Source organism: Pseudomonas sp. YQ_5 (assembly GCF_043103305.1).
Taxonomy (GTDB): Bacteria; Pseudomonadota; Gammaproteobacteria; order Pseudomonadales; family Pseudomonadaceae; genus Aquipseudomonas; species Aquipseudomonas putida_Y.
Genome location: NZ_JBICJS010000044.1, coordinates 161,528 through 388,050, shown reverse-complemented (window position 1 = coordinate 388,050; position 226,523 = coordinate 161,528). Strand labels below are relative to the sequence as shown.

210 protein-coding genes, 8 pseudogenes and 2 riboswitches (1 of these 220 cut by a window edge) are annotated in these 226,523 nt (G+C 61.4%); of the genes and pseudogenes, 122 read left to right on the top strand and 96 right to left on the bottom strand.

Annotation, left to right across the window (positions count from 1 at the left end; genetic code table 11):
• Positions 1-230: 230 nt before the first annotated feature.
• A riboswitch (TPP riboswitch) is annotated at positions 231-345 on the top strand.
• A 78-nt stretch (positions 346-423) separates the two neighbouring features.
• The 5 genes from ACF8EA_RS10040 (at position 424) to codA (ending at position 5,688) form a co-directional block, all read left to right on the top strand.
• Positions 424-1,071: a TenA family protein gene (locus tag ACF8EA_RS10040; protein WP_021785115.1), complete on the top strand. Its 648-nt coding sequence runs from the start codon at positions 424-426 to the stop codon at positions 1,069-1,071.
• Positions 1,068-1,733, top strand: a complete 666-nt coding sequence (tenA, locus tag ACF8EA_RS10035) for a thiaminase II (protein WP_021785116.1) — start codon at positions 1,068-1,070, stop codon at positions 1,731-1,733. Before ACF8EA_RS10040 ends, tenA begins: the two co-directional genes overlap by 4 nt.
• A 229-nt stretch (positions 1,734-1,962) precedes the next feature.
• Positions 1,963-3,228 (top strand): cytosine permease, encoded by a 1,266-nt coding sequence (gene codB, locus ACF8EA_RS10030; RefSeq protein WP_392521865.1) that lies wholly within the window; start codon positions 1,963-1,965, stop codon positions 3,226-3,228.
• Positions 3,225-4,442, top strand: a complete 1,218-nt coding sequence (locus ACF8EA_RS10025) for a PucR family transcriptional regulator (RefSeq protein WP_392521863.1) — start codon at positions 3,225-3,227, stop codon at positions 4,440-4,442. The genes codB and ACF8EA_RS10025 overlap by 4 nt, the downstream gene beginning before the upstream one ends.
• Positions 4,443-4,446: 4 nt before the next feature.
• Positions 4,447-5,688: a cytosine deaminase gene (gene codA, locus ACF8EA_RS10020; RefSeq protein ID WP_103470330.1), complete on the top strand. Its 1,242-nt coding sequence runs from the start codon at positions 4,447-4,449 to the stop codon at positions 5,686-5,688.
• A 13-nt stretch (positions 5,689-5,701) separates the two neighbouring features.
• Here codA and ACF8EA_RS10015 read toward each other — a convergent pair whose 3' ends face one another.
• The 4 genes from ACF8EA_RS10015 to ACF8EA_RS10000 form a co-directional block, all read right to left on the bottom strand.
• A complete protein-coding gene (locus tag ACF8EA_RS10015) occupies positions 5,702-6,649 on the bottom strand; it encodes an ornithine cyclodeaminase family protein (RefSeq protein WP_392521861.1) in 948 nt (315 codons plus the stop codon).
• Positions 6,646-7,647 carry a threonine/serine dehydratase gene (locus ACF8EA_RS10010; protein WP_392521860.1) on the bottom strand — a complete coding sequence of 334 codons (1,002 nt, stop codon included), beginning with the start codon at positions 7,645-7,647 and terminating at the stop codon, positions 6,646-6,648. Before ACF8EA_RS10010 ends, ACF8EA_RS10015 begins: the two co-directional genes overlap by 4 nt.
• A 119-nt stretch (positions 7,648-7,766) precedes the next feature.
• Complete coding sequence (locus tag ACF8EA_RS10005) at positions 7,767-8,372, bottom strand: transcriptional regulator (RefSeq protein ID WP_392521859.1); 606 nt, start codon at positions 8,370-8,372, stop codon at positions 7,767-7,769.
• Between the two features lie 159 nt (positions 8,373-8,531).
• Positions 8,532-10,004 (bottom strand): hypothetical protein, encoded by a 1,473-nt coding sequence (locus ACF8EA_RS10000; RefSeq protein WP_392521857.1) that lies wholly within the window; start codon positions 10,002-10,004, stop codon positions 8,532-8,534.
• Positions 10,005-10,239: 235 nt separating this feature from the next.
• Here ACF8EA_RS10000 and ACF8EA_RS09995 point away from each other — a divergent pair, with 235 nt between their 5' ends.
• Both ACF8EA_RS09995 and ACF8EA_RS09990 read left to right on the top strand, forming a co-directional pair.
• The gene (locus tag ACF8EA_RS09995; protein WP_392521856.1) at positions 10,240-11,226 is read left to right on the top strand and encodes a DNA-binding protein; all 987 of its coding nucleotides are present in this window, start codon (positions 10,240-10,242) and stop codon (positions 11,224-11,226) included.
• 55 nt (positions 11,227-11,281) lie between these two features.
• Entirely contained in the window at positions 11,282-11,446 is a 165-nt protein-coding gene (locus ACF8EA_RS09990) for a DUF6021 family protein (RefSeq protein WP_172402784.1), read from the top strand.
• 91 nt (positions 11,447-11,537) lie between these two features.
• On the opposite strand, the gene ACF8EA_RS09985 is transcribed toward ACF8EA_RS09990, so the two are convergent.
• The 4 genes from ACF8EA_RS09985 to ACF8EA_RS09970 all read right to left on the bottom strand — a co-directional run bounded on the left by ACF8EA_RS09985 (position 11,538) and on the right by ACF8EA_RS09970 (position 13,661).
• A complete protein-coding gene (locus ACF8EA_RS09985; protein ID WP_004374436.1) occupies positions 11,538-11,789 on the bottom strand; it encodes a hypothetical protein in 252 nt (83 codons plus the stop codon).
• 8 nt (positions 11,790-11,797) lie between these two features.
• Positions 11,798-12,298, bottom strand: coding sequence for a DUF4142 domain-containing protein (locus ACF8EA_RS09980; protein WP_392521854.1), 501 nt, complete (start codon positions 12,296-12,298; stop codon positions 11,798-11,800).
• Positions 12,299-12,408: 110 nt separating this feature from the next.
• Complete coding sequence (locus ACF8EA_RS09975) at positions 12,409-12,930, bottom strand: GNAT family N-acetyltransferase (protein WP_392521852.1); 522 nt, start codon at positions 12,928-12,930, stop codon at positions 12,409-12,411.
• A gap of 17 nt (positions 12,931-12,947) precedes the next feature.
• Positions 12,948-13,661: an MgtC/SapB family protein gene (locus ACF8EA_RS09970; RefSeq protein WP_392521850.1), complete on the bottom strand. Its 714-nt coding sequence runs from the start codon at positions 13,659-13,661 to the stop codon at positions 12,948-12,950.
• A 394-nt stretch (positions 13,662-14,055) separates the two neighbouring features.
• Between ACF8EA_RS09970 and ACF8EA_RS09965 the strand changes: the two genes are divergently transcribed.
• The gene (locus ACF8EA_RS09965) at positions 14,056-14,523 is read left to right on the top strand and encodes a sterol desaturase family protein (protein WP_021784734.1); all 468 of its coding nucleotides are present in this window, start codon (positions 14,056-14,058) and stop codon (positions 14,521-14,523) included.
• 42 nt (positions 14,524-14,565) lie between these two features.
• Here ACF8EA_RS09965 and ACF8EA_RS09960 read toward each other — a convergent pair whose 3' ends face one another.
• Positions 14,566-15,459, bottom strand: coding sequence for a bile acid:sodium symporter family protein (locus ACF8EA_RS09960; RefSeq protein WP_021784733.1), 894 nt, complete (start codon positions 15,457-15,459; stop codon positions 14,566-14,568).
• A 184-nt stretch (positions 15,460-15,643) separates the two neighbouring features.
• Between ACF8EA_RS09960 and ACF8EA_RS09955 the strand changes: the two genes are divergently transcribed.
• The 5 genes from ACF8EA_RS09955 to ACF8EA_RS09935 all read left to right on the top strand — a co-directional run bounded on the left by ACF8EA_RS09955 (position 15,644) and on the right by ACF8EA_RS09935 (position 20,442).
• Positions 15,644-16,507 (top strand): Dyp-type peroxidase, encoded by an 864-nt coding sequence (locus ACF8EA_RS09955; RefSeq protein WP_392521849.1) that lies wholly within the window; start codon positions 15,644-15,646, stop codon positions 16,505-16,507.
• Positions 16,508-16,596: 89 nt separating this feature from the next.
• Complete coding sequence (locus ACF8EA_RS09950; RefSeq protein ID WP_392521847.1) at positions 16,597-17,508, top strand: aldo/keto reductase; 912 nt, start codon at positions 16,597-16,599, stop codon at positions 17,506-17,508.
• A 4-nt stretch (positions 17,509-17,512) separates the two neighbouring features.
• Positions 17,513-18,796, top strand: coding sequence for an NTP/NDP exchange transporter (locus tag ACF8EA_RS09945; RefSeq protein ID WP_392521963.1), 1,284 nt, complete (start codon positions 17,513-17,515; stop codon positions 18,794-18,796).
• A gap of 151 nt (positions 18,797-18,947) precedes the next feature.
• Positions 18,948-19,535 (top strand): nucleosidase, encoded by a 588-nt coding sequence (locus tag ACF8EA_RS09940; protein WP_392521845.1) that lies wholly within the window; start codon positions 18,948-18,950, stop codon positions 19,533-19,535.
• A gap of 85 nt (positions 19,536-19,620) precedes the next feature.
• A complete protein-coding gene (locus tag ACF8EA_RS09935; RefSeq protein WP_392521843.1) occupies positions 19,621-20,442 on the top strand; it encodes a Ku protein in 822 nt (273 codons plus the stop codon).
• Positions 20,443-20,465: 23 nt separating this feature from the next.
• Here ACF8EA_RS09935 and ACF8EA_RS09930 read toward each other — a convergent pair whose 3' ends face one another.
• Genes ACF8EA_RS09930 through ligD form a run of 5 tightly spaced genes read right to left on the bottom strand, consistent with a single transcriptional unit; the run spans position 20,466 to position 26,070 of the window.
• On the bottom strand, positions 20,466-21,125 hold the full coding sequence (locus ACF8EA_RS09930; protein ID WP_392521841.1) for a glycosyltransferase: 660 nt from the start codon (positions 21,123-21,125) through the stop codon (positions 20,466-20,468).
• The gene (locus ACF8EA_RS09925) at positions 21,122-21,721 is read right to left on the bottom strand and encodes a bifunctional 2-polyprenyl-6-hydroxyphenol methylase/3-demethylubiquinol 3-O-methyltransferase UbiG (protein ID WP_021784723.1); all 600 of its coding nucleotides are present in this window, start codon (positions 21,719-21,721) and stop codon (positions 21,122-21,124) included. The genes ACF8EA_RS09930 and ACF8EA_RS09925 overlap by 4 nt, the downstream gene beginning before the upstream one ends.
• Before the next feature lie 11 nt (positions 21,722-21,732).
• Complete coding sequence (locus ACF8EA_RS09920; RefSeq protein ID WP_392521961.1) at positions 21,733-22,488, bottom strand: PIG-L deacetylase family protein; 756 nt, start codon at positions 22,486-22,488, stop codon at positions 21,733-21,735.
• Entirely contained in the window at positions 22,485-23,528 is a 1,044-nt protein-coding gene (locus ACF8EA_RS09915) for an acyl-CoA dehydrogenase family protein (RefSeq protein WP_103444394.1), read from the bottom strand. Before ACF8EA_RS09915 ends, ACF8EA_RS09920 begins: the two co-directional genes overlap by 4 nt.
• Positions 23,529-23,568: 40 nt before the next feature.
• A complete protein-coding gene (gene ligD / locus ACF8EA_RS09910) occupies positions 23,569-26,070 on the bottom strand; it encodes a DNA ligase D (protein WP_392521840.1) in 2,502 nt (833 codons plus the stop codon).
• A 127-nt stretch (positions 26,071-26,197) separates the two neighbouring features.
• Between ligD and ACF8EA_RS09905 the strand changes: the two genes are divergently transcribed.
• Both ACF8EA_RS09905 and ACF8EA_RS09900 read left to right on the top strand, forming a co-directional pair.
• Positions 26,198-26,662 (top strand): phosphotransferase system, HPr-related protein, encoded by a 465-nt coding sequence (locus ACF8EA_RS09905; RefSeq protein WP_392521838.1) that lies wholly within the window; start codon positions 26,198-26,200, stop codon positions 26,660-26,662.
• A complete protein-coding gene (locus ACF8EA_RS09900; protein ID WP_021784718.1) occupies positions 26,659-26,883 on the top strand; it encodes a metallothionein in 225 nt (74 codons plus the stop codon). Before ACF8EA_RS09905 ends, ACF8EA_RS09900 begins: the two co-directional genes overlap by 4 nt.
• A 108-nt stretch (positions 26,884-26,991) precedes the next feature.
• Here the strand turns inward: ACF8EA_RS09900 and ACF8EA_RS09895 are convergent, their stop codons facing one another.
• The 4 genes from ACF8EA_RS09895 to ACF8EA_RS09880 are packed head-to-tail and all read right to left on the bottom strand — an operon-like array spanning position 26,992 to position 30,966.
• Positions 26,992-27,945: a lysylphosphatidylglycerol synthase domain-containing protein gene (locus tag ACF8EA_RS09895; protein WP_392521837.1), complete on the bottom strand. Its 954-nt coding sequence runs from the start codon at positions 27,943-27,945 to the stop codon at positions 26,992-26,994.
• On the bottom strand, positions 27,945-29,147 hold the full coding sequence (gene clsB / locus ACF8EA_RS09890; protein WP_392521836.1) for a cardiolipin synthase ClsB: 1,203 nt from the start codon (positions 29,145-29,147) through the stop codon (positions 27,945-27,947). The genes ACF8EA_RS09895 and clsB overlap by 1 nt, the downstream gene beginning before the upstream one ends.
• Complete coding sequence (locus tag ACF8EA_RS09885; protein ID WP_252461365.1) at positions 29,144-29,917, bottom strand: endonuclease/exonuclease/phosphatase family protein; 774 nt, start codon at positions 29,915-29,917, stop codon at positions 29,144-29,146. The genes clsB and ACF8EA_RS09885 overlap by 4 nt, the downstream gene beginning before the upstream one ends.
• On the bottom strand, positions 29,914-30,966 hold the full coding sequence (locus ACF8EA_RS09880; RefSeq protein WP_392521835.1) for a DUF72 domain-containing protein: 1,053 nt from the start codon (positions 30,964-30,966) through the stop codon (positions 29,914-29,916). The genes ACF8EA_RS09885 and ACF8EA_RS09880 overlap by 4 nt, the downstream gene beginning before the upstream one ends.
• Before the next feature lie 29 nt (positions 30,967-30,995).
• Here ACF8EA_RS09880 and ACF8EA_RS09875 point away from each other — a divergent pair.
• Positions 30,996-31,127 (top strand): annotated as a pseudogene (locus tag ACF8EA_RS09875) (Clp protease); the annotation flags it as partial.
• Between the two features lies 1 nt (position 31,128).
• Here ACF8EA_RS09875 and ACF8EA_RS09870 read toward each other — a convergent pair.
• The gene (locus ACF8EA_RS09870) at positions 31,129-31,527 is read right to left on the bottom strand and encodes an NUDIX hydrolase (RefSeq protein WP_252461368.1); all 399 of its coding nucleotides are present in this window, start codon (positions 31,525-31,527) and stop codon (positions 31,129-31,131) included.
• A gap of 295 nt (positions 31,528-31,822) precedes the next feature.
• On the opposite strand from ACF8EA_RS09870, the gene ACF8EA_RS09865 reads away from it, so the two are divergent.
• Complete coding sequence (locus tag ACF8EA_RS09865) at positions 31,823-32,092, top strand: DUF6555 family protein (protein ID WP_252461369.1); 270 nt, start codon at positions 31,823-31,825, stop codon at positions 32,090-32,092.
• Between the two features lie 78 nt (positions 32,093-32,170).
• Here ACF8EA_RS09865 and ACF8EA_RS09860 read toward each other — a convergent pair whose 3' ends face one another.
• The 16 genes and pseudogenes from ACF8EA_RS09860 to paaF all read right to left on the bottom strand — a co-directional run bounded on the left by ACF8EA_RS09860 (position 32,171) and on the right by paaF (position 48,054).
• On the bottom strand, positions 32,171-32,341 hold the full coding sequence (locus tag ACF8EA_RS09860; protein WP_392521833.1) for a hypothetical protein: 171 nt from the start codon (positions 32,339-32,341) through the stop codon (positions 32,171-32,173).
• Between the two features lie 249 nt (positions 32,342-32,590).
• Positions 32,591-34,645: a phenylacetic acid degradation bifunctional protein PaaZ gene (gene paaZ, locus ACF8EA_RS09855; protein ID WP_392521831.1), complete on the bottom strand. Its 2,055-nt coding sequence runs from the start codon at positions 34,643-34,645 to the stop codon at positions 32,591-32,593.
• 37 nt (positions 34,646-34,682) lie between these two features.
• A complete protein-coding gene (locus ACF8EA_RS09850; protein WP_392521830.1) occupies positions 34,683-35,915 on the bottom strand; it encodes an OprD family porin in 1,233 nt (410 codons plus the stop codon).
• Positions 35,916-35,954: 39 nt separating this feature from the next.
• A pseudogene (locus ACF8EA_RS09845) lies at positions 35,955-37,523 on the bottom strand (cation acetate symporter); the annotation flags it as partial.
• Positions 37,514-37,822 carry a DUF485 domain-containing protein gene (locus ACF8EA_RS09840; RefSeq protein ID WP_135198517.1) on the bottom strand — a complete coding sequence of 103 codons (309 nt, stop codon included), beginning with the start codon at positions 37,820-37,822 and terminating at the stop codon, positions 37,514-37,516. The pseudogene ACF8EA_RS09845 and the gene ACF8EA_RS09840, both read right to left, overlap by 10 nt.
• A gap of 151 nt (positions 37,823-37,973) precedes the next feature.
• Positions 37,974-39,050: a 1,2-phenylacetyl-CoA epoxidase subunit PaaE gene (paaE, locus tag ACF8EA_RS09835; RefSeq protein WP_392521829.1), complete on the bottom strand. Its 1,077-nt coding sequence runs from the start codon at positions 39,048-39,050 to the stop codon at positions 37,974-37,976.
• A 15-nt stretch (positions 39,051-39,065) separates the two neighbouring features.
• Positions 39,066-39,599 carry a 1,2-phenylacetyl-CoA epoxidase subunit PaaD gene (paaD, locus tag ACF8EA_RS09830; RefSeq protein ID WP_021784705.1) on the bottom strand — a complete coding sequence of 178 codons (534 nt, stop codon included), beginning with the start codon at positions 39,597-39,599 and terminating at the stop codon, positions 39,066-39,068.
• On the bottom strand, positions 39,586-40,344 hold the full coding sequence (gene paaC, locus ACF8EA_RS09825) for a 1,2-phenylacetyl-CoA epoxidase subunit PaaC (protein ID WP_392521828.1): 759 nt from the start codon (positions 40,342-40,344) through the stop codon (positions 39,586-39,588). The genes paaD and paaC overlap by 14 nt, the downstream gene beginning before the upstream one ends.
• Before the next feature lie 8 nt (positions 40,345-40,352).
• A complete protein-coding gene (gene paaB / locus ACF8EA_RS09820) occupies positions 40,353-40,634 on the bottom strand; it encodes a 1,2-phenylacetyl-CoA epoxidase subunit PaaB (protein ID WP_004374528.1) in 282 nt (93 codons plus the stop codon).
• 25 nt (positions 40,635-40,659) lie between these two features.
• Positions 40,660-41,649 (bottom strand): 1,2-phenylacetyl-CoA epoxidase subunit PaaA, encoded by a 990-nt coding sequence (gene paaA / locus ACF8EA_RS09815; protein WP_010954157.1) that lies wholly within the window; start codon positions 41,647-41,649, stop codon positions 40,660-40,662.
• Positions 41,650-41,847: 198 nt separating this feature from the next.
• A complete protein-coding gene (paaK, locus tag ACF8EA_RS09810) occupies positions 41,848-43,167 on the bottom strand; it encodes a phenylacetate--CoA ligase PaaK (protein WP_028697434.1) in 1,320 nt (439 codons plus the stop codon).
• A gap of 121 nt (positions 43,168-43,288) precedes the next feature.
• The gene (gene pcaF, locus ACF8EA_RS09805; protein WP_392521826.1) at positions 43,289-44,509 is read right to left on the bottom strand and encodes a 3-oxoadipyl-CoA thiolase; all 1,221 of its coding nucleotides are present in this window, start codon (positions 44,507-44,509) and stop codon (positions 43,289-43,291) included.
• Positions 44,502-44,942 (bottom strand): hydroxyphenylacetyl-CoA thioesterase PaaI, encoded by a 441-nt coding sequence (gene paaI, locus ACF8EA_RS09800; RefSeq protein WP_392521824.1) that lies wholly within the window; start codon positions 44,940-44,942, stop codon positions 44,502-44,504. The genes pcaF and paaI overlap by 8 nt, the downstream gene beginning before the upstream one ends.
• Complete coding sequence (paaH, locus tag ACF8EA_RS09795) at positions 44,935-46,452, bottom strand: 3-hydroxyacyl-CoA dehydrogenase PaaH (RefSeq protein WP_392521822.1); 1,518 nt, start codon at positions 46,450-46,452, stop codon at positions 44,935-44,937. The genes paaI and paaH overlap by 8 nt, the downstream gene beginning before the upstream one ends.
• A gap of 2 nt (positions 46,453-46,454) precedes the next feature.
• A complete protein-coding gene (paaG, locus tag ACF8EA_RS09790) occupies positions 46,455-47,246 on the bottom strand; it encodes a 2-(1,2-epoxy-1,2-dihydrophenyl)acetyl-CoA isomerase PaaG (RefSeq protein WP_252461381.1) in 792 nt (263 codons plus the stop codon).
• A gap of 34 nt (positions 47,247-47,280) precedes the next feature.
• On the bottom strand, positions 47,281-48,054 hold the full coding sequence (gene paaF, locus ACF8EA_RS09785) for a 2,3-dehydroadipyl-CoA hydratase PaaF (RefSeq protein WP_392521820.1): 774 nt from the start codon (positions 48,052-48,054) through the stop codon (positions 47,281-47,283).
• Positions 48,055-48,401: 347 nt separating this feature from the next.
• Here paaF and paaY point away from each other — a divergent pair, with 347 nt between their 5' ends.
• Together paaY and paaX are read left to right on the top strand one after the other, a co-directional pair.
• Positions 48,402-49,001, top strand: coding sequence for a phenylacetic acid degradation protein PaaY (gene paaY, locus ACF8EA_RS09780; protein ID WP_021784696.1), 600 nt, complete (start codon positions 48,402-48,404; stop codon positions 48,999-49,001).
• A 77-nt stretch (positions 49,002-49,078) separates the two neighbouring features.
• Positions 49,079-50,002, top strand: coding sequence for a phenylacetic acid degradation operon negative regulatory protein PaaX (gene paaX / locus ACF8EA_RS09775; protein ID WP_392521818.1), 924 nt, complete (start codon positions 49,079-49,081; stop codon positions 50,000-50,002).
• A 58-nt stretch (positions 50,003-50,060) separates the two neighbouring features.
• Here the strand turns inward: paaX and ACF8EA_RS09770 are convergent, their stop codons facing one another.
• On the bottom strand, positions 50,061-50,858 hold the full coding sequence (locus ACF8EA_RS09770) for a helix-turn-helix domain-containing protein (RefSeq protein ID WP_392521816.1): 798 nt from the start codon (positions 50,856-50,858) through the stop codon (positions 50,061-50,063).
• A gap of 2 nt (positions 50,859-50,860) precedes the next feature.
• A complete protein-coding gene (locus ACF8EA_RS09765) occupies positions 50,861-51,109 on the bottom strand; it encodes a hypothetical protein (protein WP_392521815.1) in 249 nt (82 codons plus the stop codon).
• A 288-nt stretch (positions 51,110-51,397) separates the two neighbouring features.
• On the opposite strand from ACF8EA_RS09765, the gene ACF8EA_RS09760 reads away from it, so the two are divergent.
• Positions 51,398-52,324 (top strand): universal stress protein, encoded by a 927-nt coding sequence (locus tag ACF8EA_RS09760; RefSeq protein WP_101196792.1) that lies wholly within the window; start codon positions 51,398-51,400, stop codon positions 52,322-52,324.
• Between the two features lie 29 nt (positions 52,325-52,353).
• Here the strand turns inward: ACF8EA_RS09760 and ACF8EA_RS09755 are convergent, their stop codons facing one another.
• Entirely contained in the window at positions 52,354-52,902 is a 549-nt protein-coding gene (locus tag ACF8EA_RS09755; RefSeq protein ID WP_392521814.1) for a GNAT family N-acetyltransferase, read from the bottom strand.
• 182 nt (positions 52,903-53,084) lie between these two features.
• Between ACF8EA_RS09755 and ACF8EA_RS09750 the strand changes: the two genes are divergently transcribed.
• The 3 genes from ACF8EA_RS09750 (at position 53,085) to ACF8EA_RS09740 (ending at position 56,088) form a co-directional block, all read left to right on the top strand.
• Positions 53,085-54,011, top strand: coding sequence for a universal stress protein (locus ACF8EA_RS09750; RefSeq protein ID WP_392521813.1), 927 nt, complete (start codon positions 53,085-53,087; stop codon positions 54,009-54,011).
• Positions 54,002-55,369, top strand: coding sequence for an MBL fold metallo-hydrolase RNA specificity domain-containing protein (locus tag ACF8EA_RS09745; RefSeq protein ID WP_392521811.1), 1,368 nt, complete (start codon positions 54,002-54,004; stop codon positions 55,367-55,369). The genes ACF8EA_RS09750 and ACF8EA_RS09745 overlap by 10 nt, the downstream gene beginning before the upstream one ends.
• A 74-nt stretch (positions 55,370-55,443) precedes the next feature.
• Positions 55,444-56,088 carry a hypothetical protein gene (locus ACF8EA_RS09740; protein WP_392521809.1) on the top strand — a complete coding sequence of 215 codons (645 nt, stop codon included), beginning with the start codon at positions 55,444-55,446 and terminating at the stop codon, positions 56,086-56,088.
• Between the two features lie 51 nt (positions 56,089-56,139).
• On the opposite strand, the gene ACF8EA_RS09735 is transcribed toward ACF8EA_RS09740, so the two are convergent.
• Both ACF8EA_RS09735 and ACF8EA_RS09730 read right to left on the bottom strand, forming a co-directional pair.
• Positions 56,140-56,709 carry a GNAT family N-acetyltransferase gene (locus ACF8EA_RS09735; protein WP_392521807.1) on the bottom strand — a complete coding sequence of 190 codons (570 nt, stop codon included), beginning with the start codon at positions 56,707-56,709 and terminating at the stop codon, positions 56,140-56,142.
• A 209-nt stretch (positions 56,710-56,918) separates the two neighbouring features.
• Positions 56,919-57,344, bottom strand: a complete 426-nt coding sequence (locus ACF8EA_RS09730) for a potassium channel family protein (RefSeq protein WP_392521805.1) — start codon at positions 57,342-57,344, stop codon at positions 56,919-56,921.
• Between the two features lie 178 nt (positions 57,345-57,522).
• Between ACF8EA_RS09730 and ACF8EA_RS09725 the strand changes: the two genes are divergently transcribed.
• The 6 genes and pseudogenes from ACF8EA_RS09725 to ACF8EA_RS09700 all read left to right on the top strand — a co-directional run bounded on the left by ACF8EA_RS09725 (position 57,523) and on the right by ACF8EA_RS09700 (position 63,344).
• Positions 57,523-57,777, top strand: a complete 255-nt coding sequence (locus ACF8EA_RS09725; RefSeq protein WP_028697431.1) for a hypothetical protein — start codon at positions 57,523-57,525, stop codon at positions 57,775-57,777.
• A 5-nt stretch (positions 57,778-57,782) separates the two neighbouring features.
• Positions 57,783-60,065, top strand: a complete 2,283-nt coding sequence (locus tag ACF8EA_RS09720) for a heavy metal translocating P-type ATPase (protein ID WP_392521803.1) — start codon at positions 57,783-57,785, stop codon at positions 60,063-60,065.
• 180 nt (positions 60,066-60,245) lie between these two features.
• Positions 60,246-61,136: a universal stress protein gene (locus ACF8EA_RS09715; RefSeq protein WP_392521802.1), complete on the top strand. Its 891-nt coding sequence runs from the start codon at positions 60,246-60,248 to the stop codon at positions 61,134-61,136.
• Positions 61,137-61,271: 135 nt separating this feature from the next.
• Positions 61,272-61,600: pseudogene (locus ACF8EA_RS09710) on the top strand (YeeE/YedE family protein); the annotation flags it as partial.
• A 1,126-nt stretch (positions 61,601-62,726) separates the two neighbouring features.
• Positions 62,727-62,957: a hypothetical protein gene (locus tag ACF8EA_RS09705; protein WP_392521801.1), complete on the top strand. Its 231-nt coding sequence runs from the start codon at positions 62,727-62,729 to the stop codon at positions 62,955-62,957.
• A gap of 132 nt (positions 62,958-63,089) precedes the next feature.
• A complete protein-coding gene (locus tag ACF8EA_RS09700; protein WP_392521799.1) occupies positions 63,090-63,344 on the top strand; it encodes a hypothetical protein in 255 nt (84 codons plus the stop codon).
• Positions 63,345-63,731: 387 nt separating this feature from the next.
• On the opposite strand, the gene ACF8EA_RS09695 is transcribed toward ACF8EA_RS09700, so the two are convergent.
• Positions 63,732-64,136 carry a helix-turn-helix domain-containing protein gene (locus ACF8EA_RS09695; RefSeq protein ID WP_392521797.1) on the bottom strand — a complete coding sequence of 135 codons (405 nt, stop codon included), beginning with the start codon at positions 64,134-64,136 and terminating at the stop codon, positions 63,732-63,734.
• A gap of 130 nt (positions 64,137-64,266) precedes the next feature.
• Here ACF8EA_RS09695 and ACF8EA_RS09690 point away from each other — a divergent pair, with 130 nt between their 5' ends.
• The 12 genes and pseudogenes from ACF8EA_RS09690 to ACF8EA_RS09635 form a co-directional block, all read left to right on the top strand.
• Positions 64,267-65,397: a phage/plasmid replication protein gene (locus ACF8EA_RS09690; protein ID WP_392521795.1), complete on the top strand. Its 1,131-nt coding sequence runs from the start codon at positions 64,267-64,269 to the stop codon at positions 65,395-65,397.
• On the top strand, positions 65,394-65,624 hold the full coding sequence (locus tag ACF8EA_RS09685) for a hypothetical protein (protein WP_392521793.1): 231 nt from the start codon (positions 65,394-65,396) through the stop codon (positions 65,622-65,624). Before ACF8EA_RS09690 ends, ACF8EA_RS09685 begins: the two co-directional genes overlap by 4 nt.
• Before the next feature lie 173 nt (positions 65,625-65,797).
• Positions 65,798-66,079, top strand: coding sequence for a propanediol utilization protein (locus ACF8EA_RS09680; RefSeq protein WP_392521791.1), 282 nt, complete (start codon positions 65,798-65,800; stop codon positions 66,077-66,079).
• Between the two features lie 2 nt (positions 66,080-66,081).
• Positions 66,082-66,318 (top strand): hypothetical protein, encoded by a 237-nt coding sequence (locus ACF8EA_RS09675; protein ID WP_392521789.1) that lies wholly within the window; start codon positions 66,082-66,084, stop codon positions 66,316-66,318.
• Between the two features lie 50 nt (positions 66,319-66,368).
• Entirely contained in the window at positions 66,369-66,596 is a 228-nt protein-coding gene (locus ACF8EA_RS09670; RefSeq protein WP_392521787.1) for a hypothetical protein, read from the top strand.
• A gap of 154 nt (positions 66,597-66,750) precedes the next feature.
• On the top strand, positions 66,751-68,016 hold the full coding sequence (locus ACF8EA_RS09665; protein WP_392521785.1) for a hypothetical protein: 1,266 nt from the start codon (positions 66,751-66,753) through the stop codon (positions 68,014-68,016).
• Between the two features lie 8 nt (positions 68,017-68,024).
• Positions 68,025-68,312, top strand: a complete 288-nt coding sequence (locus ACF8EA_RS09660; protein ID WP_392521784.1) for a DUF2523 family protein — start codon at positions 68,025-68,027, stop codon at positions 68,310-68,312.
• Entirely contained in the window at positions 68,312-69,382 is a 1,071-nt protein-coding gene (locus ACF8EA_RS09655) for a zonular occludens toxin family protein (protein WP_392521782.1), read from the top strand. The genes ACF8EA_RS09660 and ACF8EA_RS09655 overlap by 1 nt, the downstream gene beginning before the upstream one ends.
• Positions 69,379-70,599, top strand: a complete 1,221-nt coding sequence (locus ACF8EA_RS09650; RefSeq protein ID WP_392521780.1) for a type II secretion system protein GspD — start codon at positions 69,379-69,381, stop codon at positions 70,597-70,599. The genes ACF8EA_RS09655 and ACF8EA_RS09650 overlap by 4 nt, the downstream gene beginning before the upstream one ends.
• 352 nt (positions 70,600-70,951) lie before the next feature.
• Complete coding sequence (locus tag ACF8EA_RS09645) at positions 70,952-71,128, top strand: hypothetical protein (RefSeq protein WP_392521778.1); 177 nt, start codon at positions 70,952-70,954, stop codon at positions 71,126-71,128.
• A gap of 163 nt (positions 71,129-71,291) precedes the next feature.
• Positions 71,292-71,873 (top strand): hypothetical protein, encoded by a 582-nt coding sequence (locus ACF8EA_RS09640; RefSeq protein WP_392521776.1) that lies wholly within the window; start codon positions 71,292-71,294, stop codon positions 71,871-71,873.
• Positions 71,874-72,170: 297 nt separating this feature from the next.
• Positions 72,171-72,428, top strand: a pseudogene (locus ACF8EA_RS09635) (transposase); the annotation flags it as partial.
• 7 nt (positions 72,429-72,435) lie between these two features.
• On the opposite strand, the gene ACF8EA_RS09630 reads toward ACF8EA_RS09635, so the two are convergent.
• Positions 72,436-73,422, bottom strand: a complete 987-nt coding sequence (locus ACF8EA_RS09630) for a DNA-binding protein (RefSeq protein ID WP_392521774.1) — start codon at positions 73,420-73,422, stop codon at positions 72,436-72,438.
• A 179-nt stretch (positions 73,423-73,601) separates the two neighbouring features.
• Here ACF8EA_RS09630 and ACF8EA_RS09625 point away from each other — a divergent pair, with 179 nt between their 5' ends.
• Complete coding sequence (locus ACF8EA_RS09625) at positions 73,602-74,549, top strand: site-specific integrase (protein ID WP_103444413.1); 948 nt, start codon at positions 73,602-73,604, stop codon at positions 74,547-74,549.
• A 298-nt stretch (positions 74,550-74,847) separates the two neighbouring features.
• Here ACF8EA_RS09625 and ACF8EA_RS09620 read toward each other — a convergent pair whose 3' ends face one another.
• Positions 74,848-75,297: a hypothetical protein gene (locus ACF8EA_RS09620; protein ID WP_392521772.1), complete on the bottom strand. Its 450-nt coding sequence runs from the start codon at positions 75,295-75,297 to the stop codon at positions 74,848-74,850.
• 391 nt (positions 75,298-75,688) lie between these two features.
• On the opposite strand from ACF8EA_RS09620, the gene ACF8EA_RS09615 reads away from it, so the two are divergent.
• The 4 genes from ACF8EA_RS09615 to ACF8EA_RS09600 all read left to right on the top strand — a co-directional run bounded on the left by ACF8EA_RS09615 (position 75,689) and on the right by ACF8EA_RS09600 (position 79,836).
• The gene (locus ACF8EA_RS09615; protein ID WP_392521770.1) at positions 75,689-76,261 is read left to right on the top strand and encodes a bifunctional pyr operon transcriptional regulator/uracil phosphoribosyltransferase; all 573 of its coding nucleotides are present in this window, start codon (positions 75,689-75,691) and stop codon (positions 76,259-76,261) included.
• Positions 76,262-76,457: 196 nt separating this feature from the next.
• Positions 76,458-77,447, top strand: a complete 990-nt coding sequence (locus ACF8EA_RS09610; protein WP_392521768.1) for a ribose-phosphate diphosphokinase — start codon at positions 76,458-76,460, stop codon at positions 77,445-77,447.
• A gap of 91 nt (positions 77,448-77,538) precedes the next feature.
• A complete protein-coding gene (gene potE, locus ACF8EA_RS09605) occupies positions 77,539-78,879 on the top strand; it encodes a putrescine-ornithine antiporter (RefSeq protein WP_392521766.1) in 1,341 nt (446 codons plus the stop codon).
• A gap of 48 nt (positions 78,880-78,927) precedes the next feature.
• Entirely contained in the window at positions 78,928-79,836 is a 909-nt protein-coding gene (locus tag ACF8EA_RS09600) for an amino acid ABC transporter substrate-binding protein (RefSeq protein WP_392521764.1), read from the top strand.
• Between the two features lie 118 nt (positions 79,837-79,954).
• Here the strand turns inward: ACF8EA_RS09600 and ACF8EA_RS09595 are convergent.
• Positions 79,955-80,106: pseudogene (locus ACF8EA_RS09595) on the bottom strand (hypothetical protein); the annotation flags it as partial.
• Between the two features lie 46 nt (positions 80,107-80,152).
• Positions 80,153-81,136: a TerC family protein gene (locus tag ACF8EA_RS09590; RefSeq protein ID WP_392521763.1), complete on the bottom strand. Its 984-nt coding sequence runs from the start codon at positions 81,134-81,136 to the stop codon at positions 80,153-80,155.
• 768 nt (positions 81,137-81,904) lie between these two features.
• On the opposite strand from ACF8EA_RS09590, the gene ACF8EA_RS09585 reads away from it, so the two are divergent.
• The 4 genes from ACF8EA_RS09585 (at position 81,905) to ACF8EA_RS09570 (ending at position 86,135) form a co-directional block, all read left to right on the top strand.
• Entirely contained in the window at positions 81,905-82,285 is a 381-nt protein-coding gene (locus tag ACF8EA_RS09585; RefSeq protein WP_392521960.1) for a termination factor Rho, read from the top strand.
• A 111-nt stretch (positions 82,286-82,396) separates the two neighbouring features.
• The gene (locus tag ACF8EA_RS09580) at positions 82,397-82,924 is read left to right on the top strand and encodes a (2Fe-2S)-binding protein (RefSeq protein ID WP_010954187.1); all 528 of its coding nucleotides are present in this window, start codon (positions 82,397-82,399) and stop codon (positions 82,922-82,924) included.
• Positions 82,921-83,916: an FAD binding domain-containing protein gene (locus ACF8EA_RS09575; protein WP_392521762.1), complete on the top strand. Its 996-nt coding sequence runs from the start codon at positions 82,921-82,923 to the stop codon at positions 83,914-83,916. The genes ACF8EA_RS09580 and ACF8EA_RS09575 overlap by 4 nt, the downstream gene beginning before the upstream one ends.
• Before the next feature lie 2 nt (positions 83,917-83,918).
• Positions 83,919-86,135, top strand: a complete 2,217-nt coding sequence (locus ACF8EA_RS09570) for a xanthine dehydrogenase family protein molybdopterin-binding subunit (RefSeq protein WP_392521959.1) — start codon at positions 83,919-83,921, stop codon at positions 86,133-86,135.
• 49 nt (positions 86,136-86,184) lie between these two features.
• Here ACF8EA_RS09570 and ACF8EA_RS09565 read toward each other — a convergent pair whose 3' ends face one another.
• The 6 genes from ACF8EA_RS09565 to clpK form a co-directional block, all read right to left on the bottom strand.
• Entirely contained in the window at positions 86,185-87,966 is a 1,782-nt protein-coding gene (locus ACF8EA_RS09565) for a monovalent cation:proton antiporter-2 (CPA2) family protein (protein ID WP_392521760.1), read from the bottom strand.
• Between the two features lie 194 nt (positions 87,967-88,160).
• On the bottom strand, positions 88,161-88,664 hold the full coding sequence (locus tag ACF8EA_RS09560) for an Hsp20/alpha crystallin family protein (protein ID WP_274146344.1): 504 nt from the start codon (positions 88,662-88,664) through the stop codon (positions 88,161-88,163).
• 26 nt (positions 88,665-88,690) lie between these two features.
• Positions 88,691-89,062: an Hsp20/alpha crystallin family protein gene (locus ACF8EA_RS09555; protein WP_020190681.1), complete on the bottom strand. Its 372-nt coding sequence runs from the start codon at positions 89,060-89,062 to the stop codon at positions 88,691-88,693.
• 27 nt (positions 89,063-89,089) lie between these two features.
• Positions 89,090-89,545, bottom strand: a complete 456-nt coding sequence (locus ACF8EA_RS09550) for an Hsp20/alpha crystallin family protein (protein WP_010954193.1) — start codon at positions 89,543-89,545, stop codon at positions 89,090-89,092.
• 189 nt (positions 89,546-89,734) lie between these two features.
• Complete coding sequence (locus ACF8EA_RS09545) at positions 89,735-90,205, bottom strand: phosphate-starvation-inducible PsiE family protein (protein WP_010954194.1); 471 nt, start codon at positions 90,203-90,205, stop codon at positions 89,735-89,737.
• A gap of 60 nt (positions 90,206-90,265) precedes the next feature.
• Positions 90,266-93,037 (bottom strand): heat shock survival AAA family ATPase ClpK, encoded by a 2,772-nt coding sequence (gene clpK / locus ACF8EA_RS09540; RefSeq protein WP_392521758.1) that lies wholly within the window; start codon positions 93,035-93,037, stop codon positions 90,266-90,268.
• Positions 93,038-93,764: 727 nt separating this feature from the next.
• On the opposite strand from clpK, the gene ACF8EA_RS09535 reads away from it, so the two are divergent.
• The gene (locus ACF8EA_RS09535) at positions 93,765-95,966 is read left to right on the top strand and encodes a putative bifunctional diguanylate cyclase/phosphodiesterase (protein ID WP_392521756.1); all 2,202 of its coding nucleotides are present in this window, start codon (positions 93,765-93,767) and stop codon (positions 95,964-95,966) included.
• A gap of 129 nt (positions 95,967-96,095) precedes the next feature.
• Here the strand turns inward: ACF8EA_RS09535 and ACF8EA_RS09530 are convergent, their stop codons facing one another.
• From ACF8EA_RS09530 to hisI, 7 genes are all read right to left on the bottom strand, one after another.
• Positions 96,096-98,066 (bottom strand): heavy metal translocating P-type ATPase, encoded by a 1,971-nt coding sequence (locus tag ACF8EA_RS09530; protein ID WP_392521755.1) that lies wholly within the window; start codon positions 98,064-98,066, stop codon positions 96,096-96,098.
• A gap of 67 nt (positions 98,067-98,133) precedes the next feature.
• The gene (gene hflK / locus ACF8EA_RS09525; RefSeq protein ID WP_392521753.1) at positions 98,134-99,174 is read right to left on the bottom strand and encodes a protease modulator HflK; all 1,041 of its coding nucleotides are present in this window, start codon (positions 99,172-99,174) and stop codon (positions 98,134-98,136) included.
• Positions 99,161-100,177: a protease modulator HflC gene (hflC, locus tag ACF8EA_RS09520; protein ID WP_129932976.1), complete on the bottom strand. Its 1,017-nt coding sequence runs from the start codon at positions 100,175-100,177 to the stop codon at positions 99,161-99,163. The genes hflK (ACF8EA_RS09525) and hflC overlap by 14 nt, the downstream gene beginning before the upstream one ends.
• Positions 100,174-102,156 (bottom strand): protease modulator HflK, encoded by a 1,983-nt coding sequence (hflK, locus tag ACF8EA_RS09515; protein WP_392521750.1) that lies wholly within the window; start codon positions 102,154-102,156, stop codon positions 100,174-100,176. Before hflK (ACF8EA_RS09515) ends, hflC begins: the two co-directional genes overlap by 4 nt.
• A gap of 327 nt (positions 102,157-102,483) precedes the next feature.
• Positions 102,484-102,888 carry an RNA polymerase-binding protein DksA gene (gene dksA, locus ACF8EA_RS09510; protein ID WP_064493495.1) on the bottom strand — a complete coding sequence of 135 codons (405 nt, stop codon included), beginning with the start codon at positions 102,886-102,888 and terminating at the stop codon, positions 102,484-102,486.
• A 36-nt stretch (positions 102,889-102,924) separates the two neighbouring features.
• Positions 102,925-104,271 carry a dihydroorotase gene (locus ACF8EA_RS09505; RefSeq protein WP_392521748.1) on the bottom strand — a complete coding sequence of 449 codons (1,347 nt, stop codon included), beginning with the start codon at positions 104,269-104,271 and terminating at the stop codon, positions 102,925-102,927.
• Positions 104,268-104,681 carry a phosphoribosyl-AMP cyclohydrolase gene (gene hisI / locus ACF8EA_RS09500; RefSeq protein WP_392521746.1) on the bottom strand — a complete coding sequence of 138 codons (414 nt, stop codon included), beginning with the start codon at positions 104,679-104,681 and terminating at the stop codon, positions 104,268-104,270. The genes ACF8EA_RS09505 and hisI overlap by 4 nt, the downstream gene beginning before the upstream one ends.
• Before the next feature lie 97 nt (positions 104,682-104,778).
• Here hisI and ACF8EA_RS09495 point away from each other — a divergent pair, with 97 nt between their 5' ends.
• Together ACF8EA_RS09495 and hemB are read left to right on the top strand one after the other, a co-directional pair.
• Positions 104,779-105,213 (top strand): DUF4440 domain-containing protein, encoded by a 435-nt coding sequence (locus ACF8EA_RS09495; RefSeq protein WP_392521744.1) that lies wholly within the window; start codon positions 104,779-104,781, stop codon positions 105,211-105,213.
• Between the two features lie 5 nt (positions 105,214-105,218).
• Entirely contained in the window at positions 105,219-106,229 is a 1,011-nt protein-coding gene (hemB, locus tag ACF8EA_RS09490) for a porphobilinogen synthase (RefSeq protein WP_392521742.1), read from the top strand.
• A gap of 58 nt (positions 106,230-106,287) precedes the next feature.
• Here hemB and ACF8EA_RS09485 read toward each other — a convergent pair whose 3' ends face one another.
• A complete protein-coding gene (locus ACF8EA_RS09485) occupies positions 106,288-107,505 on the bottom strand; it encodes an S-(hydroxymethyl)glutathione dehydrogenase/class III alcohol dehydrogenase (protein WP_392521740.1) in 1,218 nt (405 codons plus the stop codon).
• A 131-nt stretch (positions 107,506-107,636) separates the two neighbouring features.
• Here ACF8EA_RS09485 and ACF8EA_RS09480 point away from each other — a divergent pair, with 131 nt between their 5' ends.
• On the top strand, positions 107,637-108,623 hold the full coding sequence (locus tag ACF8EA_RS09480; RefSeq protein ID WP_392521738.1) for a GlxA family transcriptional regulator: 987 nt from the start codon (positions 107,637-107,639) through the stop codon (positions 108,621-108,623).
• Positions 108,624-108,655: 32 nt separating this feature from the next.
• Here the strand turns inward: ACF8EA_RS09480 and ACF8EA_RS09475 are convergent, their stop codons facing one another.
• Entirely contained in the window at positions 108,656-109,822 is a 1,167-nt protein-coding gene (locus tag ACF8EA_RS09475) for an N-acetylmuramoyl-L-alanine amidase (protein WP_392521736.1), read from the bottom strand.
• 152 nt (positions 109,823-109,974) lie between these two features.
• Here ACF8EA_RS09475 and ACF8EA_RS09470 point away from each other — a divergent pair, with 152 nt between their 5' ends.
• The 8 genes from ACF8EA_RS09470 (at position 109,975) to ACF8EA_RS09435 (ending at position 119,647) form a co-directional block, all read left to right on the top strand.
• The gene (locus ACF8EA_RS09470) at positions 109,975-110,376 is read left to right on the top strand and encodes a Fur family transcriptional regulator (RefSeq protein ID WP_020190656.1); all 402 of its coding nucleotides are present in this window, start codon (positions 109,975-109,977) and stop codon (positions 110,374-110,376) included.
• A gap of 46 nt (positions 110,377-110,422) precedes the next feature.
• Positions 110,423-111,640: a zinc metallochaperone GTPase ZigA gene (zigA, locus tag ACF8EA_RS09465; protein ID WP_209965734.1), complete on the top strand. Its 1,218-nt coding sequence runs from the start codon at positions 110,423-110,425 to the stop codon at positions 111,638-111,640.
• A gap of 50 nt (positions 111,641-111,690) precedes the next feature.
• A complete protein-coding gene (gene folE2, locus ACF8EA_RS09460) occupies positions 111,691-112,602 on the top strand; it encodes a GTP cyclohydrolase FolE2 (RefSeq protein ID WP_392521734.1) in 912 nt (303 codons plus the stop codon).
• Complete coding sequence (cysS, locus tag ACF8EA_RS09455; RefSeq protein WP_392521732.1) at positions 112,595-114,025, top strand: cysteine--tRNA ligase; 1,431 nt, start codon at positions 112,595-112,597, stop codon at positions 114,023-114,025. The genes folE2 and cysS overlap by 8 nt, the downstream gene beginning before the upstream one ends.
• Complete coding sequence (locus ACF8EA_RS09450; protein ID WP_392521730.1) at positions 114,019-114,609, top strand: 6-pyruvoyl tetrahydropterin synthase family protein; 591 nt, start codon at positions 114,019-114,021, stop codon at positions 114,607-114,609. Before cysS ends, ACF8EA_RS09450 begins: the two co-directional genes overlap by 7 nt.
• A 40-nt stretch (positions 114,610-114,649) precedes the next feature.
• Positions 114,650-116,641: a threonine--tRNA ligase gene (thrS, locus tag ACF8EA_RS09445; RefSeq protein ID WP_392521728.1), complete on the top strand. Its 1,992-nt coding sequence runs from the start codon at positions 114,650-114,652 to the stop codon at positions 116,639-116,641.
• A 178-nt stretch (positions 116,642-116,819) separates the two neighbouring features.
• Complete coding sequence (locus ACF8EA_RS09440; protein WP_392521726.1) at positions 116,820-118,910, top strand: TonB-dependent siderophore receptor; 2,091 nt, start codon at positions 116,820-116,822, stop codon at positions 118,908-118,910.
• Between the two features lie 14 nt (positions 118,911-118,924).
• Entirely contained in the window at positions 118,925-119,647 is a 723-nt protein-coding gene (locus ACF8EA_RS09435) for a DUF4198 domain-containing protein (protein WP_392521724.1), read from the top strand.
• Positions 119,648-119,783: 136 nt separating this feature from the next.
• Here the strand turns inward: ACF8EA_RS09435 and ACF8EA_RS09430 are convergent, their stop codons facing one another.
• From ACF8EA_RS09430 to ACF8EA_RS09405, 6 genes are all read right to left on the bottom strand, one after another.
• Complete coding sequence (locus ACF8EA_RS09430; RefSeq protein WP_392521722.1) at positions 119,784-120,032, bottom strand: hypothetical protein; 249 nt, start codon at positions 120,030-120,032, stop codon at positions 119,784-119,786.
• A 150-nt stretch (positions 120,033-120,182) separates the two neighbouring features.
• The gene (locus tag ACF8EA_RS09425) at positions 120,183-121,058 is read right to left on the bottom strand and encodes a metal ABC transporter substrate-binding protein (RefSeq protein ID WP_339444246.1); all 876 of its coding nucleotides are present in this window, start codon (positions 121,056-121,058) and stop codon (positions 120,183-120,185) included.
• Positions 121,059-121,067: 9 nt separating this feature from the next.
• On the bottom strand, positions 121,068-121,928 hold the full coding sequence (locus ACF8EA_RS09420) for a metal ABC transporter permease (protein ID WP_392521720.1): 861 nt from the start codon (positions 121,926-121,928) through the stop codon (positions 121,068-121,070).
• Positions 121,928-122,593, bottom strand: a complete 666-nt coding sequence (locus tag ACF8EA_RS09415) for a metal ABC transporter ATP-binding protein (protein WP_392521718.1) — start codon at positions 122,591-122,593, stop codon at positions 121,928-121,930. The genes ACF8EA_RS09420 and ACF8EA_RS09415 overlap by 1 nt, the downstream gene beginning before the upstream one ends.
• Positions 122,594-122,782: 189 nt before the next feature.
• Positions 122,783-124,105 (bottom strand): cation:dicarboxylate symporter family transporter, encoded by a 1,323-nt coding sequence (locus ACF8EA_RS09410; protein ID WP_392521716.1) that lies wholly within the window; start codon positions 124,103-124,105, stop codon positions 122,783-122,785.
• Positions 124,106-124,262: 157 nt separating this feature from the next.
• Complete coding sequence (locus tag ACF8EA_RS09405; RefSeq protein ID WP_021784645.1) at positions 124,263-124,676, bottom strand: VOC family protein; 414 nt, start codon at positions 124,674-124,676, stop codon at positions 124,263-124,265.
• Positions 124,677-124,777: 101 nt separating this feature from the next.
• Here ACF8EA_RS09405 and ACF8EA_RS09400 point away from each other — a divergent pair, with 101 nt between their 5' ends.
• The 9 genes from ACF8EA_RS09400 to ACF8EA_RS09360 all read left to right on the top strand — a co-directional run bounded on the left by ACF8EA_RS09400 (position 124,778) and on the right by ACF8EA_RS09360 (position 134,810).
• Positions 124,778-125,650 (top strand): LysR family transcriptional regulator, encoded by an 873-nt coding sequence (locus tag ACF8EA_RS09400; RefSeq protein ID WP_338444879.1) that lies wholly within the window; start codon positions 124,778-124,780, stop codon positions 125,648-125,650.
• Positions 125,651-125,682: 32 nt separating this feature from the next.
• Positions 125,683-126,966, top strand: coding sequence for a DUF2254 domain-containing protein (locus ACF8EA_RS09395; RefSeq protein ID WP_392521711.1), 1,284 nt, complete (start codon positions 125,683-125,685; stop codon positions 126,964-126,966).
• Between the two features lie 127 nt (positions 126,967-127,093).
• Entirely contained in the window at positions 127,094-127,483 is a 390-nt protein-coding gene (locus ACF8EA_RS09390) for a DUF2946 family protein (RefSeq protein ID WP_176684179.1), read from the top strand.
• 71 nt (positions 127,484-127,554) lie between these two features.
• The gene (locus tag ACF8EA_RS09385; protein WP_392521709.1) at positions 127,555-129,708 is read left to right on the top strand and encodes a TonB-dependent receptor; all 2,154 of its coding nucleotides are present in this window, start codon (positions 127,555-127,557) and stop codon (positions 129,706-129,708) included.
• Positions 129,709-129,713: 5 nt separating this feature from the next.
• Entirely contained in the window at positions 129,714-131,192 is a 1,479-nt protein-coding gene (locus ACF8EA_RS09380) for a PepSY domain-containing protein (RefSeq protein WP_392521957.1), read from the top strand.
• Positions 131,193-131,498: 306 nt separating this feature from the next.
• Complete coding sequence (locus tag ACF8EA_RS09375; RefSeq protein ID WP_010954210.1) at positions 131,499-131,789, top strand: cytochrome c5 family protein; 291 nt, start codon at positions 131,499-131,501, stop codon at positions 131,787-131,789.
• Positions 131,790-131,916: 127 nt separating this feature from the next.
• Entirely contained in the window at positions 131,917-132,297 is a 381-nt protein-coding gene (locus tag ACF8EA_RS09370) for a DUF2946 family protein (RefSeq protein WP_275967110.1), read from the top strand.
• A 110-nt stretch (positions 132,298-132,407) separates the two neighbouring features.
• Positions 132,408-134,324, top strand: a complete 1,917-nt coding sequence (locus ACF8EA_RS09365; protein ID WP_392521707.1) for a TonB-dependent receptor domain-containing protein — start codon at positions 132,408-132,410, stop codon at positions 134,322-134,324.
• A 54-nt stretch (positions 134,325-134,378) separates the two neighbouring features.
• Positions 134,379-134,810 (top strand): copper uptake system-associated protein, encoded by a 432-nt coding sequence (locus ACF8EA_RS09360; protein ID WP_392521706.1) that lies wholly within the window; start codon positions 134,379-134,381, stop codon positions 134,808-134,810.
• Positions 134,811-135,037: 227 nt separating this feature from the next.
• Here the strand turns inward: ACF8EA_RS09360 and cydB (ACF8EA_RS09355) are convergent, their stop codons facing one another.
• The 5 genes and pseudogenes from cydB (ACF8EA_RS09355) to ACF8EA_RS09335 all read right to left on the bottom strand — a co-directional run bounded on the left by cydB (ACF8EA_RS09355) (position 135,038) and on the right by ACF8EA_RS09335 (position 138,356).
• Positions 135,038-136,147 (bottom strand): cytochrome d ubiquinol oxidase subunit II, encoded by a 1,110-nt coding sequence (gene cydB / locus ACF8EA_RS09355; protein WP_392521704.1) that lies wholly within the window; start codon positions 136,145-136,147, stop codon positions 135,038-135,040.
• A 303-nt stretch (positions 136,148-136,450) separates the two neighbouring features.
• A pseudogene (locus ACF8EA_RS09350) lies at positions 136,451-136,696 on the bottom strand (LysR family transcriptional regulator); the annotation flags it as partial.
• A gap of 73 nt (positions 136,697-136,769) precedes the next feature.
• Complete coding sequence (locus ACF8EA_RS09345) at positions 136,770-137,345, bottom strand: putative natural product biosynthesis protein (protein ID WP_275967114.1); 576 nt, start codon at positions 137,343-137,345, stop codon at positions 136,770-136,772.
• Positions 137,346-137,422: 77 nt separating this feature from the next.
• Entirely contained in the window at positions 137,423-137,812 is a 390-nt protein-coding gene (locus tag ACF8EA_RS09340) for a DUF2946 family protein (protein ID WP_020193612.1), read from the bottom strand.
• Between the two features lie 166 nt (positions 137,813-137,978).
• A complete protein-coding gene (locus ACF8EA_RS09335; protein WP_020193613.1) occupies positions 137,979-138,356 on the bottom strand; it encodes a DUF2946 family protein in 378 nt (125 codons plus the stop codon).
• A gap of 288 nt (positions 138,357-138,644) precedes the next feature.
• Between ACF8EA_RS09335 and ACF8EA_RS09330 the strand changes: the two genes are divergently transcribed.
• From ACF8EA_RS09330 to ACF8EA_RS09310, 5 genes are all read left to right on the top strand, one after another.
• Positions 138,645-140,060: a cytochrome ubiquinol oxidase subunit I gene (locus ACF8EA_RS09330; protein WP_392521702.1), complete on the top strand. Its 1,416-nt coding sequence runs from the start codon at positions 138,645-138,647 to the stop codon at positions 140,058-140,060.
• A gap of 1 nt (position 140,061) precedes the next feature.
• Entirely contained in the window at positions 140,062-141,069 is a 1,008-nt protein-coding gene (gene cydB / locus ACF8EA_RS09325) for a cytochrome d ubiquinol oxidase subunit II (RefSeq protein WP_392521701.1), read from the top strand.
• Positions 141,070-141,081: 12 nt separating this feature from the next.
• On the top strand, positions 141,082-141,222 hold the full coding sequence (locus ACF8EA_RS09320; RefSeq protein WP_392521956.1) for a DUF2474 domain-containing protein: 141 nt from the start codon (positions 141,082-141,084) through the stop codon (positions 141,220-141,222).
• A gap of 101 nt (positions 141,223-141,323) precedes the next feature.
• A complete protein-coding gene (locus ACF8EA_RS09315; protein WP_392521700.1) occupies positions 141,324-141,731 on the top strand; it encodes a DUF2946 family protein in 408 nt (135 codons plus the stop codon).
• 78 nt (positions 141,732-141,809) lie between these two features.
• Positions 141,810-143,861: a TonB-dependent receptor gene (locus ACF8EA_RS09310; RefSeq protein ID WP_392521699.1), complete on the top strand. Its 2,052-nt coding sequence runs from the start codon at positions 141,810-141,812 to the stop codon at positions 143,859-143,861.
• A 47-nt stretch (positions 143,862-143,908) separates the two neighbouring features.
• Here ACF8EA_RS09310 and nikR read toward each other — a convergent pair whose 3' ends face one another.
• On the bottom strand, positions 143,909-144,325 hold the full coding sequence (nikR, locus tag ACF8EA_RS09305) for a nickel-responsive transcriptional regulator NikR (RefSeq protein WP_010954217.1): 417 nt from the start codon (positions 144,323-144,325) through the stop codon (positions 143,909-143,911).
• A gap of 86 nt (positions 144,326-144,411) precedes the next feature.
• On the opposite strand from nikR, the gene nikA reads away from it, so the two are divergent.
• The 7 genes from nikA (at position 144,412) to ACF8EA_RS09270 (ending at position 151,220) form a co-directional block, all read left to right on the top strand.
• Positions 144,412-145,986 (top strand): nickel ABC transporter substrate-binding protein, encoded by a 1,575-nt coding sequence (gene nikA / locus ACF8EA_RS09300; protein WP_392521697.1) that lies wholly within the window; start codon positions 144,412-144,414, stop codon positions 145,984-145,986.
• 1 nt (position 145,987) lies between these two features.
• On the top strand, positions 145,988-146,929 hold the full coding sequence (nikB, locus tag ACF8EA_RS09295) for a nickel ABC transporter permease subunit NikB (RefSeq protein ID WP_267273942.1): 942 nt from the start codon (positions 145,988-145,990) through the stop codon (positions 146,927-146,929).
• A complete protein-coding gene (gene nikC / locus ACF8EA_RS09290) occupies positions 146,926-147,771 on the top strand; it encodes a nickel ABC transporter permease subunit NikC (protein WP_392521695.1) in 846 nt (281 codons plus the stop codon). Before nikB ends, nikC begins: the two co-directional genes overlap by 4 nt.
• Positions 147,772-148,542: a nickel import ATP-binding protein NikD gene (nikD, locus tag ACF8EA_RS09285; RefSeq protein ID WP_392521693.1), complete on the top strand. Its 771-nt coding sequence runs from the start codon at positions 147,772-147,774 to the stop codon at positions 148,540-148,542.
• Entirely contained in the window at positions 148,539-149,360 is an 822-nt protein-coding gene (gene nikE / locus ACF8EA_RS09280) for a nickel import ATP-binding protein NikE (protein WP_392521691.1), read from the top strand. The genes nikD and nikE overlap by 4 nt, the downstream gene beginning before the upstream one ends.
• 105 nt (positions 149,361-149,465) lie before the next feature.
• On the top strand, positions 149,466-149,918 hold the full coding sequence (locus tag ACF8EA_RS09275; protein WP_108190752.1) for a four-helix bundle copper-binding protein: 453 nt from the start codon (positions 149,466-149,468) through the stop codon (positions 149,916-149,918).
• Between the two features lie 243 nt (positions 149,919-150,161).
• Positions 150,162-151,220 carry a diguanylate cyclase gene (locus ACF8EA_RS09270; protein WP_367251004.1) on the top strand — a complete coding sequence of 353 codons (1,059 nt, stop codon included), beginning with the start codon at positions 150,162-150,164 and terminating at the stop codon, positions 151,218-151,220.
• A gap of 16 nt (positions 151,221-151,236) precedes the next feature.
• Here ACF8EA_RS09270 and ACF8EA_RS09265 read toward each other — a convergent pair whose 3' ends face one another.
• Positions 151,237-151,368, bottom strand: a complete 132-nt coding sequence (locus tag ACF8EA_RS09265; protein ID WP_021784637.1) for a hypothetical protein — start codon at positions 151,366-151,368, stop codon at positions 151,237-151,239.
• A 154-nt stretch (positions 151,369-151,522) separates the two neighbouring features.
• Here ACF8EA_RS09265 and ACF8EA_RS09260 point away from each other — a divergent pair, with 154 nt between their 5' ends.
• Positions 151,523-152,647, top strand: coding sequence for a mechanosensitive ion channel family protein (locus ACF8EA_RS09260; RefSeq protein WP_021784636.1), 1,125 nt, complete (start codon positions 151,523-151,525; stop codon positions 152,645-152,647).
• Positions 152,648-152,725: 78 nt separating this feature from the next.
• Here ACF8EA_RS09260 and ACF8EA_RS09255 read toward each other — a convergent pair whose 3' ends face one another.
• Positions 152,726-155,773 (bottom strand): aminotransferase class III-fold pyridoxal phosphate-dependent enzyme, encoded by a 3,048-nt coding sequence (locus ACF8EA_RS09255; RefSeq protein ID WP_392521690.1) that lies wholly within the window; start codon positions 155,771-155,773, stop codon positions 152,726-152,728.
• Between the two features lie 144 nt (positions 155,774-155,917).
• On the opposite strand from ACF8EA_RS09255, the gene ACF8EA_RS09250 reads away from it, so the two are divergent.
• Complete coding sequence (locus tag ACF8EA_RS09250; RefSeq protein ID WP_021784634.1) at positions 155,918-156,358, top strand: Lrp/AsnC family transcriptional regulator; 441 nt, start codon at positions 155,918-155,920, stop codon at positions 156,356-156,358.
• Between the two features lie 29 nt (positions 156,359-156,387).
• Here the strand turns inward: ACF8EA_RS09250 and ACF8EA_RS09245 are convergent, their stop codons facing one another.
• Positions 156,388-157,005 (bottom strand): dTMP kinase, encoded by a 618-nt coding sequence (locus ACF8EA_RS09245; RefSeq protein ID WP_012052227.1) that lies wholly within the window; start codon positions 157,003-157,005, stop codon positions 156,388-156,390.
• A 225-nt stretch (positions 157,006-157,230) separates the two neighbouring features.
• Between ACF8EA_RS09245 and ACF8EA_RS09240 the strand changes: the two genes are divergently transcribed.
• Entirely contained in the window at positions 157,231-159,774 is a 2,544-nt protein-coding gene (locus ACF8EA_RS09240; RefSeq protein ID WP_392521688.1) for an HWE histidine kinase domain-containing protein, read from the top strand.
• Positions 159,775-159,899: 125 nt separating this feature from the next.
• On the opposite strand, the gene ACF8EA_RS09235 is transcribed toward ACF8EA_RS09240, so the two are convergent.
• A complete protein-coding gene (locus tag ACF8EA_RS09235) occupies positions 159,900-161,543 on the bottom strand; it encodes an acetolactate synthase large subunit (RefSeq protein ID WP_084850271.1) in 1,644 nt (547 codons plus the stop codon).
• Positions 161,544-161,728: 185 nt separating this feature from the next.
• Here ACF8EA_RS09235 and ACF8EA_RS09230 point away from each other — a divergent pair, with 185 nt between their 5' ends.
• From ACF8EA_RS09230 to ACF8EA_RS09210, 5 genes are all read left to right on the top strand, one after another.
• Positions 161,729-162,610 carry a LysR family transcriptional regulator gene (locus ACF8EA_RS09230; RefSeq protein WP_021783794.1) on the top strand — a complete coding sequence of 294 codons (882 nt, stop codon included), beginning with the start codon at positions 161,729-161,731 and terminating at the stop codon, positions 162,608-162,610.
• 92 nt (positions 162,611-162,702) lie between these two features.
• Entirely contained in the window at positions 162,703-163,887 is a 1,185-nt protein-coding gene (locus tag ACF8EA_RS09225) for an MFS transporter (RefSeq protein ID WP_392521687.1), read from the top strand.
• Positions 163,888-163,949: 62 nt separating this feature from the next.
• Entirely contained in the window at positions 163,950-164,801 is an 852-nt protein-coding gene (locus tag ACF8EA_RS09220; protein WP_392521685.1) for a LysR family transcriptional regulator, read from the top strand.
• Positions 164,802-164,897: 96 nt separating this feature from the next.
• Positions 164,898-165,893, top strand: coding sequence for an aldo/keto reductase (locus ACF8EA_RS09215; RefSeq protein ID WP_021783797.1), 996 nt, complete (start codon positions 164,898-164,900; stop codon positions 165,891-165,893).
• Between the two features lie 93 nt (positions 165,894-165,986).
• Positions 165,987-166,952, top strand: a complete 966-nt coding sequence (locus ACF8EA_RS09210) for an endonuclease (RefSeq protein WP_392521684.1) — start codon at positions 165,987-165,989, stop codon at positions 166,950-166,952.
• 41 nt (positions 166,953-166,993) lie between these two features.
• On the opposite strand, the gene ACF8EA_RS09205 is transcribed toward ACF8EA_RS09210, so the two are convergent.
• From ACF8EA_RS09205 to ACF8EA_RS09170, 8 genes are all read right to left on the bottom strand, one after another.
• On the bottom strand, positions 166,994-167,956 hold the full coding sequence (locus ACF8EA_RS09205; RefSeq protein WP_103444442.1) for a D-glycerate dehydrogenase: 963 nt from the start codon (positions 167,954-167,956) through the stop codon (positions 166,994-166,996).
• Positions 167,957-167,966: 10 nt separating this feature from the next.
• Positions 167,967-169,259: an MFS transporter gene (locus ACF8EA_RS09200; protein WP_021783800.1), complete on the bottom strand. Its 1,293-nt coding sequence runs from the start codon at positions 169,257-169,259 to the stop codon at positions 167,967-167,969.
• A 55-nt stretch (positions 169,260-169,314) separates the two neighbouring features.
• The gene (locus ACF8EA_RS09195; protein WP_392521683.1) at positions 169,315-170,265 is read right to left on the bottom strand and encodes a sugar kinase; all 951 of its coding nucleotides are present in this window, start codon (positions 170,263-170,265) and stop codon (positions 169,315-169,317) included.
• On the bottom strand, positions 170,258-171,037 hold the full coding sequence (locus ACF8EA_RS09190) for a sugar phosphate isomerase/epimerase family protein (RefSeq protein WP_392521682.1): 780 nt from the start codon (positions 171,035-171,037) through the stop codon (positions 170,258-170,260). Before ACF8EA_RS09190 ends, ACF8EA_RS09195 begins: the two co-directional genes overlap by 8 nt.
• Before the next feature lie 67 nt (positions 171,038-171,104).
• Positions 171,105-172,124, bottom strand: a complete 1,020-nt coding sequence (ptxS, locus tag ACF8EA_RS09185) for a transcriptional regulator PtxS (RefSeq protein WP_392521680.1) — start codon at positions 172,122-172,124, stop codon at positions 171,105-171,107.
• 267 nt (positions 172,125-172,391) lie between these two features.
• Positions 172,392-173,639: a c-type cytochrome gene (locus tag ACF8EA_RS09180; protein ID WP_392521678.1), complete on the bottom strand. Its 1,248-nt coding sequence runs from the start codon at positions 173,637-173,639 to the stop codon at positions 172,392-172,394.
• 12 nt (positions 173,640-173,651) lie between these two features.
• Positions 173,652-175,436, bottom strand: coding sequence for a GMC family oxidoreductase (locus tag ACF8EA_RS09175; RefSeq protein ID WP_392521677.1), 1,785 nt, complete (start codon positions 175,434-175,436; stop codon positions 173,652-173,654).
• A 3-nt stretch (positions 175,437-175,439) separates the two neighbouring features.
• Complete coding sequence (locus ACF8EA_RS09170) at positions 175,440-176,186, bottom strand: gluconate 2-dehydrogenase subunit 3 family protein (protein WP_325950972.1); 747 nt, start codon at positions 176,184-176,186, stop codon at positions 175,440-175,442.
• 277 nt (positions 176,187-176,463) lie between these two features.
• On the opposite strand from ACF8EA_RS09170, the gene ACF8EA_RS09165 reads away from it, so the two are divergent.
• The 13 genes from ACF8EA_RS09165 to ACF8EA_RS09105 all read left to right on the top strand — a co-directional run bounded on the left by ACF8EA_RS09165 (position 176,464) and on the right by ACF8EA_RS09105 (position 192,968).
• On the top strand, positions 176,464-177,153 hold the full coding sequence (locus ACF8EA_RS09165) for a histidine phosphatase family protein (protein WP_392521676.1): 690 nt from the start codon (positions 176,464-176,466) through the stop codon (positions 177,151-177,153).
• A 2-nt stretch (positions 177,154-177,155) separates the two neighbouring features.
• On the top strand, positions 177,156-177,992 hold the full coding sequence (locus ACF8EA_RS09160) for a phosphatase PAP2 family protein (RefSeq protein ID WP_392521675.1): 837 nt from the start codon (positions 177,156-177,158) through the stop codon (positions 177,990-177,992).
• A gap of 216 nt (positions 177,993-178,208) precedes the next feature.
• Positions 178,209-179,057: a type IVB secretion system protein IcmH/DotU gene (icmH, locus tag ACF8EA_RS09155; RefSeq protein ID WP_392521673.1), complete on the top strand. Its 849-nt coding sequence runs from the start codon at positions 178,209-178,211 to the stop codon at positions 179,055-179,057.
• A 13-nt stretch (positions 179,058-179,070) separates the two neighbouring features.
• Positions 179,071-181,248: a type VI secretion system Vgr family protein gene (locus ACF8EA_RS09150; protein WP_392521671.1), complete on the top strand. Its 2,178-nt coding sequence runs from the start codon at positions 179,071-179,073 to the stop codon at positions 181,246-181,248.
• Positions 181,248-182,126 (top strand): DUF4123 domain-containing protein, encoded by an 879-nt coding sequence (locus tag ACF8EA_RS09145; protein ID WP_367250998.1) that lies wholly within the window; start codon positions 181,248-181,250, stop codon positions 182,124-182,126. Before ACF8EA_RS09150 ends, ACF8EA_RS09145 begins: the two co-directional genes overlap by 1 nt.
• 14 nt (positions 182,127-182,140) lie before the next feature.
• A complete protein-coding gene (locus tag ACF8EA_RS09140; protein ID WP_028698265.1) occupies positions 182,141-184,795 on the top strand; it encodes a T6SS effector BTH_I2691 family protein in 2,655 nt (884 codons plus the stop codon).
• Complete coding sequence (locus ACF8EA_RS09135; RefSeq protein WP_028698266.1) at positions 184,796-185,902, top strand: DUF6708 domain-containing protein; 1,107 nt, start codon at positions 184,796-184,798, stop codon at positions 185,900-185,902.
• 260 nt (positions 185,903-186,162) lie between these two features.
• Positions 186,163-187,491, top strand: coding sequence for a hypothetical protein (locus ACF8EA_RS09130; protein ID WP_392521669.1), 1,329 nt, complete (start codon positions 186,163-186,165; stop codon positions 187,489-187,491).
• A 32-nt stretch (positions 187,492-187,523) separates the two neighbouring features.
• The gene (locus ACF8EA_RS09125; protein ID WP_392521668.1) at positions 187,524-189,755 is read left to right on the top strand and encodes an Ig-like domain-containing protein; all 2,232 of its coding nucleotides are present in this window, start codon (positions 187,524-187,526) and stop codon (positions 189,753-189,755) included.
• 15 nt (positions 189,756-189,770) lie between these two features.
• A complete protein-coding gene (locus ACF8EA_RS09120) occupies positions 189,771-190,244 on the top strand; it encodes a curlin (protein WP_021783814.1) in 474 nt (157 codons plus the stop codon).
• A gap of 15 nt (positions 190,245-190,259) precedes the next feature.
• A complete protein-coding gene (locus tag ACF8EA_RS09115; protein WP_392521666.1) occupies positions 190,260-191,705 on the top strand; it encodes a curlin in 1,446 nt (481 codons plus the stop codon).
• 159 nt (positions 191,706-191,864) lie between these two features.
• A complete protein-coding gene (gene alkB / locus ACF8EA_RS09110; protein WP_392521664.1) occupies positions 191,865-192,512 on the top strand; it encodes a DNA oxidative demethylase AlkB in 648 nt (215 codons plus the stop codon).
• Between the two features lie 168 nt (positions 192,513-192,680).
• On the top strand, positions 192,681-192,968 hold the full coding sequence (locus tag ACF8EA_RS09105) for a hypothetical protein (protein WP_392521955.1): 288 nt from the start codon (positions 192,681-192,683) through the stop codon (positions 192,966-192,968).
• A 124-nt stretch (positions 192,969-193,092) separates the two neighbouring features.
• On the opposite strand, the gene ACF8EA_RS09100 is transcribed toward ACF8EA_RS09105, so the two are convergent.
• From ACF8EA_RS09100 to ACF8EA_RS09085, 4 genes are all read right to left on the bottom strand, one after another.
• Complete coding sequence (locus tag ACF8EA_RS09100) at positions 193,093-193,353, bottom strand: DUF1652 domain-containing protein (RefSeq protein ID WP_021783818.1); 261 nt, start codon at positions 193,351-193,353, stop codon at positions 193,093-193,095.
• Between the two features lie 295 nt (positions 193,354-193,648).
• Positions 193,649-194,536: a pirin family protein gene (locus ACF8EA_RS09095; protein ID WP_392521662.1), complete on the bottom strand. Its 888-nt coding sequence runs from the start codon at positions 194,534-194,536 to the stop codon at positions 193,649-193,651.
• Positions 194,537-194,632: 96 nt separating this feature from the next.
• On the bottom strand, positions 194,633-195,505 hold the full coding sequence (locus ACF8EA_RS09090) for an alpha/beta fold hydrolase (protein WP_392521660.1): 873 nt from the start codon (positions 195,503-195,505) through the stop codon (positions 194,633-194,635).
• 21 nt (positions 195,506-195,526) lie between these two features.
• Entirely contained in the window at positions 195,527-196,156 is a 630-nt protein-coding gene (locus ACF8EA_RS09085; protein WP_176683445.1) for a LysE family translocator, read from the bottom strand.
• 124 nt (positions 196,157-196,280) lie between these two features.
• Here ACF8EA_RS09085 and ACF8EA_RS09080 point away from each other — a divergent pair, with 124 nt between their 5' ends.
• From ACF8EA_RS09080 to ACF8EA_RS09045, 8 genes are all read left to right on the top strand, one after another.
• Positions 196,281-196,760, top strand: coding sequence for a GNAT family N-acetyltransferase (locus ACF8EA_RS09080; protein WP_103444461.1), 480 nt, complete (start codon positions 196,281-196,283; stop codon positions 196,758-196,760).
• A 105-nt stretch (positions 196,761-196,865) separates the two neighbouring features.
• Positions 196,866-197,089, top strand: a riboswitch (cobalamin riboswitch).
• 93 nt (positions 197,090-197,182) lie between these two features.
• Positions 197,183-197,371: a CbtB domain-containing protein gene (locus ACF8EA_RS09075; protein ID WP_021783823.1), complete on the top strand. Its 189-nt coding sequence runs from the start codon at positions 197,183-197,185 to the stop codon at positions 197,369-197,371.
• 9 nt (positions 197,372-197,380) lie between these two features.
• Positions 197,381-198,067 carry a CbtA family protein gene (locus ACF8EA_RS09070; RefSeq protein WP_392521658.1) on the top strand — a complete coding sequence of 229 codons (687 nt, stop codon included), beginning with the start codon at positions 197,381-197,383 and terminating at the stop codon, positions 198,065-198,067.
• Positions 198,067-198,453, top strand: a complete 387-nt coding sequence (locus ACF8EA_RS09065) for a cobalamin biosynthesis protein (RefSeq protein ID WP_392521656.1) — start codon at positions 198,067-198,069, stop codon at positions 198,451-198,453. The genes ACF8EA_RS09070 and ACF8EA_RS09065 overlap by 1 nt, the downstream gene beginning before the upstream one ends.
• A 34-nt stretch (positions 198,454-198,487) precedes the next feature.
• Entirely contained in the window at positions 198,488-199,240 is a 753-nt protein-coding gene (cobM, locus tag ACF8EA_RS09060; protein WP_392521655.1) for a precorrin-4 C(11)-methyltransferase, read from the top strand.
• Between the two features lie 66 nt (positions 199,241-199,306).
• A complete protein-coding gene (locus ACF8EA_RS09055) occupies positions 199,307-199,549 on the top strand; it encodes a DUF1272 domain-containing protein (RefSeq protein WP_021783827.1) in 243 nt (80 codons plus the stop codon).
• A gap of 221 nt (positions 199,550-199,770) precedes the next feature.
• Complete coding sequence (locus tag ACF8EA_RS09050; RefSeq protein ID WP_252460069.1) at positions 199,771-200,385, top strand: response regulator transcription factor; 615 nt, start codon at positions 199,771-199,773, stop codon at positions 200,383-200,385.
• A gap of 13 nt (positions 200,386-200,398) precedes the next feature.
• Entirely contained in the window at positions 200,399-203,671 is a 3,273-nt protein-coding gene (locus tag ACF8EA_RS09045; RefSeq protein WP_392521654.1) for a transporter substrate-binding domain-containing protein, read from the top strand.
• On the opposite strand, the pseudogene ACF8EA_RS09040 reads toward ACF8EA_RS09045, so the two are convergent.
• The 3 genes and pseudogenes from ACF8EA_RS09040 to ACF8EA_RS09030 all read right to left on the bottom strand — a co-directional run.
• Positions 203,646-204,065: pseudogene (locus ACF8EA_RS09040) on the bottom strand (methyl-accepting chemotaxis protein); the annotation flags it as partial. The gene ACF8EA_RS09045 and the pseudogene ACF8EA_RS09040 sit on opposite strands and share 26 nt — an antisense overlap.
• A 117-nt stretch (positions 204,066-204,182) precedes the next feature.
• Positions 204,183-204,965 (bottom strand): annotated as a pseudogene (locus ACF8EA_RS09035) (PAS domain-containing protein); the annotation flags it as partial.
• A gap of 649 nt (positions 204,966-205,614) precedes the next feature.
• Positions 205,615-206,634, bottom strand: coding sequence for a LacI family DNA-binding transcriptional regulator (locus ACF8EA_RS09030; protein WP_021782988.1), 1,020 nt, complete (start codon positions 206,632-206,634; stop codon positions 205,615-205,617).
• A 206-nt stretch (positions 206,635-206,840) separates the two neighbouring features.
• On the opposite strand from ACF8EA_RS09030, the gene ACF8EA_RS09025 reads away from it, so the two are divergent.
• The 3 genes from ACF8EA_RS09025 to ACF8EA_RS09015 all read left to right on the top strand — a co-directional run bounded on the left by ACF8EA_RS09025 (position 206,841) and on the right by ACF8EA_RS09015 (position 209,233).
• A complete protein-coding gene (locus ACF8EA_RS09025; protein ID WP_021782987.1) occupies positions 206,841-207,380 on the top strand; it encodes a gluconokinase in 540 nt (179 codons plus the stop codon).
• 111 nt (positions 207,381-207,491) lie between these two features.
• A complete protein-coding gene (locus tag ACF8EA_RS09020; protein ID WP_103462453.1) occupies positions 207,492-208,844 on the top strand; it encodes a GntP family permease in 1,353 nt (450 codons plus the stop codon).
• 86 nt (positions 208,845-208,930) lie between these two features.
• Positions 208,931-209,233, top strand: coding sequence for a hypothetical protein (locus ACF8EA_RS09015; protein WP_021782985.1), 303 nt, complete (start codon positions 208,931-208,933; stop codon positions 209,231-209,233).
• 14 nt (positions 209,234-209,247) lie between these two features.
• Here the strand turns inward: ACF8EA_RS09015 and ACF8EA_RS09010 are convergent, their stop codons facing one another.
• The 4 genes from ACF8EA_RS09010 to ACF8EA_RS08995 form a co-directional block, all read right to left on the bottom strand.
• Complete coding sequence (locus ACF8EA_RS09010; RefSeq protein WP_338444874.1) at positions 209,248-210,675, bottom strand: sigma-54 dependent transcriptional regulator; 1,428 nt, start codon at positions 210,673-210,675, stop codon at positions 209,248-209,250.
• Positions 210,644-212,137 carry a sensor histidine kinase gene (locus ACF8EA_RS09005; RefSeq protein WP_392521653.1) on the bottom strand — a complete coding sequence of 498 codons (1,494 nt, stop codon included), beginning with the start codon at positions 212,135-212,137 and terminating at the stop codon, positions 210,644-210,646. The genes ACF8EA_RS09010 and ACF8EA_RS09005 overlap by 32 nt, the downstream gene beginning before the upstream one ends.
• Positions 212,138-212,441: 304 nt before the next feature.
• Complete coding sequence (locus ACF8EA_RS09000; protein WP_103444467.1) at positions 212,442-213,893, bottom strand: sensor histidine kinase; 1,452 nt, start codon at positions 213,891-213,893, stop codon at positions 212,442-212,444.
• A gap of 173 nt (positions 213,894-214,066) precedes the next feature.
• Entirely contained in the window at positions 214,067-214,660 is a 594-nt protein-coding gene (locus ACF8EA_RS08995; protein WP_367251276.1) for a lytic transglycosylase domain-containing protein, read from the bottom strand.
• A 185-nt stretch (positions 214,661-214,845) separates the two neighbouring features.
• Between ACF8EA_RS08995 and gspG the strand changes: the two genes are divergently transcribed.
• From gspG to ACF8EA_RS08960, 7 genes are all read left to right on the top strand, one after another.
• Positions 214,846-215,271 (top strand): type II secretion system major pseudopilin GspG, encoded by a 426-nt coding sequence (gspG, locus tag ACF8EA_RS08990; RefSeq protein WP_003253843.1) that lies wholly within the window; start codon positions 214,846-214,848, stop codon positions 215,269-215,271.
• Between the two features lie 11 nt (positions 215,272-215,282).
• Entirely contained in the window at positions 215,283-216,473 is a 1,191-nt protein-coding gene (locus ACF8EA_RS08985; RefSeq protein WP_021782980.1) for a type II secretion system F family protein, read from the top strand.
• 191 nt (positions 216,474-216,664) lie between these two features.
• Positions 216,665-217,906, top strand: coding sequence for a multidrug efflux RND transporter periplasmic adaptor subunit MexE (mexE, locus tag ACF8EA_RS08980; RefSeq protein WP_021782979.1), 1,242 nt, complete (start codon positions 216,665-216,667; stop codon positions 217,904-217,906).
• Positions 217,907-217,918: 12 nt separating this feature from the next.
• On the top strand, positions 217,919-221,098 hold the full coding sequence (locus ACF8EA_RS08975) for an efflux RND transporter permease subunit (RefSeq protein WP_392521651.1): 3,180 nt from the start codon (positions 217,919-217,921) through the stop codon (positions 221,096-221,098).
• Entirely contained in the window at positions 221,095-222,510 is a 1,416-nt protein-coding gene (locus ACF8EA_RS08970) for an efflux transporter outer membrane subunit (RefSeq protein ID WP_103469715.1), read from the top strand. The genes ACF8EA_RS08975 and ACF8EA_RS08970 overlap by 4 nt, the downstream gene beginning before the upstream one ends.
• Before the next feature lie 224 nt (positions 222,511-222,734).
• Positions 222,735-223,790 carry a HEAT repeat domain-containing protein gene (locus tag ACF8EA_RS08965; protein WP_021782976.1) on the top strand — a complete coding sequence of 352 codons (1,056 nt, stop codon included), beginning with the start codon at positions 222,735-222,737 and terminating at the stop codon, positions 223,788-223,790.
• 78 nt (positions 223,791-223,868) lie between these two features.
• On the top strand, positions 223,869-225,485 hold the full coding sequence (locus ACF8EA_RS08960) for a response regulator (protein ID WP_392521649.1): 1,617 nt from the start codon (positions 223,869-223,871) through the stop codon (positions 225,483-225,485).
• A gap of 4 nt (positions 225,486-225,489) precedes the next feature.
• Here the strand turns inward: ACF8EA_RS08960 and ACF8EA_RS08955 are convergent, their stop codons facing one another.
• Positions 225,490-226,523: the 3' portion of a PAS domain-containing sensor histidine kinase gene (locus tag ACF8EA_RS08955; protein WP_103444473.1), read on the bottom strand. Its footprint extends 1,030 nt past the window's final position; 1,034 of the gene's 2,064 nt are visible here — the last part of the coding sequence; its start codon lies off the right edge, out of view; it ends in the stop codon at positions 225,490-225,492.

Genomic DNA, 226,523 nt, shown 5'->3' with positions numbered 1-226,523 from the left:
GCCTTACGGCCTTAAGCCATCAATGGCGTTTTGCCCGTTAAATGGCCATCAGCAACAGCTATGCCAACAGATATTTCAGTAATGCTTTGACATACAAAACCTTGCAGCGCCTGGCGTGCACTAAATGATGGCGCGTCAAGAATGGGGACAGATGCCCATTAGCGGGTCACCATTGCCCACAGTTTGGGGAGTTGGACTAGTGACAGGCGCGGCGCCCTCGGGTATACCTGAGCGCCACCAAGGGGAGCCCGGCAATGGGCTGAGAAACCGCTGAACGCTACAGCGCGGTGACCCTTCGAACCTGATCCGGATCATGCCGGCGAAGGGATGGGGCTTGTAACCTGCCTTTTTGCCGGCCTCACTGCGAGGCCAGTCCATGTCAATTGCCACGGTCTCGCTGTCACCCTCCTCAAGGACAGCAACATGACCGAACGTTTCAGCCAGTCCCTGCGCCGCCAGTGCGAGCCGACCTGGTCGGCGGCCGTTGGCCACCGTTTCGTGACCCGATTGTGCGACGGCAGCCTGCCTGACCCGATCATGGTCGACTACCTGGTCCAGGACCACCGTTTCCTCGACAGCTTCCTGACCCTGCTGGGTGCGGCCATTGCCACCGCTGATACGTTTGAAGCCCGCCTGCGCTTCGGCCGCTTTGCCGGGATGATCTCCAGTGACGAGAACACCTATTTCCTGCGTGCCTTCGAGGCCCTGGGTGTCAGCCCGGCGCAACGCAGTGAACCGGCCGATACCGCGCCTACCGCAGGTTTCAAGGCGATCATGCGCGAAGCGGCAGCCACCCGTTCCTACGCAGCGGCACTGGCGGTGCTGAACGTCGCCGAAGGGCTGTATCTGGACTGGGCGCTCAAGGCGCCGAAACCGATGCCGGACAACTTCGTCCATGCCGAGTGGATTACCCTGCACGACAACCCGGCGTTCCAGGCATTCGTCGCTTTCCTGCAGGCCGAACTGGACCGCGTCGGCCCGCAGGAGGCCGCATTGGCCAGTGACTTCTACCAGCGCACCGTGGCGCTGGAGTTGGCTTTCTTCGATGCAGTTTATCCGGAGGGCAAATGAGCATGGATATCTTCGAGCGCCTCAAGGCCGCCGCCACGCCACAATGGAACAGCTACGTAGACCATGACTTCGTACGTCAGATGGGCGAGGGTACGCTGAGTGAGGAAGCGTTCCGGACCTACCTTGTGCAGGATTACCTGTTCCTGATCCAGTTCGCCCGCGCCTGGGCGCTGGCCGCCTACAAAAGCCGCCGCCCGGCCGACATTCGCGCGGCGCAGGCCGGGCTGGCGGCGATCCTGGATGAAACCGAGCTGCACTTGCGGCTGTGCGCACGCTGGGGCTTGACCCAGGCAGACATCGAAGCCGCGCCAGAGCACCAGGCCACGGTGGCATACACCCGTTACGTGCTGGACTGCGGCGCTGCCGGCGACCTGCTGGAGCTGCATGTGGCACTGGCACCTTGCGTGATCGGCTATGCCGAAATCGGCCGGACCCTGGCCGAGCGCATTGGCGACTTGAGCAATCACCCCTACCGCGAGTGGATTGGCGAGTATGCCGGGGAGGGCTACCAAGGGGTGGCAGCGGCAGCGCGCAAGCACTTGGATGAACTGGCGGCGCGCAGCATGACCGAGCAGCGGTTCGCCGAACTGGCAGGGATTTTTGGCCAGGCATCCAGCCTGGAGGCTGATTTCTGGCAGATGGGGCTGGACGGAGCTGTGTAAACCGCCATGGGCTGGGTGATTACTACCCAGCCCAGGCCCGCTTTGGTGCATGAGCGCCTCAAAATAAGTCGTCCCGCACACTCCAGATCGTCAAATCGCAGCTTTAATGTGCACAGTGCATATGGAATTCTGGGCGACCAGCCCGATTTTTCCGGGTGGCGGCGCAGTAAAAAAGCGGCCCGCATATTGCTCTTTCTGCTCCCAACTACAAACCCGGAGCCCCCGTGCAATGAGCTCACCCAGCGAATTCCCCCTCAGCGAAGCCCCGCAGTCCGCCCGTAGGGGCCTGTTGCCGATCGCGATGGTCTTGTTCAGCTTCACCTTCTTTACCGGCACGATGTTCGCCGGCGGCAAGCTGGGCATGGCATTCAGTTTTGTCGACATGCTGTGGGTGGCCACCCTCGGCAACAGCCTGCTTGCCTTGTATGCCGCAGTGCTGGCCTTCATCGCCTCGCGCAGCGGGCTGAACACCGTGCTGATGGGGCGCTTCTGTTTTGGTGAAGCGGGGAGCCGGCTCTCGGATTTTCTGCTGGGTTTTGCCGAACTGGGCTGGTATGCCTGGGGCACGGCCACGGTGGCCATCGTGCTGGTCAAGCTGCTGGGGCTGGCGGATGGCTTCGGCATGCCTTTGATGGTGCTGTTCGGGCTGGGTTTCAGCATTACGGCCATCATCGGTTTCAAGGGGCTGGATGTGTTGTCGCGGGTGTCGGTGCCATTGATGTTCGTGCTGCTGTTGGTGTCCATGTACATCGCCACCCGCGATGCCGGTGGCTTTGCCGGCCTGGCTGCCGTTGTACCGCATGAAACCATGACTTTTTCGGCGGCAGTCACCATGGTTTTCGGCACCTTCGCCAGTGGCGCCACCCAGGCCACCAACTGGACACGGCTGGCACGCAGTGGCCGGGTAGCGGTGACCGCCAGCGTGGTGGCATTCCTCCTGGGCAACGGCCTGATGGTGGTGGCCGGCGCGTGGTGCGCGATGGTTTACCAGCAGGCCGATATCGTTGACGTGATGATGCTGCAGGGGCTGTCGTTCGCGGCGGTGGTGATGCTGTGCCTGAACCTGTGGACCATTCAGGGGCCGACCATCTACAACGTGTCGGCCGCCGCCTGCCATTTGTTGCGCAGTGAGCGCCGGCGCACGGCAACGCTGGTGGCGGCCGGGGTTGGCATTGTGCTGGCGATGGGTGGCATGTACGAAATGCTGATCCCGTTCCTGGTGCTGCTGGGGTCGATCATTCCGCCGGTGGGTGGGGTGATCATGGCTGACTTCTGGTATCGCCACCGCGGCAAATACCCGCCGCTGGGTGCGGCAAACCTGCCACGCTACAACCTCACCGGGCTGCTTGCCTATGCCGTGGGCGCTGTACTGGCCTACGCCTCACCGTGGGTCGCGCCGCTGGTGGGCATCGCCGCCTCGGCAGTGTGCTACATCGTCATTCTGGAGCTGGGCGCACGCCGCCGGGCGCCAGGCCAGGCGGGTGTCGAGCCGTGAGCCTGGCGCTGGACGAGATCCTGCATTTGCCCGGCCTGCACGAAATGCATGTGCGGGCCGGGGCGCGCAACCTGCAACGGCGGGTACGCTGGCCTTACGTGGCGGAGAACGAGGGGATCGCCGAATGGGTGATGGGCGGTGAACTGGTATTCGTCACCGGCATCAACCACCCGCGAGGCGAAGCCAACCTGCTGAGCCTGGTGGAGGATGGCGACGCCGTGGGCATTGCCGGCATGGTGATTCTCACCGGCGGCAGTTTCATCCAGAGCATCCCGGCGTCCGTAATCGCGCGCGCCGAGCAACTGGGCTTACCACTGATCGAACAACCCTACGCGCTGAAGATGGTGGTGGTCACCCACCTGATCGGCACTGCACTGGTGCAGATGAGCCAGGTGCGCCGCTCGCGCAACGACATCCTTGGCCAACTGCTCACGGGCGACTACCCGAGCCTGGCGATTGCCCGGCAGCGTGCAGCGCACCTGCAACTGGCGCTGGACAAGCCGCAGCGCCTGCTGGCATTGCGCCTGACAGGCGTGGACGGCTTGTTCGAGCGCCACGGGCTTGCACACGGCGAGCGTACCTGGCAAGCCACCCGGCAGGCCCTGGAAGACCAGCTGGAAGCCTGGTGCCGCCAGCGGCCTGACAGTGTGACGGCGCAGCTGCCGGGCGACCTGTTCGTGGTGCTGCTGGCCGATACGCACGACTTACCCGAGACGTTGGGTGCGCTGTACCGGCAGTTGCAAGCCGCGACAGGTGAACTGGGCCTTTACATGGGCCTGTCGAGCCTCGCTGACGATTGCGCGCACTACCGCCAGGCGCTCAACCAGGCACGCCAGGCGCTGGATGTGGCGCAGCATCTGCGCCCGGCCAACGGCTATTGCAACTTCAGCGAGCTCGGCGTGTTGCGCCTGCTGCAAGGTATTGTCGACCGCTCGCTGGTTGACGATTTCGTCAGTCGCACCCTCGGCCCGCTGATCGCCCCTGGGCGCAAACACGCCCACGCTTTGGTGCATACCCTCGACGCCTTGCTCATGGAAAATGGCAACGGGCTCAAGGCCGCACAGCGTCTGGGGATGCACCGCAATACGATCAATCAGCGCATCCAGCGCATCGAACAACTGAGCGGGCAGTCGCTGGACGACCCGCTTTTTCGCATGAATGCTTCGGTCGCCATGCTGGTATGGCGCATGAGCGAAGCCCACGGCAAGGAGTAACAGCATGAACATCATCAACGCACGCCTGCGCGGCAAGCCTGGCCTGTTCCGCGTCGAACTGAACGGCGAGCGCATTGCCGCGATCGTGCCCCAGCCCGACGTCGTGACGCCCGCTACGGTCAATGATCTGGACGCCGGGCAAAACCTGGTGGTCGCGCCTTTTGTCGAGCCGCACATTCATCTTGATGCCACGCTGACCGCGGGTGAGCCGAAGTGGAACATGAGCGGCACGTTGTTCGAAGGCATTGAGCGCTGGTCCGAGCGCAAGGAAATCACCACCCACGACGACATCAAGACCCGTGCGAAAAAAACCATCGGCATGCTGGTGGACCACGGTATCCAGCATGTGCGCACCCACGTCGATGTGACCGACCCGAAACTCACTGCGCTCAAGGCCATGGTCGAGGTACGTGACGAGGTGCGTGAGCTGATCGACCTGCAGATTGTCGCCTTCCCGCAGGAGGGTATCGAGTCGTACGCCAACGGCCGGGCGCTGATGACTGAAGCCGTGGCAATTGGCGCCGACGTCGTCGGCGGCATTCCGCATTTCGAAAATACCCGCGACCAGGGTGTATCGTCGGTGAAGTTCCTGATGGACCTGGCCGAGCGTACCGGCTGCCTGGTGGACGTGCACTGCGACGAGACCGACGACCCGCAATCGCGCTTCCTCGAAGTGTTGGCCGAAGAAGCCCGGGTACGCGGCATGGGGCCCCGGGTCACGGCCAGCCACACCGTGGCCATGGGCTCGTATGACAATGCGTATTGCTACAAGCTGTTCCGCCTGCTCAAGCTGTCGGGAATCAACTTTGTGTCGTGCCCGACCGAGAGCATTCACCTGCAAGGGCGCTTCGACAACTACCCGAAACGTCGTGGCGTGACCCGCGTGGCCGAGATCGACCGCGCCGGCATGAACGTGTGCTTCGGCCAGGACTCCATCGTCGACCCGTGGTACCCACTGGGCAATGGCAATATCCTGCGCATTCTCGAAGCCGGCCTGCACATCTGTCACATGCTCGGCTATGAAGACCTGCAGCGCTGCCTGGACCTGATTACCGACAACAGCGCCCGCACCCTGAACCTGGGTGAGCGCTATGGCATCGAGGTGGGTCGGCCGGCGAACCTGTTGCTGCTGTCGGCGCCGGATGATTACGAGATGGTGCGCAGCCAGGGGCACGCGTTGGTGTCGGTACGCAATGGCAAGGTGCTGATGCAGCGCACGCCAGCGCAGGTGCAACGTTTGCGCTGACGCTGTTGTCGCCTCAGGTGCACAGGGCTGCCAGGGCGTAGCTTGCGACTTGTGCATCCTGCACTGCCACACCGGTCAGGTCCGCCAAGGTAATCTGGCTGTCGTGCTCACGCCCCTTGGCACGGCCAGCCAGCAGCGTACCCAGCTCGATCAGCTGGTTAGCGTCGATCTGGCCACTGCCGAGGGCATGGGCCACTTCGCCGTACTGGCTGCACTGGGTGATGGAGTCGACAATGATACGGTCTGCCCTTGCCACCAGTGCCGGGTCCAGTTCCTGCTTACCGGGCGCATCAGCACCGACGGCGGTGATATGCGTACCCGGCTGGACCCACGCGCTGTGTAGCAGCGCCTGGCGGGAAGGCGTGGTGCAGACGATCAGGTTTGCGGCACCTGCAACCTCGGCTGCATCCTGCGTGCTGTGCACCCCGAAGCCCAGTTCACGGGCAAATGCCGTATAGGCCGCAAGCCCGCTATCATGCCGGCCCCAGACAATCACCTGGCGACAATCGGTCACCGCGCGAAGCTGCTCAAGCTGCATCTGCGCCTGCATGCCGGAGCCGAGGATGCCAATGGCCTTGACCTGGGCCGGCGCCAGCAGCCGGGCGGCGATACGCCCGGCCAACGCGGTGCGCATGGCAGTCAGCCAGCCTTGGTCCTGCAGCAGTGCCAGCGGCTGACCGGTGTGTGCAGACAGCACAAGCATCAGGCCATCATTGCTCGGCAGGCCCTTGGACGGGTTGTCGTAGAAGCCTGTCGAAAGCTTGACGGTGAAGGTCGGGCTGCCTTCGATGTAGGCCGACTTCACGCAACAGTCACCGTTCGCGCCCTTGAATGCGAAGCCCTGCACGGGCGGCACCTGCACCTTGCCTTCGGAGTAGGCGATGAAGCCTTCCTCCAGCTGGCTTACCGCCAGCTCTGGGTTGAAGCGGGCGATGATCTGCGACTTGCTGAAGACCTTCATTGAACGGCCTCGAGGAACTTTTCCACCAGGATGTTACGGCCACACAGGATCACCGCGACACGCTTGCCCTGATAGCGCTCAGCGAGCTTTTGCATGCCGGCGACCGCAACGGCTGCAGCGCCTTCGATGATCCAGCGCTCACTGCTGGCGATAAAGCGCATGGCGCTGCGGATTTCGTCCTCGCTGACCAGCACGGTATCGGTGAGCAGCGCCTGGCAAAGCGGGAAGGTGATCGAGCCTGGCTCGACGCCGCCAGCCGTGCCATCGGACAGCGTTTCGCAGGCATCCACTTCGATGATTTCACCGGCCTTGAGTGATTGCTGCAGCGTTGGGTCGTTCGCCGGCCAGCAGCCGATGATCTCAGTGCCCGGCATGAGTACGCGCAGGGCGGCGCCGATGCCGGAAATCATCCCACCACCGCCCACAGCGACGAACACCGCGTCCAGGTCTGGCGCCTGCTCAAACAACTCCATGCCTATGGTGCCCTGGCCGGCAATGACCTGCAGGTCGTTGTAGGGGGACACGAAGGGTACGCCGTGGGCCTTGGCTTGCCTGGCTGCTTCCAGCTCTGCACTCAGCGGGTCGGTAGGCAGGCAGACTACTTCGGCGCCCAGCGCGCGCATTGCCTCTATTTTGTATGCCGATGCGCCCGTGGTGGTGTAGACCTTCACTGGCACGCCAGCCATCTTGCCGGCCAAGGCCAGTGCCTGCCCATGGTTGCCGGAAGAGGCGGCTATCACCCCCTGCTTGCGCACCTCAGCCGGCAGCAGGCGCACCTTGTTGCTGGCACCGCGAAACTTGAATGAACCGGTGTGCTGCAGGTGTTCGCATTTGAGCAGCACTTCACAGCCGGTCAGTGCCGACAGACGGGCGCTGCGAGCCAGCGGCGTGATGCTGACGGCGGGGCGCAGCGCGCCGTGGGCTTCCTTTATGGACGTGTACAATGCATCGAGGTATCGGGCATCGACAATGGTCGGTGAAACAGTGGCGACTGGCATGCTGCGCTCCTTGTGGAATAATTATCCACAGTAGAATATCAGTCCATTCAAGGCAAGTGGGCGAGCGCAATCGCTGGCAATACCCTGACAGGCTGCCAGTTCGGCCAAGCGGCGGGCAGTTAGCCCTTGAGTTCTTTCAGGTACTTGTAAACGGTGGCCCGACCCATGCTCAGAACGTTGGCGACATAGTCAGCACCACTTCGCCCTTCGAACGCGCCTTCAGCGTACAGCGCCTGCACCAGGCTGCGTTTGTCCTTCATCTGTAAGGTCTGCAGCGACAAGCTGCGCGCTTGCAGCCAGGCATGCAGGAAGGTGTTGATACGTTCCTGCCAGTCATTGCGGAACAGCGAGTCAGGTTGCGGTACCAGCCGGCTCATCTGGAAGAACGCATCGAGCGCCACGCGGGCTTGCTCCAGTACCGACACGTTCAGATTGATGCACATCAGGTACTCGGGTTCGCCCTGCGAGTCGCGCAGTACGGTACTGATGGAGCGGATCTTCTGGCCGTTCCAGTTGAGCTTCTCGTAAGGGCCCAGGTTGGTACCGCCAAGCACATCGTCCAGTTCGTGATCGATCGCCGAATCATCGCCCAGCTTGCGCCGGGAAAAGTTGTTGGCGATGTGCACGACCGTCTGGCTGTGCAGTTCATGGACGATGACTTCAGCGTGCGGATACAGCAGCAGGGCGATGCTGTCGGCGATTGCCTTGTAGTTTTCCAGGGTCATTTTCTGTCGGTGATCGGTGCTGGACGTCCATGGTGGCGGCAAAGCGTTACCGACACAAGGTGGCGAGCCTGCAGCTTCCGTTGCCGGTCACCACTTCAGCAATGCCGGTTTCGGTGGCTGCATCGACGGAATCATGGGAGTGTGGGTATGGCGCTGACTTCAACCATTGATGAGTTCTAGCACTTTAGCGGGCTCGAGTATCGGCAGCGGCAAAACGACAGATGCCCAATAATAATAATGATCGTCCTCAATGTCTCTCGCCAGCCAGACGGTAAAAGGGCTAGGTTGGTCAGCGGCAGGGGTGAAAACGCCACTTTTATCGATATTGCCATTTCCTGTGATTCTGACCCATTGGGTATTTTCCGCACTGACCTCAATCGGTTCATCGTATTCGATACTTGAGTAGTACAGGGTGAGTTTGACTTTTCCTGAAGAAAGGGATGCTTTAAAAAAGTGGGTCTCCCCGAACAAGGGTGTCAAGAACGTCGACGTCGCGTATTGACTGCCAACTTGCGCCTTGATTACATCGGCGACCAATGGGTATTCAGGCACTGTCGCCGACAACGCTGCGGGAACATTGGTTTTGTTGTTTACGTCAAGTGTGACAGCAGGGTCAAGAGGGGCGGGCGGGTAGTAAAACCAGCTTCCGCTCTCTTGCTTCAACTCACCCAGTGCCTCACCGTCAAAGGTGAATTGGCTATTGGGGGTTGCAGGCTCCAACGTGAGCGCCTGCTTTTCAGCACCCGCATACACTTCCTTCAGTAGTGGGTAGATTGACGCAGGTACTGCAGGCTCAGAGGCGCTATCTGCAGCCTCGAACGCGCTATTCAGCGCGAATTCGGCAGTATAAGAACCGCTCGCTGGGTAGTAGGCGCCATTCATGAAATCTATCATTTCCTTCGGCGCGAACAATGACACAGCAGTGTCCCGGTCTCGGGGCGGGTGACCCTGCTTCAGCTCGGGGAAGGCCGTGTCCTGATAGATAATCCCAAACCCCACAGGTCCGGTTAGTCGTTCGGCGTTAACGCTCAAGGTGTCCGGGCTTGAGGGCGTCGAGGGCGGTGGAACCTGGAACAGCATGAGGGGGTCGCCGTCTGTGAACTGGCCTATGGTATCACCCAATAGAATCCCGGTGGGTGGCACGGCAGAGGGTAGTTTAATACCGCGCTCTTGTATGAGGTCGTCCACCATTTCTTTAGGGTAACCACTGCCGTTATGGTGAATTGTAGCCCCAGCGGGCAGCCTAAGCGTAAGGCTTCCTTCATTGTCGATTGTATACTTGAGTGGCGCTGACAAGGTCATCATCACGACAACGTCGGCGTCAGAATACCAAGCCTGATTGATTTCATAAATGCGCTGGGTGATGGTGCCTGAGCGTATTCTTGTGCGAAACCCCATGTACCTCAAGACGCGCTGCACGACAAGTAACTGGTTTTCGCCGAAGCGCATGGAAGCGGTGCCTAGATCGAGCGCTCCAAACTTGTAAATGCCGAAGCCGGCCTCCTCGTCATAGATAATTTTTTCACTGAGGGTGTTGCGTTTGCGTGACGCATGGCGGTCCCAGTACTCGTTTAAATCTGGCTTGGACAATATCGTCATGATCGAGGGTTGACTCAGGTCTCTGGAGGGCATCGCGATTCACCAATGCTGTGGACTTGTAGGCGATTAACCTCCGAAAGTGGATTGCAGTAAACTGTTAAAAATGACAGTTGATCTGGGGGCATATTTGCGACCAAGGCACCAGGCGCGCATGAAAAAAACCGTGATTATGAGGCGGTAGGAATGATTTGCAGGTGCCATGCGTTATCTCCATAATTGGCATGTCATTACGTGGTACATAACATAGTACGAATTTTTAGGAGCACGCATGGCCCGGGGCGGTATCAACAAGGTGGTAGTGCAGCAAGCGCGTCAGGCGCTGATTGCCCGGGGCGAGAACCCCAGCATTGATGCCATACGTATCGAGCTGGGCAATACCGGCTCCAAGACCACGATTCACCGCTACCTGAAGGAACTGAACGGCCAGCAGCCGATGGCTTCCGAAGGGGGCGCCGCGCTGAGCGATGTGCTGAGCCGCCTGGTTGGGCAACTGGCAACCCAGTTGCAGGACGAGGCCGACCTGAAGATCGAGCAGGCCGAGAGCACCTTCACGCAACAGCGCGAGACGCTTGAGGCGCAGCTGGAAATCGCCCAGCAGGCACTGGCTGCAGCGCACCAGCAACACAAGATCGATGCAGCAGCATTGGCTGCAGAGACAGAAAAGCTGTTGTCCACCCAGAGCACGCTGCAAGCCGAACAGCTGCGCAGTGCCAGCCTCAACCAGTCACTGGGTGAGTTGCAGGTGCGCCTGGCTGACAAGGACGAGCAGGTCAAATCGTTGGAAGACAAGCACCGCCATGCCCGCGACGCCCTGGAGCACTACCGCAATGCCAGCCGTGAACAGCGTGAGCAGGAACAGCGCCGCCACGAAGCGCAGTTGCAGCAGATGCAGGTGGAATTACGCCAGTTGCAGCAGGGCATGATCATCAAGCAGGACGAGCTTACCCGCTTGCACCGTGACAATGAGCGTTTGCTGGGAGAGCATCGTCAGGCGGCCAGTGAATGCCGGGCGCAGGATGAGTTGCTGGAACAACGCGATGCGCAGATCCAGGGCCTGCGCACGATCCTGGCCCAGGCACAAGGCGCCAGCGAAGAGATGCGCCGCCAGTTGGATGTGCAAGCCCAGAGTCTGGAAGCCAGACGGGACGTGTGCGCCGAGCAGGCGCGGCAGTTGCAGTGGCTCGAGGAACAGTTGAAGGCACGCGACGAGGCGTTGGCGCAGTGTCGGGCGCAATTGGCCTCGGTTGCAGATTAATCAAACTTTTCCTGGCGGGTGGTTTCTTCCTTAGACACTCACCGGAGACAACGCCATGCCTGGATCTCAACCACCACGTAAAGAGGGGCCTCACTCGACCGAGCAGGCCGATAAAAAGACAGACCTTGGTTTCGACCCCGACTCCCCGGATGTCGAAGACCCTCAAGTCGACCCGCAGGGCCCGGCCAAGCCGCCTAGAGACATTGAGAAGAAGCAGTGAACCGCGGCCTTGATAACTGGCCTCATCGCCGGCAAGCCATGCGCTATCCCTCGGGAACCGGCTTGCCGGCGCCGCTCACCACAGACGACTGTCAGCCTTCAGCGCGCCTGGCGGCCTCTACGCCCGCCGCCGACAGCTTGATCGGATAGTGCACGCTGATCTGGTGATCACTGCTTACCGCCACGCTACCGTCGTGAATCAAACCGGCTTCCTGCAACGTCTTGAGCATGCCGGCCACCGCCTTTTCACCGCGGTAGTTGTCCAGCACTTCCTTGCCTAGCCCTTCGGGGTGGGCATGCAGCAGGCGGGTAAGTACTTCGGTCTTCAATGCATCGTTACTCATGAGGGGCCTCACTTGCCGTGGTTGGACTGAAGAGCCTTGGCCTGCTCCAGGTGCTGTTCGAGTTTGGGCAGCGTTTCGCTGGCAAAGGCCTTCAGCTCGGCCTTGTCGGACGAAGCAGCCTCCTTCTTGAACAGTTCCATCGCTTTTTCGTGAGCGTCGACCTGGTTGTTGAGGTACGCCTTGTCGAAGGATTCATCGCGCCATTCCAGGATCATTTTCTTGACCTTGTCGGTCATTGCGGCCTCATCCGGAACCGAAATGTCCAATTTGCGGGCAATGTCGCCGAGTTTCTGGTTGGCCTGGGTGTGGTCGGTGACCATTTGCCGGGCGAATGTCTTGATCTCGGCGTTCTGGCTTTTCTCCTGAGCCAGCTTGCCAGTCACCACTTCGGCAATACCGGCCTCGGTGGCCGCATCGACGAAATCATCGGAAGTCGCCGCCATTGCGTGTACCGATGCCAGGCCCAGCACCATGGAGAAACCAACGCGTCTGATGAAGAGACTATTCATGCTTCACTCCTTAAACCGTGGCGCGACCTCAGTGTCGCGTACGGTTGAGGGTGAAGGCGTGGCAAAGGTTTAATCTTTTTCGCTGCCGGTTTCGACCGCGCGACACTGAACTATAGGGTGAGAGGCGGCGAAACGCGCAGACGCATTGCACAACGCCCACTGAGACCGTGAGCATGCTCGCTCGCGAGGATGCTCTGGAGTCGTTCGCAAAGCCGGCTTTCCTGAAGCATCTCGAATCCGAAACGTGCATAGAACGGCGCATTCCAAGGCACATCCACAAAGGTGGTCAGCGTCAGCTCGCGTACACCGGCGCAGCGCGCTGCATCGACCACTTGCTGCAGCAACCGGCGCCCGACACCTTGCCCTTGGACCTCCTGGCGCACCGATATTTCATGAAGGTGCAATGCATGATCCGCCAGCCGGGCGCATGCAAAACCCACAATGCACCCAGCCGCGTCCTGCGCCACCCAACTACCACCTGCCTCGACGAAAGCCCTGTGCGCCGAACAGTCCATGACTTCGCCTTGCGCCAGCCAGGCCAGTGCCGGCCAACTGACAAATGCCTGGGCTGCCGAGCGCTCGACGTCCGGCAGCCACTCAATGTCCTGTTCAAGGGTAGGGCGGATAAACATGAATCACTCCTGTCGTTCTAATCCGTCGCCAGCACCTGCGGCTTTAATTGCCAGCGCACCGAGCTTACACCTTTCTCCAGGCTGACCCTGCTGACCAGGCGCTCCAGTTGCGCCGGCGCCTGCGCGGTGCCCAACAGCTCCGCGCGCACTTCCAGGCGCGCAGGGTTGTCCAGGTCCTGGCTCTGCAACGACTGCAGGCGCAGTTGTGGGTCGCCCAGGCTATGCAACATCAGGCTACGCACCTGGATCTCATCCTCGCCGCGACAGACGATACGGACTTCGAAATGCTGTTCCACCTCGTTGGCCGGCACCACATCCTGACGGTCGAGGCGCTGGGCGATATCACGCAACAAGATGTTGGCGCAGAGCACCACCAGGCTGCCCAGTGCCGCCTCCATCATCAGCCCGAGGCTGCACAGCACGCCGACCGCAGCCGTGCACCACAAGGTGGCCGCGGTGTTCAGGCCACGTACATTGAAGCCATCGCGCATGATGACACCACCGCCGAGAAAGCCGATGCCCGACACTACATAGGCTGCGACGCGCGACGCATCGGCAGGCGCCATGCCTGGCACCGCCTGGGTCATCAATACGAACAGGCAGGCACCGATACTGACCAGCGCATTGGTGCGCAGGCCGGTCAGGCGCTGGCGCAATTGCCGCTCGGCACCGATCAGCGCCCCCAGCACCAAGGCAATGCTGACGCGCAGCAGAAATACTTTCCAATCCATAGCAAACCTCTTCCGCAGGCATACGCCCGCATGAACGCCATCAGTTGGCGCGGTTGAAAAACCAGAAATTGCGCAGGACCACGAGGAGGGAAGGAGAAGCGGGGTTACAGGAAACCACCGTCTTGCCGGAGCGGCCAGACAGTGCAGAACACTGCCGGGCTAGCGCGCCACGCGGGCCTGTCGCAAGCGACTGGGGCTACTGTCCAAGGCAGGTCTCCTGTTGAGGAAGGCAAAATTGCGTCGCGGACCATACGCCGCGTGGCAGAGCAGGTCAAGGGCAAAAACATGACAATGGCTTCATCCGGGAACGGCCTGCAGCCGGTCACGCCACATGGAAAAAAACCTGGGTAGCCGGTAACCTTGCGCCTCCCTTTGCCATCACCCGGACCGTTCCATGCTGTTCAATCTCGCCGTATTGTTCGGCACCCTGGTGGCCATGGAGGGCGTTGGTACGCTGGCTCACAAGTACATCATGCATGGCTGGGGCTGGTGGCTGCACCGCTCGCACCATGAGCCACACCTGGGCATGCTCGAAACCAACGACCTGTACCTGGTGGCCCTGGGGCTGATCGCCACGGCGCTGGTGGCACTGGGTAAAAGTGGGTATGCGCCTTTGCAGTGGGTGGGCGGTGGTGTGGCAGGCTATGGGGCGCTGTATGTACTGGCCCACGACGGCTTCTTTCACCGGCATTGGCCGCGTAAGCCGCGGCCGGTCAATCGCTACCTGAAGCGCTTGCACCGTGCGCACCGCTTGCATCATGCGGTGAAGGGGCGCACGGGGGGTGTGTCGTTCGGTTTTTTCTATGCGCCGCCGCTGAAGGTGTTGAAGCAGCAACTGCGCAGCAGGCGCAGCCAATCGTGACGCATCCCTGACAGGCCCGGCACCTCCGGGCATTGAGTGACATCAGTTCACTGGTTCACCCTTGGGGTCTGCCGCCACATGTCCGCGGCTCACCCACCAGCCAAAACCGGCCGCGGTAAAGAACATGATCAAGCTGTACAACGCAGCCGGCACCGCCATGGTCGCGTTGTTCAGCAGCGAAGGGCTTAACGCCAGGGCAATCGCCAAGGTCCCGTTATGGATGCCAATCTCCATACCAATGGCAATTGCCTGGCGCTTGGGAATGTTCAACAGCCGCGGCACCCAATAGCCCACCGTCAGGCTCAGCAGGTTGAACAGCAGCGCCGCCAGGCCCACCACCGGTGCGTACTCGACCACCGTCTGCCAGTCCTTGGCCAATGCCAGGACGATGGTGAAGGCCAGGAACAGCGCCGCCACCAGCTTCATCGGTTTTTCCATGCGCGCAGCGAACGCCGGGGCGAAATGGCGAATCAGCATGCCCAGCGCCACCGGCAGCAAGACGATGGCGAACACCTGCATGACCTTGGCAAACTGCAGTGGAATAGCCTGGTCCGAGGCCATGAACCAGCTCAGCGACAGGTTCACCAGCAACGGCATGGTCAGGATCGCGATCAGCGAGTTGACTGCCGTCAGGGTAATGTTCAACGCCACGTCACCATGGGCCAGATGGCTGAACAGGTTGGCCGTGGTACCACCCGGTGAAGCGGCCAGCAGCATCAGCCCCACTGCCAGGGCAGATTCCAGGCCAAAGCCGTTGGCGATCAGGAAGCACACCAGCGGTAACAGCAGGATCTGGCACACCAGGCCCACCACCACGGGCTTTGGGTACTTCACCACGCGAGCGAAGTCAGCCAGGGTCAGTGACAACCCAAGGCCAAGCATGATGATGCCCAAGGCTAGCGGGAGAAACGCAGTAAGCAGGGGCGAGGCGGTCATGAGTGGACTCTCGGGCGAAGGATCTGAAGCAGTGTAGGTCGCCCTTGATTGATAGCTAATTGCAAAGGGCCAGCTCTTGGTAACCGTTTGTTACCAAGAGCAGCAGCTGCCGAGGCTGCATGCCGCATTGCGGCAGGCACGCAGGCGAAGTAGCATTCCGCTTTTACCCTAGGATTAGCCTGATATGCCGTTCCAGCAAGGTCTGCTTGCCACCCCGGTGCCGGCCCACGCCCGTCACCTGTTCTTCACCCTGCAGTCGCCCGAGGCGTTGCCTGCCGCGCTGGATGCCTTGCTGCCGCAGGTCGATGGCGAACAACTGTTGCTCGGCATCGGCGCCCCCTTGGTCAAGGCCCTGGGCCGTGAAGTACCAGGCCTGCGCGCTTTCCCGCTGCTGGATGCCGCAGTGGAGAACCCCAGCACCCAACACGCCCTGTGGCTGTGGCTGCGTGGCGACGAACGTGGCGACCTGCTGCTGCGCGCCCAGGCCCTGGAGCAGGCGCTGGCACCCGCCCTGCAGTTGGCCGACAGCGTTGATGGCTTCCTGCACCGCGGTGGCCATGACCTTACCGGTTACGAAGACGGCACCGAAAACCCGGTGGACGAAGATGCCGTACAGGCGGCCATTGCCGCCGATGGCTCCAGCTTTGCCACGTTCCAGCTATGGAAGCACGACCTGGAATACTTCAAGTCGCTGCCCCAGGCTGACCAGGACAACATCATCGGCCGCCGCCTGAGCGACAACGAAGAGCTCGACGACGCCCCCGAGTCCGCGCACGTCAAGCGCACTGCCCAGGAAAGCTTTGAACCGGAAGCGTTCATGGTCCGTCGCTCGGTAGCCTGGGCCGACCAGCGCGGCGCCGGCCTGGCCTTCGTCGCCTTGGGCAAGAGTTTCGATGCATTCGAAGTGCAATTGCGGCGCATGAGTGGCCTGGAAGACGGCATCATCGACGGATTGTACCGCTTTAGCCGCCCGCTGACGGGTGGCTACTACTGGTGCCCGCCGATGGGCGAGACGGGGGTTGATCTGGGCCCATTGCTGCATGCCTGATCATTAAACATCCAGATACAGAAACACCCGCAGGCGAGTGACAGAGCGGCTAGCCTTGAAAGTTTCCGGTTCGTGACGGGAGATTTTCCGTGTACGCACGTCGTGATGTCCTACGCGCAGGTGCAGCTTTGGGGTTGCTGGCTGCCGCCAGCCCTTGGCTGCACGCTGCGGTGCCAGCGGGTTTGCTAGCCCGTAAAATACCGTCCACCGGCGAAGCGTTGCCGGTGATCGGTGCCGGTACTTCCGGCAGTTTCGAGGTAGTAAGCGGTTCACCCCAATACCTTCAGCTCAGAACCGTGCTGAAGGCGTTTTTCGAAGGCGGCGGCCGGGTGATCGACACCTCGCCCAACTACGGGGGGGCCGACAGCATTCTCGGCCAGTTGCTGGAAGAGGGCGGCTGGCACCGCCAGTGCTTCATTGCCACCAAGGTCGCCGCCAATAGCCGGGCTGAAGCCCAGGCGCAGTGGGTCGGCAGCCTCAAGAGCCTGCGTACCGACAAGGTGGACTTGCTGCAGATTCACAACCTGCGTGACTGGCAGACCCAGCTGCCTTATGCCCACGAGCTGAAGCAGCAGGGCGGGACACGTTATGTCGGCATCACCCATTACCTGAACAGTGGCCACGACGACGTCGCCCGTATCGTGCGCAGCGAGCCGCTTGACTTCATCCAGATCAACTACGCGGTCAACGCCCCCGACGCCGCCCGTGAACTGCTGCCACTGTGCCAGGACAAGGGTGTTGCGGTACTGATCAACCGGGCCTTCGACGATGGCCGACTGTTCGCCCGGGTCAAGGGCCAGGCCTTGCCGGGCTGGGCTGCCGAAGCAGGCATCGGCAGCTGGGCACAGCTATTTCTCAAGTTCGCCATCAGCCACCCGGCAGTGACCACGGTCATACCTGCTACCAGTCGGCCTGATCGCCAGCTCGATCAGCTCAAGGCCGGGCATGGGCCAATGCTCACCCAGGCGCAGCAACAGGCGCTGATCAAGCAGTTTGCCTGACACCATGCAAGCCTGGCGGCGGCGCCTGGACCAAGCGCTGAACATCCAGCCTGGGGAGGGGCCGGCGGTAGTCGCCGGTTTGCTGCTGTTCTACCTGCTGTTCACCGGTTACTTCATGCTGCGCCCGGTCCGCGAAACCATGGGCGTTGCCGGTGGCGTGGAAAACTTGCAGTGGTTGTTCACCGGCACCTTCATTGCCACGTTGGCGTGCCTGCCGCTGTTTGGCTGGCTGGCATCCAAGGTGCAGCGCGGGCATATCCTGCCTTGGACCTATGGTTTTTTCGTCAGCAACCTGTTGCTGTTCGCGGCACTGTTGGCCGGTAACCCTGACGATCTCTGGACCGCCCGGGCTTTCTACATCTGGCTGTCGGTGTTCAATTTGCTGACGATCTCGCTGGCCTGGAGCGTGCTCGCCGATCTGTTTTCCACCGGCCAAGGCAAGCGGCTGTTCGGCCTGCTGGCAGCCGGGGCCAGCCTGGGCGGGCTCAGTGGCCCCATGCTTGGCACCTTGCTGGTGGCGCCGCTCGGCCATGCCGGGTTGCTGGTGCTGGCGGCGCTATTGCTGCTGGGCAGTGTCGGCGCGACACTGTTTCTGCAACGTTGGCGAGCACGCCAGCCCATGCCGATACAAACCCGGCACCAGGACTCGCGGCCGCTGGGCGGCAACCCGTTTACCGGCGCCACCGCCGTCCTGCGCTCGCCCTATCTGCTAGGCATCGCTTTGTTCGTGGTGTTGCTGGCCAGCGTCAGCACATTCTTGTACTTCGAGCAGGCGCGTATTGTCAGCGAAACGTTCACTGACCGCACCCGGCAGACACAGGTGTTCGGCCTGATCGACATGGTTGTGCAGGCCCTGGCCATCCTTACCCAGGTCTTTCTTACCGGGCGCCTGGCCCGTCGGCTGGGGGTCGGTGTGTTGCTGGTTGCAGTGCCGCTGGTGATGGCTGCCGGTTTCTTGTGGCTGGCACTGGCCCCGGTTTTCGCCCTATTCGTGGTGGTAATGGTGGTGCGTCGGGCGGGTGAATACGCATTGGTGCGGCCGGGGCGGGAGATGCTGTTCACCGTGCTGCCCGCCGAGGACAAGTACAAAGCCAAGAACTTCATCGACACGGTGGTCTACCGTGGCGGCGATGCCCTGAGCGGCTGGGTCAAGCGGGCGCTGGACGTGTTGGGCGAGCACCCGCAATTGGCGATGCTCATCGGCGCGCTGCTTGCCGTGGGCTGGGCCGCGACGGGTGGCTGGCTGGGCCGGCGCCAGGCGCGCATGGAGAGCCCGCCGCACCACTGACAAGCGCACCCAATATGGCAATGTCGCTGAACGCCACCGGCCCGAACCTCTCGTAATAAAGCGAATCTGCCGATATCGCCGGGACTTGCATTTAGCCCGGGTTGTCCGACAATGGCCGCGCCCTTTGCAGCCACTCGGAAACACCTGCTCCATGATGCTGATCAAGCAATTCCCCGACATTTCCCTGGATGACACGCTGTTCGTCTTTGCCCTCGAGGCCGAGGCTGGCGATGTCTTTACCGAGGTGAACACCGTGTTCACCGGCATTGGCAAGGTCAATGCCGCTATCGCCCTGACCAAGGCGATCGCAACGCGCAGGCCCAAGCTTATCGTCAACCTGGGCTCGGCTGGCAGCCAGCGTCATGGCAAGGGCGAAGTCGTGTGCTGTAACCGCTTCGTTCAACGCGACATGGATGTGACCCCACTGGGCTTTGCCCGCTATGAAACGCCCTTGTCCGATACCCCGGTGGTTCTCGAGCACGGGGCGATAATTCCCGGCCTGGCGGTGGAAACCTGTGGCAGCGGTGACAGCTTCGAGATCAACCATGGCGACGCGCCTTACGACGTGGTCGACATGGAAGCCTATGTGCTGGCATTGATCGCGCGTGACGAAGGTATTCCGTTCGTGTGCCTGAAATACATTTCCGATGATGCGGGCAGCGAAGCCGCGGGGGATTGGGCGGTACAGGTGCACCTGGCGGCCGAAGCGTTCAAGCGGGTGCTGTTCAGCCAGGCGTAACGGTTGCCGCAGGGCAGGGCAGCTAAACCTTTGTCGCCGGGCGCAGTCACTTCTGGTATCAGCAGGCAACCCTGGGAGCACCCTCATGGCTCGGGCAATCTGGAAAGGCGCCATCAGTTTTGGCCTTGTGCACATCCCCGTGGCACTCAATACCGCCGTGCGCACCGAGCGTGTGGATTTCGACTGGCTGGACAAGCGCAGCATGGAGCCGGTCGGCTACAAGCGGGTGAACAAGGTGACCGGCAAGGAAATCGACAAGGACAATATCGTCAAGGGCGTAGAGTTCGAGAAGGGCCGCTACGTGGTGATCAGTGAGGAGGAGATCCGTAAGGCCCGGCCCGAAGCGACCCAGACCATCGATATCTTTTCCTTTGTAGAAGCGGGCGACATTCCGCTGCAGCATTTCGATACGCCGTACTACCTGACACCGGACCGCCGTGGCGGCAAGGTGTATGCCTTGCTGCGCGAGACGCTGGAAAAGACCGGCAAGGTGGCCCTGGCCACCGTGGTATTGCATACCCGGCAGCACCTGGCGCTGCTGCGACCCCTGGACGATGCGCTGGTGATGATCACCTTGCGCTGGCCTGAGGAGGTGCGAGGGCTGGAAACGCTGGAGCTGGACTCCAGCGTCACCGACAGTAAGGTGGAGAAGCGCGAACTGGAGATGGCCAAGCGCCTGGTAGAGGACATGAGCGGGCCCTGGAAGCCTGAGGATTATCATGACGCCTTCCGCCAGACGATCATGAACCTGGTGGAAGAGAAAGCCAGCAAGGGCAAGATCGAGGCGGTGGAGAAGGGCGACGCAGGTGGGGCCGAGAAAGGTGCGGACATCCTCGACCTTACCGAACTGCTCAAGCGCAGCCTGGGTGGCAAGAAACCGGTGAAAAAAGCGCGCAAAGCTTCATGAACACTGCCGAAATCCCAGTGATTTCAGGACTGCGCCTGTAACCCGGCCAGGTAATCCCCAAACCCCTCTCGGGCGCGGCTATCGCGCCGGCTGCTGGTGGCCACACTATGCCTGGCGGTCCAGACGATCTGGGCACCGCTGGCCTGCAGGTCGCTGACCAGTTGCACATCTTCATGCGCCGCCAGGGGCTGGAAGCCACCTACACGCTCATAAGCATCGGTACATACCCCCAGATTCGCGCCGTGCACATGCCGATGCCCTTCACACGCCTGGTAGCGGCTCTGGTACAGCTTGCGCAGCGCGGCGGTCTGCCAGGGTTGCCAGTAATCGACATGCACGGTGCCGCAAACCACCTCGGCGCTACAGGCCAGCTGCGACAGCAGCCAGTGCGCAGGGACTCGGCTGTCCGCATCGGTGCACGCCAGCCACGTGGCGCCACGCTCGACCATGTGCGCCGCCCCAACACGACGTGCCATGCCGACATTACCGGCATCCACCTCCAGCGTGTGTACACCGAAACGCCGCGCCACGGCGGCGCTGCCGTCGCTGCAGCGGTCCAGCACCACCAGCACTTCCACGTGCAGTCCCGCTTGCTGCGTCTGCCGGGCAGCCACCAGCACCGCCCGCAGGCATCGCCCAAGGCGGCGGGCTTCGTTATGCGCAGGGATGACAACGGCGATCATGGGCACGTCTCATCGAGATCGACAACGCTTGGCTGGCATGACCAGCACTCCAGCAAAAAGTCCGCCTCCTCATGCCGGAACTGCTGATGCAACGGCAAATGCCGGGTCAACATACGGTGCACCTCGCGACCATCCTGCGGGCAACCCGCGATAGGGTGCTTCCAGTGGCAGGCCAGTAGCGTGCCGTCGTAGCCAAGGCTGGCCACCGACTGTTCGATCACCTGCAGCCAGTCGGTGGGATCAAGGTAATAGCCGACCTCGCTGAGCACGATCAGGTCAAAGCGGCCGCCCGGCCAGTCCCCTGGTAGCCGGGCCCGCTCGACCGTAGCATTGTGCAGGTGCGCCAGGCGTTCCCGGGCCAGGCCTACGGCCGTCGGGTCCAGGTCCTGGCATAGCAGGTCAGCGCAGCGCTCGGCCAGCAGCGCACTGAGCTCGCCATTCGCGCAGGCTGGCTCGAACACACGCTGATAGCACTGCCGTGGCAAGCTGGCCATCACCAGCTCGCGTTTGCGCTTCTCATACCAGCGGGTGCGAAAGGCCCAAGGATCTTCATTGGTGGCGTATAGCTCGGCAAAATACTGAGGATCGAGGCTCATGACAGCTCCATTCAAAGGAACACCAGTTCGAAAGGTTGCAGAAGGCAATCCAACAGGTGCGGCGGTAGCACCGGCGGCTGCTCGCCGTCCGGCTGCAGCTGGCTGACGTGAGCGGCCAAGGCTTTGCGCTTGCGTGCCAAATGGCTTTCATCGAGCTGCAGACGGTGCGCACGGGGCCATGGCAGGCGCGGGTCGTCAGGCTCAGCCCAGTGCCAGGCCCAGACCGGTACCTCAGCCAATTGCACCCCACGGGCTGCAGCCGCCTGCGCAGCGGCGCGGCCTACGGCCTCGTGATCGCAATGGCCGTCACTGCGCCAGGTGGCCATCAGCAGATCATTGGGGCGAAGTAACTGCGTGAGGTGACTGGCCAGAAACGCTTCTTCGCGCGGCAACTGGCCGTCCTTCAGATGGAGCCTGCGCCAGTCCAGGCGCTCGAGGTCCAGGTCGAGCTGTTGCAGGGCCTGTCGGCTTTCCTGAGGGCGTTGGCGGCGCAAGCGATGCTCGGTCCAATGGCTGGAGCCGGGGTGGCTGCCTTCGCCGTCGGTGGCGGAGACCAGCACCAGCTCATCCTCGCGCCCTTTGAAGCCTGCCAGCAGGCCGCCGGCCATGAGAATTTCGTCATCCGGATGCGGCGCAATCAATACCAGCCGGCGCCCCGGCGGGCACAGTTGGCATGCGTCGAGCCAGGTTGCACGCGCCAGGTGCGCGCTATGCTGCCAGGCTGTCCAGGGCGTGCCACCGGCGGACTGGATCAGGTTCTGGTTCATAGCTGCCATACCCCCGCCGGCAAGTGGGCCAACTGCTGGCCCAGCATCGCCAGATCGCGCTCGGCATGGCTCTGGCGCAGGAACACCGGCAGGTCGGCGCTCAGCCGGGCAAAATGACTGCTGCGACAGAACGGCGTGGCCCCCAAGGCACGACCGACGTGGCTGATAACCTGCTCTACGGCCTGTTCTACCTGGGCGCGGGTGCGGCGAACTTCGAAACTGGCATCCACGCCGGGCTGTTGATCGATCCAGGCAGCACATTCACGCAGTGATGCACGGGCGCCATGCAATGCAGCGTCCACAGCCCCCAGATGCGCATCGGCATGCGGGTCTGGGCGGGGTTTGCGGCAATGTTCACGCAGGTAATCCGCCAGCGCCTCGGCCGCGCCGTACCAGCAGGCGGCGATACCCGCACCGCCTTGCCAGAAACCAGGGCGCGAGAGGTATTGGCCTGGCGTGCCAATGAGCGTGCCTGGGGTATCGTTGAACGCCACCTCGACACTGGCGGTGGTGGCCATGCCAACGGCCTGCCAGTGTTCGATGTTCAGGCCCTGGCTTGGCTGTGACAGCTCGATTGCCACCAATTGCGGCTGCTCGGCCTCATCCCAGGCGGTAATCAGCGCGCGATCGATCTGCAAGGCACCTGAACACCAGGCTTTGGTGCCGTTCAGGCGCACCTGGTCGCCTTCACGCGCAGTGATGTGGACCCGTGCATCGGGCGGCTCTGCCGCCCACACGCCCCAGATGCCGTCGTTGGCGTGGTGCGCTGCGCCGCATTCCGCCAGGATCGCCAAGGCATCGGTATGGCCCTCATAGAGCTTGGCCAGCGCCAGGTCGCAACCGGCCACCCGTGCCAAGGTCTGCCAGCGACGCAAGGTGTTGCCTTGCCCCGGCAGCGGCAGCAGGTCGAGGTGATCAGCTTGCAGCGCCTGGATCAGTTGCGGCAATTGGGTGTCCAGGTTGAGCGGTAACTGGCGTTCGCCAAAGGTGCGTAAAAGGCGGTCAAGGGTGGTCAGGTTGAAGTCCTGAACGATGCTCATGGTCGGGCCTCCCGGGTCGTGTCCAATCGCTTGGGCGTCATCATTCGAGCCCTAGCTGCTTGCGCATGCGCGCGGTGATCGACTGGCGTACCTTGCCCATGTCGGCCCAAGGGTCGTCGACCTCCGCCAGGCGCTCGCGCAGGTTGGTGATGTTCCACTGGTTGGCGGCTTTGATGTGCGCCAGCTCATCACGCCAGATAGGCACCGATACAGGCAGCCCCTCACGGGCACGCAGTGAGTAGGCGCACGCCGTAGTGGCGCCCTTGCCATTGCGCAGGTAGTCGATGAAGATGCGTCCCACGCGATTTTTCGGCCCCGACACCGCGCTCAGGCGCTCCGGAAACAGCTTGGCCAGGTAACCGACGATGGCGTGGCTGAAGTCTTTGACCTCGTCCCAGCCGGCTCGCCGGGTCAAGGGGACAACGACGTGAATACCCTTGCCACCACTGGTTTTCAGGAACACCTTCAGGCCCAGTTCGTCTAGCAGGGTGAGGGTCAGTTGGGTCGCCTCCACCATCGCCTTCCAGGGCAGCGCGGGGTCAGGGTCCAGGTCGAGCACGAAACGGTCCGGTTTGTCGAAATTCTTGTCCGTGGCGTTCCAGGTGTGCAGTTCCAGCATGTTCATCTGCACCGCGCCCAGCAGCGTGTCCGGGCGATTGATGACCATCGCCGCCTGGCCTGCCTCGGCCTTTTCGTAGCTGAGTACGTTGGGTATATGCAGCTGGCCCGCGTTTTTCTGGAAGAACAGCTCTCCGCCCAAGCCGTCCGGGGCGCGCACCAATGCCACCGGGCGGTGCTTGAGCTGGGGCAGGATCCACTGGCTGATGCCGGCGTAATACTCGGCAACCTCGCGCTTGGTCACCCCAGTTGAAGGGTCGATGACCCGGTTGGGGTGGGTCAGCCGCAGTTCACCCAAGTTTTCAGGCGCCTTGGCCTGCTTGTTGCGGTTGGATACAGCCTTGGCGGGCATGGCGCGCTCCAGGTCAATGGCGGTTGCTGCCTTGTCATCGCGCAGGCCGTGGAATACCGAATGGCGCACGATGCCGTCACGGGTCATTTGGGCATAGGCAACTTCGGCCAACAGCTGCGGCCGCAGCCAGTGCACACCACGCGCCTGGGCACCGGCGGGCGGCGAGGGCAGGGCTGGCTTGGCGATTTCCAGGGGCTTGAGCCGCGCGTGGATGCTGGCCAGTGTCGTGGTATTGAAGCCGGTGCCAACCTTCCCGGCATAGCGCAGCTCGCCACTGTCATTGTCGTGCAGGGCCAGCAGCAGGGCCCCAAAGCCGCTGCGGCTGCCTTTGGGGTCGGTGTAACCGACGATCACGAATTCCTGGCGTTGCTTGCACTTGAGCTTGATCCAGTCCGGGCTGCGGCGGCCGCTGTAAACACTGTCAGCACGCTTGCCGATCAGGCCTTCCAGCTTCAGCCGGCAGGCACTTTCGAGCAGTGACTCGACAGGTTCGTCGAAGTCGGCAGAATACTTGATGACGTCGGAATGGTTGTGCTCAAGCAGTTGGCGCAATGTATCGCGGCGATTTTGTAGCGTTAGCTGCCGCAGGTCCTGACCGCCCAGAAATGGCAGGTCGAACAGGTAATAGGTGATGTGTTCGTCGTGCTCGGTATCGAAGGCGTTCTGCAACGCCTGGAAGTCAGCCATGCCATTCTCATCAGCCACCACCATTTCACCGTCGAGCCAGGCCGAGTCGATACCGAGCGCGCGCAGGGCGGCAACCTGCCGGGGCATCTTGCTGCTCCAGTCATGGCCGTTGCGGGTGAACAGGCGGATGTCCTGGCCCTTGATGCGGGCCAGGATACGGTAGCCATCGAACTTGACTTCGTAGCGCCAGTCGCCGCTGGGTGGAGAATCCACTAGCGTGGCCAGCTGCGGCTGCAACTGCGCTGGCAACGGTGCAGTCTGAGCTTTGCCGGGGCGTTTACGACTACTGCGCGGTGTAGCGGCTTTTTTTGCAGCGGGTTTGCGTGGCAGTAGCGTGCGCTCGCTGAGCACGCTGTCGGGCAGGGCCTCGACAATGCTGTACTCCGCTTCGCTGCGCGCCTGGGCATCGTGTGACTTGACCAGCATCCATTGCTCTTTCTTGCCGGCCAACTGGGTGCGGAATAGGTTCCACACGCCGCCAAGCTTCTCACCTTGCAGGCGGAAACGCAGCTTGCCTTTGGCGTAGGCTTCATGCGCATCGCCTTCAGGCTCCCAAATGCCACGGTCCCAGACGATCACATCGCCTGCACCATAGTGGCCTTCAGGGATATGCCCCTCGAAATCGGCGTAGTCCAACGGGTGGTCCTCCACATGCACTGCCAGGCGGCGCACCTTGGGGTCCAGCGATGGGCCTTTGGGGATCGCCCAGCTTTTCAAGGTGCCATCGAGTTCCAGGCGGAAGTCGTAGTGCAAGTGGCTGGCGTCGTGTTTCTGGATGCAGAACTGCAGCGCATGAGCCCGCTTGCCCCGGATGCGTTTGCCGCTGGGCTCGGGTGTGGCGTTGAAGTTGCGCTTGCGCGCGTATTCCTGCAGGGGCTTGGCCATGGCGGGCTCCGGGCAGATCACAGTCTCTAAGGTGGGAGGCGTCGGCCGAGGCGGTAGTTCAAAAAACTCTGAATCTTCCGTGAGCTGGCGCAGTCGACCGAATGAAGCCAACTGATGGAGAACGCACATGGCCCGACCCGATGAACCTAAGCCGTACACACCCAGCGAAATCGATGACACCGAAGACCGCATGGGCAGCGTGCATGAGCTGGATTTCGATGAACGCCTGGATGAGCGTGAAGGGCGTGTGGGCGACGAACGACCGGCCGCCGAAGTCGCCCGTGAGTTTCCCCCCCGACGCGTGGCGCAGAGTGGCATGACCGGCGGCGAGGCGCTGAGTGACAGCCAGCATGAGGACAATGTCACCTATGACGATTTGAGCCCGGACACGCTGCTTGACGAAACCGGTGCCCGCGATCCCCACGAGCCGGGCGGCAGAGGCGGCCCGACAGACCAACGCCTGCGGCAGGTGGATGCCGATGAGATTGGTGGCGGCATTGGCCTGGACGAGGCCGAACTGGCCCGATCCGCGCCGCTGGATGGGGTGCCCTGGACCGATGATGTGATTGACGACGAGGAGAGCAAGCCATGAACGATCAACGCTGCGCGTGCACGCACTGTTCCTGCACGGTGGATGCCAATGCCTTGGAGCGCGACGGCAAGGCATATTGCTGCGAGGCCTGCGCCACCGGCCACCGCAATGGTGAGCCATGCCGGATGCAGGACTGCCATTGTGGTGACAAGCCGGGCGAGAGCGCGGTGGACAATGCGCTGGATGAAACCTTCCCGGCGAGTGATCCGATCTCGCCCTGAAGCCGATAGGCGGACTGCCCTTCCAGGCGATCGCCCATCAGGGGACAACGTGCTCTGGCACCGGCTTTGCCGGTGCCACGCAACGCGTCACATTTGCCCCAGGGCACATCAGGTCTGAGCAGGCTTGTCGCGCCGGCGCATGGCCTTGGCGCGCTTTTCCAGGATCAGGTAGGTCACCACCGCCAACAGCAGCGGAATCAGGTAGTACAGCGTGCGGTAGCCGAGCAGGGCAGCCACCAGCGTGCCTTGGGCCATCTGCCCGTGCAGCAAGGCCAGAAACACCGCTTCCAGCACACCCAGCCCCGCCGGAATATGCGCCACCACGCCAGCGACGCAGCTGATCAGCAATATGCCCAGAATCGACGGGTAGAACGCTTCGCCCGGCAGCAACCAGAAGATCAGCAGCGCCATCAGTGCCCAGTTGCTGGCACCCAACGCCACCTGGCACAGCGCCAGACGCAGCGAGGGCAGCGTCACTTCGTGGTCGCGCCAGCTCCAGGTACGCTTCTTGGCAACACCACAGGCCAGCAGGTAGCCGCCCGCAATTGCCAGCAACAGCAGCCCGATCAGGCGCAGGCCTGTAGTGCCTACCGCCCAATTGCCGGGCATCTCGACCAGGCCCAGGGCGAAGACGGTGCCGGCAAGCAGCATATAACCCATCCAGTTGGTCAACAGGCCCAATGTGAGGATTCGCGTAATGGTCGCGGTATCCAGGCCCAGTCGGCCATAGAGCCGGTAGCGCAAGGCGACCCCGCCTACCCAGGTTGTGAAGTTGAGGTTGAAGGCATAGCACACGAACGCGACTGGCAATACCTGTCGGGCAGGTAGTGTATGGCCGGTGTAAGCCCGGGCCAGCAGGTCGTAACTGGCGAACGCGAGATAGCTGCACAACGCGATCGCCAAGCCGATGGCCAGGGTGCCAGGTTTGTAGGCCAGCAAAGACTGGCGTACTTCATTCCAGTCCAGATTACGCGCCAGCAGGTACAACAGCACAGGGATCAGGATCAGGAACGCAAGCGTAAACAAGCGTTTGCCCCAGGTTTGCCAGCTTTTGCGCGCCATCAGGAGTTGCCCTCGTGCAGTTTGCCCTGGGGTTCGACCTCCGGCTGCACCGAGCGCAAACGCTGCCGATGCGCAGGGAACCAGCCCGCAATGCGCGGGAAGTGGCGGATCACGTGGAAGCACGCGAAGATCAACGGTGCCCGCCACCAGTAGCCGCGAATAATGCGCTCCAAGGTGACCGGTTTGCATTGCTCGCTGGCCAGAGCCTGCAAATGCTGGTGCAGTTGCTGGTTGAAGGCCCGATCACGAATGAACAGGTTGGCCTCCAGGTTGAACGACAGGCTCAGAGGATCGAGGTTGCTGGAGCCAACGGTGACCCATTGGTCGTCCACCAGTGCCACCTTGCCGTGCAACGGCCGCTGGCAGTACTCATGAATCATCACGCCGTCGCGCAGCAGGTAGTTGTACAGCAGGCGCGACAATGCCCGTACCCAGCGCATGTCAGGCTGGCCCTGCAAGATCAAGTGAACCTCCACGCCACGCCGGGCCGCGTTACGCAACTCACGCATCAACCGATAGCCTGGAAAGAAGTACGCATTGGCGACCACGATGCGTTGCCTGGCCTTGCGAAAAGCCTGAAGGTAGTGCGCTTCTATATCGTTACTGCGCATCCCGTTGTCGCGCTCGATCAGCACAGCGTCGCTACCCCCGGCAGGCTCGGTAACCGGGCGTACAGCACTGGGGGGCTGCAGCACGGGGGACATCAGGCGCTTGCTGGAGGCATGTACCTGCGCCACCACCGGGCCGGTGACCTCCACGGCATAGTCCTGCTTGGCCATGGCACCAAAGTCGCCCAAATGGTCGGCGCTGTAGTTGATACCGCCGATGAAGGCCCGCTCACCATCGACCACCACGATCTTGCGGTGCAAACGGCGGAACAGGTTGGTGCGCATGCCCAATAACCGGGGTTGTGGATCGAACGCGTGAAAGCTTACGCCCGCGTCGGTCATCGCTGAAATGAAGTCCGCCGGCAGGTCGGCTGTGCCGTAACCGTCCGCGGCCACTTCCACGCGCACCCCGCGTCGGGCAGCGTCGATCAACACCTGCTGCAGTTGCTGACCCACCTTGTCGTCGAAGATGATGAAGGTTTCCAGCAGTATTTCTTCCCGCGCCTTGGCCATGGCCTCGAATACGCGGGGGTAGTACTGTTCGCCGTTGATGAGCAACTGCACGCTGTTGCCTTCTACCCAAGGTCGGTTCACAGGTTGATCTCCGCAGCCAGTGGTACGTGGTCGGACAGATGCGACCACGGGTATTTGGACAGCACCTGAGCCGCGCCCGGTATGGCGTTACGCACGTAGATGCGGTCCAGGCGCAACAACGGCAGGCGCGCCGGGAAACTGCGCGCCGGGGTGCCGAAGGCCTCTGTCAGGTGTTCGCTCAGCACCGCGTCCGCCTTCAGCCGCCAGTCGTTGAAATCACCGGCGATGATGACCGGTGCTTTGGGCGGCAGGCTGGCCAGCAGGTCCAGCATCAGCTTTACCTGGCTCTGCCGGTGGGCCTCCCGCAGGCCCAGGTGTACGCATACCGCATGCACCTCGTCATGGCCCGGCACCTCCAGCTGGCAATGCAGCAGGCCACGCTGTTCATTGCCCTGCACCGAGACATCCAGGTTGTCGAAGCGGCTGATGGGGAATTTCGACAGCAGCGCGTTGCCGTGATCGCCATGGGGATACACGGCATTGCGGCCATAGGCGAACTGCGGCCACATGCTGTCGGCCAGAAACTCGTATTGCGGCGTTTCTGGCCAGGCAGGGTGGCGCAGGGCATGCTGCTGATGACTGCCGTGCACCTCTTGCAAAAACACCAGGTCGGCGCCGGTGGCCCGTACGGCCTCGCGCAACTCGGGCAAGATGAAGCGCCGGTTGAAGAAGGTGAAGCCTTTGTGCACGTTCAGCGTCAACACATTGAGCCGGCGTACAGCGGTCACCTTGTCGATGATGCAGCGTGGGGTGGGCAGGGGCTTGTTCACAAGGCCACCTCCGGCACCATGCCAGGCTCGGTCATCAGCTCATGGTCCAACGACAGCTTTTGCAGCAAGCGCCTGGCGTCGTATGGCGCGTGAACCTTCTGGTCGTTGTCGAAGTAGCAGTATACGTCCCGTGCCGCACGCCGAGGCGGCGGCCCCGGCACGACCAGGTGGGCATCGTCCGCCTGGGTACCTTCGCTCCATTGCTGGATACGCTGCTTCCAGCGCCGCAGCGCGCGTGCGGTATATCCGCTGCTGTACAACTCCACATCCCCGTGCAGGCGCATGTAGACGAAGTCGGCGGTCACATCTTCGACACAGGGCCACTTGCCGGCGCTGTCGGCAACCACCAGCGCCACGCGATGCTTGCGTAACAGCTTGATGAAGGCTTCGCAGAGAAAACTCTCGTGGCGGATTTCCACGGCGTGACGCAAGCGTGCATTGCCCTTGATGGCAAGGCTGCCATTGCCCTTGAGGCGTTCGGCGCAGCCTTGGGCGCGTTCACGGGCCGCTTTGCGGGTGTGAGGCAGCAGATCGAAAAACCGGGCAAAACGGTCTTCATCGAACTTCATGCTGGGAGGGAACTGCCACAGGAATGGCCCGAGCTTTTCGCCCAACAGCAGCGGCCCGGAGGCAAAAAAATTGGCTACTGGCTCTTCGATGTCCTTCAGCCGCCGCACATGGGTGATATAGCGCGGCCCCTTGACCGCGAACACGAAGCGGTCCGGTGTTTGTTCACGCCAGCCCAGATAACGCTCGGGCGTTTGCAGGCTGTAGAACGAGCCATTGATCTCGATGCTGTTCACCGCCCGTGAAGCGAATGCCAGTTCATCGTCCTGCTTCAGGCCTTTGGGGTAGAAATCCTTGCGCCAGGGGCCATAGCGCCACCCGGAGATACCGATGCGAATATCGCTCACGCTGCCGTCCTCACTGCCGGTTCCTTGTTCGGTCGCTCTGAAAGTGCGACCGGCAAGGGCCGGCAAGGGTTCACAACGCTTGACCAACGGAACTGCTGACGCCGAGTTGAACTTTGCGGCAACTGGCGTCTCCACCGCATACCCGCTTCATGGCAGGGTGCCAGGACCAAGTGCGCTATCTAATGGCCTATCCCAGGATACTGGCGCCGCAGGAAGCGCTGGCAAACGGGATGATCCACGCAATCGACGAGATGCCGATCGAGGCGGATGCAGCTCAGTGGAGTGTGCACGCTTAGCTTACCGAACTGACGCCGCAGTGCCCGGGTCACAAGCCAGCAAGGAACGGATCAGGGACTTGATCTCGCCCTTCACCGCAGCCACCTGGTCCAGGTGGGCAAAGCGGCAATCGGAAATTTCATGCCGGGCCTTGGGCTGCGGTGCGTCGGCAAACTCCGCTGCGAACACGTAATGCATCCGTTCTGGCGTTTCGTGGCGCATCAACAAAATCAGCGACTCAGCCTGTAGGCCGGTCTCTTCCAGCAACTCCCGCTCGGCGGCCTGCATTGGCGTCTCGCCGGGTTCGATCTTGCCGCCTGGAAGGGTCCAGGGCGCGTTGGGCTTTCTTACCCACAACCATTTATGGCGCTGCTTGCCATGCCGGCAAATAATGGTGGCGCGATGCTTGACTGGCTTCATTCAGGCTCCTGGGCGAGTCCCTTATTGCATGAAGTTTGGGCGTTGGTTGGCAATGAACGTTGCGTTGAAGCTGACGAACGGTCACCTCCGTCACAAAAACATCTTGCCTGCGTGTTTTTCATGCCCCCGGTCAGCTGACGCCAAAGCCACTGAGCGCAACATGAGCCGGGGTCTCGGAACCTAGGCAGGGCACACATTCGGCCACTGGTACCAAAGGTTCGACAAAATTTTGAATCTTCTGGTCACGGCCCGATCAATCAGAATGTCATCCATGGAGAAGAGGAGGCCCCCTGCGATGCCTAGCCCACAGCTGTACATAATTGATTACAAACTGCATGGCCAGCCGCGCAGTTTCATCATTCGCCTGGAACGCCTGGATAATGCCGAGGCCTGGCATTGGGCAAGTTGTGATGCGGGCATCGGCATCATTCCCAAGTTCGGGCGCGAGAAGATCAGGAAGGTCAGTCGGCCGATGGCCGAGCGTTATGGCATTACCGCCGTGAGCTGGCGGATTTCGGGGAGCAAGCCCAACCAGTCGGTGGGCGATCCGGCGGCGATGGTTTAATCCCTCGCCTGCACTGGGTACAGGAAACTGCAGGAGCGGACGTGCCCACTCCTGCAGGATACGTTGATGCTCATGTTGTCATGCGCCGGACTCAGGGTCGCTGGCCGGGACGCCAGGGCGGTTTTCATCGTCATCCGTCACATTGGGGTCGGCATCAGGATCGTCTGCCCTATCGTTGCGTCTATCAGGCTCCAGCTCCGGCCAGTCATCTTCAACATTGCCGCCGCCCATTCGCAGTAGGGAATTCATGGTGCAGTCCTCGTTCATGATCGTCATGAATTGAGATCGACAGGTGCACGCCATAGATCCACTGGGCAATGGCAGTCGCTGACCAACGGTTTCAGTTGCCTGAGTACTTCACTACAGCCACGTACGCGCACTTCCCAAGTGCCTTGGGCAGCTACTGGCCTCTTCGCGGGTGAACCCGCTCCTAAGAGGGCGCTGTGCAGTACCGGGCAAAGGCGGCTTGCCCGGGAAGAGGCCGGTAGCTTCAACCCATCATTCTGGCTTTTTCAGCACCAAGGTCAGGATGTCATAGCTGGCCACCAGTTCACCCAGCTGATTGGTTACCTCCACATCCCATGCCACCACCCCCTGCGGCTGCCCCAGCGGGCTGGTCTTGCCCTGGTCGATCTTGCGCTTGCAGGTCAGGCGCGCCTGGATGGTATCGCCAATGCCCACCGGGTTGATGAAGCGCAGGGTGTCCAGCCCATAGTTGGCCAGCACCGGGCCGGCACCGGGCGACACGAACAGCCCGGCCGCTGCCGACAGTACGAAGTAACCGTGGGCAATGCGTTTACCGAACTGCGACGCCTTGGCGGCGATTTCGTCGAAGTGCATATAGAAATGGTCGCCGGAGAGGCAGCCGAAATTAACCAGGTCAGCTTCCGTCACGGTGCGGCGATGGGTGAGCAGCGACTCGCCGATACGCAACTGCTCGAAGTAGCGACGGAACGGGTGCACTTCGGTTTCGATCACTTCGCCGCCGCGCACGTACTCGCCGGTGACCGCCGTGAGCATGCTCGGCGAGCCTTGTACTGCCGCGCGCTGCAGGTAGTGCTTGACCGCACGCAGGCCACCCAGCTCTTCACCACCACCGGCGCGGCCCGGGCCACCGTGCTTGAGCTGCGGCAGTGGCGAGCCGTGACCGGTGGACTCTTTGGCAGCCTGGCTATCGAGCACCAGCAATCGGCCATGCCAGGCAGCAGCCACCGGGATAGCCTTGGCGGCCACGTTGCGGTCGGCGGTGACCAGGGTCGCCACCAGGCTGCCTTTGCCACGGGCAGCCAGTACCAAGGCCTCGTCGAGGTCGTCATAGGCCATCAGCGTACTGACCGGGCCGAACGCTTCGATGTCGTGGGCGCCGCCCTCGGCATGTGGGTCGCGGGCCTGCAACAAGGTCGGGGCAAAGAACGCGCCTTCAGCCACGCCTTCGCCACGCGGGGCAAAGCCATCGCTGGCGCCGAACAACTGATCACAACTCTGCAGCAGGCTGCGCACCCGCTCGCCAACGTCGCGCTGCTGGTCATGGGAGGCCAGGGCCCCCATGCGCACACCTTCCAGCGACGGGTCGCCAACCACGACCTTGCTCAGGCGCTCGCGCAGGCGGGTGGCAACGGCATCCAGGTGCCTGGCCGGAACGATCGCGCGGCGGATGGCGGTGCATTTCTGCCCGGCTTTAGTGGTCATTTCACGCACCACTTCCTTGATGTACAGGTCGAACTCTTCGCTGTCCGGTGTCACGTCCGGGCCGAGGATGGCGCAGTTGAGCGAGTCGGCCTCGGCAGTGAACGGCACCGAGTTGCGAATCAGGTTGGGCGTCACGCGCAATTTGGCAGCGGTATCGGCAGAACCGGTGAAGGTCACCACGTCCTGGCCTTGCAGGCGGTCAAGCAGATCGCCGGTGCTGCCTATCACAAGCTGCAGGCTGCCTTCGGGCAGCAGGCCGGAGGCGTTCATCAGGCGCACCACGGCCTCGGTCAAATAGCTGGTCGAGGTCGCCGGCTTGACGATGCAGGGCATACCGGCGAGGAACGTCGGGGCAAACTTTTCCAGCATGCCCCAGATGGGGAAGTTGAACGCATTGATGTGCACCGCAACGCCTGCCCGTGGCACCAGGATGTGACTGCCGGCGAAATGGCCTTGTTTGCCCAAGGGTATAGCAGGCCCTTCGTGCACCAGGTTACCCGACGGCAGCTCGCGGCTGCCGATGCCGGCATAGGAGAACAGCGTGGCGTTGCCGCCTTCGATATCGATCCAGCTGTCGGCCCGGGTGGCGCCGCTGTGGTGCGACAGGGCGTAGAGCTGCTCCTTGTGCTCGGCCAGGTACAGGGCCAGGGCTTTGAGGCGTTGGGCACGTTGTTGGAAATCCATGCCCATCAGCGAGGCAAGACCGCGCGCACGCGCGTAGTCCACAGCTTCGGCGAAGTCTGGGCGCTCTTCATGGCTGTAGGCCAGTACGTGGCCGTCGAGGGCGCTGCGCAGGGCCTGGGCGCCGTGCTGGCCGAGCCAACGGCCGGCGATGAAACTTTGCAGAGTAGGGGCGGCAGACATGCTGTTCTCCATGCTGTTCAAAATGTGAGGGGCGCTGTTACCACAGCGCCAGGGTGTAGCCGATGATCAGGCGGTTTTCGTCCACGGCGTTGGTCAGGCCGTTGCCGGAGCGGAAGGTGACATTGCGCCAGCGCAGGCTGACGTCCTTGAGCGGACCGCTCTGAATGACATAAGCGATGTCGGTGTCGCGCTCGCGCTCGCGGCCATTGGTCACGGTGGCAGTTTCGGCGTGGCGACCGTCGGTGTAGCGGGTCATGAAACTCAGGCCGGGGATACCCATGGCAACGAAGTCGTAGTCGTAGCGCACTTGCCAAGAGTCCAGCCCGGCCCGGGTGAAGGTGTTGTAGGTGACCAGGTTGACGGTGAACGGGTCGCCGCCGTTGACGAACGGGAAGGCGCTGTCACCGGACATCTGCTGCCAGGTGGCGGTGAACTTGTGCGCCCGTACGCCCAGGGTAAACATGGCGTTGAAGTTACGGTTGTCGATGTTGCCGGCACGCTCGGCACCGTCGTTGCGGCTGTCGAAGTAGCGCAGGTCGCTGCGCAGGCTCACGCCTTCTGCCAGTGGGCGGGTGTCGATCAGCCCGACGAATTGCTGCCGGTAGATGTCCTGTAGCTTGGCGTAGTAATAGCTGACCGTGGTTTGCGGGGTGATGGCGTAGCTGCCACCACCAAAGTCCAGGTGGTCACTGCTGGCTGCGCCATAGCCGATATCATCGCGACCAGAGGAATCGCGCAGATTGGCCTTGGTCAGGCGTCCGGCATTGAAGGTGAGGCCATCAAGGTCCTGACTGGTGAGCAGCCCCCCCTGGAAGGTGGACGCCAGCAGGCGGGTGTCGTTGTACACCACCACCGGCAGGATCGGCTGCAAGGTGCCCAGGCGCAAGGTGCTCTTGGACACACGAACCTTGCCGGTCAGGCCCAGCTCACTGTAGTCGTCGACCGGTTCGTGGCTGTTCGGGCCAAACGGCAGCAGGCCGGTGTTACGACGGTCGCGGCTGGAGTCGAGCTTGATGCCCAACTGGCCCAGGGCGTCCACGCCAAAGCCGACCGGGCCCTCGGTGAAGCCCGACTCCAGCTTGGCGGTAAAGCCCTGGCCCCATTCCTCGGCCTTGGCCTGCGGGGCGTTGCTTTGGCGGAAATCACGGTTCAGGTAGTGGTTGCGCAGCTCCAGGCGAGCATGGTTGTCGCCGATGAAGTCGGCCAGCGCGGGCATGGGCAGGGCGAGGGTGGCCAGCCAGGCGGCTGACAGGAAGTGTGTGCGGTTCATTGTTGTTGTTTTACCCGACATGTCTGTTCGTCCTTGAAGTCAGTGTTTGCTGGCGCCAGCTGCGCCGATACCGGTCATGGAGCGGATGAACTGGCCCAGGTAGCGACCACGCTCTTCAACGGCACGTTCGGAGCTGTCGGTAACCGAGAATACCCAGGCACTGAGGAAGGCCAGGCTCATGGAGAACAGCGCCGGGTTGCTGTAGGGGAACAGCGCCGTTTCGTTGTGCAGCACGTTGACCCACACCGCCGGGCCCAGCACCACCAACAGCACCGCCGAGATCAGCCCGGCCATGCTGCCGCACACCGCGCCGCGAGTGGTCAGGCCTTTCCAGAACATCGAAAGGAGCAGCACCGGGAAGTTGACCGAAGCGGCCACCGCCAGTACCAGGCCGGAGAGGAAGGCAATGTTCTGCGACTCGAACATCAGGCCCAGGATCACTGCCAGCAGGCCGATGACCAGTGTGGCAATGCGCGACACGCGCATTTCCTCTTGCTCGGTAGCCTTGCCTTTGCGCATCACGCAGGCATACAGGTCGTGGGACACTGCCGAAGCCCCGGACAGCGCCAGGCCGGCGACCACCGCCAGAATGGTGGCGAAGGCCACGGCAGAGATGAAGCCGAGGAACAGGTTGCCACCCACGGCCTGGGCCAGGTGCACGGCGACCATGTTGCCGCCGCCGATGATTGCGCCGGTGGCGTCGCGGTAGGACGGCTCGGTGCCGACCATGACGATGGCGCCAAAGCCGACAACGATCAGCAGCAGGTAGAAGTAACCAATGAAACCGGTGGCGTAGAACACGCTCTTGCGGGCTTCCTTGGCATCACTGACAGTGAAGAAGCGCATCAGGATGTGCGGCAGGCCAGCGGTGCCGAACATCATGCCCAAACCGAGAGAAATGGCGTCCACCGGGTTGGACAACAAGCCGCCTGGGGCCATGATCGCCTGGCCCTTGGCATGCACGGCCACGGCGCTGGCAAACATGGCCTCGGTGCTGAAGCCGAAGTGCTTGAGCACCATGAAAGCCATGAAACTGGTGCCCGACAGCAGCAATACCGCCTTGATGATCTGCACCCAGGTGGTGGCGAGCATGCCACCGAAGGTGACATAGGCAACCATCAGCACGCCAACCAGCATCACGGCGTACAGGTAGCTGATGCCGAACAGCAACTCGATCAGCTTGCCGGCACCGACCATTTGCGCCACCAGGTACATCAGCGCCACAACCAGAGTGCCGAAAGCCGAGGTCAAGCGCACCGGGGTTTGCGCCAGCCGGTAGCTGACCACATCGGCAAAGGTGTACTTGCCCAGGTTGCGCAGGCGCTCGGCAATCAGGAACAGGATGATCGGCCAGCCTGCCAGGACACCGAGGGCATACAACAGGCCGTCGTAGCCGTTCATGAACATCATCGCGGAAATGCCCAGGAACGAAGCGGCACTGATCATGTCCCCAGCGATCGCCAGGCCGTTCTGCATGCCGGTCAGGCCGCCGCCGGCGGTGTAGAAGTCGCTGGCCGAGCGGGTACGCAGGGCAGCCCAGCGGGTGACCAGCAGGGTGAAGCAGACAAACACCATGAACATCGAAATGGCTGTCCAGTTCATTGTGCGCACTCCTGCTTGACCTTGTCGTTGAGCGGGTCGAGCACGTTGTTGGCGCGGTGCACATAGATGCCGGTCAGGGCAAAGGACAGCAGCACCATCAGCACGCCCACCAGCATGCCGACCGTGGTCACGCCGCCGCTGAGGGAATGGCCGAGGGTGCTGGGCGAGAACGCGACCAGCAGGACGAAGCCGTAGTAGACCACCAGCATGGCCAGGGTCAGGCTGCCGTTCAGGCGGCGTTTGCGCCGTACCAGGTGCTGGAAGTCGGGGTGGTTGGCGATGCTTTCTATGCGTTCGGGTGTCATGGCAAGCGATCTCTTGGTTTTGTAATTGTTTTGTTGAGGTCACGCGGGGTATTGCGTTGTTGCTCAGGCCCTCTTCGCAGGTAGGATGCTGCCCCAAGGCCTTGCGCAGGCCCTGCAGGGGCGGGTTTACCCGCGAAGCAGTCGACTCGGTCTACAACTGGTCGAAGTCAAGCACCACCTTGTCGCTCACCGGGTAGGTCTGGCACGACAGCACATACCCGGCCGCCACTTCGTAATCTTCGAGGGCATGGTTGCTGTCCATCTCCACTTCGCCCTCGATCACCCGGCACTTGCAGGTGGAGCACACACCGGCCTTGCACGAGTACGGCAGCTCGGCGCCAATGGCGTTGCCGGCGTCCAGCACGTTCTGGGTGTTGCGCGGCAGGTCGAAGCTCAGTGCCCGGCCATCGCTGATCACGGTGATATGGCTAAGCGCCGAATCCGCCTGGCGTGCCGCCTCACGGGCTTCGCGGCGGGCCTCGCTGCCGGCGGCGGCGAACAGCTCGAAGTGGATGCGTTCCTTGGCCATGCCGTTGGCCTGCAGGCTGTCACGCACGGTCTCGGTCATCGCCTGCGGGCCGCAGATGAATGCCGCGTCCAGGCCGGGAACGTCCAGCCAGCGCGAAAACAGTTGGCCGCATTTGTCAGCGTCGATGCGGCCGTTGTACAGGTCGACGTCCTGCTGTTCGCGGCTGAACACGAAAATCAGGTTCAAGCGGTCGAGATAACGGTTTTTCAGGTCTTCGAGCTTGTCGCGGAACAGCGCACCCGAACTGGAGCGGTTGCCGTACAGCAAGGTGAAACGGCTGTGCGGCTCGCTGGCCAGCGTGGTGGCGATGATCGACAGTATCGGGGTGATGCCGCTGCCGGCGGCCACCCCCAGATAGTTGCCCTGGCGAGCCGGGTCCAGAGGCACGAAGAAGCTACCCGATGGCGGCATCACTTCCAGCTGCTGGCCGGTCTTGAGCACTTCATTGGCAAACGCCGAGAAGCGCCCACCCGGCACGCGCTTGACGGCCACGCGCAGCTCGCCGTCCTGCACGGCGCTGCAGATGGAGTAGGAGCGGCGGACTTCTTCGTTGTCCAGCTGGGTACGCATGACCAGGTACTGGCCCTGAGTGAAGCGGAACTGGTCCTGCAGGTGTTCGGGCACATCGAAGGCAATCGATACCGCATCACGGGTCTCATTGCGCACTTGCTTGATGGTCAGGCTGTGAAACTGGCTCATGGTGGTCTCCACGGCTCAAATGCATTTGAAATAGTCGAATGGCTCCAGGCACTCGCGGCAGCGGTACAGCGCCTTGCAGGCCGTGGAGCCGAACTGGCTGAGCAATTCGGTATGGGCGCTGCCGCATTGCGGGCAGCACACCTGGGGCGCTTCGCCGAGCAGGCTGCGCTTGCTGGCGCTGCCTTGCGGCGGCGCAATGCCATAAGCGCGCAGGCGCTCGCGGCCCAGTTCGGTGATCCAGTCAGTGCTCCAGGCCGGGGTCAGCCGGCGCTCCAGGTCTGGCGCGGTGAAACCGGCCTGTTCCAGCGCCTGGCGGATATCCCCTTCGATGACTTCGGTGGCCGGGCAGCCAGAGTAGGTCGGAGTAACCACCAGGTGCAGGTGGCCGGCGCGCCAATCGACATCGCGCACGATCCCCAGGTCGACCACGCTGACCACCGGCACTTCAGGGTCCATGACCTGGCCCAGTACCGCCCAGGCCCGGGTCAGGTCGTCACCTTGCTGTGCCCGCGCGCCGCGGTCACCGGCAATCAGTTCACCAGGTTGCATCGGGGTAGGCCCTTGGCAGGAACTGCATTTCGGCCAGCAGCAGGCCCAGATGCTCGGTGTGCAGGCCTTTGCGGCCATCCAGGTAGAAGTGGCTGGCGGCCTTGGGCAGCGGCAGTTCGACCGAAGCAAAGGTCTCCGTGACCTGCTTCAGCCAGGTGGCGCCGACGGTCGCTGGGTCGGCGGCGATACCGCATTCGGCCAGACGGACTTCGTTGTCGCTGCCAGCGGTGAGTTCAACGGTGAAGCGCCACAGTGCCGGGATAGCGGCGAGCATGCGCTGGCGGCTGACATCGGTACCACCGCCCAGCCGTTGTACCCACTCGCTGGACCGGCGCAGGTGGTAGGTGACTTCCTTCAGGGCCTTGGCGGCAATCCCCGCGATTCGCGCGTCGCTGGACTCGACCAGCCCCTGCAGCACGGCGAAGTGCCACGCGTCGTAAAGGAACTGCTTGCTCATGGTCACGGCGAAATCACCGTTGGGTTGCTCGACCAGCAACAGGTTGCGGTAGGCGCGCTCGTCACGGCGGAACGCCAGGGCATCGGCATCCCGGCCATCGTCGAGCAGCTCGGCGGCATACTCCAGCCAGTTGCGGGCCTGGCCGACCAGATCGAGGCCGACGTTCATCAGGGCCAGCTCTTCCTCGATGGCAGGGGCGCGGCCACACCACTCACAGAGGCGCTGGCCCTGGACCAGGGCGCTGTCGCCGAGCAACAGCAGATAGGGGATTAGGGCTTCTTTATGCATGGCCCACCTCACATGTGTCCGACTTCGTCGGGCAGCTCGTAGAAGCTGGCATGGCGATAGACCTTGTCGTCGGAGGGGGCGAACAGCGGGTCTTTCTCGTCGGGGGAGGAGGCGGTGATCAGCGCCGACGGCACCACCCACAGGCTCACACCTTCGCTACGGCGGGTGTAGAGCTCGCGGGCGTTCTCGATGGCCATGGCGGCATCGGCGGCGTGCACGCTGCCGACATGCTTGTGGTTAAGGCCGTGCTTGCTGCGCACGAACACTTCGTAGAGGGTCCAGACAGACATTTTCGATCTCCGCATCAATCGCCGCTCAGGCGGCGTTCTTGTTCTGTTGCTTGCGCGCATAGGCCACGGCGGCCTCGCGTACCCAGGCGCCGTCCTCGATGGCCTTGCGCCGGGTGGCGACACGTTCCAGGTTGCACGGGCCATTGCCCTTGATCACTTCGTAGAACTCGTCCCACTGGATTTCACCGAAGTCGTAGTGGCCGCGCTCGGCGTTCCACTTCAGCTCAGGGTCAGGCGCAGTGCAGCCAAGCAGTTCCAGCTGCGGCACGGTCTGGTCGATGAAGCGCTGGCGCAGTTCGTCGTTGGTCTGGCGCTTGATCTTCCAGGCCATCGACTGGGCGCTGTTGGGCGAGTGTTCATCGCTAGGGCCGAACATCATCAGTGCCGGCCACCACAGGCGGTTGATGGCGTCCTGAACCATGTCGCGCTGGGCTTGGGTGCCCTGGCGCATCATGGTCAGGAGCATTTCGTAGCCCTGGCGCTGGTGGAAGCTCTCTTCCTTGCAAATACGGATCATCGCGCGGGAGTAGGGGCCGTAAGAGGTGCGCTGCAGCACCACCTGATTGACGATGGCGGCGCCATCCACCAGCCAGCCCACAGCGCCCATGTCGGCCCAGCTGAGGGTGGGGTAGTTGAAGATGCTCGAGTACTTGGCCTTGCCGCTGTGCAGTTTGGCGATTTCTTCGTCGCGGTCAGCCCCCAGGGTTTCCATGGCGCTGTACAGGTACAGGCCATGGCCGGCTTCGTCCTGGATCTTGGCCATCAGCTGCAGTTTGCGCTTGAGGCTGGGGGCACGGGTGACCCAGTTGCCTTCGGGCAGCATGCCGACGATTTCAGAGTGGGCGTGCTGGGAGATCTGCCGGATGAGGGTCTGGCGGTAGGCCTCGGGCATCCAGTTCTTGGCTTCGATCTTGATTTCGGCGTCGATCTTTTCCTGGAAGTTGCGTTCCTCGGGGGACATCTCTTCCAGCGACTTGATGCGCTTGACTCCGGTTTCCACTAGCTGTGCGTACATGTGCTGCGACTCCTGCTAAGGCATGAGTCATTTGTAAGCGATACAAAACATAACGTCAAACACATTTATGTGTATCAGGTAAGATTTGTGTATCACATTGACAGCCAAGAGGGCTGTCGGGCAGCAGCATTTGCCCGGCGTAACGCAGGCAAAAAAAGGCCCCGGACAATGCCAGGGCCGAAAAGGCAGCCGAATGGGTCAGCTGGCCAACCGTCTGTCGAACACGTGGCACGCCTTGCCCTCGGAGCGCTTGAGCGTGCCGCAGGGCTGCAGATGAACCTGGGTGCTGATGCCGATGTAAGTCTTGATCTGTTTGCTCAGCTCGCCGATCACCAGCTTGCGCTGGCCCTCATCGAGGTGCTGACACTCGCCACGCAACTCCACATGCACCTCGACGCTATCCAGGTTGCCATTGCGATACAGATGAATCTCATAAAGCTCAGATAGCTGTTTTATTTTTAGGACCTGTTCCTCGATCTGGGTCGGAAACACGTTGACCCCGCGAATGATCAGCATGTCGTCACTGCGGCCGGTGATCTTGCCGATCCGCCGCATCGGCCGAGCGGTGCCGGGCAGCAGCCGGGTGAGGTCGCGGGTGCGGTAGCGCACCATCGGCAATGCCTCTTTGCTCAGCGAGGTGAATACCAGCTCGCCCAGTTGGCCATCCGGCAGCACTTCACCGGTAGCAGGGTCGATGATCTCGGGATAGAAGTGGTCTTCCCAGATGGTCGGGCCGTCCTTGGTCTCGATGCACTCCATTGCCACCCCGGGCCCCATGATTTCCGAAAGGCCATAGATATCGAGGGCATCGATACCCAGGCGCTGCTCGATCGAGCGGCGCAGTTCATCAGTCCAGGGCTCGGCACCGAAAATCCCCAGCCGCAGCTTGAGGTGGTGTGGGTCGATGCCCTGGCGCTCGATTTCATCAGCCAGGTTGAGCATGTAGGACGGGGTGACCATGATGATGTCGGGCTGGAAGTCGCGAATCAGCTGCACCTGCTTTTCGGTCTGGCCACCGGACATGGGGATCACGGTGCAGCCCAGGCGCTCGGCACCGTAGTGCGCGCCGAGCCCGCCAGTGAACAGCCCGTAGCCGTAGGACACATGCACCTTGTCGCCTTTGCGCCCGCCGGCCGCACGAATCGAACGGGCAACCACATTGGCCCAGGTGTCGATATCGTTCTGGGTGTAGCCGACCACCGTCGGCTTGCCGGTGGTGCCACTGGAGGCATGCAGGCGTACCACTTCTTCCTGGGGCACGGCAAACATGCCGTAGGGGTAGTTGTCGCGCAGGTCGTTCTTGCCGGTGAAGGGGAACTTCGCCAGGTCTTCCAGGCACTTGAGGTCATCGGGGTGGGCGCCATACTCGGCAAAGCGCTGGCGGTACAGCGGCACATTGTCGTAGGCGTGCTTCAGGCTCCAGCGCAGGCGCTCCAGCTGGTGTTGGCGCAGGGCATCGACGCTGGCGGTTTCCATCGGGTCCAGCAGGGCACGATCGGCATCATGGTACATGTTCATGGCTTCACTCGAATTGTTCTTGTACGCCGCGCGCCAGCGGTTGCAGGCCACGCGGTGAGTGTCATGGAGGCAGCATATACGGCTGCGTTCAGTTCGGTAACAAGCGCAGGGCCTGAACCGCTCAGAGGCGCTCGATGATCATGGCGATGCCTTGGCCTACGCCAATGCACATGGTGCACAGGGCGTAGCGGCCGGCCGTTTCTTCAAGCTCGTGCAAGGCAGTGGTCACCAACCGGGCACCGCTCATGCCCAGTGGATGGCCCAGGGCAATGGCGCCGCCGTTGCGGTTGACTCGCGGGTCGTCGTCGGCCAGGCCCAGCTCGCGCAACACGGCCAGCCCTTGGGCGGCAAAGGCCTCATTGAGTTCGATGACATCCATGTCAGCCAGTGTCAGGCCGGTGAGTGCCAGCACCTTGCGGGTCGCAGGCACCGGACCGATGCCCATCAGCCTGGGCTCGACCCCGGCCACCGCCATGCCGACGATGCGCCCGCGCGCTTTCAAGCCATGGCGGCGGGCTGCGGCGCTGCTGGCCAGCAGCAGGGCGCAAGCGCCGTCATTCACGCCGGAGGCATTACCAGCCGTTACACTGCCGCCTTCACGAAACGGCGTGCCGAGCCGAGCCAACTGCTCCAGCGTGGTGTCGCCGCGTGGGTGCTCGTCATGCTCGACCACTTTGGCCGGGCCTTTGCGTTGCGGGATTTCGACCGGCACGATTTCCTGTGCCAGGCGGCCGCGGGCCTGAGCGGCTGCAGCCTTTTGCTGGCTGCGCAGGGCAAACGCATCCTGGTCGGCGCGCGAGATGCCGAACTGTTCGGCCACGTTTTCGGCGGTTTCCGGCATCGAATCGATGCCGTAGGCGGCCTTCATCAGCGGGTTGACGAAACGCCAGCCTATCGTGGTGTCGAACAGCTCGGCCGCACGGCCGAATGCCTGTTCCGACTTACCCATCACAAACGGTGCACGCGACATGGATTCCACGCCACCGGCCAGCATAAGCCCCGCTTCACCACAGCGCAGGGCGCGCGCCGCATTGCCGATGGCATCCAGGCCGGAACCGCACAGGCGGTTGATCGTGGTCCCTGGTACTTCGAGTGGTAGCCCGGCCAGCAGGCTCGCCATGTGAGCCACGTTGCGGTTGTCCTCGCCGGCCTGGTTGGCACAGCCGAAGATGACGTCATCAATGGCTTTCCAGTCCAGTTCGGGGTGGCGCTGGATCAAGGCTTTGAGCGGGATGGCCGCCAGGTCGTCGGCGCGCACGCTGCTCAGGGCCCCGGCATAGCGGCCAATGGGGGTGCGCACGGCGTCGATGATCAAGGCATCGGCGTGGGTCGGTTCATTCATCTTGCGTCTCCTGCGCCAGCACGGTGCCGCGCACTTTGTAGGATTTGCCATGGAACATCGCCACCAGCTCACCGCGCTGGTTGTCGATGCGCACGTCGTACAGGCCGGTGCGGCCTTTGCGGCTGACTTCGCTGGCGTGGGCGGTGAGCACGTCATCGCGCAGCGCCGGGGCCAGGTAGTCGATGCTGCACCCCAGCGCCACCGTGGCCTGGTCGTAGCTGTTACAGGCGAAGGCAAACGCCGAATCAGCCAAGGCGAACAGGAAACCGCCATGGCAGGTGCCGTGGCCCTGGATCATGTCGGCACGCACCGGCATGCGCAGGCTGGCCCGGCCTGGGCCGGCATCCAGCAGGCTGATGCCCAGGCCCTGAGTGGCCGGGTCGCGGGCGTACATGGCGTCGGCACAGGCTTGTGCCAGTTGCTCTTCAGTCATGTAGGGTGCCTCCTTTGGCTTCGCAGCGGCGTAACAACAGGGAAGGGCGGTAGCGGCTCTCGCCATAGCTGCGCTGCAGGTTGTCGAGAACGGCCAGGGTGTGGGCAATACCGATGTTCGCCGCCCAGGCCAGCGGGCCGCAGGGGTAATTGACGCCGGCGCGCATGGCCAGGTCGATGTCGGCGGCGCTGCCGACGCCCTGAAGCACCGCATCGGCGGCCTCGTTGGCAAGCATTGCCACGGTACGCAGGACCACCAGGCCGGGCAGGTCGGCGATGCCGGTCACTTTCAGGCCGGCGCGCTGCAACAGGGCTACGGCCTGGTCACGGGCGCTGTCAGTGGTATCGGCGGACCAGCTGATGGCAAGGCGGGTGGCGCTGCTGTAGTCCAGCGCCAGGTCGAGCAGCACAAGGTTGCGCAGGCCGTCTTCGCGGGCGCGCTGGCTGGCCAGGCGGCCATCGGACAGGGCCAGGGTGGCATCGCCCACCTGAATCAAGCCACTACCGGCGCGTTGGGTCACGGCAATGCCGCTTTGGCGAAGGCGCTCGACCAGCGGCTGCATCACCCCCAGGTTGCCCTCGACAACGCAGGCCTCTGCGCAGGCGGAGCTGTGCAGTTCGGCCGGCTGCGGACGCTCGACGCCTTCGGCATAGCGGTAGAAGCCTTGGCCGGTCTTGCGCCCCAGGCGACCGGCGTCCACCAGTTCCTTCTGCACCAGCGAAGGCTGGAAGCGGAAATCGCCATAGAAAGCATCGAATACTGAACACGTGACAGCGTAATTGACGTCATGGCCAATCAGGTCGGTCAGCTCGAACGCCCCCATGCGAAAGCCGCCAGCGTCACGCATCAGCGCATCCAGGCTGGCGCAATCGGCGGCACCTTCCTGCATCAGGCGCAGGCTTTCGGCATAGAACGGCCGCGCTACACGGTTGACGATGAAACCCGGTGTAGAGCGTGCATGTACCGGCTGCTTGCCCCAGGCCTGGGCAGTGGCGTAGATGCATGCGGCCACTGCCGGGTCGGTTGCCAGGCCCGACACCACCTCGACAAGCGCCATCAGCGGTGCCGGGTTGAAGAAGTGCATACCGACCACGTGCTGCGGGCGTTCAAGGCCAGCGGCGAGGCTGGTGATGGACAGTGACGAAGTGTTGCTGGCAAGGATACAGTCGGCTGCGCACAGGGTTTCGAGCTGGCTGAACAACGCCTGCTTCACCTGCAGGTTTTCGACGATGGCTTCAATGACCAGGCCGGCATCAGCCAAGGCTTCGAGTGTATCGACCGGGCACAGGCGGGCATTGATCGCTTCGCGTTCAGCGGGCAGCAACTTCCCTTTGTCCACCAGCCGGGCCAGTTGGCGATCGATCCCCGTCACCGCCTGGGCGGCAGCACCCGGGCGGTTGTCGTAGAGTTTGACGGGGTGGCCGGCCTGGGCCGCGACCTGGGCGATACCGGCGCCCATGGCGCCGGCACCGATCACCGCCACCTGCACATTGCTTGCGAGTGCGCCCATGTTCAGCGCCCCTTGAAGGCTGGCGTGCGTTTGTTCATGAAGGCGCTTACGCCTTCGCGGTAGTCCTCGCTGCGCCCGGCCAGGCGCTGCAGGTCGCGCTCCAGCTCCAGCTGCTCCTCAAAACCGTTGTCGAAACTGGCATTGAGGCTGCGCTTGATCAGTGCCAGGCCGTAGGTAGGCTGGGCGGCGAGCTGGCGGGCGAGGGTGAGGGCTTCGTCACGCAGCGCGGCATCATCCACCACACGATGGATCAGCCCCCATTGCTCGGCCTGTTCGGCGCCAAGGCGCTCGCCCAGCATGGCCAGCGCCTTGGCCCGGGCCATGCCGACCAAGCGCGGCAGCAGCCAGGTACCGCCGGAATCCGGCACCAGGCCAATCTTGCAGAAGGCCTGGATGAAACTGGCCGAGCGGGCGGCCAGCACCAGGTCGCAGGCCAACGGAATGTTGGCACCGGCACCGGCCGCCACGCCGTTGACTGCGCATATCACCGGCAAAGGCAGATCACGCAGGGTGCGCACCAGCGGGTTGTAGAACTTGTCGATCGATTGGCCCAGGTCTGGCATTTCGGCGCCTGGGGCAACGTTGCGGTCGGACAGGTCCTGGCCGGCGCAGAAGCCGCGGCCTTCAGCCGTCAGCAGCAGCACCCGCGCTTCACTGCTCTGGCGCACTTGCCTGAGCGCTTCGCGCACCTCCAGGTGCATGGCCGTATTGAAGCTGTTCAGCTGCTCGGGGCGGTTCAATGAAAGGAAGGCAACGCCGTCCTCGATCGAAAACAGGATGTGCTGGAAAGTCATGACAGACTCGCTCCGTCAGTCGAGAGAATGAAGTTCAGCGCCCGTGGAAACGGGCCTGGCGCTTTTCCTGGAAGGCGCGGATGCCTTCATCGCGGTCGGCGGTGCCAGCCAGCAGAGTGAACGCATGGCGCTCGAAGCGCAGACCGCTGGCCAGGTCGGTATCACCGGCCTTCAGTAACGCCTCCTTGGCCAGGCGCACAGCCAGCGGCGCTTTGGCGGCGATGCTGCGGGCTACCTGCATTGCACGCTCTACGGTCAGTTCGGGCTGGGTGATTTCGCTGACCAGGCCGGCCTGCTGGGCACGGTGGGCAGTGATGGCTTCCCCCGTCAGTACCATTTGCATGGCCAATGGCTTACCGACGGCACGCAACAGGCGCTGAGTGCCGCCAGCACCGGGGATGATGCCCAGGTTGATTTCCGGCTGGCCGAAACGGGCGTCGGTACTGGCGATGAGGATGTCGGCGCACATTGCCAGTTCGCAGCCACCACCCAGGGCATAGCCGTTGACTGCGGCAATCAGCGGCTTGGCGAATGCAGCGATGCTTTGCCAATGCGCTACGCGGGGGTCATTAAGGATGCCGACCAGGTCGCGATCGGCCATCTCGCCAATGTCGGCGCCTGCGGCGAAAGCCCTGGCACTGCCCGTAATCACTACAGTTCGGACACGCTCGTCGTCCCCGGCAACCTGCAACGCAGCAGCCAGTTGTGCCAGTAACTCGGTGCTCAGGGCGTTCAAGGCCTCGGGCCGTTGCAGGGTAATGAGCTGAACGCCGTGTTCGGGCGCCTGCACATCGATATATCGCGGCATGTCGGGTTCCTCTGGCTGCACGCACGGCACATCGCGTGGCCGGCATTTTTTGGAATTGTTTGCAGGGGCGTAATGCGGGATCACGACCGGGTGAGGCCAGTATATGCTCTATGTGATACATAGATGCAACATCAAAAATATATTTACGTATCTAATTATGTGTTCTCCAGCGATCACCGCTCCACCGCAATATTTGCAGATGAATCGTTTATCCTGTGTATTTACGGGTATTTTCAGCTGATTTTTGTCTGACAGCATTAGATCAACACAAGCGATACACGATTGACGATCAAACAGCTTCTGATACAAGATCTACTGACATTTCAAATCATTTCAGGAGTGATGCGATGCCTTGCTATCGACTGGACGGCCTGACGCCCGTGGTTCACCCGACAGCCTACGTACACCCCAGCGCAGTCCTGATCGGCGACGTCATCGTCGGCCCCCGCTGCTACATTGGCCCACTGGCATCGCTCAGGGGCGATTTCGGCCGCATCGTGCTGGAGGAGGGCGCCAACTTGCAGGACACCTGCGTGATGCATGGTTTCCCGGGGGGCGACACCGTAGTGGAACGTAACGGGCATGTCGGCCATGGCGCCGTACTGCACGGCTGTCGCGTGGGCGAAGATTCATTGATCGGCATGAACGCCGTGGTGATGGACGGCGCCCATGTAGCACCACGCAGCATCGTCGCGGCCACCGCCTTCGTCAAAGCTGGCTTCGAATGTGCGGCGCAGAGCCTGGTGATGGGGTCGCCAGCCCAGGTCAAACGCCCGCTGACCGATCAGGAACTGGCCTGGAAACAGCGCGGGACGGCGGAGTACCAGCACCTGGCGCAGCGCTGCATGAACAGCATGGTCGAATGCCCGCCGCTGACCGAGGCAGAGCCGGGACGCCCGCGCATGGAAGACACCGGGGTCAGGCCCAAGGGCCAGGCGAGCGCATGAGCCTGGCAGCGACACGCAATGGCCAGGCGGCCCACCGTACAGGTATAGTCGGTGCTTTATCCGCGCACAGTTCGCCCATGAGCAATCTCGCCCCACTGAACCACTTGATCACCCGCTTTCAGGAGCAGACGCCGATCCGCGCGAGCTCCCTGATCATCACGTTGTACGGCGATGCCATCGAGCCGCACGGCGGTACAGTCTGGCTCGGTAGCCTGATCAACCTGCTGGAACCGATAGGCATCAATGAACGGCTGATACGCACGTCGATCTTTCGCCTGACCAAAGAAGGTTGGCTCACTTCAGAAAAGGTGGGGCGACGCAGTTATTACAGCCTGACAGGCACGGGCCGTCGGCGCTTCGAAAAAGCCTTCAAGCGCGTCTATAGCCCGAGCCAGCCAGCCTGGGACGGGGCCTGGACGCTGGTGTTGCTGTCGCAACTCGAGGCGGGTAAACGCAAGGCGGTGCGTGAAGAACTGGAGTGGCAGGGGTTTGGTGTCATGGCGCCGAACCTGCTGGGTTGCCCACGGGCAGACCGTGCCGACCTGGTGGCCACGCTGCGTGACCTTGAAGCCGGCGACGACAGCATCGTCTTCGAAACCCACACCCAAGAGGTACTCGCGTCCAAGGCCATGCGCGCCCAGGTGCGGGAAAGCTGGCGTATCGACGAACTGGGGCAGCAATACAGCGAGTTTATCCAGCTGTTCAGGCCACTGTGGCAAGGTTTGAAAGAGCAGCCGTTGCTTGATGCTCAAGATTGCTTCCTGGCGCGTACGCTGCTGATTCACGAATACCGCCGCCTGCTGCTGCGCGACCCGCAACTACCCGACGAGTTATTACCAGGGGACTGGGAGGGAAGGGCAGCGCGACAGTTGTGCCGTAATCTTTACCGACTGGTGTTTGCCAAGGCCGAAGAATGGTTGGATGCAGCGCTGGAGACGGCAGACGGTCCATTGCCGGATGTGAGCGAGAGTTTCTACAAGCGTTTTGGCGGTTTGGCCTGAGGGGAGTGCTTGCGTGACAGCGCCGTGGCCAACATCTACGGCGTCGAACCGGGTGCCTTCAGGGGCCCTTGACCTCACATTCACCGCCGCCTTGTTCCAGTGCCATGAGTGCAGGCATATCGAGAATTTCCACCAACCTGCCATGCAGGTCGACGAGACCCAGCGCCCGCAGGTGCGCGATGGATCGGCACACGGTTTCCAGGCGTAATCCCAGGTACGAAGCCATGTCTTCTCGGGACATCCGCAACATGAAGCCATGGGCAGAATAACCGCGGCTGACGAAGCGCCTGGAGAGCCCCACCAGAAAGCTGGCCAGCCGCTGTTCTGCTGTGAGGTTGCACAGCATCAGTACACGCCCGTGCTCACGCACGATCTCCCGGCTCATCAAGCGATTGAGGCTTTGCTGCAGGACCGGAAAGTCACGCGCCAGGGTTTGCAAGCGGCGATAGGGGACTGGGCAGACTTCGCTGTCTTCCAGGGCAATGGCGTCGCAGACATGGTGCTCTGTGGCAATGGCATCGAGGCCCAGTACATCGCCCGGCATCCAGAAGTTGATCACCACGCCTTGCCCCTCGGCGGTGTTCAGGCTGGTCTTGAAACTGCCGCAGCGAACGGCATAGAGCATGGTCAGCGGATCGTTGGCATTGAAAAGCGCGGCGCCCTTGCGAACGCGAAGGCGTGGGCCTATCAACGCGCCCAGGCAGCTGTCGTCGTCAACCGGCAGGCCGGTGGGAAGGCACAGGCCGCTGACCCGGCAATCCCTGCAGTGGTTCGCCAGCGGTTTCAGGTGAATAGGGTTTGCCTTGCATGATTCGTTGGACGAGTCGAGTAGTACGACCTTCAGCTGGCCAGGCATCTTCAGGCCTCCTTTGCACTTCGGAGGCCGCTTTGGGCCCCAGTGCCATTAAGCGCACCGTGCCCGGCGGCATCCCCGGTATGGGGCGACCAATCGGCCAGCATGTCACGCGAGTGGGGGGCATTGAGGCGGATTGTAAGTCGGTCGACAAACCGCTCGGCTTCGGCAGCCGTACTGAAACTCACCCGCCAGTGATCCATGCGCACCCAACAGCGTCCCTGCTCAGTGTTCTTCTCGACGTAAATGTTCATCAGGGCCTCCAGAGCATGTATCGATAGACAATGCAGAATGAAGGCGTCCCTGCCGGCAGCGCAGGTGAAGCTCAGGGCGTTATCGCCATGGCACGCCTGCGGCGCCTGAAGTTGTTGTTGATCTGGGTACAGGGTGCGCCAGCGAAGGGTCGAGACATTGATCTGCGTCAGGTTCTTGCGCCATGGGCAATGCCGTTTGTCAGAAGGCGCTCCAGTTGATAAACATCAAATTCGCAAGACCTGCGTGGCAGATGCTTGAGCTACATATCGCAACCTCAGAGGTGTGCCATGGAAACTCCGCAAAGACTGCTGCTGATCGCCTCCCCCCTGATGCGCCGAACCCCGGTCTATGACAGGGCTGCCGCGCTGGCCAAGGCCAAGGGGATGGCGCTGCACATTGTCGCTTTCGACTACGTGGAAGGGCTTGCAACGGCGGGCCTGGTGAATGACCAGGCGCTGGCAGTCATGCGCGAGGGGTATGTGCAGCAGCACCGCGAGTGGCTGGAAACCCAGGCGACATCGATGCGCCGCAGCGGTGTCATCGTCACAACCGAGGTGGTGTGGGTGCAGCACCCCTTGAACGAGATCCTGGTGCACTTGCGTGAGCAGCCGTTCGCCATGCTGATCAAGGCGTTCGAGCATGAGCCCTGGTGGATGCGCGCAATGTTCACCTCGCTGGATATCCAGTTGCTGCGTGAAACGCGAACCCCCTTGCACTTGGTACACAAGGCCAGCCACGCGTTGCCACGAAGGATTCTTGCGGCGGTGGACCTGTCCAGGCCTGAGGATCAGTTCGAAGGTTTCAACGACCAGATCATCAGCGAAGCGTTGAAACTGACATTGCAGTGCAATGCCCAGATCGAGCTGCTGTATGCCTACGACTTGGGTTCCATGTACCTGGACGCAGGCGGCAGCCGGGAACATTCGTTCCTGTTCGATTCGAACCACGCCCAGACCTTGCATGACGCTCAGAGTGCTGCCTTCCAGGAGCTTGCCGAACGCAACGGAATCGCCGCCGAGCACCGCCATATGCGCATAGGCGACCCGGCAAAGGCCCTGGCGATCTTCATGGACAACAATGATATCGACGTGCTGGTCATGGGCAGTTATCACCACCATGGCATCGGCTGGTTCATCGGCAGTACTGCCGAGCGGGTTTTGCATCGGTTGTCCAGCAGTGTGCTGGTGATTTCTCCAGAGCGCTCCCAAGGCTGAAGCACAAGGCCCGCAAGGGCCTTGTCTTTTCAAGGCCGCAGGTCAAGTTCGTGCTGGATCTCGCTCACATCCCCGCCAGGGTAGTGTGAGGTGAAGCCCAGTGCCTTGACCAGCCGGTGCATGGCATAGTTGCTGGCCAGATCCCTAGAGACCATGCACTGAAAGCCGTTGCGTCGTGCGGCTGCAATCAGGTGCTGCATCAGGCGCTTGCCCAACCCTTTGCGCTGCCAGTCTTCGCTGACCGCCACTGCGCATTCGCAACGTTGACTGCCAGGTATGCCTGCATAACGGCTGACGCCAATCTGTTGCAATTTACCGTCAACATGAACCAAGGCGACATAGGCCATGCGCTGGTGATAGTCAACGGGCATGCATTGCGTGTCCAGGCTGGGCAAGCCGCCGCTGAGTCCGGCAATGAAACGAAAACGCCGTGATTCATAAGTGATTGTGCTCAGAAAGCGCTTATCCCGTTCGCGGTCCTCCTCGCGTAGGGGGCGGATCAGCACCGCCGAACCGTCTTCGAGGTTTTCGACCCAGTGTTCGCAGGTCTGTGGCTGTGCTGTTTGCTGCCCGTTCATGGCGCCTCCCGTTACCTGATCAATGCCTGATGCAGCCGTTTTAACGTGGCGGGCAGGTTCGGTTCTGACAATCATCAAGTTCAGGCTGGGTAGCAGTTTTCTGATCTGCATCAAGCAACATCGACCCTGCGCGCGGAACATCGTCAGCATCACATCCACTGACGCAAGCGCGGAGGTTCACCATGGGGCAATATCGACAATTGCTGGTGCTGCTGACCGAGGTAGATCTGCATTCCGCCGCTTTGCGCAGAGCCCTTGCCTTGGCGCAGGTCAGCGGCGCCAGCGTGCATGTACTGGGCTTGTTCGAGCCGAGCGATCAGCACCTTCTGCGCGAAGAGCGGCTGAATGAGGCCGATATCAAACGCCAGTACGAACACTATCGCGTTCAGTTGACGGGATTGGTCGAGCGGCATCGCGGCAGCGGTATAACGCTGACGGTCGACAGCCTGAATGCGGAGGATATCCGCAGCCAGGCGATCGATTACATCAGTGAACTGCAGCCCGATATGGTCATCAAGGACAGCGAAGCCGCATCGGCTCTGGTGCGCGTGTTCGGCACCCCACTGGATTGTGCGCTGATGCGAGGTTTCAAAGGCGTCAGCCATTTCGTGCCGGCGGCGGCCATCTCATTGCCGCGGCGTGTCCTGGTCGCAGTGGATACTGCGTTCAGCGAGACGCCTGCTGTGCAGGCGTGCTTCAACCGTGGACTGATTCGTGCTGCCCAGGCGCTGGCCTTGCAGTGTGACGCGCACCTGCATCTGCTATCGGCCTACAACCTGGCAGGGGTATTCGCCTCGGACATGAATGTCACCCAGGCGTGGATCGACGAGATGCGTGAGGCACTGCAGGAGCCTTTCGAGGCGCTGGCCGATGCCGAAGGCGTCGCGCCGGACCGCCGACATTTCATGGAAGGAGGCCCGGTACAGGTGATCCGTGAACAGGTCGCAGCACTGGACATCGACGCGGTGGTGATGGGCGTGGTACAGCCCAAAGGCCTGGACAAACTGCTGGGTGACACCACCGAGCGTATCGTCAGCCGCCCACCGTGCAGCGTGCTCGCCGTTCATCCCCAAATAGCCGAAAGTTGGGAGCCCTGGCCATGCAACTGACATTTCTTGGCGGCACCGGCACCGTGACCGGCAGCAAATTCCTGTTGACCCGTGACAGAACGCGGGTATTGGTCGACTGCGGACTCTTCCAGGGTTTCAAGCAACTGCGCCTGCGCAACTGGCAGCCACTGCCCCCGGCGTTGCGGGCACTCGATGCCGTGGTACTGACCCACGCCCACCTTGACCACAGTGGTTATCTGCCGGTGCTGGTTCGGGAAGGCTACCGCGGGCCGATCTACGCCACGCCGGCGACTTGCGCCCTGGCGGAAATCCTCTTGCTCGACAGTGCGCGGCTGCAGGAAGAGCAGGCCGACCATGCCAATCGCCACGGTTACTCCAAGCATGCACCGGCGCAACCGCTCTATACAGAGCAGGATGCCAAAAGGGTCCTGGCACTGTTTCACCCCGTAGAGTTGCATCAGGTGACCATGATCGCCGAGGGCATGGAGTTGCTGTTGCGTACCGCCGGGCATATTCTGGGGGCGGCCACGGTCCAGATCAGCGCCGAGGGGCAGACCGTGCTGTTTTCGGGTGATCTCGGGCGCCCTCAGGATCCGATCATGCGTGCGCCTGAGCTGGTCAGGACGGCCGACGTGCTGTTGATCGAATCTACCTATGGGGATCGCCAGCATCCCGCCGAATCAACCGAGCAGTATTTGGCCAAGATCATCAACGAAACGCTCCTGCGCCACGGCATTACCCTCGTGCCGTCATTCGCCGTCGGCCGTGCCCAACTGCTCATGTACTACCTGTACACGCTCAAGCGCGACCGGCTGATCCCTGATATCCCGGTCTACCTGAACAGCCCGATGGCCACTGACGCCACCGTCTTGTATCAGCAGTACCGCAGTGAACACCGGCTGACCGCAGCCGAGTGCGCCGCCATGTGCAGAGGCACGCACATCATCCGGACGGTCGATGAGTCCAGGCACCTGGACCAGCTGCGCGAGCCCGCAGTGATCATCGCCGCCAGTGGCATGGCGACCGGCGGACGGGTGCTACACCACCTCAAGGCGCTGGCCCCCAACCCTCGCAACAGTATTCTGTTCTCGGGCTTTCAAGCCGGGGGTACGCGGGGAGCCGATATTGTAGCGGGCGCCCACAGTGTGCGGTTGCACGGCGAGGATGTGCCCATCCGTGCACAGGTGCATGCGATGGAGAATCTTTCTGCGCACGCCGATGCCGACGAAATCATGGAATGGTTGCGCGGGTTCACCCGGCCGCCCCGTCAGACCTATGTCATTCATGGCGAGCCACACGCTGCCGATACCTTGCGGCGGCGGATCAGCCTCGAACTCGGCTGGCAGGTGTGCGTGCCTGAGTATCAGGAAACGGTTGCCATCGACCCAGTGCGCTAGGGGCTGTTTTCAACGCAGCATCAACGAGTATCAAGGCTTTTCATACAGAGCCTGGGTAGGCGCAGGAGGTATTCATGAACACACAGGCAAGGGCAAAACTCAGAGCCTGGATGCATCGTCCAAAGGGCAGCCTGGGTTGGATCGTGGCGATTCTGGTCTTGCTACTCGCCGCATCGGCCTACCGCGGGCTAAGCCCGACCTCGCGCCTGCCCATGCACGATCCGGCCGTGATACTGGCCTTGCTGGCCCTGAGTGTGGCACTAGGCTGGGCGGTGCAACGGGGCGTGAAGCGCACTGTCGGCAGGGCCATTTTCAACGGCCAGGAGACAGGCTGGCAGGCCAGGCTGGCGTTCCTTCGCTCAGTGGCCCGGGAGTCGAACATCCTGCTGGTGGTGCTGTTGTGCCTGGGGCTGCTGGGCACAGGCGCCTTGTGGTTGGCAGGACGCTCAGTGACGCAGATCGTGGCGAACTGCGAAGCCAACCTGCAGGCTCAAGTGGACGTACCCGAAGATGAAAAACTCTCCGCACTTGTCGGCAAACCGGTGTGCACGTGTCTGGCACAGACCTTCATGAAGCGCAACGGGGTGCTACGCATGGCTTTGTTCGAAACGCCCATGCAGGAGGTGAGCGGCTTGAAGGTACTCACACCCGATGATGAGCAGCGCTGCCTCAAACAGTTCGACCTGTTGCCCGAGGAGCCTCAGGCAACCATGCCTTGAATCAGATGCTGGCCGCCGCGTCAGGACAAGTCATGCCGTGGCGGCTTTGGTTCAGCTCAGTATAAGCCGGTGGATTACCTGGCTCGGATCATCAGGGTCGGTGGTCGTGGTAAATCCTGCTGCCTTGGCCATGTCACGCATTGCCTGATTGGCGGCGGAATCGATCGAATACATCTGCCGAAAGCCTTTTGCCCGTGCATGATCAGTCAGGTGCTTGAGCAGCAAGCGGCCGAGGCCATGATGTTGCCAGCTGTCGAGGACCGTGACCGCACATTCGCATTCATCCTTGTCGTCACAGGCAGCGTAACGGGAAATGCCCACTTCTTGCAGTTCGCCGTCGACATGCGCGAGGGCGACGAAGGCCGCTTGTCGGTCCTGATCGACCGCCATCAACTGGTCGAGCATGGCTTCACCGGGCTCCTTGATCTGGCACAAAAAGCGAAAGTGCCGTGATTCAGGTGACAACCGTTCGATGAAGGCTCTTTCGCGCTGCCTGTCCTTGGCTTGCAACGGCCTGATCAGTACATGGGTGCCATTGTCCAAAGCATCGATCCAATGCTCGCCGGCGGGCACCGGAAATGAGGTGGGGGCAGGTTGAGGGGAGGGGTTGACTGGAGCCATGGCGGTATCCTCACACGTCTGGAATGAACAGTGGAGATACAGTTTCGTTGCATGGCCTTGCACCGACTTGATAGTTGTCAATTGCTCGGCTGACAACTGGATTTTGCTGTCAATTTGAGGGAGAAGCGGATGTTGCCGGTTCGCACAGCCCAATTGGCCGATGGTAAACAGGCAGCCGGCTTGTGGTCACCACCGCACCCGGTACTCCACTATTTGGCTTTCCAGTACTTCTGCATTTCCAGGAAGAGGAACGAAGCGGTCCAGGTGATCAACACCAGGCCGGTCAATGCCTGCAGGCCAGTAAGGTACTTGAGGTGCCCGCTTGGGGTGATGTCGCCGAAACCAATGGTGGTATAGGTGGTGAAGGAAAAGTACACGCAGTCCAGGAAACTCCCGTCGAAATCGCCGCTGAGCGTGCCCCAGCCGTCGGCATGGGCCATCAGGTAATACACCAGGGCAAAGCACCAGACCTCAAGCGCATGGGCCAGTAGTGCGCCGAACACGCCCGCTACGATGCGAAACCGGCTCCAGAGTTTGAGCCGTGGTAGCCAGTCATTCAGGCGCAGCAGGCATTCGTAGTGAATGATCACCACCAGGATCACGACCAGCATGTTGATCAGCGTGACAGTGAGCATCGCAGGTACTCCTGCCCTGATTGGCGGTTCATTTCAAGTTGTCGACCAACGCATGGATGGTAGCTCATTGGCCTGCCGCAGCAACGGCAGGAACTCAGCACACGATTGACAAATGTCAGGCTGCTGCAGGCGGCGTTACCGATACTCAGGGTGACTTGGCACGCACGAGGGTATGGACATGCAACGCTATCTGCTTTTGGGGTTGACGAGCCTGTTACTGGCGACGGGGTCAGGCTGCAGCCCTTGGCACACCGAGGAATACGATGCGCGCCTGGCGTCAGCAGAGGACAATGCTGCCACTGCGCGGTTGCGTGCCGATCAGGTGTGCTACCGCATCGATCTGGTAGAGCAGACTGCCAACGAGGCACTGCGCAGGGCGACCCTGGCTCAGGACCAGGTTCAACAACTGCTGCAGCAGTCCAGACGCAAGTAGCCGCCATGGCACAGCGTTGGTTGAACTCCAGCCTGTTGTTGGTGTGTGTGCTGGCTTTGCTGACTGGCGGCTTGGCCTACCTGGCGCAACAGCCCGCTTGGGCGGCGCTGGCCTGGGCGACTGGCGGCGCCTTCATGGCACTGGTACTGGTGGTGGAAATGGCCAGACGCCTGGCCAGGGGGGAGGCGGGCATTGATCTGATAGCCCTGCTGTCAATAGGCGCAGCCTTGATCCTCGAGCAGATGCTGGTCGCCGCGCTGGTTGCGTTCATGCTGGCCACCGGCCGTGCGTTGGAAGCCTTCAGCTTGCGCCACGCCGAGCGCGAATTGCGCGCGCTGATCCAGCGTGCGCCCCAGCGTGCCTGGGTCCAGGAACACGATGGGCTGCGCGAGGTTGCGGTGGATCAGGTTCAGCCTGGGCAGACCCTGCTGGTGCGTCTGGGGGACATCGTGCCGGTCGACGGACAGTTGAAAAGTGACCAGGCCATCCTGGACGAGGCCGCGCTGACCGGCGAATCGTTACCTGTAACGCGCCATGCTGGCGAACACGTAGCCAGCGGGGTGTGCAACGCCGGCGCGCCGATTTGGCTGCTGGCCACGCACACGGCGGCACAAAGCACTTATGCGGGCATCGTGCGCCTGGCCGAGGCGGCACGCCAGTCACGGGCACCTTTCGTGCGCCTGGCCGACCGCTACGCGCTGGCGCTCATTCCGCTGACGATGCTGGTCGCTGCGCTCGCCTGGTGGATCAGCGGCGACATTCAGCGGGTACTGGCCGTTCTGGTTGTCGCCACGCCATGCCCGCTGATTCTGGCGGTGCCGATTGCCATCTTGTCGGGTATCTCGCGTGCGGCACGGCGGAACATTCTGGTGCGCGATGGTGCAGTGCTGGAAGCGCTCGCCGGGGTTCGCCAGGTGTTTCTCGACAAGACCGGCACCCTGACCAGTGGCCATGCCCGACTGCAATCGATCGAGGTCAAGGGGGAGGGGGTACCGCTGCAGATTCTGCAGCGGGCCGCATCGTTGGCCCAGGCATCCACCCATCCAATTGCACAGGCCATCGTTGAGGCTGCCCGTTCGCGAGGCTTGCCGCTATCAACGCCGGAAAACGTACAGGAAAGCCCGGGCCAGGGGCTTGCCGGGCAAGTTCAGGGCAAAGCCGTGCGCGTGGGCGCGCTGGCTTATGTACAGGATGGCAAGGACGAGGGGGCGTGGGCACGGACGCGCTTGCAGCAATTGGACTATCTGGCCAGCAGCGGTAGTTTCGTGGCGGTGGACGGTGAATTGAAAGCGCTGTTGCGGCTGGCCGACGATGTGCGCCGGGAAACGCCCCAGACCCTGCGCCGGCTCCGTGCGCGTGGCATCGAGAAGATCGTGATGCTTACGGGCGATCGCCCACAAACGGCCGAAATGATCGCGCTGACGGCAGGCATCGACGAGCTGCATTCAGGCCTCTCGCCTGCGGACAAGATCCGGCTGGTGCAGCAGGGCTGCCGCGAAGGTCAGACCTTGATGGTTGGTGATGGCATCAATGATGCGCCTGCGCTGGCTGCTGCCGATGTCGGGGTTGCCATGGGTGCTGCCGGCGTCACCGCCTCGGCGCAGGCAGCCGGCGTAGTCTTGCTGGTTGACCGCCTGGACCGTTTGATCGAGGCGCTGGACATCGCCCGGCATGCGGTGCACATCGCCCGTCAGGGCGTATGGGTGGGCATGACCCTGTCGTTGCTGGCCATGCTGGCCGCTGCTGCAGGTTACTTGCCAGCGGTGATGGGAGCGCTACTGCAGGAAGGCATCGACTTGCTGGTGATCGTCAATGCGTTACGCGCCCTTGGCCCTTTGGCCGGGGACGGGCGAAACGGGCTTGGGGTAGCGAACCTGGAGCGCATGAGCGACGAACATCGGCAACTGCAGGGGCTTCTGACCGAACTGAGCCAGATGGCCGGGGATTTTTCCAGTCGTCCCACCGTGCAGGCCCGGACCGACCTGAGTCACCTCGTCGCCGCCCTGCATGAGCTACTGGAGCGTCACGAGCGGGATGATGAACAACGCTTGTATCCATTGTTGAGCCGCTACATGGCTGGTGATGACCCCCTTTCGGCAATGAGCCACTGCCACCGCGAAATTTTCCGTCAGATCCAGTTGCTGTCACGCATGAGCAAAGATTTTGTCCAGGCAGCGGCCAGCCCAAGCGCTGACGAGATCCAGCACCAGCTCATCCGTCTGGACACACTTGCGCAATTGCACTTCGACCAGGAAGAAGCGTTGTATCGCTATCTGGACAAGCGTTGAGTCAGTGCCTGGCGAAACAGCTCGGCGCGCTTGACGCCGCCCATGGCAATAGAGCAACGCTCAGCACCACCAGGTGCAAGGTGGCGTCTGGGGGCCTTGATATTTATCAAGAACGAACCTGAACCTGCTTCGATAATGACAATCGCATGCAACCCAACAGCCGCGCCGGGGAGGTGCCCAATGAAGCCGTATCGCCGGATTCTGCTAATCATGACCGAGGCCCGAGCCAATGCCGCGCTGTCCCGGGCCATGGCATTGTCTGCGGCGTCGGGGGCAAGTTTGCAAGTACTGGGCATCCACGAATCGGGCGAAATGCGCCTGCGTCATGAATTGCAGGAGGACCCGCTACCTTCGGTGTCGTTCGTGCACTTCAGCACCGAACTCAAAGCGCTGCTGGATGAGCAGCAATTCGTTGGGGCTCGGCCAGGTTTCGAGGCCGTAGAAACCTCCAATCCGCGCGATCAACTGCCAGCCTGCATTGCCCGCTACGCACCTGATCTGGTAATCAAGGACTGCCCGGGCCACTCCCTGCTCGACCAGATAGCCCGGACCTCGCTAGACCAAGTGCTGCTGCATGGGAGCGAAACGCCGTTGTTGTTCGTACCGGCGGATGCCCCAGCCATCCCCCAGAACATTCTGGTCGCAGTGGATGTCGCCAACCCGTCGCCACACAACGACGCCCTCAACCATGCCCTGGTCGCGGCAGGTCAGCAACTGGCGACTCATTGCAAGGGCCAGTTGCACCTGCTCTCGGCTTACGACCTGCCCATCGCCATGCTGGCCAACCCTGACCTTGCCGGCCCCTGGGCGAACCAGTTACGCGAGTCACTGCAGTTGCCTTTCGATGCGTTGGCCGATGCACATGGCGTTGCCCATACGCACCGGCATTTCAGCGAAGGCGCGCCCCTGCGCGTGATCAAGTCCTACATCGCCATGCTGAAGATCGATGTGGTGGTGGTCGGCGTTGTGCAGGCCAGGCATTGGGCCAAGGTGATCGGCGATACCACCGAGCGGCTTGTAAGCCATGCACCGTGCAGTATCCTGACGATCAAGCCTGCGCCGGTCAGCTGACTTTATTGTCTCGCTTCTATCGTTTCCGCAGCAGGCTTGAACGTGGGCACCGCGTGCAGGGACGTGCCATGAGGTCGCTCTCTAGCGTTAAGATGGAATCTGTTTTTGTCTCTAATTCGACAATGGAACGCTGAGATGTTTGTTGATATGGCTGCCTTCACGCCGTGGTCGGCATTGGCAGGCGGGGCACTGATCGGTTTGGCCGCTGGGCTGTTCGCCGTTGCGAACGGGCGCATCGCGGGCATCAGCGGTTTGCTCGGCTCTCTGCTGCAAAGTGGCGGGGAGGGCGGGGTGAAAAAGTGTGCTTCTTGTTGGGACTCATTGCCGCGCCACTTTCATGGCAACTGCTCTCGGCAATGCCTCCGGTTCACTTCAGTATGGCGCCTTGGCTGCTTATAGTCGTGGGAGTTCTGGTAGGTCTCGGTACTCGCTATGGCGGTGGCTGCACCAGTGGCCATGGCGTTCGCTGGTGTTGCTCGCCGGGGGGACTGGCAAGCCTGGCTGTTCGTGATCGCGATGCTCGTCGGTATGGGGTTGTTCAATGTCGCGGAAAACTTTCGTAGTCGTCAGGGCAGGGTTTGACGATACACGAATTAGTCTTGATCGAACTCATTACCAGGCACTTACTGAGCGCAACTCTACTAAATGAATATTTAGTAGAGTTATTCCTTAAATTCATATTATAAGGGCAGGGTACCAGAGCTTATCCCGCTATGCTATGCGGCCGTAGGCTGTTGCTAACAGCAACAGCTCAAGCAAAGGTCCACTTATGATGGATGACGTCCGACTGCCCAGTACTTGGGTTATAGAGGAAGCCCGGACATTTCTGCAGGCAGCTCAAGTGCTTGAGGTGAGAGCGAGAAGTTCCCGAGATACAACGCGTTACTGGCCAGCTGTGAGGAATCCGGCGCTCGCTTGAGAGCTGTTTCTCAAGTCGCGTCTGGTTAAGGCTGACCCGCGTTCGCCAGATCTGAATATGATTCTGATGGGCATCTGCGACTGCGCCTGAAGCCAAGTGGTAATGGACACTGCTTATCTGATCTGTAAAACGCAATTCCTAACGACCTGGCCAGCCAGTATCGTGCGATTTCACAGAGCCTGGCACCAGGCTTTGAGTTGGATAGATGAATAAGTACTGCGTCGAATCTGTTCGCTGGCACGCGGCCTCCGTACGAAGCCGATTCAGTTCTAGGTGTAGACTTGGACGTGTTGAACCTCGCGCCGCAACTGGACCAGGTACTGGGGCAAATGACGCAACGGGCGACCGTAATTTCGGTGTCCGCGAAAATCGTAGTGCGATCTGGGATCTGAAGTTCCACCGTGGATTTTTTCACCGTGAAACGATCGAGCACATCTGCCGGAAGCGACTTACTTCGGAGCTGATGCGTGTTGCTGGTAGCAACACCTGGAGCCAGCTGAACTGGTGATTTTTTCGCGTCCGCGAAATTCGCACTGCGAACTGGCTTCCAATCTGGCCAACCCACGGCCCGTCACCTTCATACGCAGGTGCTCATAATGCAGGGCCTTATGTTGAGCGGCCTCCGGAAAATGCCTACAGGCCTCCGGGGGCCGGTTAATATAAGGTCCATTATGAGAATCCCACTCACGCTCTCTGAACGCGCTGTGCGCGACGCCAAGGCCTACATGGCCAACTCCGACCCTGAACACGCGGTCGAATCCCTGATCGATTCCTACGGCAACCTCGTTGGCGACCTGCGCAAGCTGCGTGCCCGGGTTCGCCAGTTGGACGACGAGTCCGCCGAACTGGACGTTCTTATCAGCAAGCTGCGAGAGGTGGCCCGGCTGATCGACGACTTATAACTGGTACCATTAAAGTGAACCAGGTCGCGCCGGCACTGGCTATTTTGGTACCAAAAAGTTGTCGTTGTCGGTGGATTTTGGTACCATTATCACAACCTAGTGCATTACCCAGGAACAAGGAAAGGTACCAAAATGCTAGTTAAAATCCCCGACATGGATGACGATGTAATCGCCGAATTGAAGCGTACCACCGGCACGAGAACTGGCTCTCGGGCTGTCTATCTTGCTTCCTTGGGGTATCTCGAATATCACAAGATTTGCGCCGAGCAGGACAAGGAAATCGCAGATCTTCGGCAAAAGCTTGCCGCTGCTGCTCAAGTGATCGAAGGCGCACGATCTGCCGCAGCGCTGCTGCTGGAGAAGACCGGGCAGACTGAACTGCTCTAGTCTGGTACCGAAACCGTCCTCGATGCCGCGGTCCTGGAAGAGATTCCGGTACCGCGTTTTTGCTTTTGGCCAACGCTCCCGTCGCGGTCTTGAATGGTCAAGGGCCGCGACCCCTGCTTATCGTGACAGCGCTTCACCGTCGCGATAAACGGAGTCCCGGAGCGCAGCGCCCTTTTACCACACCTTGCCCCTTTATCCTCTGAGGTGGGTGGCTGGGAGGCGCTTTTCCTCCCGGCCTCCCGCCGATGCATCAAAGGGATGCCCGCCGGAGGCGCTCTTGATCTTGATCTGTGGTCGCCCTGACTCGGACTTGAGAGGGCCGCCGAAGGCGGACCGAAGGGTGGGGGTGCTGTTACACCCCCACTTTACCGCGGTTTCCCGCGATCTTCAGTCCAGGGCTCCAATCCTTTTGCTGCCGATGTTGCGCTCACCCTTCATGTACTCTTCCATTTCCATGCCCTGAAGGATCGAGCTGATTACATTGAGGGCTATAGGTTTATGCGTATCGTTCAGGCTTCCGAAGCGGCGGAGCAGACCCAGCATCTGCACCTCCAGCCCTCGCTCTTCATCGCTGAGCAAGATCTCATCTGTGGTGCATTGGAAAAATTTAGCTATTGCTACAACCTTGTCACTTGGCGGCACATTTTTGCCCTTTTCCCAGCTAGCAATGGTGTTTTCTGCCACACCTACCGCCTCAGCAACGGTTTTTTGCGAGTATTTGTTAACTTCCCGCCTAAACCTGATGTTCTCTCCGATGCTCATCGCTGCTTCAACCAAGTGTTCATGATCCATAGACTCTAACTCCTGTTTATTCATACAGCACATAGATTTATTGGGTCTGACTGCGACTTATCGCTTGTCAAAAGGCTAACACATAGCGTAGCTTTACCCCCGCAATGTGTTGGCTTGACAAGGATTTCTGATGTTCATCGATTGGCTCACAATTTCGCAGGAGCACGACCATGATCTGCCGATTGTGTGCGACGTTGTGACGTTGACGATCGACTCGAACACCAATGAGGTCCTCAGCACAAAGCAGCCGCGTTTCAAACACGAGGCCAGCTACTCAACCTCCGTCACAATCCACGTGCAGGGCCGCAAGATCCGCGTAGACGGCAACCCGAGCAGAGTAGGGCGGCTCGACAATCTTTTCGGCTTCACCACCATTGAACAGTGCGTGGCCGTCTACAACGAACTTCTCCGTGAATATGGGCTTCCTAGCTTCACTCGCTGTACCCGGCTCGATATTCGCCAGGGCGCTTCAGGCGCTAAGTCTGGCGACCGCATTGCCGACGGCGCAAAAATCGAACGTATTGACCTCACAACTAACGTTGCGTTGGGCGAAGGGAACGTTTTGGCTTATTTGCGCGGTGTATCTAGTCAGCGCATTGGTCATTCCATTGGATTCTTGTACCCCAATGGTCGAACTGTTGCTTGGACTCCGAAGGGAAACGGTCAAGGTGGCCGTTTGCAGTATCGAAAGGCTTATGACAAAGCCTTTGAAATGGATCAAAACTCCCTGCCAAAAATCAAACGTATTTTTGGCGAGGATTCGGCTGAATACAAATACGTACAGCGCGTTAGAAATTACTGCGTCAGTGAAGGCGTAGTGCGTATGGAGCAGGAGCTAAAAAGCGAATTCCTGCAACGCGAAGCCCTGTGCTACTGGGGTTTGTTCGACGAAAGGCGCTTGGCCGAACTCCACTGTGAGTTTCTTAAAATTGATGAAAAGCTGAAGGTGACTGCGATGGATATCGTTAGCATTAGCGAGCAACTGTTGGCCAACAATGTTGTAGATACAACTCGCGCCGCAAATACAACCGCCCTTTATGCCATTCAATGGATGCATGGCCAGTCTTTTGATTTTAAGAAGCGACAAGTTCAGGATCATGCAGCCCGCCTTAATCGTATTGGTATAAACATCCGTAATGCCTGTGACACTAGCCGATTCGCGCCCGTACTTGTTCGTCAATGCCGCGAAGTAACTAAGTCTACTTTGGCTGTTCCTTCTTGGTATCAGCGCCCGAATCATTTGAGGCAGGTTGCAGCATGAAAACCGTCAGTTTTCAGGGTGCACAGCTCACCACTGGCCAGCGTGAACGGCTTGAGCAGCAGCGCCGCATTCAAAGCATGCTGAATCCTGTGCTCGCTGAGCAAGTTGCTCAGACCATCGCAGTACTCGAGGTTCGAAAAGAGCAGGGAGCACAACCTGAAAAGCAGTGGATTACTGTCAGCGATACTCGCGGCACTGTATCGATTGCAGAGTGGATGGGTCATTAATGGGCGGCTATGAATTTATCCTTTGGATGTCTTTTTTATCTGCCTTTGCCTTTCCATTTGTATATTTCTGGTATCGCTACATCCGTGCAATTTTCAGATGATACCAGCCGCCCATTAGGGCATAACCGAACTGGTCATTAGTCGCCAGTTGCCAAAATCAGAAGAGGGCACTTATGTCTAACACTATTATTGTTGAAGTAACTGGTCAGTACCGTACTGGCACTGCTGCCAAAAGTGGAAAGCCGTATTGCATGTACACTGCTTTTGTTCATATGCCGAATATTCCTTATCCGCAAATGGCTGACTTTTACGCCGAGCTTCCTAATCAGGTGCCTCAGCCTGGAACTTACGAGTGTGATGTTATTGCTAGCGTCCGCGACTCTCGACTGAGCTTTGAGGTTGATCCTCGCCAAGGGCGCCGAGTCAACACCGCCCAAGCACCTAAGGCAAGTTAACTATGGCGGTTTGCACGAGCGTTGATGCAAACGGCTTTGTAATTGCTACTCAAGAAACACCTTGTATCTCATTTTTATTGTTAACGCCTTCTGAGTTTTCTGCTGTTCAAGCTGCAGCTGCACCATTTGACTACGCTCAGGCATTCGCTTTTTGGTCGTTTGCCTTTGGTACAACTCTGCTTTTCTGGCTGACAGCTCGTGGTGTTGGAACAATCTTGAACCTCATACGTCGTCGTTGAGGAAAGCCGTGCCGGCCGGATGCCGGTCTTATCTTGCTAGGGTAACTACTATGAAAGTTAAAAACGCGTTCTCTACTGCTATTGTCACTGCCGCTATTGTCGGTGTGACTGCGTCGCAGACTGCATCCGCAGCGATTGATCTGACTGAAATTACCGGTGCCTTCACAGCTGCTGATGTGGTTGCGGGTATTCTCGCAATCGGTGCTGTTTTGGCCACTATTTATGCTACTTCGAAAGCAGCGAGTATGGTGCTTGGTATGATTCGCGGTCGTTCGTAACGGTCGATTAAAGGGCGTTGCCTATGCGCGCCCTTTTTTTTCGCCTATAGGAATCTAAAGTAGTGACAACTAATGACGCCTGGTACTTGCTCATGTTCGTCTTCGGCTTGCTATGTGCCTGGGCGGTAATTACTGGCTACGCGGATAACGACCTATGAAAAAGTTATTTTTCTTCTTCTTTGCCAAGAAAGCGCTGCTGTTCGCACTGATGTTTCTCCCGGTTTTTGCGTCTGCGGCCGGTGCTCCGGCCTTCTCGCCTAAATTCGGTACGGCTGTCGGTGGCGTGATCGAGCAGAAAGCCGCAAAGCGTGGATTCGCCGCGAATGACCCTCGTTTCAATGCGACGATTGCTGCCGTTGGATCGGTAGCGACTACCGTTGCGCTAGCTGCTGTCGGTGCCGCCGGAGCGCCGCTTTGGTTGACGCTTACGGTCGGCGCTGGTGTTGCTTTTGTTGTCAGCTTGACCAGTGATGCCATCTACAACTGGATTTTCAACGATGACGGTACGATCAGTACCGAGGGCGGAGCGGCCGTCATTGATCCAGGGCTTGCGCCCGGTCAGTGTTACACGTGGGTTGGTGAGGATATTTGCGTTGGCAGTGCCGAGGCTGTTTGCGGCATGTTGAAAGGCTCAGGTGGTTCAACGACGCTCGTTTGGGGCACTGGTTACATGAGAGGCCCAGGCTGCGTTGACCCTAACCCGGTGTGTGGCTCCACTTCCGAATCCAACTGCTGGCTCGGTTACCCATCCAAAAAACAAGGCACCCCAACTGCTGTGCCGGGTGAAGGCGCTTTGTCTCACGTTTCTTGGGACACCGCAGCCGCGGCTATTCCTGCCGATGTCGCCAGTTCGCCGGTAAACCCGCAAATTGTCGCCGATGCTGCGAACAAGCTTTGGCAGGACGCCGCTTCCCAGCCCAACTATCAGGGTTTGCCCTACTCTTACGCTGATCCGATCACGAAGGCCGATGTTCAGGAGTGGCAGCAGGCTAACCCGGGCTCATATCCCTCTGTCGGTGATGCTGTTGGGCCAGCGATCAATCCCGGTACCGGAACGGTGCCGATTACCACACCTGGGCAAGTGACCAATCCAACGCCGGGGATTCCCACGGCACCGGACGGAACGCCGAAGCTGGATCTCGGCATCGATCCGGGCATTGGTTCACCCAACCTTGAGGCGACTCCGACCGGTGCGCAGATCCTCGCGCCGATTACCGGCCTGATGCCTGACCTCAAAAACTTTCAGGTTCCATCGCACCAGGGCGAATGCCCGAAGCCGGAATTCGATATTGCCGTGCTGCAGACCCGCGTCCGCATGGATGCCCAATGCACCCTGTTCGAGGAAGTGCGCGGCCCGCTCTACAACGGCAGTCTGGTCGCTTGGCTTATTGCGGCTCTCTTTATCGTCCTGTCGGCTTGAGGTGGTCTATGTTCGGCATTCTGCTTTCTGCTGGTAACGCGCTGCTTGGCTGGTTGGTGCGTGGTGTCCTGGTCAAGTTCGTGGTGATGGTCGCGCTGTACTGGATCGTCGCGGAGCTGGTCAGCGTCATGGCGAGCTGGTTGCCTACCGGGGCCGGTCTGACCTCGGCATTTGGTGGCATTGGTGCTGCCACCTGGTACTTCCTCGACCTGTTCGCGTTTTCTAACGGCGTGCCTTTGCTGATTGCGGCGTTGGTTACGCGCTTTCTGATCCGTCGAATTCCGGTAATCGGCTAATGCCTATCAACGCCTATACCGGGCTGATGGGCTCGGGCAAAAGTTTCGAGTGTGTCGTCTCCGTTATCGTCCCTGCGGTTGCCAAAGGGCGCCGGGTCGTTACCAACGTCGACGGTATCGACTCCGATGCCATCCGTGCCTACATCCACGAAAAACAGGGCGTTGCCCTGGAGAAACTCGGGGAAGTGGTGCACTGCACGAATGACGATGTGTTCAAGCCTGAATTTCTCCCGCATGGCACGGCGGTCGATACCTTCGTGCAACCGGGCGATTTGGTCTGCATCGACGAGGCTTGGCGCTTCTGGGGGACTGATCAGAAGATTTGCACGGAACATAAGATTTTCTTCCGCGAGCATCGCCATTACGCGCACCCGGTATCCGGCGTTACCTGTGACCTGGTGCTTATGGTTCAGGACATCGGCGACCTGAATCGCATCTTGAAAACGGTGGTCGAGCTGTCTTTCCGCACGACCAAAATTAAGTCGCTGGGCCTGCACAAGATTTACCGGGTCGAGATGTGGGAAGGCTGGAAACAGACGGCCAAAGCTCGCGTCGATGTGATGAACAAGAAGTACGACCCGGAAATTTTCCCCCTGTATTCGTCGTATTCCGGGGGCACTGGCAATGAAGTCCAGGTGGACGACCGGCAGAACATCCTGAAAAACCCGAAGGTTTGGTTTTTCCTGTTCATGATCGTTTTCGGGGGCATTGGGTCGGTTTGGGGGGTTCTGCACTTCTTCAATCGCGGTGCTACACCCGCTCCGGCTGCTCAGCAGCCCTTTAACGGCGCTTTGCCAGCTCAAGGCAAGGCCGCAACCCCTAGCGCGCCTCCTGCGCCTTCACAGGCATTTTCCGCTGATTGGCGTATTGCCGGTGAGATTGTCGTCGATGGTGCTCGCCAAGTTGTCCTGGTGAACGCTGACGGCGTGATTCGTTACGAGCATCCGAGCAACTTCCACAACTCGGGCCGGGTCATGACTGGCGAACTGGATGGTCACCGCGTCAGCACGTTCAGCGGTGGCAAGCCTCCGGCCGCTTCTTCCGTCCCTCTTCCAGGTAAAACACCATGATTCGGTTCCTGTTGCTGTGCCTGCTGTCTTTTTCCGCGCTGGCCACCGAGAAACAGCCGCCGTATCAGTTCGATCTGACGGGCCTGCCGATTGGTCAACTGGTTCAAATTTTCTATGCCGACGCATTCCGCAAGCCTTTCATCTTGTCGCCGGAAGTGCTCGAGGATCGTCGGCCTGTGTCGTTGCGTGTTCAGGGCTCAGCCGTCCAGGTGCGCGCCGATTTCGTCCGTCTCCTTAATGCCTTCGGCTACTCGGTGACTCAACGCAATGGCGTCGAGCACGTCATGCCGAAGAAAGAGCCAGCCCCGGCACCTGGTGAATATTTCCTGTACCGGCCGCTTTATCGGGATGTGGCTTACCTGTCCGAAACATTGTCGCCGTTGTTCCAGGGCAAATTCAGTGTCGATCGCGGGATTTCTGTTCCAGGACAAACGCTAATGAACGGTTCTGCTCCGCGCGGATCGGCTGCCAGCTTGCTTAACCGTGATGCCGATCAGCTGGTTTTCGTGGGCAGCAAGGCCGAGATTGCCAACTTGCGCTCTCTGCTCCCACAGGTCGATGTCGAAATGGGCGAGGTGATGTTGCGCAGCGCCGTGTATGAGGTTCAGACCGGCGACCGTGACGGGTCGGCCTTCTCGTTGGCTGCATCACTGCTCAAGGGCAAGGTTTCTATCAATTTGGCCGGTAACCCACTCGATAACTCAGTGAGTATCAGCACCGGCGATTTCAACGCGGTGCTCTCGGCCTTATCCTCTGATTCGCGATTTAAGGTAGTCAGCCAGCCAAGCTTGCGTGTGCGCTCTGGAAAAGAGGCAACCATCAATGTCGGTGCCGAGGTGCCGGTACTGGGTGCTTTGTCCTATCCGCAAGGTGCCGGGCAGGCCGTTCAATCGGTTGAATACCGTAGCTCTGGAGTGATCTTCACCATCACACCACAGGTCCGCGCGGCGGTCGTTGATTTGACTGTTGATCAACAGCTTTCCAATTTTGTTCAGACCACTACAGGCGTTAATAACAGCCCGACGCTGACTAAGCGTCAGTTAACGACCAATGTGCAGATGCGAAATTCTGAGGTAGTCATGCTTGGCGGACTGACCGAGGAAAAAACATCAGAAACGCAAACTGGGCTTTCATTCTTGCCCTCGATCTTTCGTTCAACGGTGATCGAGTCGAGCAAGTCTGAAATCCTCCTGGTTATCCAGATGGTTCGCATCTGAGTCTTCCGCAGCGTTTGTCTAACTTGAGGTCGTGAAGGGTAGGGCAGCTTGCTGCGCTGCCCTTCATGACCCGACAAGCGCAGCGCGTCAGTTACTTTCCTAAAGCAGACAATCATTCGTTTGATAATCAGAGCAGTGCCGGGGAGGGCACGCCCGCAGTGCGTTCAGCACGAGGACGTGCCATCATCGGTGCTGCTGCCCGTTAGATCGCCTCGATTTAGCAGCTAAATTTCTTCACCTACTTGGAGCTTGGCGGGCTTGTCATAGCGCACAACTGGATCGCGGTGCAAACAGACCACGACAAGCAAAAGCTCCATCCGCGGCGTCAAAACGCTTTGAAAAGGAGAGGGCCTTGGACGATTTCAAGCCTTTTGATCCAGTCGAATTTCTAGATGATGACGACATTATCAACGAATATCTTAGGATCGCAGCTACAGACCCTAATCCTGACGCTTATGCGATTGCCAAAGCTAATGTGGAGAAGGCCAATACTCGTAACCGCTCCACAGAACGGCACTCTTATAACTAAACTAAATGAATATTTAGTGTAGTTATTCCTTGGATTCATATTATAAGGGCAGGGTATCTCATCTGGTGAGCTAGGGGTAGCTCATGCGTGATCGCTAACGCTCAAGCATGCATGCTAGCGTTCAAGAATGAGCTAGAGGTAGCTCAACTGACGGAGAATTTTGATGCAGCAGCACCTTACGCCATGGATGATCGAAAGCGCCTACCGTTATTTGACGGCCGCAAAACACCTTAGACGCGGACATGACATGCTGGATACGGCACAGATTAATGCTGCACTTGGCATGGAAATCCTGCTTAAAAGCTTCGTTTCAAAGCCCAACGGCAATCTTGGCCAGGCCAATGAAACCTATGAACTCGACAACAACGCGATCAAGGCCGCCCACGAGCATTTGAAAGCGGCAGAGAGAATTCCGGCTTATCGGAAAGACAGACCACCTAGTAAGCATGATCTGTTGACGCTGTTTTATGCGATCCCTGAACCGATCAGGCAACGAGTTCGCCTTGATCGTCATGAGCATTGGATCGAGAGATACCGCGACGTTTTCACCAATGCGCGTTATCGATATGAAAACAGTGCACCGAAAGGTTACGACGACATTCTAATCGGAGTCCTGGACGAGCTGATTGACGACGTGGTGGACTGGTACCGCGAGCAGAAATGCCAAGATCTGTTCATCGTGTGTCACGGATTGACGCCGGCCGATTTTCAGCCCAAGCCTGGCAAGGAGCCTGAACCATCGTGAGCCTCTGTTGAAATCTGCCCACCCACGGCCCCGGTAGCTCCATACCAAGGTGCTCATAATGCATATTATGTTAAATATGATGCCATATCCGAATTATCCATGTGTTGTTGTCCCAATAACCCCCGGTCGGTTTTGCACAAACCTCCGTTCGATGCAAAATCAGTCCGTTGCATCACCATCTTCCCATCCTCACTTAGGTTGCCCTGTCACGAGTATCCGTTTCACCACCTGACGCTCTGAAAATTGGCCTGCACCAGGTACGTCTGCTAAACGTAGATGCACGACTCAAAGATGTTCGACGTCGAAGGCCTGTGCGGCGCGGGCTTCGATGTCAAAAGCCCAGACCGGACAAATAGCCGTAATGGCTACCGCGATCGTCTTTGGCAAACCCGCGCAGGCGACGTCGACCTGAAGATTCCCAAACTGCGCCAATGCAGCTATTTCCCTGGCTTCCTTGAACCTCGACGCATCGCTGAGAAAGCCATGGCGGCAGTCATCCACGAGGCCTACATCCAAGGCGTTTCAACGCGCGCCGTTCTGGACAGACTTCCTGCTCGGCATGCTAATCGCCGTTATGAGGTTCAGTGCTTTCACCAAGCGTCAAGGCTTTCCTCGCATCTGTCAGCTGCTGGCTGAGCTCAGCCGAAGTCGCCCTGAGCTGTGTGACCTCGGCGTTCGCAATCTCTGTCGCATTCCTGGCGAGCACCAACTGTTCCTGGAGCATATCTTTCGCTCCCTCCGCCCGCGCTGCAGCCATGTTTGCCAAGCCCAGATCCCCTTCCAATCGCTTCAGTGCGTCCTGGTTCTGATGAGCGAGCTTGCTCTGCTGGCGCGCTTCACCCAGCAGGCGTTCATTGTCACGGTTGAGTCTGGTCAGTTCGTCCTGTCGCACCATGAGGGTCTGCTGAAGCTGCAACAGTTCATGCTGCAATTGCTGGAGCTGAGTCTCGTGGCGATGCTGGTCTTGCTCGCGTTGCTCCTTGATCGCATTGCGGTAGTGCTCCAAAGCATCACGAGCATGGGCATGCTTTTCTTCCAGCGAGCGAACTTGCTCGTCTTTCTCCTGTACCCGCAATTCGAGATCAGTGCAGCTTTGGCTGATGCGTGCGTTGCGGGTAAGTTCTGATTGCAGTGATGATTGCGTGGTGTTCAGCTCTTCCGCCTGGCTTGCCAAAGCGGTGTCTCGGCTCGCGATCTCTCGCTGAGCCTGCTTCAGCTCTTCCTCAAGCCCCTCGATCTGCCTGTTCAGCGCCGCCTGGCTCTGTTCATGGGCACTGCGCTCCTGCGCCAAGGCAGCATTCCCCTCCTCCAGTAACCGCTTCAACAGCTGATCTACGATCCCAATGAGCTCATCACTTAAGCGGTTCGGGTCAGATTGAGGGCGGGCATCAGTAGCCTCCAGCTCCTGGAGATACCGGGAAATCGTTGTTTTAGAGCCAGTATTACCCAGCTCAACGCGCACCGCATCGATGCTCGGATTTACGCCTCGGGCAAGCAGCGCCGCACGCGCTTTCTGTACCAGTGCCTTGTTGATGCCGCCGCGCGCCATGGTCTCTCCTACGATTTCGTACCGGGTTACATGTCATGTATCTCCGTGTCATCTTACTCAATTTTGTTGCTAGGAAATGTAGATTTTCCATGAATAAATAATAGGGGATTATTTGTTCTTATAGCCCGCAATCGGCGAGAATCGTCTCCAGACCCGGTACGAATGGCAGGAAATGGCAGATGGACAAGGCGCAGCGGTACCTGACGGCAGGCAAGCGCGAAAACACGCGCAAAAGCTATCGGGCTGCGATTGAGCACTTTGAAGTGGCATGGGGAGGATTCCTGCCAGCTACGGCTGAAGGAATCGTTCGCTATCTTGCGGAATATGCGGAATCACTGGCGCTGAGCACGCTGCGTCAGCGCCTGGCAGCGCTCGCCCAATGGCATGTCACCCAAGGCTTCCCCGATCCAACCAAGGCACCCCAGGTACGGCAGATGCTCAAGGGCATCCGCGTTGTGCACCCGGCCAAACAGAAACAGGCTGCGCCGCTTCAGCTGCGCCACCTTGAGAAGACCGTCTATTGGCTGAATAGCAAAGCAGGAGAAGCGATCGAGTCGGGAGACTATCGGGCGCTGATGAGGTACCGGCGCGATGCCGCCCTACTACTCATCGGTTTTTGGCGTGGCTTTCGGAGTGATGAACTGGCCCGTCTTCAGGTCGAGGATACCCAGGCTGAGGCCGGCATCGGCATCACTTTTTACCTGCCCTACACCAAAGCGGATCGCGCCCATCAAGGCACCACGTTCCACACCCCTGCCCTTAAAAAGCTTTGCCCGGTTGATGCTTACATCAATTGGATCACGGTGGCCGGCATTTCCAAGGGCCCTATCTTTCGTAAGCTTGATCGATGGGGGAACCTGTCAGAAAAAGGGCTCAAGTCGAGCAGCCTCATTCCTCTGCTCAGGCGCATCTTGGAAGAAGCCGATATACCTGCGCAGGCATACAGCAGCCATTCGATGCGCCGTGGCTTTGCAACCTGGGCATCCGCAAATGGCTGGGACATTAAAGGCCTTATGAGCTATGTCGGATGGAAGGATATGAAATCTGCGCTGAGGTACGTCGACGCGAGCAGCTCCTTCGGCGGCCTAGCCGCTTACAACGCAGGAGAGATCGAGCATGATCGCTAAGCGGGAGGCTGGAGCTTCATTTTGCTGATTTCTGCCTCTGCCGCCCTCAATTCAGACGTAACACCTGACCACATCAGCACCAGGGTCGATATTTTTTCACGATTGAAAAAGGTTCGAGCAGATCGTCATCACTTGGATGGCGCATGCGCCATAGGCCTTCATCGTGAAAAGAGTACAAATGTTCTCCACGAAGGATAAAGTCGAGCGTGCGCACCAACTCACCGGCCGGGTCGTACTGATGGCGACGATGGATCGGGTCGACTGCTACCAGATACCGGCGCTCGTCGTAGCAGTAGTATCAGTCCAGTTTAAAGTAAAATTCAATGAACCTATTAAAGTTACTCCACTGCGGGCGAAGTCGCCCCGCTTTGAAAGCTTCCAGTCTCTCACCCAGGGAAATTTCAAGCACCTCTCCAGTCCTGGAATTATAGTAATATCCACTTTCACCCTCAAAGCTATCCAAGGGTATGTAATCAAGACTCAGACCTAGAGTGTCATGGGAGCGTTTCAGCGCAAGTTCAAACTTGGTATTTTTAGAGAACCAGCCAAGCTGATAGAGTTCATGCCCTCCCGAGGAAAATGTGGGTCCATCTTCAGCATGCAAGTAAAACTCAGCACAGTCCGACCCTATATCAATTCCTAATTTAACTAGTTCAGCCTCGTAATCTGTGCTAGCATCATCATACCACCAGCCTTTTTGGCGGCAAAAATTTTTAACTTTATCTGATAGCATTTTTAAATCAGCCACAAGTTAATTTACTTGAACGAATATTTTTCCACCTGCGCTCTCGACATCCAATAACTTTCTCTGTCGCCATTAAAACATTCTCACAGTGTCCGTTTCCACTAAGCCCCGCTCTCGAAAAAGTCAACCACTTACCCATGGTCAACAGCCCCTCCGCCTTCGTTCGCCTTCACAAATTTCCGTGCGGTCACCTCACGATGCATTTTGCAATGGTCGAGTCAGTTTCCGTCAACGGACGGGTTGATAGCAGAAATATTTCGTTGGTTGGCGCGTATTTTTGGCGACATCCGAACTAATCTGCAAGCTTGCTGCTGTATCACTTGGCTTTTATCAAGCCCACCTCAAGGGGCCCGGGTAGGCTCCCGGACACCGTTATCCAATAAGGAAAAACACCATGAAGCGCCCCGCTCCATCAAGAGTCCGTCTGTATGACGAACACGATCTGGACAGTGTGCTGCGCTCGATGGCCCGGCAGGCCATGGCTTGCCTGCCTACGTCTGAAGTGGCGCTGGTAGGCATTCAGCGGCGTGGTGAGCCGCTGGCGCAGCGCCTGCAACTGCACCTGCAAGCACTGACCGGCGCAGCGTCATTGCCGCTCTACCCGATCAAGGTCAAGCGCTATGCGGACGACCTGAGCCTCCTGCATGCCCATACTCAACTCACCGAAAACCCTGAACTCGCCAAGCTCGACCTTGCCGAAACCACCTTGCTGGTGGTCGATGACGTGCTCTACGAAGGGCACTCTCTGCTGCGCACCTGCGCCTACCTCGCCGAACTGGGTGCGCGCCACCTCATCAGCGCTGTGCTCGTCGACCGCCACGTCTGCCGCCAACCGGTGCATGCCGATATCGTCGGCATTCATTTGCAGGTCGCGGCGCAAGATATCGTCGAATGTCATGTGCCTCCCTACGAAGGCCAATTCTGCGTCGAGGTGGTGCGCCATGGCCGAACAGGCGATACCGCGTGATTCAACTGCCAGGTACAGACCTGATCGTGAGGATGCTGCACGGTGCATGGCTGACAAGCCGCTGTGAGGATCGCAGCCTTTGGCATGCGCTGACCCGCACAGTGTCCGCCCATGGCCCACGCTGTATTTGATAATCGTCAAACCCAGCGGTGCCAAGCCGCTTAAGTTGCCGGTAACCACCCAGGGAGCATCGCCCATGAACACCACAGCACCGTTGATGTTTGCATTGCAAGGCAGCGAGGGCTATGGCGATGCCGTTGCCCGACGCCTGGGCCTCTCCCTGTCGGCACATGTAGAGCGAGACTATGAGGACGGCGAGCACAAGTGCTGGCCCCAGGACGCGGTCGAGGGGCGAAACACCGTCGTGTTCCATTCGCTTTATGGCGATATGCACCACAGCGCCCACGACAAACTGTGCCGGCTGCTGTTCTTCTGTGGCGCGCTCAAGGACGCCGGCGCCAGCCAGGTGACAGCGGTGACGCCCTATCTGTGCTATGGCCGCAAGGACCGCAAGGTGGAATTTCAGGACTCGACCATTACCCGCCACGTGGCTCGCCTGATGGAAAGCTGTGGCATCGACCGGGTGGTGGCGCTGGATGTGCATAATCCCAGCGCGTTCGACAACGCCTACCGGATACCAGCCTGGAACCTGGACTGCGCGCAGCTGTTTGCCCAGCGCCTGGCGCCGCTGCTTGTTGCGCAGGGCATCACGGTGGTGTCGCCGGACATGGGCGGCATCAAGCGCGCCGAACAGTTTCGCCAGGCACTGGCCCAGCTACTGGCGCGCCCGGTCGCCATGGCCATGGTAGAAAAGCACCGGCAACACACGCAGCTCAGCGGTGAGTGCCTGGTGGGTAAGGTGGCGGGCAGCACGGTCGTGCTGTTCGACGACATGATCAGCACCGGCCAGACACTGCTGCGGGCCGCTCAAGCCTGCCATCGAGCCGGCGCTTCGCGCATTCTGGCTACCGCCACCCACGGACTGTTCACCAGCGCAGGGACACTGTTCGAAAGCGGGATGTTCGAACGCATCCTGGTCGCCGACAGCATCACGCCCTTCCGCCTGCCCGCCCCTTGCCAGGCCCGGCTGGACATCGTCGACACCAGCGCCCTGGTCGCTGAGCGCCTTCTGCTGTCGAGATCAAACGAGACTGCCAAGGGCGCCCAACCTACAGCGTTTACGTAGTCAAGCATTGAGCATTAGCCCCCTTATTCGGCCTCGCGTTGCTCGTTGCCGGACCAAGGTTCAAAACATTGAACGCGGCAAGGAGTTTGCGATGGCTGATTCAAGCAAAAAAATGAGCCTGGTCGGGCTCACGACGCTGGTGACAGTCAACATGATGGGTTCGGGGATCATCATGTTGCCTACCAACATGGCTCAACTAGGCGCCGTCTCGCTGTTGTCGTGGCTTTTCACGGCGATCGGCTCGATGGCCATCGCTTATTGTTTTGCCCAGTGCGGCGTCTTCTGCTCACGCTCCGGCGGGTTGTCAGCCTACACAGAAGAAGCTCACGCGAAGTCAGGTTTTTTCCTCTGCTCGTACCTGTACTTCCTGTCTCTGGCCATCGCCAACGTAGCCGTGGCCATTTCTGCGGTGGGCTACATGACCGCCTTCTTGCCCTGGCTGGGTAGTGGTGCCATCCCGTTGTGCATAGGCACCATCGGGCTAATCTGGCTGACCACCGTCGCCAACTTCGGCGGCCCCGGCATCACCGGCAAGATCGGTGCTTTCACGGTCTGGGGCGTGATCATTCCGGTAGCGGGCCTTTGCATCATCGGCTGGTTCTGGTTCAAGCCCGAAGTACTGGTCGCCGCCTGGAACCCTAACGATCTGCCGATCTCCGAGTCCATCGCCAAAGCCATTCCTCTGACCCTGTGGGCGTTCCTGGGCATGGAGTCGGCGGCCCAAGCCACCGATGCCGTGGAAAACCCCAAACGCAACGTGCCACTGGCCTGCCTGTTCGGCACCTTGGGAGCTGCCGGTGTCTATATACTGTCGACCACCGTGATCCAGGGCATCATTCCCAATGCCGATCTGGCCAAGTCCACCGCGCCCTTCGCGCTGGTCTACGCCACGATGTTCAATCCATTGGTAGGCCATATCGTCATGGCCCTGGCGGTCATGGCGTGTGTCGGCTCGCTGCTGGGGTGGCAATTTACGTTGGCACAAACTGCCAAGATGACCGCCGACCAGAACCTGTTCCTCAAGTTCTTCAGCAAGGTCAACGCCATGAACGCCCCTGTCGTCGGCATGATCGTCTGTGGCGTGCTGCAAACCTTGATGGCCCTGTCTACCATTTCACCGGATGCGGCCGCCCAGTTCAGCAAGCTGGTCAACCTGGCGGCGGTGACTAACCTCATCCCATATTTAACCGCGCTGACCGGTCTGCTGGTCATCATGTACAAGGCCGGTGTCTCAACGACGATCTACGCGCGCAACCTGGTGGTGCTGCTGGTTGCGGTGACGTACTCCTTGTATGCCCTGTATGCCTGCGGCAAGGAGGCGGTGATGGGCGGCACCCTGGTGCTGGCCTTCGGCTACCTGCTCTACGGTTTCCTCGCCAAGCGTTTCACCGACACGCTGCCAGCCGAACAGGCCGGGGCCGGCAATCCTTAGGCGCGGCAGCCAGGACTGCACAGACATCTGCATACGGGGAAACCTGACATGAACGTACCATTTATCAAAACCACCCGTTTTTTGCTCGCTCTGGCTTTTTTGACGCTGCCTCTGATGGCCAGTGCCTCCACACTTGAACGCGTACGCAGCAGCCACAGCTTCACCTTGGGCTACGTGCCAGACCTTGCGCCCTTCAGCACGCAGGAAGGCGACAAAGCCAGCGGCTATGCCATCGAGCAGTGCCTCAAAGTTGCAGACAAGCTCAAACGCGAGCTTGGCCTGCCGGATCTGCAAGTGCGTTACCAGCCCGTTACGGTTTACGACCAGGTCAGTGCGGTGAGCCAGGGGAAAGTCGATATTCTCTGCACGCCGACTCCGCCCACTCTGGAACGGCGCAAGACGATCAGTTACGCCATACCGATCTACACCGCCGGTCTCTCTGTCGTGGTACGCAAGGATGCCCCCGAATCGCTGCTCAATGTACTCAATGGCAAAGTCGCCAATAGCGGACCCACCTGGCGAGCAAGCATCAACAGCGGTCTGGCCAACCACACTTACGCCACCATTGAGGGCGGTGTAACGGAAGACTGGATTCGCGAAAGGATGCGCCTGCTTGGTGTAATCGCTTCACTGGTTACCGTGGCCAACAACGATGAGGGCATCAAGCTGGTCGCTGACGGCAAGGCGGACGCGTTCTTTGCCGAGCGCATGTTGCTGAGAAACGAAATAGCCAAGGAAGGGGCTCCCAAAAACCTGATGCTCCTGGACCGCATATTCGAGTACTCGCCGGTGGCGATGATGGTGGCGCGCAATGACGACGACTTCCGCTTGCTGGTCGATACGGCCCTGAGCGAAGCCTATCGCTCGGGCTCCATTGAAAAGGACTACGACAAATACTTGGGAGGGACCAACGATATCGTGAAGAAATTTTTCAGGGTGTATGCGTTGCCCGAGTGACATCAATCGCTACAAGCCGTCTGCGGGCGGCCTTCTAACCTTGGCCGCAGGCAAATATGAGAAACGCCATTTCCTGAGCCGGGCGAGTGGCACGGTTCTGCTCTTGGGTGCGGTACTACTGGCCCTTGACGATCAATACGCCGTCGCCAACGATGAAGACGGGATGTCGAAGCGCAGGTGCACGGCGCTGGACACCTTGTTGACATTCTGCCCACCCGCGCCTTGAGCGACGAAAGCTGCACCTGAGCGCCGAGCAGGCCACGATGCCATGCTTGCAGAGCTTGTCCTTGCTCTGTCGTTCAGCGGCCGTAATTATTCAAGAAGCGTTAGCGGACGCTCGGGTTTTCCAAAGCGAAAGCAACACGCCGCCAATCAGCAGGCCGATTGTAATGCTCAACGATATTTCGGCTGGCACTTTACCCACAATGTCATGAAGGAAAATTTTCGAGCCAATAAAGACAAGCACCAGAGCCAGCGCATATTTAAGGTAAACAAAGCGACTGATCATGGCAGCCAATGCAAAATAGAGCGCTCGCAAACCGAGAATGGCAAAGATGTTCGACGTATAAACGATGAACGGATCCTGTGTGATAGCAAAAATCGCAGGCACGCTGTCAACAGCAAATACCAAGTCGGCACACTCAATCAAAATAAGTGCAAGGAAGAGCGGTGTCACCCATAGAATTCTTTTTCCTGACGCATCGGGCAAGCGAACCACAAAGCGTTGACCGTGCAATTCTTTGGTGATGCGTAGGTGTGTGCGCAGGTAGTTGACGAAACGGTTGTTTTCCAAGTCAGGCGCATGATCGACGCGAGCGAATAGCATCTTGACCCCGGTGAAGACCAGGAACGCGCCGAAACAGTAAAGTATCCAACTGAACTGGGCGATGAGCGCAGCCCCAAGGCCAATCATGATAGCCCTCAGGACGATGACCCCCATGATCCCCCAAAACAATACTCGGTGCTGGTACTCCCGAGGAATGGCCAGGAAGCTGAATATCAGGGCAATAACGAAAACGTTATCCATTGACAGGGATTTTTCAATCAAGAAACCCGTCACATAGTCCATGCTGGCATCGCTGCCTTTCTGAAAATACACCCAGACCGCGAACAGAAGGCCCATACTGATGTAGCCTGCGGACAGCAACAAGCTCTCTTTGACTCCAATCTCCCGATTCCCGCGATGGAGCACACCTAAGTCAAGCGCCAACAGTGTTAGCACAACAGCGAAAAAGGAAAGCCAAAGCCAGAGGTCAGTACCAAGAACGTCTTGGTAGAGATACGTACTAAGGGCAGACATGAGCCCCTCCTGTATAGTCGTAGTTGAACAACTATGACTCCGACATGGCGGTATAACCGTCAGAGGGGCCCGGCGTCACGAATAAAGAATTTATCGAACGCGAAGTAGGCTGCAAGTAGAAAACATTTACAAATCTTGTCCATGACAAGCTAAAACGCTTGCAGTGAAAAACTAACTTCGCACACCTGATTGCACCAGCCTCATGGGTGCCCCGCACGTTATCAACGCCTTCATTGGAGCAAAGCGCCGCTCGCTCGTGTCGACCTGATGCAGCGCCTTCCGTCGGTCAGAAGGCACCCTCCCACGCACGCCAGGCCGAACATAGGGTGAACAATCCAAAAAGGCGTTTCACCATGACACCAGCAAAACCTTTTACGTTACTGCTTGCACTTTGCCTGGGCTGCCCTTCAGCACTAGCTTCGGCCGCCACAGACCTGAACCTTCAGCGCGCCCCAGGCATGCAATCGAACGACAATGGACAAATGAACGGCCAAGGCGGAGCGACTGGCTCGGGAACACCCGGCGATGGCATGGGTACGGGTGATGGCGGCACTGACGACAATGGGACGGACAATACCGGCGGTGACGGTACCGACAGCGGCTCGGGAACCGGCAGTCATGGCTCTGGTAGTAGCGGCACAGGCGCGGGCGGTGGTGGCAGTGGCTCAGCCGGAAGTGGATCTGGCGCAGGTTCCGGCAGTAGCTGAAAGGGCCTCAGTTCTGCCCTGGTTTTCAACCGTTCATGCAACCCATGCAGGAGGAAATACCATGCCACGCGGGGACAAAGACAAGTACACGGACAAGCAGAAACGCAAGGCCGAGCACATCGAGCAATCTTACGAGAACAAAGGCGTGGGCAAGGATGAAGCCGAAGCTCGCGCCTGGGCCACCGTCAACAAACAATCGGGGGGCGGTGAAAAACACGCAGGCTCGGGAAGCAGGACACCGTCGCACGTGAAGAAGACCGCACGCTCGGATTCGGCCAAGCGCGCCGCTGAATCTCGCCAGGGGCATTCGCGGACGTCCCACGCGTCGCTGGAATCGCAAAGCAAGGAAAGCCTTATGAAAGAGGCACGCAGCAAAGACATCAAGGGGCGCTCGACCATGACCAAGGCCCAGTTGATTGAAGCCCTGCAAAAACACGGGTGACGGCCAGATGTGATCGGCAACTTGGCAAGCCGGCTGAACGTTTGCTCAACCGGCCCGGTCGCACAACAGAGACGCAGCCGGCTGCGCGAACCCTGACCGTGAGAACCTACCATGAGCGCGATCTCTCCCAATGGGGCTGAAGAACACCCCATCGGCCTGACCCTGAATGGTCAGCGCCTGACACTGCAGGTGAATCCCTGGACCACCCTCCTCGACCTTTTGCGCGAGCAGTTGGACCTGGTCGGCACCAAGAAGGGTTGCGACCATGGCCAGTGCGGGGCCTGCACGGTGCTGCGCGATGGCAAGCGCGTCAATGCCTGCCTGACCTTGGCCATCATGTGCGACGGGGCCGAACTGGTGACCATCGAAGGGCTGGCCAGCGGCGACGTTCTGCACCCCATGCAGCGTGCATTCATCACCCACGATGCTTTCCAGTGCGGTTACTGCACCCCGGGGCAAATCTGCTCCGCAGTCGGGCTTGCCCGCGAAGGGCGCGCCTACACCCGCGAGGCCATTCGCGAACAGATGAGCGGCAACCTTTGCAGGTGTGGTGCATATAGCAACATCGTCGCTGCGGTGGAAGAAGCCCTACCGTTGATGACGGACCTGGCCCCGCCACAACGAGGGCCGAATCCATGACGCCTTTCAGCTACCACAAGCCCGCATCAATCAACGAAGCCGTGAGCCTGGCTGACGCCAGCTCACACTTCATTGCCGGCGGCACCAACCTCGTCGACCTGATGAAAGAAAACGTGGTTCGCCCCAAGCGCCTGATCGACATTTCTGGCCTTGGGCTGAACGGCATCCACCCCACGTTGAACGGTGGCTTGTTGATCGGCGCATTGGTAAGCAATGCCGACCTGGCCTGGCACCCGATGATCGAGCAGCACTATCCATTGCTGTCGGACGCCATCCTGGCTGGGGCATCACCGCAGTTGAGGAACATGGCCAGCACCGGTGGCAACTTGCTGCAACGTACCCGTTGCTACTACTTCTACGACACCGGCACCCCCTGCAACAAGCGTGAACCCGGCAGCGGATGCCCGGCGCGTACAGGCTCGAACCGTATCCACGCGATTCTCGGCGCCAGTGATGCCTGTGTCGCGACCCATCCCTCGGATATGTGCGTGGCATTGGCAGCGCTCGAAGCCGTGGTGCATGTGCAGGGGCCGCGCGGAGAGCGCCAAATACCTTTTGCGGCATTCCATCGCCTCCCTGAGGACACCCCGGAGCGAGACAATCAGCTGGCAATCGATGAACTGGTGGTCGCCATCGAGCTGCCGCCCCCGGTGTTCGAAAAACATTACCGTTATCTGAAAATTCGCGACCGCGCCTCCTACGCGTTTGCGCTGGTGTCGGTCGCCGCAGCCTTGAGCTTCGATGGCCAGGTGATCCGGCAAGCTCGCCTGGCGCTGGGCGGCGTTGCCCACAAGCCGTGGCGAGACCCGGTTGTGGAGCGCATGCTGGCCGGCCAGGCGCCTTGCGAAGCGCTGTTCACCCGGGCCGCAAAAACGTTGCTGCAAGGTGCAAAACCTCTGAGCCACAACGGCTTCAAAGTCACGCTCGCCCAGCGTGCAATTGTGCGGGCATTGGATGACGCGGCGCGCGGCGCCGCTGACGGGGGGCCATGACCATGATCAAATCCACACCGGTAGCCGGTATGTCCCTGGACCGCGTAGACGGCGTGGCGAAGGTCACCGGGCAGGCGCGTTACGCGGGCGAATACCCCGAAGTGGGCCTGCTCCATGGCAGCGTCGTGTCCAGTACCATCGCCCGAGGTCGGGTACTCAACATCGACAGTACGCAAGCGATGCGCGTGCCCGGGGTGATCGCCGTGCTTGATCATGGCCATCGTCCACATATTTCCAGTTATGACGACGACTACAGCGACGCCGACGCCGCGCAGGGGGCGCCGTTTAGGCCCTTGTTCGATGATCGAGTGCTCTACAACGGTCAACCGTTGGCGCTGGTGGTTGCCCAAACCCTCGAACTGGCCCGGTATGCAGGTTCGCTGATCAGGATCGAGTATGCCGAGGAGGCCCACCAGACCGACCTGGGCGCATGCCAACAGTCGCATGCAGCACCCGCCGAGACCCCGGCGCCGCGTGGCGACTTTGCCGCGCAGTTTGCCGGGGCCCCGGTGCAGGTGGATGCCACCTACCTGACAGCCAACGAGTACCACAACCCGATGGAGCCCCATGCGTCAACCGTACTCTACAAAGGCGACGGCACGCTGGAAATCCACGACAAGACCCAAGGCACGCAAAACTGCCAGGACTACCTGCACAAGGTGTTTGGCCTGCCCAAGGCAAACATCCGCGTGCGCGCGGCATTCGTCGGCGGTGCCTTCGGCTCGGGCTTGCGCCCGCAGTACCAGTTGCCACTGGCAGTGATGGCGGCGTTGCACCTGAAGCGCTCGGTGCGCGTCACGCTGACTCGCCAGCAGATGTTCACCTTTGGCTACCGGCCCCGCACCGAGCAGCGCCTGCGCCTGGGTGCTGACGCAAACGGGCAGTTGCTGGCGATCGCCCACGATGCGCTTGGCCAGACCTCCCGCTTCGAGGATTTCACCGAGCACGTGGTGGAATGGAGTGGCATGCTCTACCAGTGCGACAACGTTGCCCTCAGCTATCGCCTGGCCTCGCTCGATGTGTACACCCCGCTGGACATGCGTGCGCCTGGCGCCGCGTCGGGGATGATTGCCCTGGAATGCGCCATGGATGAGCTTGCCTGTGCAGCGCAGATTGACCCGCTTGACCTGCGCCGGCGCAATTTCGCCGCCAGCAATGCCAACGAGGGCAAGCCCTACTCCAGCAAGGAACTGCTGGCGTGCTACCGGCAAGGTGCCGAACGTTTTGGCTGGCAAAACCGTAATCCGCAACCGCGCAGCATGCGCCATGGCAACCAGCTGGTCGGCTGGGGGATGGCCGGCGGCGTCTGGGAAGCCATGCAGATGAAGGCCAGCGCCAAAGCGCGCTTCGATGCCCAAGGCCACCTCACCGTCTGCAGTGCCACCACCGATATCGGGACCGGCACCTATACCGTCATGACGCAGATCGCAGCCGACGCGGCTGGCGCCAGGGTGCAGGATGTCACCTTCGTGCTGGGTGACTCTTCACTGCCCACCGCACCCCTTCAGGGCGGATCGTTCACGGTATCGTCGGTCGGCTCGGCCGTGCGCCAGGCCTGCCAGGTACTGCGCACCAAAGTGCTGGAACATGCGCGCAAGATGTACCCCCAAGTGGCCAGCTCGGCCCGGGAGCAGATCATTTTCGCCGATGGCTACCTGCACGCAGGCAGCCATCGCCTGGCCTTGGCGGACATCATCGCCAGCGCCCCCGAAGGTGAGTTCGAAGTGCAGATCGACGCCGAGCCCGGCGCCAGACGCCAACCGTTCTCCACCGCCACGCATTCGGCGGTATTCGTGGAAGTCCACGTCGACGAGGACCTTGGCACAATCAAGGTAGTACGGGTAGTCAGCGCCGTTGCGGCGGGACGGGTAATCAACCCGAAAACCGCGCGCAGCCAGATCTTGGGAGGCGTGGTGTGGGGGGTGGGTATGGCCCTCCACGAAGCCGCGCTGACCGACCATCGGTTGGGCCGCATCGTCAACCACAACCTGGCGGAATACCACATCCCGGTGAACGCAGACAGCGGGGATATCGAAGTCATCTTCGTTGAAGAGCACGACGACATCGTCAACGAGCTGGGGTCCAAGGGCGTGGGCGAAATCGGCGTCGTCGGGGTGGCAGCCGCGGTGGCCAACGCGGTCTACCATGCCACGGGCAAGCGTGTGAGGGAGTTTCCGATCACGCTCGACAAACTGCTGAAAGACACCAGTCAGGTATGAGTAATATCTGTGCATGAGGTTTGCGCCTGCATCGCCGTCGGATTCCCGCTCACTGGGCATCGGTGGCTTCAGGCGCAGGCGGATCAATGCGCTCGATATTTCCCAGAACCAACGCTCGCCCGGCAAATAGACCGCCGGATGTTTCCAGGGCAAAACGTGCGGCATCGCGTGTGCGCACCTCGTCGGTCACCGCGTCAGCTTCAACGCTCGAGGCTCCCAAGGTCAGCACGGCCTGGCGGCCAAGCAGCAAGGAGGATTCAAAGGTTTCCCGCACGATGTAGTCGGCATCGTGCTTGACCAGCTCCAGCGCGTGCTCGCGGTCAAAGGCGCGTACCAGCACCTTCACCTGCGGGCAATACTGCCGCGTGCTTTTGACGATGCGTGTCGCGGCCTTCTTGTCATTCACGCACACAATGATGGTGCGGGCGTGACGCGCCCCGGCAGCATGCAACAGGTCATGCCGTGCACCATCACCGTAATAGACCTTGAAACCATAAGGCTCGACGGCGCGGATCACCTCGGGGTCCATATCGATGATTGAAAGCTTGGCGCCATGAGCGAGCGGTGCTTGACAAGCGATCTGGCCGACACGGCCAAACCCTATGATGAGTACATGGCCTTGGAGATTCTGTGCCGGCTCCACACCGTCCATGGAAACCGCCCGGGGCCGCGCGAAACGCTTGAGCAACAGAAGGTTCACCGGCGTGAGGGCCATGGACAGCACCACGATAGCCGTCATGTTGGCGTTGATTTCGGCACTGACGACCTTGAGTTTCAGCGCTTCGGTAAACAGCACAAACGCAAATTCGCCCCCCTGCGCCATCAGCACGGCGCGATCCAGCGCATCGCCATGCTGGCTTTTCGCTAGGCGCGCGACCCCATAGATGCAAAGCGCCTTGACCACCATCAGCGCCAGCACGCCAGAGCTGATGAGTAGCCAGTTCCTGGCCACCACCTGCAGGTCCAGCGCCATGCCGACGCCGAGAAAGAACAGCCCCAGCAACAGTCCGCGAAACGGTTCTATGTCCACCTCCAGCTGGTGGCGGAAGGTGGACTCCGACAGCAGCACACCGGCAACGAACGCTCCCATCGCCATCGACAGGCCGCCGATTTCCATCAGCAGCGCTGCTCCTAGCACCACCAGCAGCGCGGCAGCAGTCATCACCTCGCGCGCCCTGGCTTGGGCCAATACCCGAAACAGGGGGTTGAGCAACCACAACCCGATGATCACCAGTGCGCTGAGGGACACGGCTGCGATAGCCATGCGCTGCCACAGGGGTGAGGTGGGTTCGGGCACCGCTGCAGTAGGCGCCAGAAATGCCACCACCGCCAGCAAGGGCACTATCAGCAGATCTTCAAACAGCAGAATGGACACGATGCGTTGGCCCCTCGGCTCGGTCAAGTCACCCCGCTCCGAGAGAACTTGCATGACGATGGCAGTGGATGTGAGTACAAAACCGGCCGCGCAGATGAATGACACCTGCCAAGGGAAACCAAAGGCCTTGCCGACGACGGTGAGCAGAACGGCACAGATCAACACCTGCAGGCTGCCCAGCCCAAAGATCTGTGCCCGCAGCGCCCACAGATGCGAGGGATTGAGCTCCAGGCCAATCACGAAGAGAAACATAACCACGCCCAATTCGCCCACATCGATGATGGTGTGAGGGTCATTGACCAGTTGCAGCCCGAAGGGCCCGATCATCATCCCCGCCAGCAGGTAACCCAGCACCGAGCCGAAACCGATGCGCTTGAGCAGTGGCACGGCCACCACGGCAGCGCTGAGCAACGTGATGACACCCAACAACAGTCCTGCGTTGCCTTCAGCGGCCATGGCTTCGACCCTCAGCCCCTGTCAGGACCGGTTATGGAGAAAGTACCGGACGAATTATCGCTGGGCGTCTCAGTTCGCCTGGGATGTGCAATAACCACTGCATGGGAAGCGGCAGCTTCCGGTGGAGCAACTGAAGAAACACCCGCCCGCAGGTAGGTCGCGGGCGGGTAATACTGGTGACGAGGGGCTGTCCCCTAGCCTTCGCGAACCTCGATGCGCCTGCCACTCGCACGCGCTTGCTTGGGCAATTCGATACGCAGCACACCGTTGTTGCATCTGGCGCTGGCCTGCTCGGCAATGACCTCGGCAGGAAGCCGGAAGGTGCGCCGGAAACTGCCAAAGGTGCATTGCCGGACGCGATAATGCCCATTGCCCTGCTCCTGCTCGACGCGCTTTTCACCGCGAATGATCAGCGTATCGCCCCGCACCTCCAGGTTCAGGTCCTCCTTGACCATTCCAGGTATCTCAAGGCGAACGACGATCCGCTCACCATCCTCGTAAAGATCGCCGGCCAGCAGCCCCCAGTTCGAGGCAAGCGCCGGTGATGAGGTCGCATCCTGCGACTCGCCCCTGCTCCGCTTCACTGGCGTGAAGCGCGTCAGGGCCTCGCTGGTGCGATCGCGAAGCTGACGCCAGCCCTCGCCCAGCGAATGCCAGGTTTCCTCCAGGCCATGTCTGAGTTCAGCTAGTTTGTCCATGGGTCGTCCTCCACACGCTCAAGGCCCTACGCGCTTTTCACGACGATCTTGCGCGGCTGGGCATGTGCATGTTTGGGAACACGCACGTTCAGCACGCCGTCCCGTAGCTCAGCGTCGATTCGGGTCGTATCCAGCTCGGAGCTCAAGGTGAAGGCTCGTCTGAATCGCGACAGCTGGACTTCAGCGTAGACGGCCTCCAGCTGTTCGGACAACTGCGGCATGATCTCCCCTTCCAGCACCAGCGTGTCACCCTCCACATTGACCACGAGATGGTCCTTGGGCACCCCGGGAAAGTCGGCAAACAGCTGGATTCCGTTTTCGTCTTCGAAGACATCGACGCGCGGCAGCAGTGTTTGGGTTTCAGTTTCGCCGCGCACGACTGCTTGCTTGTCGTTCATGGTGATTCCTCCTTCAAACCTTTGCTGTTACTGGATGACTATACGCTTGGGCTGTAGCGCTTCCCGCCGCGGCAGGGAAATGCGCAGGACGCCGTCGCGGTAGTGGGCCTCGACCTTGTCGGTATCGACCTGATCATTGAGGCTCACGGTACGCTTGAAGGGACCGGCATAGCGCTCGTTGGCGTACACGGAGCAATTGCCCTCCTGCGTGCTGCGCGCGGGCCGGCGCTCGCCGGAAATCGATAGCAGGCCTCGGTGAATCTGCAGATCGATGTCGCTCGGGTCAACGCCGGGAACGAAGGCGTAGACCTCCATGCTCGATGGCGTGCTCGCGACATTGATGGCAGGAAAAGCACCACTGGCCAAGGCACGAATGCTGCCTGGGCGCCCGAGCCCCGTTCCCAGCACATGTTGCAGTTCGCGCTGGAGCTTCTCGAACTCGGCAATCGGATCGCTCGACAGATTAAGAAGGGACTCGTACATGACAATCCTCCTTCCAGCTGACTGAAATGATCTCGAACAGGAGGCGCGAAGCGCCGGGTTTCGGCCCCTGATGACGGAATTATGTGAGCAATCTGGAGGTTTTCAAGCCCCGGTTTGAACGGATATGGAATTACACATCCGCGCTCTTTTTCCCGTTCAATCTTTGCCTTGGCGCCATTCACACAGAGCCTAGGCAACTCGATCATCACGCTCACGCAACAGCCAGTAGGTCAGCCCCAGGGCCAGGGTGGCGCCAGCGAGCGCCGCGACTTTGGCCGGGCTGACATCGGGATCAAGGATCACGATCTTGCGCGACAGCGCGATCAACCCGATCAAGAGGACCGTCTTGACCTGAATGATGCTGCCATGGCGCAAGACAACGCGCACGATGGAATGCTTGAATTCCATCGCGATCAGCAGCGTCATGACCATACCGAACACATTCTGGAAGATCCGGTGGTCCAGCGGATTGAACGCATCGATGATCAGCAGGCTGAAGACTATCTGGATCAGCTGTACCAGCGACACCACGATAACCACCGCGATCACCAGCGAAAGAATGTGAGCGACGATCTGCTCGAAACGCTCGTAAAACGTCAACACCGCCCACTCGCGACGCAGTCGCATGCGCGTGGTCTCGGGCTCATCGCTGTCCTTCATGCCTCACCTCTTCAGCAGCAAGATCATTGCAACGAGAAACCGCAGCCTTCGGCCTGGGCTTCACGCATTTTCACTGTCGAGCTCTTTGGCCGGCTCGGCTTGCCGGCGGTCGAACCCAACCCGCTCCGCCTTGTCGTCCCAGCGCACATGGGCGTGATCACCCTTGCCAATGCCGCCGCCGAGCATTTCACGTGCCAGTGCCGTCTCCAGCTCGCTGCGGATCAGTCGCTTGAGCTCGCGAGCACCGAATTCGGGCTTGTAGCCGACTTGCGCCAAGTGATCGACCAGTGTCTCGTCGAACGTCAGCGTCACGCCCTGGCTCGCGGCATTGCGGGCTACGCGCTCGAGTTGCAGGCCAACAATGTGGCGGATCTCCAGCTTGCCCAGCGCATGGAAGACGATGATCTCATCGATTCGGTTGAGGAACTCGGGGCGAAAGTGCCCACGCAGCACTTCCATCACCTCGACCTTGGTCTGCTCGTACTCCTCACCAGCCGCTCCAGGCGCCTTCAGCCGCCGCTGAATAATGTCGGAGCCCAGGTTGGACGTGGCGATGATAATGGTGTTGGTGAAGTCCACCACGCGCCCCTTGCCATCGGTCAGTCGCCCGTCGTCGAACACCTGCAGCAGGATGTTGTAGACGTCGGGGTGGGCCTTCTCGATTTCGTCGAGCAGCAGCACGCTATAGGGCTTGCGCCGGACCTTTTCGGTAAGCTGGCCGCCTTCGTCATAACCAACGTAACCCGGAGGCGCGCCCACCAGCCGAGCCACGGAATGGCGCTCGCCATACTCCGACATGTCGATACGCAACAGGGCGCTCTCTTCGCCGTAGATGGTTTCGGCCAGCGCCTTGGCCAGCTCGGTCTTGCCGACACCGGTGGAGCCCAGAAACAGGAACGTGGCAACGGGCTTGCTGCCTTCGCGCAGCCCAGCGCGCGACAGCCGAACCGCGTCCGCCACCGCACGCACCGCCTCGTCCTGCCCCACCAGGCGCTCATGCAGCCGCTGCTCCAGGTGCAACAGCTTCTCGCGCTCCTCCACCGTCAGTTCATTGACCGGAATGCCGGTCAGCCGCGAGACGATTTGCGCCACATGTTCCGCCTTGACCTCGGTGCTGCCCGAGCCGCGCTCGAGCTCCCACTCCTCGACCCGCTGCTTGAGTTCGGCCTCCGTGGCTTCGACGCGCTTGCTGATCTGCGCCGCATTGTCATATTGCTTGCGCGAAGCCGCGTAGTCCTGCTCGCGGCGCAATTGGTGCAACTCCGACTCCATTTCCTGCACCGCAACCGGGCGCGCCGTCGCCGATAACTTGACGCGGGCGGCAGCCTGATCGAGCAGATCGATGGCCTTGTCCGGCAGAAAGCGCGCGCTGACGTAGCGGTCGGACAGTTCGGCGGCAGCGATGATCGCCTCCTCGGTGATGCTGACCTTGTGGTGCGCTTCGAAGGTGTCGCGCAGGCCGCGCAGGATCATGATGGTCTGCGCTACCGTTGGCTCGGGCACCACGACCGGTTGGAAACGCCGCTCCAGCGCAGCGTCCTGCTCGATGTACTTCTGGTACTCGTTGAGCGTCGTCGCGCCAATCAGGTTCAGCTCACCACGCGCCATCATCGGCTTGAAGACGTTGGCCACGTCCAGGCCGCCTTCTCCACCGCCCTGGCCTGCCCCGACGATGGTGTGCACTTCGTCGATGAAGAGAATCAGCTCGCCCTGATGCTCGGCGATTTCCTTCAGCACCTTCTGCACGCGCTCCTCGAACTCGCCTCGGTACTTCGCGCCAGCCACCAACGAATTGATGTTCAGTTCGACCAGGCGCTTGTCGCGCAGCGTCTCGGGCACCTCGCCGGCCACCATGCGCTGCGCCAGCCCCTCGACGATGGCCGTCTTGCCCACGCCAGGCTCGCCGATCAACACCGGGTTGTTCTTCTTGCGCCGCGCCAGTACCTCAATGGTGGTTTCGATTTCCTGTGCCCGCCCGATGACCGGGTCCAGCTTGCCATCGCGCGCCATCCTGGTGAGATCGCGCGAGTACTTGTCGAGCTCCGGCGTTTCGGTCGGCGCCTCGGCGCGGCCATCCTCTGCACCCTTGCCAACCACCTTGCTGACGCACTGGCGCAGGGCCTGCGGCATAAGGCCATAGCGGCGCAGCAAGTTGGCGGCCAGCCCTTCGCCCTCTTCGGCCAGCCCGATCAGGAAGTGCTCGGGGCCTACGTATGCGTGCCCCAACTCATTGGAGGCGACGAAGGCGCGACTGAGCGCATCCTTGACCCGAGGCGACACGCCGACTTCGCCTTCAAATGGCTTGTCGCCGCGCTTGGCTTCGGCTTCGATCTGGCGCTTGAGGTCATCAACTTTGATCTTGAACTGGCTCAGGATGGTCTTCACCACATCGCTGTCGGCCAGCGCCAATAGCAGGTGTTCGGTATCGACTTCGGACCGACCGAACTCCGTGGCACGCTTGGCGGCTTCCTGCAACAGGGCCTCCGAGTGTTCGCTGATGCGGCTGGCCAGCCCGCTGCTGCGGCGGCGTGGCGTGCCGGACGCTGCGCGGCCAGGTTCCCCAGACGACGCTTCAGCCACTTCATCGGCACCCGTGGCAACGGATGCCGAGTCTTCTCCGATGCGCAGCAAATCGCTGCCCATGAACTCTTCGAACAAACCGCTGCGCGAGCCGAAAAGGGCTTCCAGTGGGGAAAGGGTGCGTTTTTGCTGGCGCACCAATTGGCGGTAGTGATCATCACACAACAGCATGATGTTGTGGCGGCCATTGACCTTGGCCTCCACCCGTGTCGTGGCGGGTTGGCCACAGACCTGGCATTGTTTGCTGGCCATGCGGGCGCTCCTTGAGTCATTGAGATGACGAGATGGAGCCTGCCGCAGCACCTCGTCTACTGGTGGGCCTTCGTGACGACTTCAACGAACTCTCCGAGTCAGCTTCAATTCGGAATCGAACGGCTGTGCTTCGATGCACCCGCTTCGCGCTCCTCGAGGATGATCGTCAACAGCCCATTGTCGAATGGGCGCTTGATCAAAACCTGATCGGCATCGTCAGGCAGGTTCAAGGGTGGCGGGCAACAGCCGTAGAGCGTTCGGCACGAGGGAAGGCGCCCGACTGCTGCTCTCGCAGCAGTCGGGCGTGATCGGGATGTTCTTTCCTTGAGATGGGCCATTCAAAGGAAAGCCAGTACTGTATCCGTAATGTCCAGCGCCAGCTTCAGCACGCCTGCTAGGCAAGCGCGGGTTGGCGAGCGACGAAAACAGATGCGCCCAGGCCCAAGGAACTTTTGCAATGCTGGCTAAAGTCTGCGCCTGGTAGTTCGCAAGTCAAGCAGTATCTGCGATCGGTTCAGAAATAGTTAGCGGGCAGGCCGAGGCGAGCCGAGTTAAGGCGCACGCGCTCCATCTGATACGTTCTTTTATCATCCACCTGAGTCTTTTTCGTGGAAGGCCCACTGCTTTATAAGATTTCGCGATCGGGGTGCGATCGGACTGTACCCGGGCACTCAATTCTCAAGCCGTTCAGGGAACCGGAAGGCCTCGCAAGTACTCAGGAATCCCCATGAACACCTCCTGCACGGGCTATCACAGCATGGCGCTTTCCGAGTCTCAGCGCGACATACTCGGTATGATTGCGACCAATCATCAACTGCACGACATCCTCACCGCCATCTGCTTGATGATCGACGCCCAGGATCCCGGCACGCTGTGTTCGATACTGCTCACCGATGCGCAAGGCAAGCATTTGCTGAAGGGCGCCGCGCCTGGCCTGCCGCCTGCCTACAGCGATGCAATCCATGGCTTGCCCATTGGGCCTCAGGAAGGCACGTGTGGCACAGCTGCATTCCGCCGCGAGCTGGTGGTGACAGCGGATATAGCCCGGGATCCGAGCTGGGAGCGTTTTCGCAGTCTGGCGCTAGGGTACAATCTACGCTCCTGCTGGTCGTTGCCATTACTCTCGCATCAGGGATCCGTACTTGGGACATTTGCGCTATACCAGGATCAAGCGATTGCGCCAAGCGAGGTGCAGATCCATCGGCTGACCTGCGCGGCGCAACTGGCTGCCATTGCGATCCGGCATGAGCGTGACGGCCAACGTCTGGAGGAAAGCGAACAACGGTTTCGCTCATTGTTTACCTACAACCCCAATCCGGTTTTCGCCCTCGACAGGGCGGGCAACATCCAGAGTGTGAACCCAGCTGGCCTGAAGCTTAAAGGTGGCGCGGCAACTGATCTTGTCGGTCATCATTTCTCCCACCTCGTATTCGAAGAAGACCTGCCGAAAGTGAATCAGCATTTTTTCGCGGCCCGCGCCGGTGAGCCGCAGCGATTCGAGGCAAGGGTGCGCGACGAGAGCGACGACAAGCAGTTGATCATGGATATCGCTAACCTGCCAATCATGGTCAATGGCGAGATCGTCGGGGTATTCGGCATCGCGCGGGATATCAGCAAACAGAAGCATTACGAGCGCCAGTTGAGTATCAATGCCAGCCATGACGGGCTGACGGGTTTGCTTAACCGCCTGTCTCTGGAAGACCGGCTTGTCCTGGCGTGTCGCAGCAGCCGTCAACGTAAAGTTCAACTGGCGGTCATGTACATCGACCTGGATGGATTCAAATCCATCAACGACTCCATCGGGCACTACTTCGGCGATCAAGTGCTGATCGAGGTGGCACAGCGCTTGACCCAGCAGGTCCGTCCGGCTGATACCGTCGTGCGTATGGGCGGCGATGAGTTTGTCGTACTGCTGACGGACCTGCTTCGTGATGAAGACGCTGTCCCGGTGGCCGAGCGACTGCTGGCCAGCATTGGCAAACCCTACTGTATCCAGGGTATTGACCTGCACGTGAGTACCAGTATCGGTATTACGGTAAGCGATGGCCACATCGAGCAGCCGATGAAGTTGATCCAGCAGGCTGACATGGCCATGTACAAAGCCAAGCAACAAGGTCGGAACAACTTTCAATGGTACACCAGTGATCTTAACCACCGCGTTTGCGAGCACAGAAGCCTACGTAATGACCTGCAAAAGGCTATCAAAACTCAATCGTTCAGCCTGCATTATCAACCGCAAATAGAAGCGCGCACGCGTCGGGTGGTCGGGATCGAAGCGTTGTTGCGCTGGGAGCATCCGGTTAGAGGGTTCATCTCTCCAGCGGTTTTCATACCGGTGGCAGAGGACAGTGGTCAAATTATCCCTCTGAGCCTTTGGGTACTCGATACGGCGTGCGCGCAGTTGCGCAACCTATGTGATCAGGGCTTCAACGGTATCTCGATGGCCGTAAATATTTCGCCGATGCATTTCCAGTGCGGTCAGTTCGTTGAATGTATCCAGGCAGTGTTGAGCAAGCATGGGCTCAGCGCTGGACAATTGGAACTGGAGATAACCGAGTCACTCTTGCTGCATAACGTTGAACAAGCAATCGCAACCTTGCACCGCCTCAAAGACTTGGGTGTACGCATTGCGCTGGATGATTTCGGTACGGGGTTCTCCAGCCTGAGTTATCTCAAGTGCTTGCCAATAGACAAAATCAAGATTGACCGCTCCTTTGTCCAGGACATCTCGACGAACCCACACGATGCAGCAATCACTCAAGGCATCATTTCGATGGCCCATCATCTCAGCCTGTCAGTGGTCGCTGAAGGTGTGGAAACTGCGCCTCAGGTGAACTTCCTGGAAAGGGGGCGCTGCGATATTCTCCAAGGCTATTACTTTGCGAGACCCATGTCGCATGAGGCGCTCAGGACTTTCTTGGCCGACTAGTCCACCGCCATGGTGATGTCCTCGGCTCGCCGGGTTGATATTTTCGTGCTGCTTTGTAAGCGATGCCTATCGTTGCCGGCGCTGTGACAGGCGGGGGGAGCCCCCACCTGCATGCCCGCGTTATAGGCGTCAGCGTTGGATGCCAGCACGATATACTGACATTTCCCTCTTCTCCACATCCCGTTCGTCATAACGTAACAAGCGCCCGGAGTTGCTGAGCACCAGCAATGTACTGAAATTGTGCAACAGCGCTGCGACCATCGCCCCCGCCGCTCCCAATAAACCGAAAGCTGCTGCCCCCACGATAGCCAAGGTCCAGCCCAAGCCGATCAGCACGTTCACCTGGAGCGTGCGACGGCAAAGACGGCTGAGACGGATGCAGGTGCCCAAGCGCCTCAGATCACCGTTGATCAGCACGATATCCGCTGCGGCCAGCGCGATATCAGCACCGCCCGCCCCCATCGCCACCCCCACGACACCCGCCTTGAGCGCCAGCGCATCATTGATGCCATCACCCACCACCAAGGGGCGGAAGCCAACCTGAAGCTCATGGTTGACCTGGCGCAACTTCTCTTCTGGCAATGCTTCGGACACCACGCGAGTGATACCGACCTGTGCAGCGATGGATTCAGCCACACGGGTGCGATCACCGCTCAGCAGCAACTGACGCTCCAGGCCTAGTTCACGCAATTGCTGCATGGCCTCGGCAGACTCTGCGCGCACGTTGTCGGCCAGCAACAGCCAACCCAGAAATTGCCCATTCTGCGCCAAGCCCGCGATTGGGCCATCATGTTCAGGAACTGGAGGCACCGTCATGCCCAATTCATCGAAAAGCTCCGGTCGCCCCAACGCAGCTTTTCCCTCGGCTGTGTGCGCCACAACGCCAAAGCCTTGGCGTTCATGGACATCCAGTAGCGGCAAATGGTGGTCATGCGGTACCAATGCCGCCAGAGCACGGCTGACCGGATGGCTACTGGCCGCACCGAGACTTGCGGCGAGGTTGATGATTTCGGCCTGCGACAACGTACTCGATAGGCCAACCACGCTGCGCAGACGCAGGTTGCCGTAGGTCAGTGTGCCGGTCTTGTCGATCACCAGCGAAGACAAGTCGGCGAGTTCCTCGAGGAAGGCAGACCCTCGAATCAGGATACCGTGCCGGGCGGCGACGGCAATGCCTGCCACCGCTGTCGCCGGTGCCGACAGAACCAATGCACACGGACAGGCGGCGACCAGAACGGCCAACATGGCCTGGGCATCCTTGGTAACGAACCAGGTCGCGGCGGCAATCAGTAGCACCAGTACCAGATAACGCCCGGCGTGTCGTTCGAGCAAGCGCGTGATGGGCGGCTTGGCTTGTTCGGCGCGCTGCATCAGGGCGATGACTTTGCCCAAGGTAGAATCATCGCCGACACGCGTAATTTCCACCCGCAGCAAGCCATCCAGATTGATCGACCCTCCATGGATATCCATCCCGGTCGTCACTTCCTGGGGAATGGACTCCCCCGTGATGGGCGCGGTATCCAGGCTGGCCTGGCCTTCGAGAATGCGTCCATCGGCTGGTACACGGTCACCGGCACGGACTTCGACTTGGTCGCCAGGGTTGAGGCTTGCGTTATCGACCTCATGAACCTGCCCATCGGCATTGATAAGACGTGCTCGACTACGGGTCAGCTGCCCAAGTGCCGCAATCGCTTCTTGCGAGCCGAGCACGCTACGCTCCTCCAGCACATGACCGAAAATCATGATGATCGGTAACAGTGCCGCTGTCGCGAGGTCACCCGTTGCCCAGGCGCCCAACATGGCTAAGCCGATGAGCTGATCGGTGATGCCGTGAAGACTAGGTTGCAACAGGCTGTACCACGCCGAACGTAACACTGGGATAGCCACGAGCAAGGAGGCGACGCCCAGCAGCAACTGACTGACCCCCTCTTGGGTCGGCGCCAGCCAGCGCCAGACGAGCCCCAGCACCAACAACCCCAATGCCAGCATCGCCAGGACCAGCTGTCGTGCGGCAGCACGCCGTTCGGCTTGGGATAACAAGCCAGACGTAAGGTGCGAATAGGCGTGGTGATGGTGGCCATGGCAGTGATGAGTACTCATCGCGAGCAGCTCCAGGAATGAAAATAGGTCGAAGCAGGCCGGCCGACATCGAGCAAAGGCACTGCTTTCATGGCTTGGGCCCCTGCAGAATCATGTGTCCGGCGTCATCGTTGTCGACGGTGGTGACCGACCCTGCGCGGGCGAGGATCGCCGGTACCCGCTCACGGTAAAGGCGCTGCAATAGCTGTGGATCCTGCTGATGCGTCAGACCAACGATGGTGGCGGTCCCGGCCTGGGCCTGGGATAGCCGCTCGCGCGCTTCAGCTTGTGCCACTTGTACTGTGCGGTCTGCAGCTTGGGTGGCCTGTTGCAGTTGGCGAGCAGCATCGTTACGGGCTTTTGCCACAGCCTGCTCGGCCTGCTGACTCGCGGTGAGCACTGCGTTGAATGCGCCGACGGCTGACCAAGGCAGAGAAGACTGAATGTCGACTCGTACCACCTTGATCCCAAGGTCCGCTCCAGCCGCTCGCAGATGTGCAAGGCTATTGTTGATGCCTTGCTGAAGGTCGCCGCGCAATTGCGCACGGAGCTCAGCCAACCGGGCGTCCCCGCCGACCAGCTCAGGACGCGCGACCAGGATGGCATCCATGTCACGCGAGGCGCAGATCTGCACCGCGTTTCGCTCTACCAGGCGGTCCAGGGCGGGTTCGACGTGTTGCCCCTGACGAGCGAAGGCGTAGGGGCCGGTGACGGTATAAAACACCCGGACATCCAGTTGTACGGCTCCAGCGTCGCCCGTCAACAAATAGCCAGAGCCAGCGGTGGCATCGCTGGCCAGCGTGCCGTCCTTGTCCGATTTTCGCGCAAGCTCTGAGCGCAGCAGCACTTCAACCCGACGTTCAGTAATCCGTCCTGCCGAGGGCAGTATCACGACTTGCTCGAAAGGTTGCGGCCAAGCGAGCAGCAAGCCAGCATTCTGAATGCGGTCTTCGGCCCCCAGGCGCAGCACCACCGCGCGGCTCTCAGGCCCCACCTGGCGGACATTTTCGAACAGCCAGCCCACTGCCGCCATCAGCGTCACGACGTACAACGCCAGAAAGCCGATGCGTCCTGTCTGCAGCCAAGGGCCATCCGGCAACCGGGACGTCAGATGCTCACTGATGGTCATGGTTGGCTCCAGCAGGTAGCGTAGGCACTTCCACCAGGGCGCGGAACGGCGCGGCATCGGTTCGCAATACCAATCGAGTACTCGGGTTGATGACCGATCCAAGGGTATCCAGCGAGCGCAGCAAGGTGTAGAGCTCCGGTGCCCCGGCGTACGCCTTGCCATAGATTTCCGCCGCCTGCACCTGGGACTGGGCCTGGATCTGGGCAGCCTTGACGGTGGCGTCGGCTTCCAGGATTCGGGCATCGCGCTCGGCGGCCGACTGGATCTCGGCAGCCTTGCGCTTCCCTTCGGCAGTGCGCTCGGTGGCAATGGTCTCGCGTTCGGCACGCATTCGGTCAACGGTGGCGTCGAGGGTGACCTTGGGCAAGGTCAGGCGCTCCATGCCCACTTGCACCACCTGCACCCCATAGGTGTTGATCAGTTGTTGCTCGATCTGCTCACGCAGGCGCTGTTCGAATGCATCGATGCGCACCCTGCTGGCATCGACGTTGACCAAGTCCGCCAGCTCGAAACCACTGGCGGTGGTTTCGAGCGCCGAGCCGACCAGGGTGCGGATCTGCCGCGCAGCCTCGTCTGGTTGATTCTGCACCGCCCGCATGAACAACTGGATGCTCTGTGGGTCTGGCGCCACCTGCCATGCAATATAGGCCTGCACGATGATGCGCAAACCATCGCGCGTACCCACATCCTGCAGACCACTGGAGGTTGTGCGCAGGCGCAGGTCGACCGGGACTGCTGCCTCGAAGGGCACCGGCCAACGCCACGCCAACCCAGGCTCGGTCAGCACTCGCGACGGGTTGCCGAAGCGCGTGATCACGGTTGCCTCACCGACTCGAACCTGCACGAAACACGCCGTCGCGCCCATCACCAAGACCAGCAGCAGCGCCATGCCAATGCGTAGCCAGGCCGGACGGGCATGCGCGTGACTGTCATCATGATGATGGTCATGGCCATCATCATGATCGTGGCTGTGGTGATGGTCGTGTGTAGTATGGGCGCTCAATTTTTACGCTCCTGGGGGCGTGCAGATGCGGGTTTTGGCTGCAAGGGATCGACGGGCACTGCATAGCTGCGCAGGTCCAGCGTCGGTGCCTGGTGTGCCGCCAGGCGGTGGTCGATGATCAGGCTGCTCGCCCCATCCATGCCTTGGGACAAGCGCTCCAGATACTGTTCGAGGATGAAAGCCTGGCCAGCATGCTGCCAGGCAGTGCGTTCGGCTTCGAATCGCAGCGCGGCGGTACTCGCCTTGGTCTGCACTTCATGGGCGTCAGCGGTGGCCTTGTGGGCCAGCGAGGTGGCGTTGAGACGCGCCTGGTTGAGCTTCTGTGCGGCCTGCCCGCGGTCGCGCGCAACGAGCGCCTGTGCGGTGATTTGCGCCGCCTGCACGGCATGGTAGGCATTGGCCGCGCCCGCCGGCGGATGAATCGCCTCCACCGACGTTGCCAACAGCTCTACGCCACTGTTCATGCGGTCCAGGTCTGCCTGCACCGCACGCCCGATGTCGCGACCCAGTGTTTCACGCTCGGTGCCTAACAAGCCGTCCAGCGATCGTCCAGCGAAATCGTGGACCAGCACGCGGTTGGCAACGCTGCGCAGCAGCTGTGCAATATCAGTGCTCTGGTAGGTGGCCGCTAGCGCTGCCGCGTCACTCATGCCGATACGGTAGATGAATCGCACGTCCATGTTTACGATCTGGAAGCCCTGTCGCCCACCGTCGGCACCGGCTATCACCTGCGAATTCTCGCTTAGGTGAGTCGCATCCCAGAGCCGATTAGCCGTTGCCGGGGCCGCGCTTTCGGCAGCGGTCAGTGGATCTGCCGCGTCATCTGCACCAGAGGTAGCCAACTCATGGACGATGCTGTTGTCTACACTCAGCACCTTGCCAAAAGGCCAAGGCAGCCCGATGTGCAAGCCCGGTTGATATACAGCGACGGGCTTGCCAAAGCGCTCGTATACGCCGCGATTGTTCATGGGCACTTCGACGATGCCAGTCAGCAACCAACCGACCAGCGCCACCGATGCCGCCACCGGGAGGAACGCCCGACGCATGAAGGCGAAGGCCCATACCTGGCGCAAGTCGATGCCTAGACGCTGGTGCAATTCGTTCTGCAGCATTGTCATCGGCCGGGGTGGCCATTGCAGCAGGTCGCCGATCAGGCTACGAGCCACGAGCGCAGGCTCCTCGCGAGGTCGTGGGGGGCGGAATATCGCCAAAACTGCTCGCACGAGCAGCTCGAGCGCTGCCAACCCAGGTAGCACACCGATCAATACTGCCAATCGTGCCGGCCACAGTCGTGCGCCGTTTACGCACACCAGGCAGCCAATGGACAACACGTGCACTGCGATGACCAGGCGCAACACAGCCGCAAGCGCCCTGGCCTCAGGCCATGTCGCTTCGCTTTCCGCCATCAAGTGGCGCTCCACCACTACCAGGCAGAACGCGAACACAGCCAGTATTCCGATGGCAACCCAGGTCACCTGGCCGGCAGGCAGCGGTACAGGCAAGTCAAAGCGCCAAGCGCCTTTGACCAACAGCAGCGCCAGCACTGCCAAGCCAACAAGCCAGGGCGTCTCAGCGCCCAGCTTGTGAAGTTGCCGCCGGCATGTTTCGCCGACCTGCCAGCACCAGCGTTCAAAACGGCTGAGCGCTGCGGACTCGACTGATTCCTTTGCGTCACCCCGCCAGAACACCAGCGGAGTGGGGACCTGCCCCAGCGCGGTCGTACGCCAACTGGCCACCCGCCAAGCCGACTGCGCTGTCGCCGCCAGCAGGAACAGCGCCGAGCCATTGACCGCCAAGAGGACGAACCAGTAGGAGTCAGGGCTGAACACCCCGACCAATCCTTGCAGTGTCAATAGCAGCGTGGCGATTGCTAGCGCCACGTACGTCAAAAGCACTAGCCTGCGCGTGTGAACTTTTGAGCGCTGAAAACGGGGAAGCCCATCGAGGTCGGTGGCCTCGGTTTCTAGATCGACCATCATAAGACTCCAGCAATACCAGGCGTCGCGAATCGGCTCCCGAAGGCGTTATCGTCCATTTGCGACATATTCGGTAACGTTATAACAACAGATGTAAAAAATCTGTTCGTCCAGCACCAGGACCGGCGCGGCTGATAACGGCTGAGCTATTGAGTCGCTCCTGGGACAGGGCGCCCCCTCCCATTAGGCATCGGGATAAAAACTTGTGTTCAGCGTGATACGCAGGCCCCAGGGCGAATGGGCAAAACAACGGTTACCTCGAACGCGAGCATACCGGAGGCATCTACCGTGGCTACGTGCTGATAAAGCCTATGATGGTGAATGACACCCTCAATCGTCACGCATGTGCCGCTCATTGCGTTCCTGGCGTTCTTTGGCCTCCACGCACAGGGTGGCGGTTGGCCTGAGCAGCAACCGCTTGAGACCAATCGGTTCACCAGTTTCCTTGCACCAGCCATACTCGCCACGGGCAACGCGTTCCAGGGCCTCGTCGATCTTGTCCAGCAGTTTTTTCTCCCGCTCCAGCAGCCTCAATTGCCATTGACGATGCTCCTCCGCCGTACCGATATCGGAGGGATCACTGGTGGGCTCGAAGTCGCGGATCGCTTCGAATTCTTCAGCTATGCGTTGCTGAAGCTCATTGCGCTGGGCAAGCAGCAGCTCACGGAAGAACCTTTGCTGGGCAGCGTCCATGTAGGCGTCTTCCGGTTGGGATAGTAGCTCTTGTTCGGTCATTGCAGGTGCGCTCAGGTCAATGAAAGGAAATGGCGGTCAACCGCGTCGTGCGTTGAACGCCAGCGGCAAGCCTTGGCAGCCCTCGACCAGCCGGCCTTCATGCCAGGCCAGTTGCCCGGAGACCAGTGTCGTGGCCACTCGGTGATGAAAACGATGGTGCACGAACGGCGTCCACTGACAGTGCGCCAAAACCGGGTCGAGGCTGACAGCGCGGGGCTCGGGCAGACGCTCGATCAGCGTCATGTCCGCCCAGTAGCCCTCACGCAGGTAACCGCGTTCCGAAATGGCGAACAGATCCGCGACGGCGTGGCTGGTCTTGCGCACCAGTTGGGCAACTGTCAGCACGCCCTCCTCCACCAGCTCGAAGAGCGCCGGAAGTGCATGCTGTACCAACGGCAAACCTGATGGCGCCGAGGCATAAGGGCGTTGTTTTTCCGCCAAGGTGTGGGGTGCGTGATCGGTACCGATGACGTCGATGCGGTCGCACAGCAGAGCCTGACGCAGCGCGTCCCGGTCTTCCCGGGTTTTGATGGCAGGGTTGCATTTGATCAGGTGGCCCAAGCGGGCATAGTCACGGTCATCGAACAGCAGATGGTGAGCGCACACTTCGGCCGTGATCTGCTTGCCCTGCAAAGGCCCAGGCTGGAACAACTTCAGCTCTTGGGCGGTGGTCAAGTGCAGCACATGCAACCGTGTGCCGAACTGCTTGGCAAGCTGTACCGCCAGGCTCGAAGAGCGCAGGCAGGCATCGGCATCCCGAATGATCGGGTGCATGGCCGGCGGAATGAAATCGCCGTAGCGCTCACGTATGCGCGCTTCGTTGGCCAGGATCGACGGGGTGTGCTCGCAGTGCGCCAGGAGGATGGTCGGCACGCTGGCGAACAGCCGCTCCAGCACCCTGGGGTCGTCCACCAGCATGTCGCCGGTGGAGGCGCCCATGAACACCTTAACCCCCGCCACTTCACGTGGGTCGAGGGCCGCCACGGTATCGAGATTTTCCTTGCTCACGCCGAAATGAAAACCGTAGTTGGCAACCGAGGTGGCGGCGGCGCGGGCTTTCTTGTCGTGCAGGGCGGCAAGATCCAGCGTGGCCGGGTTGGTGTTGGGCATGTCCATGAAGCTGGTGATACCACCCGCCACTGCTGCGCGCGACTCACTGGCCATGGTGCCCTTGTGCGCAGCGCCAGGCTCACGAAAATGAACCTGGTCGTCGATCATGCCGGGGAGCAACCATTGGCCCCGGGCGTCGATTTCGAGCGGCGCATTGACGCCCGCGATGCTGCGGCCGATTTTCTCGATACGGCCATGGGCGACCAGTACATCGGCCTCCTGTATGGCACCTTCATTGACCAGGCGGGCGTTGCGAATGATGACTTGACTCATGCGCCCACCTCGGCGGGGTTGCCCGTCACCACCACGTGATCACCCTGGATCGCGTTGTAGAAACAGCTGCGACGCCCTGTGTGACAGGCGGCCCCCTGCTGATCTACCAACACCAACAGCGCGTCGCCATCGCAGTCCAGCCGTACGTCATGGACATGCTGAACATGCCCCGAGGTTTCGCCTTTGCGCCACAAACGCGCACGGCTACGCGACCAGTAGCAGGCCCGCCGTGTCTCGAGGGTTTCCAGCAACGCCTCTTCATTCATCCAGGCCAGCATCAGCACCTCGCCGCTGTCATGCTGCTGAGTGATGGCGGGGATCAGCCCCTGGGGGCTCCAGGGTATGTGGCGAAGCACATCGGTCAAGGCAAAGCGGCTATCCGCTGCTGCCTGCTCAAGGGTAAGGAACATGATTTGCAACCTGCCTTAAATGTTATGTTATAACACTTTTAACTTAGCAGATTACGCCCCTACTGTTCATCTTTTCGACTTGCGCAGGTACAACGCCATGACTGAAACACGCCCCGCCCCTTCCACCGAAACCTACGCCGACACCGAACTGGCATGCCTGGCAGGTGCCAAAGCAGCGCTCTACCGTTGGGCCGCGACCGTGGCCACACGTGATGTGGATCAGGTGCTGGCGTTGTACGCACCTGATGCGATCCTGGTTCCGACCCTGTCCAACCAAGTGCGTGACTGCGACGACAGCCGTCGCAACTATTTCGAGAATTTCCTCGCTAACGACGGGCTGGTCTGTGACATCCAGTTGTTCAAGAAGCGCGTCAGCCGCAAGCTTGGCACCGTGGTCGTTGGAGGCCAGTACACCTTCGTCTTTCGTGACGACGGCGAGCAGCGGGTAGTGCCAGCGCGCTTCCTGTTCACCTTCGAGCGGATCGACCAGCAGTGGTTGATCACTGGCCACCATTCCTCCATCGAGGCATGAGAGGTATGACCCACTTCGCGAGCTCAACGGGCGCGTTCCCGGCCACGCGTTTGCGCCGTAATCGCGCTGACGAATGGACGCGGCGTCTGGTCGCTGAAAACAGCCTGTCTCGCGATGACCTGATCTGGCCGGTTTTTCTCAAGGAAGGCTCAGGTACACGCGAGGCGATCACCGCCATGCCGGGTCAGGTACGCGTCAGCCTGGCCGAACTGCCGGATCACGTAGGCCGAGCGGTCGAACTGGGCATTCCGGCCATTGCCCTGTTTCCCGCCACTCCAGTGCAGCGCAAAGACAGTGAGGGCACCCACGCCCTCGACGCGGACAACCTGATCTGCCGCGCCGCCAGGTTGCTCAAGGCCACGTTCCCCAACCTTGGCTTGATCGGCGACGTCGCACTGGACCCCTACACCGACCATGGCCACGACGGCGTGCTGCGCCAAGGCCGCGTGGCCAATGACGAGACCTTGCAGGTACTGGCAGCCCAAGCCGTGGTCCAGGCCCAGGCCGGCATCGACACCTTGGCACCTTCGGACATGATGGACGGGCGCATCGGCGCGCTCAGGTCCGCGCTGGACCTGGCCGGGTTCAGCGATGTGCGTCTGATGTCCTACGCCGCCAAGTACGCGTCCGGCTTCTACGGCCCGTTCCGCGACGCGCTGGGTTCGGCGGCCGCGCTCAAAGGCGACAAGCGCACGTACCAGATGGACCCGGCCAACAGCGACGAAGCCCTGCGCGAAGTAGCGCTGGACCTGCAAGAAGGCGCCGACATGGTGATGGTCAAGCCCGGCATGCCCTATCTGGACATCATTCAAAGGGTCAAGGCGACCTTTGCCGTGCCGACATTCGCCTACCAGGTCAGCGGTGAATACTCGATGCTCAAGGCAGCGATCAATCAGGGCTGGCTGGATCCGGACACGGTCATCCTGGAGGCGTTGATGGCGTTCAAACGTGCGGGGTGCAACGGCATCCTGACTTACTTCGCTCTGGAGGCCGCCACGCAGCTGAAACGGGGTTGAACGGCCTTGGCGGACGCATTCACATCGATGGTGTGAATGCGTCCGCCCTTTCAGAGTTTCATGTCAAAAGGTTGGGCGCCGAGCGCTCGGGTCCTGGCTTGGCAATCACGCGCCCGGCACGGTCAAGAATCACGCCAGGCAAATCATGACTGAGAGTCTCGCGCTCCCGATAATGAATGACTGAGCGAATCGCTTCGCCGCGCTTGAGTAGATCGAACGCATGATTCAACGATTCGTGATCCATGTTATGAGTGATGTAGGGGTCGACGTTGATTTCCCCGCGCAGCCACTCGTCCACCATCCCCGGCAGCTCGGAACGCCCCAGCACCCCGCCGAACGCGCTGCCTTTCCAGACGCGTCCGGTAACCAGCTGGAAGGGGCGCGTGGCAATCTCCTCCCCGGCCCCTGCCACGCCGATGATGATGCTTTCACCCCACCCTTTGTGGCAGCACTCAAGGGCTGCACGCATCAACTCCACATTACCGACACATTCGAACGAAAAGTCCACACCGCCGTTGGTCATGTCGATGATCACGTTCTGCAGCGGCTCGCGAAAATCCCTCGGGTTAACGCATTCGGTCGCTCCCAGCGAGAGGGCCAACGGAAATTTGTTAGGGTTGACATCGATCCCGATGATCCGCCCCGCCCCCTGTAATACCGCGCCCTGAATGACCGCCATGCCGACGGCGCCCAGCCCGAATACCGCGACTGTGTCACCGGGCCGCACCTTGGCGGTATTGCGCACCGCACCGATCCCGGTAGGAATCGCACAGCCCATGATCGAGGCCTTGGCCAGTGGTGCCGCAGGGTCGATCTTGGCCACGGCGATTTCCGGCAGGACCGTGTATTCGCTGAATGTGGAAGTGCCCATGTAATGAAAGATCGTGCGGCCTTTGTAGGAGAAACGGCTGGTGCCATCGGGCATCAGCCCTTCCCCCTGGGTTTTGCGGATGGTCTGGCAAAGGTTGGTCTTGCCGGACTTGATGAACGGGCAGTTCGGATCCTCCGGCGTATACAGCGGGATCACGTGATCGCCCGGCTTGACAGTGGTGACACCCCGCCCCACGTCCTCGACGATACCGACGCCTTCATGCCCCAGAATGCACGGGAACTTCCCTTCCGGGTCCCGACCGGACAGGGTGAATACATCGGTGTGGCAAAGGCTCGTGGTGACGATGCGAACCAGCACCTCGCCCTCTTTCGGCCCCTGCAAGTCGATCTCTTCGAACTCAAGAGGTTGATTGGGCCCCCAGGCGATAGCTGCGCGTGTTTTCATGTGTCTCTCCATGTAATGTTATAACGCTCAAGAACATTAACCTGCGCGATTCCGTGCGCCAGACCACGCGGCCGAAAGTGGCCTGATCCGTACGAAATCTGTCCGCAAGCGCCCAAGGAGTTCGATTGCGAATGTTTGACGAAGCCACTTCTGAACGCAGGGTGCACATAGTCATCTACCCCGGTTTCAAATCAATCGAGGCTGTAGGTGCCCTCACCGTTTTCGACTACGCCAACAAACGTCAGACGGCCGAAGGGTTGCCTCCGACCTACAGCCTGCATCTGGTGGCACCACAACCCGGCTTGGTAGGTTCGGACACCTTGATCTCCCTGGAAGCCGACGACCTCCGTACGAGTCCACGTCCTCATACCGCGTTGATTGTCGGCGCGCGTGACATTGGCGCGGCGATCGCCGAGCAGCGGCTGATCGTCGACTGGTGCAGGCAAGCCGCATCTCGCATCGATCGGCTGGTAGGTGTTTGCTCGGGGGCATTTTTCCTTGCCCAAGCGGGGGTCATAGACGGCCTGAATGTCACCACCCACTGGAGCGTCGCCAGTAAGCTGGCCAATGATTACCCCGCGGTCAATGTCAATGCCGATGCCATCTTCATCGAGCAAGGGCGCATATGGACGTGTGCTGGCGTTTCAGCTGCCATCGACCTGAGCCTGGCCTTGGTCGAACAAGACCTCGGCCAGGAAATAGCCCTGCAGATTGCCCGCGAGCTGGTGGTGTTCCTGAAGCGCCCGGGTGGCCAGTCGCAGTTCAGCCAGCACCTGGACAGCCAGATGACCCCGCACTCCGCGGTCAGGCGCCTACGCTTATGGATCCTGCAAAATCTTGATCGCCCGCTGAGCCTGGAGGTGCTCGCCGAACGCGCGAACATGAGCAGTCGGAACTTGCGCCGGTTGTTCCACAAGGAATCGGGCTGCTCACCCTTGGCATTCATTGAGCGCGCACGGATGGAGAAGGCAAGGCGGTTACTGGTGGACGAGGACACTGCACTCAAGCGCATTGCCGACCAATGCGGTTTCGGCTCGGAAGAGCAGATGCGCCGGGTGTTCCAGCGCAACCTCAAGCTCACCCCACGGCGCTACCGGGAGCGATCCCGCGCACAATGATGCCTGAGCCATTGAAGGACACGCAGCGTGGATCACGCCTGCTCCCTGGCCGCGATCAGGCTGCCAGCCGGTGGTTTCTGGCGGAAGTAGCTGTCCAGCCCGGCGAATATCGCCTCCGCGACCTTGCGCTGATGACGGGCATCATGCAACCGCCGGCAATCTCCGGCATTGGAAATGAAACCGGTCTCGACCAGGATCGAGGGTACTGCCGCCGACTTGAGCACGGCGAAACCTGCCTGTTCCACCCGCGCTTGATGCAGGCCCGAGACCTCCCCAAGCTGCGAGAGCACCTGATGCCCGAGATCCAGGCTGGTGGCGATCGTCGAGTTCATCGACATGTCCAGCAGCACGCCGGCGACCATGGGGTCGCGCTCACGCAGCTTGATCGGCAATCCCCCGCCGCCCCTGTCTGCATCATTTTCCCGCTGCGCCATCCAGCGCGCCATCGACGACGTCGCGCCCCCGTGCGACAAGGCGAACACCGATGCCCCCGACGCCGTGAGTCGCGGTGCAGCATCGGCATGCACCGAAACGAACAAGTCCGCGTTCAGCCGCTGACCGAGTTCGGCGCGCTTGCGCAGCGGAATGAAGACATCGTCACTGCGTACCAAGCGTGCCTTGTAGCCTTTCTGTGCATTGATGCGCTTGGCCAGCAACTTGGCGATCTGTAACGCAACGCGCTTTTCCTGCTCGCCCTTGGCCCCGACTGCACCGGGATCTTTGCCGCCATGCCCGGCATCTACCACGATCAACAGGTCGCGCTGTCGCGCCAAGGGCTTGGCAACTTCCGGCGCAACGCCCACCGGTGGCCCAGTGAGTACCAACTCCAGGCCATGCCTCCCGGTGTTGAGCAAGCGGACTTCGCCGCGTACTGCCGAGTCGGCCAGGTCCAGCACGATACGCAAGTCACCGGACGCGGTGATGCCACTGCGCACGGCTGTGACAGCAGTGCCGTCCAGGGCAAGGTCGTTCAGTGACGCCTGCAGACTGGCCTGAGGAAGATCAAGAACCAACCGCGGTGGTGCCGCGAGGCTGAAATGCTTCGCCGCCACCGGCCCGGTCAGCTCCAGCGACACCTTGGTGACGCTGCCCGACCGGCTCACCCAAACCCGTTTAATCGCCTGCCCGGCTTGCGCCGCAAGAGGCAGCGGCAATGCCAGGCATGCAAGCAGTAATTTCAGCGCTCGGCGACGATCCATATGTACTCCCATTGACCTGCGAACCAGCGAACCAGCGAACCAGCGAACCAGCGAAGCCTCGGGCAATTTCGCTAGCCATTTTATTATTGTTACTTTATAACATCCTAAATCCAGAAAAAATGAAGACTGCCCGCCAACGGAAGGAGACCTGCATGCAACTGACCAGCAATCAGCAACGTGTCCTGACGGCGCTTCAGCAAGCCGACAAGCCGCTCAGTGCGTACGCCATTCTGGACAGCCTGCGCAATGAAGGTGTCAGGGCGCCGACGCAGATCTACCGCGCGCTGGGCCACCTGGCCGAGCAAGGGTTGATTCATCGGCTGGAGTCTTTGAACGCTTATGTCAGCTGCACCTGCCCAAGCCAGTGCGAAGCAGGTTTCAGAGCGTTCGCCATCTGCGACAGCTGCGGCCATGTCGATGAGTTCAACGTACCGCACCTGAACCAGGCCTTGGGGCACTGGATGAAACAGAACGTGTTTTCGCTGTGCAGCTCGGTCATCGAGCTGCACGGTAAATGCGCCGCCTGTACTCGCCGTGATGCAGGCGAGGACTGAGCAGAGCCGCACGCATGCGCACCACCCTTTATCATGAGGCCTCCCGATGAGCACCCCTGTCCCCCATACCAACGAAGCCGCGCGGCTGCCCGTCACTGTACTTTCCGGCTTCCTCGGAGCCGGCAAGACTACCCTGCTCAACCATATTCTGAACAACCGCGAAGGCCGGCGAGTCGCGGTGATCGTCAACGACATGAGCGACGTGAACATCGATGCCGCGCTGATACGCGAGGGTGGCGCCGAGCTGTCACGCACCGACGAAAAGCTGGTGGAGATGAGCAATGGCTGCATTTGCTGCACCTTGCGCGAAGACCTCCTGCTCGAAGTGGACCGTCTAGCCAAAGAGGGTCGCTTCGACCAATTGGTCATCGAATCGACGGGCATCTCCGAGCCACTGCCGGTGGCGGAAACCTTCACCTTCGAAGGCGAGGATGGCCGCAGCCTCAGCGAAGTGGCACGCCTCGACACCATGGTCACCGTGGTCGATGCCTTCAATTTCCTGCGCGACTACAGCTCGCGCGACAGCCTGCAGGCACGCGGTGAATCGCTGGGCGAGGAAGACGTGCGCACCGTGGTCGACCTGCTGATCGAGCAAATCGAGTTCTGCGACGTCATCGTACTGAACAAGACCGACCTGATCAGTGGCGAAGAGCGCGATCGCCTGATGGCCATCCTCAATACCCTCAATCCAAGGGCGAAAGTCGAAATCGCCGAGTTCGGCAAGGTCGCGCTTGATCGCGTGCTGGACACCGGCCTGTTCGACTTCGACGAGGCCTCACGAGCGCCTGGCTGGCTACAGGAAATGCGCGGCACCCACACACCCGAAACGGAAGAATATGGCATCGCCAGCTTCGTCTACCGTGCCCGCCGACCTTTCCACCCTGACCGCTTCCATGCGCTGGTGGAAAGCGAATGGCCTGGGGTGGTGCGCTCCAAGGGTTACTTCTGGCTCGCCTGCGAGCCGTCCATGGCCGGCAACTGGTCCCAGGCCGGGGCCGTCGCGCGCCATGGCCCGGCAGGCTATTGGTGGGCGGCCGTTCCCGAGGAACATTGGCCGACCGACAGCGAATCGGTCCTGCACATCAGGTCGAAATGGCACGAGGACGTTGGCGATGCCCGCCAGGAACTGGTGCTGATCGGTATGGAAATGGACGAGGCAGCGCTGCGGGCGCGTTTCGATGCCTGCCTGCTGACCGATGAGGAAATGGCCCAGGGACCGGAAGGCTGGATGAAGCTGACCAACCCCTTCCCCGGCTGGAACTGATTCAAACGCCTTGCTGCCACGTGCAAGGCTCCCACCACTGGATATACATGATGAGCTCAGCATTACCCGACGTTTCCGTCACCGACCTGGCCCCCAGCCTCAGCCCGCTGCAATGGGTCGGCATGCAGGGTATCGACCTGCCGGTAAGGATCCAAGAACCGACCTACCAGCGTGAGCTGCACGCCCGGGCGGATGTCCAGGTCGACCTGCCGGCACCGCATGTCAAAGGCATTCACATGTCCAGGCTGTATCGCCTGCTGGACGCCTGGGGGCAGGCTGCGGCGGTGTCGCCGGCAAGCCTCTTTGCGCTGTTGCAGGAGATGATCGACAGCCATCAGGATTGCGAAAGCCGCAATGCCAGGTTGCGCCTGGATTTCGACTTGCTGGTTCGCCGCCCTGCACTGGTGACCGAGGGCCTCTCTGGCTGGAAGTCGTACCCGGTTCACGTGCTCGCGACGAAGGTCGGCGGGGCGCTGAACCTGAGTATCGAGGCCAGGATCGGCTACTCCTCGACCTGCCCGTGCTCGGCCGCTCTCTCCCGGCAGTTGATTGAGGACGGCTTCCTGCGAACCTTCAAGGACCAGCCACTGCTCGAAGCCAGCGCCGTCGCGCAGTGGCTGCGCAGCAACGCGTCGCTGGCCACACCACATAGCCAACGCAGCGAAGCTCGAGTGCGCGTCACGGTACCTGCCGATGCCCCGGATCTCGGGTTGCTGGCCCTGATCGACCACGTCGAAGGCGCCTTGCGCACGCCGGTTCAGACCGCCGTAAAACGGGCTGACGAACAGGCTTTCGCAGCACTCAACGGGCAGAACCTGATGTTCGTCGAAGACGCTGCGCGGCGTATTCAGGCAAGCCTGCACGGTTACCGCGATAGCCAAGTGCACGTTCGCCACCTGGAAAGCCTACACCCGCACGATGCTTCGGCCTGGTCCGCCCCGCAGGCCGCTGCGCATGACTGAGCCGATCTACCTGCACAACACGCTGACCCGGCGCAAGGAAGTGCTGCGCACTTCACGGCCCGACCAGGTGACGATGTACGTCTGCGGCCCCACGGTCTACAACTATGCGCACATTGGTAATGCGCGCCCGGCCGTGGTGTTCGACCTGTTGGCCAGGCTGCTGCGCCACGACTACGCAGAACTGGTGTATGCCCGCAACTTTACCGACGTAGACGACAAGATCAATGCCGCGGCGGCTGCGGCAGGCGTTCCCATCGCCAGTATCACTGACCGCTTCATCGATGCTTACCACTCGGACATGACCGCACTTGGGGTGGCCTCCCCCGACCTTGAGCCTCGCGTCACCGCGCACATACCGCAGATCATCGCCCTGATCGAGGCCCTCATCGAACGTGGCCATGCCTATGTGGAGCAAGGCCATGTGCTATTCCACGTGCCGTCCTACCCAGCCTACGGCGAGCTCTCCGGCCGTAACACCAAGGACATGCTAGCGGGTGCCCGCGTGGAGGTCGCGCCTTACAAGCGCAATCCGCTGGACTTCGTGCTGTGGAAACCGTCCACGGCCGACCAGCCCGGCTGGAGCAGCCCCTGGGGCAGCGGCCGACCGGGCTGGCATGTGGAGTGCTCGGCGATGATCGGGCAGCACCTGGGCCATACCATCGACATCCATGGTGGCGGCCAGGACCTGATCTTCCCTCACCACGAAAACGAGATCGCCCAAGGCACCTGCGCCCACGGCACGTTGTACTGCCGCACTTGGGTGCACAACAGCTTCGTCACCGTGGATGGGCAGAAGATGTCCAAGTCGCTGGGCAACGTGCGCCTGGTGCGCGACCTGCTGGGCCAGGCGCCTGGCGAAGCGATTCGACTGGCGTTGCTGTCCACCCACTACCGGCGCCCGATGGACTGGAACGCCAAGCGCCTGAACGCCGCAGTGCAGACCCTCATCCGCTTCTACACCAGCCTGGCGCGCTGCGACGACGTGCCCGGCGCCGACGATGTGGCAGCGGACGGGCAATTGCTTGACGCCCTCAGGGACGACCTGAGCGTCGCCGATGCCTTGGCCCGCCTGCATGTGCTGCGCCAGACGCTCGACAATGCCAGCGATGAGACATCCCGTGCCCAGGCCAAGGCCCGGCTGGTCAAGTCTGCCGCACTACTCGGCCTGTTGCAGCAAACACCGCTGGCAGCACTGCGAGCACTGCAGCCACACATTGAAGAGCCGCCACCACAAGCCGCGCTACTCCGTTTGCTTGAGGCCCGCGAGACCGCGCGCAAGGCCCGCGACTTTGCCACTGCCGACAGACTGCGCAGCGAACTGGAAGAGGCTGGCTACACCGCCGAGGATACCGCGCAAGGGCCAAGACTACGCCCCCTCCAGCAAGCGACTAGCTGCCGCGACAACTCAGGTGACCCATGCTGATCCGTAAACTGTTCAAATTCGAGAACGCCCACATCGTGCGAGGCTGCAGCACCCGACGCTGTTCCCACTCCATCCATGGGCACTCCTACAAGGTCGAGCTGATCCTGCACGCCGACGCGCTGGACAACGGACAGATGGTCTACGATTTCGGCCTGCTCAAGGGCGACATCAGGGACCTGATCGACGCCTTCGACCATTGCGTCGCACTGTGGTCCGGTGATGATCCCGACTACCTGGCGTCGGTCCGTAGGCATTCGGAACGCTGGGTACTGGTTCCGGTTTCGCCCAGCGCCGAGCAGTTCTCGCGCCTGTTCTTCCGCCTGGTCGATGCGGCGCTGTCGAAGGCCGAAATGCGCAATGGCGAGGCGGATGTACGCTTGCACTCGGTCATCGTGCATGAAACCGAGACCGGCTACGCCCAGTGTTTCCGGGCCGACGTGCAGAACCCGCGAATGGGCCTGATCGACCTGCACGCCATCGAATTCTCGCCCGCCATCACCCAGGCCTGGGCAAACCCTGGCTTGTTCGAGCACCTCAAAGCCCACTCCGCCATGCTGCAGACCGAGCTGCCTGGGCTGGGTTGACCGACCCGCGGCCACACTATTGAACTCCGAGCCTGAAAAGATGCCAGAAAACGCCCCACCCCCCGCCCTTTCCGTGACCTTGCTCGACGGGTCGCAGCGTCACTTCGACAGCCCTGTCACCGTCCTGGACGTCGCACGATCCATTGGCCCTGGCCTTGCCCGCAGCACCGTTGCCGGCAAGCTCGACGGGCGTCTGGTCGATGCCTGCGAGGTCATCGACCACGATGTCAGCCTGCAGATCATCACGCCCAAGGATGAGGAAGGCCTGGAGATCATCCGCCACTCCTGTGCCCACCTGCTTGGGCACGCCTTGAAACAGCTGTTCCCCACCGCGCAGATGGTCATCGGGCCAGTGATTCGCGATGGCTTCTATTACGATGTCGCCTATGAAAGGCCGTTCACCCCGGCCGACCTGGAGGCGTTCGAGGGCCGCATGCGCGAACTGATCGCCCAGGAGTACGACGTGATCAAGCGCATGCTCAGCCGCGCAGACGCCATCGACGTGTTCAGTGCCCGCAACGAAAGCTACAAGCTGCGCTTGATCGACGACCTACCGCAGGCCACACACCTTGGCTTGTACTTCCATCAGGAATACGTCGACATGTGCCGCGGTCCGCATGTGCCGAACACGCGCCTGCTGAAGGCATTCAAGCTCACCAAGCTGGCCGGCGCCTACTGGCGCGGTGATGCGCGAAACGAACAACTGCAACGTATCTATGGCACCGCCTGGGCCGATGCCAGGCAGTTGGCGGAGCACCTGCGCGGCCTCGAAGAGGCGGAAAAACGCGATCATCGCAAGCTGGGCCGCGAGCTCGACCTGTTCCACTTCGAAGACGATGCGCCTGGTGCGGTGTTCTGGCATCCACGGGGCTGGGCTGTGTTCCAGGCGCTGATCGCCTACATGCGGCGTCGCCAGAACGACGCGGGCTACATCGAGGTCAACACGCCGGATGTGATGGACCGCAGCCTGTGGGAAATCTCCGGCCACTGGCACAACTACCGCGACAACATGTTCACCACCGAAACCGAAGATGGCCGGGCACTGGCGCTCAAGCCCATGAACTGCCCCGGCGGGTCGCTGCTTTACAAGCACGGCCTGAAGAGCTACCGGGACCTGCCAATCCGCATGAGCGAGTTCGGCAAGGTGCACCGCTACGAACCCTCGGGGGCGCTGCACGGGCTGTTACGGGTGCGCCATTTCACCCAGGACGACGCGCACATCTTCTGCACCCCACAGCAAATGGAACAGGAATGCCAGTCGGTGGTGGCCATGGTGCTCGACATCTATCGCCAATTCGGCTTCGAGGATGTGCGTATCAAGCTGTCCACACGGCCGAACAACCGCATGGGCGACGATGCCACATGGGACCTGCTGGAAGGCTCGCTGATCAATGCACTGAACCACATGCAACTGGCCTGTCAGGTCAACCCCGGTGAAGGCGCGTTCTATGGGCCGAAGCTTGAGTTCGTGCTGCGCGATGCCATTGGCCGGGACTGGCAATGCGGCACCCTGCAGGTGGATATGAACCTGCCGGCGCGTTTTGGCCTGGAGTATGTCGACGAGGACGGTCAGCGCCAGCGCCCGGTGATGCTGCACAGCGCACTGTTCGGCTCGCTGGAGCGCTTCACCGGCATCCTGCTCGAACACCATGCCGGCAAGCTGCCGGGCTGGCTGTCGCCGGTGCAGGTCGTGGTGTCCTCGATCACCCAGCAATACGCGGGTTACGCACAAGACGTGGCGAAGCTGTTGCGCGGTGCCGGTTTGCGTGTCGAGGCCGATACACGCAATGAGAAGATCGGCTACAAGGTGCGCGCGCAAACCCTGCAACGTATCCCGTTCCTGTTGATTGCCGGTGCCAAGGAACAGGCAGAAGGAACCATCGCCATTCGCAACCGCGACGGAGAGGACTTGGGCAGCTTCGAACTGAAATCGGCCATCGACCTGCTTTTGCAGCAGTGCGAAGCGCCGGATGCAGCTGAACGGCGGCAGGCGATCGAGCACCTGTGGGCGGTTCTCTCGCCTGCAAAATAACACCACACATTCAACAGGAATCATTTACGGCTGTGAATGAGCATTACCTGCTGGCGTTACGTTATTACATCTAATAACATGCGCAACCCAACAGGTGATCCCCTTCCAGCTCGTGGGCAGTGCCCAGTCAGGACATACCAACAATGCGACGTCATGGCGTGAAAAACGGAGACTTTACGTGAACCCTCGTGCCCCCCTTCTGGCCGGCCTGACGCTGGGCTTGTTCGGCCAGCCGATTTCAGCGGCACAACCCTTGCTGCTGAACGAAACCTCCATCACCGACGTCTACCTCGAAGAGCGCGCCGACGGGCCGGTGCAAGGCTATCGTGCCAACCGCTCTGCCACGGCCACCCGCACCGATACCGACATCCGCGACACGCCGCAGAGTATCGACGTCGTGCCCGCGCAGGTGATCAAGGACCTCAACACCACCCGCATCGACCGCGCCTTGGACTTTGCTGGCGGCGTGTCGCGGCAGAACAACTTCGGCGGCCTGACTTTCCTCAACTACAGTGTGCGCGGCTTCACCACGGGCGAGCTGTACAAGAACGGTTTCGCCATCAACCGCGGCAGCTACAGCTCGCCGGACACGTCCAACATCGAGCGCATCGAAGTGCTCAAAGGCCCGGCTGCCAGCCTGTACGGCCGTGGCGACCCTGGCGGACTGGTCAACATCGTCACCAAGCGCCCTCAGGCCGAAGCCTTCAGTACCCTCTCCCTCAGCGCAGGCAGCTGGGACCGCTACCGAACCGCCCTGGACGCCAACTCGCCGCTGGACAGCGAAGGGAATCTGCTGGGCCGGATCAACCTCGCCGTCGAAGACAACGACAGCTTCCGCGATCATGTCGGCAGTGAGCGCCGTATCGTCAGCCCCTCCCTGAGCTGGCAACTGTCACCCGACACCCGACTGATGATCGACACCGAGTTCTCCCGCACCGAGTCGGTGTTCGATCGCGGAATTCCGGCGGTCAACGGCGAAATGGGGTCGGTCAAGCGCTCGACCTTCCTTGGCGAGCCGAATGACGGCGAGATCCGCAACGACAACCAGACCCTCGACGTGGCGCTGGAACACGTGCTCAACGACAACTGGAAGCTGCGCCTGGCCAACCACTACACCCAGGGCACGCTCAAGGGCAACAGCTCCGAGCCCCAGGCCCTGGTCGGCACCACCATCACGCGCTTCTATCGCGAACGCGACTTCGAATGGAACGACAGCATCACCCAGGCTGAGCTGCACGGGCAGTTCGAGCTGGGTGGCTGGCAGCATCAGACCCTGGCCGGGCTGGAGTACGAAAACTACCGCAACAGCCAGAAGTACCCGCAAAGCGCCACCTCCGCAGCGTATGGGCTGGATATCTACAACCCGGTATACGGCAAGCCGAAGCCAGCCCTCACCCGTGCCAACGACTTCTTCGAGCACACTGAAAGCTACGCGATCAACCTGCAAGACCAGATCGCTTTCACCGAGCGCCTGCGCGGGTTGCTGGGCGTACGCCTGGAGCACTTCGAGCAGACCTCGCAGAACCGCACCACGGGCCTCAGCAACAGCCAGGAAAAGGACGTTGCCACACCGCGCATCGGGGTGTTGTACCAACTGACCCCGCATGTCGGCGTGTTCGCCAACGCATCCACTTCGTTCAAACCCAACACCATCGGCACCCAGGGCCAGGTGTACAAGCCTGAAAAGGGCTTGGGTTACGAGACCGGGGTCAAGCTCGACCTCCTCGACAGCCGCCTGGGCGCAACCATCGCCCTGTTCCATATCGACAAGGAGAACGTCATCACCACCGACGCCCTTGGCGAGAGCGTGGCGGCGGGCGAAGCGCGCAGCCAAGGCCTGGACCTGCAGTTCAGCGGCCAGCTGACCGACGCGTTGCGAGTGATCGGCGCCTACGCCTACATCGACGCCGAGGTCACCAAGGGCGACGCAGCCCTGCCCAAAGGCAGCGACTTGCTCGGCATCGCCCGGAACAGCGGCAGCCTGATGGGCGTGTACGAATTCCAGGACGGTGCCCTGCGCGGCTCGGATGTGGGCGCAGCGGTGAACTACGTCGGCGAACGCTCCGGCCAGGCCGGCAGCGACTTCACCCTGGACGCCTACAGCACGGTCGACCTGCTGGCGCACTACAAGGCCAGCGAACAGGTCACCGTCGGCCTTAACCTCAACAACCTGTTCGACCGCAAGTACTACGAACGCTCGTACAACAGCGCTTGGGTGCTGCCCGGGGAGCCACGCAACTTCAGTGTCAGCCTGACCCTTAGCCTTTGAACCGAGGAACCATCATGCATCCATCGTTGAAAGTCGCTTCCCTGTTGACCCTGATGGTCAGCGTCAACGCGGGCGCCCACGGCCTGTGGACCGAGGAGCGACGTGGCAATATCGAGGCCGTGTACGGCCACGGCGCCGAGGATAACGCCTACAAGGCGGAAAAAATCAAGCGCGCCTGGGCCTTCGACACGACCGGGAACATGGTCCCGGTCACGGTCGAGCGCCTGGCGGATCATGCCGTACTGCAACCACTTACCCCACCTGCGGCACTTGCTGTGCTGCTGGACAACGGGCCTTGGTCACAGCGCCCGGACAAGCAATGGGTCAATCAGGATCGCACCCACGTCAAGGATGCGATCGCTTCCACCCACAGCTTGAAATACAGCCTGGCGATCTACCAGAGCGGTGCTCGCCTGCCGAAACTGGACATGCTGCGTTTGGCGATCGTTCCCCTGAGCGACCCTCTGCAAGTCGGGCCAGGCAAGACGCTGGAAGTGCAGGTACTGCTCGATGGCAAACCGGCTGCTGATATCCCGCTGCAGGGCGATTACCGGGGCGCCCCTCACCAGGTCAGCGCCACCACCGACAAGCAAGGCCGGGCACGTATCACCGTACGCAATGAAGGACTCAACATCATCGCGGCCCAGGCTACCCTGCCAATGGCAGACGGCAGCCCCGTGGCCCAGCAGAGTCTGTTCAGTTCACTGACGTTCCTGGGTGAGCCGCACCACGAGTAACACCAGCAACGTACCTCGGCCGTGTCGGCCGAGGTACGGCAGGCACGCCAGGACAGAGGGCGAACGGCCTGCCGGCTCGTTGGACGACGCTGCGCCCGACAACTACGCTGAATGCCTCAGCACTCGTTAAAGGGCGTTAGAAATGGGTACCTGCAACCAGCACCCGCACCATGACCATCAGCACAAGCCCGGCTGCGGTCACACGGCAATCGAACACGATGGGCATGTCGATTACCTGCATGATGGGCACTTGCATCACGTGCATGGCGATCATGTCGATGAACACACACTGGAAGCCAACGGCCAGAACCCCGACCGCTGCACCCCCGGCCACCAGTGTGGCGGCCATGCTGTCGACCATGTCCACGGTCCGGGTTGCGGCCATGAGGCGGTTCCCCATGGCGACCATGTCGATTACCTAGTCAATGGCCACCTGCACCACCCCCATGGCGATCACTGCGACGACCACGGCCCGGTAACCGTGGTCAAATAACCCTTGCCCGCCTCCAGCCGGCAAGGGCTGGAGGCGCTGGTCTCACTGGCCTGCCAACGCCTGGATGAGGGTTTGTACATTCTGCCGATACATGCCCAGATAGGTACTGGCAGGGCCTTCGGCGGCAAGTGCATCGGAATACAGCGTCCCACCTATCTTCGCGCCGGTATCGTCGGCAATCTGCCGCATCAACCTGGAATCCTTGATGTTCTCGATGAACACGGCCTTGATCTTGTCGCGCTTGATCATCGAAATGATGCTGGCGACATCTTTGGCCGTCGGTTCCTGTTCGGTGGAAAGGCCTTGGGGTGCCAGGAACTCGATGCCGTAAGCCTGCCCCAGGTAACCGAAGGCGTCATGCGAGGTGACGATCCGGCGATTGTTGGCCGGCAACGCTGCGAAGCTTTTCTTCACCTCGGCCAGCAAGGCGTCGATCTGCTGCTGATAGGCAGCCAGGTGGCTGCGGTAGGCCTGGGCATTGTCGGCGTCAACCGCTTCCAGTGCCTTGGCAATATTGGCCGCGTAGATCTTGGCGTTGGCCAGGCTGTTCCAGGCATGGGGATCGGGGATGGTCTGGCCCTCCTCGTCCAAGGTGCGCGGGAGGATCCCCTGGCTAGCCCGGACGACCTGAGCCTGGCTGCCGGTGGTCTTGATCAGGCGGTCCAGCCAGGGTTCGAAGTTCAGGCCGTTCTCCACCACCAGGCGCGCCTGCAGCACGTGCCTGGCATCATCGGGCGTCGTTTCGTAGACATGCGCATCGCTGTCGGGCCCGACAATATTGATGACCTGCACCTGATCGCCCCCGATCTGTCGGGTGATATCGGCCAGGATACTGAAACTGGTCACTACCTTGATGCGTTCCGCGGCAGACAGTAACGGTGACAGCAACAACATGAGCACAACGATCAACGGGCGCATAGCGGCTCCTCAGTGAGTGACAGGGATGTAGTGACGACGCAGCAGGCCCCTGACCGGCCCCACCATCACCGACAGCAGGTAGGCACTGCCAGCCACGACGACGATCGCCGGGCCACAGGGCAGTGAGGCGTAGTAGGACAACAGCAACCCCAGCCAGACCGAGCCCATGCCGATCAGCGCCGAGATGGCTATCAGCCAGGGCAGGCGCTGGCTCCAGAAGCGTGCGGCGATGGCTGGCAGCATCATCAGGCCAACCACCATCAAGGCGCCGATGGCCTGGAAACCAACCACCAGGTTGATGACCACCAACCCGAGGAACACCCCATGGGCGATTGGCCCCCAGCGACTGACGCTGCGCAGGAACAGCGGGTCGAGGCTGTCGAGCAGCAAGGCCCGGTAAATCAGGGCAAAGGCCAAGAGACTGCCGATGGCTACCCATACCATGGTGTGCAAGGTCGCCTGATCGACCGCCAGGGCCGAGCCGAACAGTAGCCCCAGCAAGTCCAGGCGCTTGCCCGCCAGCCCGAGCAGCAGAACGCCCGAGGCCAGTGAAATCGGGTAGACAGCCGCCAGGCTTGCGTCCTCACGCAAGCCGGTGTGCCGGCTCACCAAGGCTGAGAAGCCTGCCACCATCAAGCCCGCCACCAGGCCGCCCAGGGTCATAGCCACCACGGACAGCCCTGCCAGCCAAAAGCCCAAAGCAGCGCCCGGTAAAATGCCATGGGAAATGGCGTCACCGATCAGGCTCATGCGCCGCACCACCAGGAATACCCCCAACGGCGCGACACTCAGCGCGAGGGTGAGGCCACCGAACAGCGCACGGCGCATGAAGGCGAATTCGACGAAAGGTGCCCATGCCAGATCGAGCATCACAGCACCTGCCCCAGACCGGTTCCACCGATCACGGTATGACTGGGCCCATATTGACAGCCCTCGCTGTCGACCAGCAGGCAATAGTCGGCCATCTCTCGCACCCGAGACAGGTCATGGCTGACGACCACCACCGTGTGGCCAGCTTTGTGCCAAGCGGCGATATGCTCCCAGAGCAACGCCTGCCCGGCCTTGTCCAGGGCCGCGTCGGGCTCGTCGAGCAGCAGCAGGTTGGCGTCGGTCAGGCTCAGGCGTGCCAGCAGCCCACGCTGCAACTCGCCACCTGAAAGCGCTTCCAGGGGGTGGTCCTGGAGTTTTTCGATATTCCAGGCTTGCAACGCTTGGCGCAGCCGCTGGCCGCGCTCCCGACGGTGCAGGCGTTGCCCCCAGAAGCCAGCGCTGACCAACTCACCCAGGCTGATTGGAAATTGCCGGTCAATGGCTGAGCGCTGGACCAGATAACCGATCTTCGTGCCTTCGGCGCTGATGCGAAGGCGCCCGGACAACGGCTTCTGCAAGCCGGCAAGCACTTTCAACAAGCTGCTTTTGCCAGCGCCATTGGCCCCCACCACCGCTGTCAAACTGCCGGCCGGCAGCTTGATGTTCAGATACGGGGTCAACGGGCTATTGGCAGCCCCCCACAAGAGGTCTTGGCACAGGATCACGGGAGAGTTCCAGAACGAAAGACAGGGAAGTGGCCGCAAACGCTGGCCTCATCAACAAAATGATATGTTATAACAATTTAAACGCAACACTTTTCTATGCACCGAGCACCAGCGGGTTACCGAGGTTGTGCAGCAGCACCGCGATGATCGCGCCGGCCGCAAACGCTGCGGCCAGCATGATCCCCAGCGTCACGCCAGGCCGTTTTTTGCCGAGCCCTCAGCGCTAATCGAACAGGTCAACACTTGCGGGCGCTCCCCGGGCGCTACCATCGGGGCAGCAGGCATCCGGTATTGGTTCTCCCACTTCGCCACAACCAGAGGCGCCAGTGCGTTGCCCAAGACATTCAGCGCCGTGATCGGCATGTCCATCAAGCGATAGACTCCGGCGATGAACGCAATACCTTCCACAGGCAGACCGGCACTGGTCAGCGTAGCGGTCAAGATCACGAACATGGCCCCCGGAACGCCGGCTGCGCCCTTGGAGGTCAGCACCATGATGATGATCAGCATCGCCTGGTCAGCCAGGCTCAGGGGAATTTCATAGAGCTGCGCGATGAACAGCGTGCCGATGCCCACGAAAAGCGATGCGCCATCCAGATTGAAGGAATAACCCGTAGGGATAACCAACGTAGCAATCGAACGCGGCGCACCGTAGGCCTCGACCTTTTCAATCAACTGGGGCATGACAGTCGCCGAGGCGGCAGTACTGAACGCCAGGATCAACTCATCCTTGATCGCCTTGATCAGGTCGAAGATGTTGATCCCTGCAACCTTCGCGATGCCGCCCAGCACGACCACGCCGAACAGAATGACCGCGATGTAGGTGACGGCAATCAGTTTTGCCAGAGGCAGCAATGCGGAAAGCCCGAAGTTGGCGACCGTCACGCCGATCAGGCCAAAAATCCCGATGGGTGAGTAATGCATCACGATATGCGTCACTTTGAACATCGTCGCGGAAATGGCATTGACTACCGCGATCAGCGGCATTTTCTTCTCTTTGTCCAGAGCACTTAGCCCAAAGCCGAACATGACCGAGAAGAACAGGACAGGCAGCAGCTTTCCTTGCGCCATTGCACCGACGATATTGTCCGGGATGATATTGAGGATGACTTGACCAAACCCTGTGCTCTCCGAGGCAGAGGGAAGCGAGAGCGTTTGGGTGTTTGCAAGGGTGGTCAAGTTGGCACCTACGCCCGGCTGCGCAAGATTGCCAACCAGCAGGCCACAAACAATTGCGATGCTGGTCACGACGAAGAAGTAGAACAGGGCTTTCACCCCTACCCGCCCTATCGCCTTGTTATCACCATTGCCTGCGATCGCGCCGACCATGCACGCGAACACGAGGGGTACGACAATCATCTTCATCATCTTGATGAAAATATCGCCGACGGGTTGCAAAAGGTTGCTGGTTATCCAGGCTTTGTACTCGGGAAAGAAATTGAGAAATGCCCCCACTACAACCCCGAGCACAAGACCTGCAATAATTCTAGTCACCAGACTAGTCTTCGCCATACGTCCTCCAGTTATTATAATTTGGACTGTACATTGGCCGGCAAAAATGCCAAACACATCGTTGGAACCTGTTATTTTTATTGAGTGGCCACTTACCGATACACGCCTCTTACTTCATGCAGACAAAGCGGGGGAGCGTCCCGGACGTTTTTGCCAATCAGGTGGCAAAAACACCTTCAAAGTCCTTGAACCCTTTGATCTCGATCGGGTTGCCACTGGGGTCCAGGAAAAACATCGTTCGCTGCTCCCCAGGTTGGCCAGGGAATCGTACAACCGGCGGTATGTCGAACTGCACACCATGAAACGCCAGGCGGTCTGCCATCGCGAACCAGTCATCCAGATGCAGCACCAAGCCGATATGCGGCATCAGCACTTCATGATCGCCGACTTTGCCGGTACGGGTAGTGGGAAAAGGTACACCTTTGTGAAGCGAAATCTGGTGACCGAAGAAATCGTAATCCACATAAGTTTCACTCGCGCGGCCTTCTTTGCAGCCGAGAATGTTACCGTAGAAGTTACGCGATGCTTCGAGATCTGTAACATGGTATGAAACATGAAATAACGATTTCATAACTACCCTCTTTGGTTTCTGATAGAACTTTTGGGGAGGTTAGCGTAGCCTCACGCAAGTGCTAAAGCGCATTTTTCCATCTCTCAGCGAAAGGAAATGTTTTGGACACTCGATTTCTCGAAAGCCTGATTGCGGTAATAGAAACTGGCTCGATTGCCGCAGCTGCTCGACGGGAAAACCTGACAGCACCTGCAGTCAGCCAACGTATACAAGCACTCGAGAAGTCACTGGCGTGCGAACTCCTGATCCGAAGCGCACACGCTGTCGAACCGACCGAGAAATGCCTGTCGTTGCTGCAGAAGATTCGAGATCTGATCCAGGGGGCAGCAGAGCTAAAGGAGGATCTGGACACCAGCAACCTGTCCGGGTATCTCAAGATTGGCGCGATTTCTACCGCGTTGACAGGCATATTGCCGGAGGCCATGAACCAGCTATCAACCATTGCTCCGCAATTGAGGCTACGCATCACCCCGGGGGACTCGCGCAGTCTTTACGAACACGTGGCTTCCGGAGAGCTTGATGCGGGAATCATGGTATGTCCGCCCTTCACCGTCCCCAAAACCTTGCGTATGCAGGTGCTTCGAGAAGAACCCCTGATGCTTTTGACCAAAGACCCCATTGACAAAAGCGACGTCCGCTCGACGATTCTTGGGCGAAACCTGATTCGATATGACTCAAATGCCTGGGGTGGGCAGATTGCACAGCAATACCTGAATGACAATGACCTGCAGCCCGATGTGCTGTGTAATCTGGATGCGCTAGATGCAATCCACATCATGGTCGCAAAAGGCATGGGGGCTTCTGTTGTCCCGTACTGGGCGGGATTGAAGACTGACGACGTGCATGCAACACCCGTGTCGGAGGCTGACAGCTACATGCGCCAGGTCGTCCTGCTTTACAAGTCCACCCCCAGAAGGCCTAAAGCTGTGGAGGTTTTGAAGGAACAGCTTATGAATAACTGCAACTTCCCCTAAGGGCCTACACTCTCGGCAAAAAGGAGGACTTCATGATAGCTCGCTGGCGTTGGTTGGCTACGAGAATTGCCAAGCGTCTCTGGTTCAGGGCAACGCTTTTCTCCCTGTTGGGGGTGGTTACGGCGTTGGTGGCCGTGGTGCTCAAGGATGCGGTCCCCGTCACCTTGCCTGCCCGTATCGGTGCAGATGCGGTTGACAAGATATTGGGTATCATCGCCTCGAGCATGCTGGCCGTCACAACGTTTTCGCTGAGTACAATGGTCTCGGCCTACAGTGCCGCCAGCAGTGGCGTAACCCCGCGCGCCACTTCGTTGGTCATGGAGGACGCCACGACCCAGAACGCTCTGGCGACCTTCATCGGGTCCTTTCTCTTCAGCCTCGTCGGTATCATTGCACTGAGCACCGGAGCCTACGGTACACAAGGTCGTGTAGTGCTTTTCACCGTGACGATTGCGGTTGTGGTCCTGATCATTTACACCTTGCTGCGCTGGATTGATCACCTCTCCAAACTAGGGCGCGTGGGCGAGACGATCGACCGTGTCGAAAAAGCTGTGATCAAAGCCATCGAGCAGCGTGTTGAACACCCCTATCTGGGCGGTGCAGCCTACCCGCCTGACCTCAAGCTTGCTGAGGCAGCCCATGAAGTGAAAAGCGGCCAGACAGGCTATGTACAGCACATCGATGTCCTTACGCTAAACAGGATTGCGACGGACACCAAGATTCGAATTTATCTCGAAGTCCTGCCTGGCACCTTTGTCCATGAGGGTATGGTGGTTGCGCGGGCCTTGGCCGTGAACGGTGAGCCGCTCGATGACAATGGCGCGCTGGACATCGATATTTTCGCTGCCTTGAGCATCGGCCTCAGGAGAACGTTCGAGCATGACCCGCGCTTCGGGCTTTCGGTGTTGTCCGAGATTGCCTCGCGAGCGCTGTCCCCTGCGGTAAATGATCCCGGTACAGCCATCGACATCATTGGGCGCGGCATTCGGTGCTTGACGTGTTGGGGGAAACTGCATCCCGTGGCGCAGAGTACGGATAACGAATGCGCGCAGGTCTATGTGCGTGCACTGGTGGCGGATGACCTGTTTGACGATTTCTTTGCACCGATCAGCCGGGACGGCGCAGCTTTGCACGAGGTCAATCTGCGCTTGATCAAAGCCCTTGTCAGCCTGGCGCACATCAACCCCCATGCATTTCGGCCCGCCTGCAGCCGGCATGCCGCGCGATTGCTTGCACACGCGGGCAGTGGGCTTGTGCTTCAACAGGACAAGGACGAACTCCGCGCGCTTGCTGCCGAACTCATAGGTGTCCACTAAGTCTCGTGCGCCTGCACCCGATTGAATATTCGCGCTTGAAAAGTCCCCCTGTTCAGATGCTTCAGAAGATGTAGAATCCGTCGCCAACTCCAAACCTGATCATTCCGTTGTCACGCCGAGTCCCGCCATGAAGCTGGCCCACCACACACGATCACAGGTCGCCTGGGTGCTGTATTTCAGCATCCTGTTCGGCTCGTTGTTGTGCGCCATGGGCCATGGGCAAATGGCCGGGTTGCGCCTGGCTGGCATGGATGATGCCGCTTGGTGCACGGCTGACAGCAGCGGCATGTACCAAGGTGAGCAAGACTTAAGCGATCCGGCCCTGCCTGCCGGCGGTGACTGCGTGATCGCCAGCCTGTTCAGCGCCACGCTGCTGGCCGTATTTTTTGGCCTGCTGACCTTGCTCGCCGGCGAGCCGGGCAGCCCCTTACCCAACCAACCTCCACCACGCCTGCCCAAGCAGCGTTGGCCACTGGTCAATCCCCGCGCCTCTCCTGCTTCGCTTCTCGCGTTCTGACATCGCCACGTCCCCGTGCCGCCTGATCGGCAGCGGGCGTGTGCTCACCGATTTCAGCCAGGAAGCCTTGCATGTTCCGCATGACCACTTTGGCGCTGCTCGTTGGCAGCGCAACCTGTGCCTGGGCGCAGGATGACACCCTGACCCTGCCGGCCAGCAATGTCACGGCCACAGCCAATCAACCCACGGAGGCAACCCGCCTTGACCTTGATCGCCCCATCGAAAGCGGCTCGCGGCTGAACCTCAGCGCCAGGGAGAACCCCGCTTCCGTCAGCGTTGCCGACCGCAAGACCATGGAGCGCATTGGCGCACGTAACTTCCAGGACGTCGCCAATGCACTGCCCGGGGTTAACGCCTCGGCTCCGCCCGGCTGGGGGGGTTATGTGTCGTACCGAGGGTTCAACGGTGCCCAGATCAGCCAGTTGTTCAATGGCATCAATTTGCAGTATGGCGGCGCGGCGCGCCCGGTGGGCGCCTGGATCTACGACCGCGTCGAATTGCTCGGCGGGCCATCCTCATTCCTCAACGGCAGCGGCGCTGTCGGTGGCAGCCTCAATTTCATCACCCGGCTGGCAAGCCGTGACGAAGACACCTTCGAAGGGCGCGTCAGTTATGCACGCTACGACACCATGGAAACGTCGGTCGCCTTCAACAAGGCGCTGAACACGGGCGACGGCCCGCGCCACTATGCCCGCCTCGACTACAGCCGCACCAGTACCAACGGCTATATCGATCGGCAGGAGAATGGGGCCGGCAATCTGGCTTTCTCGCTGCTTAGCGACATCAACGATCAGCTCTCGCACACGCTGGCCATCGAATACCTGGAAGAGCAAGAGGACAGCCCCTACTGGGGCACACCGGTATTGCAGCCACTGGTCGGTACCTTGCACATCGACAAGCACAACCGTTTCAACAACTACAACGTCGAAGACGGTCGCTACGAGCAGCGGACCCGGTGGCTGCGCTCGATCACTGACTATCGCTTCGACGACAACACCCAACTGCGTAACACCTTCTACCACTACAACGGCCAGCGCGATTACCGCAATCTTGAGGTGTATCGCTACACCGCCGACAACAGCGCCATCGCTCGCTCGGGCGGCTATCGCCAGCGGCACGACCAGGAGGTCAACGGCGACAGGCTCGAGCTGACCCATCAGGGCCAGTTGTTCGGCCTTGCCAGCGACTGGGCGTTCGGCATGGACTACAACACCAACCAGCAAACCAACTACCCGCTGTCCAAGGGGGCGTTCGACACGGTTGACCCGAACGGCTTCGAACCCGGGCACTTCCTCGATATCCCCGGTATGGACGCGCCCATGACCAAGGGCAGAACCACCACCACCGACACCACCTCGGCCTTCGTCGAGAACCGTACCCGCCTGACCGATCAGCTGTCATTGATCACCGCACTGCGCTACGACCATATCGACTTCGACGTGGTCGACCATGTGGCGCGAACCAGGCTCGACCGACGCTGGGACGCCATCACCGGTCGCCTGGGCCTGGTCTATGACCTGACCTCCAACGTCAGCCTGTACACCCAATACAGCACCTCGGCCGAACCACCAGGCGGTACCCTGACCAGCGCCTCGATCAGCCAGGTCGGCGACTTCGACCTGAGCACCGGCCGTCAGGTCGAGGTAGGCAGCAAGTTCGACTTCCTCGATGGGCGCGGCTCGGCCACGGCAGCGGCGTATCGCATCGTGCGCAAGGATATCTCCGTACCCTCCTCGACCGTGCCCAACACCACCGAGCAGGCGGGCCAGCAGACCTCCACCGGCATCGAGCTGGCAGCCTCGTTCAAGGTCACGCCCAAGCTGCTGGCGGCAGGCAACTTCAGTTGGGTGAATGCCGAATACGATGAATTCAACGAGACCATCGGCGGCGTGGTGTACTCGCGCAAGGGCAAGAACCCGGTGAACATCCCCGACCGCGTGGCCAACCTCTGGTTGACCTACGACCTGGCGCCCGGCTGGCAGGTCGGGGCCGATGCCCGCTACGTCTCATCGGTGTACGCCAACACCGCCAATACCGCATGGGTACCGTCATACACCGTCTACGGGCTGTCCATGACCCACGACCTGGACAAGCACGTGCAAGTCAGCGCGCGGCTGCGCAACCTCACCGACGAGGTGTATGCCCGCTTCATCCATCAGACCAACACCCAGTACTACCTGGGTGAACCGCGCAGCCTGGAAGTCGCTGTGCAGTGGCGCTACTGATGAGCGTGAAGCGCCAGCTGTACCTGTGGCACCGCTGGCTGGGCATCGTCGCCTGCCTGTTCATGGCGCTGTGGTTCGTCTCCGGGGTGGTCATGCTGTACGTCGGTTACCCCAAGCTGACACCGGCCGAGCGCCTGGCCCACCTGCCGGCTTTGCCGGCGGGGTGCTGCGCCGAGTTGCCCGAGCATTGGGCGCAACAGCCGCTGAAGGCGCTGCGCCTGACCAGCCTGGGCGGGCGCGCGCACTACGTGCTGGAACTGGCCGACGGTCGCCGCGTCATCCTCGATGCCGCCAGCGGCGAGCCTCTGGCTCGGGCCGACGCAGCCTGGGTCCTGGCCAATGCCCGGCAGTATGCCGGTGACGCCGCCAGGTTGGCTTACCTGGGCACCGTGGACGAGGACATGTGGACCCACTCCAGGGCATTGGATGGCGACCGCCCCTTGCATCACGTGCAGGTAGACGATACAGCCGGCACCTGGCTTTACCTGTCCAGCCGCACCGGCGAAGTGGTGCGTGACGCCACCGCCCAGGAGCGTGCCTGGAACTGGGTCGGTGCATGGCTGCATTGGCTCTATCCGCTACGGGGCGGGTTCGGCTTCGACAACGGCTGGCGTAACCTGGTGATCGGCCTGTCCCTGGCCGCAACGGTCATGGCGCTCCTGGGCATGACCGTTGGCATACTGCGCCTGCGGCTGCGCAAGCGCTATCGCAGCGGCTCGTGCAGCCCCTACCCTGGCGGCTGGCTGCGCTGGCACCACATCGGCGGGCTACTGTTCGGCACGGTGCTGGTGCTGTGGGTATTCAGCGGACTCATGTCGATGCGCCCCTGGGGTGTAACCGACAGTCGTTCGCAGCTGGCCCCCCAGGCGCTACGTCAGGGGCCACTACGCGCGATGGATATCGGCCAGACGGTTGCCCAGGCCATGGCCAGCCTGAGCCAGGAGCCTGGGTTCAACCCTGTCGAGATCCAGTGGCAACGCCTGGGCGGCGACACCTTCCTGGTTACCCGCAATGCCGCCGGCGATAGCCGGATTCTGGAAGCCGGCGCGCCGTCGGCGCGGGCCTTGTCCGAACGACGCTTGCTGACAGCAGCCCGTGCGATGGCGGCAGGCGTCGTGGTACAGGCCAACTGGCAAGGGCACTATGACGCCTACTATTTCACCCGTGACGCCCAGAGCATGTACGGCTTCCAGAGCCGCCCACTGCCGGTACTGCGCCTGCGCTTCGACGACCCCGCCAGCACGTGGGTCTACCTCGACCCGGCCAGCGCAGAAGTGGTAGCCAGCCACGATGCCAGGCAACGCACCGGTCGCTGGCTGTTCAACCTGTTGCACAGCTGGGATCTGCAGCCACTGCTGCAAAGGCCGGTGTTACGCGAAGGCCTGATCATCGCCTTGAGCATCGGCGGCCTGGTGGTTTCACTCAGCGGCGTCGTACTAGGCTGGCGAAGGCTACGCAGAATGACCGCTCGAGTTCGCGGTTGAGCCTCCTTTCGTGTTTCGCAGCGGCCTGAGCGATTGCCGCTGATCACTGAAAAAACAAAAGCCGGGACGGTAATGCGCCCCGGCTTTTGTTTGACCCGATGAAAACCCTGCCAAGAGTAAAACACCGGATCAACTTCAACGTAGCACGGCACCTGCAAGCCGCCACCCTGCGACAGTTCGCCGCACTCTGCCAGCCAGACCGGTAGATGAAGCCCTGACACCGCGCATGCGTCAGAACGTCGCACCTGACAGGGATAACCACGCTCTTAGACTCTGCCTTCCAATAAAAAACCTGAGAGGTCGGTCATGAAGAAAACACTGGCAATGCTTGCTTGCCTGGCAACCGCCAGCCTGGCTCAAGCAGCCCAGGACCCGGAGGCGGTCTTCAACCGCGCCTGCCAGATGTGCCACAACGGGCAATTGCCAATGGCGCCGAAGAAAGGTGACCACGAGGCCTGGAAGCCACGGCTGGCCCAAGGCAACGATGTACTGGTGAAGCACGTCACCGAAGGCTTCAACGCCATGCCGCCGCGCGGCCTGTGCATGGACTGCACCGCCGACGATTACAAGGCCGTAATCGACTACATGTCCAAGTGATTCGTGCGCCAGGGACGCGCCAGGTACTGTGCGCCCCTGGCAACCTGGTCGCACCTAACCATGATGGGCGGCGTTGCTGGACTCGCGCCTCGCCATTTTCAATCACAGCGAACACCGGGCAAAGGATATGCATCGAGCAGCAGGACGTCGCCGCGCACTCAGCTGGGGGATCTACGCCTGCGTGTTGTTCGCAGTGCTGCATTGCGGCCTAGGGCATGGTCAGGCCAGCGGCTTGATGCTCAACGGTGCAGGTGGCACTTTTTGTAGCCACTTGGCGACTGCAGCCAGCGCGGTCAGTTTCGACAAAGGGCTCGGCGCCGCCTTGGCTGGCGTATCCACCATCGATTGCCCGCTGTGCAACCATGCGGGCTTGGCAATCACCCTGCAACTGGTGGGCGTGGCATTCGCCCGACAAGCCTGCAAGCCCTTACTGCCCATCTTCCCCGCCACCTGGCCTCGCCTACGCTGGCTTGCAGCCAATCCCCGTGCCTCCCCCGCCCTGCCCTGAATCAGCCCGATAGTCGCACCATGCCCTTGGCGCTTATTCACATGGGGTGTCGCCGAGTGCGCGGACCACGGCTCGCCTTGCAACTTTTGCATTCAGGAATACCCAGAGCAATGAAGAACAAGACAATCTGCTGCGCAGCCGCACTCGCCCTTTCCAGTGGTACCGCACTGGCCCAGACCGACAGCGTGGAGCTGCCCGAAACCACGGTGGTCGGCACTTCGGTCATCGACCAGAACACGGTCGACAGCTTCGGCAGCCTCACCACCGTGGTCGGCCAGGAGCAGATCCGCGACCTCAACGCGCTCGACCTGTCCTCCGCGCTGCGTCGTACACCTGGCGTGGTGGTGTCGCGCTTCAACCCGGTCGGCTCGTTCGGCGGTGCCGAAGGCGGCGCGGTGTACATACGCGGCATGGGTGCCAGCCGCCCGGGCAGCGAGATCAAGACCTACATCGATGGCGTTCCCTTCTATATGGGCGTCTGGGGCCACCCGCTGCTCGACCTGCTGCCGATCAACGCGATGCAGAGCATCAGCGTGTACAAAGGCCCGCAGCCGCAGAAGTTCGGCAACACCTTCGCGGCCATCGACCTGACGCCCAAGGTTGCCGAGCAGGGCGACAACCACCATGGGGAGCTGCAACTCACCGGTGGCAGCTTCCGCACGGCCACCGAACAAGCCAGCCTGATTGGCCGCGAAGGCGATTTCGACTACCTGCTGGCCCAGGGGGCAGCCCACTCGGACGGTGACCGCAGTGACGGTGATGGCCGGCTGAACAATGGCATGGCGCGCTTGGGTTATCGGCTGAACGAGAACTGGAGCACTGGCTTGTTGGTGCTGCACGCCAACAACCAGGTCTCCGACCCCGGACAGAAAGGCCTGCCGGAAACCAAGAATGGCGAGTTCAATACCCGCGGCACGCTCGCTTCGCTGTCATTGGCCCACAATCACGAATGGGGCGATGGCAGCCTCAAGGTCTACCACAACGAAGGCCGAGGTTCGGCCCTTGACCAGACCGGCCTGGACGGCGACACCACCAGTGATTTCACCCTGCAGGGCATTCGCTGGGAAGAGCAGCTGCGCCCCTGGCAAGGCGGCGAAGTGGCCTTGGGCCTGGACATCGACGAGGGCAAGGGCGAAGTCCACTTCAAACGCATCGCCCCGGCGCCACAAGCGAAGTTCGACGCGCCCACCCTGCGCGTGACATCGCCGCACGTCGCCGTCAGCCATGCCTTTGCCCTCAACGACACCTGGACCCTGACCCCGTCGGCCGGCGTACGCACGTATGAGCACAACGTGTTCGACAACGCCACCGCCCCGCACGCGGGCCTGCTGCTGTCATCGAACAATGTCGAGTTCCGTGCCAACGCTTCGCGCGGCATCAACTACCCAGGCCTGGAAGCTTCGGTGATGTCGAGCCTGATTCCGGCGCTCGGCGAAACCTGGAAAGACCTCAAGCCCGAGAAAGTCGACCACCAGGAACTGGGCGTGCGCTTCAACCCGATCGACAGCGCTACCCTCGACCTGGCGGTGTTCAAGGACAAGCTGCAGGACCGCTACCTGTTTGCCTTCCCACCGTCGGTGTCGCGCCCGTCGTATATCAACCTGGGTGATTACAACATCAAGGGCGCCGAGGCCACCTGGCAGCAACGCTGGACCAGCAACTGGAGCAGCTTCGTCGGGTTCACCTGGCTCGACCCTTCGCTCAAGACCCTGCCCTACGCACCGCAGAAATCGCTGTCGCTGGGCACCACCTACGAAACCGGGCCATGGCGCCTGTCGGCTGATGCACAGTACCAGAAAGACATGTACGTGCTGGCCGAGGAACGCACCGCCGGCGCCAGCAACTTCTCCAAGGTCGACAGCTTCACCGTGGTCAACATGCGCGTAGGTTATGCCGTACCCGCACTGGGCAAGGTCGGCGAAGTGTTCGTCGCCGTGGAAAACCTGTTCGACCGTGACTACGCCTACCGCATCAACTACCCGATGCCCGGCACTTCGGCGCAACTGGGTGTGAAGATGGGCTTCTGAGCCCTCCCCTGACGCTGCCGGCCTGCACCGGCAGCCCTTTCAAGGAATACGCGCATGAAAGCACCGATTCTCGCCCTGCTGCTAGCCTGCAGCCCACTGCTGGCCGTGGCCGATACCGCCAGCGAGCAGCAGAGCATTCAGCAACTGATGCGACACAACTTTGAACGCCCGGATGCGCCGCTGGACGTTGGCCCAGTTACCGTCCAGGGCGACCATGCGATAGCCGGCTGGTTGCAAGACCAGCGTGGCGGCCGCGCCTTGCTGCGTAAAGGGTCCCACGGCTGGCGCGTGGTGTTGTGCGCAGGCGATTCGCTGCTCGACCCGGCGACCCTGCGCAGCGCCGGGCTCGCCGAGCAGGACGCCCAGCAGTTGAGTCAGGCAGTGCTTCAGGCCGAAAGCAACCAGCCGGTGGATCGGGTCAAGCAGTTCGCCTTGTTCCAGGGGGTGGTCAAGGTCGACAAGGATGCCGCTCACGGCAATCACTGATCCCCTTCTCCAAGGGCCGGCACTCGCTATCCGCAAGCCGTCGGCCCTTTCGTCGGCACTGCCTTCTTTCGCAGCGACTGGCATGCGACTCGCCCTGATGGACGAAAAGCGTTCGGGCTGGCGAGGCCAGCGATGCACCTGCGCTGGCCTCGCGGCTATGCCTGCCGATTCCACCGGGTGCCTAGCATGCGGTATTGATAACGCCTTGGTTTTTTCCCCGCGCCCACCTACAGGATCGGCCTGGGGCTGTGCTGAAAGCTGTCCGCGACAGCGACCTGAGACAGCCGATTCCGGCTCCCGAGGCCGGCGCCTACCGTATAGGCCAGTAACATCGGCATCAGCACGCTGGCGAATATCAGCATCATCCCCATCATCTTTTCGCCACTTGCGGCATTCCACACGGTCAGGCTGGCCGACAGTTGCACGCTCGAAGGTACGATGAAGGGGAACAGTGCAACGCCAACACAGCACAGCATCGCCGTGATCGTCAGCGCGCTTGCGACCACCGCCAGACCTGCGCGCCCCCGGGCTGCGGCGCACAGGCTCAAGATCGTGCCGCCGACGGCGAGCACTGGCGCCAGAATGGCAGCAGGCCATGCTCGGAAGTTGGCCTGCCAGCCGGTATTGCCCGGCAGCACCACCCACTGGCCCGGCATGCACAAGGCAGCAGAATGGCCTCCCTCGGCAAGCGTGTAACCGCGCAGGTCTGCCGCCAACCATAGTGCAGCCGTTGAAAAACTGATCAAGAACACGACCCCTGCGCGACATGCCAGCTGGCGTGCGGCCGGGCGCAGGCTGCCAGCCCCCCGCAGCATGGCCCAGGTGGCGCCCAACTGGCAAAGCATGCTCAGGCTGACGAGCCCCACCAGCAGCGCGAAAGGCCTAAGCAGCCCGGACAACGTGCCATGAAAATGACTCACTTGCCCAGCACAGCGACTGAATGGCATACCGAGCAACAGGTTGCCGAGCACGACTCCGATCAGCATCGCGGGCATCAGCCCGATAACCTGCGCAGTCCAGGTCCGCAGCGACCGGGTGGCCTGCCCACAGGGTTCACACCTCAACGCAAGCACGCCGATTAACCCGCCCAGGCCAGGCAACCAGCCGACCGTAGGCCAGGCCGCCGAAAGCGTGCAGGACAACGCCAGCAACCACAGCAGCTTGATACGCCTGGGCAGGCTCGCGGGTCGAACCGGTTGCAGCGCCGCTCCGCTCTGCCCCTGCATGAATGGCAACAATACTCGCGCCCCCAAATCCAGGCCTTCGACTATCACCAGGCCGATCAGCAATGCGCCAATCAACAGCCACCATATGAATTTGAGCAGTTCGTGATCCATGGCTGGCCCTCCTGCAGGCAAGAAAACGGCCCGTCCGATTGGAGGGCCGTTGTCGTATGCCTGTACTGCACCGTGGATGGGAAAACGGCAAGACAGGCACCCCGCCATGCTAGGCGCAGGTAGCGACGGCCCCAACTGCGACCTTGCGCCACACACCCAGGCACGTGCCCATGACATGGGCATCTGCATACTGCCCCGGCTCCTGGTGTGACGGTCTGTCGCAGCCTGCGCGGCGTAATGGCCTTAGCAGCACAGATCGTGGGCTTGTCTGGTCGCGGGCAGGTCCAGCAGCTGTTGCTGCACCTCACTCTCGGCCTTTTCTACCAGCTCAAGAATGAGCCGGCAGCGCGCCAGATAACGCTTGCCGGCTTCGGTCAGCGCGATGCGTCGGGTGGTGCGGTTGAGCAGGCGAATGCGCAGGTGAGTCTCCAGGTTCGACAGCATCCGGGAAACGCTGGCCGTGGTGGTGTCCAGGTATTCGGCCGCACCCGTCAGGCTGCCAGCCTGAACCACGCAGTTGAACGCGCGCATGGCTTGAAGTACATCCATCGTCGGTAACCTCATGTTGGAGCTTGGGCAAAGGGTGCAAGGACGGCGTCCGCCGCCGTCAACTGATCAAGGTTTAGCCGGGCACCGGCAGCCAGCGCCTGAAGCTACCTGCGCCTTTGCCATCGAGCGGGCTCCAGGAGAACTCCCAGGACGGTGGTGGCAGGTCCTCACCCTCCTGGGCCGTGAACGGGGTCGAACGGAACCCCGGCTTCCACTCCACGATCCGTTCGATCATGGGCTGCCACGCGAGGATCAGGCCACGGGCCTGGGACACATCGGTCGTTACCCAGAGCGCAGCGGCCGCCACCATGAACGCCTCAATATGCTCTTCGGTCACCCGGGCCTGGTACGGCGAGCTCAGCAACCAGCGGCAAACGCTGATGTAGTACGTCCAATCCAGCGCCGGATGGTGTCGGTAGGCCCAAGTCATGAAGCGTCGGAACAACTCAAGCCCCTCTGGCGGGTCGAGCTTCAGCAAGCCTGGGCAAACATCGAATAGCGTGTGCCAGTAAGGCAGCAGGCGCGCATCGAGGTTGACGAAGCTGCGGGCATTGCAGGGGTAATCGGGAAACGGCAACAGGAAGTCGCCAGTGCGCGACGGGCGAACGGAGGGTTCCAGCAACGCTGAAGCGTTCAGGGTACGAGACATCGTGTGCTCCTGGGTACGGCTAGCCATCGGCAGGCCGACGCCCCGCTTTTAGCGGGTGCGGCCTGGGTCCTTGCAGGTCAGGCGATCGCTTTCGGGGAGGCACGGGGGTTGATCGACGGCCAGCAGTGCCGGGGCGAATGCACCAGAACAGCGGGTTGCTGGTCGACAGGCAGCACAGGCAGGGCAAAGCCGGCCAGGATCAACGAGGCAGGCAGTGGTGCAGGGCCGCCTTGGGCGCAGCAGCAATGCCCGGGGGCGGACGTCTTCGGGCTAAGGTTGCCGTCCTTGTCCAGCATGGCCGGCTGTACGCCGCCCGAAGAGCAATAACTGCCCGCCAGCAACTGTGCCAGGCTCAGGTCGCCCAGGGTACTGGCCATGGGCAATGCCAGTACCTTGAGCAGCATGGCGAGCAGCGCGGCGACCCAGAGGTTATCCCAGGTGCGTGCGCGCAGGCCGCAATGGCGCATGTTCACGCCTCGCCAGGTAGCGCGGGCGTGGAGATTGGACAGGTCATGAGGGCTTCTCTCCAACGACGGTCAAACCAACCGGCAGGCGCATACCTGAGCATGCACCGTGGATCCGGCGTGTTGAAAGCAGGCACAGGCCTGCCACGGCGCCTAGGCGCAGGTAGCGTCAGAGAGGTGAAGCGCGAGGGTTGGACGAAGGCCAGCAATAGCGCGGAGGCGCTTGGCTGCGGACCTCGCGCATGATCGGGCGGCGGTTGGCACTGGCCAGCAGCCAGGCGACACCGATCAGGAATACCAGGGTAAGAAAAGCCGCCGAGCCCATCGGGCAACTGAACGGAATGCTCAGGTCGCCCGCAAGGGCGCCGTCCTGCTTGGCCTTCAGTGAGCCGGTATCGCCACCTAAGCTGCAGAACGCACCGCCGAAGCCATTCAGCGCCAGCCCCAATGCCTGCCCGTGGGCAAGGCCACAGCCAAGTACATTGAACAGGACACAGAAGTACAGTGCCCAGGCAATGAGGGGACGGTTTGAAGGCAGACGGTTCATGGGCGGCGACTTTAGCATCGAAACCGGCCCCGTAGAAGCATCACCTCCGCCCTGCCCCCTCTGCGACAAGCCGTCACACCCGGCGCGGTTGGCCTCGATTCACCCGCGCAGGTGGCCCGCAGGGACAGATTGTCGCAGTTGGTCACACCCGCCACCGTCCTTACAGTGGCGCCGCCATCGCAATGGCCCGAGTAATTCCCCCAGAAACCAACGCTGAGCCGGCCAGGACCCGGGCTCTGCTTCCCGAAACCGGCGCCGAGGTGCGCCACCCTGTGAGGCCCCATCATCATGAGCGTGCTCGAGGCGCTAGACCTGGCTCGAATCCAGTTCGCCTTCACTGTTTCCTTCCATATCCTGTTCCCTGCCATCACCATCGGCCTTGCCAGTTACCTGGCAGTGCTCGAAGGCCTGTGGCTGCGAACGAATCAGCAGGTCTACCGCGACCTCTACCATTTCTGGTCGAAGATCTTCGCCGTCAACTTTGGCATGGGCGTGGTGTCCGGCCTGGTCATGGCTTACCAGTTCGGCACCAACTGGAGCCGGTTCTCCGACTTCGCCGGTGCCATTACCGGCCCGTTGCTGACCTATGAAGTGCTCACCGCGTTCTTCCTGGAAGCAGGTTTCCTTGGCGTCATGCTGTTTGGCTGGAACCGTGTCGGCCGTGGCCTGCACTTCTTCTCCACGGTGATGGTGGCGCTCGGCACGCTGGTCTCGACCTTCTGGATTCTGGCCTCCAACAGCTGGATGCAGACGCCCCAAGGCTATGAAATTGTCGATGGCCGGGTGATTCCGGTGGACTGGCTGGCAGTCATCTTCAACCCCTCATTCCCCTACCGGCTGATGCACATGGCCACTGCCGCATTCGTGGCCACGGCATTCTTCGTCGGCGCTTCGGCGGCCTGGCACCTGCTGCGCGGGCGTGACAACCCAGCTATCCGCAAGATGCTGTCGATGGCCATGTGGATGGCCCTGATCGTAGCGCCGGTGCAGGCGGTCATCGGCGACTTCCATGGGCTTAACACCCTCAAGCACCAACCGGTGAAAATCGCGGCGATCGAAGGCCACTGGGAGAACAAACCTGGTGAACCGACCCCTCTGATCCTGTTCGGCATCCCCGACATGCAGGCCGAAACCACCCGCTTCAAGATCGAGATCCCCGCCCTCGGCAGCCTGATTCTGACCCACAGCCTGGACAAGCAGGTACCGGCGATGAAGGAGTTCCCGCCTGAGGACCGGCCCAACTCGACCATCGTCTTCTGGTCGTTCCGGATCATGGTCGGTCTCGGCTTCCTGATGATCTTCGTCGGCCTGTGGAGCCTGTGGCTGCGCAAGCGCGGCACGCTCTACACCTCGCGCCCGTTCCTGTACCTGACATTGTGGATGGGGCCGTCGGGACTGATCGCCATTCTCGCAGGCTGGTTCACTACCGAAATCGGCCGCCAGCCGTGGGTGGTGTACGGCTTGCAGCGCACTGCCGATGGTGTGTCGAACCATGACGCCACCCAGCTCAGCATTACCTTGGTCGCGTTCGTGGTGGTCTATTTCGCCCTGTTCGGCACAGGGCTCGGCTACATGATGCGCCTGGTACGCAAAGGGCCTAAACCTGGCGAAGGCGACCAACACACCCCAGGCGGCCCAGGCCAGCAACATACTCCGGCACGGCCGCTGTCCGCCGCCGACGATTACCAGGCAGAGGTGAACTGACATGGGCATCGACCTTCCACTGATCTGGGCGGTGATCATCATCTTCGGCGTGATGATGTATGTGGTGATGGATGGCTTCGACCTGGGGATCGGCATGCTCTTCCCCTTCGTCAAGGACGCACGTGACCGGGATGTGATGATGAACACCGTCGCCCCGGTATGGGACGGCAACGAAACCTGGCTGATCCTTGGCGGTGCAGCCCTGTTCGGCGCCTTTCCGCTGGCCTACGCGGTGGTGCTGGAGGCGCTCTACCTGCCGCTGATCCTGATGCTGATCGGCCTGATCTTCCGGGGCGTGGCCTTCGAGTTCCGTTTCAAGGCCAAACCCGCCAAGCGTCACCTCTGGGACAAGGCCTTCATCTGGGGCTCGCTGGTCGCGACCTTTTCCCAGGGTGTTGCCCTGGGCGCCTTCATCGAAGGCATCAAGGTGGTCGAGCGCAAGTATGCCGGAGGCGCGCTCGACTGGCTGACCCCCTTCAGCCTGTTCTGCGGGCTGGGCCTGGTGGTCGCCTACACCCTGCTCGGTTGCACCTGGCTGGTGATGAAGACCGAAGGGGCGCTGCAGCAGCGCATGCACGATGTTGCCAGGCCGTTGGCGCTGGTGCTGCTGGGGGTGATCGCCGTGGTCAGCCTGTGGACACCGCTGGCCTACCCGCAAATCGCTGCCCGCTGGTTCAGCATGCCCAACCTGCTCTGGTTCATGCCGGTGCCGATCCTGGTGTTGGTAACGTGCTACGGGCTGCTACGTGCCGTGGCGCGCAACGCGCACTACACGCCGTTCTTGCTGACCCTGGCCCTGATTTTCCTGGGCTACAGCGGCCTGGGCATCAGCCTGTGGCCAAACATCATCCCGCCGTCGATCAGCATCTGGGAAGCCGCAGCGCCGCCGCAGAGCCAAGGCTTCATGCTGGTGGGCACACTGTTCATCCTGCCCATCATCCTCGGCTACACGTTCTGGAGCTATTACGTGTTCCGCGGCAAGGTGACCCATGAAGACGGCTATCACTAGGAGCACTACGTGATGACACCCGATGTGAAGCAACCGATGTGGCGCCGACTTACCTGGCTGGTGCTGATCTGGGCAGTCAGCGTGGCGGCGCTGGGTCTGTTCGCTTGGCTGATCCGACTGTTCATGATGGCCGCCGGCATGCGCAGCCATTGAGCCCTCGCCGTGGTGCGCCTGCGACAAAATGGCGCACCATGGAACTTGTACAGCCCGCAACGGATGCGGCTTAATGCGCGCCATATTCGCTCGGGTGACTCATGCTTTCACGTGCACGTGCACATCTTTGTCTGTTCGCCTGCCTCGCCGTGCTGTTCAACCTGCTGGCGATGCCGCTTGACCGTGCCTTGCAATCACCCCGCATCGACAGCCAATCGCTGATTCTCGGCAGCTTTTGCAGCCTGCACGGTGCACAGAGCCTGCCCAAGTCACTGCTGGCCCAGCTCAAGGCCGAGCTGCCGCAACTCGACGATCAGCCGGACATGAAACACCAGGCGGGCGACTGCTGCTGTGGTCACGCCGGGCATGCCTTGCTGACCAGCGACTATTATCGCCACCTGTTCCCCCGCTATTGGCCCGACGCACTGTTGCTTGGTAACAGCCACAGGCTGTCGCTGCCGCGCGAACAGTGGCCAAAGCTCAATCCCCGCGCCTCTCCCTTGGCCTGACCTGTCGTTGCTTGCCCACGGCTGCCCCGTGACCTGCGGTGCGCAGCCTTGCCCGACTGTCTGACCAGGAAACCTTCCATGCCTGCGTTCCGTTGCACCGCACGCGCTGTCCTGCCCGTACTCGCTGTGTTCAGCCTCAGCCCGCTGTCACTGGCCGTTGCCGAAACTTTGCCTGCTGAAAACTCCACCCTCACCCTTGGCGCGGTCAACGTGACCAGCACCGAAAGCGGCCCTCTGGCCACCAGCAGCGTGCTCAGCTCGGTGGACATCCTGGGCGGTGATATCCTCGAAAAAATGCCCGTGACCTACAGCTGGGAACTGTTCAGTCGCGCGCCAGGGGTGATGCTGACCGAGTTCAACCAGGGCACCACCTCGGGCAAGCTGTCGTTTCGCGGCTTCAATGGCGAAGGCGAAGTGAACGCGGTCAAGTTGCTGATCGATGGCATCCCCAGCAACACCAACGACGGCAACATGCCCTTCATCGACTCGGTGTTCCCCATGGACATCGACAGCATCGAAGTGGTGCGCGGCACCAGCGACCCGCGCTATGGCCTGAACAACATCGCCGGTAACGTCAATATCAACACCCGCACCGGCGGCAACTACAACAAGGCGCGCCTGCGCTACGGCAGCTTCAACACCCGCGAGGTGCAACTGGCCAAGGGCATCGAGACCAGCAACTGGACGCAGAACTACTTCTTCGCCCGCCAGCAGGTCGACGGCTACCGCGACCATGCCGACACCGAGCGCTACAGCTTCGGCGGTAAATGGTTCTATACCCCTGACGATGGCAGCTATCGCCTTGGCCTGATCGCGCGCCACTACGAGTCCGAAGCCCAGGAGGCCGGCTACCTGACCGAGGATGACGCCCGCCATCATCCGCGCATGAGCAATGACTACAACGCCACGGACAAAGGCACGCGGCGAATGAACCAGGTCAGCGTGCACTTCGACACCGACCTGGCCGAGACCCTGTCCTGGTCGGCCAAGACCTACCTCAACACCTATGACGACCGTCGCTGGACGCAGTACTGGCGCACCAGTTCACAGCAGGAACGCGACACCTACGAGGACCAGTACGGCGCCATCACCTCGCTGACCTGGCGGCCACAGGTGGACTGGCTGCACGCCTTTGCACTGGAAGGTGGCAGCGATGTGCAGAAGCAACAGAACCGCAGCGAGCGCTACCGTACCGTGGAGCGTGTACGCCAGGCGCAGACACGCGACCAGGACTTCGACTTCAACACGGTCGGCGCCTATGTGCAGGCGGAGATCGAGCCATTCGAATCGCTGAAGATCGTACCGGCCTACCGGGTGGACAAGATCAGTGGTGACTTCACCAACAAGATGACCGGGCAGGACTACGACATAAATGACTACGGCCTGATCAAGCAGCCCAAGCTCAGCATTGTCTATTCGCCATGGAAGTTCGCCAGCGTCTACGCCAACTGGGGCCGCACCTTCCAGGTCGGCACCGGTGCGGCGGCCTACAAGGTGCCGCCGCGCAACGAGGACCTGGACCCTTCGATCAACGAAGGCTGGGAAACCGGCATCAAGTTCACCCCGGCCAGCTGGGTCGATGGCCGCGTGGCCTACTGGCGTCAGGACGCCTCTGGCGAAGTGAGCCGCCGCCTGAACGACCCCAGCGGGGAGTCGGACAATGTCGGTGAGACACGCCGCTGGGGCTACGACCTACAGGTCAACTTGCACCCGGACGAACGCACTGAGGTATGGATGTCGTACTCCTGGCAGTATTCCAAGATCCTCGAGCCCAGCAGCGCGTTACCAGGCAGCAAAGGCCAGGAAATCGATCACGTGCCACACCATCTGTGGAACACCGGCATCAGCTACCAGGCCACTCCCGCGCTGCAGCTGACTGCCTGGGCGAACGGGCAGACCAACTACTACCTGGAGCGGGAGAACACCCAAGGTACGTATGGCGGCTACGTACTGATGAACCTCGGCGCGACATACAAGCTCAGCGAAACCATGAGCGTGGACCTGCAGTTGAAGAACCTCACCAACCGCTACTACGAGTACGTGTGGTACGACCCGGACGGTGCGGATGCTTCCCTGCACTCCCCGGGTGACGGTCGTGCGCTGTATGCCGGGCTGACATTGGACTTCTGAGTAACGGCCCTTGGGCCGATCGCGTCACGAACAAGTGACGCAGCGTCTCAGCGCACCTTCGGCTGCCCCGGAGCCGGGATCACCTGCACCTGGCCATGTTCCACGCCGCGCTCAACCATCAATTGGCGAGACAACTCGCCAATTCGGCCGCTTTCGCCCTGCAGCACCGAGACCTCCAGGCAGTGGCCGGCATCCAGGTGCACATGCAGGGTGGATCGGGTCAGATCGTGGTGGGCGTGCAGGGTCTGGTTGAGCCGTCTGGGCAGTTCACGGGTGCTGTGGTCGTACAGGTAACTGACCACGGCCACGCAGGCGGCATCGTCCGGCAAGGCTTCAGACTCGCGCATCCCCGCACGCAACAGGTCGCGGATGGCCTCCGAGCGGCCCTGGTAGCCTTGGGTCGCCACCCGCCGATCGATGACGTCGAGCAGCTCTTCATCCAGCGTGATGGTGATTCGTTGCATTCTGTAACTTCCGGTAAGATGATTTCACGTAGACATCATACCCACCACGCTTTAGCCTACGGCCTCCGTGAAGTGGGGGACGTAGTGTGAAGCAGCAGCCTGGTAAACGAAAGCCTGCCCTGTGGGGCATCCTTCTTCTTGCTGCGTGCGCTGCTGCACCGGCCAGCCGCGCCGCCGAGCAAGGGCCGCAGCTGGTGTACTCCTGGCCTGTGAATGCCGGGCCGCTCGACCCGCGTGGCTATTCCCCCAACCAGATGTACGCCCAGGCCATGGTCTATGAACCCCTGGTGCGCTATACCGCCGCCGGTACGCTGGAGCCATGGCTGGCTGAGGCCTGGCAGGTTTCGGACGACGGCAAGACCTACACGTTCACCCTTCGCGACGGCGTGCGCTTCAGCGATGGCACACCCTTCGATGCGCCCGCGGCCAAAGCCAACCTCGATGCCGTCCTGGCCAACACTCAGCGTCACCGCTGGATGGAACTGGTGACCACACTGGACCACGTTGAAGCGCCTGAGCGCCTGACCCTGCGCCTGGTCCTCAAGCACCCTTACTACCCGACGCTGATGGAGCTGGCCCAGGTTCGCCCATTGCGCTTTGCCTCGCCTCAGGCCAAACCCGGCCAACCGGCCGGTACCGGCCCCTGGGTACGCGCCGAATCACGCTTGGGCGAATACGACCGCTTCGTGCGCAACCCCCAGTACTGGGGGCCCAAGCCAGCCTACGGCGAGGTCATGGTCAAGGTCATTCCAGACCCCAACAGCCGCGCGCTGGCCCTGCAGGCCGGCGAGGTCGAGCTGATCCAGGGCGCCGCCGGCGAGATCACGGCCGGTACGTTCGTCCGCCTGCGTGACCAGGGCTATGCCACCGCACTGTCGGCACCGCTGGCCACCCGCACCCTGGCGATGAACACCGGCCGTGGTGCTACCCGCGATCTGGCGGTACGCCAGGCGATCAACGAGGCGGTGGACAAGCAAGCCATCATCGACAAGATTCTCTACGGCCTTGAGCCCCGGGCAGATACTCTGTTCGCCAGCAACATGCCCTATGCCGATATCGGCCTCAAGCCCTACCCTTACGATCCGGCGCGCGCCACCCACGCCCTTGATGCTGCCGGGTGGAGGCTGGCCCCAGGTGCTTCTGTGCGCAGTAAAGACGGCGAACCCTTGGCCATCGAGCTGGTATTTCTCGGCACAAGTGCCTTGCAGAAGAGCCTGGCCGAAGTGCTGCAGGGCGAGCTGGCAAAAATCGGCATCCACATCGACCTGCGTGCGGTTGAAGAAGGGGCTTTGGTGCGGCGTCAACGCGACGGCGACTTCGGCATGATCTTCGCCGACACCTGGGGCGCGCCCTACGACCCGCATTCGTTCGTCAGCTCCATGCGCTACGCCGGCCATGCCGACTACATGGCCCAACGTGGGCTGGCAATCAAGGACGAACTGGACAAGCGCATTGGCCAAGTGCTGGCCAGCACCGACGAACAGCAGCGTGCCGAGCAGTACCGCTTCATCCTCACCACCTTGCACGAACAAGCCGTCTACCTGCCCATCTCGCATCTCACGGCCATCAGCGTACGCCGAGACTCGGTGGCCAAGGTCCAGTTCGGCAGCACCTTGTTCGATGTGCCGTTCGAAACCATGACGCCAAAACAGGGAGACTGACATGTTGCGCTACATCCTGTTGCGCCTGGCGCTGCTTGTACCGGTCATGCTTGGCGCTTCGTTGCTGGTGTTCGTGCTGCTGCACCTGGGCAGCACAGACCCGGCGCTGGACTACCTTCGGCTTTCGCACATTCCACCGACCGACGCCGCCATTGCCGAAGTGCGCCATACCCTGGGGCTGGATCGCCCGCTGTATGCACAATACCTGAGCTGGCTGTGGAACGCCGTGCATCTGGACTTCGGCATCTCCTACATCACCGGCCGTCCCGTGCTCGATGACCTGCTCTACTACCTGCCCGCCACCCTGCAGCTCGGCGGCCTGGCGTTAGCCTGCACGCTGCTGCTATCGATCCCCTTGGGGCTGTTGGCGGCCCGCTGGCAAGGGCGCTGGCCCGACCACGCCGTGCGGGCAGTGACCTTCCTGGGGGTGTCCATGCCCAATTTCTGGCTGGCGTTTCTGCTGATAGCGCTTTTTTCCCTGTGGCTGGGCTGGCTGCCGCCACTGGGGCGCGGAGGGGCCGGGCACCTGGTGATGCCGGTGCTGGCGATCGCCCTGATGTCGATGTCGATCAACGCCCGCCTGCTGCGTGCCAGCCTGCTGGATGCCGGCGGGCAGCGGCACGTCACCTATGCCCGTGCCCGCGGCCTTCCCGAACGGCACGTCTGGCGCGACCATATCCTGCGCAATGCCTGGCTGCCGCTGGTGACGGCCACCGGCATGCACATCGGCGAACTGATCGGCGGCGCACTGGTGATCGAGACGATCTTCGCCTGGCCTGGCGTTGGTCGTTTTGCGGTGTCGGCAGTGCTGAACCGCGACTTCCCGGTGATGCAGTGCTTCACCCTGCTACTGACCGGTCTGCTGATGATCTGCAACCTGATAGTCGATGTGTGCTACGCCTGGCTTGATCCTCGCAGCCGGCTGGAAGGGGTGAACGCATGAGTATGCACGCTGCCCTGCGTCAGCCATTGCTGCTGCGCCGCCCCAGCCTGATGATCGGCCTGGCCCTGGTCGGCCTGCTGGCGGTGCTGGCGCTGTTCGGCCACTGGATCGCCCCGCATGACCCCGACCTGGTCGACCTCGGCCAGCGCCTGCAGGCGCCAGACGCCAGTCACTGGCTGGGCACAGACCACCTCGGGCGCGACCTGCTTTCGCGGTTGATCGTCGGCACGCGCCTGTCCTTGGGCAGCGTGATACTGACCCTGGCGCTGGTACTGGCGCTGGGGCTCGCGGTCGGCGGTGTGGCCGGGTTCGTCGGTGGGCGCACCGACCTGCTGTTGATGCGCCTGTGCGACATGTTCATGACCTTCCCCACGCTGGTACTGGCATTTTTCTTCGTCACCTTGCTGGGCACTGGCCTGAGCAACGTGATCATCGCCATCGCCCTGTCCCATTGGGCCTGGTATGCGCGCATGGTGCGCGCCCTGGTGATTGCCCAGCGCGGCCGCGAATACGTATTGGCTTCACGCCTGGCCGGCGCTTCACGCTGGGCGCGGCTGCGCCAGCATGTGCTGCCCAATATCGCCGGCCCGTTGCTGGTGCTGGCAACCATGGACATCGGCCACATGATGCTGCACGTCTCCGGCCTGTCGTTCCTTGGCCTCGGGGTGGCGCCACCCACCGCCGAATGGGGCGTGATGATCAACGACGCCAAGGAATTCATCTGGACCCAGCCACAACTGCTGCTGTTGCCAGGGCTGATGATCTTCTTCTCGGTGATGGCCTTCAACCTGCTGGGCGATGCGCTGCGTGACCGCCTTGACCCTGCACAGGAGCGCCATTGAATGAGTCCGTCGTTGCTTGAAATCCGTGGCCTTCGCATAGAAACCCAGGCCGGCGTGCTGGTGCATGGCGTTGACTTGCAGCTGCGCCGCGGAGAAGTCTGCACGTTGGTAGGTGCCAGCGGCTCGGGCAAATCCCTCAGCTGCCTTGGCTTCCTCGACCTGCTACCGCCTGGCCTTGCCCGCACCCAAGGACAACTGCTGCTCGACGGCCAGCCGCTGGCTGCAAGCAGTGTCCGAGGTCGCCTGGCCAGCCTGGTGCTGCAAAACCCGCGCAGCGCCTTCAACCCGGTGCGCAACATGGCCAGCCATGCCATCGAAACGCTCAGGCAGCGAGGCATCACCGGCGCGTCAGCACGGGCGCGGATGGCCCACTGCCTGGATGCTGTCGGCCTGGCAGACCCTGAGCGGGTGTTGCAATCGTTCGCTTTTCAGCTCAGCGGTGGCATGCTGCAAAGGATGATGATCGCCCTGGCGCTGATGGCCGAAACCCCATTCCTGTTGGCAGACGAACCCACCAGCGACCTCGATGCCCTGAGTCAGGCGCGTTTTCTCGACCTGCTGATGGAGTTGGTGCAGGTGCATGGGCTGGGGGTATTGCTGGTGACCCACGACATGGGGGTGGTAGCGCGCTGCGCAGACCAGGTCGCGGTGATGGAGGCCGGCCACATTGTTGAATGCCAACCGGCCCATGAGCTGTTCCAGCGCCCCGCCAGTGCCACTGCCCGCACCCTCCTCCACGCCCACCAGGTCCTTTGCCGGAGCCAACCATGAGCTTGCTGCACGTCCACCACGTTGGCCACCGTTATCGTACAGGGGGGCTGCTGCGCAAACGCGGTTGGCTGCAGGTACTCGACGGTATCGACCTGCAACTGCACGCTGGCGAATCCATCGGACTGCTCGGCAGCAGCGGCAGCGGCAAAAGCACGCTCGCACGGCTGCTGCTCGGGCTGGAAAAACCGGCCCAGGGCCAGGTGAGCTTTGCCGGCCAGGATGTCAGCCAGCTCAAAGGTGAGCAGGCGCGCAACTTTCAGCGCACGGTGCAACTGGTGTTCCAGGACGCCCCTAGCGCCTTCAACCCGCAGCGCAGCATCGGCTGGAGCATCGCCGAACCGCTGCGCCACCTGACCGACATGGATGAAGCCGCCCGGCAGACGCGCACCCTTGAACTGCTGGACGAAATGGGCCTGCGCGCCGAGCATGCCGAACGCCTGCCGCAACAGTTGAGTGGCGGCCAGTTGCAGCGTGCCAACATCGCCCGGGCGCTGGCCGCCTCGCCGCAGCTGGTGGTGCTCGACGAAGCGTTGTCGAACCTGGACCGGCTGTTGCAGTTGCAGGTCCTGCAGCAGTTGGAAGCGCTACGCCAGCGCAGCGGCACCGCTTTCGTGCTGATCAGCCATGACCTGAGCCTGGTGCAGTACTTCTGCCAACGGGTCGTGCTGCTGCACGGCGGGCGCATCGTGGAGGAACGCCCCGTCACGCACGACCTGTGCTTTGCGCACCCCGTAGGCCAGCAGTTGCAGTCGGCGGTGTTGCCTGCACGCCCGCAGAAGAGGCCATCGCCGCAAGGCTTGCCAACAGCTGCACACTGACACCACCTGGCTTTCGGATTCTCGGAAAACAGTCTATGTTCGCGATACTGATCTGCGCGCGCAGCCCTGCGCAGCCAAGGCCGACTTCGATCAAGGAAACGATCCATGCAACGACGTGAAATGCTGAAAACCGTCGCAGGTGCCGTAGCCGTGGCGATGACCAGTTCTGCACTGGCCGCCACTCATGAGCACGCACATCAACATGACCATGGCACTGCCGGCGCCAGGCCGTTTGCCGGGCTGATAGACAGCAGCAGCGATTGCCAGAAGACCGGTGAGGCGTGCCTGGCGCACTGTCTGGTACTGCTTGGTCAAGGTGACACGCAAATGGCGGCCTGTGCCCAGTCCGTCAGCGAGCTGCTGGCTACCTGCAGTGCGTTGATGAAGCTGGCCCTGCAAGGCTCCCGCTTCACGCCGGCCATGGCCAAGGTGGCCGCTGATGTCTGTGCCAGTTGTGAAACGCAGTGCCGCAAACACGAAAACGAGCATCCCGAATGCAAGGCGTGTGCAGACTCCTGCGCTGCCTGTCTGAAGGAATGCAAGGCCCTGGCCGCCTGATCCCGCTGACCAATATTGTCATTACACTGCCGCAACGCTTGCTGCCGCTGGCACTCGAACGTGGCGAACGGCATCACACGTGAACGCCATAAACCTTTTCCAGGGTGCCGGCAAAGTGCCAGAATCTGCTACCGTTCACCAGTCGAAGCGCCAGCCATGACAGACCTTGATCCTCATGATGATATAGCGCATTACGTACGGACGGATCGGCTCGAGCAACTGTTCGTCCAGTCAGCGCCTGCGGTGCTTGGCAGCTTCCTGGCCGCCGTAATGCTGTGCTGGCTGGGCTGGGAGCGTTTCGACCAGCAAAGGGTCATCGTCTGGATGACGTTATTGGGCCTGTCGACCGGCGTGCGTGCCGCCATGTTCTTCGCCTATCTGCGGGCACCGGCCAACCAGCGCACGGCCGAACGCTGGGAGTGGCGTTACTGGGTCACGCTGATGCTGTCGGCGGCTATCTGGGGTTGGGGCGCATTTGCCGTAATGCCCGCCGACGACGCGCTGGGGCAGACGCTGATCATGCTGTTTGCCGTCGGGATGTCTGTCAGCGCGGTGTCGTGCTACTCCTCTTACCGCAACATGACCCTGGTGTCGATGGGCCTGGTCTTGCTGCCTTCTACGGGCTGGCTACTGCTGCAACCTTCCACGCTGCAACAAGGGATAGCCTTGGCGGTATTGGTATTCGCCTGGTTCGTGGTCAGCGCGACGCAAAGCCTGTCCTCTGCATTGACGACGGCCTGGCGCCTGAAACACGAAATGCAACGCGCGCATCGGCTGGCCATGGTGGCCTCGTGCACGGACGAACTGACTGGCCTGAACAACCGACGTGCTTTTTTCGACAACGCGTCGACGCAACACGCCCGGTGCAAGGACGCAGGTGCATTCATGGCCGTGTTGATGCTGGACGTCGACCATTTCAAACAGATCAACGACACGTTCGGGCATGCCGCAGGCGACCAGGTGCTGCAGCGCATCGGTGCAGTGATCAGTGCCAGCCTGCGTGACAACGACATTGCCGGCAGGCTGGGCGGCGAGGAGTTCGCCATCCTGCTGCCCAATACACCGTTAGCCACGGCCATCGAGGTTGCCGAGCGCCTGCGGGCCCTGATAGCCAAACTGCGTGTAAATGAGCAACACCCGGTCACCGCAAGCATAGGTTTAGCGTTCGCGAAGGCCCCTGCCACTGAGCTCAGCGCCTTGCTCAGCAGCGCAGACAGCGCCATGTACCTTTCCAAGGTATCGGGCCGTAACCGGGTCACGGTCGCCGAACCGGAGCAGGAAGCATTGCGCAAGCAGCACTAGCCTATCCAGGGAGTTGCTATGCAGGGTCCTGGGCCGCAGTCTCACCCGGCGCTGGGCGCAGCGTGCGCACGGCATCGTCGAACAGGTGCAGGTTGGCATGGGCCTGCAGCCGTTGCGGCAAGCGTGCGTTGGCAATCGAACCCCGCAAGTCGTGCCAATGCTGAACAAACTGTTGCGGTTATTGAAAAAATGTACTGAGACTGACTCCGCCTGCCCCGCGCGGTGAAATCCGATCGACCTGTAGCGCCTCTTTGACGTCCCAAGAAAGCACCTTGGCAAATCAACCCAGAGGCGAGGTACTCATGAACGACCGCATCATCGCGTTTTTCAGCGACACCACCGTATTTGGCATCTCCATTCTCAATCTGCTGGTGGCGCTGACAGTCGCCATCGTGACCTTCATGGTCGCCCGTGCCGCAATCAGTTTCCTGATACGCCGGATACGGCGGTGGTCCGAACACGAAGGCCCATTGAGCCAGGTAATGGCCAAGGTGCTTTCCGGCACCAGCAACTTTCTGTTGTTGCTGGCCTCATTGCTGGTGGGATTGAGCATGCTCGACCTGCCCGAGCGCTGGCTGAGCAGGGTCAGCAGCCTGTGGTTCGTGGTCGCGGCCCTGCAGATTGGCCTGTGGGCCAACCGCGCCATCGGCCTGGGCCTGAGCCGCTACTTCGCCCGCCACCGTACCGACGGCCTGAACCAGGGCAGCGCGCTGGCTACCCTTTCGGCCTGGGGCGCGCGGGTACTGCTGTGGTCTGTGGTGGTGCTGGCGATGCTGTCGAACCTGGGGGTGAACATCACCGCCTTCGTCGCCAGCCTTGGCGTGGGCGGCATCGCGGTGGCGCTGGCTGTGCAGAATATCCTCGGCGACCTGTTCGCTTCGTTGTCGATCGCCGTGGACAAGCCGTTCGAGATCGGTGACTTCATCGTCATTGGGCCCCTGGCGGGCACCGTTGAGCACGTCGGCCTCAAAACCACACGCATCCGCAGCCTTGGTGGCGAACAGATCGTCATGGCCAACGCCAGCATGATCAGCAGCACGATCCAGAATTACAAGCGCTTGCAAGAGCGTCGCATCGTGTTCGAGTTCGGGCTTTCCTACGACACGCCAACCGAGGCTGTGAAGAAAGCGCCAGGCATCGTAGAAGACGCCATCAAGGCCCAGGAGCAGGCGCGTTTCGATCGCGCTCACCTGCGCGGCTTCGGCAAAGAGGCGCTGGAGTTCGAGTGTGTCTACATCGTCCAGGACCCAGGCTACAACCTGTACATGGACATTCAGCAGGCGATCAACTTCAGGCTGCTGGAGCGGTTTTCGAAAATCGGCGCAAGGTTCGCCGTACCGGTGCGAGCGATCAAGGTCACGGCATTGCCAGAAGCATCCGGCCTGCATGGCCAGGCTCGCGAAGGCCTGGGCATCAGAGGGGCTTGAATCTGGCAACTTGCCCAGAGCGCCAGACAGGCGCGACGCAGGACGTGCTCATGGACACGCCCTGCTCGCCCTGAAACGCTATTTCAGCGCCGCGATGAAGCTGTCTTTCAGCACCTCGAGAAGAAAGTCCGCATTGGCCCGGCTGAAAATCATCGAGGGCCGCATTTTCAGCACGTTGTCATGCGGGCCTTCGGTGCCGATCAACACGCCACGCTCCCGGGCGCCATCCGCCACTTTTCTGGCCAGGGCCGTGGCTGGCGCCTTCGACTGGCGGTCGGTAACCAGCACGACGCCGAGAAACAGGCCCAACCCGCGCACATCACCAATCACGTCGAATTGCTGCTGAAGCTTGCGCAAACCATCGAGCAGGTAATGGCCGACATTCAAGGCGTTTTCTTTCAACTGGTCGCGCTCGATTGCATCGAGCACCGCCAGGCCTACCGCACATGACACTGGGTTACCGGCGAAGGTATTGAAATACTCCATGCCGTTGTTGAAAGCATCGGCAACCTCGCGCGTGGTCACTACCGCCGACATCGGGTGGCCGTTACCAATGGGTTTGCCCATGCTGACGGCATCCGGGACCACGCCCTGGGTCTCGAATGCCCACCAGTGGCTGCCGACCCGGCCAAAACCCACCTGAACCTCATCGGCCAGGCACAGCCCACCTTCGGCTCGCACCATGGCGTACACCTCCTTGAGGTAGTGTTCGGGCAAAAACACCTGCCCCGCCACGCTCGGGATCGACTCGGCAATGAAAAAACCGGGGCGCTTGCCTGCCTTGCGCATGGCATCCAGCTGCTCTGCCACCGACTCGGCAAAGCGCTTGCCGTGCGCTTCCACGGGCCAGTGCTCGGGGGCGTAGTAGCTGTCCGGGACTACGGCCTCGTAAACATGCGCCGCCCTGCCCTTACCCGCCTTGCGCTTGTACTTGTAAGGGCTCAGATCGATCAGTTCCTGCGTGGTGCCGTGGTAGGCCCAGTCCAGCACGATCGCCTGATCACTGCCTGTGTAATTGCGCGCCATACGCAGCATCAGGCTGTTGGCCTCACTCCCCGAGCAGCCAAAGGACGCTACGCAAAGGCCCTTTGGCAAAGTGCCGGTCAGGCGTTCGGCGTATTCGACGATATTGTCGTGCAGGTAGCGGGTATTGGTGTTGAGCAGCGCAGCCTGGCGGGTCAGGGCCTCGACCACGTCGGGATGACTATGGCCCAGGTGGCAGACGTTGTTGAAGCAGTCCAGGTAGGCCCGCCCGAAGTTGTCGATCAGCCATACGCCATCCCCGCGCACGAACTTGATCGGATCGGTGTACGAAATGGACAGGTTAGGGAGCAGCAGTTCCTTGCGCCTGGTAATGATCTGGGCCTTGGTCATCCCCTGCTGGCTGTAGGTCTCTGGCGGGATACCGGCCAGGGCCGAAGCATCGGGGAACAGGTCGGCCCACGCGTCGCGGTACGCTGGCTCACCCACGCCAATGACCTCGTGCGCGCTCAGCCGGGTATCAGTGACCACCTGCAGATGCAGGTGGGGAATCCAGCCGCCGTTCTCGTGATCGCTGCCCATGTAGCCGACCAGATCGCCAGCTTCAAGCTTGTCACCGGCCTTCAAACGGCTGAGCGCCTCGTGGGCCATGTGCCCCCACAGCGTCAAAAATGGCGGGCAACTGGGTGGGGTATGCTCGAGCATCACCAGGCCGCCATAACCCAGCGGGCCTGGCTCGACCTCTACGCTTCTGACGGTGCCGGCGATCGGTGCGTACAACGGGGTACCCGCTGGCATCACCAGGTCTACCCCGATATGCAGGGTACGGTGCTGCCCCTTGATGAAGCGAGACTCGAAGGCGCTGTCGGTATAGATGGCACGTATCTCGCCCCATGGTCCGATGGCCAGCGCCACCTTGTGCGCGGCAGAGAATTCATTCCACCACCGCGTCGCATCTGCCGGGCGCTGCTGGGCCGAGGCGATGGTCATCTCATGGCTGGCATCGCCAAACGGCGCGATCACCTTGTCGAGAATGGCCGCTGACGGGCGCACCAGGTCGGCAAACGACTTGTGGTTGTCGGCAATCCAGCGGCGGACCTCCCCCGCACCTTCGATGGCATCGAAACCACAGGCCTTGCGCAGAATGCCGGTGGCCAACCGTGGGTTCATCGAATCAAGCTGCTCCAGTAGGCGCCAGGCAGGCGCTTCACTGATCGCCAGGTAAGGGTTGTCGTCGGTCTGGTCCTGCCGGGAAGCAGAGAACGTGACGCTGATGACCAAGCGCATGGCTATCAGGTTGAACAACACATCAAGCTCTTGCGGTTGCAACGGGTACTTCTCATGGAAGCCGGCCACCAGCGCAGCCGCAGCGCCGATCGGGTCGTCCATGTCGAGAATGGCGTACGCGCTGGCGATCGCGACCTCGGCAATCAGAACGGTGTGCACGGCATCGCCAAAATCGATGAAGCCAGTCACGTTACCGGCCGTTTCGGCATCGACCAGGATGTTCCAGTCGTTGGCGTCGTTGTGGATCACCTGGGCCCGAAGGGACGCCAGCTTCGGCTGTACAGCCTGTTCGAACCGGGCGATGAAGCGCTCGGCAATGGCCCGGCGATCAGGGTCCTTGATGCAATGCAACCGCGAGCGGGAACGCGCAGCGTGGCGTAAGTCCCAGTCCAGGTCGCGGACTGCGCCCGGGTGCATGAAGCCCTGCAGGGCACGGTCAAGTTCACCGAGTGCCTGGCCGAAGTTTCTCATCAGCGCCATCGAACGACTGGCCTTGGCAAGTGGCGTGCCGGCCAGCCAGCTGACAAGCCGCACAGCGTGCATTTCACCCGTGCTGCTGGCCACAGATGGCAGGTAGTCGCCAGTCACGCTGGCCCGCAGGTGTGGCACGCCCAAATGCGCGCCATGCACGGCCAGGTGATCGAGTAGCGCGGTTTGAAACTCGCTTTCTACCCTGGGCTCGCTGGCATTGACGATTTTCAGTATCCAGCCTGCATCTACGCCCGTATCCAGCCGGTAATTGCGATCACGCTCCCCATCCAGGGGCGTTGCAGTGCCGGTGACATTGAAGAAATCTTTTGCAAGGCCCTCTGCATCGCTTGCCGAAAACCGAGGTGCCGGGTGGGAAAGGTCTGTCATATCATCAGGTTCCGAGCGCGCGAATTGTTTTTGCAATAGCTTGTCATGCACCGCCGAAACGGACACCCTGCATACGGTCGGGCGCAACAGGCATAATGCCGGTTCCGACCGGCATTATGACGGCAAGTTTATCAAGGGGGTGGAATGCGTGATCTGGACGCTAAAGATCGTGAGATTCTTGAGGTACTGTCAAAGGACGCGCGCATTGCGCTCAAGGCATTAGCCGGCCGCATAGGCCTTTCCAGAAGCGCCACCACCGAGCGGGTAGCCAACCTTGAACGCAGCGGGATCATTCGCGGTTATCGCGCTGACATCGGCGAAATAGACGCCAACGTCATACGCGCCATCTTGCTGGTGACGTTGCAGCGCACGCCTGCCATGGGGCTGCTCGACCAGTTGGCAACGGACGCGCGCGTGCGACGGGTTTCATCGGTGAGCGGTCAGCTTGACCTGGTGGTTGAAGTGGAGACCCGGACGATCGACGACCTCAACCAGGTACGCGACAACGTGGCACGTCACGAATCGGTGGATGACATCACCACGTCGGTAGTCCTGCGCCGTGACATCGACCGGCAGGGCGCCTGACACCTGCAAAGGCAGTATTCACCCCTGCCTCAGAGGTGTCGAAGCACGCCCTGAATCTCGCGAACGACCTGCCGCGTTGCCTCGTCGACAGTCCCTTCATTGCGGCACAGCACCCAGCCTTGCTCTGCAACTGCACGCTCGAACGCCTCGGTACAGGCAACCTGTTCATCCAGGTTATGGATCACCGTACTGCCCAGCCCACGTGTGCGCGCCGCGGCCCTTGCCCATGAGGTTTCAGGCGTTGTGACCACCCCGACATGCAGATCGGGTACTTGCACGTTCCGTTCGAGGTTCAGGCGCAGGATCTTGTCAAACGGCACTGTGCGGCGAAACGCAGCGTCAGAGGGGTACCAGCGATCAATCAGGATAATGCTGTCAGCGGGCTGCCTGGGCAGTACATGCCGGGAAATCCAGGCGCGGCTTTCAGCGAAGCGCTCGCAAACCTTGAACTCAAGGTCCTGGCAAGGGCTTCTGGAAAGCTGGTTGACCAAGGCCATGGTCTCGCCCCGGTGAGGGTCATTCTTTCTTTCGCAGAGGCGGATCACCTTGTTCCCGTCCAGCCGCAAGGCTTGAGTGACGGCCTCCAGCAGCGTGGTCTTGCCGGTACCCTTGGGCCCATCGATGGAAATAAACAGTGGGCGGTTCATCTTGCAATACCAGTTGGCTCAAGCGCGGGATGAGACCATTGATCGCAGCTTGCCTTCAAGCGATTCTCGACAAGAGCACATCTGTACTCCAAAGCTGACTCATCAGCAGCAGCGCACTGCCCTGGACTGGAGCGGCCCGCCATCCCCAAGGCGTGCAATGCCTGCTAGGCTGACGCACGATGGCGGACCTGCTGCCCGCCTCCCCTTACCCACAGGCACGGGCCAATGACCTACAACCCCCAAGTTAACCTGACCAACTGCGACCGGGAGCCCATCCAGATTCCCGGGAGCATCCAGCCCCATGGCTGCCTGCTGGCCTGTGATGCCTCAGCGACCGTGGTGCTGCGCCATTCGGTCAACGCCCCACAAGTGCTGGGTGTAACAAACGATATCAATGGTCAGAAACTGCACGCGGTGCTGGGCGACGAGGTCGCGCATACGCTTCGCAACGCACTCGCCCGTACCCGGGACGCCTCGCGGCCCGCGCTCAGTTTCGGCGTGACGCTGCCCAACGGCGAGGCCTTCGACATCGCCGCCCACTTGTACAAAGGCACGGCAATCCTCGAATTCGAACCCGCCGGCGCGAGCATCGCTGAACCGATCGAGCTGGCGCGCACGCTGATTGCCCAACTGCGCGAAATCGACCAGACCAGCAAGCTGTTCCGCGATGCCGCCCGTTTTGTCAGGGCGGTGCTCGGTTACGACCGGGTAATGATCTACCAGCTGGGAGCAGACGGCGCCGGCAAGGTGGTTGCCGAGGCCAAGCGTGGCGACCTCGAAAGCTTCATGGGCCAGTACTTCCCGGCCTCCGATATCCCCCAGCAAGCCCGCGCGCTCTACCTGCGCAACCCGATCCGGGTAATCTCCGACGCCCAGTTCAAAACGGTCGCCATCAACCCGGTGCTCGACCCCTCGGGCGAACCGCTCGACCTGTCCTACGCGCACCTGCGCAGTGTCTCGCCGATCCATTGCGAATACCTGTGCAACATGGGCGTGGGCGCCTCGATGTCGATTTCAGTCATCGTCAATGGCGAGCTGTGGGGAATGATTGCCTGCCATCACTACGCACCGCGCACGCTGGCCATGGGGCAACGTGTGGCCGCCGAAATGTTCGGTGAGTTCTTCTCCCTGCATATCGAGACCCTGCATAGCCGGCAAAAACTCGAAGCCGCCGTGCGCATCCACAAAGCGCTGGACAGCCTGCTGCGCGACGCCAACCAGGCTGCGGACATCGATGGGTTTTTCCACGCACGCCTGCCCCGGTTGATGTCGCTGATTCCCTGCGACGGCATCGGCATGTCACTGCTGGGCCGCTGGTCGTCCGCAGGGCTGGCGCCGCCCCAAACGGCCGTGCCTGATCTGCTGCGCCTGGCAGACATGGTCAGCGAAGGCCGAATCTGGGCGTCCAATCGCCTGTCGACAGTGATCCCGTCGGCCCAGGCGTATTTTAATGATGTGTCGGGTGTGCTGATCATCCCGATGTCGCAACACCCAAGGGATTACTTGATCTTCTTCCGCAAGGAGGTGGTCGAGACACTCGACTGGGCCGGGGACCCGAACAAGACCTATGACAGCGGCGCGTTGGGCGATCGCCTGACGCCACGCAAAAGCTTCGCCATCTGGAAAGAAACGGTTCACCAGCAGTCGCTACCCTGGACCGAGCAGGACCGCCAGTTTGGCGATGCCATCCGTACCGCTATCGTCGAAGTGGTGCTGCACAACAGCGAGCTGCTCGCCAGTGAACGCGCCAAGGCTGAAGTGCGCCAGCGCATGCTCAACGAAGAGCTCAACCACAGGGTCAAGAACATCCTGTCGCTGATTGGTGCACTGGTTGCCCATCCGACCCCGGAGAGCCAGACCCTGCAGGACTATGTGGCAACGCTGAAAGGGCGTATCCAGGCATTGTCGTTGGCCCACGACCAGGTGGTGCGTGGTGACGGTGGCGGGCGCCTGACGAATCTGCTGGAGGCCGAGCTTTTGCCCTATCGCACGGCTGCCAGCGTGATCGAATTGCAGGGCCCGAACGTCATCCTCGATGCGCGCGCGTACTCGGTCATGGCGCTGGTGCTGCACGAACTGGCCACCAACGCGGCCAAGTATGGCGCGCTATCGCGGGCCGGCGGCAAGCTTTCGGTGAGCTGGGCAATCGACGCCACCCACGCCTGTGCCATCAATTGGCAGGAAAGTGGTGGGCCAACGGTACGCCCGCCCAGCCGCAGCGGCTTCGGCACGGTGCTGATCGACCGCAGCATCCCGTTCGACCTGGGTGGCACCAGCACGGTGGAATATCACCCCGAAGGCCTGCAAGGCTTTTTCAGAATCCCGGCCAAGCACCTTTCCGTAGCCGAAGCGGCAGAAGCCGCTCTCCCGGCCACGCCTCTGGCCCATGCAAACGGTGCCTTTTCAGCGTGCTCGGGCTTGCGTGTGCTGATACTCGAGGATCAACTGGTGATTGCAGTAGGCCTGGAGCAAATCCTCAATGATGCGCAAATCAAGGACGTGATCACCGCCAGTTCCGAGGACCAAGCCATGCAACTGCTTGGCAGCCACAAACCGGACGCGGCAATACTGGATGTCAACCTGGGCACCGGAACCTCCATTTCCGTAGCGGATGAACTGGTTCGCCGGCAGGTCCCGTTCCTCTTTGCCACCGGCTATGGCGAAGGCATCAGCATTCCCGAGCACTTGCAGCATGTGCCCGTCGCGCGCAAGCCTTACGACGCCAATGCCATTCTGGCCAGCCTGCAAGGCCTGCTTGATCTGGGGTGAGTGGGATACAGAGGCAGCCTTGTGCCATGAAAAAGCCCGTAAAGCCGACATATCACTGTCAGCTATACGGGCCTTTTGCAGCGCAATGCCGCCCCTGAAAAAGGACGGCGCCGGCCTGTCAGGGCTTACACCGCCAGCGCGCGCTCACGCAGCTCGCTGTTGAGGATGCGGTCGTTCTCGCTGTAATCGACCGGGCAGTCGATCACGTGCACGCCCGGGGTCTTGATGCAGTGCTCCAGCAGCGGCAGCAGGCCTTCGGCGCTTTCCACGCGGTGGCCGTTGGCGCCGTAGGCTTCGGCATATTTGACGAAGTCCGGGTTGCCGTAGTCCAGGCCAAAATCGGTGAAGCCCATGTTGGCCTGCTTCCAGCGGATCATGCCGTAGCCGTCGTCACGCAGGATCACCACGGTGATGTGCATGCCCAGACGTACTGCAGTTTCCAGTTCCTGGCTGTTCATCATGAAGCCACCGTCGCCACACACCGAGATTACCGGGCGGTCCGGGTGCACCAGGTGCGCAGCCATTGCCGATGGCAGGCCGGCGCCCATGGTCGCCAGGGCATTGTCCAGCAGCACGGTGTTCGGCTTGTGCGCCTTGTAGTTGCGGGCGAACCAGATCTTGTAGATGCCGTTGTCCAGGGCGACGATGCCTTCGGATGGCAATACACGACGGATGTCAGCAACCATGCGCTGTGGGTAGACCGGGAAGCGGTCGTCGTCGGCGCCTTCGGCGATCTGTGCTTCGTTGGCTTCACGGATGGCCATCAGGCGGGTGAAGTCCCAGTGCGAAGTGTCATTCAGCGCTTCGCTGATCTGCCACACGGCGTTGGCGATGTCGCCGATCACTTCCACCTGCGGGAAGTACACGGCATCGACTTCGGCAGAGCGGAAGCTGATGTGGATGACTTCGGTGCCGCCACGGACCATGAAGAACGGCGGCTTTTCGATCACGTCGTGGCCGATGTTGATGATCAGGTCGGCCGCTTCGATGGCGCGGTGAACGAAGTCACCGGACGACAGGGCAGCGTTACCCAAGAAGCGCGGGTGGCGCTCGTCGACCACACCTTTACCCATCTGGGTGGTGATGAACGGGATGCCGGTCTTGTCGATCAGTTGCTTGAGGACCTTGGCGGTCATCTTGCGGTTGGCGCCGGCACCGATCACCAGGATCGGGTTACGCGCGTTCTGCAGTTTTTCTACAGCGGCTTCGATGGCCACGTGCTCGGCCAGCGGGCGGCGGTGCAGGCTGCGCGGGATCGGCAGCGCGTCGGTCTGCTCGGCGGCGATGTCTTCCGGCAGCTCCAGGTGCACCGCACCCGGCTTTTCTTCTTCGGCCAGGCGGAAGGCTTCGCGCATGCGGGCGGGGATGTTGTCGGCCGAGGCGAACTGGTGGGTGTACTTGGTGATGGGGTCCATCATGCCGCACACGTCAATGATCTGGAAGCGACCCTGCTTGGACTTCTTGATCGGCTTCTGCCCGGTGATCATCATCATCGGCATGCCGCCCAGGTAGGCGTAGGCGCTGGCGGTCACGAGGTTGGTGGCACCAGGGCCGAGGGTCGACAGGCTGACGCCGGTCTTGCCGGTCAAGCGACCGTAGGTGGCAGCCATGAAACCTGCAGACTGCTCGTGACGGGTCAGTACCAGCTTGATCTTCGACTTGCGCAGGGATTCGAGCAGGTCGAGGTTTTCCTCACCGGGGATGCCGAATACATACTCGACACCTTCATTTTCCAGGCATTGCACAACGACATCGGCGGCCTTGGCCATTTGGGGTACTACCTCAAAATCTTTGTGGGATTGCAGATTTATTAAACTGCGTGACTGAGATGTTGCAGGATGTCTCAGTGGCGCGCATCGTAGGCCCTCTGGTTAATAATAATAAATATATTGTTATGATGCTTAGCATCACAGTTCGTTATAAATGCATCTCGCATGAAAGGTAGCACCCCTCAATGAACCTCAAGGCATTGCGCTGCTGTGTCGAAATCGTCCGCCAAGGCAGCTTCACCAAGGCCGCGCAGCACCTGCACATCGCCCAGCCAGCGCTGAGCATGGCCGTTACCCGGCTGGAAGAAGAACTGGGGGTAACCCTGTTCAACCGCACCACGCGCAAAGTGATTCTCACGGCAGAGGGCGAGCAGTTCTTGCCGCGCATTGCCTCCGCCCTGCGCGAAATGGATATTGCCCGACAAGAACTGCGCGACATGGCCGACCTCAAGCGTGGTGAAGTACGCCTGGGTATTCCGCCGATGTTCGGCCTGCACTACGTCCCCGGGTTGATGAACGCCTTCCGCCAGTTGTACCCGGGCATTGCCATGACCGTGTTCGAAGGCAGTGCCGAAGACATTGGCCACCGCCTGGAGCAACGGGAAATCGACCTGGCGCTGCTGGAGTCCCGGCGTGTGCCGCCCGACAAGGAGTCGATCCTGCTGGGCAGCGACGAGATGCTGGCGTGCATGCACCCTGATCATCCCTATGCCGGCAAAGCCTTCCTCACCGCCGAAGACCTGCGCAATACCGACATGGTGGTGTTCGATCGCACCTTCGTTCAACGCCATCTTCTGGATGCGTTCTTCGCCGAACATGGGATCACTTACCAGGTGGCGCTACAGAGCAATTTCGTCTCGCTGGTAGTGCAGGCCGCGCTGGACAACATGGGGGTGGCGACCTTGCTGCGCTCGGTGCAGCAACGTACGCCAGGTATCGTCGGTGTGCCCTTCCGGCCGGCACAGCAAATGAGTTTCCGCTTGTGCTGGCGCTCGGGGGAATACCTGTCGCTGGCCAGCAAGCGGTTCATCGACTTTGCTGCACAGACGCATTACCTGGAACGCTAAGGGCCAGACGGGGGCAGCGTCCTCGACGTTGCTGCCATCGATTGACTATCATCCCGCCTTGAACGTTTCAGCATGTTTCAATAGGGATAGAGATGTCAGTCCAGGAACGCCCCCCGCTACCCAGTAAAAGCACCGTCGCCAAGATGGAAGCCGCCATGGCACTGGGCAGCTTTGCCATCGGCACCGGCGAATTCGCCATCATGGGCCTGATGCCCGACATTGCCAGCAATTTGCAGTTGAGCGAGCCGCAGGTGGGCCATGCCATCAGCGCCTATGCGCTGGGGGTGATGGTTGGCGCCCCGACGCTGGCCATTCTCGGTGCCAAACTGCTGCGCAAGCACATGCTGCTGCTGTTGATGCTGCTGTATGCCGTGGGTAACCTGGCCACTGCCTTTGCCCCCGCGTTCGGTGGCCTGGTCGCATTCCGTTTCATCAGCGGCCTGCCCCACGGCGCCTACTTCGGCATTGCCGCAGTGGTGGCCTCGAGCATGGTCGCCAAGGATCAGCGCGCGGGGGCGGTTGCCCGGGTGATGATGGGCCTGACCTTGGCCATGTTGCTCGGCAACCCGGTTGCCACCCTCCTGGGCCAGTACTTCGGCTGGCGTTCGGCATTCGTGCTGGTCGGCGCGATCGCCCTGTGCACCATCGCCCTGGTCTGGCGTTTCGTGCCCCAGCGCCACGACGAAACACGCAGCGACCCGCGCAAGGAGCTACAGGCCTTTGCCCTCCCGCAGGTCTGGATGGCGCTGGCCATCGCTTCGATCGGTTTTGCCGGCATGTTCTGCGTGTTCAGCTACCTGGCACCGACCATGCTGCAAGTGACCCAGGTGTCGCCACAGTGGATTCCGTTCGGGCTGGCGGCGTTCGGCGTGGGCGGCATCGTTGGCAACATCGCAGGCGGCAAGCTGTTCGACCGCCTGCAGTTCCGCGCCGTGGGGCTGGTACTGATGTGGTCGATTGCCGTGTTGCTGTTCTTTACCTTCGCCGCCCAGGCGCTGTGGAGCCTGCTGCTGGGCATCGGCCTGGTGGGCACCATGATCGCCCTGGCGGCACCGCTACAAATTCGCCTCATGGACATTGCCCATGAAGCGCCAAGCCTGGCAGCGGCGTCGAACCATGCGGCGTTCAACCTGGCCAATGCCCTGGGGCCATGGCTGGGAGGCATGGCGATTACTGCGGGTATGGGCTGGACAAGCACCGGGTACATCGGCGCCGCGACTGCGCTGGTTGGCCTGGGCATCTACCTGGTGGCGCGGCGGATGAAAGGCGGGCATTGAAGCCGGCCTGGTCATAAAGGGTTACCCTACCCCGTTATGCACCCGCCACTGCCGAGTCATTCATGTTCGATTGGGAAGACCTGCGCCATTTCTCCGCCTTCAGCTCGGCCGGCTCGCTGTCGGCCGCCGCCAAGACCCTGGGTGTCGACCACGCCACCGTGGCTCGGCGCATCGCCTCACTCGAAGCTTCGCTCAAGCTCAAGCTCGTCGACCGGCGCCCCCGCGCCTATGCCCTCACCCACGAAGGCCAGCGTGTGGCGGAACTCGCCGAGCAGATGGCCATGTCCTCTTTTGCCCTGGAGCATTTCGCCAGCGCCGGCCAACAGGCAGTGGAAGGTGAAGTGGTGCTCTCGGCACCACCGGCGCTGCTGGGCAGTATCGTCGCCCGGCGCCTGGGCGAGCTCTACCAGCGCTACCCACAGCTGCGCCTGAAACTGGTAGGCAGCAAATCCAAGGCATCCCTGGCACGCCGCGAAGCCGACATCAGCATCGCCCTGGCCAGGCCGACAGAGCCAACTCTGGTGGTCAGCCTGCTGGGGCACCTGGATTACCGGCTGTACGCGTCGGCCGGTTACCTGGCCAGCGCAACGGCAAGGCGCTACATCGGCTACGACGAGTCCCAGGCCCGTTCACCACAGCAGCTATGGCTCAACCTCCAGGCCGGCCAACAGCCGTTCGCATTGCACAGCAATGACCTGCGCATCCAGGCCCAAGCCTGTGCCGGCGGCATCGGCATCGCCTGCCTGCCCGCGTTCATGGCACAGGAGCATGGCCTGAAGGAAGCAGGCAGCGCCGAACAGACCATGAGCATCGAAATCTGGCTGGCAGTGCATGAAGATGTGCGCGCCACACCGCGGATCAAGGCGGTTACCGACTTCCTTCAGCAGCAGGTGCGGCCGATGCTACGCTTGTGAATTCTTGCAGATGGCGCCTGCATCAATACGGAATTTTCGCCCAAGCCTGCCAGCGTTAGGCTAACTCCATCACTCACGCCCTTGAAGGAGACGACGATGCAGTACGTAAAGCTGGGTAGCACCGGGCTGGACATTTCAAGGCTGTGCCTGGGCTGCATGACCTTCGGTGAACCCGACGCCGGCACTCACCCCTGGACCTTGGGCGAAGACGCCAGCCGGCCAATCATTCGCCACGCCGTCGAGCAAGGCATCAACTTCTTCGACACTGCCAACAGCTATTCCGCCGGCACTTCGGAAATCATCCTCGGCAAACTCCTGAAGGAGTTTACCCGCCGCGAAGAAACCGTGATCGCCACCAAGGTGTTCTTCCCTGCCAACATGTGGGAAGGCGCCAGCCGGCCCAATGAGCAAGGCTTGTCACGCAAGGCGATCATGGCCAACATCGACGCCAGCCTCAGCCGCCTGGGCACAGACTACGTCGACCTTTACCAGATCCACCGCTGGGACTACCACACCCCCATCGAGGAAACCATGGAAGCCCTGCATGATGTGGTCAAGGCCGGCAAGGCGCGCTACATCGGCGCATCGTCGATGTATGCCTGGCAGTTCGCCAAGGCGCAACAGGTAGCCGCCAGCCACGGCTGGAGCCGCTTTGTGTCGATGCAGAACTACCTCAACCTGATCTACCGCGAAGAAGAGCGAGAGATGATTCCGCTGTGCCTGGATCAAGGCGTCGGCCTGATGCCTTGGAGCCCCATGGCGCGCGGCCGCCTGACCCGGCCGCATGGGCAGCAGACCGAGCGCACGCGCACCGACGTGTCCGGGCAGTCGTTCTATGAAAAGACCGAGGTGGAGGACGGCCGGGTAATCGATGTGGTCGAGCAAATCGCCAGCGAACGGGGTGTGCCGATGGCCCAGGTTGCGCTGGCCTGGGTACTGGGTAAGGCCGGCGTTAGTGCCCCTATCGTCGGCGCCTCGAAGCCCGCCCACCTGGACGATGCCCTGGGCGCACTGTCACTGCAGCTGAGCGAGGACGAGGTGGCGCGCTTGCAGGCCCCTTACGTTCCCCACGCGGTCACCGGCTTCAAATAGCGCGGGCTTGCGGCAGTTGGTATGGGTCCGCGAGCTGGTCAGCCTCGCGGAAACCATTACAATGCGCGGCCCAACCTGAAATATGTTTTCCACATGAAATCACTGCTTTACGCCATAACCTTATTATTTTCCTTTACCCTCCCCGCCTTGGCCAACCCGCCGGCCACCTTCACCGAAGCCAAAGTGGTGGCCAAGCAGAAGGTCTACCTGGACCAGGCCAGCAGTGCCATGGGCGACCTGTACTGCGGGTGCAAATGGACCTGGGTGGGCAAGTCTGGCGGGCGCATCAATGCCGCCTCGTGTGGTTACCAGACACGCAAGCAGCAGAACCGTGCCGAACGCACCGAGTGGGAACACATCGTGCCCGCCCACACCTTCGGCAACCAGCGCCAGTGCTGGAAGAACGGCGGCCGTGAGCACTGCGTGGACAACGACCCGGTGTTCCGCGCCATGGAGGCCGACCTGTTCAACCTTTACCCGGCCGTGGGTGAGGTCAACGGTGACCGCAGCAACTTCAACTACGGCATGGTCACTGGCAATGCCGGCGAATACGGCCAATGCACCACCAAGGTCGATTTCGTCCAGCGCACCGCCGAACCGCGTGACGAAGTCAAAGGCCTGGTAGCCCGCACCACCTTCTACATGTTCGACCGCTACAAGCTGAGCATGTCGCGCCAACAACAACAGCTACTGATGGCCTGGGACAAGCAACACCCGGTGTCGGCCTGGGAGAAAGAACGCGATCGGCGCATTGCCGCGATCATGGGCCATACCAACCCGTTTGTAAGCGGCGAACGCAAGTGGACTGCCGGCTACAAGCCGGTTGGCAGCGGCGTGGTACAGGCGGTGCCGGTAAAAGCGGCCAAGCCAGAGGCCAAACCAAGCCTGGCCAGCGCCGGTTCGGTCGGCGCCGTGCTTGGCAACCGCAACAGCCACGTCTATCACCTGTCAGTCGGCTGCCCAGGCTACAACCAGGTTGCAGCGAAGAACCAGGTTTCCTTCGCTAACGAAGGTGAAGCGCAGGCAGCAGGCTATCGCAAGGCAGGTAACTGCCGCTGATCATTTCAAAGGCTGCGCGGCCCCCGTGGCAGGGGCGCGCGTCAGCCGTTGACCAGGTTTGCCGGCCGCTCACCGGCCAGCGCGCTGAGCAGGTTATCCACCGCGCAACGCGCCATGGCCTGGCGGGTTTCCTCGGTCGCCGAGCCGATATGCGGGGTCGCTACCACGTTATCGAGCTGCAACAGCGGCGAGTCGGCCGGCAGCGGCTCGTGCACGAACACGTCCAGCCCCGCACCGCGGATGCGCCTGGCCCGCAGCGCTTCGATCAGCGCCTGCTCATCCACCACACGCCCGCGTGAGATGTTCACCAGGATTGCCTCAGGCTTCATCAACGCAAGTTCCCGTGCGCCTATCAGGCCTTCGGTGCTGGCGCTCAACGGCACTGTCAGGCAAACGAAGTCTGCCTGCTGCAACAGCTCATCCAGGCTGCACTGGCATGCGGCATAGCGTGCTTCCACCTCGGGCTTGGCACGCTGGCTGTGATACAGCACGCGCATGCCAAAACCAGCGGCCGCGCGCCGGGCCAGGGCCTCGCCAATGCGGCCCATGCCGACGATGCCTAGCGTCTTGCCGTGTACATCACTGCCAAAATGCGCCGGCCCCAGGTTGGCCTGCCAGCGGCCGTCACGCACCCAGTTCGCCAGCTCCACCACCCGCCTGGCGGTAGCCAGGATCAAGGCAAAGCCGGTGTCGGCCGTGGTTTCGGTCAACACGTCGGGCGTATTGGTGAGCATCACACCACGCCTGCTGAGCTCAGCAATATCGTAGTTGTCCACGCCTACCGAAACGCTCGACACCACTTCCAGTTGCGGGGCAAGGTCGAGCAGGCTGGCATCCAGGCGCAGGCTGGCCCCCAGCAACCCGTGCGCCCCCGGCAACGCATCACGCAGGCGGGCCAGGCCATCGGGCCGGGAGGTATCCACCCAGGTCACCTCGACGCGATCTTGCAGGCGTGCCATCAAGTCGTCGGACAGGCGTTTATACAGGACGATTCGCTTCTTCATTGCAGGTTTCCTAATGGTTCATGGCCAGACGCGAGTTATCGCGCTTTGCCCGGCCTGACGTCTGGGAGGTATTGAGCGCAGCGGTTAGCGCCACTGCAGTCAGTAGCGCACCGCACATGAACAGATAAGAGGCACCGGGCCCGCCCGTAGCACCGTTGAGGTAGCCGACCAGCCACGAACCGCCGAACGAGCCCAGCGCACCCATGCTGTTGATCAGCGCCATGGCGCCGCCTGCGACGTTGGCCGGCAGGATCTCGGGCACGATCGCGAAGAACGGGCCATAGGGTGCGTACATGCAGGCGCCGGCGACCACCAGCAACGCATACGACAGCCAGAAATGCTCGCTGCCCAAGGCGTAAGAGCCATAGAACGCAACGGCGGCAATCAGCAGCGGCGGCCAGACGAAGCGCTTGCGCTTTTGCAGGCGGTCCGACGCCCAGGACACGCCCACCATCGCCAGCACCGCCGCCAGGTAGGGCACCGAGGCCAGCCAGCCGGCCTGCACGATATCGACGTTCGCCGCCTGCTTGAGAATCGATGGCAGCCACAGCACGAAGCCATACACGCCGATGCTCCAGCAGAAGTACTGCAGCGCCAGGATGATCACCTGCGGCGAGCGGAACGCTTCGCGGTAGTTCTTCACAGGCTTGATACCCTGCTGCTCGGCAGCCAGCGCCTGCGCCAGGGCGGCCTTCTCCTGCTCGCTCAGCCACTTCACCTGGGCCGGGCGGTCATCCACCAGGCGCCACCAGAAGAACGCCCAGATCACAGCGGGCAGGCCTTCGATGATGAACATCCAGCGCCAGTCGTAATGCTTGATCAGGTAACCCGACACCACCGACATCCACAGAATGGTCACCGGGTTGCCCAGCATCAGGAAGGTATTGGCGCGCGAGCGCTCGGCGCGGGTGAACCAATGGCACAGGTACACCAGCATGGCCGGCATCACCGCAGCCTCCACCACCCCGAGCAGGAAGCGGATACCGATCAGCATGTAGACGTTGCTGACCATGCCCGTGAGTGTGGCAAGGCCGCCCCACAGGATCAGGCAGACGAAGATCAGCTTTCTGACGCTGCGCTTCTCGGCGTAGATGGCGCCAGGCACCTGGAAGAAGAAGTAACCGAGAAAGAACAGCGCCCCCAACAGCGAAGACATCACCGGGGTGATATGCAGGTCTTCGGCCATGCCGGAGGCGGCGGCGAAGCCATAATTGGCGCGGTCCAGGTACGCCAGGCTGTAGGTAACGAACACAATCGGGATGATGTACCACCAGCGGCGAGGTGCCAGGCTTTGGCTTTGCATGGTTTGTTTCTCCTGAGCTTGTTGTTTTTGTTGCAACAGGTGATTCGGGGGCGGCTCATGCGCTTCTGCGCAGGTCGTAGGCCTCCAGTTCATGGCGCAGCGGCAGCCCTTCCATGTCGCCTCGTGACTGCACGGCACGGCTGCCGCACCAGTTGCCGCGCGCTACCGCCTCGGCTACTGCACGGCCCTCCAGTAGCGCGCTGAGCACACCGACGGCAAAGGCATCACCTGCACCGACGGTGTCCACCACGCGGCTGACTGGCACGGGGGCTACCTGCCCTTCGACCTTGGCGCTGCGGAAGTAGGCGCCCGCGTCGCCCAGCTTGATCACCACCAGTTCCACCCCTTGGTCCAGGTAGAACGCGGCGATATCGGCCGGGGTGTGCTGACCGGTCAGCAACCGCCCCTCCTCCAGCCCCGGTAAAACCCAGTCGGCCTTCGCCGCCAAGGCATTGATTTCACGCACCATGCTGCTTTGATCGGGCCACAGCGAGGGACGCAGGTTGGGATCGAACGATATGCTCCGCCCGGCTGCGCGCATCCCGTCCAGCAGCGCGTGAGACAGCGCCCGACAGCTGTCCGACAACGCCAGCGGAATACCGGTAGCGTGTACGTGGCGAGCCTGCAGCCAAACGGGGCTCAACATCGCAGGAGACAGCCTGCTGGCCGCCGAACCTCGGCGAAAGTACTCCACTGCCGGGTCGCTGCCATCATCGCTGCGGGCCTTGAGCTGAAAACCCGTCGGGTAGTTGGCATCCACCTCAACGCCGGCACAGTCCAGGCCTTCGCCGCGCAAGCTCTCGAGCACGAAACGGCCCAGCGAATCGTCACCAACCCGGCTCAGCCAGCGTACCTTGAAACCCAGCCGCGCCAGGCCGATCGCCACGTTGCTGTCGGCGCCGGCGATGCGTTTGCCGAACTGGCCGACAGCGGCCAGGTCGCCGGCCTGCTCGGCAACGAACATGGCCATGGTCTCGCCAAAACACAGCACGTCATGTTCATGCATGGTCCAGCTCCTGCGCCGCGCCCAGTGCAGACAGGTGACGTACCTGGACCCGGGTCAGCGCCAGCAGGTCATCGCCCACCAGGGGGTACTCGACGGCGCGCACCACGCCCGGCGCAAACTCGGCCATCAGCGCTGCCCACTCCTGCAGGTCCGCCGCTTGCGGCGGTATGGCAACCAGACGGCCATCGGCCCGACGCTGCACAGCCTTGCAATGCACATAGCGCACCCAACGGCCTAGCTGCCTTGCAGCTTGCCGCGCAGGCTCACCCTGCCACTGCCAGTTACCGATATCGAACGTCATACCCAGGCGCAGCCCAAGCGGGTCGACGCGCTGGAAGAACTGCAGCATCGGTTCGAGCCTGCCACCTTGTGCGGTCTGATCGTTTTCCACCAGCAACAGAGGCCCCTGCGCAGGCAACAGCGACGCCAGGGCCATCACATCGCAGTGCTCATCGAAGTGCCCCAGGGAAACCTTCAGCGCCACCGCGCCAAGCGCCCGGGCAATTTCCAGCTTCTGCACCAGTAGCGGGTCGGGCACGCCTTGCGCGGTCCACAGTTCAAGGGGGGTGGAGTACAGGCATTCCAGGCGCAGCGCGGCAATGACCCTACCCAGCGCAGCGGCGTCCGGTGCACTGGCGAACAATTCTTCGCGCAGTTCGACGCGGCTGACGCCAGCGGCGGCCAGCAGGTCCAGAAACTGCTCCTGGCCACGTTGGCGCACAAAGTCGGCGCCGTAGCTGGAGAGACTGATGGAAACGGGGTTCGCGTGCATTGTTCTTGTCCTTATGAAACCGGTTTCATTTTTTAATCAACAGCAGCAGGCGCAAACCTGCTGTTTCTTACTGGGGTTGGGTTGAACCGCGGATGATCAGGTTGGCCTTGAAGTCGATACGCCGTGCTGCGCTGCTGTCGCCGCGCAGGCGACCGAGCAGGCTTTCGAATGCCGCCACGCCGATACGCTCGGTGGGCTGGGCCAGTGCGGTGATGCCTTTGCCGACCAAGGGGTACCAGTCGAGGTCGTCGAGGGCGATCAGCCCGACATCGGCAACCAGGTTGCGCCCGGCCTCGAGCAGGGCCCGGGTCACCGCCAAGGTGGCAACGCCGTTGAAGGTGAAGATGGCTTGCGGACCATGGCCACTGTGGGCAAGAAACGAAGCCAATTGGCCCTGCAGCCCTGCGCTGATTTCAAGTACCTGCTGACGCATGCCTGGCCGGCGGCTGATCGACGCGCCGAACGCCTGCACCCGCTCCAGGCGTGAACTGGTGCCATCAAGGGGTTCGCTGACCGCCAGGATGTCGCGGTAGCCCTGGGCCTGCAGGTGGTCAAGGGCTTGCTCGACTGCGTCGGCATTGTCCAGGCCGACAAGGTCCACATTCAGCTCGGGCAATTGGCGGTCGACCAGCACCATGGGGATGTCACGCCGCAGGTTGAGCAGTTCGCCGGGGTGGTGGCCGAGCGTGTTCACGATCAACCCTTCGACGTTGTAGCTCTGCAGGGCCACCAGGTGGTGACGCTCCTGCTCGTCGTCGCGGTTGGTGTTGCACACCACCAGGCTGTAACCATGCTGACGGCAGGCGGTTTCCACGGCGTGCATCACGGCCACTGAATAGGGGTTGAGGATATCGGCCACCAGCATGCCGATCAGTCGCGTCTGGCCGCGCTTTAGGCCGCGAGCCATCTGGTTGGGGCGATAGCCGAGGCGTTCGATGACCTCTTCCAGCCGCTTGGCCGTGGCTTCGGCCAGCAATTGGCGGTCGCCACCGATGTAACGGGAGACGGTGGCTTTGGAAACGCCAGCAACACGCGCCACTTCGCTGATGGTGACCCGTTCGCGGGTATGGGCAGGCGCGTCGGTCATGGGTTTTCCTTATGATTGTTCTAATAGTGATGAAACCGGTTTCAATACAGCAAAAATGCACGGATTCGTCAACATGCCGTTGGTCGGGCACGAAGACAGGAAATCTTAAATCGCATTAAGAATATTGCATAAATCATTGATTTTTTTTAGGTTTATACCTATGGAACAGGGCTTACCCTGGAATCTGATTACGTTAGGGGATGGGACGGGCTTCGCCCGTGTTCGCGGGCAAACCCGCTCCTACGGGCGAGGGCGCAGAAAAACACGTCAGCGAAGCGACTTCACGTCACCGGCCGTGACGGCACTGCCTTGGTTACCCCAACTGCTGCGAATGAAATTCACCACCTCGGCAACCTCCTGGTCGCTCAGGCGCCAGCCGAAAGCCGGCATGGTGAAGTTCGACGGCGCAGTGTGCGTAGCAGGTACCGTGCCACCGACAAGCACCACATGGATCAGCGACGTGGCATCCGCAGTCTGCACCACCGGGTTGCCGGCCAAGGCCGGGAACACGCGGGTGTAGCCCTGCCCGTCGGTGCGGTGGCAGGCCGCGCAGTTGTCGATGTACACCGCCGCCCCAGGCTTGCTGTCGTCACCCTTCCATAACGCATCGGCTATCTGCTTGTCGTACACATGCGGCTGGTCGTCCGGATTGCTCGGCGGCAGGGTTTTCAGGTAGCGGGCGATAGCGGTCAAGTCGGCATCACTCATGTGCTGCATGCTGTGCTCGACCACATCGCTCATGCCGCCGAACACGGCGCTGCGATCACTGCGCCCAGTCTTGAGAAACTGCACCAACTGCGCTTCGCTCCAGCTGCCCAGGCCGTCTTTGTGATCGCCACGCAGGTTCTTGGCAACCCAGCCTTCCAGCGGCGCGCTGCCGGCCAGAAACTGCTCGCCATCGGCCGCGCTCAGGGCCTTTTCCTGCATGGTCAGTGCCCGCGGCGTATGACAAGCGCCACAATGCCCAAGGCCCTCGACCAGGTACGCCCCGCGGTTCACCACAGGGTCGGCTGTAGCTGATGCCTGCCAGGGCTTGGCCTCTGGGGCGAACAGGCCGCGCCAGATTGCCAGCGGCCAGCGCATGCTCAGCGGCCAGGGAATGTCAGAGGCCTTGTTCGCCTGCTCGACTGGGTCCACGCCCTTCATGAAATAGGCGTACAGCGCCTGCATGTCCTGCTCGCTGACCCGCGCATACGACGGGTATGGCATGGCCGGATAGAGCGTACTGCCGTCCTTGGCGATACCCCTGCGCACGGCCTGGTCGAAGTCTTCGAAGCTGTACTGGCCGATGCCACTGGCCGCCGGGGTGATGTTGGTGGAGTACACCGTGCCAATCGGCGTTTCCATCGGCAACCCGCCGGCAAAGGGCTTGCCGCCTTTGGCGGTATGGCAGGCCACGCAGTCACCGGCGCGGGCCAGGTACTCGCCCAGGCGCACCTGCGCATCGTCATTCGCTGCGGCCTGCAAAGCCGCGCCGGCACCCAGCACCAGAGTTGCGATCAACAGTGTCTTCATGCTCATCGCTCCTCAAGCCTGGACCAACGGACCGGGGTTTTTCAGATACTGCTCACGGATGGCACGGGCCGACCAGTAGGTGAGCGCGGCCACCAGCCCGGTCGGGTTGTAACCCAGCCCCTGCGGGAACGCCGAAGCCCCCGGAACGAACACGTTGTGTACGTCCCAGCTTTGCAGGTAGCGATTCAGTGCACTGGTTTTGGGGTCGGTGCCCATGATTGCCCCGCCGTTCAGGTGGGTGGTCTGGTAACTGGTGGTGTTGAAGTGGTCCTTGACCTGCTTGCCCAGCACGGCAATGGCCTTGGGGTTCATCGCTTGGGCGATCTTGCTCAGCTTGTCGACCATGAACTGGTTCATCTTGATGTCGTTTTCCTGCCAGTCGAACGTCATGCGCAGCAGCGGCTGGCCGTAGGCATCGCGGTAGGTGGGGTCCAGGTCCAGGTAATTGCCACGGTAGGACTGGTGTGCGCCGTGGGCATCCATCGACACCTGGTGGGTGTAGTAGTCGGCCGTGGCCTTCTTCCAGGCACTGCCCCAGGCCGGCGTGCCCGGCGGGTTGGAGGTGCCGGCAATCGGCCGGCTGCCGGCCTGGTTCACCCACATTGGCGAACCGCCGACGAAGCCGTGCGGGCCATGGTCGAAGTTGTCGGCGTTGAAATCGTCGATGGCAATGCCATTGCCACCCGCGCCGATGAAGTTGTTGGTGTAGGTGTCCTTGTCGAAGAACGCCTTTACCGTACCCATGTTCTGATAGGCGAAGTTACGCCCGACCACACCTTCGTTCTTCACCGGGTCGTAAGGCTTGCCAATGCCGGAAAGCAGCATCAGACGCACGTTGTTGAACTGGAAAGCCGCCAGAATCACCAGCTCTGCCGGTTGCTCCACCTCGCGCCCCTGGGCATCAATGTAGGTCACGCCGGTAGCCTTGCGCTTGCGGTCGTCCAGGTTCACCCGCAGCACATGGGCATTGGGCCGCAACTCGAAGTTGGGCACCTGGCGCAGCGCCGGCAGGATGTTCACGTTGGGCGAGGCCTTGGAGTACATGTAGCACACGTAGCCGCTGCAGAAACCGCAGAAGTTGCACGGCCCCATCTGCGCCCCGTAGGGGTTGGTGTATGGCCCGGAGGTGTTGGCCGACGGCAGGTTGTAGGGTTTGTAGCCCAGGCTGGTGGCAGCCTTTTCGAACAGCCTTGCCGATACAACGTTCTTCTGCGCGGGCAGCGGGAACGGGTTGGAACGGTCCGGCGCATAGGGGTTGCCGCCCTTCCCTTCACCGACCACCTGGCCTTTGACGGTCCAGGCCTGGCCTGAAGTGCCAAAGACCTTTTCGGCAAAGTCAAAATAGGGCTCCAGTTCTTCATAACTGACGCCGAAGTCCTGAATGGTCATGCCTTCGGGAATGAACGTGCGCCCATAGCGCTCTTCATAGTGGCTGCGCAGGCGCAACTCGACGGGGTCGACCCGGAAGTGCACACCCGACCAGTGCAGGCCTGCGCCACCCACGCCCTTGCCCGGCAGGAATGCGCCCAGCTGGCGATTGGGCAATGCCACATCATTCACGCTATGGCGGACAGTGACGGTTTCTTTCGACACATCGACGAACAGCTTCTTGCGCACGCTGTAGGTCAGCTCATCGATCACCTGCGGGTAGCTGCCTTCGGGGTAGGTATCCTGCATTGGCCCCCGCTCCAGGGCTACCACGTGCAGCCCGGCCTCGGTCAGCTCTTTGGCCATGATCGCACCGGCCCAGCCGAAGCCGACGATCACCGCATCCACCTTGTTCAACACAGTCGCCATGCCTCAGGCCCTCTCACCACGAATCGATACAGCCGGGAACGGGTAAGGCTCGTTGCGCTCGACCCAGTCCATGAAGTCGGCGCGGGCGCCGGGGAAGCCGATCTGGGTCCAGCCGACCATGCCTTTATTGCCGCCATGAATCGGGTCGCAGAAGAACCCTTCGCGCGTGTTTTGCACCAGCAGGCTGAAGAACACCTTGGCCGGAACGGTTTCGAAAACCACCTCTCCTGCCTCCAACGTACTGAGAATGCGGTCCTGGGTAGCGCTATCTTGCGCAGCAAAAGCCTGTCCGCCATTGGCCTTGCACCAGCCGTCCACGGCAGCGATGCCCAGGCGGTAGATTTGTTGCGGGCTGAGCTGCAACTGGTAGCCCAGCTCGGGCGGGGCGTCGGCGTTGAACGGCCCTTGCATGTACCACTGTGCGCCCGTCGCGTAGGGGGTGTTCATTTGCCTGTCGATAAATTCGGCGGCGCCCGCTTCGAGTGCCCCTGGGCCAAGCTCATCGGCCGGGATGATGCGGGAAACGGCAGCTTGTAGAAAAGCCCATTCTTCGGCACTGAAGAATGTCGGTTGATAGTTGCCCGCAGGCGGCGTGGCCGGCACTTTCGGTTGCTGATGCGGTTGCGGGGCCGCAAGCAGCTGGCTGGCGCCCACGCCAAGCCCTGTACTGGCCACTGTAACGACAGGGATCAGGGTCAAGGTCTTGCGCAGAAAATCCCTGCGCGGGTTGTCTGGGGCATGCTCAGGCATTGCGAATCCTCATCGGCTTTGGGGTGGCCTTGATAAGCGCCATCTGATTTTCAATAAAGAGGTGATCTTGATAGGCCATCAAGAAGACAGCCGAATAATCTAGCGCGTTCAGAAATGTTTTGAAACCGGTTTCATTCTTACCCTCTCACCCGGCTTGACCTCCACCGCACGCCCATCAGCGCAAGGCTTTTTTCACACCCGCCTCACCCTCTGCCGACATTCCACTGCCTACAGTGCCGACGCTCTCGCATGGAGCAGACTGACTGGAGTGGCAAACATGCTGCACGACGTGATCGACGACTCCCCCGCTTCACGGCTTGGGCCGACATACCGATGGCCTTGGGGCGCAGCGCAATGGGTGGTGTTGTGCCTGCTGCTCTTGCTCGGCGTAGCGGCAGCCTGGGCCCAGCAGCGCGCGGCCACCCCCAACCTGGGCAATCCCCATCACCTGCAGCACAGTGGGCTGTATACCGATTGGGCAAAAGGCTCGATGATTGTCGTACTGCGCCATGCCGAACGCTGCGACCGCTCCAGTGACGCATGCCTGAATGACCCCAGCGGCATCACCGTCGCAGGCAGGCAGGCGGCCACCGATGTAGGCCTCGGGTTGCAACACCTTGGCTTGGGCGAAGCTGATGTCTGGACCAGCCCAGAGGTGCGAACCCGGCAGACCGCACAAGCCATGTTCGGTAAAACCATCGCCACACGAGACTGGCTTAATCAATGTGACAGCCACTTTGCCGAAAAGGCCTTTGCCCTCAAGCGAAGTGGCCACAACCTCGTGCTGGTCAGCCACAGCGGCTGCATGGATCAACTGGAGCAGGCGCTCAAAGCGCCTTCTAGCGCAACATCGAACAGCTATGCCAGCGCCCTGTTCATCACGCGTGGCAACGATGGCAAGACGAAGGTGCTGGGCCAAATGGCGGCCAGTGAATGGCACACACTCATTGATGCCAAGGAACTCTGAACATGCCCTCCCGCGCCACCTTCTACCGCAACAACCTGCTGCTGCCACTATTGCTGGCCGCCATTGTGTTCATGGCCTTCGACCTCACAGACTTAGATCGCTGGATCAGCAACCTGCTGCTTGACCCGGCCACTGGCCAGTTCCCGCTGCTGCACAACCCGTTATTCGAGAAAGTCACCCACAAATGGCCCCGCATCCTGCCGGACTGGACAGGTGAACTGGCCGTCATAGGCAGCTTGCTCTCGTTCATCTGGCCGCGCCTGGCTAGCCACCCACAACTGGGCCTTGCCCGGGTACTGGAAAAGGTCCGTATTGCACCGGTGCTGCGCTTTACCACCCAATATCGGCGCGACCTGTTGTTCGTGGTGGTAGCGTTCGCACTGAGCACCACCGTGATTCACTACCTGAAAAGCCATACCAGCGTGTATTGCCCTGTGGAAACCACGCTGTATGGCGGTTCGCAAGCTCGGGTCGAATGGTTCGAAAACTTCTCTTTATGGAGCAAGCCCGGCGATGGCCGTTGCTGGCCGGGCGGCCATGCGTCCAGCGGGTTTACGCTGTTGGCGCTGTATTTCGTGGCCCTGCGCCACCGGTGGGCGCATGCTCGCAAGTTGCTGGTTGCCATCCTGCTGATCGGATTCGTGTATGGCACTACCCGAGTATTACAGGGCTGGCACTATATGTCTCATACGTTCTGGGCCGGAATCTTTGTCTGGCTTACAACCTGGGCAACTGCATTGCTCTTCTATGGACGCATCGCGCTGCAGGCGGCTGAACATAGCCCGGTCATAGCTGATGCTGCGCCGCAGCACTTGCAGGCGTGTTCAGAACAGTCATGAGAAAAATCAGCCCTATATAAAACATCATTCATTTCTTGACAGAAATAATTAGACAACAACTTCCAAAGAACCTTCCTACAATGCTTTAGGAATTTTCAATCTCCCACAAAAATTGATTCCTAGTTACTCTTCAGGCTTTCGCAACTGCTAATGCCCGACCGCATGGACGCGGGGGCCATCGCGAGTGTTTGAGCTGCCAAGAGATGAGGTTCAAGGATGCCCAAAGAGTCCGACCGCACTGGCAAACCAGTGCCCACCCCCCAAAAGCCAATCCTGCTCGAAGACATAAACGAAACCCCACCGCCTCCTGACGGCGCGGGTCCTGAATACGCAACCGATCTACCCGGCTACCCGGCCGATCCAGACTTTCAGCTACGCGGCGGCTACGACAACCTCATGCTCGACGCGGCAAGCCAGCTGTTCGGCCTGGTCATTCGCCTGCGCACGCTGGATGATCTGCCCAACATCCAGTTCGTGCACAAGACCGTGCAAACGCAGATCGGTACTATCCGCGAGGAAATGCGACAGCACGGCTATTGCGCGGTCCATCAGGAAGTCTATTCCTACGCCTTGTGCCTGCACCTGGACGAGGCCGTGATGACCCGCCCCTGGGGCCAGAACTCGTGCTGGAGCCACGAACCGCTGCTGAGCATCTTCCACGACGAAACCCAGGGCGGCGAAAAGATCTTCGTGCTGCTCGAGCGCATCATGCAATCGCCAAAGGAATTCCAGGATGTGCTGGAGTTCCTGTACTTCTGCTTTTGCCTGGGCCTGCAAGGCAAATACGCCCTTGACCCCAAGGGCGATGAAATCCTCAGCGCGCTGATCAGCCGGATGCACAAGGTCATTCGCCAACTGCGTGGCCCCACGCCGGAAACAGTGAGCGACCCCTATAGCAACGTCGTCCATTGCCCCCACCGTATGCGCCGCTGGCAGTGGCCCTGGTGGACCCCGCTGGTCATCTCGGTCATCGCCATGGTCTGCGCCTACAGCTACTACAGCTACCGCCTCGACCTGCTAACCGCCGAAGTCGTCGAATCGCTCAACGCCATTCTGCAGCAGTAACGGGGGACACAACATGCCCAGCCAATCCGATTTGCGCTTCACTTTCCAGCCGCTGGTTGGCCGAAGCGAGTTTGAGGTGGTGTCGTTCGAACTGGACGAAGCCATCAGCTCACCGTTCCGGCTGCAGCTGGAGCTGATCAGCTTCGAAGACGATGTCGACTTCGGCCAGCTCCTCGACAAACCGGTGCTGTTCACCCTCTGGCAGGGTGAGCGCCCGTTGCGCTACGTGCACGGCCTGGTCAGCACCTTCAGCCAGGGAGAAACAGGCTTCCATCGCACCCGTTACCGGGCACTTGTCGAGCCCGTGCTGGCCCGCGCCGGGCTGCGCTCGAACTGGCGCATCTTCCAGCAGAAAACCGTGCCGCAGATTCTCGAGATCATGCTCAAGCGCCAGGGCGTGAATGCCTACGAGCTCAAGTGTCTCGACCCGCATCAGGTGCGCGAATTTTGCGTGCAGGCCGGTGAAACAGACCTCGACTTCATGGCCCGCCTGGCCGCCGAGGAAGGCATTGTCTACCGCTTCGAACACACGCCGAAACAGCACTTGCTAATCATCACTGACCGGCTGCTGGCGCTGGGCCAGATCAGCCGGGGGGCCATCAAGACCGATGATGAGGATGAAGGGTTTCACAATGACGACGTGGGCCCCGATCAGGTGCTGTACCGATCCGTTGGAGGCGGCGATCAGGCCAGGCCTTGCCTGCGGCGCTTGCGTTACAGCGAACAGGTTCGAACAGCGCGGCAGGTGCAACGGGACTACACCTTCACTCATCCGCAATACCGTCAGGAACACCAGGCGTACGACAATAGCAACACCCATCAATCGCTGAACTATGAGCGCTTCGACTACCCCGGCCGATACAAGCGTGATGCGGTCGGGGTTCCGTTCACTGCCACCCGCCTCACAGCCCTGCGCCATGATGCACGCATTGCCGAAGTGGAAGGCGACGATGTGCGCCTGCAACCGGGGCTGAGCTTCACCCTCATCGAGCACCCGCGTGAAGACCTCAACGTGCACTGGCGCACGGTCAGCGTGCATCACGAAGGCACCCAGTTCACCAGCCTGCAGGAAGAGGCCGCCGGCTCGCAGCAAGGCACCCGTTACAAACAGGAAGCATTGCTGGTTCCCGGCAGGACCGAATGGCGCCCGGCACCCCTGCCCAAGCCACGCATCGACGGCCCGCACATGGCGACGGTGGTCGGGCCCAAGGGCGAGGAAATCTATTGCGACCAATGGGGCCGTGTGAAAGTGAGCTTTCCTTGGGACCGGGAAAGCGAAAACAACGAATTCAGCTCCTGCTGGGTGCGCGTGTCGCAAGGTTGGGCGGGGGGCAGTTGGGGTTCGATGGCCATCCCACGCATCGGCCAGGATGTGATCATCCAGTACGTCAACGCCGACCCGGACCAGCCGATGATCACCGGGCGCACCTATTGCGGTAACCAGTTGCCGCCCTATGACCTGCCCGAGCACAAGACGCGCATGACCATCAAGAGCCAGACCCATAAAGGCGAAGGCTTCAACGAGCTGCGCTTCGAGGATGAACTGGATCGGCAGGAGGTGTTCATTCATGCCGAGCGGGACCAGAACAACATCGTCAAGCACGACGAAACCACACGCGTGGGTAACGATCGTACCGAACGCGTCGAACGAGACGAGACGATTTCGATCGGTCAGGACCGTCGCGAAGACATTGCCCGTGACGAGTCTGTTGGCATCGGCCAGAACCGGGTACACGAAATCGGCAACGACGACAGCCTGAGCATCGGCCGCAACCACAGGATCACCACAGGCAAGGACCGAATCGAACAGGTAGGGAACCACAGGCAGGACATCACCAAGGCAAACCACACGGTAGAAATCGGCGGCCACCGCGAACAGGTGGTTGCCGGTCACAGCACGTTGCAAACGGGCGAAGCCATCCGGCACACCACCAAGGTTTATGACATCCAGGTCAGCGAAAGCCTGACGATCCGCAGCCCCGCGGGGCTTCTGAGGGTCGACGGCGCCGGTATCACGCTGGACGGCCTGGCGCTGGCCTTCAAAGGGCCTGTCAGCCAGCAGGCTACGGGTAGCAATCGCGTCACTTCAACGTCTGGCGTACCAGCGCCGGGCGAGCCCATTTGCCTCAGCTGCCTGCTCAAAGCGATCGCCGACGGCCACACCATCATTCGCATGGAAGGAGCAAGCTGATGCCCAGCCCATTTGTCAGAGCAATGGTCGATGTGCTGCGGGCATCCGGTCACTATCGCCTCAGCGCCATCGTGGAAATGGCCAACTTGACACCCGAGGTGCAGGAACAACTGACCGGGCACTACACGGGCCGCTGCTGGCCACTGCTGCAGCAAGCCCAGTTCAGCAACCTGCGGACAGCAGGCCCTTGGTTGTTCGGTTCGCGCCTCGGTTCCGATGTCTCGGCCCAGTACGACTTCCAATGGCAACTTGAACAAGGTGCTGCTGGCGCCGTGTGCGGCTGGATAGTCAGCGCGCTTCCCGCTGCCCGGCTCGCCGGACACTTGAGCCACGCCAACATCGTCACGGGCACGGACGGCCACTCGTACCTGTTGCGCTTCCACACCGCCGCGGCTCTGCTAGTGCTGGATAGGCACCGTGAGCTGCCTGGGGTAAGCGAATGGTTGGCCCCCATCCATCACTGGTGGGCACCCGTGGCACACCCGAGCAAGCGGTTGTGGATGCAGATATCCGGGGGTGATCAGCCTCACTCAATGCACTGTCCGCCAATCACGTTGAACGAAGCGTGTTGGGCCGAACTGGCGGGTGACCCGCTGAGCTATCAACTTGCCGAGTTGCTCAAGAACGAGCAGTCCTGCCCGACCTTGCACGCTGCCTGCCACGGCACACGGGTTGGGTTGATTCAGCACTATCTGGATCAGGCGCGCGCGCAAGGCCTGGGACGTGAAGAAGACCTTATCAGCTATGTGCTGATGCTGGCTCGCGGTGGCGAACAGCTCAGTAGCTCACCAGCCTGGCAGGAGGCGATTGCCGCCACGCGCGAGCAGCAGACATCCCTGATGGACAACGTGCAGCGCTGCCTGCGCACCAAGGACTGAGGCACAACACAACCATGGACTCACTCAACGAAACCCTCGAACTGTGTAGGCGCATCACCTCCGGCTACCGCCCGGCCCTGCGCAACAGCCCCGTCGCCGACTGCACCCGCCGCTTCGAACTGCTGCCCCTGCGCTACGCCGCCGTCGGCGGCAACCCGGCACAACGTGCCCGCCTACCCAAATTGCCGGGCTATCTCAGCCCGTTCCATGAGGTCGGCGAGCTGACCCATTCCAGCTACGCCATCCGCCCTTTGCGCGAGGGCTTTCTCTACCTGCTGATCAAGCGCCATAGCGCGCCGGCCTACGAATGGCACAGCCAATACCGCGTGGCGCCCAATGGTTCGCTGCTGTACATCAGCAGCGACGCCCCCTGGGAGACTGCCCCCAGCGCCGGCAATCTGGATGAGATCATTCGCGGTTTCGGCTGGACCATCACCCTCTACGACCTGGATGACATCCAGGAGCTGCGCCCGTTGTTCAGCCCTTCCCCGCTGACCCCGCGCATGCTCGACAACTACCTCCTGCTCGACGAGGAATACCGCAGCAGCCTGCCCTCGATCGATATCGCCCGCTTCATCCAGCCTTCCGACGCCCCGCCACAGCCCCACGTCCTCAAGCATGACCAACTGAACTGGGTAGCCGACTTCAAGGCCCAGGACGATGCAGACCTGCAGGCACTGCTGGACCTGCAGCCGTTCAACAACGACCAGATCGTCTCGCCGCACGCATCACGCCAAGCGCTGGCACCGCTGGTGAACCACAGCAAACCCCGTGGCGCCGCCATCGTCATCGAAGACGCCATCGGGATCACCCAGGAGCTCAACGCCTGGCGCAACGCCGCTGTCGAGGATGTGAAGACCCAGTGGCTGGAGCGCACCGTGGAACCCGGGGTCGACAACGAACGCAAGCTGCTGGTCGCGCAGTCGTTCCTGGAAATCGAAAAACTCTACCCGCAGATGGTGGCCGAGCAGATCGTCAAGCGCGAAGTCATGGCCGAAAAAGTCCGCAACCAGCCCCACCTGCATCCCGAGATCTACTTGTTCTCCGAACGGGCCAGGCAACAGGCCGATGCCCATGATGAACGCATGAAGCCCCACTTGGCGCAGTTCGAGCGCGAGGTCCGCAGCAAAGTCCAGGCCCGTCAGGATGCCGGCGAGTTCCGCAAGCGGTTCGACCAGAAATACGGCCACCTGGTCGACCGCCAGGCCATGCACGATCAGCTCGACGGTTTCGAGCAGGCCATGCAACACGCCCAGCAAGCCGCCGAAGACCGCGCCAAGGACCATGCCCGCTGGGTGGTCAGCGAACGCTTGTTGCAGGCACTGGACCGCTACGACAACGCCGACCTCATCAACGGCCTGGCCTTTGCCGAACAGACCGGCCAGTGCGTGATCGGCATGGAGTTGAGTGAAGGGGGTACGAAGGTGCTGGACCACTGGTGGCGCAGCGACGTGGCAGGCCGGGGCAACCTGGCAATACGCGGCATCACCTACAATCAGGAGGACCTGCGGGAAGAACTGGCGGCGCTGCTGGAAGCCGCCAAGGCCGAACCGTCGTCAGCGTCATCCTTCGCCCTGCCGGAAGCGCTTGCCAGGCAAGCCCATGCCGCTGCCAATGCCTTTGGGCGCATCAACACCCTGTACGAACAGATGCAGGCACAGAGCAGCACGGCCAGCATCGGCCTGTATGCCTGGTACGTCGCGCTGGGGCGGCAAGTGCTGCGCACCGCGACACCCAACAGCATGGACCGCGCACTGCACCAGGGTTTGCGGCTGACCTTGTTCGCTTCTGTGCATGAAACGGCTGTCGATATTCGCCTGAGTGAAGCTGCACGTAGCGGGCAGCCCTTCAACCCACAACGCAGCGCAGGCCAGGTATCAAGGTACCTCGACCAGGCCTGGGCTGAAGGGTTGATGCAGGCCCGTAACAGTGACTTCTACAAAGTGCGTGTTTCCGGGCTGGTGTGCCTGCTGGAGGGGATGCTGATGGCCTTCAAAGCGCGCGAACTGCCTGACAGTGATGCGCGGGTGAAGACCGAACTCCTGGCGGCCGCGATGACTACCGCTGCGGCGGGCTTCGAAGTTGGAGCCAGTTATGTGGATCAGGTGGTCGCGCGGTACGGCGCGAACAGTGTGACCGGACGAGGAGCAGCGGCCGCTTTAGGCCGCTTGAAAATTTGGGGCGCCAGTTTAGCTGGGACAGGTGGTTTCATACTGGCATGGTGGGATTTTATGGATGGCGTGCAAAATTACTCTCAAGATAGCGCACTGACAAAGTCTCGTTTATTGAGCGGCGCATATTTCACCCGCGCAATGGCGACGTCAGCCTTGTCTTTAGCCGAGTTAGGTACTGCCATCGCAATAGCCCGCCCGCTTTTCGAGCATTTGGCACAAAACGGTAGACACCGACTTTTAAGGGCGCTAAGTCAGTCACTGAGCGTGCTCTCCAGTACATTAGGTACAGCAACTGCTCGCCTTATGTTAGCACGACTGGTCCTCGGCGCTTTCTGGCTAGGACTAGCACTAACGGTAACCATTATTATTTTCGAAGATGATGCCTTGGAGAAATGGTGCAAACGTAGCACTTATCGCATTGACAAAAAATCAAGCACATTCACCGAAGAAGAAGAACTGGCAAATCTCCACTCGGCCTTCAGTGAGGTGCTATAAATGTATCTAATAGAATGGGGGTTTTGGAAACTATCGACTCAAGAAAATGCGAATACCAAGCCAGCGGACAAGCCGACAGCTGATGATTTATATGAAAGCGAACTAAACGAGGATATCCACTTCAACTCAGTCAGCAGCACCCCACGCACACGCGGCCCCATATTCACCTTCAATGATACCTATATGGAAATGAGGTGCGGCGGCTCGGAAGAAAGGCGTGGAATTATTACATTAATGACCTTGGGCGGTTTGGGCCCGATGACTTATGCATGGCTATATATAACGCTTGGCTCAGTTTACAGCACTCTTACTCAGCCTGAATTTCTTTCCCCCACCTCGATCCTGTTTAGCATATACATGCTATCCATCGGTGGCATGACCTACTATTTATATGCAAAATATGGATTTCAGTTGACAAGACTGGAAATACTAACCAGTCGCCACCTACTTGTCCGCTTCAACCGGAACACCCAGCAAGTTCATCTGCATAGACCGCACTATTGCGGTGGAATCGTCACCTTCCCTTGGAAAACAACCGGGAGCACTGGCTTATATCCAGAAGATGACTCACTCAGCATGGGCATGCGACTAGGCCTGGTCTGGCACCCCAGCCGCACCGGCCTGCCTCACATGGAGATGGCCCTGCTGGGCAAACAAGGCCAAGGCGGCAGCGAACTGCGTGATGAGTGGGAATTCATCCGCCGTTACATGGAAGAAGGCCCACACGCCGTCCCTCGCCCCCGCCTGAGCACCCAGCTACCCTCACCCATCCAGGCATTCAGCGCCCAGTTCGAAGGCCTTGGGCGTTTCTTCCGCAAAAGCAGCTGGCTGTTCAAAATTGCGCTGCTGTTTGTCTGGCCCGCTTTCGTCATCATCGGCACCGGCCACTGGCTCAGCCTGCTGCTGTGCTGGCGACCGCGCTGGCCGAAGGTCATCCGCGAGGCCGGCCTGCCCGGCAAGCCAGTCCCACCCGTGACAACCCTGAGCGACTACCCACCCGCAATCCAGGCACGCCTGCTCGCCAACGCCGACCGCTGGCAGCTCAAGCCCGGCAAGCGGCCGGAGAAAAAGTCACGCAAACCACAAGGCTCCAGATCGCAAGAATAACCGGCCGCGCCTACTGCCTGATCCTGACTGCATTCAGAACTCGGCTCTGCATCGAAAACCGGGTTGAAATTACCGGCCCCCAATCCCCAACCTTGGGGGAACGCTGCCCACCGCCAGCGGCTTGCAAAATCCCCCGCGGATAGGCTCGCCCCCTTGCCCCCCAAGGCCTGCAGCGCAACTTTCAGATATTGGCACAGCTCTTGCCGATCTCCTCCCAGACGCCCCAAGTCCATGGGCCCGTTTGCAGGAGGAATTGACTCATGCACCGACCGATACCCCATCCGCTGGCAGTGGCGATTTTCGCCGGCATGCTCCAGCTCCCGGCGCAGGCCGCCTTGAACGCTGTCGACCCAGGCGCTTACGTTCCTGCCAACGGTGGCTTCCCCGCCTGGTACCAGGACAGCCACGGTCGTACCCTCGACCTGTGCCTGACCAAGGCGGTCAGCTCCCGGGTCGCCGGCGCGCCCGGCGCACCGTCATACATGTGCACGCTGCTGCCCACGCCCGGCGTGTTCGACGATACCCAACCCATCGACTTCCCCACCAACTTCCCTGACGAAGCATTCTGGTTCACTGCCGATGCTGCAATCGTCGACGCCGCCCGTGGCATCGACCTCAGCTACGGCACGGCGATCGAAGCGGCATTCGCAGCAGGAGAACCCGTCGAGGGTGACCAGGTCAGCTTCGCCCGAGTCCGTATCCGGGTCGACGTACCCACCGCGGGCACCTACGTGGTCACCCACCCCTACGGGGTTGAAGTGTTCGATGTACCCGCTGCAGGACGCCGTGCGATCAACATGACCCGCGACATCGGCATCGCCGGCGCAGGCGACTTCACCGGCGCACTCAAGGGCGATGTCGGGCCGTTCCTGCGCAGTGTCAACGGCCCCTACACCGAAGGCAACGAGCGCTTCATCGGCGACCCGAACCTGGAAGAGCAGGTCACCGGCAGCCCATTCAACACCAACTACGTACGCATCGAAGGCCCTGGTGGCATCGACCTGCGCACCGAGCTGTTCGCTGTCTCCGGCAAGCTTTCCGAAGTGGCCCTGCCAACCCCGCTGATGCCACAACGCAGCACCTACTCACGCCATACCGAGAACGGCGACCTGATCGCCCAACAAGACATCTTCGTAATGGCCCCGCCACCTCCGGCAACTGTCACCCTGACCAGTCAAACACCCAACCTGAACCTTACCGAAGCCGATGGCACTGGCGCCTGGTACGGCCAGTCAGCCCTCAACCCGGCGGCCGGAACCATCGTCACACTGTCCGCTGACAACAGCGTGGCCGTCCCGACCAGCAGCGTGGCCACCACTGACCTGCCACTGACCGACCTGGTCACCATCACGCAGGCCCAGTACCGCCTGTCCACTGGCGAGCTGACCCTGGTGGCCAGCACCAGTGACGAAACCACACCTCCAGTACTTACCGCACATACCGGCAACGGCACGTTGATCGGCAACCTGGGCGGTACCGGCGCCGTGAAGACGTTGAGCATGACCCTCTCGCCCATTCCGCCGGCCAAGGTGCAGGTCACCAGCGCCAACGGTGGCAGCGACACCGAAGACGTGGTGCTGGTGCCATGAACAGACAAAGGCTCAGCCTTCAAGGAGGCAGCATGAACACTTGGTCGCGCCGTGCGCTGTTGGCCGCCGGTTTCTCTCTTACCGTTACCAGCGCCGCATTCGCCGCGCTGTCTGATGTCGACCCGGGGCCCTACACCTTCGCCACAGGTGGCTATCCGATGTGGTACAAGGACAGCCTCGACCAATCCCTGGAGCTGTGCCAGTCACGTGCCACCAGCACCCGTGCGCCAGGCGCGCCAGGGGCGCCGGCCTACATGTGCACCTTGTTGCCCGAGCCCGGTGTCTATGACGATGCCCTGCCGCTGGTATTTCCAGATAACTGGCCACCGGAGATGTTCTGGTTCCTGGCCGAAACCTCGATACCACAAGCAGGTAACAGCGGTTATGAGCTGGAGGTCTACGTTGCCGGTATTGAGGCAGCCTTCGCTGCTGAAAACCCGGTAGACGGTGATCAGCAGAGTTTCGCGCGCATCCGTATCCGTGCTTCGGTCCCACGCACCGGCACCTACACCATCACGCACCCTTACGGGGTGGAGACGGTCAACGTCACCACGGCAGGACGTCGCGCGATCAACATCACCCGGGACATAGGCATTGGCGCTCCGGGCAACTTCCAAGGAGCCCTGGAGGGTGCGATCGGCCCTTGGCTGAAGGGGGTTGGCGGGCCGTATACAGAGGTCAACCCTGACACTGGCACCACCGAAACCTACATCGGCGATCCCAATATCACCGAAGCGGTAACCGGTAGCCCCTTCAATACCAACTTCGTGCGCATCGAAGGGCCCGCTGGCACCATTCAGACCAACACGTTCACAGTGTCTGGCAAGGTGCTGGACCAGCGGGCACAAACCCCGGTCACCCTGGAGCGCGCCACGTACTCGCGCAACGGCAGCGGCACCCGCGTGGAAGTGTTCGCCAAGGCCCCGAGTGAGGCCAGCCTGTGTATGCGCAATGGCCTGGCACTGATCGGCACGCCGCCTTCGCCTTGTCAGTTCACCCTGACTTCGGACAACAACGGTTTGTTCTTCAGCCAGCAGTTCAACCAGTCGGCGCCGCCAGAGGTGGTGGTTGTCACCGCCAGCAACGCTGTCGGCGGCACCCAGCCGACTGCGCTCTCGAGCAAGCTGAGCGACGTGGTCAAAGTCAGCACCGCACGCTATGACTGGGCCAACAAACGCCTGTTGATCGAGGCCAGCTCCAGCGACGAAGTAGCGGTCCCCGACCTGCTCGCCCAAGGCTACGGCCGCATGTCGAAATCGGGCACACTGCAAAGCATCACGGTCAACGACCTGGCGCAACCGCCCGCCACCGTTACGGTCAAGTCTGCCCGCGGCGGTAGTGATGTGGAGCCGGTGATCGTGGTCGGCAACGCCCCGGTCGAGGCCGCCAACCAGCCACCGCTGGCCCAGGCCGATGTCGGCAACACCAGTGTCGGTGTACCGATCACACTCAACCTGCTGCTGAACGACAGCGACCCGGATGGCGACGTGCCGCTGACCATCAGCGACCTGACGCAACCCGGGACCGGCCTTGGCGGCGTCGTGATGAACGGCACCACCTCGGTGACCTACACGCCGCCGAGCGGGGCCACACAACCGCTGGTAGCCACCTTCAGCTACCGGGCGATGGATGCCAAGGGCCTGAAGTCGGAACCGGCCACCGTCACCATCAACGTAGCGCCTAACCAGGCACCGACTGCCAACCCGGAGACCGTCGCCACCCTGGGCGTGCCATTGACCATCAACGTGCTGGCCAACGACACCGATCCAGAAGGCAACGTACCCCTGAGCGTGACCAACATCACCCAGCCGGCCGCCGGCCGCGGCACGGTCAGCACCGACGGCACGACCGTAACCTATACCCCACCGGCCACTGTAACCACAGCCTTCACCACCACCTTCACCTACCAGGCACGTGACTCGCTGGGGGGGCTGTCCACCCCAGGTACGGTCACCGTCAACGTGTCGCCTCGGCCTGCCGCTGAAACCTTCGCCGTCACGACAGCCACAGTCACGGCGCGCTCCAACAACCGTTACAACTGGGACATCAGTGGCACCTCCTCGGTGACTACCGGCAATACCGTGACCGTGCAGGTAACCACTACTACCGGTGTCCAGACCTTGGGTACGGCCACGGTAGCGCTGACCGGCCGCTGGCGCCTGGTGGTCAGCAATAGCACCACGATCATCCCGACTGCGGCACCGACGGCGACGATCACCACCAGCCAAGGCACCACACGCACCGTCAACGTAATCGTGCAGTAAAAGCCGGAGGCTTCGATGAAACGGCTGTACTCCCTGTTGCTCTGCCTGGCCCTGGTGGGCCAGGCCTGCTGGGCAGAGGACCTGATGGACAATGCCGACCTCGCACCCGGCAACGACCTCGGCGAACCAGTGATCATCCGCCTGCTGCCGGCTGGTGCCGGCCAGGCTGCGGTGATCGAGCAACAAGGGTCAGGCAACCGCGCCGCCCTCGACCAGAACGGTCAGGCCCTGCTGGGCCGTATCGTCCAGTCCGGCGGTGCCCAGGAAGCGTACATCTTGCAGGAAGGCAGTGACCTGATGGCCATCATCAGCCAACAGGGAAATGGCAACAGCGCGTCGATTCGCCAGAGCGGCAGCAGCAACAGCGCCGCCATCGAGCAGATCGGCAACGACAACAGCGCCAGCATCGTGCAGTCCGGCTCGGGGCTCAACAGCTCCGTGACCCAGGCTGGCAATGGCCAGCATGTTCAGATCACCCAATACCGATAGACCTGGAGGCACCACATGTACAAGCTCGCTCCGTTAAGTGCCGCTATCGTCCTGGCCCTCGCAGGTCAGGCCATGGCTGCTGACAGCACCTCGTCCCAGACCCAGGACGGCAAGGAAAACATCGCCGAAGTCTCTCAGAGCCAGGCATCCTTCGCCTCCGCCACCCAGACCCAGACTGGCAAGGGCCACAACCACCTCGCCGTGCAGGCCGAAAGCACCAGCGATATTCAGCAGAGCGCCACCGGCCAGTACAACGCCGGCTACGCTGAGCAACTGTTCGAGAACGGCAGCCAGATCACCCAGCAGGCCGCAGGCAGCTACAACGATGCCTTCGCCAGCCAGTCGATAGGGTCGAACAACGAATCGCTGCAAACCCAGCAAGGCGTCGGCAATAGATCCACCGTGTGGCAGGACAGCCAGGAAGGCAGCAAAGCCACCAGCTGGCAATCCGGCCAGCGCAATGAGGCGTTCATCGAGCAGACCTTCGGTGGCAGCAACAATCGCAGCACCGTCAACCAGACTGGCCATGACAACTTCGCCACCACCGAGCACCTGAACCATGTCGGTGGCGATATCCAGATCTACCAGGATGGCCACGACAACTGGGCCTATGGCGACCAGCGTGAAGGCACCGGTGGCACCATTGCCATTGGACAGTACGGAGGCGGCAACTCGGTAGAAGTGTGGCAGGACACTCAGGTGGGTAGCCAGGCCTCCGTGGTCCAGACCGGCCAGCTGAACGAAGGCTATATCGACCAGAGCTTCGGCGTCAGCAACAAGGTCAGCCTGTCGCAGCAAGGCAACGCCAACGCCAGTTGGTCGGACCAGTTCGAGACCAACAATTCAAACACCACCATCACCCAGACCGGCAACAACAACCTGCATTTCACCTATCAGAATGGTGAAAACCTCAACCTCACCATCAACACCCAAGGCAATGGCAACAGCATCACCGCCAGTAACTGGAAAGGCGCCAAGATGGGTGGCCAGTTCGGTACCAACCAGAACGCCACCATCAACCAGACCGGCAATGGCAACGGCGTCAATCTGACCCAGAAGGGCGCTGACCAGCTGGCCACGCTGACCCAGACAGGTAAAGGCAACCAGATGTCGACCAAGCAGGATGACGTCAGCAACGAGCTGTACTTCGAACAGAACGGCACTGACAACATTCTGATCGCCGACCAGCGTGGTACCGACAACTATGCCTACGGCAGCAGCCAGGGCACCGGCAATACCATCACCCTCGACCAGTCCGGCTATAGCAACCAGAGCTACACCAACCAACTTTACGGAAGCGGCAACGAAGCCACCATCAAACAGACTGACAACATCAACGTCGCCTACGTGACCCAGGGAGGCCAGGGCAACATGGCGTTCGTCGACCAGAGCGGTGTCGCCCAATCCGCCTCCATCACCCAGCTGGGCAACGCGAACCTGGCCACTGTGACCCAGCAGTAAACCGCTCCCCCTTGAACCGCGGTGCTCCTCTCCCTGGTGCCGCGGTTCCTTTTTCTGTTGTCCCGCCCTCTGCAAGCTTTCGATCCGGTCAGTATGTGCAAGCCCTTGGATTGTATCTGTCGAGGTACAATGGCAAACCGATCGAAGATGTGCAGCCGCATGATCCAGTCCGACCTCGACCTGTTCGGCCCCCAGCCGCAACGCCTGGCCAGCCATACCGTGCTGCTGCCTGGCTTCGCCCTGGCCGAAACCGAGGCGCTGCTCGATGCCCTGCGTCCGGTGTTGCGTGCCGCGCCGTTCCGACACATGTACACCCCAGGAGGCCTGCGCATGGCAGTAGGGCTGACCAACTGCGGTACGTTGGGGTGGGTGAGTGATCAACACGGCTACCGATACAGCCCCAACGACCCGCTCAGTGGCCAGCCCTGGCCTGCCCTGCCCCCGGCTCTGCTCGCCTTAGCCTCCCGCGCGGCAGCCATGGCCGGGTTTGACGGTTTCGTGCCGGATGCCTGCCTGGTCAACCATTACCTGCCAGGCACACGCCTGAGCCTGCACCAGGACCGTGACGAGCTGGATTTCGGTCAGCCGATCGTGTCGGTGTCGCTGGGTTTGCCAGCCGTGTTCCTGTTTGGCGGCCTGCAGCGTGCCGACAAGGCTCAGCGCATTGCACTGAGCCACGGCGATGTGCTGGTCTGGGGCGGCGAAGACCGCTTGCGCTTCCACGGCGTGCTACCGATCAAGCCCGGTGTTCATCCGCGCCTGGGCGAACGGCGGATCAACCTGACCTTGCGCAAGGCAGGTGCCTGAACAGGGTCAGTCCTCTGCCGCCCAGCGCAAAACAAGATGAACCCACATGAAACACATTGAACATCTTGGCCAGGCAAGCTTCGAATGAGAAGCCGCCTACTTTTGTCTGGAGCCTGCCATGCCAAACCTGCCTGGTTCTTCGAGCCGTTGCACCGGAGCCATGTACCGATGAAGATGCCTGGCCGCGCCCCCAATGCCTCGCTGCAGCTCGATTACGTACGCGACACCCTGTTCGGCCCCGTGGCGCAAAGTGTGGAATGCCAATGCCAGCTGGCCACCCTCAACCTGCAAGGCCTCCCAGGGCTGCGCTTGCACATTTGCCCCCCATTGCCCGACAAGATCGACCGCGCTCACAGTGTGGCCTTCATCTGGGATGGACGGAGTTACCATGGCGTGGTCCGTGACAAGGGTAAGTGCGGCGACGGTGGCCTGAACCTGCTGCTGGAACTGCAATAAGCCGAACAGCGGCAGCCGGTGCGGCGCTCATGGCTGCCAGGGCTGATACCTGCGCGCTGCTATTCCGCAGCCAGAATGCAAGAGCCCGGGCCAGCCTGGGCTGACCCGGGCACGACAGGTGCGCTCAGGCAATAGCCTTGAGTGACGCCGGGTGGCTGTCACGCAGCGCATGCAGCTGCTCCACCAGGTTGACCAGATCACGGCAACTGTTGAGATCTTGCAGGGCGACCCCACTGAGGGTCACGCCTTGATCGAGATCCTGGCCCTGGCCCAGGCGGATGGTCAGGTTGGCGCCGTCCGGGCAGCTGACTTCACAGCGATCTGGCAAGCAGGCCTGCTCGATCATTTGCCGCATTTCTAGTATCGAAACGCCTATCAACGACATGGTACGACCCTCTCTGCGGGATGGCCTGTTGTTTGGGAGTACGCCTTTGTCGGGCGGGGCGCCAATTGATATTGCACATGCTCGGCCAGCTTTCCATGCGCCCGGGCAATGAGCTTGCGAGGAATCCTTTAGCACCTTAGTGGAAGATTCTCCGCGTGCGCCGTATGTTCGAATGCAATAGCAGACTTGACGACGAGTGGTCTCGGACGACAACGCATTGGCCAGGGTCCAACCGGGTCGCTGGGGAGATTGCCTGCCAGCGAAAGTGCCGGGGCAGGCCACCCAATCAACAGGATCAGTGCGCGGCACCTCCCCTCTCATCCTGCATCTGCCCAAACCGCCCGGCATGGAAATCATCGAACGACTCGGCAATCTCCGCCTGACTGTTCATCACGAACGGGCCGTAGCCGACAATCGGCTCATCGATTGGCTCACCGCTGAGCAGCAGCACACTGGCGCCGTCCAGCGCCTCGACGGCTACGTCTACACCCTCCCGGTCGAGCAGCACCAGGCTGGACGGGCCTGCTTCGCGCTCGCTATTGATTCGAACGTTACCACGCAACACCACCAGCGCCGCATTGCGACCGGCAGCAACCGGCAACTGCAGGGTCGCGCCGGCGTTGAGCCGCAAATCCCACACATCCATCGCCGTGAAGGTCCGCGCCGGCCCCTGGTGCCCATGGTAGTCACCAGCAATCACCCGCAAGCTCCCGGCATCACCGTCCAGCGCTACCACCGGAATGTCGCCGGCCAGCAGCGTCTGGTAGCCGGCCGCTGCACGCTTGTCCCGCGCCGGCAGGTTTACCCACAGCTGGACCATTTCCAATGTGCCTCCACTGCGGGCGAAGCCAGGGGAATGGAACTCTTCATGGATGATGCCGTTGGCAGCCGTCATCCACTGCACGTCACCAGGGCCGATCAAGCCGCCAGCACCGGTAGAGTCACGGTGCTCCAGTTCACCCTGGTAGACGATGGTCACCGTCTCGAAGCCGCGATGCGGATGCTGGCCTACACCGCGTCGGGCCTGGGTCGGGGCGAAATCATGCGGACCGGCGTAGTCCAGCAGCAGGAACGGGCTTATCCGGCTGGCCAGGTTGTCGTAGGTGAACAGGCTGCGCACCGGAAAACCATCACCCACCCAATGGGCGTGAGGGCTGCGGTGAATACCCAGAATCTTTTTCATGAGAAGGCTCCTCTCTTGGTTGAGATAACCTTATCAATGATGCCAATCAAGCGGTAGTTGACTAAAATGGCATGCTTCGTCCCACCTGCAGAACAGTCAACCCTGCAAAAAACCGAGCACCTGCTCGGCCGCCATGGCCGGGTCTTCTTGCATGAAACAGTGCCCACCGGCAACTTGCCGTGCGGTCACATTGCGGTTTAGCAGCGCCAGACGATTCACCGAATGTGGCACAAAGGGATAGGTGTCTTCGCCATACAACACCCGTGTCGGCGTCCTGATTGCAGCCAGACTGGTCCACATGCGTTTAGGGAACGAGCTGAAGATTTCCACTTCACGGCTGGGCCGGCACTTGAGCACCACAGCCTCGCCACAATCCCCGATGGCATGCTCGACGTAGGCCTGCAGTGCCGCATGTGTCCAGCCTTTGAAGATGCCGCGCCCTTCCAGCGAGGCCAACGCCGACTCGCGATCGGGCCAGTGGCTGCGGCGGCTGGCAGCCTTGCGGGCCAGGCCGTGGCGCTGATGCAGGCCGACCAGGGCTGCCGCCCCCATCACACCGATCATGCGCCGGCTGAACAGTACCGGGTCGAGCAGCACGGCACGTGCGAACAGTTGCGGCTCACTGCCCAGGATCAGCCCAGTGAGCACGCCACCGAAGCTGTGGCCTACGGCAAACCGCTGTACGTCGCCATACTCGCTACGTCCGCCCTGAAAGGCCTCCACCGCCAAGGCGGCGGTACGGTTCCAGCCGCGAAACACCCCGCCATGGTCACTGTCGCCATGGCCTTGAACGTCGCATAGCCAGAGGTCGAAATGCTCGCCCAGGCGCATCAGCAGCGGTTGGTAGGTCAGGCAACAGAAGCCGTTGCCATGCAGGAAATGCAGCAGCGGTTTGCCACTGGCCGGGGTTCGCCAGCCACGCAGGGTGAAACCTTCGGCGCATTCGTGGGACCAGGGAATCAACTGCATCGGCTTACTGTACTCTCGGGGTCAGGAAAACGCTGATTCTACAAACAGCAGCGGGTACAGTGAAATCACCAGCAACAGGGCCATCACGACATTGAACAGCATCAGCCAGCGCGAATGCTGCAACAGGTTGCGCAGGGCGCTGCCGAACATCACCCATACCCCCACGCTCGGCAGGTTGACCAAAGCGAACAAGGCCGCAATGACGATCACGTTGGTTACATAGCCCTGCGCGGGCGTGTAGGTGGTAATCGCCCCCACCGCCATCACCCAGGCCTTGGGGTTGACCCACTGGAACGCCGCCGCCCCCCAGAAGCCCAGTGGTTTGCGGGCACTGGACGAGGCCGTACCGACCGGCCCGGAAGTGGCGATCTTCCAGGCCAGGTACAGCAGATAGGCGGCGCCAGTGTAGCGCAGCACCGTATACAGTGGTGGCCAGGCCTTGAATACCTCACCCAGCCCCAGGCCGACGGCCAGCACCATCATCATGAAACCAAAGCTGATACCCAAGGCATGAGGGACCGAGCGGCGCACGCCGAAGTTCACCCCCGAGGCCAGCAACATGGTGTTGTTGGGGCCTGGCGTGATGGAAGACACGAAGGCAAACAGCACGAAGGCGGTCAGCAGGTCGGCAGAGGCAAGCATGGCGGGCATTCCACTTTCTTTATAGGTGCTGTCACACTACCGGAATCGCCTTTCCCAGCGACTGGTACAGTTTGATTAAATTACGTAGATACACATCACTGTATCGCCAATCCGGACCAAGGAAGCCGTCACCATGAGCCTCACCATTCGCCCTGCCGTGCGTACCGATGCCGAGCAGATCCTAACCTTCATCACCGAACTGGCCGAGTACGAACGCGCTCGCCACGAGGTAGTCGCCACCCTTGCCGACATCGAGCACAGCCTGTTCGACGAAGGCAGCACTGTGCACGCCCTGATGTGCGAGCGTGATGGCCGTGCAATCGGCTTTGCCGTGTACTTCTACAGCTACTCGACCTGGCTCGGGCGCAATGGCATCTATCTGGAAGACCTGTACGTAACCCCCGAGCAACGCGGCGATGGCGCCGGCCGACAGTTGTTGCAGCACATTGCCCGCGAAGCGGTGGCGAACAACTGCGGGCGCCTGGAATGGAGCGTGCTGGACTGGAACGAGCCAGCGATCGGCTTCTACCAGAAACTGGGGGCCGAGGCGCAGGATGAATGGGTGCGTTACCGGCTGGATGGCGACAAGCTGGCGGCATTCGCCCGCGGGTGAACGCCCGGTTCCTGCACTTCTGCCTGCGGGCCTGAGCCTGTAGTACCTGCTGTTCGACAGCCTCGCGCTGTGTATGACATTGACGCCAAGCCCGCCCCATGCTCTCCTTATGCCTCGCGTTCAGGTGCCCCTCACGGGGTGAAACGGGAAACCGGTGCGTCCCAGGCCCTTCTGCAGGGCCGGACAATGCCGGTGCTGCCCCCGCAACGGTAAGCGAGTGAAGCGTCTGTACCACTGTGCCTTGTAGTACGGCATGGGAAGGTGACGCGTTCCAGGAGCCCAGCTCTTCCTCGCAAGCCCGGAGACCGGCCTGACGTTCATGAACACCCCGCGGTGGGCGGGCGCTGTTGCATTCCCTTGGGCGACCACGTCCGGGGCTGCCGCGCTCGCCCGTTGCCCACAAAAAAGCAGAGGATCGCGTCATGCCCGTCACCAGCGCCAAACAACACAGCCTTGCTACCCCCGTTACCCTCAGCCGGCGTGTAACCATCGCCGTCGGTGCCAGCTTGCTGGGTCTGTGCCTGGTCTACTTTGCCGGGTTCTCGCACATCGAGGCCGTGCACAACGCCGCCCACGACACCCGCCACAGCGCCGCCTTCCCCTGCCACTGAGTACGCCTGATGATCACGCGCATTGCCCGTACTGCGGGCTTCAGCGGGCTCCTTGCAGCCCTGTTGCTGACCTTGCTGCAAAGCTTCTGGGTTGCTCCGCTGATTCTGGAGGCGGAAACCTACGAGTCCTCGGCCCCGGCCGCACACCACGAACACGGTAGCGAAGTGGCCGCTCATGAACACAGCGCCGAAGCCTGGTCGCCGGAAGACGGCTGGCAGCGCGTGCTGTCCACCACAGGCGGCAACCTGGTGGTCGCGGTCGGCTTCGCCCTGATCCTCGCCGCCCTGTACAGCCTTCGCGAGCCCAAACGCGCCGCCACTGGCGCATTGTGGGGGTTGGCTGGCTTCGCCGTGTTCTGCCTGGCCCCAACCCTGGGCTTGCCACCAGAACTGCCAGGTACTGCGGCCGCCGACCTGGGGCAACGCCAGACCTGGTGGGTCGGTACAGCCAGTGCCACAGCCGTGGGCCTGGCCTTGCTGGTGTTTGCCCGCCACTGGCTGCTGAAGGCGCTGGGCGCCGTGCTGCTGGTCATGCCTCATGTCATCGGTGCGCCGCAACCGGAGGTGCACGAAAGCCTGGCCCCCGAAGCATTGGAAACCCAGTTCAAAGTCGCCTCCTGGCTGACCAACGCCGCCTTCTGGCTGGCCTTGGGCCTGCTCAGTGCCTGGCTGTTCCGCCGTTCCAGCCAGGCTTGATGCCTGCCTTCTACGCTGGTTTTGGCTGCCGCCGGGGTTGCCCGGCGGACACCTTGCATCGCTTGCTGCACCAGGCTCTGGACGACCAGGGCCTGGCGTTGGCTGACCTACGCGGCATCGCAAGCATCAGCCTGAAGGCCGACGAGCCCGGGTTGTTGCAACTGGCAGAGCACCTAGGTTTGCCTTTGGTGCTGTACCATGGCGCGCAACTGCAACCCTATGAACCACTGCTCAGCCACCGGTCCGCCGCTGCCTACCGGCACAGCGGCTGCTGGGGCGTAGCCGAGAGCGCGGCACTGGCCCTGGCCAGCCAGCGGCAGGGTACAGCCAGCCTGCTACTGACGCGCCAGGTACTGGGCCCGGCGACGCTCGCCCTGGCCTGCTGAACGTTTCGTACCCTCTTTCTTGCCAGGACTTAGCATGACCATCTACTTTATCGGTGCCGGCCCCGGCGACCCGGAGCTGATCACGGTCAAGGGCCAACGGCTGATTCGTCAGTGCCCGGTGATCATTTATGCCGGTTCACTGGTGCCCGCCGCCGTGCTCGAAGGCCATCAGGCCAAAACCGTGATCAACAGCGCCGAACTGCATCTGGAACAGATCATCGCTGCCATGCGCAGCGCGCACGAACAAGGTCAGGATGTGGCCCGGGTGCATAGCGGCGACCCCAGCCTGTACGGCGCCATCGGTGAGCAGATCCGCCACCTGCAGGCGCTAGGCATCGATTACCAGGTCATCCCCGGCGTTACCGCCACGGCAGCGAGCGCCGCCCTGCTCGGCTGCGAGCTGACCTTGCCTGAAGTTGCGCAGACGGTGATCCTCACCCGTTATGGCGACAGTTCGCCCATGCCGCCTGGTGAGCAGTTGGGCGACCTGGCGCGCCATGGCAGCACCCTGGCAATTCATCTGGGGGTCAAGCACCTGTCGCGCATTGTCGATGAGTTGATGCCGCACTATGGCGCGCACTGCCCGGTTGCGGTGGTGCATCGGGCCACCTGGCCAGACCAGGATTGGGTGCGCGGCAACCTCGGTGACATCGTAGAACGCGTAGCGGCCAAGGATTTCCGGCGCACGGCGCTGATCCTGGTAGGCCATGTACTGGGGGATACACCGTTTGCCGAATCGGCCTTGTACCGTGCCGGGCATGCCCACCTGTACCGCCCTGGCGACTGAACATTGCCAGCCTTGCCTCGGGCGTAGCAGACTCCGAGTTTCCGCCTGCGAACAGGAGTCATGCCCATGCTGGAGTTACGCCCAAACTGCGAGTGCTGTGATGCCGACCTGCCGGGTGACAGCCCCGACGCTCTGATCTGCTCCTTCGAATGCACGTTCTGCCGTGCCTGTGCCGAAACCCGCTTCCAAGGCCGCTGCCCGAATTGTACCGGGCAGTTGGTAGCCCGCCCGACGCGGGTCGGGCAGGCATTGGCCAACAACCCTGCCTCCACACTGCGTATACACAAACCGCACGCAGCCTGCGCCTGAGCAACTGCAAAGAATCGGCATCACCGCTGTTTCAGGGTGATGTCTTTCCTGTTTCTTGTAGGATTTTTCAACAATAAGCACTGAGGATTTCAACACTTCTATACTCGGCATTACCAAACCTCGGGAATGGTCGTATCGTGCAGCGCTTCCGATAACCCCACTTGCAGACGTATTCCTGAGTGTTCCAGGAAGCGGACCACATCCCTACAGGAGTTTTCCTCATGACAACCGTGCTGATCGTCGACGACCACCCTATTGTCCGGCTGTCCCTGCGCCTACTGCTCGAGCGCGAGCGCTTCCATGTCGTCGGCGAGGTCGGCAATGGCAGTGAAGTGGCTCAGGTAGCCCGCGAACTGCGCCCGGACGTGGTCATCCTCGACATCGGCCTGCCTGGCCTGGACGGCATGGAAGTCATCAAGCGATTGCAGAGCCTGGAGCCGGTACCGAAGATCATGGTGCTGACCGGCCAGGCCACTGACCTGTATGTACGCCGCTGCCTGGATGCCGGGATAGGCGCCTTCGTCACCAAGGAAGAGGACCACGAGGCCCTGCTGTTCGCCCTCAAGGCCCTGACCAAGGGTTATTCGACCTTTCCGCAGATGTCGGTCAACAGCAACTCGCTGGAGAGCGAGCCAGTGCGCCTGGCCAGCCTCTCCAACCGGGAAATGGAAGTGCTGCGGCGCCTCGCGCGCGGCGAGAACAACAAGAACATCGGCACTTGCATGAACCTCAGCGCCAAGACAATCAGCACCTATCGGGGCCGTATCATGGAAAAGCTCAAGACCGAGTCGCTGGTGGAAATGGTCGACCTGGCCAAGCGCAACAGCGTCTATTGAGCGCTCGGCTGCCATGAAACAGCTGCTGGCGAGCGTCCTTCTGGCTCTAGGTCTGGCCAACTCCATGGTGCTGCAGGCCAGCAGCGAGCCACGCCATCTGCTGGCACGCTCAATCAGTGCCGCTGCCCCGCTGGCGTTATCCGGCGAGGATCGCAACTGGCTGAAACAACACCAACGCCTGGTACTGGGCAGTGCGCGCCCCGACTACCCCCCGTTCGAAATCAATGTGAGTCAGCATGACTATGAGGGGTTGAGCGCAGACTACGCCGGCATCATCGGCGAACAGCTTGACATACCCATTGAAGTACGCCGTTTTGACAGCCGTCACGAGGCCATCACTGCCCTGCGTGATGGCCGTATCGACTTGCTGGGTAGCTCCAACGCTTTCGAAGCGGCGGACGCCCAGCTTAGCCTGAGCACCCCCTATGCCGACGACCTGCCAGTGATCGTCACCCTCGAGGGGCGCAGCTTGAAAAGCACGCCCAACCTTGCCGGCCTGCGCCTGGCGATGGTCGATCACTACCTGCCGGCCGCCAGCGTTCGCGCCCAGTACCCCAAGGCGCAACTGAGCCTGTACCGCTCGACCCTGGCCGGGCTCGCCGCCGTCGTGCTGGGCGAGGCAGACGCCTATCTGGGCGATGCCATCAGCACCGACTACATGATCGGCAAAAGTTTTCAGGGCGCGTTGAAAATCGACCATTTCTCCCAACTGGCCCCAGAGGCTTTTGCCTTCGCCATCGCCAGCGACAACCCGCGCTTGCATCGGCTGGTGGACAAGGCGCTGTCACGTATAAGCGAAAGTGAACGTCTGAACATTCTGCGCCGCTGGAGCAGTGGTAACACCAGCCTGCTGCTGCAGCGCCACCTCACTGCCTTGAGCGAAGAAGAAGAATCCTGGATCACCGCCCACCCCACGATCAGCGTACTGGTCAATACCTCGCTGGCACCTTTGACGTTCAATGATGCTCAGCACCGCCCTAGCGGTATCACCCTGGACCTGCTCAAGCAGATCTCATTGCGCACGGGGCTGCAATTCAAACCGGTCGAAAGTGCTTCATCGCAGGTAATGATCGACCGCCTGGTCCACGGCGAAGCACAGATGATCGGCGCGCTGGGCTATGGCGCCGACCGCTTGAAGCAACTGCGCTACACCCGCCCCTACCTGGTCAGCCCGCGCGTGCTCGTCACCCGTGACGACGGCGAATCATCTGCACAGGCCAAGAACCTGGATGGCAAGCGCATCGCCTTGGTGCGCGGTTCCCCTCAGGAGGCCGTTTTGCAACAGCGATACCCACAGGCCGAGCTGGTCGAAGTTGACAACCCCCTCGCCCAGATGGAGGCCGTGGCCAACGGTGTTGCCGACGTGGCCCTGAGCAGCCATATCAATGCTACCTATTACATCAGCCATGTGTTCAAGGAACGTTTGCGCATCGCCGGCGTGCTCGACGATGCCCCGGCCATTGCCGCCTTTGCCGTAGCGGCCGACCAGCCCCAGTTGCAGGCCATTCTCGACAAGGCGCTGCTAAGCATTCCGCCTGAAGAACTCGACCAACTGATCAACCGCTGGCGTACCAGCACACTGGTGAGCGACAGCCCATGGCGCGACTACCGCACCCTGGCCTTGCAGGTGCTCGTACTGTCGGCCCTGCTGCTGGCCGGGGTGGTGTTCTGGAACAGCTACCTGCGCAAGCTGATCAATCAGCGAACCGAGGCACAGCACGCGCTGCAGGCACAGCTTGCGCTGAGCCGCGGGCTGCTGGAGCAGTTACGCCAGGCCAAGGACGACGCCGAACAGGCCAGCCAGACCAAAAGCACCTTCCTGGCCACCATGAGCCATGAAATCCGTACCCCGATGAATGCCGTGATCGGTCTGCTGGAACTGGCCCTGGAAGATAGCCGCAGCGGCCGCAGCGACTCCCAGACCTTGCAGACCGCCCATGATTCGGCCATTGGCCTGCTTGAGCTGATTGGCGATATTCTCGATATTTCTCGTATCGAATCCGGGCACATCAGCCTGCAGCCGGTGCCTACCAATCTGGTCGAACTGGTGCGCGCCACGCTGCGGGTGTTCGAAGGCAATGCCCGGGCCAAAGGGTTGCATCTGCAGGGCGAGCTGCCGGCAGAACCGGTATGGGTGCTGGCTGACCCACTGCGACTCAAACAAATTCTGTCCAACCTGATCAGCAACGCCATCAAGTTCACCGACCGTGGTGAAGTGCAGGCATGTCTGCTGCTACCCAAAGTTGCCGGCCACGGCAATCTGGCAATCGAGCTGAATGTGCGCGACACCGGCATCGGCATCAGTCCCGCCGACCAGGCCAGGCTGTTCAATGCCTTCGTTCAGGTCGATGGCCCCAGGGCACGTCAAGGAGCTGGCTTGGGGTTGGTCATCAGCCGTACCCTGGCCGAACTGATGGGCGGCTCCTTGAGCCTTCAGAGCGTCGAGGGCGTTGGCACCCGGGTGCAAGTCAACCTGCAGTTACCCGTCTGCGCAGCACCGGCACAAGCGGAAGAGCAACTCACGGCGCCTGAAAGCAGCAGCGGCCCGCTCAATATCCTGGTGGTCGACGACTACCCGGCCAACCTTCTATTGCTGGAACGGCAACTGCAAACCTTGGGGCACCACGTGACACTGGCGGAAAATGGCGAAATCGCCCTCGCACGCTGGCAGGACGCGAGTTTCGACCTGGTGATTACCGATTGCAGCATGCCGGTCATGGACGGGCATGAACTCACCCGGCGCATTCGCAGCCTGGAGGTCGAGCGCGGCCTGCCGGCAGGCCGTATTCTTGGGGTAACCGCCAACGCCCAGGCCGAGGAGCGTACTCGCTGCCTGGCCAGCGGCATGGACGAATGCCTGTTCAAGCCGATTGGCCTGCGCACACTCAAGACCCATCTGCCCCAGGTGCACCCTCAGCAGCCGTCGCCAGCCCCCTGCCATAGTGGGTTCGACCTGGCCGAATTGCGCCACCTGACCCAGGACGACGAACAGTTGACGCGGCATTTGCTGGAGCAATTGTCGATCAGTGTCGGTGAAGACCTGGCCGCCCTGCGCGCCTTGGCAACAGATGCCCCTGATGACGCAGTGCGTATCTTGGCCCACCGCATCAAGGGTGGCGCCAAAATGATCAGGGTGCGCACCGTGGTCAAAGACTGTGAAGCTATCGAACACGCCCACGCACAAGGGCTGCCGACCGCCGAACAACGCGCGCAACTGCAAGTCAGCCTGCAGGCACTGCTTGACGAGATGCGCGAGGCGCTCAGTGCAATTGCAGCGTCGAGCTGATCTGGCTGATGGCATCCACGACGTGCCGTGAGCCTTGCTGGATTTCCATGATCACCGTGCCCGCCTCATTGGCCAACGCCACGCCGTGACCGGTGCGGTTGAGGCTCGATTGCATGCTGGCCACTGCCAATAGCGACAGGTCGTGGTTCTGCCGCACCACATCGACAATTTCCAGGGTGGCCTTGCTGGTTCGCGCGGCCAGGTTGCGCACCTCATCGGCCACCACGGCAAAGCCGCGCCCGTGCTCGCCGGCACGCGCAGCCTCGATGGCTGCGTTAAGGGCCAACAGGTTGGTCTGGTCGGCAATGCCACGGATGGTCAGCACAATCTGTCCGATCACATCCGACTGCTTGTTCACCGCATCGATGCTGCGCGCTGCGTCGTTAAGCTCCTGGGAAATCTGCTCGATTACCTGCACCGCCTGTTGCACCACCTCGGTACCTTTGCGCGCGCAGGCATCGGTCTGCACCGAACTGGCATGAGCGGCATGGGCGGCGCTTTGCTGGGTGCAGACCTGCTGGGTGATGTCGCTGGCAAACTTGACCACTTTGCACAGGCGGCCCTTGCTGTCGAAGATCGGGTTGTAGGAGGCCTCCAGGAAGACGGTCTGGCCTTGCTTGTTGACGCGTTCGAAGCGATGTGAATGGTACTCGCCACGGTTCAGAGAAGCCCAGAACTCGCGGTACTGGGCCGATTCGCGTTCATGCGCCAGGCAGAACAGCCCGTGGTGGCGGCCAACCACTTCATCGAGGCGGTAGCCCATGGTGTCGAGAAAATTCTGGTTGGCCTTGATCACCCGGCCTTGTGGGGTGAACTCGATCACCGCCATGGAGCGGCTGATGGCCTTTAGCAGGCTTTCGCTCTCGTGCTCCAGCACCACCCGCTGGGTGATGTCAGATGCCACCTTGATTACGCTGGTGACTTGCCGTTGCTCGTCCAGCACTGGCATGTAGCTGGCTTCCAGCCAGACTTCGCGCCCCGCCTTGTCGATGCGCTCGAACGTACCGCTGATTGCCTTGCCCTGCCCCAACTCGCGCCACAGTTGCTGGTATTCGGCGCTTTTTGCATAGTCCGGCTCACAGAACAGCCGGTGGTGCTTACCTCGCAGCTCCTCGGCGCTGTAGCCCATGGCCTGGCAGAAGCGCTCGTTAGCGTCGAGAATAGTACCGTCAGGGGCGAACTCGATCATCGCCATGGAACGGCTGATAGCAGCCAGTTTGGCTTGCGCATCGGCCAACGCCTGGCGGCTGCGCTGGATTTCTGCCAAATCAGACTTGCGATGGAAATCGAACATGACGCGGGGCTCCCTATGCGCGGTTTCTTGAGCATAGAACGCCGTTGGCAAGTCGTGGCATTTGTGGCATTTGTGGCGCCTCAGAGAGCCAGCGCCGCCCGCGCGGCGCATCGCGAGCAAGCTCGCTCCTACATCTGTTTCGGGCCAGTATCGCCTGTGCCTGCGCGCGCGACCGCCCTGTTTGTTCCCCGCGATATCGAGGTGAGCGCCAAGGGGACGTGCGCGTCTGCCCCAGGAATAATTGGCCCGAAACAAATGAAGGAGCGAGCTTGCTCGCGATGCGCCGCGCGGGCGGCGCTGGATCTACGCATCACCGTAAAAACCAAGGCAGGCACCTTGCCGCCCTGACACAAACTGTGCCTGCGCGCGCGACCGCCCTGTTTGTCCCCACGATATCGAGGTGAGCGCCAAGGGGACGTGCGCGTCTGCCCCAGGAATAATTGGCCCGAAACAAATGTAGGAGCGAGCTTGCTCGCGATGCGCCGCGCGGGCGGCGCTGGATCTACGCATCACCGTAAAAACCAAGGCAGGCGCCTTGCCGCCCTGACACAAACGGGCATGGAACACCTAAGAAAAGCTTGACCGCCAACAGAGAATCTAAATCTACAGCGCCTGTCTTGAGGGCGCGCCGACGCCTTGACGGTCGCTCTCAGGAGCTCTCGCGCACCATCAGCTCAAAGCCCAGATCCTGCTGCGCGTTCGTCACCCGCTTGCCATCCAGCAACGCCAGCAGCGCTTGCGCTGCGCCCCGCCCCACCGCAGCCCGTGGTGTGCGAATCGAGGTCAGCCGCGGCACCATATGCGCCGAGGCCGGCAAATCGTTGAAACCGACCATCGCCACCTGACGTGGCACCTCCACCCCTTGACGCAAGGCCTGCAGTACCGCGCCCTGGGCCAGGTCGTCGTTACAGAAGAAGATGCCGTCGACATCCGGCGCCTGCTGCATCAGCTGGCTGAACAGCGCGCTGCCCAGGGCAATCGACGATGGCTCCGGCGCCAACACTTCCAGCTCGGCGGCCTGCAAACCGGCCTCTGCCAGCGCCTGACGGAAACCCTCGGCACGCTGCATCACCCTCGGGTCCAGCTGCGCGGCAATGAATGCAAGACGCTTGCGCCCGCGTTCGATCAGGTGCCGTGCAGCAGCACGTCCGGCCTGATGCTGCGAGAAACCGACCGACAAAGCCCCTGGCTCGCCATTGAGCTCCATCATGTGCACACACGGCACGCCGCTGGCAGCCAGCATCTGCCGCGCAGCATCGCTACGCTCGAAACCGGTCAACAAAATGCCGCAGGGCTGATAGGCCAGGTAATTGCGGATCAAGTTCTCTTCTTCGGCAAGGTCGTAGTGATAGTTGCCGATCAGCACCTCGAGCCCGCGCGGGCGCATGACCTCGTGAATGGCCTCCAGGGTGTCGATGAACAGTTGGTTGGACAACGACGGGATCAACACCACCACCGACTGGCTGCGTGCCGAGGCCAGCGCCCGGGCCGCCGGGTTGGCCACATAGCCGAGGCTCGCCGCCGCGGCGATGACCTTTTCCACCAGGTCAGGCGCAACCGTGCTGACCCCACGCAAGGCGCGCGAAGCGGTAATCGGGGAAACCCCGGAAAGCCTGGCAACTTCAGCCAGGGTGGGACGACCTGTAGTACGGGAGCCGGTGCGGGACATGAATGTTGTAATTTTACTACTTGCAAGGATAGGGAACGGCCACTAAGGTAGCGCTGTCTCAGGATGCAGGCAATGTAATCTTTGGTAGCAGCCACCACGCGCTTGCCACCAGGCGTCCATACTGCGTAAGGACAAGACCAATAACACCGGGGAGGTGTCTGTTCGTCAATGGCGAGACAGCGCTATCTCACCCGCAGGAGGTACTGATGAATTCTCCCCTGTCCGCCATTGTGGTGATGGGCGTGGCCGGTTGCGGCAAAAGCTGCATCGGCGCCGCCATCGCTGCCAAAAGCGGCGGCCGCCTGATCGAAGGCGACGCTTTCCACCCTGCCGAAAACATCCGCAAGATGAGTGCTGGCATCCCGCTGGATGACAGTGACCGTGCCGGCTGGCTGGTCCGCCTTGGTGAAGAGTTGCAAACCACCACCCAAGCCGGGGAACGCCCGATCCTGACCTGCTCGGCACTCAAGCGCCGCTACCGCGATACCCTGCGCGATGCCATGCCCGGGCTGGTGTTCGTGTTCCTCGAACTGTCGCCTGCCGAGGCTGAAAAACGCGTGCTGGCTCGCCCAGGACACTTCATGCCGGCCAGCCTCATCGACAGCCAGTTCGCTGCCCTGGAATCGCCACGTGGCGAGCCCCTGACACTTGCTCTGGACGCCACCCAACCGATCGAAGCACTGGCCGAAGCGGTGGACCGCTGGCTAAAGCGCTGCGGTGAGCCGGGCCTGGCGCAAACCGCCTGACCTCGGTGGTTTTTCCGTCTCACCCAAGACAGCGCTACCCCGACCCGTAAAGCGGGCAAAGACTCCAAAAAGCTACGCCCAAAACAACGATAAGACCGAGGCCTTCAAACCATGTTCGGACTGGCTACTGATACTTTCCTGCTGCTCGACGCGATGGTTACCATCGTCGGACTGATCCTGCTGATCACCCACTTCAAGGTTCATCCCTTCGTCGCCCTCACCCTCGCGGCCGGCTTCCTGGGCCTGACCTCCGGCATGCCGGTGGCCAAGGTCATGAAATCGTTCCAGGACGGTTTTGGCGGCGTACTCGGCTTCGTCGGTATCGTGCTCGCCCTGGGCACCATGCTCGGCAAGCTGATGGCCGACTCCGGGGGGGCCGACCAGATCGCGCAAACCCTCATCCGCGCCTTCGGCAAGAAGAACGTGCATTGGGCGATGATGTTCGCCGCCTTCCTGGTGGGCATCCCGCTGTTCTTCGAAATCGGCTTTGTGCTGCTGATTCCACTGGTATTCATCGTCGCCCGGCGCTCCGGCGTATCGCTGGTGAAGATCGGCATTCCGCTGCTGGCCGGCCTGTCGGTGGTGCACGGTCTGGTGCCACCACACCCGGGCCCCTTGCTGGCAATCGGCATTTTCCATGCTGACATTGGCAAGACCATCTTCTATGGTCTGCTCGTCGCACTACCCACCGCGATCATTGCCGGCCCTCTGTTCGGTAACTTCATCTCCCGCTACATCCCGGGCAACCCGTCCCAGGAACTGATGGACCAGATCGCCAAGGAGTCCGACCAGGGCAACCTGCCAAGCTTCAGCATCACACTGATCACCGTGCTGCTACCAGTCGCGTTGATGCTGCTGAAAACGTTCGCCGACGTGGTGCTGCCTGCCGAGCACATCGTGCGCCAGTGGATGGACCTGATCGGCCACCCGATCACCGCCCTGCTCGCCGCCCTGCTGCTGGCCTTCTACACCTTCGGCTCGGCTCGCGGCTTCAATCGCCAGCAGATCATGAAGATGCTCGACCAGAGCCTGGCACCGACTGCAGCCATCGTGCTGATCGTCGGCGCTGGCGGTGGCTTCAAGCAAATGCTGGTGGACACCGGTGTGGGTAGCGTGATCGGGCAAATGGCCGTGCAGGCGGAAATTTCGCCGATCATGCTGGCTTGGCTGGTGGCGGCGGTGATCCGTATCGCGACCGGCTCCGCCACCGTCGCCACCATTACCGGCGCGGGCATCGTGGCGCCGGTGATCGATCTGGTGCCGGGGGTGAACCGTGAGCTGTTGGTACTGGCCACCGGTGCCGGCTCGCTGATCCTGTCCCATGTGAACGACGCCGGCTTCTGGCTGGTGAAACAGTACTTCAACATGACCGTGGCAGAAACCTTCAAGACCTGGAGCATGATGGAGACGATCCTGTCTATCGTCGGCATCATTTTCATCATGTTGCTGTCGCTGGTGGTGTGACCGTTGATCGGGGTAATGGCACCTTCACGTTTCGGGTAAGGCCAAAGGGAAGTATGAGCCCTACCCGTATAGCAAAGGAGCCTGCCATGCCCCGCTCAATCATCCTGTCGATTGCCCTGCTCGCCTCGCCGCTGGCTTTTGCTGTCGGCACAGGCCCGACCTACCCCGACGATCCGCACAATACAGCGCCACAGCCAGGCGTGGACAGCACCCTCAACCCGATCGAGAAGCCCTTGCCGCGGGATACCGACCCGCGCATACAGGGCAACGAACCACAAAGCCCGCCAGCCATGCAGAATGACAACCGCAATCTGCCGGGGATGGATGGCAGTGGGTCGGAAGGTACCGGCCGGCAAGGAGAAGGCAGCTCGGGCACAGGTAACCGTTGACGACCCTGCCTGTACTACCACTGACGCTTGTCGGGCCGGGTCAGACCCAGTTTTTCGATCCGGTAACGCAGCATATCCCGCGACAACCCCAGCATCCGCGCTGACTTGGTCACGTTCCAGTCGGTGCGGTCCAAGGTCTTGCAGACAAGGTCACGCTCCATGTCAGGCAGGCTTGTACCCGGTTCTGGTTCGTGCCGCGGCATTTCGAACATGGCCGCCATCGGCTGCTGCGCCAACGGCTCGTCAACCAAGGTCATGCACAGGTTCAACTGATGCGCCTGCACGACTTCGTTCGGCGCCAGCAACACGGTCTGCTCCAGCATGTTGCGCAATTCGCGCACATTGCCAGGCCAGCTATAACCGAGCATCAGGTTCTCAGCCTCGGCAGAAAAGCGCAGGTTTGGCTTGCCATAACGGCGGCTATGGTGGGCAAGGAAATGCCGCGCCAGTAGCAGTATGTCCTGGCCACGCGAATACAGGCGCGGCACCTTCAAGGCGATAATGCGAAGGCGGAAGAACAGGTCACGGCGGAACTTGCCCTGCTGCACCATTTGTTCCAGGTTACAGTTGGTGGCGCTGATCACCCGCAGATCGACCTTGCGCTCCTTCACAGCACCAATCCGGCGGATGCTGCGGTCTTCCAGCAACTTGAGCAGCTTGGCCTGCAGCACCAGGTCCATTTCGCCGATCTCGTCAAGGAACAAGGTGCCGCCATCGGCAGCCTCCACCAGTCCCACCCGGCGCTCCTTGGCATCGGTGAACGCGCCCTTCTCGTGGCCAAACAGTTCGGCCTCAAGCAGGTTGGCAGGGATCGAAGCGCAATTGAACTCGATGAACGGCCCTTTACTGCGCGAACCATCAAAATGCAGGGCACGAGCCACCAGCTCCTTGCCGGTACCGGTCTCGCCTTCGATCAGCACCGGTGGCAGGTCGTCACTGGCCATGCGCCGCTCGGCATCGAGCACTTGGCGCAGGGTGTGCTTGAGGGTGAGCATCACCGGCGACTCGCCGATCAATGCCTGCAACCCGGACTTCTGCGCCTCGCGCTCCTGGTAGAACGACAGCGTGCGTTCCATACGCTCGGTAGCCAGGGCCTTGTCCAGGGTCAGTTTGAGCTCGGCCAAAACCACCGGCTTGGTCAGGTAATGAAAGGCGCCCTCCTTCATCGCCTGCACGGCATCTTCTACATTGCCGTAGCCGGTCATCATGATCACTTTCAGGCCTGGCGCCTGGGCCACCAGGGTACGCAACAGGTCGTGCCCGCTCATGCCTGGCAACGAGTTGTCGGTCAGCACCGCGTCAGGCTGCGCCCGCTTGATCTGCTCCAGCGCCAGCTCTGCGCTGTGGCACACGATGACTTCGTAGCCCTTGAGGCTAAGGTAAGTGCGAATGTTGTCGGCAAGGATTTCATCATCCTCGACGACCAGGATGCTGTGCTCCATGTTCCCCTCCCGCTGCAATATTGAATGTAAGGCTGACGCGGGTTCCTTCCTCTTCGCGGCTGCGAAGGCTGACCGAGCCGCCAAAACGTTCCATGATGCGCTTGACCAGGGCCAGGCCTACGCCGAGGCCACCCTGTTTGGTCGTGAAGAACGGTTTGAACACCATCCGTTCCTGCTGTTGACTCATGCCTTTGCCGGTGTCGGTCAGCACGAACTCGGCACGCAGGCCTTCTTGCACATTGACCTGGGCATTGAGCATCCCGCCAGCGGGCATGGCCTCCAGGGCGTTGGAGAACAGGCTGTTGAGAATCTGCGTGAGCTGCAGCGGCTGGCTGACCACCCACTGCACGTCAGGCCCTTCGAAATGGAAGCGCACGCCGTTGCGTTCGATCTGCTGAGCGAAGGCCAGGTGGGTGTCCTCGATGGCCGCCACCAGGTCCACGGCCTCGGGTTCATCACTGGCCGGGCGCAACGACACCAGCAGGTCGCGCACCCAGCGCGACATGCGGTCGACCTGGCTGATGATGTCAGTGATGTTCTTCTGCGCAGCAGGGTTGGCGGTCTCCTGGGCAAGTTCGGCGCTGGAGAGGATATTGGCCAGCGGGTTGCGCATGCTGTGAGCCACTGCCGACGACATTTCACCCAGCGCCACATAGGTTTCGCTTGCCACCAACCGCTCTTGCTGCAGGCGCAGCATGTGCGCCGCCCGGCGCACGATCCAGAACAGCCCGAAGTAGATCAACGCCCCGCCCACCAGGGTAGAGGCCCAGATCAGCAAATAGCCGCGCTGGATGCGCCGGATCAGATCCTGCGGCTCCTTGTAGATTTCCACCATGGCCAGTACCTGCTCACCCTGGCTGTCGAACAGCGGGATGTAATTCTCGATGAACAGGTAACGCGGTGCGCGCTGGAACTTCTGCTCTTCGCGATCCTCGGCGGCCTTGTGATAACTGGCCGACACCGCCTTGCGCGAGTGAAACGCGCGCTCAAGATCACCATCATCCCCTATCCGCTTACCGATCAGCTCGACGTTGGTGGACCAGACAATGGTGCGGTCGCGGGCGTAGACATTGGCCAGCAAGGTATCCGGCAGGTGTTTGACATGATCGAGGAACTCGGCCCGGGTCGCTTCGGCCAACGCCGGGGTGAACTGCAGGTGCTGCAGGTCCAGCTGCGGGTCCAGCAACTCGCCCATGGTGGTGCCCGGCGGCAATTGCGAATGGCGCACTTCGGCCTGGGCCATTGCCTGAATGAACTGCGCGGTGAGCATGGCATCGCGCTGCACGCTGTCGCGCACCACGAAGCGCGTCGAGAAGTAACCCAGCCCACCGGCCACCGTGGTGATGATCAACAGGCTGATCACCGAAAACCAGCGCAGCAGGTTGAATTCACGCAAGGGTACGGCCAGCCCGCTGGCGGTCGCATTGGCCTTTTCGGGCGCTTCGTTTTCCAGCATCTGCATCGCGTAGTTCCCGCGCAGGGCGTACGTTCAGAACTGCATCAAGGCCAATGGCAGTAGCCAATGGTTAGCAATCCACCCGGCAGTCGCAGCTGCCCTTTGTCGTGTGTTGCGCTTCACAAATTACGCTGCAAAAACTCAGCCAGCAGGACTATTACCTATTAAAACTGTTATTTACCAGTAAGTTGAAAAAACTTTCTAGATTAATGTTGAGGAGTCTTCCCCACATTTGGGTGATTTTGACCCAAAACGTTATTACCTTTTATATCAACATCTTACATCCCTTTATTAATGTGTCTTGGTGCTTTCAGGTCAGTCGGAAACTTAACGAAACCCTCGTGCCATGACCCTCGCTGCTGCTGAGCCGAACCGTACCGCCGAAGCGTTCCATGATGCGCTTCACCAGCACCAGCCCCACCCCCAGCCCACCTGGTTTGGTCGTGAAGAATGGTCGAAAGGCCATTCGCTGCTGCTCGTCGTTCATGCCATTGCCATTGTCGGACAGGCGCAAGGTCAGGCTGCGCCGGTTGTGACGTACCACTTCGATACGCAACCGCCCACCCTGCTCCATCGCTTCCAAGGCATTGGCGATCAAGCTACTGAATACCTGGCGCAGTAATACCGGGTGCCCCAACACCTGCACGGCCGGTAAGGGTTGCAGGTCCAGGCTTACTCCGCCGCGCGCCAGCGGCACAGCGTAGGTCTGCAGGGCCTCCTCCAGCGCCTGCGGCAAGTCCACCGCCAACGCCTCGTCGTTCAGCGGGCGCAGTGACTGCAGCATCTGGCGGATCCACTGCGACATGCGATCGACCTGGCTGATGATGTCGTTGACCTGGCTCTGCGCCGGGCCTTCGTCGAACGCCTGGGCCAGTTCGGCACTTGAGCGGATGCTGGCCAGCGGGTTGCGCAGGCTATGGGCCACTGCCGACGACACCTCACCCAGTGCCACGTAGGTTTCGCTGCTGATCAGCCGCTTTTGCTGCACCGCCAGCAGCCGCGCGGCGCGGTGCATGATGCCGTACAGGCCGACATAGACCAGAGCAGCGCCGACGGTGATGGCCAACCAGATCAGGATCAGGCCACGCTCGATGCGTACGATCAGGTCATGGGGTTCCTTGTAAATCTCGACCATCGCTGTGACCTGATCGCCATCGGCATCGAACAGCGGAATGTAGTTCTCGATGAATAGCTGCTTGGGCGGGGTGATGAACTTCTGCTCGGTGCGGGCCTGTTCGAAATTGTGGTAGCTGGCCGAAACCCGCATCTTGTACTCGAAAGCCCGATTCAAGTCTTCGTCGCCTTCAATCAGCTTGCCGATCAGTGCCGGGTTGGTGGACCAGATCACTGTATGGTCCAAAGCATAAATATTGGCCAGCAGAATATCGGGCAGGTGAGCGATATGGTCAAGGAACTCGCCACGGGCCATGCGCCGGGCTTCCGGGTCGACCTCGGGCAAGTTGTTGCGGTCGGTGCGCGGATCGAGCAGTTCGCCCATGGTCCGCACATTGGGGATCGACACATGGCGCACTTCGGCATCGGCGATGGAGGTGATGAACTGTGCGGTGAGTAACGCATCACGCTCGACACTCTCGTCGATGATGAAGCGGCTGGAAATCAGCCCCAGCCCGGCCGCCACCGAGAGAATGATGGCTAGACTGACCCAGGCATACCAGCGCAGCAGGTTGAACGGCTTGCGCGGGACGGCCAACTCGCTACCGGCAGGCACGTCAATAGTGTCGGAACGAGGGGCGACGTCCATAACGGACACCTCAGTTGGGCACCTTTAGAAGGTTATAGCCCAGACTTGGGGAATCTATGGCATTAAATTGATGGCATCCGCCGAAGGGTATTGATCCCCTCCTCACTTCACCCTACCCGATACAGCCGAAGGTGGCGCTGCCCCTGTGGAATACGGGAGCTGCAAGCCAGGTGTTACAAGGACGAATCATCAGTCAACCCTTGCAACTTGCGATATTCGCGCAGCACCGTGGGCACATAGCGCCGGGTCTCGGCAAACGGCGGCACGGCACCGCGCCGCAATACAGCATCCGGGCCGGCGTTGTAGGCCGCCACAGCCAAGGTGATGTCATTGTCGAACAGGGTAAGCATTTGCTTGAGGTAGCGTGCCCCGCCTTGCACATTGTCTTCAGGGTCCAGCCGGTCTTGCACCCCCATCTCGCGGGCGGTATCCGGCATCAGTTGCATCAACCCCACTGCCCCCGCCCGCGAACGTGCTTTGGGGTTGTAGCCGGACTCGGCCTTGATCACCGCGTGCAGCAGCGCCGGCGGCACGTTGTGGATGCGCGCAGCCGTGGCGACGACCTCGGCGTAAGGGCGGCCAGTGATCATCTGCGCCTTGACCGGCCCACCCTGGGACAGCGGCTCGTTGATCACCTTCTCATAATGGCGCCCTGGTCGATGGACATTGGTCAGCACGTAGCCACCCTTGGCATCGATTGAGATGTACACATCGGCCTGGGCAGCACCTGCCGCCAGCCAGATCAAACCGAGGATGAGTCCACGCATGCCGGTCGCCTCTTCGTCGTGGCCCCGATGTGGGGGAAATGCCCCGGAAAACCCGAGGACAGTCACCACGACGCAAGCACTGTGCCGCTTCCTGTGCCCCATGGCGCAAGGCCCTGGGGCAGACGTGCACGGCTGTTGCATGGTGCATGTCAACGTTTGTCCCCATAGCAGTGGAGGGCTTCACCATGCAGCGCAGAACCAACCCGCAACGCGGCTTCACTCTGCTTGAACTCCTGGTGGTACTGGTGGTACTCGGCCTGCTGGCCGGCATCGTCGCGCCCAAGTACTTCAGCCAACTAGGCCGCTCCGAGGCCAAGGTTGCGCGGGCGCAGATCGAGGGGCTGAGCAAGGCCCTGGACCTGTACCGCCTGGAGGTCGGCCACTACCCCAACAGCGAACAAGGCTTGCAGGCACTGGTGGTCGCCCCCAGTGGCGAGGCTCGCTGGACCGGCCCGTACCTGCAGAAGGCCGTGCCGCAAGACCCGTGGGGCCGCCCGTATATCTACCGGCAACCCGGCGAGAACGGCGGTGAGTACGACCTGCTGTCGATGGGCAAGGACGGCCAGCCGGGTGGCGATGGGGAAAACGCCGAAATTACCAGCTGGCAGTAAGGAGAGCGGCCATGCGCTACAGCCTCAAGGCCCTGGGTAGGCAGGGCGTGGTGCAGTTGCAGATCGATGCCGAGGACGCGGACCAGGCCCGCCGCCAGGCCGAAGACCAAGGCCTGCGTGTGCTCAGCCTGCGCAGCAGCGGCGGCGCCTTGCGCGGCATGGCCTGGCGCCGTGAAGCGGCGTTCGACCTGGTGCTGTTCAGCCAGGAACTGTCAACCTTGCTCAATGCCGGCCTGCCGCTGATCGACGCACTGGAAAGCCTGGCGGAGAAGAGCCCGGCAGCAACAGCGCGCAAGGTGCTCGCCGAGCTGGTACGCCAGTTGTACGAGGGCCGCTCACTGTCCCAGGCACTGGGCCAGCAACCGCGTGTATTCCCGCCGTTGTATGTGGCGCTGGTGCAGTCCAGTGAACGCACCGGCGCCCTGGGCGATGCCCTCACCCGCTATATCAGCTATCGCCAGCGCCTGGACCTGGTCCGACAGAAGCTGGTGGGTGCCTCGGTCTACCCGTTGCTGCTGTTGCTGGTGGGGGGTGGGGTGGTGCTGTTCCTGCTCGGCTATGTGGTGCCGCGTTTCAGCCAAGTGTTCGAGGGCATGGGCACCGAACTACCCTGGTTGTCACGGGTACTGATGCAGGTCGGCCTGTTTCTGCATGCCCAGCAAGCGCCCCTGGCGCTGGGCAGCGTCGGTGGGGTCGCGGCGCTTTGGCTGCTGCGTAGGCACCCGCGTGTACGGTACTGGGCCTCCTGCCAACTGCGGCGCCTGCCAGCACTGCACCAGCGCCTGATGATGTACGAGCTGGCGCGTTTCTATCGCTCGCTGGGCATCCTGCTGCAAGGCGGCATTCCCATCCTCACCGCCATGGGCATGGCCCGCGGCCTGCTCGGCAACGCAGCAGCGCAGGGCCTGGAGCAGGCCTGCCAGCGGGTGGGTGAAGGGCTGCCGCTCTCCGATGCACTGGCGGCCGGGCACCTGGTGACGCCGGTTTCACTGCGCCTGCTCAGGGCTGGCGAGCAGTCCGGCAACCTGGGCGAGATGCTGGAGCGCTGCGCCGATTTCCATGACCAGGAAATCGGCCGCTGGGTGGAATGGTTCGTCAAACTGTTCGAGCCGTTGCTGATGACCTTCATCGGCCTGCTGATCGGCCTGATCGTGATCCTCATGTACATGCCGATTTTCGAGCTGGCCTCAAGCATTCACTGAATGGCCAGGCCCAGGTTTTCGCGTAAAGGGGTGCCTGCACAGGCAGTGCGCTTCGCCCAACCATGGCCGCCATCGATAAATGATCCCCACCTATCATTCAGCGTGATATTAACCTTCGCCCCGTTCGATTCGTACCTCACGCGCAACACACTCACACTCCGCCCACTACTAATACATTGGCGGAGTTCTCCATGGAACAATCACTCAAACCCTTGCGCTTCCCCCTCGCTGCCCTGGCAGTGGTGGTGATCAGCGCTTGCGGTCGAACCCCCGACGCCGTGCAGGCGCCCGCCGCGCCGAAGGTAAGCGTGGCCAAGGTGATCGAGCAACCGATCACCGAATGGGACGAGTTCACCGGCCGCCTCGAAGCCCCGGAAACCGTCGAAGTGCGCCCGCGGGTCTCCGGCCAGATCGACCGGGTGGCCTTCACTGAAGGCGCCCAGGTCAAAAAAGGCGACCTGCTGTTCCAGATCGACCCGCGCCCGTTCCAGGCAGAAGTACGCCGCCTCGAAGCCCAGTTGCAACAGGCCAAGGCCACCGCCATCCGCAGCGCCAATGAAGCCCGCCGCGGCGAGCGCCTGCGTGACAGTAACGCCATTTCCGCCGAACTGGCCGAATCGCGCAGCAGTGCTGCCGCCGAAGCCCGTGCCGGCGTCGATGCGATCCAGGCCCAGCTCGACCTGGCGCGCCTGAACCTCAGCTTTACCCGCGTCACTGCGCCCATCAGTGGCCGTGTCAGCCGCGCCGAATTCACCGCCGGCAACATCGTCACCGCCGATGTCACCCCGCTGACCAGCGTGGTATCCACCGACAAAGTCTACGCCTACTTCGACGCCGACGAGCGCGTGTACCTCAAGTACACCCAGCTGGCCCGTGAAGGCCAGCGTGGCCAGAGCACCCCGGTATACCTGGGGCTGACCAACGAAAGCGGCAACCCGCACCTGGGCCACATGAACTTCGTCGACAACCAGGTCAATCCGCGCACTGGCACCATCCGGGGACGCGCGGTATTCGACAACAGCGACGGCGAGTTCACACCAGGCTTGTATGCGCGTCTGAAACTGGTCGGCAGCGCCCAGTACGACGCCATGCTGATCAACGACGAAGCCGTGGGTACCGACCTTGGCAAGAAGTTCGTGCTGGTGATGGGCAAGGACAACAAAGCCACCTACCGCACCGTGGAACTGGGGCCGAAACTTGAAGGCTTGCGCATCGTCCGCAGCGGCCTGGACAAGGGCGAACGCATCGTGGTGAAGGGCCTGCAGCGCGTGCGCCCTGGTTCGCCGGTAACCCCGGAGGAAACACCGATGGCCAGCGAACAAACCCTCGCCGCCCTCGCACGGCAGCGTCAGGCCCTGGAGGCCAGCAACCCGGCGCCGAAAATGGCGGGCAATAACGTGAAAGTCGCCGGCGCCCAGGCGCCACGCGGTTAAGGGACCCTACCGATGAACTTCTCGAAATTCTTCATTACCCGGCCGATCTTCGCCGCGGTGCTGTCGCTGGTGCTGCTGATTGCGGGTTCTATCTCGCTGTTCCAGCTGCCGATCAGCGAATACCCCGAAGTGGTTCCGCCCACCGTGGTGGTGCGCGCCAACTTCCCCGGCGCCAACCCCAAGGTCATCGGCGAAACCGTTGCCGCGCCGCTGGAACAGGCCATTACCGGAGTGGAGAACATGCTGTACATGTCCTCCCAGTCCACTGCCGATGGCAAGCTGACGCTGACCATCACCTTCGCCCTGGGTACCGACCTGGACAACGCCCAGGTGCAGGTGCAGAACCGCGTCACCCGTACCCAGCCCAAGCTGCCCGAGGAAGTAACCCGTATCGGTATCACCGTCGACAAGGCCTCGCCTGACCTGACCATGGTCGTGCACCTGACCTCGCCGGACAACCGCTACGACATGCTCTATCTGTCCAACTACGCCATCCTCAACATCAAGGACGAGCTGGCGCGCCTGGGCGGCGTAGGCGACGTGCAGCTGTTCGGCATGGGCGACTACTCGCTGCGCGTATGGCTGGACCCGAACAAGACCGCTTCGCGCAACCTGACAGCCAGTGATGTGGTAGCCGCAATCCGCGAGCAGAACCGCCAGGTGGCCGCCGGCCAGCTGGGCGCACCGCCTGCCCCAGGCTCGACCAGCTTCCAGCTGTCGATCAATACCCAGGGCCGCCTGGTCAACGAGGAAGAGTTCGAAAACATCATCATCCGCGCCGGTGCCGATGGCGAAATCACCCGCCTGAAGGACATCGCCCGGGTCGAACTCGGCTCCAGCCAGTACGCCCTGCGCTCGCTGCTGAACAACCAGCCGGCGGTGGCCATCCCGATCTTCCAGCGCCCAGGCTCCAATGCCATCGAGATCTCCGACGAAGTGCGGGCGAAAATGGCCGAGCTGAAAAAGGACTTCCCGGAAGGGATGGACTACAGCATCGTCTATGACCCGACCATCTTCGTGCGTGGCTCCATCGAAGCGGTGGTGCACACCCTGTTCGAAGCCCTGGTGCTGGTGGTGCTGGTGGTGATCCTGTTCCTGCAGACCTGGCGCGCCTCGATCATCCCGCTGCTGGCTGTGCCGGTCTCGCTGATCGGTACCTTCGCGATCATGCACCTGTTCGGCTTTTCACTCAACGCACTGTCGTTGTTCGGGCTGGTGCTCGCCATCGGTATCGTGGTGGACGATGCCATCGTCGTGGTGGAGAACGTCGAACGTAACATCGGGCTGGGCCTGAAGCCGCTGGAAGCCACGCAGAAAGCCATGAGCGAAGTGACCGGGCCGATCATCGCCACCGCCCTGGTGCTGTGCGCGGTGTTCGTACCTGCAGCGTTCATTTCCGGCCTGACCGGGCAGTTCTACAAGCAGTTCGCCCTGACCATCGCCATTTCGACCGTCATTTCGGCGTTCAACTCGCTGACCCTGTCGCCAGCCCTGGCTGCGGTGCTGCTCAAGGAACACCACGCACCCAAGGACCGTTTCTCGCGGTTCCTCGACAAACTGCTGGGCAGCTGGCTGTTCTCCCCGTTCAACCGTTTCTTCGACCGTGCGTCCAACCGCTACGTCGGTGGCGTGCGCCGGGTCATCCGCTCCAGTGGCATCGCCCTGTTCGTGTATGCCGGCCTGATGGGCCTGACCTACCTGGGCTTCTCGTCCACCCCGACCGGTTTCGTGCCGGCCCAGGACAAGCAGTACCTGGTGGCCTTCGCCCAACTGCCGGACGCGGCCAGCCTCGACCGTACCGAAGCGGTGATCAAGCGCATGAGCGAAATCGCCCTCAAGCAGCCTGGCGTGGCCGACTCGGTGGCCTTCCCGGGCCTGTCTATCAATGGTTTCACCAACAGCCCGAACAGCGGCATCGTGTTCACCCCGCTCAAGCCATTCGATGAGCGCAAGGACCCGAGCCAGTCAGCGGCAGCCATCGCAGCCGCACTGAATGCCCAGTTCGCCGACATCCAGGACGCCTACATCGCGATCTTCCCGCCACCGCCGGTACAAGGCCTGGGCACGATTGGCGGCTTCCGTCTGCAAATCGAAGACCGTGGCAACCTGGGTTACGAGGCGCTGTATAAAGAAACCCAGAACATCATTGCCAAGAGCCACAACGTCCCAGAGCTGGCCGGCCTGTTCACCAGCTACCAGGTCAACGTGCCACAAGTCGATGCCGCCATCGACCGGGAAAAGGCCAAGACCCACGGGGTGGCGATCACCGACATCTTCGACACCTTGCAGGTCTACCTGGGCTCGTTGTACACCAACGACTTCAACCGCTTCGGCCGTACCTATCAGGTCAACGTCCAGGCGGAGCAGCAGTTCCGCCTTGATGCCGAGCAGATCGGCCAACTCAAGGTGCGCAACAACCTTGGCGAGATGATCCCGCTGGCGACCTTCCTCAAGGTCAGCGATACCTCGGGGCCGGACCGGGTCATGCACTACAACGGCTTCATCACTGCCGAGATCAACGGTGCCGCCGCACCGGGCTACAGCTCTGGTCAGGCGGAAGCTGCAATCGAGAAGCTGCTGAAAGAGGAATTGCCCAACGGCATGACCTTCGAGTGGACCGACCTGACCTACCAGCAGATCCTCTCGGGCAATACCGCGCTGCTGGTGTTCCCGCTGTGCGTGCTGCTGGCGTTCCTGGTGCTGGCCGCCCAGTACGAAAGCTGGAGCCTGCCGCTGGCGGTGATCCTGATCGTGCCAATGACCCTGCTGTCGGCCATCACCGGTGTGATCGTATCGGGTGGCGACAACAACATCTTCACCCAGATCGGCCTGATCGTACTGGTGGGCCTGGCGTGCAAGAACGCGATCCTGATCGTCGAATTCGCCAAGGATGAACAGGCCAAGGGCCTCGACCCGCTGGCTGCGGTGCTGGAAGCCTGCCGCCTGCGTCTGCGGCCGATCCTGATGACCTCGATCGCCTTCATCATGGGCGTGGTGCCCCTGGTGTTCAGCTCCGGTGCAGGTTCGGAAATGCGCCATGCCATGGGTGTGGCGGTGTTCTCGGGGATGATCGGCGTAACCGTGTTCGGCCTGTTCCTGACCCCGGTGTTCTTCTTCCTGATCCGCCGTTTCGTCGAGCGTCGCCAGGCCCGCAAGGCTGAACACGCTCAAGTGCTGGAGAACCACGCATGAACCTGCTCAAACCCCTGACCCCAAGCCTGCTGGCACTGGCCCTGGCGGCCTGTGCGGTAGGCCCGGACTACCAGGCGCCAGCTACCGAACCTGCACAACTGGGCAGCGATGTGCAGGCCAAGGCCTACGACCGAAGCCGCTTCGAGAGCCTGTGGTGGAAGCAATTCGACGACCCGGTGCTGAACCAGCTGGTGCAGGCTTCGCTGGACGGCAACCGTGACTTGCGCGTTGCCTTCGCCCGCCTGAAATCGGCCCGCTCGATCCGCGAAGACGCCGAGAACGACTCGTTCCCGGTGGTCACCAGCCGTGCCAGCAGCGATCTCGGCAAGGGCCAGATCCCCGGCCAGACCACGCAGCGGGTGAACAGTGAGCGCTACGACCTGGGCCTGGACATGGCCTGGGAACTTGACCTGTTCGGCCGCATCCAGCGCCAGATCGAAGCCAGCGAAGCCCAGGAAGCGGCGGCCGCCGCCGACCTGCAACAGCTGCAGGTCAGCCTGATCGCCGAACTGGTCGATGCCTACGGGCAACTGCGCGGTGCCCAGTTGCGCGAAAAGATTGCCCTGGCCAACCTGAAGACCCAGCAGGAATCACGCACCATTACCGAAACCCTGCGCGATGCCGGCGTGGGCAATGACCTCGACGTGGTGCGTGCCGATGCGCGCCTGGCCGGGGTCGAAGCCACCGTACCGCAACTGCAAGCCGAACAGGCTCGGGCTCGGCACCGCATCGCCACCCTGCTCGGCCAGCGCCCTGACGCGCTCAGCGTAGACCTGTCGCCCAAGGCGCTGCCGGCCATCGCCAAGGCGTTGCCGGTGGGTGACCCGGGTGAGTTGCTGCGCCGTCGCCCGGACATCCGCAGCGCTGAACGCCAACTGGCGGCCGCCACCGCCAACGTTGGCGTGGCCACCGCCGACCTGTTCCCCCGTGTCAGCCTCAGTGGCTTCCTCGGCTTTACCGCCGCCCGCGGCTCGCAGATCGGCTCTTCGGCGGCCAACGCCTGGGCGCTGGGCCCGAGCATTACCTGGGCAGCCTTCGACCTGGGCAGCGTGCGGGCCCGCCTGCGCGGCGCCAAGGCCGATGCCGAAGGGGCACTGGCCAACTACGAACAGCAGGTGCTGCTGGCCTTGGAGGAGTCGGCCAATGCCTTCAGCGATTACGACAAGACCCAGCAGCGTCTGCTGTCGCTGATGCGCCAGAGCGACGCCAGCCGCAAGGCAGCAGAACTGGCCTCGATTCGCTATCGCGAAGGTACCGTGGACTACCTGGTACTGCTCGATGCCGAACGTGAGCGGCTAAGTGCTGAAGATGCGCAAGCCCAGGGTGAAGTCGAGCTGTACCGCGGCATCGTCTCGATCTACAAGGCCCTGGGCGGCGGCTGGCAACCAGAGACGGTGGCCAGCGCACACTGACACACCCCGTTTCAACGGCTCCTTTGGTTGGCTCCTCCCCCAACCGCTTGCCCCGCAGGCCATGGTCTGCGGGGCTTTTTTACGTTTGCCATTTATTTACAACAATACACAATGCATGGAATGCCAGCGCAGGCTTGGCTCATGGCAAGCGCCTTGGCCGGCTCGGTTGCATTTACCCCCCGGCTGGCCCAAGCTCAGCCCTTCCCGCCGCCACGGATCGTCCGATGCCCAGACGCAACCGCTACCTGATCGCCCTGCTGTTGTTGGTTCTGGTATCGGCCCTGTTCGGCTACCTGTGGCGCGACGCCCCGCCAACCCCGCCGAACTTGCCAGCACACAGCTACGCCAAGGCGCTACGCCTGGCCCACGACGGCCAGCCCGGTGCCGCACGGGTGCTGTACCAGCAATTGCAGCGTAACGACCTGCCTGCCATCCGCCGGGCGGCGCTCTACGCCGAATTGCCCAACTACCCCTCGCCACAGGCATTGAAACTGGCCAGACAGGACCTGGAACAGGCCGACCCGCTGGTGCGCCGAGCGGCCATTGCCAGTATCCGCCGCCTGTTACCGCCCGCACAGCGCAGCCTGGTACTCGGCCCGCTGCTGGACGACGGTGAGCAAAGCGTGCGCTTTGCCGCCGTGGATGCCCTGCTGGGCCTCGATCCCGACGCCATCGGCCTCTATTTCGGCCCGCTGCAATCAGCGCTGGAACAATACCAACAGGCCCTGGAGCAACAACCCGAAGATGCCGACGCCCAGGTGCACCTGGCGCGCCTTTACCTGCACGAAAACGACTACACGCACGCCGCGGCGGCCCTGCACCGTGCGCTCGCGGTCGCCCCCGGCAACCTTGAAGCCTTGGCGACTCAGGTACGTCTGCTCGAGCGCCAGGGCCATCACGATGCCTCCCGCCAGGTCCTGGGCAAAGCCCTTGCGCTGAGCCCCGACTCGGCCTTTCTGCAGTATGAGCTAGGGCTTTGGCTCAATCGTCACGAACAGCGTGAGTATGCCTTGCTGGCGTTGTCCCGCGCCGTGGAACTGGACCCGGACAACGCCGACTACCGCTACACACTGGCGGTCACCCTGCATCAGCTGGACCAGCTCGACGCCGCCCAGAAGCAACTGGAAACCATACTCAATCGCCAGCCAGCCAATCGCCGGGCACGGGTGCTGCTGATCCAGTACTGGAAAGAGTCCGGCCAACTGCAGAACGTGCAAGTATCGCTAGCCGAGCTGGAGCGCCAAAACCCGGACGACCCTGCACTGCAACAAGGCCTGTAGGCAGAACCTGGATTCAGTTGAACCCTGAGGTTGTAGCAAGGTCCAGTGGGTATCAGGCCACCCTAAAGGAGAGTCGTTTTGGCCAGTTCGTTGGCGCTGGATGAACGTGCCTTGATCCTCGCACCGCCAGAACTGGCGGCGGACACCTCGCGTCTGCTGACTTCTGCGGGCATCAACAGCCTCTGCGCGGTCGACCTGGCCAACCTGCAGGCGCGTCTGGCCGAAGGCGCAGGCTTGGCGATCATTGCCGAGCAGGTGTTCAACCAAGGCCCAAGCGCCTTGCTACAGGCATTCATCGACCAGCAACCGAGCTGGTCGGATTTGCCCATTGTGCTGGTGACCCAGGGTGCCTGGTCGGCAGCTGGCGTGAGTCATCATCCGGTGGGCAATCTTCTATGGCTGGTCGCGCCTTTCGAGAATGCCCAATTGTTGCACATGACCCGGTCCGCGCTACGCAACCGCCGGCGACAGTACGTCACCCGTGACCAGCTCTATGGCATGCAGCAGCGCCTGGACAGCCGGCCTTCAACGCCGGAAAAAGAGCAGGACCGCAGTGAATTCGCCCGCTGCCAGGCACGCAAGATGGAGGCCATCGGCCAACTGGCCGGCGGCGTCGCCCATGACTTCAACAACCTGCTCACCAGCATCAGCGGCAGTTTCGAACTTGTGCAGCGGCGACTGCGCCAAGGCCGCAGCGACGGCCTGGATGGCGTTCTGTGCATGGGCCGCGAGGCCGTTTCGCGCGCTGCCCGCCTGACCCACCGCCTGCTTGCCTTCTCTTCCCGCCAATCGCTGCACAGCCAACGTATAGACCTGCCTACCTTGCTCGATGTAAAGCGCCTGAAGGCTTGCCTGAGCCCGGCAATAACCCTGCAAGTGCACGCGGCTAAAAACCTGTGGCCCGTGGAGGCGGATGACCAGCAGTTGCAAGAAGCCCTCGACAACCTGCTGCTCAATGCCAGCGAGGCCATGCCCAACGGTGGCCTGCTACGCATCGAGGCAAGCAATCATCGCATCTCCACCGAGCAGTTCGGTGACGGCGCTTTGCGCACCGGCGACTATGTGCGCCTGCGAATCATCGACAGCGGCCAAGGCATGGCGCAAAGCACGCTGGAGCACGCCTTCGAGCCGTTCTTCAGCACCAAGGCGACCGGCCAGGGCATTGGCCTGGGGTTGTCGATGGTGTACGGCTTCAGCAAGCAGTCCCACGGGCATATCACCCTCAGCAGCGAGATTGGCCAGGGAACCCAGGTGGAGCTGTATTTGCCACGCCATGTCGACCAGGCCCTGCCCTCCAGCGAACCTGTGCCCCCCAGGCAAGACGGCTGCAGCCGACACGTGCTGATTGTCGAGGACGATCCCCATGTGCGCCAACTGCTCTGCCAGGCGTTGCGCGAAAACGGCTTCCCCTGCCAAAGCGCAGCCGACGCCAATGAGGGCCTGAAGGTGCTGCGCTCGGCACAACCGGTGGATTTGCTGGTCACTGATGTGGGCTTGCCCGGCATGAACGGCCGGCAACTGGCAGAAATTGCCCGCAGCCTGCGCCCACAATTACCGGTGCTGTTCATCACCGGTTACGCGGAAACAGCCATGGCCCGTGAAGGCTTCCTGGGCGCTGGCATGCACCTGATCTGCAAGCCGTTCGAGTTGCAGCAGTTGCAGGCTCAAGTGACACAAATTCTAGGCAACCCTTGAAACGCTACGCGTCAAGCATGCGTAGCGCCTCATCGGCAAGGTGTGCCAGCGAAAACGGCTTGTTCAATAATGCCGTGCCAGGCTGATCGAGCAATCGCGCTTCGATAGACTGGTCCGCATAACCGGTGATAAACAAAATTTTCTGTTGTGCAAGCTGCATGCGCATGGCCTTGGCCACTTGCCGGCCACTGAATCCACCTGGCAAACCGATATCGGTTATGACCAGATCGAAAGGGCCGCCATTGCGGAAGCGCTCCAGTGCGGTATTGGCATCGCCCACATCCGTGACGTCAAAACCACGCTCAGTCAGGTACTCGCGCATGACCGCGCGCAGATCAAATTCATCATCCACCAGCAGCAGGCGCTCGCCCCGTGCCATGCGCTGCGAAAAGGCTACTGGCAAAGGCTCATCGGGAACCGGCTCATGGCTCCTCGGGAAAAGCATGGAAACCTTGGTGCCCTGTTCCGGCGTCGACTCGATCCAGGCATAGCCGCCTGACTGACGGACAAAGCCATACACCATCGACAGACCAAGCCCGGCCCCACGACCGAGCGGCTTGGTGGTGTAGAACGGTTCAAAAGCCCTGGCGATATCCACTGCTGACATGCCATGGCCATCGTCCTCGACATGCACGGCCACGTAGTCGCCTGGCGGCAAGCCACCTTCATCCGGAAAAAAGGCTGTCAGCCGTTCGTTGACGCTGCTGATGGTGACATTGCCCTGTTCCAGGCACGCTTCACGCGCATTGGCACACAAGTTGATCAAGGCATTCTCGAGTTGGCGCACATCCAGGCTCACAGCCCAAGGCGTAACATCCAGTTGCCAGTGCAAACGCATCTCTGCCCCCAAGGCTCGCAGCAACAGAGGTTCGCTAAGAGGTAATTGCCGATTGAAGTCCAGTGGCCGAGGGGCCAATGGCTGAGGACGGGAAAATGCGATCAACCGATGGGTCAGGTCCATGGCCCGCTGCACCGCGTCGCGCGCAACGTCCACGTAGGCCCCAGCACGCTCCAGCCGCCCCTCCTGCAGGCGCCGTT

What these genes read in the sequence shown, in the direction of transcription:
- ACF8EA_RS10040 (WP_021785115.1), top strand. Translation starts at nt 424, where the DNA reads ATGACCGAACGTTTCAGCCAGTCCCTGCGCCGCCAGTGCGAGCCGACC.
- tenA (WP_021785116.1), top strand. Translation starts at nt 1,068, where the DNA reads ATGAGCATGGATATCTTCGAGCGCCTCAAGGCCGCCGCCACGCCACAA.
- codB (WP_392521865.1), top strand. Translation starts at nt 1,963, where the DNA reads ATGAGCTCACCCAGCGAATTCCCCCTCAGCGAAGCCCCGCAGTCCGCC.
- codA (WP_103470330.1), top strand. Translation starts at nt 4,447, where the DNA reads ATGAACATCATCAACGCACGCCTGCGCGGCAAGCCTGGCCTGTTCCGC.
- ACF8EA_RS10015 (WP_392521861.1), bottom strand. Translation starts at nt 6,649, where the DNA reads ATGAAGGTCTTCAGCAAGTCGCAGATCATCGCCCGCTTCAACCCAGAG.
- ACF8EA_RS10010 (WP_392521860.1), bottom strand. Translation starts at nt 7,647, where the DNA reads ATGCCAGTCGCCACTGTTTCACCGACCATTGTCGATGCCCGATACCTC.
- ACF8EA_RS10005 (WP_392521859.1), bottom strand. Translation starts at nt 8,372, where the DNA reads ATGACCCTGGAAAACTACAAGGCAATCGCCGACAGCATCGCCCTGCTG.
- ACF8EA_RS10000 (WP_392521857.1), bottom strand. Translation starts at nt 10,004, where the DNA reads ATGCCCTCCAGAGACCTGAGTCAACCCTCGATCATGACGATATTGTCC.
- ACF8EA_RS09995 (WP_392521856.1), top strand. Translation starts at nt 10,240, where the DNA reads ATGGCCCGGGGCGGTATCAACAAGGTGGTAGTGCAGCAAGCGCGTCAG.
- ACF8EA_RS09990 (WP_172402784.1), top strand. Translation starts at nt 11,282, where the DNA reads ATGCCTGGATCTCAACCACCACGTAAAGAGGGGCCTCACTCGACCGAG.
- ACF8EA_RS09985 (WP_004374436.1), bottom strand. Translation starts at nt 11,789, where the DNA reads ATGAGTAACGATGCATTGAAGACCGAAGTACTTACCCGCCTGCTGCAT.
- ACF8EA_RS09980 (WP_392521854.1), bottom strand. Translation starts at nt 12,298, where the DNA reads ATGAATAGTCTCTTCATCAGACGCGTTGGTTTCTCCATGGTGCTGGGC.
- ACF8EA_RS09975 (WP_392521852.1), bottom strand. Translation starts at nt 12,930, where the DNA reads ATGTTTATCCGCCCTACCCTTGAACAGGACATTGAGTGGCTGCCGGAC.
- ACF8EA_RS09970 (WP_392521850.1), bottom strand. Translation starts at nt 13,661, where the DNA reads ATGGATTGGAAAGTATTTCTGCTGCGCGTCAGCATTGCCTTGGTGCTG.
- ACF8EA_RS09965 (WP_021784734.1), top strand. Translation starts at nt 14,056, where the DNA reads ATGCTGTTCAATCTCGCCGTATTGTTCGGCACCCTGGTGGCCATGGAG.
- ACF8EA_RS09960 (WP_021784733.1), bottom strand. Translation starts at nt 15,459, where the DNA reads ATGACCGCCTCGCCCCTGCTTACTGCGTTTCTCCCGCTAGCCTTGGGC.
- ACF8EA_RS09955 (WP_392521849.1), top strand. Translation starts at nt 15,644, where the DNA reads ATGCCGTTCCAGCAAGGTCTGCTTGCCACCCCGGTGCCGGCCCACGCC.
- ACF8EA_RS09945 (WP_392521963.1), top strand. Translation starts at nt 17,513, where the DNA reads ATGCAAGCCTGGCGGCGGCGCCTGGACCAAGCGCTGAACATCCAGCCT.
- ACF8EA_RS09940 (WP_392521845.1), top strand. Translation starts at nt 18,948, where the DNA reads ATGATGCTGATCAAGCAATTCCCCGACATTTCCCTGGATGACACGCTG.
- ACF8EA_RS09935 (WP_392521843.1), top strand. Translation starts at nt 19,621, where the DNA reads ATGGCTCGGGCAATCTGGAAAGGCGCCATCAGTTTTGGCCTTGTGCAC.
- ACF8EA_RS09930 (WP_392521841.1), bottom strand. Translation starts at nt 21,125, where the DNA reads ATGATCGCCGTTGTCATCCCTGCGCATAACGAAGCCCGCCGCCTTGGG.
- ACF8EA_RS09925 (WP_021784723.1), bottom strand. Translation starts at nt 21,721, where the DNA reads ATGAGCCTCGATCCTCAGTATTTTGCCGAGCTATACGCCACCAATGAA.
- ACF8EA_RS09920 (WP_392521961.1), bottom strand. Translation starts at nt 22,488, where the DNA reads ATGAACCAGAACCTGATCCAGTCCGCCGGTGGCACGCCCTGGACAGCC.
- ACF8EA_RS09915 (WP_103444394.1), bottom strand. Translation starts at nt 23,528, where the DNA reads ATGAGCATCGTTCAGGACTTCAACCTGACCACCCTTGACCGCCTTTTA.
- ligD (WP_392521840.1), bottom strand. Translation starts at nt 26,070, where the DNA reads ATGGCCAAGCCCCTGCAGGAATACGCGCGCAAGCGCAACTTCAACGCC.
- ACF8EA_RS09905 (WP_392521838.1), top strand. Translation starts at nt 26,198, where the DNA reads ATGGCCCGACCCGATGAACCTAAGCCGTACACACCCAGCGAAATCGAT.
- ACF8EA_RS09900 (WP_021784718.1), top strand. Translation starts at nt 26,659, where the DNA reads ATGAACGATCAACGCTGCGCGTGCACGCACTGTTCCTGCACGGTGGAT.
- ACF8EA_RS09895 (WP_392521837.1), bottom strand. Translation starts at nt 27,945, where the DNA reads ATGGCGCGCAAAAGCTGGCAAACCTGGGGCAAACGCTTGTTTACGCTT.
- ACF8EA_RS09870 (WP_252461368.1), bottom strand. Translation starts at nt 31,527, where the DNA reads ATGAAGCCAGTCAAGCATCGCGCCACCATTATTTGCCGGCATGGCAAG.
- ACF8EA_RS09865 (WP_252461369.1), top strand. Translation starts at nt 31,823, where the DNA reads ATGCCTAGCCCACAGCTGTACATAATTGATTACAAACTGCATGGCCAG.
- ACF8EA_RS09860 (WP_392521833.1), bottom strand. Translation starts at nt 32,341, where the DNA reads ATGAATTCCCTACTGCGAATGGGCGGCGGCAATGTTGAAGATGACTGG.
- paaZ (WP_392521831.1), bottom strand. Translation starts at nt 34,645, where the DNA reads ATGTCTGCCGCCCCTACTCTGCAAAGTTTCATCGCCGGCCGTTGGCTC.
- ACF8EA_RS09850 (WP_392521830.1), bottom strand. Translation starts at nt 35,915, where the DNA reads ATGAACCGCACACACTTCCTGTCAGCCGCCTGGCTGGCCACCCTCGCC.
- ACF8EA_RS09840 (WP_135198517.1), bottom strand. Translation starts at nt 37,822, where the DNA reads ATGACACCCGAACGCATAGAAAGCATCGCCAACCACCCCGACTTCCAG.
- paaE (WP_392521829.1), bottom strand. Translation starts at nt 39,050, where the DNA reads ATGAGCCAGTTTCACAGCCTGACCATCAAGCAAGTGCGCAATGAGACC.
- paaD (WP_021784705.1), bottom strand. Translation starts at nt 39,599, where the DNA reads ATGCAACCTGGTGAACTGATTGCCGGTGACCGCGGCGCGCGGGCACAG.
- paaC (WP_392521828.1), bottom strand. Translation starts at nt 40,344, where the DNA reads ATGCATAAAGAAGCCCTAATCCCCTATCTGCTGTTGCTCGGCGACAGC.
- paaB (WP_004374528.1), bottom strand. Translation starts at nt 40,634, where the DNA reads ATGTCTGTCTGGACCCTCTACGAAGTGTTCGTGCGCAGCAAGCACGGC.
- paaA (WP_010954157.1), bottom strand. Translation starts at nt 41,649, where the DNA reads ATGTACGCACAGCTAGTGGAAACCGGAGTCAAGCGCATCAAGTCGCTG.
- paaK (WP_028697434.1), bottom strand. Translation starts at nt 43,167, where the DNA reads ATGAACATGTACCATGATGCCGATCGTGCCCTGCTGGACCCGATGGAA.
- pcaF (WP_392521826.1), bottom strand. Translation starts at nt 44,509, where the DNA reads ATGAATGAACCGACCCACGCCGATGCCTTGATCATCGACGCCGTGCGC.
- paaI (WP_392521824.1), bottom strand. Translation starts at nt 44,942, where the DNA reads ATGACTGAAGAGCAACTGGCACAAGCCTGTGCCGACGCCATGTACGCC.
- paaH (WP_392521822.1), bottom strand. Translation starts at nt 46,452, where the DNA reads ATGGGCGCACTCGCAAGCAATGTGCAGGTGGCGGTGATCGGTGCCGGC.
- paaG (WP_252461381.1), bottom strand. Translation starts at nt 47,246, where the DNA reads ATGACTTTCCAGCACATCCTGTTTTCGATCGAGGACGGCGTTGCCTTC.
- paaF (WP_392521820.1), bottom strand. Translation starts at nt 48,054, where the DNA reads ATGCCGCGATATATCGATGTGCAGGCGCCCGAACACGGCGTTCAGCTC.
- paaY (WP_021784696.1), top strand. Translation starts at nt 48,402, where the DNA reads ATGCCTTGCTATCGACTGGACGGCCTGACGCCCGTGGTTCACCCGACA.
- paaX (WP_392521818.1), top strand. Translation starts at nt 49,079, where the DNA reads ATGAGCAATCTCGCCCCACTGAACCACTTGATCACCCGCTTTCAGGAG.
- ACF8EA_RS09770 (WP_392521816.1), bottom strand. Translation starts at nt 50,858, where the DNA reads ATGCCTGGCCAGCTGAAGGTCGTACTACTCGACTCGTCCAACGAATCA.
- ACF8EA_RS09765 (WP_392521815.1), bottom strand. Translation starts at nt 51,109, where the DNA reads ATGAACATTTACGTCGAGAAGAACACTGAGCAGGGACGCTGTTGGGTG.
- ACF8EA_RS09760 (WP_101196792.1), top strand. Translation starts at nt 51,398, where the DNA reads ATGGAAACTCCGCAAAGACTGCTGCTGATCGCCTCCCCCCTGATGCGC.
- ACF8EA_RS09755 (WP_392521814.1), bottom strand. Translation starts at nt 52,902, where the DNA reads ATGAACGGGCAGCAAACAGCACAGCCACAGACCTGCGAACACTGGGTC.
- ACF8EA_RS09750 (WP_392521813.1), top strand. Translation starts at nt 53,085, where the DNA reads ATGGGGCAATATCGACAATTGCTGGTGCTGCTGACCGAGGTAGATCTG.
- ACF8EA_RS09745 (WP_392521811.1), top strand. Translation starts at nt 54,002, where the DNA reads ATGCAACTGACATTTCTTGGCGGCACCGGCACCGTGACCGGCAGCAAA.
- ACF8EA_RS09740 (WP_392521809.1), top strand. Translation starts at nt 55,444, where the DNA reads ATGAACACACAGGCAAGGGCAAAACTCAGAGCCTGGATGCATCGTCCA.
- ACF8EA_RS09735 (WP_392521807.1), bottom strand. Translation starts at nt 56,709, where the DNA reads ATGGCTCCAGTCAACCCCTCCCCTCAACCTGCCCCCACCTCATTTCCG.
- ACF8EA_RS09730 (WP_392521805.1), bottom strand. Translation starts at nt 57,344, where the DNA reads ATGCTCACTGTCACGCTGATCAACATGCTGGTCGTGATCCTGGTGGTG.
- ACF8EA_RS09725 (WP_028697431.1), top strand. Translation starts at nt 57,523, where the DNA reads ATGCAACGCTATCTGCTTTTGGGGTTGACGAGCCTGTTACTGGCGACG.
- ACF8EA_RS09720 (WP_392521803.1), top strand. Translation starts at nt 57,783, where the DNA reads ATGGCACAGCGTTGGTTGAACTCCAGCCTGTTGTTGGTGTGTGTGCTG.
- ACF8EA_RS09715 (WP_392521802.1), top strand. Translation starts at nt 60,246, where the DNA reads ATGAAGCCGTATCGCCGGATTCTGCTAATCATGACCGAGGCCCGAGCC.
- ACF8EA_RS09705 (WP_392521801.1), top strand. Translation starts at nt 62,727, where the DNA reads ATGAGAATCCCACTCACGCTCTCTGAACGCGCTGTGCGCGACGCCAAG.
- ACF8EA_RS09700 (WP_392521799.1), top strand. Translation starts at nt 63,090, where the DNA reads ATGCTAGTTAAAATCCCCGACATGGATGACGATGTAATCGCCGAATTG.
- ACF8EA_RS09695 (WP_392521797.1), bottom strand. Translation starts at nt 64,136, where the DNA reads ATGGATCATGAACACTTGGTTGAAGCAGCGATGAGCATCGGAGAGAAC.
- ACF8EA_RS09690 (WP_392521795.1), top strand. Translation starts at nt 64,267, where the DNA reads ATGTTCATCGATTGGCTCACAATTTCGCAGGAGCACGACCATGATCTG.
- ACF8EA_RS09685 (WP_392521793.1), top strand. Translation starts at nt 65,394, where the DNA reads ATGAAAACCGTCAGTTTTCAGGGTGCACAGCTCACCACTGGCCAGCGT.
- ACF8EA_RS09680 (WP_392521791.1), top strand. Translation starts at nt 65,798, where the DNA reads ATGTCTAACACTATTATTGTTGAAGTAACTGGTCAGTACCGTACTGGC.
- ACF8EA_RS09675 (WP_392521789.1), top strand. Translation starts at nt 66,082, where the DNA reads ATGGCGGTTTGCACGAGCGTTGATGCAAACGGCTTTGTAATTGCTACT.
- ACF8EA_RS09670 (WP_392521787.1), top strand. Translation starts at nt 66,369, where the DNA reads ATGAAAGTTAAAAACGCGTTCTCTACTGCTATTGTCACTGCCGCTATT.
- ACF8EA_RS09665 (WP_392521785.1), top strand. Translation starts at nt 66,751, where the DNA reads ATGAAAAAGTTATTTTTCTTCTTCTTTGCCAAGAAAGCGCTGCTGTTC.
- ACF8EA_RS09660 (WP_392521784.1), top strand. Translation starts at nt 68,025, where the DNA reads ATGTTCGGCATTCTGCTTTCTGCTGGTAACGCGCTGCTTGGCTGGTTG.
- ACF8EA_RS09655 (WP_392521782.1), top strand. Translation starts at nt 68,312, where the DNA reads ATGCCTATCAACGCCTATACCGGGCTGATGGGCTCGGGCAAAAGTTTC.
- ACF8EA_RS09650 (WP_392521780.1), top strand. Translation starts at nt 69,379, where the DNA reads ATGATTCGGTTCCTGTTGCTGTGCCTGCTGTCTTTTTCCGCGCTGGCC.
- ACF8EA_RS09640 (WP_392521776.1), top strand. Translation starts at nt 71,292, where the DNA reads ATGCAGCAGCACCTTACGCCATGGATGATCGAAAGCGCCTACCGTTAT.
- ACF8EA_RS09630 (WP_392521774.1), bottom strand. Translation starts at nt 73,422, where the DNA reads ATGGCGCGCGGCGGCATCAACAAGGCACTGGTACAGAAAGCGCGTGCG.
- ACF8EA_RS09625 (WP_103444413.1), top strand. Translation starts at nt 73,602, where the DNA reads ATGGACAAGGCGCAGCGGTACCTGACGGCAGGCAAGCGCGAAAACACG.
- ACF8EA_RS09615 (WP_392521770.1), top strand. Translation starts at nt 75,689, where the DNA reads ATGAAGCGCCCCGCTCCATCAAGAGTCCGTCTGTATGACGAACACGAT.
- ACF8EA_RS09610 (WP_392521768.1), top strand. Translation starts at nt 76,458, where the DNA reads ATGAACACCACAGCACCGTTGATGTTTGCATTGCAAGGCAGCGAGGGC.
- potE (WP_392521766.1), top strand. Translation starts at nt 77,539, where the DNA reads ATGGCTGATTCAAGCAAAAAAATGAGCCTGGTCGGGCTCACGACGCTG.
- ACF8EA_RS09600 (WP_392521764.1), top strand. Translation starts at nt 78,928, where the DNA reads ATGAACGTACCATTTATCAAAACCACCCGTTTTTTGCTCGCTCTGGCT.
- ACF8EA_RS09590 (WP_392521763.1), bottom strand. Translation starts at nt 81,136, where the DNA reads ATGTCTGCCCTTAGTACGTATCTCTACCAAGACGTTCTTGGTACTGAC.
- ACF8EA_RS09585 (WP_392521960.1), top strand. Translation starts at nt 81,905, where the DNA reads ATGCCACGCGGGGACAAAGACAAGTACACGGACAAGCAGAAACGCAAG.
- ACF8EA_RS09580 (WP_010954187.1), top strand. Translation starts at nt 82,397, where the DNA reads ATGAGCGCGATCTCTCCCAATGGGGCTGAAGAACACCCCATCGGCCTG.
- ACF8EA_RS09575 (WP_392521762.1), top strand. Translation starts at nt 82,921, where the DNA reads ATGACGCCTTTCAGCTACCACAAGCCCGCATCAATCAACGAAGCCGTG.
- ACF8EA_RS09570 (WP_392521959.1), top strand. Translation starts at nt 83,919, where the DNA reads ATGATCAAATCCACACCGGTAGCCGGTATGTCCCTGGACCGCGTAGAC.
- ACF8EA_RS09565 (WP_392521760.1), bottom strand. Translation starts at nt 87,966, where the DNA reads ATGGCCGCTGAAGGCAACGCAGGACTGTTGTTGGGTGTCATCACGTTG.
- ACF8EA_RS09560 (WP_274146344.1), bottom strand. Translation starts at nt 88,664, where the DNA reads ATGGACAAACTAGCTGAACTCAGACATGGCCTGGAGGAAACCTGGCAT.
- ACF8EA_RS09555 (WP_020190681.1), bottom strand. Translation starts at nt 89,062, where the DNA reads ATGAACGACAAGCAAGCAGTCGTGCGCGGCGAAACTGAAACCCAAACA.
- ACF8EA_RS09550 (WP_010954193.1), bottom strand. Translation starts at nt 89,545, where the DNA reads ATGTACGAGTCCCTTCTTAATCTGTCGAGCGATCCGATTGCCGAGTTC.
- ACF8EA_RS09545 (WP_010954194.1), bottom strand. Translation starts at nt 90,205, where the DNA reads ATGAAGGACAGCGATGAGCCCGAGACCACGCGCATGCGACTGCGTCGC.
- clpK (WP_392521758.1), bottom strand. Translation starts at nt 93,037, where the DNA reads ATGGCCAGCAAACAATGCCAGGTCTGTGGCCAACCCGCCACGACACGG.
- ACF8EA_RS09535 (WP_392521756.1), top strand. Translation starts at nt 93,765, where the DNA reads ATGAACACCTCCTGCACGGGCTATCACAGCATGGCGCTTTCCGAGTCT.
- ACF8EA_RS09530 (WP_392521755.1), bottom strand. Translation starts at nt 98,066, where the DNA reads ATGAGTACTCATCACTGCCATGGCCACCATCACCACGCCTATTCGCAC.
- hflK (WP_392521753.1), bottom strand. Translation starts at nt 99,174, where the DNA reads ATGACCATCAGTGAGCATCTGACGTCCCGGTTGCCGGATGGCCCTTGG.
- hflK (WP_392521750.1), bottom strand. Translation starts at nt 102,156, where the DNA reads ATGATGGTCGATCTAGAAACCGAGGCCACCGACCTCGATGGGCTTCCC.
- dksA (WP_064493495.1), bottom strand. Translation starts at nt 102,888, where the DNA reads ATGACCGAACAAGAGCTACTATCCCAACCGGAAGACGCCTACATGGAC.
- ACF8EA_RS09505 (WP_392521748.1), bottom strand. Translation starts at nt 104,271, where the DNA reads ATGAGTCAAGTCATCATTCGCAACGCCCGCCTGGTCAATGAAGGTGCC.
- hisI (WP_392521746.1), bottom strand. Translation starts at nt 104,681, where the DNA reads ATGTTCCTTACCCTTGAGCAGGCAGCAGCGGATAGCCGCTTTGCCTTG.
- ACF8EA_RS09495 (WP_392521744.1), top strand. Translation starts at nt 104,779, where the DNA reads ATGACTGAAACACGCCCCGCCCCTTCCACCGAAACCTACGCCGACACC.
- hemB (WP_392521742.1), top strand. Translation starts at nt 105,219, where the DNA reads ATGACCCACTTCGCGAGCTCAACGGGCGCGTTCCCGGCCACGCGTTTG.
- ACF8EA_RS09485 (WP_392521740.1), bottom strand. Translation starts at nt 107,505, where the DNA reads ATGAAAACACGCGCAGCTATCGCCTGGGGGCCCAATCAACCTCTTGAG.
- ACF8EA_RS09480 (WP_392521738.1), top strand. Translation starts at nt 107,637, where the DNA reads ATGTTTGACGAAGCCACTTCTGAACGCAGGGTGCACATAGTCATCTAC.
- ACF8EA_RS09475 (WP_392521736.1), bottom strand. Translation starts at nt 109,822, where the DNA reads ATGGATCGTCGCCGAGCGCTGAAATTACTGCTTGCATGCCTGGCATTG.
- ACF8EA_RS09470 (WP_020190656.1), top strand. Translation starts at nt 109,975, where the DNA reads ATGCAACTGACCAGCAATCAGCAACGTGTCCTGACGGCGCTTCAGCAA.
- zigA (WP_209965734.1), top strand. Translation starts at nt 110,423, where the DNA reads ATGAGCACCCCTGTCCCCCATACCAACGAAGCCGCGCGGCTGCCCGTC.
- folE2 (WP_392521734.1), top strand. Translation starts at nt 111,691, where the DNA reads ATGAGCTCAGCATTACCCGACGTTTCCGTCACCGACCTGGCCCCCAGC.
- cysS (WP_392521732.1), top strand. Translation starts at nt 112,595, where the DNA reads ATGACTGAGCCGATCTACCTGCACAACACGCTGACCCGGCGCAAGGAA.
- ACF8EA_RS09450 (WP_392521730.1), top strand. Translation starts at nt 114,019, where the DNA reads ATGCTGATCCGTAAACTGTTCAAATTCGAGAACGCCCACATCGTGCGA.
- thrS (WP_392521728.1), top strand. Translation starts at nt 114,650, where the DNA reads ATGCCAGAAAACGCCCCACCCCCCGCCCTTTCCGTGACCTTGCTCGAC.
- ACF8EA_RS09435 (WP_392521724.1), top strand. Translation starts at nt 118,925, where the DNA reads ATGCATCCATCGTTGAAAGTCGCTTCCCTGTTGACCCTGATGGTCAGC.
- ACF8EA_RS09430 (WP_392521722.1), bottom strand. Translation starts at nt 120,032, where the DNA reads ATGGCCGCAACCCGGACCGTGGACATGGTCGACAGCATGGCCGCCACA.
- ACF8EA_RS09425 (WP_339444246.1), bottom strand. Translation starts at nt 121,058, where the DNA reads ATGCGCCCGTTGATCGTTGTGCTCATGTTGTTGCTGTCACCGTTACTG.
- ACF8EA_RS09420 (WP_392521720.1), bottom strand. Translation starts at nt 121,928, where the DNA reads ATGCTCGATCTGGCATGGGCACCTTTCGTCGAATTCGCCTTCATGCGC.
- ACF8EA_RS09410 (WP_392521716.1), bottom strand. Translation starts at nt 124,105, where the DNA reads ATGGCGAAGACTAGTCTGGTGACTAGAATTATTGCAGGTCTTGTGCTC.
- ACF8EA_RS09405 (WP_021784645.1), bottom strand. Translation starts at nt 124,676, where the DNA reads ATGAAATCGTTATTTCATGTTTCATACCATGTTACAGATCTCGAAGCA.
- ACF8EA_RS09395 (WP_392521711.1), top strand. Translation starts at nt 125,683, where the DNA reads ATGATAGCTCGCTGGCGTTGGTTGGCTACGAGAATTGCCAAGCGTCTC.
- ACF8EA_RS09390 (WP_176684179.1), top strand. Translation starts at nt 127,094, where the DNA reads ATGAAGCTGGCCCACCACACACGATCACAGGTCGCCTGGGTGCTGTAT.
- ACF8EA_RS09385 (WP_392521709.1), top strand. Translation starts at nt 127,555, where the DNA reads ATGTTCCGCATGACCACTTTGGCGCTGCTCGTTGGCAGCGCAACCTGT.
- ACF8EA_RS09375 (WP_010954210.1), top strand. Translation starts at nt 131,499, where the DNA reads ATGAAGAAAACACTGGCAATGCTTGCTTGCCTGGCAACCGCCAGCCTG.
- ACF8EA_RS09370 (WP_275967110.1), top strand. Translation starts at nt 131,917, where the DNA reads ATGCATCGAGCAGCAGGACGTCGCCGCGCACTCAGCTGGGGGATCTAC.
- ACF8EA_RS09365 (WP_392521707.1), top strand. Translation starts at nt 132,408, where the DNA reads ATGAAGAACAAGACAATCTGCTGCGCAGCCGCACTCGCCCTTTCCAGT.
- ACF8EA_RS09360 (WP_392521706.1), top strand. Translation starts at nt 134,379, where the DNA reads ATGAAAGCACCGATTCTCGCCCTGCTGCTAGCCTGCAGCCCACTGCTG.
- cydB (WP_392521704.1), bottom strand. Translation starts at nt 136,147, where the DNA reads ATGGATCACGAACTGCTCAAATTCATATGGTGGCTGTTGATTGGCGCA.
- ACF8EA_RS09345 (WP_275967114.1), bottom strand. Translation starts at nt 137,345, where the DNA reads ATGTCTCGTACCCTGAACGCTTCAGCGTTGCTGGAACCCTCCGTTCGC.
- ACF8EA_RS09340 (WP_020193612.1), bottom strand. Translation starts at nt 137,812, where the DNA reads ATGCGCCATTGCGGCCTGCGCGCACGCACCTGGGATAACCTCTGGGTC.
- ACF8EA_RS09335 (WP_020193613.1), bottom strand. Translation starts at nt 138,356, where the DNA reads ATGAACCGTCTGCCTTCAAACCGTCCCCTCATTGCCTGGGCACTGTAC.
- ACF8EA_RS09330 (WP_392521702.1), top strand. Translation starts at nt 138,645, where the DNA reads ATGAGCGTGCTCGAGGCGCTAGACCTGGCTCGAATCCAGTTCGCCTTC.
- cydB (WP_392521701.1), top strand. Translation starts at nt 140,062, where the DNA reads ATGGGCATCGACCTTCCACTGATCTGGGCGGTGATCATCATCTTCGGC.
- ACF8EA_RS09320 (WP_392521956.1), top strand. Translation starts at nt 141,082, where the DNA reads ATGACACCCGATGTGAAGCAACCGATGTGGCGCCGACTTACCTGGCTG.
- ACF8EA_RS09315 (WP_392521700.1), top strand. Translation starts at nt 141,324, where the DNA reads ATGCTTTCACGTGCACGTGCACATCTTTGTCTGTTCGCCTGCCTCGCC.
- ACF8EA_RS09310 (WP_392521699.1), top strand. Translation starts at nt 141,810, where the DNA reads ATGCCTGCGTTCCGTTGCACCGCACGCGCTGTCCTGCCCGTACTCGCT.
- nikR (WP_010954217.1), bottom strand. Translation starts at nt 144,325, where the DNA reads ATGCAACGAATCACCATCACGCTGGATGAAGAGCTGCTCGACGTCATC.
- nikB (WP_267273942.1), top strand. Translation starts at nt 145,988, where the DNA reads ATGTTGCGCTACATCCTGTTGCGCCTGGCGCTGCTTGTACCGGTCATG.
- nikC (WP_392521695.1), top strand. Translation starts at nt 146,926, where the DNA reads ATGAGTATGCACGCTGCCCTGCGTCAGCCATTGCTGCTGCGCCGCCCC.
- nikD (WP_392521693.1), top strand. Translation starts at nt 147,772, where the DNA reads ATGAGTCCGTCGTTGCTTGAAATCCGTGGCCTTCGCATAGAAACCCAG.
- nikE (WP_392521691.1), top strand. Translation starts at nt 148,539, where the DNA reads ATGAGCTTGCTGCACGTCCACCACGTTGGCCACCGTTATCGTACAGGG.
- ACF8EA_RS09275 (WP_108190752.1), top strand. Translation starts at nt 149,466, where the DNA reads ATGCAACGACGTGAAATGCTGAAAACCGTCGCAGGTGCCGTAGCCGTG.
- ACF8EA_RS09260 (WP_021784636.1), top strand. Translation starts at nt 151,523, where the DNA reads ATGAACGACCGCATCATCGCGTTTTTCAGCGACACCACCGTATTTGGC.
- ACF8EA_RS09255 (WP_392521690.1), bottom strand. Translation starts at nt 155,773, where the DNA reads ATGACAGACCTTTCCCACCCGGCACCTCGGTTTTCGGCAAGCGATGCA.
- ACF8EA_RS09250 (WP_021784634.1), top strand. Translation starts at nt 155,918, where the DNA reads ATGCGTGATCTGGACGCTAAAGATCGTGAGATTCTTGAGGTACTGTCA.
- ACF8EA_RS09245 (WP_012052227.1), bottom strand. Translation starts at nt 157,005, where the DNA reads ATGAACCGCCCACTGTTTATTTCCATCGATGGGCCCAAGGGTACCGGC.
- ACF8EA_RS09240 (WP_392521688.1), top strand. Translation starts at nt 157,231, where the DNA reads ATGACCTACAACCCCCAAGTTAACCTGACCAACTGCGACCGGGAGCCC.
- ACF8EA_RS09235 (WP_084850271.1), bottom strand. Translation starts at nt 161,543, where the DNA reads ATGGCCAAGGCCGCCGATGTCGTTGTGCAATGCCTGGAAAATGAAGGT.
- ACF8EA_RS09230 (WP_021783794.1), top strand. Translation starts at nt 161,729, where the DNA reads ATGAACCTCAAGGCATTGCGCTGCTGTGTCGAAATCGTCCGCCAAGGC.
- ACF8EA_RS09225 (WP_392521687.1), top strand. Translation starts at nt 162,703, where the DNA reads ATGTCAGTCCAGGAACGCCCCCCGCTACCCAGTAAAAGCACCGTCGCC.
- ACF8EA_RS09220 (WP_392521685.1), top strand. Translation starts at nt 163,950, where the DNA reads ATGTTCGATTGGGAAGACCTGCGCCATTTCTCCGCCTTCAGCTCGGCC.
- ACF8EA_RS09215 (WP_021783797.1), top strand. Translation starts at nt 164,898, where the DNA reads ATGCAGTACGTAAAGCTGGGTAGCACCGGGCTGGACATTTCAAGGCTG.
- ACF8EA_RS09210 (WP_392521684.1), top strand. Translation starts at nt 165,987, where the DNA reads ATGAAATCACTGCTTTACGCCATAACCTTATTATTTTCCTTTACCCTC.
- ACF8EA_RS09205 (WP_103444442.1), bottom strand. Translation starts at nt 167,956, where the DNA reads ATGAAGAAGCGAATCGTCCTGTATAAACGCCTGTCCGACGACTTGATG.
- ACF8EA_RS09200 (WP_021783800.1), bottom strand. Translation starts at nt 169,259, where the DNA reads ATGCAAAGCCAAAGCCTGGCACCTCGCCGCTGGTGGTACATCATCCCG.
- ACF8EA_RS09195 (WP_392521683.1), bottom strand. Translation starts at nt 170,265, where the DNA reads ATGCATGAACATGACGTGCTGTGTTTTGGCGAGACCATGGCCATGTTC.
- ACF8EA_RS09190 (WP_392521682.1), bottom strand. Translation starts at nt 171,037, where the DNA reads ATGCACGCGAACCCCGTTTCCATCAGTCTCTCCAGCTACGGCGCCGAC.
- ptxS (WP_392521680.1), bottom strand. Translation starts at nt 172,124, where the DNA reads ATGACCGACGCGCCTGCCCATACCCGCGAACGGGTCACCATCAGCGAA.
- ACF8EA_RS09180 (WP_392521678.1), bottom strand. Translation starts at nt 173,639, where the DNA reads ATGAAGACACTGTTGATCGCAACTCTGGTGCTGGGTGCCGGCGCGGCT.
- ACF8EA_RS09175 (WP_392521677.1), bottom strand. Translation starts at nt 175,436, where the DNA reads ATGGCGACTGTGTTGAACAAGGTGGATGCGGTGATCGTCGGCTTCGGC.
- ACF8EA_RS09170 (WP_325950972.1), bottom strand. Translation starts at nt 176,186, where the DNA reads ATGCCTGAGCATGCCCCAGACAACCCGCGCAGGGATTTTCTGCGCAAG.
- ACF8EA_RS09165 (WP_392521676.1), top strand. Translation starts at nt 176,464, where the DNA reads ATGCTGCACGACGTGATCGACGACTCCCCCGCTTCACGGCTTGGGCCG.
- ACF8EA_RS09160 (WP_392521675.1), top strand. Translation starts at nt 177,156, where the DNA reads ATGCCCTCCCGCGCCACCTTCTACCGCAACAACCTGCTGCTGCCACTA.
- icmH (WP_392521673.1), top strand. Translation starts at nt 178,209, where the DNA reads ATGCCCAAAGAGTCCGACCGCACTGGCAAACCAGTGCCCACCCCCCAA.
- ACF8EA_RS09150 (WP_392521671.1), top strand. Translation starts at nt 179,071, where the DNA reads ATGCCCAGCCAATCCGATTTGCGCTTCACTTTCCAGCCGCTGGTTGGC.
- ACF8EA_RS09145 (WP_367250998.1), top strand. Translation starts at nt 181,248, where the DNA reads ATGCCCAGCCCATTTGTCAGAGCAATGGTCGATGTGCTGCGGGCATCC.
- ACF8EA_RS09140 (WP_028698265.1), top strand. Translation starts at nt 182,141, where the DNA reads ATGGACTCACTCAACGAAACCCTCGAACTGTGTAGGCGCATCACCTCC.
- ACF8EA_RS09135 (WP_028698266.1), top strand. Translation starts at nt 184,796, where the DNA reads ATGTATCTAATAGAATGGGGGTTTTGGAAACTATCGACTCAAGAAAAT.
- ACF8EA_RS09130 (WP_392521669.1), top strand. Translation starts at nt 186,163, where the DNA reads ATGCACCGACCGATACCCCATCCGCTGGCAGTGGCGATTTTCGCCGGC.
- ACF8EA_RS09125 (WP_392521668.1), top strand. Translation starts at nt 187,524, where the DNA reads ATGAACACTTGGTCGCGCCGTGCGCTGTTGGCCGCCGGTTTCTCTCTT.
- ACF8EA_RS09120 (WP_021783814.1), top strand. Translation starts at nt 189,771, where the DNA reads ATGAAACGGCTGTACTCCCTGTTGCTCTGCCTGGCCCTGGTGGGCCAG.
- ACF8EA_RS09115 (WP_392521666.1), top strand. Translation starts at nt 190,260, where the DNA reads ATGTACAAGCTCGCTCCGTTAAGTGCCGCTATCGTCCTGGCCCTCGCA.
- alkB (WP_392521664.1), top strand. Translation starts at nt 191,865, where the DNA reads ATGATCCAGTCCGACCTCGACCTGTTCGGCCCCCAGCCGCAACGCCTG.
- ACF8EA_RS09105 (WP_392521955.1), top strand. Translation starts at nt 192,681, where the DNA reads ATGAAGATGCCTGGCCGCGCCCCCAATGCCTCGCTGCAGCTCGATTAC.
- ACF8EA_RS09100 (WP_021783818.1), bottom strand. Translation starts at nt 193,353, where the DNA reads ATGTCGTTGATAGGCGTTTCGATACTAGAAATGCGGCAAATGATCGAG.
- ACF8EA_RS09095 (WP_392521662.1), bottom strand. Translation starts at nt 194,536, where the DNA reads ATGAAAAAGATTCTGGGTATTCACCGCAGCCCTCACGCCCATTGGGTG.
- ACF8EA_RS09090 (WP_392521660.1), bottom strand. Translation starts at nt 195,505, where the DNA reads ATGCAGTTGATTCCCTGGTCCCACGAATGCGCCGAAGGTTTCACCCTG.
- ACF8EA_RS09085 (WP_176683445.1), bottom strand. Translation starts at nt 196,156, where the DNA reads ATGCCCGCCATGCTTGCCTCTGCCGACCTGCTGACCGCCTTCGTGCTG.
- ACF8EA_RS09080 (WP_103444461.1), top strand. Translation starts at nt 196,281, where the DNA reads ATGAGCCTCACCATTCGCCCTGCCGTGCGTACCGATGCCGAGCAGATC.
- ACF8EA_RS09075 (WP_021783823.1), top strand. Translation starts at nt 197,183, where the DNA reads ATGCCCGTCACCAGCGCCAAACAACACAGCCTTGCTACCCCCGTTACC.
- ACF8EA_RS09070 (WP_392521658.1), top strand. Translation starts at nt 197,381, where the DNA reads ATGATCACGCGCATTGCCCGTACTGCGGGCTTCAGCGGGCTCCTTGCA.
- ACF8EA_RS09065 (WP_392521656.1), top strand. Translation starts at nt 198,067, where the DNA reads ATGCCTGCCTTCTACGCTGGTTTTGGCTGCCGCCGGGGTTGCCCGGCG.
- cobM (WP_392521655.1), top strand. Translation starts at nt 198,488, where the DNA reads ATGACCATCTACTTTATCGGTGCCGGCCCCGGCGACCCGGAGCTGATC.
- ACF8EA_RS09055 (WP_021783827.1), top strand. Translation starts at nt 199,307, where the DNA reads ATGCTGGAGTTACGCCCAAACTGCGAGTGCTGTGATGCCGACCTGCCG.
- ACF8EA_RS09050 (WP_252460069.1), top strand. Translation starts at nt 199,771, where the DNA reads ATGACAACCGTGCTGATCGTCGACGACCACCCTATTGTCCGGCTGTCC.
- ACF8EA_RS09045 (WP_392521654.1), top strand. Translation starts at nt 200,399, where the DNA reads ATGAAACAGCTGCTGGCGAGCGTCCTTCTGGCTCTAGGTCTGGCCAAC.
- ACF8EA_RS09030 (WP_021782988.1), bottom strand. Translation starts at nt 206,634, where the DNA reads ATGTCCCGCACCGGCTCCCGTACTACAGGTCGTCCCACCCTGGCTGAA.
- ACF8EA_RS09025 (WP_021782987.1), top strand. Translation starts at nt 206,841, where the DNA reads ATGAATTCTCCCCTGTCCGCCATTGTGGTGATGGGCGTGGCCGGTTGC.
- ACF8EA_RS09020 (WP_103462453.1), top strand. Translation starts at nt 207,492, where the DNA reads ATGTTCGGACTGGCTACTGATACTTTCCTGCTGCTCGACGCGATGGTT.
- ACF8EA_RS09015 (WP_021782985.1), top strand. Translation starts at nt 208,931, where the DNA reads ATGCCCCGCTCAATCATCCTGTCGATTGCCCTGCTCGCCTCGCCGCTG.
- ACF8EA_RS09010 (WP_338444874.1), bottom strand. Translation starts at nt 210,675, where the DNA reads ATGGAGCACAGCATCCTGGTCGTCGAGGATGATGAAATCCTTGCCGAC.
- ACF8EA_RS09005 (WP_392521653.1), bottom strand. Translation starts at nt 212,137, where the DNA reads ATGCAGATGCTGGAAAACGAAGCGCCCGAAAAGGCCAATGCGACCGCC.
- ACF8EA_RS09000 (WP_103444467.1), bottom strand. Translation starts at nt 213,893, where the DNA reads ATGGACGTCGCCCCTCGTTCCGACACTATTGACGTGCCTGCCGGTAGC.
- ACF8EA_RS08995 (WP_367251276.1), bottom strand. Translation starts at nt 214,660, where the DNA reads ATGCGTGGACTCATCCTCGGTTTGATCTGGCTGGCGGCAGGTGCTGCC.
- gspG (WP_003253843.1), top strand. Translation starts at nt 214,846, where the DNA reads ATGCAGCGCAGAACCAACCCGCAACGCGGCTTCACTCTGCTTGAACTC.
- ACF8EA_RS08985 (WP_021782980.1), top strand. Translation starts at nt 215,283, where the DNA reads ATGCGCTACAGCCTCAAGGCCCTGGGTAGGCAGGGCGTGGTGCAGTTG.
- mexE (WP_021782979.1), top strand. Translation starts at nt 216,665, where the DNA reads ATGGAACAATCACTCAAACCCTTGCGCTTCCCCCTCGCTGCCCTGGCA.
- ACF8EA_RS08975 (WP_392521651.1), top strand. Translation starts at nt 217,919, where the DNA reads ATGAACTTCTCGAAATTCTTCATTACCCGGCCGATCTTCGCCGCGGTG.
- ACF8EA_RS08970 (WP_103469715.1), top strand. Translation starts at nt 221,095, where the DNA reads ATGAACCTGCTCAAACCCCTGACCCCAAGCCTGCTGGCACTGGCCCTG.
- ACF8EA_RS08965 (WP_021782976.1), top strand. Translation starts at nt 222,735, where the DNA reads ATGCCCAGACGCAACCGCTACCTGATCGCCCTGCTGTTGTTGGTTCTG.